The organism is Microbispora sp. H13382 (assembly GCF_014161445.1).
Lineage (GTDB): Bacteria > Actinomycetota > Actinomycetes > Streptosporangiales > Streptosporangiaceae > Microbispora.
On the sequence record NZ_JABBXA010000017.1, the window covers coordinates 1 to 198,256 of the forward strand.

Annotated in this window: 175 protein-coding genes, 1 tRNA gene and 1 riboswitch; of the genes, 111 read left to right on the plus strand and 65 right to left on the minus strand. The window is 71.5% G+C overall.

The features are described from left to right. Positions 1 to 123: 123 nt before the first annotated feature. The gene (locus HHX41_RS28095) at positions 124 to 981 is read right to left on the minus strand and encodes an SDR family oxidoreductase (RefSeq protein WP_182908367.1); all 858 of its coding nucleotides are present in this window, start codon (positions 979 to 981) and stop codon (positions 124 to 126) included. 76 nt (positions 982 to 1,057) lie between these two features. On the opposite strand from HHX41_RS28095, the gene HHX41_RS28100 reads away from it, so the two are divergent. From HHX41_RS28100 to treZ, 5 genes are all read left to right on the plus strand, one after another. Then, a complete protein-coding gene (locus tag HHX41_RS28100; RefSeq protein WP_182908368.1) occupies positions 1,058 to 1,429 on the plus strand; it encodes a helix-turn-helix domain-containing protein in 372 nt (123 codons plus the stop codon). Between the two features lie 54 nt (positions 1,430 to 1,483). Next, a complete protein-coding gene (locus HHX41_RS28105; RefSeq protein ID WP_182908369.1) occupies positions 1,484 to 2,251 on the plus strand; it encodes an MBL fold metallo-hydrolase in 768 nt (255 codons plus the stop codon). 336 nt (positions 2,252 to 2,587) lie between these two features. Then, positions 2,588 to 4,741 carry a glycogen debranching protein GlgX gene (glgX, locus tag HHX41_RS28110; protein ID WP_169982081.1) on the plus strand — a complete coding sequence of 718 codons (2,154 nt, stop codon included), beginning with the start codon at positions 2,588 to 2,590 and terminating at the stop codon, positions 4,739 to 4,741. Positions 4,742 to 4,979: 238 nt separating this feature from the next. Continuing rightward, on the plus strand, positions 4,980 to 7,190 hold the full coding sequence (gene treY, locus HHX41_RS28115) for a malto-oligosyltrehalose synthase (RefSeq protein ID WP_182908370.1): 2,211 nt from the start codon (positions 4,980 to 4,982) through the stop codon (positions 7,188 to 7,190). Between the two features lie 29 nt (positions 7,191 to 7,219). Then, entirely contained in the window at positions 7,220 to 8,917 is a 1,698-nt protein-coding gene (treZ, locus tag HHX41_RS28120; RefSeq protein ID WP_182908371.1) for a malto-oligosyltrehalose trehalohydrolase, read from the plus strand. A gap of 49 nt (positions 8,918 to 8,966) precedes the next feature. On the opposite strand, the gene HHX41_RS28125 is transcribed toward treZ, so the two are convergent. From HHX41_RS28125 to HHX41_RS42000, 3 genes are all read right to left on the minus strand, one after another. Further along, entirely contained in the window at positions 8,967 to 9,749 is a 783-nt protein-coding gene (locus tag HHX41_RS28125) for a hypothetical protein (RefSeq protein ID WP_182908372.1), read from the minus strand. A 189-nt stretch (positions 9,750 to 9,938) separates the two neighbouring features. After that, a complete protein-coding gene (locus tag HHX41_RS28130) occupies positions 9,939 to 11,537 on the minus strand; it encodes a GMC family oxidoreductase (protein WP_182908373.1) in 1,599 nt (532 codons plus the stop codon). A 29-nt stretch (positions 11,538 to 11,566) separates the two neighbouring features. Beyond that, positions 11,567 to 12,046: a hypothetical protein gene (locus tag HHX41_RS42000; protein ID WP_182908374.1), complete on the minus strand. Its 480-nt coding sequence runs from the start codon at positions 12,044 to 12,046 to the stop codon at positions 11,567 to 11,569. 145 nt (positions 12,047 to 12,191) lie between these two features. Here HHX41_RS42000 and HHX41_RS28140 point away from each other — a divergent pair, with 145 nt between their 5' ends. Together HHX41_RS28140 and HHX41_RS28145 are read left to right on the plus strand one after the other, a co-directional pair. Continuing rightward, the gene (locus tag HHX41_RS28140; RefSeq protein ID WP_182908375.1) at positions 12,192 to 14,186 is read left to right on the plus strand and encodes an N-6 DNA methylase; all 1,995 of its coding nucleotides are present in this window, start codon (positions 12,192 to 12,194) and stop codon (positions 14,184 to 14,186) included. Positions 14,187 to 14,197: 11 nt separating this feature from the next. After that, positions 14,198 to 14,554, plus strand: coding sequence for a nucleotide pyrophosphohydrolase (locus HHX41_RS28145; RefSeq protein WP_310742207.1), 357 nt, complete (start codon positions 14,198 to 14,200; stop codon positions 14,552 to 14,554). A 42-nt stretch (positions 14,555 to 14,596) separates the two neighbouring features. On the opposite strand, the gene HHX41_RS28150 is transcribed toward HHX41_RS28145, so the two are convergent. From HHX41_RS28150 to HHX41_RS28160, 3 genes are all read right to left on the minus strand, one after another. Then, complete coding sequence (locus HHX41_RS28150; RefSeq protein ID WP_182908376.1) at positions 14,597 to 14,893, minus strand: ATP-binding protein; 297 nt, start codon at positions 14,891 to 14,893, stop codon at positions 14,597 to 14,599. Positions 14,894 to 14,955: 62 nt separating this feature from the next. Continuing rightward, entirely contained in the window at positions 14,956 to 16,386 is a 1,431-nt protein-coding gene (locus HHX41_RS28155; RefSeq protein ID WP_220504489.1) for a cellulose binding domain-containing protein, read from the minus strand. A 12-nt stretch (positions 16,387 to 16,398) separates the two neighbouring features. Next, on the minus strand, positions 16,399 to 17,895 hold the full coding sequence (locus HHX41_RS28160) for a cellulose binding domain-containing protein (protein WP_220504490.1): 1,497 nt from the start codon (positions 17,893 to 17,895) through the stop codon (positions 16,399 to 16,401). Between the two features lie 424 nt (positions 17,896 to 18,319). Here HHX41_RS28160 and HHX41_RS28165 point away from each other — a divergent pair, with 424 nt between their 5' ends. The 6 genes from HHX41_RS28165 to HHX41_RS28190 all read left to right on the plus strand — a co-directional run bounded on the left by HHX41_RS28165 (position 18,320) and on the right by HHX41_RS28190 (position 24,277). Beyond that, positions 18,320 to 18,787: a hypothetical protein gene (locus HHX41_RS28165; protein WP_182908377.1), complete on the plus strand. Its 468-nt coding sequence runs from the start codon at positions 18,320 to 18,322 to the stop codon at positions 18,785 to 18,787. A 135-nt stretch (positions 18,788 to 18,922) separates the two neighbouring features. Further along, positions 18,923 to 20,260 (plus strand): YibE/F family protein, encoded by a 1,338-nt coding sequence (locus tag HHX41_RS28170; protein ID WP_182908378.1) that lies wholly within the window; start codon positions 18,923 to 18,925, stop codon positions 20,258 to 20,260. 157 nt (positions 20,261 to 20,417) lie between these two features. After that, positions 20,418 to 21,356, plus strand: coding sequence for a GNAT family N-acetyltransferase (locus HHX41_RS28175; RefSeq protein WP_182908379.1), 939 nt, complete (start codon positions 20,418 to 20,420; stop codon positions 21,354 to 21,356). An 84-nt stretch (positions 21,357 to 21,440) separates the two neighbouring features. After that, on the plus strand, positions 21,441 to 21,908 hold the full coding sequence (locus HHX41_RS28180; protein WP_310742208.1) for an NUDIX domain-containing protein: 468 nt from the start codon (positions 21,441 to 21,443) through the stop codon (positions 21,906 to 21,908). A gap of 225 nt (positions 21,909 to 22,133) precedes the next feature. Continuing rightward, positions 22,134 to 23,207, plus strand: coding sequence for a hypothetical protein (locus HHX41_RS28185; RefSeq protein WP_182908380.1), 1,074 nt, complete (start codon positions 22,134 to 22,136; stop codon positions 23,205 to 23,207). Positions 23,208 to 23,332: 125 nt separating this feature from the next. Continuing rightward, a complete protein-coding gene (locus tag HHX41_RS28190; protein ID WP_182908381.1) occupies positions 23,333 to 24,277 on the plus strand; it encodes a hypothetical protein in 945 nt (314 codons plus the stop codon). 227 nt (positions 24,278 to 24,504) lie between these two features. Here HHX41_RS28190 and HHX41_RS28195 read toward each other — a convergent pair whose 3' ends face one another. After that, a complete protein-coding gene (locus HHX41_RS28195) occupies positions 24,505 to 25,431 on the minus strand; it encodes a TIGR03564 family F420-dependent LLM class oxidoreductase (RefSeq protein WP_182908382.1) in 927 nt (308 codons plus the stop codon). Between the two features lie 95 nt (positions 25,432 to 25,526). On the opposite strand from HHX41_RS28195, the gene HHX41_RS28200 reads away from it, so the two are divergent. Beyond that, positions 25,527 to 26,183 (plus strand): TetR/AcrR family transcriptional regulator, encoded by a 657-nt coding sequence (locus tag HHX41_RS28200; RefSeq protein ID WP_310742209.1) that lies wholly within the window; start codon positions 25,527 to 25,529, stop codon positions 26,181 to 26,183. After that, entirely contained in the window at positions 26,180 to 26,722 is a 543-nt protein-coding gene (locus tag HHX41_RS28205) for an MOSC domain-containing protein (RefSeq protein ID WP_182908383.1), read from the plus strand. Before HHX41_RS28200 ends, HHX41_RS28205 begins: the two co-directional genes overlap by 4 nt. Here HHX41_RS28205 and HHX41_RS42405 read toward each other — a convergent pair. The 7 genes from HHX41_RS42405 to HHX41_RS28240 form a co-directional block, all read right to left on the minus strand. Further along, positions 26,625 to 26,891 (minus strand): hypothetical protein, encoded by a 267-nt coding sequence (locus tag HHX41_RS42405; RefSeq protein ID WP_396795288.1) that lies wholly within the window; start codon positions 26,889 to 26,891, stop codon positions 26,625 to 26,627. The genes HHX41_RS28205 and HHX41_RS42405 overlap by 98 nt on opposite strands. Positions 26,892 to 27,198: 307 nt before the next feature. Beyond that, positions 27,199 to 27,549, minus strand: a complete 351-nt coding sequence (locus tag HHX41_RS28215; protein WP_169982065.1) for a hypothetical protein — start codon at positions 27,547 to 27,549, stop codon at positions 27,199 to 27,201. 24 nt (positions 27,550 to 27,573) lie between these two features. After that, positions 27,574 to 28,251 (minus strand): uracil-DNA glycosylase, encoded by a 678-nt coding sequence (locus HHX41_RS28220; protein ID WP_182908384.1) that lies wholly within the window; start codon positions 28,249 to 28,251, stop codon positions 27,574 to 27,576. Between the two features lie 184 nt (positions 28,252 to 28,435). Then, entirely contained in the window at positions 28,436 to 29,323 is an 888-nt protein-coding gene (locus tag HHX41_RS28225; protein WP_169982063.1) for a carbohydrate ABC transporter permease, read from the minus strand. Next, the gene (locus HHX41_RS28230; protein WP_182908468.1) at positions 29,320 to 30,711 is read right to left on the minus strand and encodes an ABC transporter permease subunit; all 1,392 of its coding nucleotides are present in this window, start codon (positions 30,709 to 30,711) and stop codon (positions 29,320 to 29,322) included. The genes HHX41_RS28225 and HHX41_RS28230 overlap by 4 nt, the downstream gene beginning before the upstream one ends. Before the next feature lie 202 nt (positions 30,712 to 30,913). Beyond that, a complete protein-coding gene (locus HHX41_RS28235) occupies positions 30,914 to 32,245 on the minus strand; it encodes an ABC transporter substrate-binding protein (RefSeq protein WP_169982062.1) in 1,332 nt (443 codons plus the stop codon). 2 nt (positions 32,246 to 32,247) lie between these two features. Further along, the gene (locus HHX41_RS28240) at positions 32,248 to 33,510 is read right to left on the minus strand and encodes an ABC transporter substrate-binding protein (protein ID WP_169982061.1); all 1,263 of its coding nucleotides are present in this window, start codon (positions 33,508 to 33,510) and stop codon (positions 32,248 to 32,250) included. A 136-nt stretch (positions 33,511 to 33,646) separates the two neighbouring features. Here HHX41_RS28240 and HHX41_RS28245 point away from each other — a divergent pair, with 136 nt between their 5' ends. From HHX41_RS28245 to HHX41_RS28255, 3 genes are all read left to right on the plus strand, one after another. Then, complete coding sequence (locus tag HHX41_RS28245; protein ID WP_169982060.1) at positions 33,647 to 34,153, plus strand: PadR family transcriptional regulator; 507 nt, start codon at positions 33,647 to 33,649, stop codon at positions 34,151 to 34,153. Positions 34,154 to 34,256: 103 nt separating this feature from the next. Then, positions 34,257 to 35,006: an ABC transporter ATP-binding protein gene (locus HHX41_RS28250; protein WP_182908385.1), complete on the plus strand. Its 750-nt coding sequence runs from the start codon at positions 34,257 to 34,259 to the stop codon at positions 35,004 to 35,006. A 192-nt stretch (positions 35,007 to 35,198) separates the two neighbouring features. Next, positions 35,199 to 37,469 carry an FtsX-like permease family protein gene (locus tag HHX41_RS28255; protein ID WP_310742210.1) on the plus strand — a complete coding sequence of 757 codons (2,271 nt, stop codon included), beginning with the start codon at positions 35,199 to 35,201 and terminating at the stop codon, positions 37,467 to 37,469. A gap of 71 nt (positions 37,470 to 37,540) precedes the next feature. Here HHX41_RS28255 and treS read toward each other — a convergent pair whose 3' ends face one another. Together treS and HHX41_RS28265 are read right to left on the minus strand one after the other, a co-directional pair. After that, positions 37,541 to 39,280 (minus strand): maltose alpha-D-glucosyltransferase, encoded by a 1,740-nt coding sequence (treS, locus tag HHX41_RS28260; protein WP_182908387.1) that lies wholly within the window; start codon positions 39,278 to 39,280, stop codon positions 37,541 to 37,543. Between the two features lie 271 nt (positions 39,281 to 39,551). Continuing rightward, a complete protein-coding gene (locus HHX41_RS28265; RefSeq protein ID WP_182908388.1) occupies positions 39,552 to 41,240 on the minus strand; it encodes an asparagine synthetase B family protein in 1,689 nt (562 codons plus the stop codon). A gap of 592 nt (positions 41,241 to 41,832) precedes the next feature. Here HHX41_RS28265 and HHX41_RS28270 point away from each other — a divergent pair. Both HHX41_RS28270 and HHX41_RS28275 read left to right on the plus strand, forming a co-directional pair. Then, positions 41,833 to 50,025: a DNRLRE domain-containing protein gene (locus tag HHX41_RS28270; protein ID WP_182908389.1), complete on the plus strand. Its 8,193-nt coding sequence runs from the start codon at positions 41,833 to 41,835 to the stop codon at positions 50,023 to 50,025. Between the two features lie 16 nt (positions 50,026 to 50,041). Continuing rightward, entirely contained in the window at positions 50,042 to 50,542 is a 501-nt protein-coding gene (locus HHX41_RS28275; RefSeq protein WP_182908390.1) for a hypothetical protein, read from the plus strand. Between the two features lie 143 nt (positions 50,543 to 50,685). Here the strand turns inward: HHX41_RS28275 and HHX41_RS28280 are convergent, their stop codons facing one another. After that, positions 50,686 to 50,985: a helix-turn-helix domain-containing protein gene (locus HHX41_RS28280; RefSeq protein ID WP_182908391.1), complete on the minus strand. Its 300-nt coding sequence runs from the start codon at positions 50,983 to 50,985 to the stop codon at positions 50,686 to 50,688. A 538-nt stretch (positions 50,986 to 51,523) separates the two neighbouring features. Between HHX41_RS28280 and HHX41_RS28285 the strand changes: the two genes are divergently transcribed. Continuing rightward, positions 51,524 to 53,545 (plus strand): glycosyltransferase, encoded by a 2,022-nt coding sequence (locus tag HHX41_RS28285; RefSeq protein ID WP_182908392.1) that lies wholly within the window; start codon positions 51,524 to 51,526, stop codon positions 53,543 to 53,545. A gap of 31 nt (positions 53,546 to 53,576) precedes the next feature. Here the strand turns inward: HHX41_RS28285 and HHX41_RS28290 are convergent, their stop codons facing one another. Beyond that, positions 53,577 to 55,157 carry an MFS transporter gene (locus HHX41_RS28290; RefSeq protein ID WP_182908393.1) on the minus strand — a complete coding sequence of 527 codons (1,581 nt, stop codon included), beginning with the start codon at positions 55,155 to 55,157 and terminating at the stop codon, positions 53,577 to 53,579. Between the two features lie 272 nt (positions 55,158 to 55,429). On the opposite strand from HHX41_RS28290, the gene HHX41_RS28295 reads away from it, so the two are divergent. From HHX41_RS28295 to HHX41_RS28320, 6 genes are all read left to right on the plus strand, one after another. Continuing rightward, positions 55,430 to 56,053 carry a helix-turn-helix domain-containing protein gene (locus HHX41_RS28295; RefSeq protein ID WP_182908394.1) on the plus strand — a complete coding sequence of 208 codons (624 nt, stop codon included), beginning with the start codon at positions 55,430 to 55,432 and terminating at the stop codon, positions 56,051 to 56,053. Positions 56,054 to 56,184: 131 nt separating this feature from the next. Then, positions 56,185 to 57,078 (plus strand): trans-aconitate 2-methyltransferase, encoded by an 894-nt coding sequence (locus HHX41_RS28300; RefSeq protein ID WP_169982050.1) that lies wholly within the window; start codon positions 56,185 to 56,187, stop codon positions 57,076 to 57,078. A 115-nt stretch (positions 57,079 to 57,193) separates the two neighbouring features. Continuing rightward, positions 57,194 to 57,847 (plus strand): TetR family transcriptional regulator, encoded by a 654-nt coding sequence (locus HHX41_RS28305; RefSeq protein WP_182908395.1) that lies wholly within the window; start codon positions 57,194 to 57,196, stop codon positions 57,845 to 57,847. Then, positions 57,814 to 58,539, plus strand: a complete 726-nt coding sequence (locus tag HHX41_RS28310) for a DALR anticodon-binding domain-containing protein (RefSeq protein ID WP_310742211.1) — start codon at positions 57,814 to 57,816, stop codon at positions 58,537 to 58,539. The genes HHX41_RS28305 and HHX41_RS28310 overlap by 34 nt, the downstream gene beginning before the upstream one ends. A gap of 128 nt (positions 58,540 to 58,667) precedes the next feature. Continuing rightward, positions 58,668 to 60,074 (plus strand): diaminopimelate decarboxylase, encoded by a 1,407-nt coding sequence (gene lysA, locus HHX41_RS28315; protein ID WP_182908396.1) that lies wholly within the window; start codon positions 58,668 to 58,670, stop codon positions 60,072 to 60,074. Between the two features lie 42 nt (positions 60,075 to 60,116). Then, complete coding sequence (locus HHX41_RS28320) at positions 60,117 to 61,424, plus strand: homoserine dehydrogenase (RefSeq protein ID WP_182908397.1); 1,308 nt, start codon at positions 60,117 to 60,119, stop codon at positions 61,422 to 61,424. A gap of 81 nt (positions 61,425 to 61,505) precedes the next feature. Here the strand turns inward: HHX41_RS28320 and HHX41_RS28325 are convergent, their stop codons facing one another. Together HHX41_RS28325 and HHX41_RS28330 are read right to left on the minus strand one after the other, a co-directional pair. Beyond that, positions 61,506 to 62,636, minus strand: coding sequence for a virginiamycin B lyase (locus HHX41_RS28325; protein ID WP_220504492.1), 1,131 nt, complete (start codon positions 62,634 to 62,636; stop codon positions 61,506 to 61,508). A 161-nt stretch (positions 62,637 to 62,797) separates the two neighbouring features. Beyond that, positions 62,798 to 63,376 carry a hypothetical protein gene (locus HHX41_RS28330; RefSeq protein ID WP_220504493.1) on the minus strand — a complete coding sequence of 193 codons (579 nt, stop codon included), beginning with the start codon at positions 63,374 to 63,376 and terminating at the stop codon, positions 62,798 to 62,800. A 275-nt stretch (positions 63,377 to 63,651) separates the two neighbouring features. On the opposite strand from HHX41_RS28330, the gene HHX41_RS28335 reads away from it, so the two are divergent. Further along, a complete protein-coding gene (locus HHX41_RS28335; protein WP_310742212.1) occupies positions 63,652 to 64,242 on the plus strand; it encodes a hypothetical protein in 591 nt (196 codons plus the stop codon). After that, positions 64,235 to 65,257, plus strand: a complete 1,023-nt coding sequence (locus HHX41_RS28340; protein ID WP_182908398.1) for a hypothetical protein — start codon at positions 64,235 to 64,237, stop codon at positions 65,255 to 65,257. Before HHX41_RS28335 ends, HHX41_RS28340 begins: the two co-directional genes overlap by 8 nt. A gap of 49 nt (positions 65,258 to 65,306) precedes the next feature. On the opposite strand, the gene HHX41_RS28345 is transcribed toward HHX41_RS28340, so the two are convergent. Continuing rightward, positions 65,307 to 65,669, minus strand: coding sequence for a GntR family transcriptional regulator (locus HHX41_RS28345; protein ID WP_182908399.1), 363 nt, complete (start codon positions 65,667 to 65,669; stop codon positions 65,307 to 65,309). Continuing rightward, positions 65,663 to 66,649, minus strand: a complete 987-nt coding sequence (locus tag HHX41_RS28350; RefSeq protein WP_182908400.1) for a hypothetical protein — start codon at positions 66,647 to 66,649, stop codon at positions 65,663 to 65,665. The genes HHX41_RS28345 and HHX41_RS28350 overlap by 7 nt, the downstream gene beginning before the upstream one ends. A 306-nt stretch (positions 66,650 to 66,955) precedes the next feature. Here HHX41_RS28350 and HHX41_RS28355 point away from each other — a divergent pair, with 306 nt between their 5' ends. The 4 genes from HHX41_RS28355 to HHX41_RS28370 all read left to right on the plus strand — a co-directional run bounded on the left by HHX41_RS28355 (position 66,956) and on the right by HHX41_RS28370 (position 72,183). Further along, a complete protein-coding gene (locus tag HHX41_RS28355; protein WP_259401378.1) occupies positions 66,956 to 68,359 on the plus strand; it encodes a glycosyltransferase family 39 protein in 1,404 nt (467 codons plus the stop codon). A gap of 39 nt (positions 68,360 to 68,398) precedes the next feature. Further along, complete coding sequence (locus HHX41_RS28360; protein ID WP_182908401.1) at positions 68,399 to 69,289, plus strand: polysaccharide deacetylase family protein; 891 nt, start codon at positions 68,399 to 68,401, stop codon at positions 69,287 to 69,289. Between the two features lie 120 nt (positions 69,290 to 69,409). Then, entirely contained in the window at positions 69,410 to 70,525 is a 1,116-nt protein-coding gene (locus HHX41_RS28365; RefSeq protein ID WP_310742213.1) for a glycosyltransferase, read from the plus strand. Then, entirely contained in the window at positions 70,522 to 72,183 is a 1,662-nt protein-coding gene (locus HHX41_RS28370) for a glycosyltransferase family 2 protein (protein WP_182908402.1), read from the plus strand. The genes HHX41_RS28365 and HHX41_RS28370 overlap by 4 nt, the downstream gene beginning before the upstream one ends. Before the next feature lie 65 nt (positions 72,184 to 72,248). Here HHX41_RS28370 and HHX41_RS42005 read toward each other — a convergent pair whose 3' ends face one another. Beyond that, positions 72,249 to 73,805, minus strand: coding sequence for a glycosyltransferase (locus tag HHX41_RS42005; protein WP_310742214.1), 1,557 nt, complete (start codon positions 73,803 to 73,805; stop codon positions 72,249 to 72,251). A gap of 187 nt (positions 73,806 to 73,992) precedes the next feature. Between HHX41_RS42005 and thrC the strand changes: the two genes are divergently transcribed. From thrC to HHX41_RS28485, 22 genes are all read left to right on the plus strand, one after another. Continuing rightward, positions 73,993 to 75,051 carry a threonine synthase gene (thrC, locus tag HHX41_RS28380; RefSeq protein ID WP_169982040.1) on the plus strand — a complete coding sequence of 353 codons (1,059 nt, stop codon included), beginning with the start codon at positions 73,993 to 73,995 and terminating at the stop codon, positions 75,049 to 75,051. Positions 75,052 to 75,124: 73 nt separating this feature from the next. Next, on the plus strand, positions 75,125 to 76,021 hold the full coding sequence (thrB, locus tag HHX41_RS28385; RefSeq protein WP_310742215.1) for a homoserine kinase: 897 nt from the start codon (positions 75,125 to 75,127) through the stop codon (positions 76,019 to 76,021). 413 nt (positions 76,022 to 76,434) lie between these two features. Next, a complete protein-coding gene (gene rho, locus HHX41_RS28390) occupies positions 76,435 to 78,426 on the plus strand; it encodes a transcription termination factor Rho (protein ID WP_182908404.1) in 1,992 nt (663 codons plus the stop codon). Positions 78,427 to 78,817: 391 nt separating this feature from the next. Continuing rightward, positions 78,818 to 79,036, plus strand: coding sequence for a 50S ribosomal protein L31 (gene rpmE / locus HHX41_RS28395; RefSeq protein ID WP_079317149.1), 219 nt, complete (start codon positions 78,818 to 78,820; stop codon positions 79,034 to 79,036). A gap of 107 nt (positions 79,037 to 79,143) precedes the next feature. Continuing rightward, positions 79,144 to 80,190, plus strand: coding sequence for a peptide chain release factor 1 (gene prfA, locus HHX41_RS28400; RefSeq protein WP_182908405.1), 1,047 nt, complete (start codon positions 79,144 to 79,146; stop codon positions 80,188 to 80,190). A gap of 144 nt (positions 80,191 to 80,334) precedes the next feature. Beyond that, on the plus strand, positions 80,335 to 81,189 hold the full coding sequence (prmC, locus tag HHX41_RS28405) for a peptide chain release factor N(5)-glutamine methyltransferase (RefSeq protein ID WP_169982036.1): 855 nt from the start codon (positions 80,335 to 80,337) through the stop codon (positions 81,187 to 81,189). A 66-nt stretch (positions 81,190 to 81,255) separates the two neighbouring features. Further along, positions 81,256 to 81,903: an L-threonylcarbamoyladenylate synthase gene (locus HHX41_RS28410; RefSeq protein WP_169982035.1), complete on the plus strand. Its 648-nt coding sequence runs from the start codon at positions 81,256 to 81,258 to the stop codon at positions 81,901 to 81,903. A 144-nt stretch (positions 81,904 to 82,047) separates the two neighbouring features. Beyond that, entirely contained in the window at positions 82,048 to 84,501 is a 2,454-nt protein-coding gene (locus HHX41_RS28415; protein ID WP_182908406.1) for a hypothetical protein, read from the plus strand. A 151-nt stretch (positions 84,502 to 84,652) separates the two neighbouring features. Beyond that, complete coding sequence (locus tag HHX41_RS28420; RefSeq protein ID WP_169982033.1) at positions 84,653 to 85,042, plus strand: hypothetical protein; 390 nt, start codon at positions 84,653 to 84,655, stop codon at positions 85,040 to 85,042. A gap of 129 nt (positions 85,043 to 85,171) precedes the next feature. Beyond that, positions 85,172 to 86,434 (plus strand): serine hydroxymethyltransferase, encoded by a 1,263-nt coding sequence (gene glyA / locus HHX41_RS28425; protein WP_182908407.1) that lies wholly within the window; start codon positions 85,172 to 85,174, stop codon positions 86,432 to 86,434. A 63-nt stretch (positions 86,435 to 86,497) separates the two neighbouring features. Further along, positions 86,498 to 87,895: an MraY family glycosyltransferase gene (locus HHX41_RS28430; protein WP_310742216.1), complete on the plus strand. Its 1,398-nt coding sequence runs from the start codon at positions 86,498 to 86,500 to the stop codon at positions 87,893 to 87,895. Between the two features lie 146 nt (positions 87,896 to 88,041). Then, entirely contained in the window at positions 88,042 to 88,464 is a 423-nt protein-coding gene (locus HHX41_RS28435; protein WP_169982031.1) for a hypothetical protein, read from the plus strand. Between the two features lie 62 nt (positions 88,465 to 88,526). Beyond that, on the plus strand, positions 88,527 to 88,742 hold the full coding sequence (locus HHX41_RS28440) for a hypothetical protein (RefSeq protein ID WP_169982030.1): 216 nt from the start codon (positions 88,527 to 88,529) through the stop codon (positions 88,740 to 88,742). A 132-nt stretch (positions 88,743 to 88,874) separates the two neighbouring features. Continuing rightward, entirely contained in the window at positions 88,875 to 89,663 is a 789-nt protein-coding gene (atpB, locus tag HHX41_RS28445) for a F0F1 ATP synthase subunit A (RefSeq protein ID WP_310742217.1), read from the plus strand. A gap of 88 nt (positions 89,664 to 89,751) precedes the next feature. Beyond that, a complete protein-coding gene (atpE, locus tag HHX41_RS28450; protein WP_079320508.1) occupies positions 89,752 to 89,973 on the plus strand; it encodes an ATP synthase F0 subunit C in 222 nt (73 codons plus the stop codon). A gap of 29 nt (positions 89,974 to 90,002) precedes the next feature. Next, entirely contained in the window at positions 90,003 to 90,548 is a 546-nt protein-coding gene (locus HHX41_RS28455; RefSeq protein ID WP_182908408.1) for a F0F1 ATP synthase subunit B, read from the plus strand. Continuing rightward, on the plus strand, positions 90,548 to 91,357 hold the full coding sequence (locus tag HHX41_RS28460; protein ID WP_182908409.1) for a F0F1 ATP synthase subunit delta: 810 nt from the start codon (positions 90,548 to 90,550) through the stop codon (positions 91,355 to 91,357). Before HHX41_RS28455 ends, HHX41_RS28460 begins: the two co-directional genes overlap by 1 nt. Before the next feature lie 24 nt (positions 91,358 to 91,381). Then, entirely contained in the window at positions 91,382 to 93,031 is a 1,650-nt protein-coding gene (gene atpA, locus HHX41_RS28465) for a F0F1 ATP synthase subunit alpha (RefSeq protein WP_169982027.1), read from the plus strand. A 3-nt stretch (positions 93,032 to 93,034) separates the two neighbouring features. After that, on the plus strand, positions 93,035 to 93,934 hold the full coding sequence (locus HHX41_RS28470) for a F0F1 ATP synthase subunit gamma (RefSeq protein ID WP_182908410.1): 900 nt from the start codon (positions 93,035 to 93,037) through the stop codon (positions 93,932 to 93,934). Position 93,935: 1 nt separating this feature from the next. Continuing rightward, positions 93,936 to 95,363, plus strand: a complete 1,428-nt coding sequence (atpD, locus tag HHX41_RS28475; protein WP_182908411.1) for a F0F1 ATP synthase subunit beta — start codon at positions 93,936 to 93,938, stop codon at positions 95,361 to 95,363. A gap of 70 nt (positions 95,364 to 95,433) precedes the next feature. Further along, on the plus strand, positions 95,434 to 95,835 hold the full coding sequence (locus HHX41_RS28480; RefSeq protein ID WP_169982024.1) for a F0F1 ATP synthase subunit epsilon: 402 nt from the start codon (positions 95,434 to 95,436) through the stop codon (positions 95,833 to 95,835). Between the two features lie 19 nt (positions 95,836 to 95,854). Further along, on the plus strand, positions 95,855 to 96,253 hold the full coding sequence (locus HHX41_RS28485) for a DUF2550 domain-containing protein (protein ID WP_182908412.1): 399 nt from the start codon (positions 95,855 to 95,857) through the stop codon (positions 96,251 to 96,253). Between the two features lie 159 nt (positions 96,254 to 96,412). Here HHX41_RS28485 and HHX41_RS28490 read toward each other — a convergent pair whose 3' ends face one another. From HHX41_RS28490 to nucS, 5 genes are all read right to left on the minus strand, one after another. Beyond that, positions 96,413 to 97,003: a cob(I)yrinic acid a,c-diamide adenosyltransferase gene (locus HHX41_RS28490; protein WP_182908413.1), complete on the minus strand. Its 591-nt coding sequence runs from the start codon at positions 97,001 to 97,003 to the stop codon at positions 96,413 to 96,415. A gap of 28 nt (positions 97,004 to 97,031) precedes the next feature. Beyond that, complete coding sequence (locus HHX41_RS28495) at positions 97,032 to 97,640, minus strand: TetR/AcrR family transcriptional regulator (protein WP_169982021.1); 609 nt, start codon at positions 97,638 to 97,640, stop codon at positions 97,032 to 97,034. A 348-nt stretch (positions 97,641 to 97,988) separates the two neighbouring features. After that, positions 97,989 to 98,825, minus strand: coding sequence for an ABC transporter permease (locus HHX41_RS28500; RefSeq protein WP_182908414.1), 837 nt, complete (start codon positions 98,823 to 98,825; stop codon positions 97,989 to 97,991). Between the two features lie 51 nt (positions 98,826 to 98,876). Further along, positions 98,877 to 99,722 (minus strand): ABC transporter ATP-binding protein, encoded by an 846-nt coding sequence (locus tag HHX41_RS28505; protein ID WP_182908415.1) that lies wholly within the window; start codon positions 99,720 to 99,722, stop codon positions 98,877 to 98,879. Positions 99,723 to 99,773: 51 nt separating this feature from the next. Next, entirely contained in the window at positions 99,774 to 100,448 is a 675-nt protein-coding gene (gene nucS / locus HHX41_RS28510; protein ID WP_182908416.1) for an endonuclease NucS, read from the minus strand. Positions 100,449 to 100,648: 200 nt separating this feature from the next. Between nucS and HHX41_RS28515 the strand changes: the two genes are divergently transcribed. From HHX41_RS28515 to HHX41_RS28525, 3 genes are all read left to right on the plus strand, one after another. Continuing rightward, the gene (locus tag HHX41_RS28515) at positions 100,649 to 100,975 is read left to right on the plus strand and encodes an ATP/GTP-binding protein (RefSeq protein WP_211591909.1); all 327 of its coding nucleotides are present in this window, start codon (positions 100,649 to 100,651) and stop codon (positions 100,973 to 100,975) included. A gap of 21 nt (positions 100,976 to 100,996) precedes the next feature. After that, positions 100,997 to 101,701 (plus strand): alpha/beta hydrolase, encoded by a 705-nt coding sequence (locus tag HHX41_RS28520; protein ID WP_169982014.1) that lies wholly within the window; start codon positions 100,997 to 100,999, stop codon positions 101,699 to 101,701. Positions 101,702 to 101,768: 67 nt separating this feature from the next. Continuing rightward, positions 101,769 to 102,539 carry an alpha/beta fold hydrolase gene (locus HHX41_RS28525; protein WP_182908417.1) on the plus strand — a complete coding sequence of 257 codons (771 nt, stop codon included), beginning with the start codon at positions 101,769 to 101,771 and terminating at the stop codon, positions 102,537 to 102,539. 111 nt (positions 102,540 to 102,650) lie between these two features. Here HHX41_RS28525 and HHX41_RS28530 read toward each other — a convergent pair whose 3' ends face one another. Both HHX41_RS28530 and mce read right to left on the minus strand, forming a co-directional pair. Then, complete coding sequence (locus HHX41_RS28530; RefSeq protein ID WP_169982012.1) at positions 102,651 to 103,952, minus strand: DivIVA domain-containing protein; 1,302 nt, start codon at positions 103,950 to 103,952, stop codon at positions 102,651 to 102,653. Between the two features lie 180 nt (positions 103,953 to 104,132). Continuing rightward, positions 104,133 to 104,555, minus strand: coding sequence for a methylmalonyl-CoA epimerase (gene mce / locus HHX41_RS28535; protein ID WP_139575889.1), 423 nt, complete (start codon positions 104,553 to 104,555; stop codon positions 104,133 to 104,135). 93 nt (positions 104,556 to 104,648) lie between these two features. Here mce and HHX41_RS28540 point away from each other — a divergent pair, with 93 nt between their 5' ends. Together HHX41_RS28540 and meaB are read left to right on the plus strand one after the other, a co-directional pair. Further along, entirely contained in the window at positions 104,649 to 105,842 is a 1,194-nt protein-coding gene (locus HHX41_RS28540) for an acetyl-CoA C-acetyltransferase (RefSeq protein WP_182908418.1), read from the plus strand. 12 nt (positions 105,843 to 105,854) lie between these two features. After that, positions 105,855 to 106,871, plus strand: coding sequence for a methylmalonyl Co-A mutase-associated GTPase MeaB (gene meaB, locus HHX41_RS28545; RefSeq protein WP_182908419.1), 1,017 nt, complete (start codon positions 105,855 to 105,857; stop codon positions 106,869 to 106,871). 55 nt (positions 106,872 to 106,926) lie between these two features. On the opposite strand, the gene HHX41_RS28550 is transcribed toward meaB, so the two are convergent. Next, positions 106,927 to 107,649 carry a DUF4230 domain-containing protein gene (locus tag HHX41_RS28550; RefSeq protein WP_310742219.1) on the minus strand — a complete coding sequence of 241 codons (723 nt, stop codon included), beginning with the start codon at positions 107,647 to 107,649 and terminating at the stop codon, positions 106,927 to 106,929. 357 nt (positions 107,650 to 108,006) lie between these two features. After that, a complete protein-coding gene (locus HHX41_RS28555) occupies positions 108,007 to 110,100 on the minus strand; it encodes a hypothetical protein (protein ID WP_182908420.1) in 2,094 nt (697 codons plus the stop codon). 426 nt (positions 110,101 to 110,526) lie between these two features. Between HHX41_RS28555 and HHX41_RS28560 the strand changes: the two genes are divergently transcribed. Further along, entirely contained in the window at positions 110,527 to 111,072 is a 546-nt protein-coding gene (locus tag HHX41_RS28560) for a MarR family transcriptional regulator (RefSeq protein WP_182908421.1), read from the plus strand. Here the strand turns inward: HHX41_RS28560 and HHX41_RS28565 are convergent. Next, entirely contained in the window at positions 111,062 to 112,426 is a 1,365-nt protein-coding gene (locus HHX41_RS28565; protein ID WP_182908422.1) for a serine hydrolase, read from the minus strand. The genes HHX41_RS28560 and HHX41_RS28565 overlap by 11 nt on opposite strands. Here HHX41_RS28565 and HHX41_RS28570 point away from each other — a divergent pair. Beyond that, positions 112,425 to 112,568: a hypothetical protein gene (locus HHX41_RS28570; RefSeq protein WP_182908423.1), complete on the plus strand. Its 144-nt coding sequence runs from the start codon at positions 112,425 to 112,427 to the stop codon at positions 112,566 to 112,568. The genes HHX41_RS28565 and HHX41_RS28570 overlap by 2 nt on opposite strands. Before the next feature lie 382 nt (positions 112,569 to 112,950). Here the strand turns inward: HHX41_RS28570 and HHX41_RS28575 are convergent, their stop codons facing one another. Next, positions 112,951 to 114,687 (minus strand): S8 family serine peptidase, encoded by a 1,737-nt coding sequence (locus HHX41_RS28575; RefSeq protein ID WP_310742220.1) that lies wholly within the window; start codon positions 114,685 to 114,687, stop codon positions 112,951 to 112,953. Between the two features lie 195 nt (positions 114,688 to 114,882). Between HHX41_RS28575 and HHX41_RS28580 the strand changes: the two genes are divergently transcribed. Further along, entirely contained in the window at positions 114,883 to 116,565 is a 1,683-nt protein-coding gene (locus HHX41_RS28580; RefSeq protein WP_182908424.1) for a methylmalonyl-CoA mutase, read from the plus strand. Between the two features lie 198 nt (positions 116,566 to 116,763). On the opposite strand, the gene HHX41_RS28585 is transcribed toward HHX41_RS28580, so the two are convergent. Further along, positions 116,764 to 118,155 (minus strand): pyridoxal-dependent decarboxylase, encoded by a 1,392-nt coding sequence (locus tag HHX41_RS28585; protein ID WP_169982004.1) that lies wholly within the window; start codon positions 118,153 to 118,155, stop codon positions 116,764 to 116,766. Between the two features lie 66 nt (positions 118,156 to 118,221). Here HHX41_RS28585 and HHX41_RS28590 point away from each other — a divergent pair, with 66 nt between their 5' ends. Beyond that, positions 118,222 to 118,689 (plus strand): Lrp/AsnC family transcriptional regulator, encoded by a 468-nt coding sequence (locus tag HHX41_RS28590; protein ID WP_211591907.1) that lies wholly within the window; start codon positions 118,222 to 118,224, stop codon positions 118,687 to 118,689. A gap of 9 nt (positions 118,690 to 118,698) precedes the next feature. On the opposite strand, the gene HHX41_RS28595 is transcribed toward HHX41_RS28590, so the two are convergent. Then, positions 118,699 to 119,205 (minus strand): DinB family protein, encoded by a 507-nt coding sequence (locus HHX41_RS28595; protein WP_169982002.1) that lies wholly within the window; start codon positions 119,203 to 119,205, stop codon positions 118,699 to 118,701. A 128-nt stretch (positions 119,206 to 119,333) separates the two neighbouring features. Here HHX41_RS28595 and HHX41_RS28600 point away from each other — a divergent pair, with 128 nt between their 5' ends. From HHX41_RS28600 to HHX41_RS28610, 3 genes are all read left to right on the plus strand, one after another. Beyond that, positions 119,334 to 120,248, plus strand: a complete 915-nt coding sequence (locus HHX41_RS28600; protein WP_182908426.1) for a tetratricopeptide repeat protein — start codon at positions 119,334 to 119,336, stop codon at positions 120,246 to 120,248. Between the two features lie 234 nt (positions 120,249 to 120,482). Then, on the plus strand, positions 120,483 to 121,892 hold the full coding sequence (locus HHX41_RS28605) for an NAD-dependent malic enzyme (protein WP_182908478.1): 1,410 nt from the start codon (positions 120,483 to 120,485) through the stop codon (positions 121,890 to 121,892). Positions 121,893 to 121,993: 101 nt separating this feature from the next. Then, a complete protein-coding gene (locus tag HHX41_RS28610; RefSeq protein ID WP_079315330.1) occupies positions 121,994 to 122,569 on the plus strand; it encodes a YqgE/AlgH family protein in 576 nt (191 codons plus the stop codon). A 78-nt stretch (positions 122,570 to 122,647) separates the two neighbouring features. Here the strand turns inward: HHX41_RS28610 and HHX41_RS28615 are convergent, their stop codons facing one another. Beyond that, positions 122,648 to 124,033 (minus strand): cellulase family glycosylhydrolase, encoded by a 1,386-nt coding sequence (locus HHX41_RS28615; RefSeq protein ID WP_182908427.1) that lies wholly within the window; start codon positions 124,031 to 124,033, stop codon positions 122,648 to 122,650. A gap of 309 nt (positions 124,034 to 124,342) precedes the next feature. Between HHX41_RS28615 and HHX41_RS28620 the strand changes: the two genes are divergently transcribed. Next, positions 124,343 to 125,395 carry a leucine-rich repeat domain-containing protein gene (locus HHX41_RS28620; protein WP_310742221.1) on the plus strand — a complete coding sequence of 351 codons (1,053 nt, stop codon included), beginning with the start codon at positions 124,343 to 124,345 and terminating at the stop codon, positions 125,393 to 125,395. A gap of 29 nt (positions 125,396 to 125,424) precedes the next feature. On the opposite strand, the gene HHX41_RS28625 is transcribed toward HHX41_RS28620, so the two are convergent. After that, positions 125,425 to 126,099, minus strand: a complete 675-nt coding sequence (locus HHX41_RS28625) for a TetR family transcriptional regulator (protein ID WP_182908428.1) — start codon at positions 126,097 to 126,099, stop codon at positions 125,425 to 125,427. A 126-nt stretch (positions 126,100 to 126,225) separates the two neighbouring features. On the opposite strand from HHX41_RS28625, the gene HHX41_RS28630 reads away from it, so the two are divergent. The 6 genes from HHX41_RS28630 (at position 126,226) to HHX41_RS28655 (ending at position 133,914) form a co-directional block, all read left to right on the plus strand. After that, positions 126,226 to 127,794 (plus strand): DHA2 family efflux MFS transporter permease subunit, encoded by a 1,569-nt coding sequence (locus tag HHX41_RS28630; RefSeq protein WP_182908429.1) that lies wholly within the window; start codon positions 126,226 to 126,228, stop codon positions 127,792 to 127,794. An 86-nt stretch (positions 127,795 to 127,880) separates the two neighbouring features. Further along, positions 127,881 to 128,141 carry a DUF3039 domain-containing protein gene (locus HHX41_RS28635; protein ID WP_030510937.1) on the plus strand — a complete coding sequence of 87 codons (261 nt, stop codon included), beginning with the start codon at positions 127,881 to 127,883 and terminating at the stop codon, positions 128,139 to 128,141. Positions 128,142 to 128,212: 71 nt separating this feature from the next. Next, on the plus strand, positions 128,213 to 129,412 hold the full coding sequence (locus tag HHX41_RS28640) for a zinc metalloprotease (RefSeq protein ID WP_259401380.1): 1,200 nt from the start codon (positions 128,213 to 128,215) through the stop codon (positions 129,410 to 129,412). Between the two features lie 155 nt (positions 129,413 to 129,567). Continuing rightward, a complete protein-coding gene (locus tag HHX41_RS28645; protein WP_182908430.1) occupies positions 129,568 to 130,788 on the plus strand; it encodes a hypothetical protein in 1,221 nt (406 codons plus the stop codon). A 354-nt stretch (positions 130,789 to 131,142) separates the two neighbouring features. Further along, a complete protein-coding gene (locus HHX41_RS28650) occupies positions 131,143 to 131,805 on the plus strand; it encodes a hypothetical protein (protein ID WP_169981996.1) in 663 nt (220 codons plus the stop codon). Between the two features lie 354 nt (positions 131,806 to 132,159). Then, positions 132,160 to 133,914 carry a DEAD/DEAH box helicase gene (locus HHX41_RS28655; RefSeq protein WP_182908431.1) on the plus strand — a complete coding sequence of 585 codons (1,755 nt, stop codon included), beginning with the start codon at positions 132,160 to 132,162 and terminating at the stop codon, positions 133,912 to 133,914. Positions 133,915 to 134,177: 263 nt separating this feature from the next. Here HHX41_RS28655 and HHX41_RS28660 read toward each other — a convergent pair whose 3' ends face one another. The 4 genes from HHX41_RS28660 to HHX41_RS28675 all read right to left on the minus strand — a co-directional run bounded on the left by HHX41_RS28660 (position 134,178) and on the right by HHX41_RS28675 (position 137,971). Further along, positions 134,178 to 134,939: a hypothetical protein gene (locus HHX41_RS28660; RefSeq protein WP_182908432.1), complete on the minus strand. Its 762-nt coding sequence runs from the start codon at positions 134,937 to 134,939 to the stop codon at positions 134,178 to 134,180. A gap of 267 nt (positions 134,940 to 135,206) precedes the next feature. After that, a complete protein-coding gene (locus HHX41_RS28665) occupies positions 135,207 to 135,827 on the minus strand; it encodes a hypothetical protein (protein ID WP_182908433.1) in 621 nt (206 codons plus the stop codon). 223 nt (positions 135,828 to 136,050) lie between these two features. Continuing rightward, complete coding sequence (locus HHX41_RS28670) at positions 136,051 to 136,623, minus strand: nicotinamidase (RefSeq protein ID WP_182908434.1); 573 nt, start codon at positions 136,621 to 136,623, stop codon at positions 136,051 to 136,053. A gap of 64 nt (positions 136,624 to 136,687) precedes the next feature. Further along, positions 136,688 to 137,971, minus strand: coding sequence for a nicotinate phosphoribosyltransferase (locus tag HHX41_RS28675; protein WP_169981989.1), 1,284 nt, complete (start codon positions 137,969 to 137,971; stop codon positions 136,688 to 136,690). 39 nt (positions 137,972 to 138,010) lie between these two features. Here HHX41_RS28675 and clpS point away from each other — a divergent pair, with 39 nt between their 5' ends. From clpS to HHX41_RS28700, 5 genes are all read left to right on the plus strand, one after another. Further along, positions 138,011 to 138,298: an ATP-dependent Clp protease adapter ClpS gene (gene clpS / locus HHX41_RS41050; RefSeq protein ID WP_169950261.1), complete on the plus strand. Its 288-nt coding sequence runs from the start codon at positions 138,011 to 138,013 to the stop codon at positions 138,296 to 138,298. Beyond that, positions 138,298 to 138,822, plus strand: a complete 525-nt coding sequence (locus HHX41_RS28685; protein WP_169981988.1) for a DUF2017 domain-containing protein — start codon at positions 138,298 to 138,300, stop codon at positions 138,820 to 138,822. Before clpS ends, HHX41_RS28685 begins: the two co-directional genes overlap by 1 nt. Before the next feature lie 9 nt (positions 138,823 to 138,831). Beyond that, entirely contained in the window at positions 138,832 to 139,248 is a 417-nt protein-coding gene (locus HHX41_RS28690; RefSeq protein ID WP_182908435.1) for a Mov34/MPN/PAD-1 family protein, read from the plus strand. 273 nt (positions 139,249 to 139,521) lie between these two features. Then, positions 139,522 to 139,800, plus strand: a complete 279-nt coding sequence (locus HHX41_RS28695) for a MoaD/ThiS family protein (RefSeq protein WP_169981986.1) — start codon at positions 139,522 to 139,524, stop codon at positions 139,798 to 139,800. Next, positions 139,801 to 140,748, plus strand: a complete 948-nt coding sequence (locus HHX41_RS28700; RefSeq protein ID WP_169981985.1) for a PLP-dependent cysteine synthase family protein — start codon at positions 139,801 to 139,803, stop codon at positions 140,746 to 140,748. It begins immediately after the preceding gene. Positions 140,749 to 140,860: 112 nt separating this feature from the next. On the opposite strand, the gene HHX41_RS28705 is transcribed toward HHX41_RS28700, so the two are convergent. Beyond that, complete coding sequence (locus HHX41_RS28705; protein WP_182908436.1) at positions 140,861 to 142,540, minus strand: DUF3352 domain-containing protein; 1,680 nt, start codon at positions 142,538 to 142,540, stop codon at positions 140,861 to 140,863. A gap of 162 nt (positions 142,541 to 142,702) precedes the next feature. On the opposite strand from HHX41_RS28705, the gene HHX41_RS28710 reads away from it, so the two are divergent. From HHX41_RS28710 to HHX41_RS28740, 7 genes are all read left to right on the plus strand, one after another. Then, the gene (locus tag HHX41_RS28710; protein WP_169981983.1) at positions 142,703 to 143,497 is read left to right on the plus strand and encodes a thioesterase family protein; all 795 of its coding nucleotides are present in this window, start codon (positions 142,703 to 142,705) and stop codon (positions 143,495 to 143,497) included. A 154-nt stretch (positions 143,498 to 143,651) separates the two neighbouring features. Beyond that, entirely contained in the window at positions 143,652 to 144,482 is an 831-nt protein-coding gene (gene murI / locus HHX41_RS28715; protein ID WP_182908437.1) for a glutamate racemase, read from the plus strand. Next, entirely contained in the window at positions 144,482 to 145,234 is a 753-nt protein-coding gene (locus HHX41_RS28720; RefSeq protein ID WP_169981981.1) for an MBL fold metallo-hydrolase, read from the plus strand. Before murI ends, HHX41_RS28720 begins: the two co-directional genes overlap by 1 nt. Before the next feature lie 5 nt (positions 145,235 to 145,239). Continuing rightward, positions 145,240 to 145,956 carry a ribonuclease PH gene (gene rph / locus HHX41_RS28725; protein WP_169981980.1) on the plus strand — a complete coding sequence of 239 codons (717 nt, stop codon included), beginning with the start codon at positions 145,240 to 145,242 and terminating at the stop codon, positions 145,954 to 145,956. Positions 145,957 to 145,973: 17 nt separating this feature from the next. Further along, on the plus strand, positions 145,974 to 146,576 hold the full coding sequence (gene rdgB, locus HHX41_RS28730; protein WP_182908438.1) for an RdgB/HAM1 family non-canonical purine NTP pyrophosphatase: 603 nt from the start codon (positions 145,974 to 145,976) through the stop codon (positions 146,574 to 146,576). A gap of 46 nt (positions 146,577 to 146,622) precedes the next feature. Beyond that, entirely contained in the window at positions 146,623 to 148,311 is a 1,689-nt protein-coding gene (locus HHX41_RS28735; RefSeq protein ID WP_310742222.1) for a molybdopterin-dependent oxidoreductase, read from the plus strand. A gap of 109 nt (positions 148,312 to 148,420) precedes the next feature. Next, positions 148,421 to 150,229: a toxin glutamine deamidase domain-containing protein gene (locus HHX41_RS28740; RefSeq protein ID WP_310742223.1), complete on the plus strand. Its 1,809-nt coding sequence runs from the start codon at positions 148,421 to 148,423 to the stop codon at positions 150,227 to 150,229. An 82-nt stretch (positions 150,230 to 150,311) separates the two neighbouring features. Here HHX41_RS28740 and HHX41_RS28745 read toward each other — a convergent pair whose 3' ends face one another. The 5 genes from HHX41_RS28745 to HHX41_RS42010 form a co-directional block, all read right to left on the minus strand. Continuing rightward, entirely contained in the window at positions 150,312 to 152,804 is a 2,493-nt protein-coding gene (locus HHX41_RS28745) for an FtsX-like permease family protein (protein ID WP_182908439.1), read from the minus strand. Between the two features lie 3 nt (positions 152,805 to 152,807). Continuing rightward, a complete protein-coding gene (locus HHX41_RS28750) occupies positions 152,808 to 153,551 on the minus strand; it encodes an ABC transporter ATP-binding protein (protein ID WP_182908440.1) in 744 nt (247 codons plus the stop codon). Positions 153,552 to 153,664: 113 nt separating this feature from the next. Further along, positions 153,665 to 154,330, minus strand: coding sequence for a response regulator transcription factor (locus HHX41_RS28755; protein ID WP_310742224.1), 666 nt, complete (start codon positions 154,328 to 154,330; stop codon positions 153,665 to 153,667). Positions 154,331 to 154,396: 66 nt separating this feature from the next. Continuing rightward, positions 154,397 to 155,578: a histidine kinase gene (locus tag HHX41_RS28760; RefSeq protein WP_310742225.1), complete on the minus strand. Its 1,182-nt coding sequence runs from the start codon at positions 155,576 to 155,578 to the stop codon at positions 154,397 to 154,399. A 175-nt stretch (positions 155,579 to 155,753) separates the two neighbouring features. Further along, positions 155,754 to 156,236, minus strand: coding sequence for a hypothetical protein (locus HHX41_RS42010; protein ID WP_182908441.1), 483 nt, complete (start codon positions 156,234 to 156,236; stop codon positions 155,754 to 155,756). A gap of 4 nt (positions 156,237 to 156,240) precedes the next feature. Here HHX41_RS42010 and HHX41_RS42015 point away from each other — a divergent pair, with 4 nt between their 5' ends. Next, positions 156,241 to 156,516, plus strand: coding sequence for a hypothetical protein (locus HHX41_RS42015; RefSeq protein WP_169981974.1), 276 nt, complete (start codon positions 156,241 to 156,243; stop codon positions 156,514 to 156,516). A gap of 191 nt (positions 156,517 to 156,707) precedes the next feature. On the opposite strand, the gene HHX41_RS28775 is transcribed toward HHX41_RS42015, so the two are convergent. Continuing rightward, positions 156,708 to 156,784, minus strand: a tRNA-Leu gene (locus HHX41_RS28775). A gap of 529 nt (positions 156,785 to 157,313) precedes the next feature. Beyond that, positions 157,314 to 157,781, minus strand: coding sequence for a thioredoxin-dependent thiol peroxidase (gene bcp, locus HHX41_RS28780; protein WP_182908443.1), 468 nt, complete (start codon positions 157,779 to 157,781; stop codon positions 157,314 to 157,316). A gap of 134 nt (positions 157,782 to 157,915) precedes the next feature. On the opposite strand from bcp, the gene HHX41_RS28785 reads away from it, so the two are divergent. Beyond that, a complete protein-coding gene (locus HHX41_RS28785; RefSeq protein ID WP_169981972.1) occupies positions 157,916 to 158,242 on the plus strand; it encodes a DUF3618 domain-containing protein in 327 nt (108 codons plus the stop codon). A gap of 143 nt (positions 158,243 to 158,385) precedes the next feature. On the opposite strand, the gene HHX41_RS28790 is transcribed toward HHX41_RS28785, so the two are convergent. Beyond that, positions 158,386 to 159,561 (minus strand): amino acid deaminase/aldolase, encoded by a 1,176-nt coding sequence (locus HHX41_RS28790; protein ID WP_182908444.1) that lies wholly within the window; start codon positions 159,559 to 159,561, stop codon positions 158,386 to 158,388. 320 nt (positions 159,562 to 159,881) lie between these two features. On the opposite strand from HHX41_RS28790, the gene HHX41_RS28795 reads away from it, so the two are divergent. Together HHX41_RS28795 and HHX41_RS28800 are read left to right on the plus strand one after the other, a co-directional pair. After that, on the plus strand, positions 159,882 to 160,448 hold the full coding sequence (locus HHX41_RS28795) for a DUF6286 domain-containing protein (protein ID WP_182908445.1): 567 nt from the start codon (positions 159,882 to 159,884) through the stop codon (positions 160,446 to 160,448). Between the two features lies 1 nt (position 160,449). Then, on the plus strand, positions 160,450 to 160,926 hold the full coding sequence (locus HHX41_RS28800; RefSeq protein ID WP_169981969.1) for a hypothetical protein: 477 nt from the start codon (positions 160,450 to 160,452) through the stop codon (positions 160,924 to 160,926). On the opposite strand, the gene HHX41_RS28805 is transcribed toward HHX41_RS28800, so the two are convergent. The 10 genes from HHX41_RS28805 to HHX41_RS28850 form a co-directional block, all read right to left on the minus strand. Then, on the minus strand, positions 160,855 to 162,318 hold the full coding sequence (locus HHX41_RS28805) for a hypothetical protein (RefSeq protein ID WP_182908446.1): 1,464 nt from the start codon (positions 162,316 to 162,318) through the stop codon (positions 160,855 to 160,857). The genes HHX41_RS28800 and HHX41_RS28805 overlap by 72 nt on opposite strands. A gap of 145 nt (positions 162,319 to 162,463) precedes the next feature. Further along, positions 162,464 to 163,837 (minus strand): L-serine ammonia-lyase, encoded by a 1,374-nt coding sequence (locus HHX41_RS28810; RefSeq protein WP_182908447.1) that lies wholly within the window; start codon positions 163,835 to 163,837, stop codon positions 162,464 to 162,466. A 24-nt stretch (positions 163,838 to 163,861) separates the two neighbouring features. Continuing rightward, a complete protein-coding gene (gene gcvH, locus HHX41_RS28815) occupies positions 163,862 to 164,254 on the minus strand; it encodes a glycine cleavage system protein GcvH (protein ID WP_182908448.1) in 393 nt (130 codons plus the stop codon). Further along, the gene (gene gcvT / locus HHX41_RS28820) at positions 164,251 to 165,342 is read right to left on the minus strand and encodes a glycine cleavage system aminomethyltransferase GcvT (RefSeq protein WP_182908449.1); all 1,092 of its coding nucleotides are present in this window, start codon (positions 165,340 to 165,342) and stop codon (positions 164,251 to 164,253) included. The genes gcvH and gcvT overlap by 4 nt, the downstream gene beginning before the upstream one ends. A gap of 139 nt (positions 165,343 to 165,481) precedes the next feature. Then, positions 165,482 to 165,579: riboswitch (glycine riboswitch) on the minus strand. A 104-nt stretch (positions 165,580 to 165,683) separates the two neighbouring features. Beyond that, complete coding sequence (locus HHX41_RS28825) at positions 165,684 to 165,980, minus strand: hypothetical protein (protein ID WP_182908450.1); 297 nt, start codon at positions 165,978 to 165,980, stop codon at positions 165,684 to 165,686. Positions 165,981 to 166,024: 44 nt separating this feature from the next. Then, the gene (locus HHX41_RS42020; RefSeq protein WP_310742226.1) at positions 166,025 to 167,026 is read right to left on the minus strand and encodes an AfsR/SARP family transcriptional regulator; all 1,002 of its coding nucleotides are present in this window, start codon (positions 167,024 to 167,026) and stop codon (positions 166,025 to 166,027) included. Between the two features lie 207 nt (positions 167,027 to 167,233). Then, positions 167,234 to 167,923: a gamma-glutamyl-gamma-aminobutyrate hydrolase family protein gene (locus HHX41_RS28835; protein WP_182908452.1), complete on the minus strand. Its 690-nt coding sequence runs from the start codon at positions 167,921 to 167,923 to the stop codon at positions 167,234 to 167,236. 9 nt (positions 167,924 to 167,932) lie between these two features. Beyond that, entirely contained in the window at positions 167,933 to 168,697 is a 765-nt protein-coding gene (locus tag HHX41_RS28840) for a 3-oxoacyl-ACP reductase (RefSeq protein WP_169981961.1), read from the minus strand. A 4-nt stretch (positions 168,698 to 168,701) separates the two neighbouring features. Beyond that, positions 168,702 to 170,033 carry an aldehyde dehydrogenase gene (locus HHX41_RS28845; protein WP_259401393.1) on the minus strand — a complete coding sequence of 444 codons (1,332 nt, stop codon included), beginning with the start codon at positions 170,031 to 170,033 and terminating at the stop codon, positions 168,702 to 168,704. A gap of 44 nt (positions 170,034 to 170,077) precedes the next feature. Next, complete coding sequence (locus tag HHX41_RS28850) at positions 170,078 to 171,415, minus strand: glutamine synthetase family protein (RefSeq protein WP_310742227.1); 1,338 nt, start codon at positions 171,413 to 171,415, stop codon at positions 170,078 to 170,080. A 232-nt stretch (positions 171,416 to 171,647) separates the two neighbouring features. Here HHX41_RS28850 and HHX41_RS28855 point away from each other — a divergent pair, with 232 nt between their 5' ends. The 6 genes from HHX41_RS28855 to HHX41_RS28880 all read left to right on the plus strand — a co-directional run bounded on the left by HHX41_RS28855 (position 171,648) and on the right by HHX41_RS28880 (position 177,464). After that, a complete protein-coding gene (locus HHX41_RS28855; RefSeq protein ID WP_182908483.1) occupies positions 171,648 to 172,376 on the plus strand; it encodes a FadR/GntR family transcriptional regulator in 729 nt (242 codons plus the stop codon). Between the two features lie 173 nt (positions 172,377 to 172,549). Then, complete coding sequence (locus HHX41_RS28860; protein WP_182908455.1) at positions 172,550 to 173,419, plus strand: hypothetical protein; 870 nt, start codon at positions 172,550 to 172,552, stop codon at positions 173,417 to 173,419. A gap of 112 nt (positions 173,420 to 173,531) precedes the next feature. Continuing rightward, positions 173,532 to 173,726 carry a hypothetical protein gene (locus HHX41_RS28865; protein ID WP_169981957.1) on the plus strand — a complete coding sequence of 65 codons (195 nt, stop codon included), beginning with the start codon at positions 173,532 to 173,534 and terminating at the stop codon, positions 173,724 to 173,726. Positions 173,727 to 173,764: 38 nt separating this feature from the next. Continuing rightward, complete coding sequence (locus HHX41_RS28870; RefSeq protein ID WP_310742228.1) at positions 173,765 to 174,466, plus strand: hypothetical protein; 702 nt, start codon at positions 173,765 to 173,767, stop codon at positions 174,464 to 174,466. A 91-nt stretch (positions 174,467 to 174,557) separates the two neighbouring features. Continuing rightward, entirely contained in the window at positions 174,558 to 176,345 is a 1,788-nt protein-coding gene (locus tag HHX41_RS28875; protein WP_182908456.1) for an ABC transporter ATP-binding protein, read from the plus strand. 300 nt (positions 176,346 to 176,645) lie between these two features. Further along, on the plus strand, positions 176,646 to 177,464 hold the full coding sequence (locus HHX41_RS28880; protein ID WP_182908457.1) for an alpha/beta fold hydrolase: 819 nt from the start codon (positions 176,646 to 176,648) through the stop codon (positions 177,462 to 177,464). Here the strand turns inward: HHX41_RS28880 and HHX41_RS28885 are convergent. The 3 genes from HHX41_RS28885 to HHX41_RS28895 are packed head-to-tail and all read right to left on the minus strand — an operon-like array spanning position 177,461 to position 179,742. Further along, entirely contained in the window at positions 177,461 to 178,210 is a 750-nt protein-coding gene (locus tag HHX41_RS28885; protein WP_182908458.1) for an ABC transporter permease, read from the minus strand. The two genes, HHX41_RS28880 and HHX41_RS28885, sit on opposite strands and share 4 nt — an antisense overlap. Before the next feature lie 20 nt (positions 178,211 to 178,230). Continuing rightward, positions 178,231 to 179,184: an ATP-binding cassette domain-containing protein gene (locus HHX41_RS28890; RefSeq protein WP_182908485.1), complete on the minus strand. Its 954-nt coding sequence runs from the start codon at positions 179,182 to 179,184 to the stop codon at positions 178,231 to 178,233. An 18-nt stretch (positions 179,185 to 179,202) separates the two neighbouring features. Next, the gene (locus HHX41_RS28895) at positions 179,203 to 179,742 is read right to left on the minus strand and encodes a PadR family transcriptional regulator (protein ID WP_169981953.1); all 540 of its coding nucleotides are present in this window, start codon (positions 179,740 to 179,742) and stop codon (positions 179,203 to 179,205) included. 39 nt (positions 179,743 to 179,781) lie between these two features. Here HHX41_RS28895 and HHX41_RS28900 point away from each other — a divergent pair, with 39 nt between their 5' ends. The 15 genes from HHX41_RS28900 to HHX41_RS28970 form a co-directional block, all read left to right on the plus strand. Beyond that, positions 179,782 to 180,120, plus strand: coding sequence for a hypothetical protein (locus HHX41_RS28900; protein WP_182908459.1), 339 nt, complete (start codon positions 179,782 to 179,784; stop codon positions 180,118 to 180,120). Between the two features lie 45 nt (positions 180,121 to 180,165). Beyond that, positions 180,166 to 180,852: an SDR family oxidoreductase gene (locus HHX41_RS28905; RefSeq protein WP_182908460.1), complete on the plus strand. Its 687-nt coding sequence runs from the start codon at positions 180,166 to 180,168 to the stop codon at positions 180,850 to 180,852. A 73-nt stretch (positions 180,853 to 180,925) separates the two neighbouring features. Then, on the plus strand, positions 180,926 to 182,269 hold the full coding sequence (locus HHX41_RS28910) for a formimidoylglutamate deiminase (RefSeq protein WP_182908461.1): 1,344 nt from the start codon (positions 180,926 to 180,928) through the stop codon (positions 182,267 to 182,269). Positions 182,270 to 182,322: 53 nt separating this feature from the next. Beyond that, positions 182,323 to 183,471, plus strand: coding sequence for an imidazolonepropionase (hutI, locus tag HHX41_RS28915; RefSeq protein WP_169981949.1), 1,149 nt, complete (start codon positions 182,323 to 182,325; stop codon positions 183,469 to 183,471). Between the two features lie 224 nt (positions 183,472 to 183,695). Further along, complete coding sequence (locus tag HHX41_RS28920; RefSeq protein WP_169981948.1) at positions 183,696 to 184,628, plus strand: RNA polymerase sigma factor RpoD/SigA; 933 nt, start codon at positions 183,696 to 183,698, stop codon at positions 184,626 to 184,628. Positions 184,629 to 184,900: 272 nt separating this feature from the next. Next, positions 184,901 to 186,217 (plus strand): ammonium transporter, encoded by a 1,317-nt coding sequence (locus HHX41_RS28925; RefSeq protein WP_182908462.1) that lies wholly within the window; start codon positions 184,901 to 184,903, stop codon positions 186,215 to 186,217. Then, complete coding sequence (locus tag HHX41_RS28930; protein ID WP_030510869.1) at positions 186,214 to 186,552, plus strand: P-II family nitrogen regulator; 339 nt, start codon at positions 186,214 to 186,216, stop codon at positions 186,550 to 186,552. Before HHX41_RS28925 ends, HHX41_RS28930 begins: the two co-directional genes overlap by 4 nt. A gap of 4 nt (positions 186,553 to 186,556) precedes the next feature. After that, complete coding sequence (locus tag HHX41_RS28935; RefSeq protein ID WP_259401382.1) at positions 186,557 to 188,893, plus strand: [protein-PII] uridylyltransferase; 2,337 nt, start codon at positions 186,557 to 186,559, stop codon at positions 188,891 to 188,893. Positions 188,894 to 189,123: 230 nt separating this feature from the next. After that, positions 189,124 to 192,351 carry a nitrate- and nitrite sensing domain-containing protein gene (locus HHX41_RS28940; RefSeq protein ID WP_182908463.1) on the plus strand — a complete coding sequence of 1,076 codons (3,228 nt, stop codon included), beginning with the start codon at positions 189,124 to 189,126 and terminating at the stop codon, positions 192,349 to 192,351. Further along, positions 192,348 to 192,767, plus strand: coding sequence for a roadblock/LC7 domain-containing protein (locus HHX41_RS28945; protein WP_169981945.1), 420 nt, complete (start codon positions 192,348 to 192,350; stop codon positions 192,765 to 192,767). Before HHX41_RS28940 ends, HHX41_RS28945 begins: the two co-directional genes overlap by 4 nt. Before the next feature lie 15 nt (positions 192,768 to 192,782). Further along, complete coding sequence (locus HHX41_RS28950) at positions 192,783 to 193,142, plus strand: DUF742 domain-containing protein (protein WP_030510865.1); 360 nt, start codon at positions 192,783 to 192,785, stop codon at positions 193,140 to 193,142. Positions 193,143 to 193,170: 28 nt separating this feature from the next. Continuing rightward, positions 193,171 to 193,707, plus strand: a complete 537-nt coding sequence (locus tag HHX41_RS28955) for an ATP/GTP-binding protein (protein WP_310742229.1) — start codon at positions 193,171 to 193,173, stop codon at positions 193,705 to 193,707. Positions 193,708 to 194,089: 382 nt separating this feature from the next. Beyond that, on the plus strand, positions 194,090 to 197,332 hold the full coding sequence (locus HHX41_RS41065; protein ID WP_310742230.1) for a nitrate- and nitrite sensing domain-containing protein: 3,243 nt from the start codon (positions 194,090 to 194,092) through the stop codon (positions 197,330 to 197,332). An 8-nt stretch (positions 197,333 to 197,340) separates the two neighbouring features. Beyond that, positions 197,341 to 197,754: a roadblock/LC7 domain-containing protein gene (locus HHX41_RS28965; RefSeq protein WP_205825907.1), complete on the plus strand. Its 414-nt coding sequence runs from the start codon at positions 197,341 to 197,343 to the stop codon at positions 197,752 to 197,754. Positions 197,755 to 197,873: 119 nt separating this feature from the next. After that, a partial coding sequence (locus HHX41_RS28970; RefSeq protein ID WP_396795326.1) for a DUF742 domain-containing protein occupies positions 197,874 to 198,256 on the plus strand: 383 nt, incomplete at its 3' end.

A 198,256-nucleotide genomic window follows, 5' to 3' on the forward strand; every position in this document is an offset into this window, starting at 1 on the left:
CCCGACGTACTGGCCGCCCAGCGACGCGAACGCGCCCGCATCCGCAGCGAGAAACAACGCCGCTGGGGACGACCCGCCGACGAAGCCGCCTGACCAACCCGGCGAACGTTCGTGGTCACCGCACTAGCCGTTCTTCAGGGCTTCGGCGAGGGTGTCGCGCAGCGGCGTGGTGGGGCGGCCGATGAGGCGGGACAGGTCGCCGGGGGTGCCGCCGAGCCAGCCGTCGGCGATGTCGGCGTCGGTCTGGGCGAACATCGCGGCGACCGGCTCCGGCAGGCCGTTCGCCTCCAGCACCTTGGCGTACTCGGCGACGGGCAGGTCCCGGTACTCGACCGGGGCGCCGGACAGTTCGGCGACCACGGCGGCCAGTTCGGGCATGCTCCAGGCGACGTCGCCCGACAGCTCGTACACGGCGCCTCGGTGTCCCTCTCCGGTCAGGACGGCCGCCGCGGCGGCGGCGAAGTCGGCCCGCGCCGCCGAGGCGACGCGGCCTTCGCGGGCGCTGCCCGCGATGACGCCGTGCCGCGCGCCCTGCCGGGCCGTCGCGACGTAGTTCTCGTGGTACCAGCCGTTGCGCAGGAAGGTGAAGGACAGCCCGCTCGCGCGGATGTACTCCTCGGTCGCCCTGTGCTCGGGCGCGAGGCCCAGCGGAGTGGTGTCGGCGTGCAGGATGCTCGTGTAGGCGACCGACTCCACCCCGGCCGCCTTCGCCGCGTCCACCACGGCCTGGTGCTGGGCGAGGCGCCGGCCGGGCTCGGTGCCGGAGATGAGCAGGACCTTGGCGGCGCCCTCGAAGGCCGGCCCCAGGGTGGCGGGACGGTCGTAGTCGGCCTCACGCACCTGGACGCCGCGTCCGGCCAGGTCGGCCGCCTTCTCCGGGCTGCGCACCGCCGCGACGATCCGCGAGGCGGGGACGCGCGCGGCGAGCTCCTCGATCACCAGACGGCCCAGATGCCCGGTCGCCCCGGTCACGACAATCATGGTTTCTCCTCCACAGTGCTTTCGTTCGGTTAGTGCTTTCTATCAGAAAGTACTTCGAGAGCGTAAGCTGACGGCCATGGAGGAGTTCGAGGAGCTCGTCGCCGACGTCTTCTCACGGAAGTGCACCTCGCGCACCGTGCTGGAGACCATCACCGGCCGGTGGGCGATCCTGGCGCTTGCGGCCCTGTACGAAGGGCCCTACCGCTTCAACGCGCTGCGCCGCCGGGTCGACGGGGTGAGCGAGAAGATGCTGTCCCAGACCCTCCAGGCACTGGAACGCGACGGCATGGTGCTGCGGGAGGCCGAGCACACGATCCCGCCCCGGGTCGAATACAGCCTCACGCCGCTCGGCCGCGAGGCCGCCGAGCGCCTGCTCCCCCTCATCGCCTGGACGGAGGAGCGCATGCCCGAGGTCGTCGCCGCCCGGGAACGCCGCGAGGCGCGCTGAGGCGGGCAAGCCCGCGCCAAGTTCGGAACAAGACCGTCCGCAGAGCCTGTGGGCATGGACACACAGCTGACAGGTCCGTGGCGGATCGCGCCCGACGTGGTGCTCGTCCCGGTTATCGAACCGGTCGCGGCGGGATACGCCCACACCAACTCGATGGTCATCACCGGGCGCGAGCCGGTGATCGTGGACACCGGCGCGGCCGGGCACCGCGAGCGCTGGACCGAGGACGTCTTCGCGGTCGTGGAGCCGCGCGACGTGCGATGGATCTTCCTGAGCCACGACGACCCCGACCACGCGGGCAACCTGGAGGTCGCCCTGGAGATGTGCCCGGCCGCGACGCTGGTCACCGGCGCCCCCGTGCGCTCCGGCTCGGTACGCGGATTCGCGCCGCCACCGGGCCGCACGCGCCGGATCGCCGACGACGAGTCGTTCGACGCGGGCGACCGGCGGCTGACCGCGGTGCGGCCCCCGCTCTACGACGCGCCGGCGACCCGCGGCCTGTACGACGACCGCAGCGGCGTCTACTGGGCGGCCGACTGCTTCGGTGCCGAGACGCCGGTGGCGACGGCGGACGCTGGGGACCTCCCGCTTGAGGACTACCTGGAGGCCGTGCGCGGGTTCGGCGCCGGGCTCAGCCCCTGGCACCGCTGGCTCGACCCGCGACTCTTCGGCCGGTACGTCGACCGGCTCGCGGCCATGGAGATCATCGCGATCGCCTCGGCCCACGGGCCGACCGCGACCGGGGACCGCGTCGCCCGGGTGATCGACGCCGTACGCGGCCTGGCCGGGGCGCCCGGTCCCTCGGTGAGCCCGGCACGCTGAGGCGGCCGCGGTCCCCGGCGGGCGAGGGGCGGCCGCGGCGGGCCGGCCGTCCCGCACTCCGCCCTCCGCCCTCCCGGACTCCGTGCGTCGGGCCAGGTCACCGGCGCTTTGCCCACTGATGGCCGGTTCAACCCGTTGCCATACACGCAGTTAACGTGGCGGGACTGTCGGAGCCTTTTCTGGGCAGGCACGATGTCTTGTGAACGACACTCAGCACCACGATCTCGCGCGCGGGATTCCGGCAGGGGCACGGACCGCGAGCGAGCGCGACCATAGAGCCGGTGGGCTCCGGGGCCTTCCCGGCATGACCGCCGAGCCGGCGGGCGAGGAGGTCCAGTGAGGGAGATCTGGCCGGGGGATTCCTATCCGCTCGGAGCGACGTACGACGGCGCGGGCACCAACTTCGCGCTCTTCTCCGAGGTGGCCGAGCGGGTCGAGCTGTGCCTGTTCGACGACGACGGCAACGAGGAACGCGTCCCGCTGAGCGAGGTGGACGGCTTCGTCTGGCACTGCTACCTGCCCGGTGTGGGGCCGGGCCAGCGGTACGGCTACCGCGTCCACGGGCCGTACTCGCCCGCGGACGGCCTGCGCTGCAACCCCAACAAGCTGCTGCTGGACCCGTACGCCAAGGCGGTGGAGGGCTCGGTGCAGTGGGATCAGGCGGTGTACGGCTACCGCTTCGGCGAGCCGGACAGCCGCGACGACAGCGACTCGGCGCCCTACGTGCCGAGGTCCGTCGTCGTCAACCCGTTCTTCGGCTGGGGGCACGACCGGCCGCCGGCCACGCCGTACCACGACACCGTGATCTACGAGGCCCACGTGCGGGGCCTGACGATCAGCCACCCGAAGATCCCCGAGCGGATCCGGGGCACGTACGCCGCCCTGGGCCACCCGGAGATCATCGACCACCTGACCTCGCTCGGAGTCACGGCGATCGAGCTCATGCCGGTCCACCAGTTCGTGACCGACCACATGCTGGAGAAGCGGGGGCTGTCCAACTACTGGGGCTACAACACGATCGGCTTCTTCGCGCCGCACAACGCGTACTCCAGCTCGGGGCAGCGCGGCGGTCAGGTGCTGGAGTTCAAGGCGATGGTCAAGGCCCTGCACGAGGCGGGCATCGAGGTGATCCTCGACGTCGTCTACAACCACACGGCGGAGGGCAACCACCTCGGCCCGACCCTGTCCATGCGCGGCATCGACAACGCGAACTACTACCGGCTGGTCGAGGACGACCGGCGGTACTACATGGACACCACCGGCACCGGCAACAGCCTGCTGATGCGCAGCCCGCACGCGCTCCAGCTCATCATGGACTCGCTGCGCTACTGGGTGCGCGACATGCACGTGGACGGCTTCCGCTTCGACCTCGCGGCCTCCCTCGCCCGAGAGCTGCACGAGGTCGACCGGCTGAGCGCGTTCTTCGACCTCGTCCAGCAGGACCCGGTGCTGTCGCAGGTCAAGCTGATCGCCGAGCCGTGGGACGTCGGCCCCGGCGGCTACCAGGTCGGCAACTTCCCGGCCCGCTGGACCGAGTGGAACGGCCGCTACCGCGACACGATCCGCGACCTGTGGCGGGGCGAGCCCGCCGCGCTGCCGGAGTTCGCCAGCCGCCTGACCGGGTCGAGCGACCTCTACCAGGACGACAGCCGCCGCCCGGCCGCGTCGATCAACTTCGTCACCTGCCACGACGGCTTCACGCTGCAGGACCTCGTGTCGTACAACGACAAGCACAACGAGGCCAACGGCGAGGACAACCGCGACGGCGCGGACGACAACCGCTCCTGGAACTGCGGGGTCGAGGGTCCGGCCACCGGCCCGGTCGCGCAGCTGCGCGACCGGCAGAAGCGCAACTTCCTGGCCACGCTGTTCCTGTCGCAGGGCGTGCCGATGCTGTCGCACGGCGACGAGATCGGCCGCACCCAGCAGGGCAACAACAACTCCTACTGCCAGGACAACGAGATCAGCTGGGTCGACTGGGGCACGATCCTGGAGGCCGGCGCCCGGAACTCCACCACCGGGGACGACGCGGGCACCAGGGAGAAGCGCCAGCTGCTCGACTTCACCCGGCGCCTGGCCCGGCTGCGCCGTGACCACCCGGTCTTCCGCCGCCGCCGCTTCTTCTACGGCCGGCCCGTACGCGGCTCGCACGACCAGCTGAGCGACATCGCCTGGCTCACGCCGTCCGGCACCGAGATGACCGACGCCGACTGGACGAACGGCTACGCCAAGGCGCTGGCGGTGTTCCTGAACGGCGACGCCATCACCGAGCCCGACCGGCGCGGCCGGCGGATCAGCGACGACTCGTTCCTCCTGCTCTTCAACGCCCACCACGAGGTCATCAAGTTCACGATCCCGGACGACTACGGCGAGCTGTGGGCCACCGAGCTGGACACGGCGATGCCGGTGCTGAGCGAGTCGCGCGTGTGCCGGGCCGGCGAGGCCGTGCCCGTGAGCGGCCGGTCGGTGCGGGTGCTGCGCCGCGTCTGACCGTGCGCCGGGCTCGGGAAATGTCGCCGCACGCGGCCCGGGAAATGTCGCCGCACGCGGCCCGGCTACGGTCCTGACCAGCGGCGATGCCGCAATAGAGTGCCTACCGGTGTTAGCGCGCGTCGCTTCGGGCAAGAGGGGTTCCAGTCCGGAGCTCCTGCCGGCCTTGGTGGTGGCAGGGGCGCGCTCGTGACGTGCACTATGAACACTCCGGCAACGCGCTGCGAAAGGTGGTTCGGTGACTTCTACCTATCGGGTCCAGCTGACGCCTGACTTCGGGTTCGCCCAGGCCGCGAGCCTCGTCGGGTACCTCCGCGAGCTGGGGGTGGGCCACCTCTACCTGTCGCCGATCCTCCAGGCCTGCCCGGACTCCCAGCACGGGTACGACGTGACCGACCACGGCCGCGTACGCGAGGAGTTCGGCGGGGAGGAGGGCCTGCGGGCGCTGGCGGCCGCGGGCATGCCGCTGGTGTCCGACATCGTGCCCAACCACATGACGGTGCCGGTGCCGGAGTCGGACAACGCCCAGCTCTGGGCGGCGCTGCGGGACGGCCCCGGGTCGCCGGCCTCCCGGTGGTTCGACTTCCAGTGGCCGGTCATCCTGCCGCTGCTCGGGGACGACGCCGACGAGGCGCTGCGTGTGGACGACGGCGTGGACGGTCAGGCGCTGCGCTACCACGACCACGCGTTCCCGATCAGGCCCGGCACCGAGCACCTGCCGTTGCCGGAACTGCTGGAGGCCCAGCACTACCGGCTGGCCCACTGGCGGGAGAGCCCCGGCTACCGGCGGTTCTTCGACGTCTCGTCGCTGATGGGCCTGCGCGTGGAGGACCCCGAGGTCTTCGAGGCCACGCACGCCGTCACCTTCCGCCTCATCGAGGAGGGGGTGATCCACGGCCTGCGCGTCGACCATCCGGACGGCCTCGCCGACCCCCGCGGCTACCTGCGGCGGCTGCGCCCGCACGTGCCCGGCCCGCTGTGGGTGGAGAAGATCCTCATCGACGGCGAGCGGCTGCCCGCCGAATGGCCGTGCGACGGCACCACCGGTTACGACGCGCTCAACATGGTCACCCGGCTGTTCGTCGACCCGGCGGGCCGCGACGCGCTGGTCGAGACGTTCGGACGTCACACCGGCGTGCGCGACGACTACGAGACCGTGCGCCACGACGCCAAGAAGCACGTCATCGACCTGTTCTTCTCGGGAGAGGTCGACCGGCTGACCGACGATCTCGGCGATCCGGCGCTGCGCGAGGCCGTCGTGGAGCTGCTGGCCGCGATGCCCGTCTACCGGGCGTACGTGAACCCGGGCGAGCAGCCGTCCGCCGAGTCCGAGGCGATCATCCAGGAGGCGGCCGCGCTGGCGGCCACCCGGACCGACCCCGACGCGGTGGCCAAGGCCGCCAACCTCGTCCTGTACGGCCCGCCCGAGGCGGTCACCCGCTTCCAGCAGACCTGCGGGCCGGTCATGGCCAAGGGCGTCGAGGACACCGCGCTCTACCGGTGGTATCCGCTGGCCTGCCTCAACGAGGTGGGCGGCGAGCCCGACAGGTTCGGGGTCTCGGCGGCCGAGTTCCACGAGTTCTGCGCGGGCCTGCCGCCGCGGACGATGACCACGCTGTCCACCCACGACACCAAGCGGTCGGAGGACGTGCGCGCCCGCCTGGCGGTGCTGGCGGAGATGCCCGAGGAATGGGCGATGGCCGTCGACTCCTGGGCCGCGGCCGTGTCGTTCGACCCCAAGCTCGACTACCTCGCCTGGCAGTCGCTGATGGCGGCCTGGCCGATCTCCCTCGACCGCTACACCGACTATCTGCTCAAGGCCGCGCGCGAGGCCAAGACGGCGATCTCCTGGCTCAACCCCGACCCGGCCTACGAGGACGGGATCCGGGACTTCGCCCGGCGGGCCATGGACGCCTGCGGCTACTCGGTCGCCGCGTTCACCGAGGTCGTGGACCGGTACGCCCGGGTCAACTCGCTCGGGCAGAAGGCCGTCCAGCTCCTCATGCCGGGCATCCCGGACGTCTACCAGGGCAACGAGACCACCGACTTCTCCCTGGTCGACCCGGACAACCGGCGGCCGGTCGACTTCGAGCGGCGCCGCCGGCTGCTGGCCGAGCCCGACGACAGCTGGGACGGCCAGAAGATCCGCGTCACCGCCGCCGCCCTCGGCCTGCGGCAGCGGCTCGACCCCGAGGCGCCGTACGCGCCGGTCGAGGCGGGGGAGCACGCGGTGGCGTTCACCCGGGGCGTTCCCGGGCAGGGGACGGCCGCGGTCGTGGTCGCGACCCGGCTGCCGGTCGGGCTGGAGCGCGAGGGCGGCTGGGGGAGCGAGACGATCACGCTGCCGCCGGGGCGCTGGCGCGACCTGCTCACCGGCGCGGAGCACACCGGCGAGGTGCGGATGGCCGACCTGCTGTCCGCTTATCCGGTCGCGATTCTCGAGGGCTGACGGCTTCGTTCGACAGGGGGAGATGAGGCATGTTCGAGGTCTGGGCGCCGGCGGCGGAGCGGATCGAGGTCGAGCACGGCGGTTCCCGGCACGCGATGACACGGGGCGAGGGCGGCTGGTGGACCGCCCCCGGCGACGAGCACGACCTCGACTACGCCTTCCACGTGGACGGCGACGGGCCGTTCCCCGACCCGAGGACGCGGCGGCAGCCGTACGGGGTGAACGGCCCGAGCCGGGTCTACCACCACGACAGGTTCGCCTGGAGGGACCAGGACTGGCTCGGCCGCGACCTGCGCGGCGGGGTGATCTACGAGCTGCACGTCGGCACGTTCTCGCCGGAGGGCACCTTCCGGGGGGTGGCCGACCGGTTGGAGCACCTGGTGGACCTCGGCGTCGACTTCGTCGAGATCATGCCGGTGCCGCCCGTGCCGGGAAAGCGCAACTGGGGTTACGACGGTGTCGAGCTCTACGCGGTCTTCGAGGAGTACGGCGGCCCGGACGGGCTGAAGAGCCTGGTGGACGCCTGCCACCGGGCCGGCGTCGGCGTCATCCTCGACGTCGTCTACAACCACCTCGGTCCTTCGGGCAACTACCTGGCCAAGTTCGGGCCGTACTTCCACGACGCGAAGGGGTCCTACTGGGGCGACGCGGTCAACCTCGACGGGCCCGGCTCGGACGAGGTACGGCGCTACTTCATCGAGAACGCCCTGCAGTGGCTGCGCGACTACCACGTCGACGGGCTGCGCCTCGACGCCGTGCACGCCCTGCACGACAAGCGGGCGGTCCACTTCCTGGAGGAGCTGTCGGCCGAGGTCGACGCCCTGTCCACCGCCGTGGGCCGGCCGCTCACGCTCATCGCCGAGTCGGACCTCAACGACCCGCGCATGGTCACCCCGCGCGAGGCCGGCGGCCTCGGCATGCACGCGAGCTGGAACGACGACGTCCACCACGCCATCCACGCGAACGTCACCGGGGAGACCAACGCCTACTACGGCGACTTCGCGACGCCGTCGTCGCTGGCGAAGGTGCTGACCAGGGGTTACTTCCACGACGGCACCTATTCGTCGTTCCGCGGGCGCAGCCACGGCAGGCCGGCGACCGGGATCCCCGGCCACCGGTTCGTCTGCTGCGCCCAGAACCACGACCAGATCGGCAACCGGCCCGAGGGCGACCGCATGCGGCCCGGGCAGCTCCGCCTGGCCTCCGGGCTGCTGCTGACCTCGCCGTTCACGCCCATGCTGTTCATGGGCGAGGAGTGGGGGGCGACGACGCCGTTCTACTTCTTCACCGACCACTTCGAGCCGCACCTGGCGGAGGGCGAGGGCGAACGGCGCAGGAAGGAGTTCGAGGGCTTCGGCTACGACTGGAAGGCCCCCGAGCCGGGCGACGAGGACACGTTCCTGCGTTCCAAGCTCGACTGGGAGGAGCTGTCGAAGGACGAGCACGCCTCGCTGCTGGGCTGGTATCGCGACCTGATCGCGCTGCGCCGGTCCCACCCCGACCTCGCCGATCCCCGCCTGGACCGGGTGCGGGTCGAGGTGGACGAGGACCGGCGCGTCGTGGTGATCGAACGCGGCTCGCTGCGGGTCGCCGCCAACTTCGCCGACGGCCCGGTGCCCGTACGGCTGGCCGCGTCACGGATCCTGCTCGCGTCCGACGAGTCCGCCCGCCTCACCGGAGAGGCTCTCGAACTGCCCGGCCGTTCCCTGGCCATCGCGGAGGTCTGACAGACGGCCGAGCCGGCGTCCGCGGAATCGGTGTCACCGTGTGATCGCTTCAGGCGACGATCGCGATGACCGACTTGACGTATCCGACGGCGTCGAGCGCGGTCTTCACCGTGCCGTCGAGGTTGAGCTTGACGCTGTTCTGGCAGCTCCAGGTGTACCCCGAGGACGCACGCCAGGCCGTCGGCAGGGAGGAGATAGTGCCCGACTTGTTCCAGTTGTGGTCGCGGGATCCGGAGTCGAACGTCCCGTGGAGCCGCCCGAAGGTCTCGAAGACGAAAGCCGAGCCCGACGACGTGCGGACGACGCAGACGCCCGAGAAGTTGTAGCTGGTGCCGCCCGAGTCGTGCATGTGCCCGGACCACTGGTACGTCCCGTCGCGGTACACGGTCAGCGAGGTCCAGCCACCGACCGGGACCCCTCCGCTGAAGTTGACCCTGCGGTTGATGACGATCGGGGACGCGATGCCGGAGGACGAGGCCCGGCGGCCGGCCGCGGCGGCGTTGTCGTTGCGCGCCTGCTGACGTACGGCCGGCGTGACGCAGACGTCGTCACCGGTGAAAGCCTCGCGCCAGACGTAGCCCGTCACGCAGGTGTGCGGGCCGTATGCTCCGTTGGTCCAGCGGGAGAACCTGACACTGTTGTCCTTGGCGGTCTGCGTGCGGACGGCGGGGGTGACGCAGACGTGGTCGGAGGGGCGTGCCTCGCGCCAGACGTAGCCGCTCACACAGGTGTCGGAACCGGAGGCGGTGGCGGACGCGGGAACGGCGAGGGCGGGGAGGGCGGTGAGGCCGGTGATCGCGGCGGCGGCCATGCCGAGAGCGGTGCGCTTCATGATGATCTCCTCAGGGGGTGCTCCCGGCGTTTCCGCTGGCCGCCGGGCTTGTGCACCTAGTGAACGGCCGCCCCCTTGCAGATCCCTTGATCTCCGCTAGCCGATCCGCGCTGCAAGCGAACTTCAAGGCGGCGGTCCGTCAGGTGGGAAACCGGCGGTTCAGACGCTCCTCTCCCCGGCATGCACGAGTCAGGCCCTGTCGAGGATGAGGTCGGCGGCGTGCCAGGCCATCGCCATGATGGGGCCGTTCAGGTTGCCCGAGATCATGGTCGGCAGCACCGAGCAGTCGACGATCCGCAGGTTGTCGAGGCCCCGCACGCGCAGCCGCGAGTCGACCACGTCGTCGTCGCCGGGGCCCATGGCGCAGGTGCCCATCGCGTGGTAGCCGCAGTAGCCGCCGCCCAGCGCCGCGTCGACGATCTCCTCGTCGGAGTCCACCTGCGGCCCGGGAAAGGTCTCGTGGGCGAGCCGTCCCGCGATCGGCTCCTGGGCGAAGTACTCCCGCATGCGGCGGAACAGGTCGACGCCGACGCGCCGGTCGTGCTCGGAGCCGAAGTAGTTGGGCTCGATGCGCAGCGGCGCGTCCGGGTCGGCGGAGGTGATGGCCACGCTGCCCTCCGCGGTCGGGCGGAGGATCTCGGCGACGACCGAGACCCCGGGCTGCCGCTCCACCGTGACCGTCTCGCCCGCCCGGTACGTCGCGACCGACCACGGCCCCATCAGGAGCTGGGCGTCCGGCCGGTCCAGCTCGGGCCGGGTCTTCAGGAAGGCGATCACGTCGTAGGCCGGCGCGGCGAGCGGGCCCCCGCGGTTCACCAGGTATCGCAGCGCGGTGACGCCCTGCCGCAGCGGCGTGGACAGCATGCGGTTGTAGCCGAGGTCGTCCTTCAGCCGGAACTTCAGCGCCAGGCACCGGTGCTCGCGCATGCGCGCGCCGACCATCGGCCGGTCCAGCCTGACCTCGACCCCGGCCGGCCGCAGCACATCCGCGGGGCCGATCCCGGACGACTGCAGCAGCTTCGGCGTGCCCAGGCTGCCCAGGGACAGGACGACCTCCCGGGCGGCGCGATACTCGACCAGGGCGCCGCCGGCGTCCCGGGCGGTGACCCCGACGACCTTGTCGCCGTCGAACAGCAGCCCGGTCACCGTGGTCCCGGTCACGACGGTGAGGTTGGCCCGGTCGCGTACGGGGTGCAGGAAGGCCCTGGCCGCGCTGAACCGCCGTCCGTCCTTGATGGTCGCCATCGCGTGGCCGACGCGTTCGTCGTCGGACTCGTTGACGTCCGGCATGGCGGTCAGGCCGAGCGCGGCGCCGGATGCGATCATCTCGTCGCAGAGGGGATCGGGATCGCGCGGAGGGGACACGTGCAGCGGCCCGCCCGCTCCGCGGGTGGCCGTGGCGCCGAGGGCGTTGTCCTCCATCGCGCGGAAGACCGGCAGCATGGTCTCCCAGCCCCAGCCGGGGTTGCCGAGCCGTACGAGTTCGTCGTAGTCGGCGCGGTGGCCGCGGTTGTACACCATGCCGTTGATGGAGCTCGACCCGCCGAGAACCCGGCCGCGCGGCCATATCTCGGCCTGGCCGTCGGGACCGAACGGCTGCGTCCGGTAGTGCCAGACCTTCCGCGGATCGTCGAAGAGTTTTCCGAAGCCCTTGGGCACGTGGTAGAGCGGGTGGCGGTCGGCGCCGCCCGCCTCGACCAGCAGCACGCGGACGGCCGGATCCTCCGACAGCCGGTTGGCCAGGACGCATCCGGCCGACCCGGCCCCGATCACTAAATAGTCGATCACGCCCTCATCGTGCCCACGCCGCTCCGGCTTCAAGCGGCCTGGGGGACGGGCAGCTCGAAGGTGACGGTGTCGGGGACCGCGGTGTAGAGCCGCCAGCTCAGGCAGGCGCGCTGGGCGACGACGGTGACGTGCAGGCCGCAGCCCGCCAGCCAGAGGGCCAGGTCGGCGAAGTAGCCGTCGCCCGACCCGATCACCGCCCGCTCGAACCGCAGGTCCACCCGCGCCGTACGGGCCGCCTCGTCGAGGGCCTGATCGGCGCCGTCCCGTCCCGAGCGGGCCAGCAACTGCACCCCGCGCAGCGCGATCCCCACGGAGACGAGCGCGTTGTGGTTGACCGCCACGATGAACTGGTCCAGCGGCCCGACCGGCACCGTCCGCTGGTAGGCGTGCATGACCCGCTGTACGTCGTGAGTCGTCGGGAGCGCGGTCCCGGTCAAATTCTCGATGTCGAGGAGATGGATCGCGCGCCCGCGGCGCAGCGACCTGAGGCGCGTGGTGGGGGTGCTCACGATCCTTTGCTCCCTTCCATGACGACTCCTGGCGTCCATTAGAGCATGTGTTGACCGAATCAACCAGTCCTTGCCGGGACGTTGCCCGTGTCCGGTGCATCGGATATGGTCCGGTCTGATCGGACAACTGGGAAGGCGGAGCGGCGTGCGGCGAGACGTACAGGTCACCGCGGCGGACATCGCCCGCCTGGCCGGCGTGGGACGCGCGGCGGTCAGCAACTGGCGGCGCCGGCACGACGACTTCCCCGAGCCCGTGGGGGGCACGTCCACCAGCCCGGTGTTCTCCTTCGCGGAGATCCGGGAGTGGCTGCGCGGCCACGCCGAGGACAGGGAACTCGCCGCGGACGAGTGGCTCTGGCAGGACCTGCGCGCGACCGTCGACGACGACGACCTCGCCGATCTGATCGCCGACCTCGGGGCCTTCCTCGTGTACGTGCAGCACGAGGCGGACGACTGGGACGGGCTGTCGGCCGCCGACGACGGGACGGTCGCGCGGGACCTCCCGGCCCGGGTGCGCGCGACGTGCGCGAAGACCGCCGGTGCGGAGGCGTTTCCCGAGACCGTTCCGGTGACCCGGGTGCCGTTGGTCCGCTCGATCGCCCGGCTGGCCGCCGAGCGCGGCGCCCGCGACACCTTCGAGTTCCTGCGCGAGCGGTACTTCGAGGTGCACACCAGGCGCGTCTACTCCACCCCCGCCGAGATCGTCTCGCTCACGCTCGACCTCGTGGGCGACGGGTTCGGCTCACTGCTCGACCCGGCCTGCGGTTCTGGCCGCATCCTCGGCCGCGCGCTGGAGCGCTCGCCCGGGGCCCGGCTGCTCGGCCAGGACGTCGATCCCGTGGCCGCCCGGCTTACCGCCGTACGGCTCGCGCTGCGTTGCGACAACGCGCGGATCAGGGCGGGAGACTCGCTGCGCGCGGACGCCTTCCCCGGCGAGTTCGTCGACGCGGTGGTGTGCAACCCGCCGTTCAACGACCGCAACTGGGGATACGAGGAGCTGACGGCCGATCCCCGGTGGGAGTACGGCCTGCCGCCGCGCGTGGAGCCCGAGCTGGCCTGGGTGCAGCACGTGCTCGCGCACCTGGCGCCCGGAGGCGTGGCCGTGCTCCTCATGCCCCCGGCGGTGGCCAGCCGCAGGTCGGGCCGGCGAATCAGGTCGCAGTTGCTGCGGCGCGGCGCGTTGCGCGCGGTCATCACGCTCCCGCAGGGCACCGTGCCCAACGTGGCGGTCGGGTTGACGCTGTGGATCCTGTGCCAGCCGGCCGAGGGCGGCACGCCGAGCCACGTGCTGATGGTCGACACCTCCGGCAGGCCGGACGACTACGCCCGGGTGGCCGTCGAGGCCTGGCGGGAGTTCGGTGTGGGGCGCGAGCTGGACGAACCGGGAGTCAGCAGGTCGGTCCCGCTCGTCGACCTGCTCGACGAGGACGTGGACCTCACCCCCGCCCGCTACCTGTCCACGGCGGCCGACGACCTGTCGCCGGAGCGGATCGCCGCAGCCCGCTCCCGGCTCACCGGGCTGCTCGGGACCGTCGCCGGGCTGATGCCCGCGGCGGGGAGGCCGCCGTCGGAGGAGTTCGCCCCGGTCCCGCTGCCCGAGCTGGTGCGGCGCGGCATGCTCGTCCTGGAACAACAGACGCCGGCCCGGCCGGGGGAGGAACCCCCGCGGGAGGCGCCGGTGCTCACCGTCGAGGACGTGCTCGAAGGCCGGTCCGCGACGGGAACCCCCGAGCACGCCGGGGCGAAGCGGATCGTCACGCGGCCCGGCGACGTCGTGGTGCCCCAGGTCGTGACCATCCCGGTCGCGCGGGTGCTGGCGAAGGGCGACGCGCTGCTCGGCCCGTACCTGTCGCTGTTACGGCCCGACCCCGAGGCGCTCGACCCGGACTTCCTCGCCGGTTTCCTCTGCGCGTCCATCAACGTGCGTCATTACAGCTCCATGTCGTCGCGCTACCGGGTGGACGTACGGCGTGCGGAGGTGCCGCTGCTGCCGATGGAGGAGCAACGCCGGTACGGCGAGGCGTTCCGGCGCCTGGCCGAGTTCCGGACGGCCCTTCGCGAGGCGGCGGCGCTCGGAGAGGACCTGGTCAGGCTGATGGCGGACGGTCTCACCCACGGCGCGGTGGGACCGGCCGAGTAGGGTCGGTTGCAGTGAGCGGTGAACTGGAGCACCTGACGGCCCGGTTGCGCGAGTTCGTACGCGTGCGGGACTGGGAGAGGTTCCACACGCCCAAGAACCTGGCGATGGCCCTCGCCGGTGAGGCGGGGGAGCTCGTCGCCGAGTTCCAGTGGCTGACGGCCGAGGAGTCGCGGAACCTCGACGAGGACGCCCTGCGCAGGGTCCGCGCCGAGATCGGAGACGTCATGGTGTACCTGGTCAGGCTGGCCGACGTGCTGGGCGTCGACCTCGCGGAGGCCGCCAACGCCAAGCTGGACGACAGCGAGCGCCGGTACGACCCCGAGACCTATCGCGGCTCCGCCAGGAAGGCGCCCCCGATGACCTCGTGACGGCCCTCACCTGATTCAGGAACGACAATCCGCCGCCCACCCTCACTCCGGCCAGGCGAGGAGCTGGAACCAGACGGACTTGCCGTACGGGGTGAGGGCCCAGCCCCAGTGGTGGGAGAAGGCCTGGATGATCGCGAGCCCCCGGCCATGCGCGTCGAGCGTGCCGGCGCGGCGTAGCCGCGGAAGCGTGGGACAGGGGTCGTGGACGTCCACGACGAGCAGGTCTTTCTCGCGGCTGACCGTGACGCGGACCGTACTCGTCGCCGAGGCTCCGCTGATGCCGGTCGTCCCGAATCCTCCGCGCGACGCGGAATCTGCCGTCCATGGTGACTGAGCCACGCTGACTGCCCTCTTCGCCGACTCCCTGACCGGGCGCCGCTCCGGCCCCGGGCTGGTCGCGGTCAGCGCACGGCGCAGGGTGTGCCGTTGAGGGCGAAGGCGGTCGGCCTGCCGTTCGTTCCGGACTGGCCGGCGATGAATCCGAACGCCGCCGTGCCACCGGCCGGGATGGCGGCGTTCCACCCGGCGTCGCTCACGGTCACGGTGCTGCCGCTTTGACTGTAGGCGCCGTTCCATATCTGGCTGATCTGCTGCCCGCTGGGGAAGGACCAGGTCAGCCTCCAGCCGTTGACCGCCGTGCCGCCGGTGTTGCCGATCGTCACATCGCCCTGGAAACCACCCGGCCACTGGTTGGTGACGCTGTAGGTCACCGCGCAGCTTCCTGTCGCAGGCGGTGTCGGTGTCGGTGTCGGCGTGGGAGTGGGAGTGGGACGTGGCGACGGCGAGGGGGACCCGCCGAGCTTGGCGGAGATGATCGGGGTCAGGCGATCGGCGATCACTTGGTGACCGGCGTCGTTGGGATGCACGGAGTCGCTGAGGTCCGCGCTGGTCAGCCATCCCTCGGTGTTGACGTAGTACACGTTGGCGTCGCCGCCGTCGTTGAGGGCCGTGACCGCCGCCTGCGTCTGGGCGGCGAATCGCTTGCTGAAGGTCTCAAGCGCGAAGATGGCTGCCTTGGGGTATTTCGCCCGCACCTGGCGGAGCAGGTTGGTGTAGGAGGTCTGGAATTCCGGCGTGTGAACCCCATGGCCGGAGTCGTTGGTACCCAGGTTGATCACGACGGCGTCGGCGGTGTAGCGGGAGAAGTCCCAGTCGGGGGTGGACGTGTTGGCGTCGAGCTTGACGAACTGCTTCTCCAGGCCGACGCAGCCGTCGGCGGTGGCGACCAGGCAGGCGCCGCCCTGGGCGATCTGGGTGTGCCGCGCGCCCAACCGCTCCCCGATGAGCCAGCCGTACGCGGTGAGCGCGTTCTTCGAAGTCGTCGTTCCCACGGTGATCGAGTCGCCGACGAACTCGATGAGCTCGCGCGGAACCGGCGGGGCGACGGTACCGGCGCCGGGGTCGAGGACGAGCCCCCGGAAGACGGCGTCACCGTGGTACGACCCTGCCACGACTCGGTAGGACACGCGCAGGGTGTGGGTGCCGGCCTTCAGCGGTGTCGGGGTCAGGTTCACCGTGCCGCTGACGTTCGTGTAGGAGATGTAGGGCCCTCCGTCGACGCTGGCGTACAGGTCGATGGTGTTGCGCTGCTTGAGCTTGACGGTGGTGCCGGTGAAGCCGGTGGTGAAGTAGGCGCCGGCCCAGTGCGGGGTGTAGGCGGTGGGGTCGCTGGTGTCCCACCGCCCGGTGAAGGAGATGTTGGGATCGGTCGGCGAGCCGTCGCCGGTGGCGGCGTGCCCGGAGGGAGGGGTCGCGATCGAGATCGCGGTGAGAACCGCGGCCAGTGTGCAGGCGAGCAGGGAGCGAAGCAGCCCTCTGGTGGGGTACGGCACGGACAGCCTCCGCTAGGGGACGGGGACACCGATCTTGGGCGCGATGATGGGGGCGAGGCGGTTGGCGATCTTGATATGCCCGGCATCGTTGGGGTGCCCGTCGCCGTCGGCGTAGTCGATGCCGGTGGTCAGCCAGCCCTCGGTGTCGATGTAGTAGACGTTGGCGTCGCCGGAGGCGTTGCGCGCCGCCACCGCCGCCTTGGTCTCGGCGACGTAGCGCTGCTTGAACGTCTCCATCGCGAACAGGGCCGCATTCGGGTACTTCGCTCGGATGGCGCGCAGGAAGGTGGTGTAGGCCGACTGGAAGGTGGAGCCGGTGACGTGGTGGCCGATGTCGTTGGTGCCGAGGTTGATCACGACGGCGTCGGCGCGGTAGCGGGAGAAGTCCCAGTCCGCGGTGCCGGTGCTGCCGAGCTTGAAATACTGAGTGCTCTGCCCGGCGCACCCCTCCTGCGCGACGAGGCAGTAGCCGGCGCGGGCGATCTGGGTGTGCCGGACGTGCAGTCTCTCGCCCAGCACCCAGCCGTACGCCGACAGCGCGAGCTTCGAATCGAGGTATCCGGCGGTGATGGAGTCGCCGACGAACTCGATGAGCTTGGTGGAGGGGGGCGGGTCCACGGTGGTCGCCCCCGGGTCGAGCACCAGCCCTTGGAAGATCGTGTCCCCTGAGCGGTAGGACACGCGCAGCGTGTGGGTGCCGGCGGGCAGCGGGGCCGGGGTCAGGTTCACGGTGCCCTTGACGCCGGCGTAGAACACGTCGGCGCCCCCGTCGATGCTGACGTACATGTTGACGGCGTCCCGCTGTTTGATCTTCACCGTGGTCCCGGTGAACGCGGTCGCGAGATAGGCGCCCGCCCAGTTCGGCACGTACCCGGTGCTCGAAGCGGTGTCCCACCGCCCGACATAGGTGATGTCGGGGTCGGGCGGGCTGCCGTCGCCGCCGCGCGGGGTCGGAGTGGGCGTGGGGCTCGGTGTCCGGCTCGCGGAGGGGCTGCCGGAGGGGCTCGGCGTGGAGGTCGCCGAGCCTGTGCAGGCGGTGCCGTTCAGCGTGAAGGAGGAGGGCACGGGGTTGGCGGAGTCGTTCCAGGAGCCGTTGAAGCCGAAGGCGGCGGAGCCGCCGGTGGCGAGGGTCGCGTTGTATCCGGTATCGGCCGCGGCGACCTGGGCCCCGTTCTGCGTGACGGTGGCGCTCCACGCCTGAGTAACCCTCTGACCCGCGGAGAAGGACCATGCCAGCGTCCAGCCGGAGACGGGGTCGCCGAGGTTCGTCACGGAGACGGCGGCGGTGAACCCGCCGGGCCACTGCGACGTGACGGCGTAGTCCACCCGGCAGGCGGCGGCGGACGCCCCGGCCGCCGCCTGGTGGGTCACAGCGCCGATCAGTCCGGTCAGGGCCGCCACGGAGCACGCGACGACCGTGCGCATGCGCGAGCCGTACGCCGGGCTTCCGCTGCGGACCTGTGCGCGCTGCGCCGCCTGGCGATGACCGGTTCTTCGTATGCCACGCATTGGACCTCCGTCATGTGTGCGCCAACAGGAGCAGCCGCGAAGACCTCCGTCAGTTCGGCTCCAGATGCGGGAGCGGCGTGATCCCGCCGGTCGTGCGCCGCCAGAGGGAGAGTCAACGGCCGCCATGGCCAAGGTCAAGGCGTCGGCGGACGACTCCTGCCGTTCACCTCTTCAGCGGCCGATGACGGCGGAGCGGGCTGAATGTTTCAGCGGCCGGACCCGTGGCGGGCGACCAGGTGAAGCTTGCGTCGTCGGGCCCTCCTGGGGACGACGGCGGGTTTCGATTCAGCCGGCGCCGAGTGGCGCCCGGCATGATTCGCCTTGCCCAATTTGACTGTTTCGGTCATCTCCTGGTTGATGATCCGCAAGGATGATCGCCTGGACGCCGCCCGGACGGAGGGCGGCGGTTGGGAAAGGACAACGTATGCGCAGGTCCGCGAGTACGGTCGTCGTCGCAGCGGCGCTGGCCGTCGGAGGACTCGTCGCCAACCCGGCATACGCGATCTCCGCCGGTTACACCCCGGAAGGGGTGTGCGGCTCCGGTTTCGGCCGGGTCAGTGACGGCACCCGAGCCGTGAAGACCCGGTCGGGAGAGGTCTTCGGGCACGTCTACCTGCTCTACAACCGCAGGACGGCCCAGAACTGCGTCGTCACGATCAAGTCGAAGTACGTCGGCACGCCCACCAGGGCCACCGCCCAGCTCATGGTGCGGCTGTCCGGCACGAGGACGGCCGAGAAGATCGACCACACGAAGAAGTACAAGTACTACGCCGGCCCGGTGAAGCTGAACGCCAGGGACAAGTGCGTGAAGTACTACGGCACGATCGCCGACACGCGCGTCGACGGGGAGATCGCCAGCGGTGGCCGCCTGAAGTGGGGCAACTGCGGCTGACCCCCGCGAGTCCGTCACCGCGGCCTGATCCGGTGGACGTAGAGGCCGCCCGGCCGGTGCCGGGCGGCCTCGCCGTTCCCGGCGGACCTTTACCATCGGTGCGGCACGACCCGATGCGAGGAGACGTACGTCCAGATGGGCGCCAATCACATTCACGGCACGACCGCTCCGACCGCCCCGCCCGCGCCTGTCTCACGCCGGACCGTGGTGGCCACGCTGGCCGTCATCGTCCCCGTCGCCCTGGCGACGGTGGCCGCCCTGATATGGCTGTGGCCGGGCCACGGCCGGCTGGACGGCCCGGCCTCGCCCTCGCTGCGGCAGGTCGACGGGACGGTCACCGGCATCGTGGCCAAGCCCTGCCCCGCCGTACCGGGCGAGCAGGCGGCCGGTACGGCCGCAGCGGCGGACTCCGGCTCCTGCGGGGACGTCCGGGTCAGGATCACCAGCGGGCCCGACGAGGGCCGGAGCGTGACCACCGATCTTCCCACCGGTCCCGGTGCGCAGCGGTTCGCGGTCGGCGAGGACGTGGTGCTGGTCCATGTGCCGGACGGCGCGCTCGACGCACCGGAGTATCTGCTGTCGGACCACGACCGGTCCTCTCCGCTGTGGCTGTTCGTCGCCGCGTTCGCCCTGGCGGTCGTCGCCTTCGGGCGCTGGCGCGGGCTGACGGCGCTGATGGGGCTGGCCGTGACCTTCGTCCTGCTGCTGACCTTCGTCGTCCCCGCGATCCTCGCCGGCGAGCCGCCGACCCTGGTCGCGATCACCGGCTCCGCCGCGATCATGCTGGCGGTCCTGTACCTCACCCACGGCTTCACGATCACGACGTCGATGGCGGTGCTGGGCACGCTGGTCAGCCTCGCCCTCACCGGTCTGCTGTCCGCCTTCGCCATCGACGTCGCGTACCTCACGGGGGTCACCGACGACAGCTCGTTCCTGCTCAACGGCAACTACCGGATCAACGGGCAGGGCCTGCTGCTCGCGGGGATCATCATCGGCGCGCTCGGCGTCCTCGACGACGTCACCGTGACCCAGGCGGCCACCGTGCGGGAACTGGCGGCGGCCAACCCCGGTTACGACTTCGGGCGTCTCTACCGGGCCACCGCCCGCGTCGGCCGGGCCCACATCGCCTCGGTGATCAACACGATCGTCCTCGCGTACGCCGGGGCCGCGCTGCCCCTGCTGTTGCTGTTCAGCGTCGGCGACCAGCCGCTCGCGGACGTGCTGCGCAACCCCGTGCTCGCGCAGGAGATCATCCGCAGCGTCGTCGGCACGCTGGGACTCATCGCGGCCGTCCCCGTGACCACCGCGCTGGCCGCGCTGGCGGCACCCCGGCAGCGCTCCGGGAAGGAGCCGGCTGAGCGTCGCCGGCGGCGCGAGGCGGTCTGGGACGACTCGGACGATTCCCCCGAGACCCACTGGCCTTCCGGGTCCGGGACGGAAAACGATTGGCCCGCCGGGCGGCACATCCGATAGAACAGGCGGACACCTTGACGAGGAGAGGAGGGGACGAGCCGATGTGTACCGAGAATGTCGTGCCGGTTCCTTCCGGGGGTACGGCCGGACGCTGACCCCTGGGCGCGAGCGGGCACGCCTCACCTGAGGAAGCGCCGTGAACCCCGATAGTTTGATCATGCGCCCTGTCACGGGGCGTGCGGAACTCGACCTGTTCTGCCGCCTGCCGTACGTGCTGAACGACGAGCTGGACGACGACCTGGCCTCCGGCCGCCGGCGGCCCGAGTGGATGTGGATGGCACTGCGCGGCGACCGCCTCGTCGCCAGGCTGGCCTGGTGGGCCCCGCGCGCGGGCGAGCCACCGGCATTGCTGGACATCCTCGACCTCGACGACGCCGCGCCCGGACCGGCGAGCCTCGACGCCGGGCTCCGGTTGTTCGAGACCGCGAGCGCCGCGGTGCTGCCCGAAGGGGTACGCCCGCCGGAATACAACGCGTTCATCCCACCGCGGTGGCGTGACGACGCGGAGACGAGGCGCGCCGTCGAGAACCGTATGGCCGTGCTGGAGCGGGCCGGTGCCCGGCCGCTCGTCGAACGGCTGCGGCTGGAGTGGCGGCCTGGCGCTCCCATCGCGGCGCAGAACGGGCGGCTGGATTTCCGGCCCGTGGCCGGCAGGGAGGAAATGGTCGCCCTGATGACCCTCGTCCTCGACGGCACGCTCGACGCCCACAGCCGCGCCGACCTCGCCCGCATGCCCGCCGAGCGGGCCGCTGCCGAGCACTACGACGACGAGCTCGCCCACTACCGAAGCCCACGGGAATGGTGGCGGATCGCCACGTCACCCGAGGGCGAACCGGTGGGATTCGTCATTCCGGCGCGTAACGAGTACAACCCGGTGATCGCGTACATCGGGGTCGTGCCCGCTCACCGCGGCAACGGCTACATCGACGACCTGCTGGCCGAGGGGACGCGGATCCTCGCCGGGCAGGGCGTCCCGCGCATCCGCGCGGCCACCGACGTCGGGAACGTCCCGATGGCCCGGGCGTTCCTCCGCGCCGGATACGAGGTCATCGGGCGCCGGATCGACATGACATGGAGCGAAGGCGGGGGGCAGTAGGACGGTCGCCGGTGTCCGCCGGGCAGCGGGAGCTGTGATGATGTCCTTCTCGCTGCCGTGATCGCTGTGGACGAGGGGAGTCGCGTGAACGATCTGGTCGCCCGGCTGTGGCGGAGCATCGGCGGCTCGGTGCAGTGGCGGCTGCTGTGGATCTCGCAGGCGAAGTTCATGGTCGGTGTCACCGGTATCGTCCGCGACGGGGACGGGCGGGTGCTGCTGCTGCGGCATCGGTTGTGGCCGGAAGGCCGGCAGTGGGGGCTGCCCACCGGCTCCGCGATCAAGGGGGAGACCTTCCAGGACACGGTCGTCCGTGAGGTGCGGGAGGAGACCGGTCTGGAGGTGCGCGTCGGCGGGCTCGTGCGGCTCAGGAGCGGCTTCCGGCTGCGGGTCGAGGTGGCGTACGAGGCCGAGTTCGCCGGCGGCACGATGAAGATCGACCCCAGGGAGATCCTGGAGGCGCGGTGGTTCACGCCGGACGACCTGCCGGAAGGGCTGCTGGAGTCGCATCGGCTCCTCATCCTCGGCGAAGGCGGGCAGGCCGGGGTGTCGTAACCGGCCTGGCCTGTGGATCGCGGCGGCGTGACGCGCGGATTCGCCTGTCTTGTCCGTCCGCCGTTCCACAGAGCGGTGTTCGGTAGGCGCGGGCGGCTGGGGATTCGCGCAGGCTGTGGCCCTGCGGCAGTGCGAGGAGCGGTGGGTGCGGGGCCGGCTGCTCCTGCGGCACTTCCCGCGGCCGCTCCGGCGGTTGTACGTGCAGCACGTCGCGGAGGAGAAGCCATGCGAATCACCTATCCCGTGCCCGCTCAGACCTCGTCGGTCTTCGTCGTCGTCACGGACCGGACGCCGACCGATCTCTCGTCGATCGTCCCCTGGCGGATGGGGCCGTCCCACCGGCGCGCCGCCAGGGACGCGCTCGGCACGCCCCGGCTGACGCTGGAGGCCTTCCGGTCGACGCGGTCCCCATGGCGGCGGATGGATCTGAGCGCCGAGGACCTGAAACGGGTGCGACGGGCCCGTCATCACGTGGTGGTGACGAGTACCGCCCCGGTCGAGGAACAACCCGAGGCCGCCCAGGTCGCCCGGGCGGCCGCGCGCGGGATCGCGGAGGCCTACCACGGCGCGTTGTACGACCCGCTCACCGGGGCGGCCGTCTACCACTGCGCGGACTGCCCGGGGGAGCGGCGGGACTTCCACCTCGGCGATGACTGGCTGGGCTGGAGGGTGTCGTGCGCCGACGAGGAACCCGCCTGCGCCCGCGGCGCTGCCGCTCGTGCCGGGGCTCGGGCCGGTGACGTCGGGGCCGATGTGGACGGCGGCTGCTCGTGCCTCGTCACGACCTCGCGCGGCCTGCGGCGCTTCGGGCTGCCGGAGATCACGCTGGCCGGCCTCGCCTGCGCGCACAGCCTGTGCTCGGTGACCGTTCTGCGCACCGTGGCCGAGGCGCTGCTCGCGGGCCACTTCGCCTGGCTGTCCACCGGCCTCCGGTCGCCCTGCCGGGGCGTCGCCCGCCGCCTCCGGGTTGCCGGGACGGAGTACGCCGTGCTGTCCGGCGAAGCGGACCTGGAGACCGCTCCCGTTCGCATCCCGGGCGCCGAGTTCGGGTCCCTGCCCGGCATATCGGAGGGGCCGCGCGAGCGGCCTGAGGTGGCGGGGACGAGCATGCTGTCCCGGGACAGCGGTCGCATCGCCGGCGCCGAGTTCGGGTCCCTGCCCGGCATGCCGCACGAGGCGGGCGGACTCCTGCGCGCACGCCTCACGCCGGACGCCGCCGCCCGCTCCTGCCTCAAACTCCGGCTGCCGGGCGGTCACGACGGAAACCCCCGCCACACGCCCGGCCTGCTGGTCGCGTGACCCCGCGGGCGCCGGGAGGATGCCTCGGCGCGGGCGTCGCGCCACCCCGGGCGGGTGGGCCGGTGATGCGGCGGGCCGCTGACCTGAGAGGGAACGTTTGGGTATCTATCAGACGTCTGTGAAGTGTGACCCTTTTCGGTGCTATCGACGACGAGATCCGGGACGCGCGGGAGCGCGCCAGGCGCCGGGACCAGCTCACCCGGCAGCGTGCCACTCTCCTGACTCAAATCGAGGAGGTCCGTGGCGTGCTCGCGGACCTGGAGCGGCAGCTCGCCAAGGAGGACCGCGACGTCGTCAAGCTGGAGCAGGGCGGTTTCACCGCCTTTCTGGCGGGGCTGACCGGGGGCAAGGAGGAGCGCCTGGCGCGGGAACGGGCCGAGGCGGCGGCGGCCCGCCAGCGGGTCACCGGCCAGCGGACCCGCCTGGAGTGGCTCACCGGCGACCTGCGCACCACTGACCAGGCACTCGCGGAGCTCGGCAACCCGCACCACGAGCTGGAGGCGTTGCTCGCCCGTAAGGAGCGGATGCTGGTCGAGTCGGGCGATCCGCGCGGCCGGGAGCTCGCCGACATCGCCGCACGGCTGGCGAACGTGAGCGCCGACCTGCGCGAGCACCAGGAGGCGCAGCAGGCCGGGGCCGCCGCGGGTCAGGCGGTCGGCTACGTCCTGCGGCATCTGGGCAGCGCTCGCGGCGCCTCGACCTGGGACATGTTCAGCAGCGGCGGGGGCTTCGCCGACATGGTCGAGCACGGGCACCTGCGTCAGGCCGACGAGGCGGCCTGGCACGCGCAGGGGGCGCTCGACCGGTTCTCCCGCGAGCTGGCCGACATCGGCGTCAGCGCGGCGCCCCAGCTGCCGAAGGTGGACACCCGCTGGTTCGCCGACGTCTTCTTCGACAACATCATCACCGATGCGATCAAGCATCAGCGGATCGCCCGTACGGCGGAGGCGGTGCGCGAGGTCGCCGAGTGGGTCGCGGCGATGGTCAACCAGATCTCCGACCGCTGCGGTGAGCTGGCCCGTCAGCAGGAGTCTCTCGCCCGGCGGCGCGAGGAGGTCCTCGGCTCCTGACCGGTCCCGCCCGGCTCCGCAGAGTCGCCGGCGGGGGTGCGCCTTCGGTCGGGCCGGGCGGTTCGCGTCTTGGTCAACCCGCGCATTTCGCACCTTCGGTAGGCCGGTGGAGGTGTGCTTGCGGGCGGGCCGGGCGGTTCGCGTCTTGGCCGTGCATTTCGCACCTTCGGTCGGCCGGTGCGGTTCCGCCTTCGGTCGGCCCGCGCGCAGGTCCGAGCGGCCGGTTCTCAGAACGCGTAGCCGGCCGACCGGGCGAGGCCGCCGAGCACCGCGAGGGTGCGCTCCTGCTCCCGGGGGTCCCCGTACGGCGATGCGGCGAACTCGGTGACGCCTGCCTCGGCGACCCGCCGGATCTGGTCGGCAACCGCGCGCTCGTCGCCGACGATCACAACGTCCTCCGGGCCGTCCGCGCCCTCCCGGTCGAGCACGGCCCGATATTCGGGCACCTGGCCCGCCAGGCCGAACTCTCCGGCGATCCGCCGCCGGGTGCCCGCTTCGTCGTCCGTCACGCAGACGATCAGCCCGGCGACGACGCGGGGGGAGGGGCGCCCGGCGGCGTGGGCCGCCCGCGTGACCGTCGGGACGATGTGGCCGGCCAGGGTGCGGGGGCCGGTCATCCAGGTCACCACACCGTCCGCGTGCTCGCCCGCCAGGCGCAGCATGGCGGGGCCGAGGGCGGCCAGCAGCACGGGCGGCGGCGCGGCGCCGGGAACGTGCACCGTGCCCTCCGCTGTGAACGTCTCGCCCCGATGGCTCACCTGCTCGCCCCTGAGTAGGGGACGGAGCACCGACAGGTACTCGCGCATCCGGGCGACGGGCCGATCGGCGGGCAGCCCGAACATCGTCCGCGTCATCATCGCGATCCCCGCGCCGATGCCGAGCGTGAGCCGGTTGCCGGTCGCCGCCTGGACGCTCAGGGCCTGGCTCGCCAGCACCAGCGGATGACGTGCGGGCACGGGAACCACCGAAGAACCCAGCGCGATGCCCGGCACCTGTGCACCTGTCACGGCCAGCGCGGTCAGCGCGTCCCAGCCAAGTGCCTGCGCGGACCAGGCGGTGGCGAAACCGGCCTCCGCCGCCGCCCGTACCTGGCCGGTGAACTCCTCGGCCGTCGCGGCTCCCCGTACCTCGCCCACGAGAACACCGATCCTCATCGAACGGCTCCTTCCGGCCCTCAAGCGGAGAGCCTCTCCGGTTAGGGTGCGGCTAGAATACGGAGAACCTCTCCGGATGGCAATGTGAGGGTGACGTGACGACCGAAAGCGCCAGGGCCCGTGGGCGGCAGGCGGAGCCCGGCGACGCGGGCTCATCGGCCGATGCTCCCGGGAGCCGGCGGATGCGGGCCGACGCGCGGGACAACCGCGAACGCGTGCTACGCGCCGCCAGAGCCGCCTTCGCCGAGCACGGAGCCCAGGCGTCGCTCAACAAGATCGCGCAGAGCGCGGGGGTGGGCGCGGGCACGCTGTACCGCCATTTCCCCACCCTCGGGGCCCTGCTCGTGGCGATCATCGGGGACGACGTGGCGGCGCTGTGCGAGAAGGGACGCGACCTGCTCGGCCACGAGTCGCCGGCGGAGGCGCTGCGCACCTGGCTGCGGGCCGTGGCGGTGCACGCGACCGCGATGCGAGGCCTGGTCGCCGCGCGACTGGCCGTGCCGCCCGCGCCGCACGCCGACGCGGCGCTCGCGGCCTGCCAGGAGCGGATCCGCGCCACCGGCGCCGCCCTGCTCGAACGCGCGCAACGGGACGGCGCGGTGCCCGGCGACATCGGGATCGCCGACCTCCTCACCCTGGTCAACGCGATCGCGTGGGTGAGCGAGCAGGCCCCGGATGACGAATATCTGCTTGACCGTCTCCTCGCCCTCGTGCGCGGAATGGAGCCATCCGCCCACGAGGAGGGGACATGACGAGCAGGGTGACGGCGGTCAGCCGTAGCGCGACCCACACTTTCAGCAAGACGCCGCTGGAGTCGATCCGGCTGCTGACCGGCCTGGGCGTCGAGGGGGACGCCCACGCCGGGGTGACCGTGAAGCACCGGTCGCGGGTCGCCCGCGATCCCAGTCAGCCGAATCTGCGCCAGGTGCACCTCATCCACGCGGAGTTGCACGACGAGCTGCGTGAGGCGGGCTTCGCCGTACGGGCGGGGGACATGGGGGAGAACGTCACCACCAGGGGCGTCGATCTGCTCGCGCTGTCCACCGGGACCCGGTTGCACCTCGGGGAGACGGCCGTCGTCGAGGTGACCGGCCTTCGCAACCCCTGCCTCCAGATCGACGGTTTCCAGGACGGGCTGCTGAAGGCGGTGCTGGACCGGGACGAGGAGGGCACCCTGGTGCGCAAGGCCGGGATCATGGGCGTCGTCCTCGCGGGTGGCGAGGTCCGGCCGGGCGACCCGATCCGTGTCGAGCCGCCGGCCGGCCCCCACCACCCTCTTCAGGTGGTCTGAGCCCCGGAGGCCGGCGGCTCAGAGAGGACGTCGGCGAAGCGGTCGGCCTGTTCCGGGTCGCGTCCGCGGCGGTACGGCATGACCTCGTCGGCGAAGGCGGGGACGGCGCGGCGGTGACGGCCACGAAGTCGACGTCGCTGGTGTTCGGGCGGAAGTCGCCCAAGGTCACGGACCCCTCCAGATACAGCCCCTCGACGAGGCCGCCGGCTTCGGCGTCGATCGCCTCGAGGTAGGCGGCTATGAGGTCGTCGACGGGAGCGGGGGCGTCATGTGACGGCAGTCTGCCGGATCACCATGGCCGGCATCATCCCCTCGGGTCCGGCGCGGGCGTTCGCCGTCTCAGGGGAGTGTGCCGCCCGGTCGCAGCGGCGGCGGCACGAACAGGACGTCCCGCGAGGAGGGGCGGTCATCCGCTCGATCAGGGCGCGCCGGCCCGGCCCGTCGGCCGGTCCGACGCCCTCTCTCGTACACAGGCCTCAGTGGATGTGGCCCGGTTCGTCGTGGTCGTGGTCGTGGTCGTCCTCGTCCTCCAGGACCCCCTCCGACGGCTCGACGCCGAGCATCGCCTCACGCGGCTCGATCTCGGTGACGTGTTCGACGAGGCCGAGCACGTGGTCGGGTTCGATCAGCCACTGCAGGGCCGCCGCGCCCGTCTTGTCGGAGTTGACCAGCTCGATCTGCTCCTGCCGCTCGGCGTCGTCCAGTTCGGCCTGGGGGTCGCGGATCTCGGCGAGCGCCGCCGCCTGCAGCGCGTCGACATCGAGGACCTCGACCACCAGGTCGACGGTGAGCCGCAGATAGCGACCGGTGTCCGTTCCATCGCTCATGGTGGTGATCCTATCGGCAAGCCGTTATGGCAGTTTCCACTCGACCGGCGCCCCGCCCCGCTGCTCCAGCAGGGCGTTGGCCCGGCTGAACGGACGGGAGCCGAAGAATCCGCTGCGCGCGGACAACGGGCTGGGGTGGGCCGACTCGATGCACGGCACCTCCCCCAGCATGGGGCGCAGGTTGCGGGCGTCACGGCCCCACAGGATCGCCACGAGCGGCCCGCCCCGCGCGACCAGCGCCTTGATGGCCTGCTCGGTCACCTCTTCCCACCCCTTGCCCCGGTGGGAGGCGGGCTTGCCCGGCATCACCGTGAGCACCCTGTTGAGCAGGAGCACTCCCTGCTCGGTCCACGGGGTGAGGTCGCCGTTCGACGGCGCGGGGTGGCCGAGGTCGGCCATGTACTCCTTGAAGATGTTGACCAGGCTCCCCGGCAGCGGCCGTACGTCCGGGGCCACGGAGAAGCTCAGGCCGACAGGGTGACCGGGGGTGGGGTAGGGGTCCTGACCGACGATCAGCACCCGGACCTCGTTCAGCGGCTGCTTGAACGCGCGGAGCACGTTCTCGCCCGCCGGGAGGTACTGGCGGCCTTCCGCGATCTCCTGCCTGAGGAAGTCGCCCATGGCGGCGATGCGCCCGGCCACGGGTGCGAGGGCCTCGGCCCATCCGGCTTCCACGAGTTCGTGCAACGGACGTCCTGACATGTCCGCGCACTCTATCGGCTTTTCCGTCCCCGTACGGCCCGGCGGGGGAAAGATCGGATGCCCGCTTACCCCCGTGAAGCGGGCATCCGACGCCCTCTCGGCACGGTTCGCCACATACGGGACATTTCCCTTGGCGACCGCGGTGATGCCGGAGACCCCGGGACTTCCGGGGCCTCCGGCCGGGTCACTTGACCGAGCCCGCGAGCAGGCCCTGCACGAAATACCGCTGGAAGGCGAAGAACAGCACCAGCGGGATGATGAGCGACAGGAACGCGCCCGGCGCGAGGATGTCCACGTTCGTGCCGAACTGTCGCATTTGGGATTGCAGTGCCTTCGTCATCGGCTGGTTGTCGGTGTCGGCGAACACCAGCGCGACGAGCAGGTCGTTCCACACCCATAGGAACTGGAAGATGCCGAGCGACGCGATCGCGGGCTTGGCCAGCGGGAACACCACGGTGGCGAAGATCCGCCACTCCGGCGCGCCGTCCATCCGCGCCGCCTCGAGCAGCTCGCGCGGGATGCCCACGAAGAAGTTGCGCAGCAGGAAGATGGCGAACGGCAGGCCGAACGCCACGTGGAACAGCACGACCCCGAGGATCGAGCCGAAGATCCCGAGGAACCCGTACAGCTTGGCGATGGGGATCAGCGCGATCTGCACCGGGACGACCAGCAGGGCGATGACCACGAGGAACACCGTGTCCCTGCCGGGGAACTCGATCCAGGCGAACGCGTACCCCGCCATGGCCGCGATGCCGATCACCAGCAGCGTCGCGGGCACCGTGATCAGCACCGTGTTCCAGAACGAGGAGCTGAAGCCCGACGCGAGGAGGTTCGAGTAGTTCTCGAACGTGATCTGCGCCGGCTTGGTGAACAGCGTCCACCAGCCGGAGGAGTTGTTCTCGGTCTCGCCGCGCAGCGAAACGATCAGCAGGCCCAGGGTCGGGAGCAGCCAGAACAGCGCGACCAGGATCATGAAGACCTGCACCACGCCGCTGCCGAGGCGGTCGGTCACCCGCGTGATCAGGCCGCGGGCGACCGGCTGCGCGTGCCGGGGTTCGGCCAGGGTCGTCATCCCTCGTCCCTCCTGAACCGGCGGATGTTGAAGATCATGAACGGCACCACCAGGACGAGCAGGAAGATGGACAACGCGCTACCCATGCCCTGGTTGCCTCCGCCGCCGAACGAGACGCGCCACATCTCCAGCGCGATCACGTTGGCGTTCGGCTGCACGGACCCGGGGGCGATGATGAACACCAGGTCGAAGACCTTGAGCACGTTGATGATCATGGTGACGAAGACGACGAGCAGCACCGGCGACAGCAGCGGCACGGTGATCCGGCGGAAGACCTGCCACTCGGTCGCGCCGTCGATCCGGGCCGCCTCCAGGGCGTCGCGGGGGATCGCCGACAGCCCGGCCGCGATCAGCACCATCGCGAACCCGGCCCACACCCAGATGTACGCGCCGATGATCGCAGGGGTGATCAGCGACGGGCCGAGCCAGGTCAGGCCGTTGAACGGCGCCGTGAAGTTGTCCTGCGGCAGCCGTACGACGTAGGAGCCGGCCGGGAGGCCGGAGAAGCGGAACGTGCCGTCCGCGGCCGTCTCGGTCGTCGCCTTGACCGCGCCGCCGGAGACCGCCTCGACCGTGATGCCGGCCAGGCCCTTCTCCTGCGGGTCGATCTGGTTGAGCGTGCCACCGCCACCGCGGACCACGTCGAGCCAGACCGTGCCGCTGAGGCCGTCGCCACCGCCGGCCGGGGCGGCCTTGGCGGGCGCGGCGTCCTTCACCACGTCCTGGCTGAGGCCGACGAGCGGGATCAGCACCGGCGTGCCCGGCTGCGCCTGCTGCCGGGTCACCACCGCGCCGCCCTGCACGACGGCGGGCGCCTGGTCGTTCTCCCGCGGCCGGGCGCCGGGGTATCCGGCGCTGGAGGAGAACGTGTCGTGGACGGTGGTGATGATGGCGTTGGCGACGCCCTTGTCGGGGTCCTGCTCGTAGACGAGGCGGAAGATGACACCGGCGGCGAGCAGGGAGACGGCCATCGGCATGAACAGCACGAGCTTGAACGCCGTGGACCAGCGGATGCGCTCGGTCAGCACCGCGAAGATCAGGCCGAGCGCGGTGACGACGATCGGGGCCACCACGACCCAGATGATGTTGTTCCTGATCGTGGTGAGCGTCGCGGAGTCGGTGAAGATCGACAGGTAGTTGCCCAGTCCGACGAAGCGGTCGCCGGTGGCGTCGAAGAGGCTGCGCCAGATCGAGTAGATGACCGGGTAGATCACCCACGCGGCGAGCAGCAGCACCGCGGGCAACAGGAACAGCACCGCCAGCCTCGGCGACGGGCCGAGCCGTACGGGCGCCTCAGCCGCGCCCGCCGGCGCGACCGCGCCGGGCGGGGCCGCCGTCGGGTACCCGGCCGCCGCCGGACCCGCGGGCGGCTCGTCCGCGGCGGCCACGGGGTCCGCGGTGGCGGTCTCCGGGTCCGGCGAACCGGAGGAGTCCGAGGAGTCCGAGGAGCCGGGGGAGTCCGAGGAGCCCGAGGGGGCGGGGGAAGGATCTGCAGGGGTATCGCGCGGGCCGGAGGAGGCCCCGGCGGCGGAGTCGCCGCCGCCGGCGGCCTGCGGGCCGTCCAACCGTTCGGTCACGGCCGTCCTTCCTTTACTTGAAGGCCTTGGCGGCGTCCGCCTCGAGCTTCTCCTGCGCGCCCTTCACGTCGGAGGGGTTGCGGAGGAAGTCCTGCAGGTCCTTCCACTCGCCCTTGCCGTCGGTGCCACCGAAGGCGCTGGGCGCCAGGTCGGACATGTCGTACCGCACCGACTCACCGGCAGAGATGATCGTCTGAGCGAGCTGCTTGGTCAGGTCGTCGGGGTAGTTGTCGGGCGAGACGTTGCGGTTGGGGGACAGGTAGCCCGGCTGCTTGGCCCAGACCTCGCCGCCCTCCTTGGAGGCCAGGTACTCCAGCAGCGCCTGCGCACCCTTCGAGTCCTTCATCGCCACCCCGACGTCACCGCCGAGGACGACCGGCTCGGTGTCGCCCGCCTTCGGGAAGGGCATGACCTTCGCCTCTTCGCCGACCTTCGCACCCGACTGGCCGACGGAGGCGGCGACGAAGTCGGCCTCGATGACCATCGCGGCCTTCTTCTGGCCGTACACCTGGGTGACGCAGGTCGGGAAGTCGGTCTGCAGCGCGCCGGACGAGCCGCCGAGCATGAACTCCTTCTTGCCGAAGATCTGCGCCATCTTCTCCAGGGCCGTCTTGACCGTGGCGTCGGTCCAGGGGATCTCGTGCTTGGCGAGCTTGTCGTAGTTCTCCGGGCCCGCGGTGGAGAGGTAGACGTTCTCGAACAGGTCGGTCAGCGTCCAGCCGGAGGCGCCGCACAGCGCGAACGGCGCGACGCCGGAGTCCGACAGCGTCTGGGCGTTCTTGATCAGATCGTCCCAGGTGGCCGCGGGCTGGGCCCCGGCGTCGTCGAAGGCCGACTGGCGGTACCAGACGAGCGACTTGTGCGCCGCCTTGACGAGCACGCCGTACACCTGGCCCTTGGCGGAGCCGAGCTCCTTCCAGTACGGCGTGTAGTTCTGGTCGATCTGCGCCTGCACCTCGGCGGACAGTGGCTTGAGCGCGTTCTCGTCGGCGTACTGCTGCACCAGGCCCGGCTGCGGCAGGATGGCGACGTCCGGAGGGTTGCCACCCTGGATGCGGGGGCCGAGGTAGGCGCCGGTGTCCTCACCGGTGGAGGCGTAGGTGACCTTGGCGCCGGTCTTCTCCTCGAACGCCTTGAGCACCTTCTCGAAGTTGGCCTGCTCGTCGCCGGTCCACTTCGCGGCGATCTCGATCTTCTCGCCCTCCAGCGGCTTGGCGCCGGCGGCGGCCGAGGCGCTGCCCTGGGCCGCGGGCTCGCTGCCCGAGCCGGTGCCGGAGTCGCTGCCGCACGCGGCGGCGGCGGCGAGAGCGAGGCACGCGACCATGATCGGGGGGAGTTTGCGCATATCTATCCTCCGGGCTGGATGACCTCGCCGAGCCCCTGTTTGAGGTCGGCGACGGTCTCGTCTACGGGTTTGGCAAGGGTGAGCGCGCCGGTGACGGCGCTGGAGATCAGCAGGCTGACCTGGTTGTAGTCGGCGGTGACCGGCCTGGGCCGGGCCGACACGATGGCCTCCTTGAGCGCGGGCAGGTACGGGAACCGTTCGATGAGCTCCGGGTCGTCGTACAGGTCCGCCCACACCGGGGGGAACGAGCCCTCGGTGAGCACGAGCCGCTCGTTGTCCCGCCCGGTGAAGTAGCGGATGAAGTCGAGAGCCGACTTCTGCCGCTTGGAGAAGGCGCTGATGGCGAGGTTGTAGCCGCCCAGCGAGCTGGACCCGGGCCCGTTCAGGCCGGGCAGCCGGGCCACCGAGAACTTCCCGGCCAGCTTCGAATGGGCGGCGGGTCCGTACGCGTGGGGCCAGTTGCGGGCGAACAGCAGCCGCCCCTCCTGGAAGGCGAGCCGGGACTCCTCCTCCTTGTACGTCAGCGCCTCGCGGGGGATCCACCCCTCCTTGACGCCGCCGACCAGGAAGCCGAGCGCGGCCCGCGCGCTGCCGAGGTCCATCGTGACCGTGCGGGCGTCCGGGCTGAGGATCGACCCGCCCGCCGACTGGACGGCCTCGGCGAAGTTGACGGTCAGTCCCTCGTACGGCAGGAACTGTCCGGCGTATCCCCCGATGTGATACTTCGCGCTCAGGCGCGTGGCCTGCTCGCGCAGCTCCGCCCAGGTCCTGGGCGGCTTAAGGTGCTCCTTCTTCAGGATGTCCGACCGGTAGTAGAGCAGGCCGGCGTTGCTGGTGTAGGGCGCCGCCCACAGCCTGTCGCGGTAGATGGCGGTGTCCGCGACTCCCTTGAGCAGCTTGTCCAGGGGGAACAGGCTGCGGTCGAGCGGCGCGATCCAGCCGGCGTCGGCGAACTCCGCCGTCCACATCACGTCGAGCGCGAGCACGTCGTAGACGTCGTTGTGCGCCTGCAGGTTGGCCACCATCTGGGCGCGCTGCTCGTCGGCCGCCTCGGGCAGTTCGAGCAGCGACACCGGCTCGTCCGGGTGTGCCTGGTTCCACCGGTCCAGCAGCGGGCGAAGGTACGCGGTGGTGTCCCTGCCGATCGCCAGTGTGATCGGCCCGGTGCCGTCGCTGCCCACAGCGGACTCGGTGCCGGTGTCGGCGAGCCCCGCACACCCGGCCACCAGGAAGGTGACCAGGACGACGACGGCTCGGCGAACCATGTGGCCTCCGTATGAAAAGCCGGTTACATACGTGTTAGGTAGGTGCATGCATGTTATGCATAGCGATAATGTGAGCGTCAACGGATCAGCCCGTAACGCTCCGATAACTGCTCGATACGGCTTGGGGGGTGGGCGCGTGCGGCAGTCGCTGCTGGCGCTCCTTGCGAAGGAACCTGCCCACGGATACGAGCTGAAACAGGCACTGGAAACGATCTTCGGCGGCGCCTACCCGTCACCCAACATCGGACAGATCTACGTCACCCTGGGCCGGCTGGAGAAGGACGGCTTCGTCCGCTCGGTCGACGTCGAGCAGGCCAACCGGCCGAACAAGAAGGTCTACTACATCACCGCCACCGGCCGGGAGGCGCTGGAGACCTGGGTGGAGGAGCCCACCGAGGGCCCCCGCGTGCGCGACGAGTTCTTCATGAAGCTCGTGCTGGCCCCGATGACCGGGTTGTCCGACCGCATGGCTTTGGTGAACCGGCAGCGACGGCACTACCTTGCGCTCATGAGAGACCTCCGCGAGCTGGCCGAGCGCACCGACCCGGCCAACCGCGTCGCGTTGCTGCTCATCGAGGGGGCCATGCTCCACCTCCAGGCCGACCTCGACTGGCTCGAGCGCTGCCAGGAGGACCTGCCATGAGTGAGCGGAGCGAGCGAATCGGTAAGCACAGTGCGCTGCGCGACGCGGTCAACTGCGCGCCTCCGGCACGACGCGCCCCCGAGCCGCAAGGCGAGGGGGTGGCATGAGCGCCGGTGCTCCCGTCGTCCGGGCGGTGAACCTGGTCAAGATCTACCAGACCGGCGGGCTGCCCGTGCCGGCCGTACGCGGGGTCGACCTGACGGTCGAGGCCGGGGAGTTCGTCGCCATCATGGGCCCGTCGGGGTCAGGCAAGTCCACGCTGGTCCACATGCTCGGCGGCCTGGACACGCGTACCAGCGGCGAGATCTGGCTGGACGGCAAGCGGGCGGACACGCTCTCGGAGAGCGGCTGGGCGGTGCTCCGCCGCGAGAAGATCGGCTTCGTCTTCCAGTTCTTCAACCTGGTCGCCAACATGACCGTGGCCGACAACGTCGAGCTCCCCGCCCTGCTGGGCGGCGTTCCGCCCCGGCAGGCCAGGGAACGGCGCGAGTACCTCCTCGGCGAGCTCGGCCTCGCCGACCGCGCCGAGGCGTCGCCGGCGCAGCTCAGCGGTGGCGAGCAGCAGCGGGTCGCGCTGGCCCGCGCGCTCGCCAACCAGCCCCGGCTGCTGCTGGCCGACGAGCCGACCGGCAACCTCGACAGCCGCAACACCCGTGACGTGCTCCGCCTGCTCGGCAAGGTGCACGGGCAGGGCCAGACGATCGTGCTGGTCACCCACGACGCCCGGGTGGCGAGCATGGCCGACCGCGTCGTCAGCCTGCTCGACGGTCAGATCGTCGACGACGGCGCCATCCCGAAGTCGCGCCGGCGCCCCTCGGGAGCGGCGGGGGACGTCGTCGAACTCCGGAGCTGACCCGGTGCACCGCCAGGAATCACCCGAACTCCCGGACGGTCTGCGTGATCACCGTGCGCGCCGCCTCCGGCTCGCGGAAAACTGCAAGATCATGAACTGCTCCGTCGCGGGTCACGCCCCCTCGCTGCGACCTATCGCAAGATCACGCCATGTTGTCCCGCAGGTCACGGATCACGGCGGGGAGGTGGGGTGGTGACGGTGAGGACCGCGGAGCTGCGGTGGATCCGCGCGGACCTGCGGGCGCGCCGGGGGCAGGCCGCGCTCACGGTCCTCGCTGTGGCGGGGATCGTCACCGCTCTGATCGTCGCGGCCACGCTGCTGGAGGACGGCACCAACCCCTGGCGCGGCCTGTTCGCGCGCAGCAACAGCGCGCACATCTGGATCCACAGCAAGGACGTCCCCGACGTGTCCGCGCTGCGCGGACTGAACGGCGTGACCGACGTCGCCGGGCCATACCGCAGCGCGCCCGCCACGCTGGTCACCCGTGGCCGGCGGGTGCCGATCACCCTGCAGGAGACGCCGGCGGCCTTCCCCGCGGTGGCCCGCCCGCTCCTGCGCGAGGGCCGCTGGCTCGACGTGCGCACCCCGAACGGCGTGGTCGTCGAGCGGTCGTTCGCCCGGGCCCTCGGCCTGCGGCCGGGCAGCCCGTTCACCGTCACCGGACTCAACGGCGCGACCCACACGCTGACCGTCGCCGGACTGGCCGAGAGCGGCGACCAGGGCTTCTACCCGGAGTGGACCCCGGGTCTGGCCTGGACGCTCGCGCAGACGCTCAACGTCGTCGAGCCCGCGCCCGGCCGCACCGAGACCGTGACCGGGCTGCGGCTGGCCGATGCCGCCACCACCGACCTCGTCGTCCAGAGGGCCGTCTTCACGTTGCGCAACCAGGTTCAGCGGGTGACGACCTGGCGCGAGGTGCGGGCCTCGATGGAGCTGGACAACCGGCTGCTCGGCCTGCTGCTCGCGCTGTTCGGCGGCGCGGGCCTGGTCGCCGCCGCGCTCGCGCTCGCCAACGCCGCCGGGGGCCGGGTGCTGATCCAGCTGCGCGACATCGCCACGCTCAAGTCGCTCGGGTTCACCCGGGGTCAGGTGGTCCGGATGCTCGTCGCCGAGCACGGCACGCTCGGGTTGCTCGGCATCGCCGCCGGCGCCGTCGCCGCCCGCCTGATCACGGCGTACGCCATGGGGGAGACGGTCGTCGTGCCGCTGTCGGCCGGCCCTCTCGCGGCGATCATCGCGGGGACGTCGCTGACGGTGCTGGTCGCGGTCCTGATCCCGGCCTGGCGCGGCGGGCGCACCCCGCCGATTCCGGCCGCCCCCGCGGCGCCGCCGCGCGGGCACCTGTCCCGGCTGGCCAGGGTCGCCCTGCTCGTACGGCTGCCGCCCGCGCTCGTCCTCGGCGCCAGGGACGCCTTCACCCGCAGGACGCCGGCCGCGCTCACGGTATGCGGCGTCGCCATCCCGATGATGATGATCGCGATCGGGCTCGGCTGCTGGGCGACCCTGGACGACTTCAGCCGCCACCCGGAGAGGGTGGGCCAGGCGGCGGCCCTGTCCCTGCGGCCGGGCGAGCTGACCGCCGAGGAGGCGCGCCAGCGCGCGATGGCCGATCCGGACGTGGTGGCGGCCTACCCGGGAGCCGAACTCGACGCGCTCGTCCCCTGGCAGACGAGGACCGTGCGGACCAGGGCGCTCGGCCTGTCCTCCGACCCGTACCCCTTCCCGGTGGTGGAGGGCCGGATGTTCGCCGACCGGGGCGAGGCCATCGCCGGGCAGGGCCTGCTCGATCTCCTCGGCGTACGGATCGGCGACCGGGTCCGCGTGACGATCGGGGGCACCCCGCTGATCGTGCGGATCGTGGGCCGGGTGGTCGAGCCGGAGCAGGACGGTGAGGTGCTGTCGTTCGGGGTGGACAGCCTGGCGGCCAAGGACGCGTTGCCGCCCCAGTTCTACGCCCTGGTGCTGCGGCCCGGCGCCGACGCGGCACAGGTGCGCGCCCGGCTGCAGGGGCAGGGACTCGAGGTGGCCCAGGCCGTGAACCCGGCCGACCGGCTGGCGGTCATCCGGGTGATCATCGTCGCCCTGGTCGCCGTGCTGGCCCTGATCGGGCTGGCCAGCCTGCTGACGGCCAGCGCGCTCGGGCTGCGCGACCACGTCCTCGACCTGGCCGTGCTCAAGGCGATGGGCCTGACTCCCCGCCAGGTGATGGCGACGCTGGTCACCGCCACCGGCCTGCCCGCCGCGGTGGGGGTCGTGCTGGGAGCGGCGGCGGGGGCGTCCTGCTCCCGGTGGCTGATCGACCTGGAGGGCCGCGGCAGTGGCGTCGGCGCGGGCATCGGCCAGGCCCCGACGCCGGGCATGCTGGCCGCGACCCTCGTGAGCGCGATCGGGGCGGCCCTGCTGGTGGCGCTGATCCCGGCCCGGCGGGCGGCGCGGGCACAGGTGCCCGTCACCGCCCGCTGAGGGGCCCCTCCTGCTGAGAAGAGCCCCCTGCTGGAGGGAACTTCAGCAGGGGGCGCCCTTCGCGGAGCCCGTCAGGCGTCCGGCGACCTGCGCAGGGACAGCCAGTAGAAGCCGTAGCCCGGCAGTGTGAGCAGGTAGGGCAGGTCGCCGACCACCGGGAAGGAGACGCCGCCGCGGCACTCGACCGGCGTGATCCCGGTGAAGCGCCGCAGGTCGAGCTCGACCGGCTGGGCGAAGCGCGACAGGTTGTTGACGCACAGGACCACGTCGTCGCCCTCCTCCCGCAGGAAGGCCAGCACGCTCGGGTTCGGCGACCACAGCTCGGTGTAGTCGCCGGTGCCGAAGATCGGGTGCTCCCGCCTGATCTGCAGCATCCGCCGGGTGAAGTGCAGCAGCGACGACTCGCTCTTGACCTGGGCCTCGACGTTCACGGCCTGGTAGCCGTACACGGGGTCCATGACCACCGGCAGGTAGAGCCGGCCGGGGTCGGCGTCGGAGAACCCGGCGTTGCGGTCCGGGGTCCACTGCATCGGCGTGCGAACCGCGTCGCGGTCCTCCAGCCAGATGTTGTCGCCCATGCCGATCTCGTCGCCGTAGTACATGACCGGAGAGCCCGGCATGCTGAGCAGCAGCGCCGTGAACAGCTCGATCTGGTCCCTGTCGTTCTCCAGCAGTGGGGCCAGACGCCGCCGGATGCCGAGGTAGGCGCGCATGCGCGGGTCCTTGGCGTACTCGGCGTGCATGTAGTCGCGCTCTTCCTCCGTCACGGTCTCGAGCGTCAGCTCGTCGTGGTTGCGGAGGAAGATGCCCCACTGGGCGCTTTCCGGCAGCTTCGGCGTGCGCGACATGATCTCGGAGATCGGCTCGCGGCTCTGCCGGCGCACGGCCATGAAGATGCGTGGCATCAGCGGGAAGTGGAAGGCCATGTGGCACTCGTCGCCGCCCACGGTGGGGTCGCCGAAGTACTCGACCACGTCCTCGGGCCAGCCGTTGGCCTCGGCGAGCAGCACCCGGTCGGGGTAGATCCGGTCCACCTCGGCGCGGATCTTCCTGAGGTAGTCGTGGGTCTCGGGCAGCCCGGCGCAGGAGGTGCCCTCGCGCTCGAACAGGTAGGGCACCGCGTCCAGCCGGAAGCCGTCGACGCCCAGGTCGAGCCAGAAGCGGATGACCTCCATCATCGCGTCCTGGACGTCCGGGTTGTCATAGTTCAGGTCGGGCTGGTGGTGGAAGAACCGGTGCCAGTAGTACTGCTTGCGCACGGGGTCGAACGTCCAGTTCGACTCCTCGCTGCCCACGAAGACGATCGGGACGCCGGAGTATTTGTTCGGGTCGTCCGACCAGACGTAGAAGTCTCCGTACGGGCCGTCCGGATCCTGCCGGGAGGCCTGGAACCACGGGTGCTGGTCGCTGGTGTGGTTCATGACCAGGTCGGTGATGACCCGCAGGCCGCGCTCGTGGGCCGCCTCGATCAGCTTCACGAAGTCGCCGAGGTCGCCGAACTCCGGAAGGATCTTGAGGTAGTCCGAGATGTCGTAGCCGCCGTCCTTGAGTGGGGACTCGTAGAGCGGCAGCAGCCAGAGGCAGTCGACCCCGAGCCACTGGAGGTAGTCGAGCTTGTCGATCAGCCCGCGCAGGTCGCCGGTGCCGTCGCCGTTGGAGTCCTTGAATCCGCGGACCAGTACCTCGTAGAAGACCGCGCGCTTGTACCAGCGGGGGTCCTGCGAGGTGAAATCGGTGATCTCCGGGAGATCTCCGGGTGAGGCCCCGAATGGCCCCGAGGCGGGGTCAGGGCAGGGCGCAGCAGCGTTCATCTGGTTCTCGCTTGAGATAAGAGGGGGCGCGTGGTCAGGTCACACCCGAGCTTTGAAGCTCACGCCGTGATGTTTGGCTCTAGTTGACCAAAAATACCACTCAAGGTGTCCTGACCGAAAAGGCTGACAGGGGTCTGACATGCAGTTTTTACCTGTTTCCAACTGATCACGTACAGCTACCGCACAGGCGCGCAGCCGGACGGTGCGGGCTACCCGCCGGACGGCGCCGGCCGGGGCGGGGCGGGGTGCGGGTGCGGGTGTGCGGCGCGGGCTACCCGCCGGACGGAGCCGTCCAGGGCGGGGTGAGGTCGCCGAGCACGTCCTCGTAGTCGCTCAGCCACGCCCCGAACGCCACCAGGGCGCGCAGCCAGAACCGCGAGTTCCACGATCCGAAGGCGGTCAGCGCGTCCGGCCCGCCGGCGATCGCATCAAGCATCGGGCGCGACATCAGCCCGGGGATCTCCGCGGCCCTGACCAGCATCCGGTGGTTCCACTCGCGGGCGACCGGCCCGTTCGAGCGCAGCGGCACCCGGCGGTTCGGCAGCAGCGGGGTGTTGGTCGAGGGCAGCGCGGCCACCCTGGGGTTGGCGGCCCGCAGGACCTCCCGGTAGAACTTCCCGCCCTCCTTGCGGGCGACCGGCACCGACAGCGCCGCGTCGAAGAACTCCGGGTGCAGGAACGGGAAGACCGGGGTCGCCTCGGGGCCGACGAGGTTGACCGGCGACCGGGCGATACCGCGCACGGTCCGGGTGTGCAGCACGCTCAACGGCAGCTCGGCCCGGTGCCCGTGCAGCATGGAGGTCGCCCGGGTGAACGCCGTGCGGACCCGGTCGTCCATCCACGCGGCGGCGGCCTCGCCGAGCACGGGGACGTGGGCGTCGCCGGTCGCCAGCGCCTTCAGCAGCGCATCCTGGCGCGACGCGCCGGTGCCCGCGCCGACGGCGTCCGCCGTGATCAGGAAGTTCTTCATCAGCGGGCCGCCCGCGAGACCGTCCACCAGTGCCCGGCCCGCGCCGTGGACCTCCCGGGCGAAGGGGGAGTACCACGCGTGGTGGCTGGTGAGGAACTCCAGGCGGCGCGCCGCCCACAGCGCCTCCTGCGGATAGGCGGCCGGGTCCTGCGGCATGATCCGGTGCGGGATCCCCAGCTCACGGGTGATGTAGCGGGCGAAGTCGATGTCGTTGTCCAGCCCGTCGTCCGGGCTCGTGGTCCACGACTCGACGTCCATCTTCCTGGCCACCGCCACGCTGGCCAGCAGCCGCGAGTCGTACCCGCCGCTCACCGGCACCAGCACCCGCTCGTACGGCTTGAGCGCGTCGTGCAGCAGTGCGACCAGGTCGCCGCCGGTGACGCCCCGGTCCACCGGCTCCTCCCGCACCCAGCGCGGGGTCCGCCGGTCGACGCGCAGCCTGCGCGCGCGGCGTGACCAGCTCAGCGCGGTCGCCCCGGGCAGGCGCCGGATCTGGCGGTACGGCGTGTCCTCCAGCAGTGGGTAGGTCAGCCGGAGGATCGCCGCCCACGCCTCCCAGTTCACCTCGTACGGCCGCCGGGCCAGCGCGAGGAGCGGCTCGATGAGCGAGGAGAAGTAGACGGCCTCCCCGTCCTGCAGGTAGTAGACGTCGACCAGGCCGAGACCGCCCGTGTGCAGGCTCACGGTGTCCGGCTCGTCCACCAGGCCCGGGGTCTCGTACGTCTCCGCGACCCGCAGCCACGCGTTCGCCCGGGGCTCGCCCCCGGTCTCCGGCCGCCGGTCGCTCCATGCGTACGCGGTCGTCCGCTCGCCCGTGGCGTACGGTGCCAGGGAAGCCGAGGCGAGCAGCGCGGCCTCCGGGGCGCTGTGCACGCCCTGCACGGCGGGCCCCGACCGCGCCAGCAGGTCGAGCTTGGCCTGCTCGAAGGGCCCGACGGCCCCGCAGACGTACGGCCTGGCCTGGAATCGCGGCCACTCACCCTTGCGCACGGTTTGCCCTCCCTTGAACCCCAGCCGAGTCTACGGACCTCGGGCCGGCCGGGGGACCGGAGTCCGTCACGGCCGCGGGCGGGAGCGGTGGCCGCCCGGCATCGGCCGGACGAACGAAATGGGCTTCCTTTAATACCCCGCCAACAGGCGCCGGTTTCGCGCCGACGTGAGGGCGTGACAATCGAAAGATAACAGAGGGTGATATTCCGCATGTGAGTGTATATATAGATGAAATGTAGATGATCACCCCTTGATCGCTAACTTGGCGCTGTTATACGTTTTTGAAGGTTTGCCGACCTTTGCCGGTTAATGCTGTTTTGCGGGACTGCTCCACCGCGCTCTGAACGTGACGAAGGTGTCGCCGAGAGAGGGCGTTTCCACCCCCGTCCGCGCGATTGCCTCTGGAGTGTGACGAGCCATGCGGCGCAGCCGTCTTGGGCGCGATTTCGCGCGCCTGTTTGTCCGGATCGCCGTGGCGATTCAGGTGGCGTTGTTACCGAATTTCATTTCCGCCGGTATCGCGTCGGCTGCTGCGCGGAGTGGTCCGCCCCTCGTCTCGGTCGATCTGCCGAATGGCGAGGCTCCACAGCAGTTGACGGGGACGGCCGGCGGTCTGCCGCACCTGGTCGACAGCGCCGCCACGCGGGTGGGGGGCCTGCCGGCTCGGAAGACGGCTGAGCGTCCGAAGGGCAGCCTGCCGGTCGAGCAGCGGCACAAGACGTCCGGCGAGCCGGCCGAGGGCGGGCTCGCCTCTCCTCCGCCGTTGCCCGCGGCGCTGAGACCGTCGCCGGCCCCGGCCGCAGGGGCGGCGCGGGACGCGGACAAGACGGAGGTCGTGGCGGCGCTGGCGGCGGCACGGCGCACCAAGTCCCAGGTCCTGCTGGAGGGCGCGACCACCGAGAACTCCCGGACCTACGCCAACAGCAACGGGACGCTGACCACGCAGATCACCGCTCCCGTCAGCACGGACACGTACGTGGAGACCACCGAATACCAGGACGGCAGCTACCAGCTCGGGTCCGGTCATCCCTCCTCCTCCTCGCTGTGGGTCGGGACGAGCGCCAACACGTATGAAATTCCCACCAGCTATGTGCGGGACCGGGCGTTTCTGCGTTTCAATCTGTCGTCCGTACCCGCGGGCGCCACGGTGACGGCCGCCGAGATGAAGCTGTGGAACTCCAGCTCCAACGCGTGCAGCAGCGTTTCCACGACGGCCTCCAGGGTGACGTCATCGTGGTCGTCGAGTATCGCCTGGTACAACCAGCCGTCGGCCGACCGATCGGCGATCTCGGGCACGAACGTCTCTCCGTCCTCGGGATCGTGCGGCAGTTCCAGTCCCAGGGCGATGAAGTGGGATGTCACCACGATGGCGGCGGGATGGGTCTCCGGCACGTCCGGCAACTACGGAGTGCGGCTCACCGGCCCGGAGGGGACGAGCAGCCAGACGCGGACCTTCGCGTCCACCGAATCGTCCAACAAACCCGTCCTGACCCTCACCTACCAGCCGCCGAACACCGCGCCCACGGTGGCGGCCCCGCAGATCGCTCCCACGGTGACGGCGGAGACCGGCGGGGTGGTGACCTCGCTGACGCCGGTGCTGTCGGCCGTGCTGTCGGACGCGGACGGCGGCAGCCTCAGCGGGGAGTTCCAGGTGCAGGTGGGCAGTTCCCTGGTGTGGAGCGGCACCGCCAGCGGGGTCGCCGCCGGTGGTAAGGCGACGGTGGCCGTCCCCGCGGGGAAACTGTCGGACGGGCAGACGATCCAGTACCGGGCCCGGGCCAACGACGGCGCGGCCTACTCCGCGTGGTCGGACTGGCAGACCGCGCGGGTGACGTCCATGCCGCTGGACACCGTGACCTTCCAGCAGTTCACCCCCGCCGACAACACGCAGGCCGGTTCGCTCACGCCGGCCCTGTCCGCGTATGCGCAGGCGCCCGGCGAGGCGGCTACGTCGTACTGGTACCAGGTCTGCGCGGGCCCCAAAGACGACTGGACCTGGTGCGAGTCGTCGACCTGGGTCAAGGGCGCGTGGACCGTCCCGTCCGGCAAGCTCAAGTGGGGCAAGACCTACTGGTGGTACGCGCAGGCGGCGACCAGCGCGGCGACGGCGACGTCGTCCTGGCGCAGCTTCACCGCGGTCCCGGAGCAGGACTCGATCAACGCCCTGCTCGCCGCGGGCACGGACGGCCGCGAGTTCAACCACGTGACCGGCAACTACACCCACACCGAGACCGACCTCACGGTCGCCGCGGTGGGGCCGCCGCTGTCGGTGGTGCGCACCTACAACAGCCTCGATCCTCGCACCGACGGGGCGTTCGGAGCGGGCTGGACCACGCGCTGGGACACCCGGCTGGAGAACGAGCCGCTCAGGTCCACCGTGCTGATCACCTATCCCGACGGGCGGCAGTGGCGGTTCGCGGCCAAGGGCGACGGCACCTACGCGTCTCCGGCGGGCACCTACGCCACCCTGGCCACGCAGAGCGGGAACGGCTGGCGGCTGATGGACAAGGAGTCCACCTCCTACTGGTTCGACTCCGCGGGACGGCTGGTCAAGGTCACCGACAGCCGGGGCCGCACGCAGACCCTGCAGTACGGCACGGACGGGAAGCTGGCCAAGGTCACCGGGGCGGGCGGGCGCTCGCTGACCTTCACCTGGAGCGGCGCTCATGTGACCGCCGTGGCCGGCGACCCGGTGGACGGCGCTCCCATCACCTGGACCTATGCCTATGACGGGGACCACCTCGTCAAGGTCTGCCCGCCGTCGTCCGGCGGCGCCTGCGTCCGCTACGAGTACGGCGACCCCTCCCAGTACCGCAGCGCCGTCATCGACGCCAAACCCGTGGGGTACTGGCGGCTGAACGAGACCACCACCGGGATCGGCAGTGCGATCACGAACGTGATGAGCTCGATCTCCGGTCTCGGCAACGGAAGGATCGCCGGGAGCACCGCGGACGCCACCGGCGGCGCGCCCGCGCCGCTCGGCGGCTCGTCCGACACCGCGATGACCTTCAAGGGCGCGACCGGTTCCGCGTACGTCTCCCTGCCGCCCGGCGTGATCAACGGACTCGGCGGCGAGACCACGATCGAGGCGTGGTTCAAGACCACCGGCTCGGGCGCCGTCTTCGGCTACCAGAACTCCGCCACCGACGCGCCCAGCGTGTACACACCGGCCGTCTACGTGGGCACCGACGGGAAGCTGCGCGGTCAGTTGTGGACCGGGACCGTCGCTCCGATCACCTCCGCCACGGCCGTCAACGACGGAAACTGGCACCACGTGGCGCTGTCGGGCGCCAGGACCAGCCAGACCCTCTACCTGGACGGCCAGGAAGTGGGCAGCCTCTTCCAGCAGATCACGCACCTGGGCCAGTGGGACGCCCGGCTCGGGTACGGTTTCGGCTCCTCCAGTTGGCCGGGCACGGTGAGCTCCAGCCGCGCCTTCCCCTTCGCCGGCTCGATCGACGAGGTCGCCGTCTACAACAAGCCGCTGCGCCGGGAGCAGATCCTCAACCACTACCGGACCCGGCAGGTCCGGCACCAGCTCACAAAGATCATCAAGGCGTCGGGCCGGGTCGCGGCGGTGAACACCTACGCCGCCGACGGCGGCCGCCTGCTGACCCACACCGACGCGAACGGCGGCCTGTGGAAGCTGTCGTCCCCGGCGTACAGCAAGGACTCCACCGGGACGTCCCTGGCCACGATCACCGTCACCGACCCGCGCGACGGCACCCTGACGTACGTCAACGACGCCTCACGTGACGACCGCCTCGTCTCCTGGACCGACCAGCTCGGCAAGACGGCCAGATACGAGTACGACACCGGCGGTTTCGTCGCGAAGGTCACCGACCGCAACGGCATCGCCTCGCAGTTCGCCAACGACGCGCGCGGGAACCTGCTGGCGAGGACCACCTGCCGGACGAGCGGCTCGTGCGGCACGGAGTACCTCGCGTACCACGTCGACGCCGACGACCTGTTCGACCCTCGCAACGACCAGGTCGTCGAATACCGGGACCGCAGATCGTCGGACGAGGACGACGACACCTACCTCACCACGATCGAGTACGACCAGTACGGCGGCAGGGTCAAGCAGACGGGGCCGGCCACCGAGGGATTCCCCTCCGGGCGGTCCGTCCACTGGGCCTACACCGACGGCACCGAGACGGCGGCAGGCGGCGGCACGGTCCCCGCGGGCCTGCTGAAGAGCAAGAAGAAGCCGAACGGCGCCGAGACCACCTACCGCTACAGGTCCAACGGCGATCTCGCCGAGACCACGGACGCGGCGGGCCTGGTCACCCGCTTCGGCTACGACGCCCTCGGCCGCAAGACCAGCCAGACCGTCGTGTCGGCGGCCGAACCGGACGATGTGACGACAAGCTACGCCTACGACGGCATGGGCCGCGTCGTCAAGGCGACCGGTCCCGGCGTCGCCAACGAGGTCACCTCGGCCACGCACACCGCCGAGGTCCGCACCGCCTACGACGCGGACGGCAACGTCCTCACCTCCACGCTGGACGACCTCACCGGGTCCGACCAGGACCGCGTCACCACCTACACGTACGACACCCTCGGCCGGGTCAAGACCATGACCGGCCCCGAGGGCGGCACCACCCAGTACTCCTTCGACGCCACCGGCGGGCTGGTCTCGGTGACCAGCCCGACCGGCACCCTGCTGCAGTTCGGCTACACCCCGCGCGGCGAGAAGGCGACGCTCACCGTCAAGAACTGGACGGGCAGCCCGGTCACCCCGCAGCCGGCGACCGATGTGGTCCTGGCGTCCTACGCCTACGACCCCGGAGGCCGGCTGGCCTCGGAGACCGACGCGTTGGGCCGCACGACTCGGTACACCTACTGGGACGACGACCTCGTGTCCCAGAAGATCGCCGACGACGCCCGTCTCAACGGCTCCACGACGCCGAGGGACGTCGTGGTCGCCTCGTACGAGTACGACTGGGCGGGCAATCCCCGCAAGACGGTTACTGGTGGCGGAAAGACCCGGATCGACTACGTCTACGACGCCGCCAACCGTCTCACCTCGCAGACGCTCGACCCGGCGGGGCTGGCCCGTACGACCAGCTACGGGTACGACGCCAACGGCAACGTCGTCTCCACGACGAGGACCGCGGCGGGCATGTCACGGACGGAAAGAGCGAGGGCGGAGTTCGACGACGCCAACCGCAGGATCAGGCAGATCGTCGAGAACGGCGAGACCGACCTGATCACCAGCTGGAAGTACGACGACCGGGGACTGGTCACCGAGGTCACCTCGCCGCGCGGCAACGCGTCCGGCGCCGACCGGCTCGACCACACGACGCTGAACCGCTACGACGCCGTCGGCCGGCTCGTCGAGACGAAGCAGCCGCCGGTCGCGGTCGAGCGTGGGGGCGCGTCCCCGGCCGTCCAGCGGCCCGTCGTCCGGTACGGCTACAACACCGCCGGAGAACGGACCAACGTTGTCGACCCCGAGGGACGGGCCGGCTCGGTCGAGTACGACCGAGCAGGACAGCGGACCTCGCAGGCGTCCCCGTCGTACACGCCGCCCGGCGGCAGCGCGATCACACCCGTCACCACGTACGGCTATGACGCCGCCGGCAGGCTGACCACGATCACCGATCCGCGGGGCAACGTCACGACCAACACCTACGACGCCCTCGACCGGTTGGTCCGGGTGATCCAGCCGCCCGCCGCCGGCGGCGTCACTCCCGGCCACACGGACTACACGTACACCTTCAATGGCGAGCTGCTGTCGGTCACCGACCCGACCGGTGCGCGCAAGGAGGCGACCTACGACGACCTGGGCCGCCCGATCACCTCGACCGTCATCGAGCGCAAGCCCACCACGGCCACGCTGACCTCGTACTCGACCTACGACGACGCGGGCAACCTCCTCACCGAGAAGCGGCCCGGGGGCGACACCACGGCCGCGACCGTCAACCCCGCCGGTGAGCTCACGGAGCTGACCGACCCGCTGGGCGACACGACCACCTTCGACTTCGACCTGGCGGGACGCCAGACCAAGGTCACCGATCCGCTCGGCAACACCGACAGCATCACCTACGACCTGGCCGGACGCCCCACCACGGTCAAGGAGCTGGACGCCGGCGGCGCGACCGTCCGCACCCGCTCGATCGGTTACGACCTCGACGGCGACCCGATCAGCCGCACCGACGCCGAGGGCCGCACCGTCACCTACGCCTTCGACGCGCTCGGCAGGATCACGCGCATGGTGGAACCGGTGAGCGACAGCGACTCGATCACCACGTCCGCCGGGTACGACGCGGTGGGCGCCCGCACCCGGTACACCGACGGGCGAGGCAACGCCACCGTCACCACCTACAACGCCCTCGGGCTGGTCGAGTCGGTGATCGAGCCGTCCACGGCCCAGCATCCGAACGCCGCCGATCGCACGTGGACCACGAGCTATGACGCGGCGGGCAACCCCGTGAGGCGGCTCCAGCCGGGCGGCGTCACCATCACCAGCACCTTCGACAACCTCAACCGGCTGGCCCAGCAGGCCGGCAGCGGCGGCGGCGCCGCGCCCACCGCCCCGAAGACCTTCGGCTACGACCTCGCGGGCCGGGCCGTCTCGGCCGGTGACATCGCCTTCACCCTCAACGACCGGGGCCAGATCCTCAAGACCGCGAAGGGCGGAGTGGACCAGGCGACCTTCGCCTACGACGCCGACGACCGCCTGGTTCAGCGCGGCGACGCCGCGGGCGCCACGACCTTCACCTGGGACGGCAAGGACCGGCTGAAGACCACCGTCGACCCGCTGACCGGCGTGACGGTCGGCTACGGCTACGACAAGGCCGGCCGCCTGACCTCGGCGACGTACGGCGACGGGGGGCCGCAGCGCACCTACGGCTACGACGCCCTGGACCGGGTCACCAGCGACGTCCTCAAGACCGGTGGCGGCGCGGATCTCGCGTCCATCACCTACGGGTACGACAAGGAGGACCGCCTGACCTCCAAGGTCACCTCCGGGACCACGGGCGCGGGCGCTAACAGCTACACCTACGACTTTGCCGGGCGGCTCACCTCCTGGACCGACCCGTCCTCGGCGACTACCACTTATGAGTGGGACGCGTCGGGGAACCGCACGCGGGCGGGGAACGACACCTTCACCTACGACGAGCGCAACCGCCTCGCCTCCGGCGCCGGTGTGGACTACACCTACACCCCGCGCGGCACGCTGGCGTCGGCGACCAAGGACGGAACCGTCAGGGCCTTCTCCTTCGACGCCTTCGACCGGATGGTCGGCGACGGGAACGCCGACTACACCTACGACGCCCTCGACCGAATGACCGGCCGCACCAAGGGCGGCGCCACGACCAGGTACGTGTACGCCGACATGAGCAACGACCTGGTCGCGGTCACGGACGGAGCCGGGGCGACGCGGGAGGCGTACAGCCGCGGCGCCTTCGGTGACGTCCTGTCCGCCAAGATCGGTGGCGGCGCGGCCGAGTTCCAGGTGGCCGACCGGCACGGTGACATCGTCGCGGCCTTCGCCGCCGGCGCGACCGGTCTGACCGGCTCCACCGCCTACGACCCCTTCGGCAAGGTCGCCACCAGCACCGGCACCCGGCCTCAGCTCGGCTTCCAGGGCGAGTGGGCCGACGCTGACACCGGTCAGGTCAACATGCACGCCCGCTGGTACCAGCCCGGCACCGGCACCTTCACCGGCCGAGACACGGCGAACCTGGATCCGGCGCCGTCCGTGCGGGCCAACCGCTATACCTACGCCGGCGCCTCGCCCCTGAACTACGTCGATCCCACGGGACATCAGCAGGTGGAGGTCTGCCTGTCCGGCTTCTCCTGTGGGACGGGGCTCATCTGCTCCGGTGACACCTGCCACGAGACCGACTCTCATGCGCGGTGGTTCGAACAGTATGTGAATTCTCCCGGATACGCCTTCTATAACCAGCCGCTGCTGTCGGACGAGGCGATCAAGAGGCTCGGGTACAAGTACATGCCCACCGGACAGGCCGTCGAGGAGGGCGTGCCCTTCTATCAGATGAGCGCGCGCGCCCAAGAGCTGTACATGATGGGCTATTCGCCACGGCTCACTCACGACGAGAACCTCACGCTGGCCGTGGACTCGATGGTAGAAGCCGGAGACATGAAGGGGCTCGAGGTGATGATGGCGCTGCCAAGCGCGGGCGTACCCGGCAAGAAGTACCACGTGTCCGCCAAGGAACTCGCCGGCGCGTGGCGCGCCAACAAGAAGATGCTGAAGACCCTGCAGGACTGCCACTCCCAGCTCAGCACGCAGGCATGCAAGGAAAAGATCGCATCGGACTGGCGCAACTGGCGGGAGTGGATGTGTGACAATGCGGACTCCCGCCCCTGTAACCCAAGCAACGTCGCAAGGGCCGCGAGTGTCTGGGGACTTCCGCTGGAACTCACCATGTTCCTCGTGAACACGCCTCCGTGGATCAGCATGAAGGAGTTCAACAAGGAGGTGAAGAAATGGGCGAAGAGCCGGGGCGGCACGTGTGAGAAGGACAGCGGGACAGGTCTCACCGTCTGCGGCGGGCTCACCAGCGGCCTGCACTTCGGGCGAGGCGGGACCACCGTCGGCTCGGTGTTCCTGAACAAATGGAATCTGGCCGATCTCAATCCGATCGTCATTGCACACGAGGCAGAGCACATGCGCCAGTGGAACTACTACTACTCGCAGACCAAATTCTGGCCGACATTCCTCGTGTACTACCTCTCGCAGCCCACCGACCCCTGTGAGAACGTTTATGAAAGACAGGCGGATGCGATGGGCAACACGTATCACTGCTAGGAGACTGGAACGTAAAATGCGCGATCCCCGCCGACGCGGCGTCGTTTATGCCCTGCTCGTCTCGTCGATCTGTCTGCTCGCCTCGACAGCGTGCGTCGCGCGATTCGGCGACGACCTGCCACGACCGGTGGGGATCGGCCGCGCTGCCGACGGAAGCCTGCGGTTCGTCGTCACCTTGTGCTCCGGCGAGCGACTCTCCTCTTTCAGCGTCGCCGACCGCCGGACGCTCAAGCCTATTTGGAAGGTCTCGAAGCCGACCGGCGCAGTGGAGCAGGGTGGCGAGATAACAGTGGGCGACGCGACCGGTTTCAAGACCCTCGAAATGCCGTTGAAGACGCCCATTCCGCCAAACGTCCTCGCCACGGCTCGGTTGACGGACGGGTTCGAGCTCCAGGTGTCCTTCCTGCAGGACCAGGTGCCGCGGGAGCTCGCCGAAACGAGCCAGGTTCTAGACGGCATGCGGGAGAAGGTCTCCCTGGAGGAGTTCCAGCGGGACGTCGAGAGGCGATACTGCTGACCCGGCCGGTAGCGGCCCCACGGGAGCATGCGGCAAGTCGGCGGGCGAGCTCCATGTGGACGAACCCCTACCTCGACACCGACGACGCGGCCCTGCCGGTTCTCCGGCACCGCGTCGACCTCGGCCTTGTCCTTGGTGCTGGGCTAACTTGCCTCCCGGAAGGGCTGGAACTGCACGCTGAGCCGTACCTCGAGGGCTTCGGCGAGGCGTTCCAGCATGGGAATCGTGGGCATGGTGCCGCCGGCCTCGAAGCGGGCCACCGCGGGTTGTTTGAGGCCTGCGCGAGCCGCCAGCTCCGTCTGCGTCAGGCCGAGCTCCTCGCGCCGCCGCCGCACCGCGTCGCCGAGTTCGAAGCGGAGGCGAGCGGCCTCGTAGGCGGCTCCGGCGCCGGGGCGATTCATGATCTCAGAGCGCTTGTCCGACCATGCCCTGCGCTCGCTCAAGTCGATCACTCCTCGTCTGCCGTGTGCGCTTCCGTGACGCATCGCCGCATGGCCCGTACGGCTCGCTCGATCTCTGACCTCTCCCGCATCCGCTGCTGTGCGGAAGACCGTGGTCATAACAGGGACGTTATAGTCAAGGCAAGCCCCCTGTCTCTCGGATCGGCAACAAGCCGGTGGGAATCGAGTGGGAGTCCTCTGGAGACGCCGGCCCGGCCGGCCGTGGTCGGGGGCGATTGACGAGGGCGGCTGAGCGACGACAGCGGGCCTTACGCTCGCGGGCCTCGAAAAGTCGCGTCTCCCCAGGTCACACTGCCTTTGTGGAGCGATGGTCGCGTGATCGGTGGCCGTTTGGTCGCTGGTGTCATGGTCGTTTGGCCGCAAGGTCCGTGGCGATCTGGTCGCGAGGTTCGTGGGCCACCGGTCGCGGGGGGATGTGGCGGACGAGGTGGACGAGGTCTCGGCTCTGCCTGAGAGCGATCAGGGTGTTCTGCGAATATTGTGACTCTGGTCCTGAAGGTCTACCGCGGAGTCACCCCCTATGAGCGAGGTAAGCGAGCCGGCAGCCGGACAGCCCGAGCGGAGCGACCCGGCGGCGCTGCGGCAGGCGCTGGCGGAGGCGGTGGAGCGGGCCTCCGGCGCGGCGGAGCTGGCCCGGCTGATCACGGACTACCAGCGGCGGCTGGAGGAGGTGGCGCGCTCGGAGGCCGAGGCGCTGACCAAGATGCGTGAGGCCGAGGCGCGGCTGAAGACCGTCGAGCGGCAGAACGCGCAGCTCGCCAAGCAACTCGCGGAGCAGAAGTACCAGACCGAGGTCGCCAACTGGAAGCTCGCCTCGCTCCAGGACAGCCGGTGGAGCAAACTCGGCGACGCGATCCACAGCAAGAAGCCCGGCACGGTGGCCAGGACGCTCAAGGCGCCGGTCAGGAAGCGCCCCGCGCCCAAGCGCTCGGACTTCAAGCCGGAGATCCCCGCCGTCCCCGAGGTGAAGGCGGCCCCCGCGGCGCCCGAGCCCAAGGCTCCGCAGGTCTCCGCGCCGCTCGCCGAGTCGTTCGTGGTCCCCAAGGGCCCGACGGCCCGGCCGTACATGACGGTCGCCGCGATCGTGGACCGGCAGACCGAGGCGCTCCTGCGGTACGAGTGGCGGCTGGTGACGAACTTCGGCCCGGACAACTGGGAGGCCATGCTCGACCAGCAGCGGCCGCACGTGCTGTTCGTCGAGTCCGTACGGCCCGGCCCCCGGCAGGGCAACGGCGGGCGCTGGCTGGAGGCGCTGGCCGGCGAGACGCGTGCGCTGCGCGACCTGGTGGCGGCCTGTCACAAGCGGGGCGTCAAGACGGTCTTCTGGCACTCCGGCGGCGCGGTGTCGCGGGCCGTCCCGGCGGCCGAGCACTTCGAGTACGTGCTGGCCACCACGGAGGCCCGCGCCCGCGAGTGGCGGTCGGCGCTGCGCCACGACCGGGTCGGCGTGCTCCCGCTCGCGATCCAGCCCCGCGTGCACAACCCCATCCCCGCCGAGGGCGGCAGGACCGGGGAGATCGTCACGCTCGGCACGGTCACCCCGCCCGCCGGCGGCGCGGCCTGGCAGCCGCTGGCCGGCCAGGGCGACGACAAGACGGCGTACGACGACGTGCTGACGGCCTACCGGCGGCCGGCCCTGGTGATCGCGGGCGCCGACGCCGAGCCGAGGGTGATAGGGGAGGTCGCGGCCTGCGGCACCCCGGTGCTCCAGGTGCGGGCCGGGGCCAAGGGCGAGGAGATCCTCGCGGCGGCCGAGATCCTCATGGCCGATGAGGGACGACTGGCCAGGGAGGCCCATCTCGCCTGGCGGGCCCGCGCCGGCGTCACCCCGTTGCTCGACCCGATCCTCGACACCCTCGGCGTGCCGAGCGTGCAAGGCAGCGGCGTGATCACGGCGATCACCGCCGTCGCCGACCCGGCCGAGCTGGACCGCCTGCTCGCCCAGGTCACCCGTCAGATCGAGCGGCCCGGTCAGATCGTGATCGTGGCGGACGGCCTGGACGCGGGTCTGGTGGACAAGACGGTCCGCCAGGCGTGCCCGGACCTCGACGTCGTGGTCCGCGCCACCCGGGAGCCGGTCACCCGGGGCGCCGCCCTCGACCGCGCGGTCCGGCTCGCCGACGGCGACTACGTGGCCGTGCTCGACGCCAGGGACCTGTACGGCGAGCACTACCTGGCCGACCTCGTCCGCCACTTCGCCTCCACCGACGCCGAGGTGCTGGGGAAGGCGTCGTTCTACGCCCACCTGCCGGGGACGGGCGCGACGCTGTTGCGCCAGCCGGAGGCCGAGCACCGGTTCCTCCCCGAGGTGGCCGGGGGCACCGTCCTGGCCCGCCGTCAGGTCCTCACCGAGCTCGGCTTCGCCGACGTCTCCGAGGAGTGGGGCGAGGTCCTGATGCGGCAGTGCCGTACGGACGGGGTGCGGGTCTACTCGGCCGACCGCTACTCCTACGTCTGCGTCCGCGACTCGGCCGAGGGCTCGCTGCTCGGTTCGGCGCGCATGGAGGGATACGTCCCGGCCGAACCCCTCGCCCTGCTCTAGATGTTCCGTCCACGGACCTCTCGGGTGGCGCTCAGGGCGCTGTGCGGCCGTCCGGCTGGAGGGGTGCGATGTTCTTCGGGCCGCGCAGGGCGACGTAGAGGAGCAGTGCGGCCATGACGGCGGCGCCGATCCACATGGCCTGCTGCCAGCCGTCGACGAAGGACTGCTGTGCCGCGTGGATCAGGCCCTGGGCGTGGCCGCCGGTCTCGGGTGCGACCTCGACGGCGTTGGCGATGCCTTCGCGGGCGGTGTCCGCGGCGCCGGCGGGGATGCCGTCGAGCCTGCCGTCGATGGCACTGCGGTAGCCGTTGGCCAGGAGCGCGCCGAGCATGGCGACACCGAGAGCGGTGCCGAACTCGCGGGTGACATCGTTGAGTGCGGAGGCGACACCTTGCTTCGCGCGGGGCAGTGAGCTGGTGATGGCCTCGGTGGAGGGCGTCATCGACAGCCCCATGCCGATGCCCATGGCGAGCATGCCGGCCAGGATGGACAGGTAGCCGCCGTCGACGGACACGAACAGGGCCATCAGGGCCAGGCCGAGGGTGGCCAGGGCGACGCCCACGGTCATGGTGGAGCGGGCGCCGATCTTGGCGGCCATCTTCGGGGCCAGGCCCGAGGTCATCATCATCATGACGGCCATCGGCATCATCGCCACGGTGGACATCAGTCCGGACCAGCCGAGTACGGCCTGGAAGAACGGGAAGAGCACGACGGCGATACCGGCCTGGACGCCGAAGACGACCAACAGGGTGATCGAGCCGCCGGCCAGGCCCCGCTCACGGAAGAGACGTACGTCCAGCAGGGACGCGTCGCGGCGCTGCAGCTCCCAGGCCACGAAGGCGATGGCGGCGATGACACCCACGGTCAGGCTGATCAGGGTGATGGGGGCGGTCCAGCCGCGCTCGGGGCCTTCCTGCAGGACGAAGATGAGACCGATCACGGCGATGGTGGAGACCAGCGCACCGATGGTGTCGAAGGAGTGGGTGGAGCGTTCGCGGGAGTTGGGCACTGATTTCAGAGTCATCGCCAGCGCGACGACGACCAGGACCACGGGCAGCACGAACAGCCGGCGCCAGTCGGCGACGTCGACCAGCAGGGCGGAGAGAAACATGCCCAGGATGCCGCCGCCTCCGGCGACACCGGTCCACACACCGATCGCCTTGCCGCGTTCCTCCTCGGGGAAGGTGGAGGTGATGACGGCCAGTGTGATCGGCATGATCATCGCAGCGCCGATACCGGCGGCCACGCGGGCGCCGATCATCACCGCGGCCGACGGGGCGAGTCCCGCGACGACGCCGGCGGCGCCGAAGATGATGAGTCCGGTGATCAGCATGGGCTTGCGGCCCAGCCGGTCACCGATCGCGCCGAGCGGCAGCAGCAGGGCGGCCAGGGCGAGGGTGTAGGTATTGATGATCCACAGAACGGTGCTCTGCGAGGCGCCGAACTCGACGGCCATGTGAGTCTGGGCGACGTTCAGCCCGGACACCGAGGCGATGACAGCCATCAACGCGATGGAGACGGTGATCAGGATCGCGCGCAGCCGGCGCGCATCCGGCGCACCCCCGCCGCTTGCCGGCGCGGCCGCCGCCTGAGGAGGCTGATTGGTACTCATGGTTTCCTTCCGAACAAGGGCATGCAGGATCAGCGCCGGGACAGAGCCGGTCGCCAGGTCGGTGAGGTGGGGACTTGCTCACCGCGTGGACCGCCGGATGGCGGGCGCGCGGTTCTTCGGCAGCAGGGCTTCGGTGTCAGCCGGTGGTCTTGTGCGCGGCGGCGAGCGCGGCGTCGGTGTCGCGGTGGCCGGCAGGGCGTTGATGTGAGAGCCGGCCAGAGCGCCGCCGTCGTCGTTGACACGTTAACCCCGCGTTGCATAAGTGGCATAGCATGTTGCTTATGACGCAAGAAGATCGGCAGCTGGAAAGCCTCGTACGCAAACGGATCCGCGCGCTGCGCGTCGCACAGGGCTGGTCGCTGGAGGAGCTGGCCATGCGCGCCAACCTCAGCCAGTCGTCACTGAGTCGTATCGAGAACGGTCAGCGCCGCCTGGCCCTGGACCAGCTGGTCACCCTGGCCCGCGCACTGGACACCACTTTGGACCAGCTCGTGGAGAACGCCGCCGACGACGTCGTCATCAGCCCGATGATCGACGGCGCCCACGGCCTGATGCGCTGGCCCATAAAGGGCGACCCCGGTATGAGCGTGATGCGTCAGCGGATGACCGACCCGCCGCCCGACAATCCGGCCCGCATGCGCGCCCACCCCGGCCGCGAATGGCTGGTGGTGCTGTCCGGCACCGCCGTCCTCATGCTTGGTCACCGGCGCTATCGCATCGAGACCAACCAGGCCGCAGAGTTCCCCACCATGATGCCGCACGCCATCGGCGCCGAGGGCGGACCGTGCGAGATCCTGGGCATCTTCGACCGCGACGCCCGCCGCGGTCACCAGAAGGACGCCGGCGCCGACGGCTCCGAAGCCGCCTGCGGAGGCGCGCAGGCCCCCTGCGAATAGCGGGCCCTTGTCGTGCCGGAGGCCCGCGGCGCGGCGGCCGATATTGCGTGCCGGGCAGCGAATCACGCGACCTTCTTGCGTGTTCCGCAAGCGGTCATGCGGCATGCGCATGAAGGGCTTACGGTGGTGCCATGACCCCAATGCATCAGCACACCCCCCATCACGGACAAAGTGGTCACCACCCCGACCACGACCATGGCGGCCTCCAAACGCACGGCGATGGCGGTCAGGCGGAGATCCTCGATCTGGACGCCGAGGTGCTCGCCGAGCACATAGCGTCCATCACCGCCTGGCTGCCGCTGAAGAGCGAGCCGCGGCAGATCGTGGACCTGGGCTGCGGTACCGGCGCGGGCACCTTCGCGCTCCTCGATCGCTTCCCCTACGCGCACGTCACCGCCGTCGACACCTCGACCGGGCACCTCCGGCTCCTGCGCGAGAAGGCATGCGCCCGCGGTGTCGAGGGACGCGTACACACCGTGCAGGCCGACCTCGACACCGACCACTGGCCCGACCTCGGCACGCCGGATCTGGTGTGGGCCTCGGCCTCGATGCACCACATGGCCAACCCCGGCCGCGCCCTCCGGAGCGTCCGCGAACTGCTCGCCCCCGGCGGCCTGTTCGCCGTCGTCGAGCTCGCGGGCTTCCCCCGCTTCCTGCCCGCCCACGCCCCGGAGAACCGGCCTGGCCTCGAAGAGCGCGCCCATGCCGCGACCGACAGCTTCCACGCCGAGCACGTTCCGCACCGCGGCGCCGACTGGGGCCCGCTACTGATAGCCGCCGGCTTCACCGTCGAGGACGAGCGCACCATCACCGTCAACATCGAAGGTGAGCGCAGCGAAGCGATCGGCCGCTACGCCTACGGCAGCCTGCAGCGCATCCGCGGCGTCGCCGCACCCGCCCTCAGCCCCGAGGACCTCGCCGCACTCGACGAGCTTCTGGACCCCAACAGCCCGAACAGCCTCCTGCACCGCGAGGATCTCGTCGTACGCACCGAGCGCACCGTCTGGGCCGCGCGCCGCGCCTGACGCACAGTGCGCGGCGCTGAGGGGCGCCGCCGTTCAGGGCGAGGTCGAGCACGGCCATGCCACTCGGTGGCATGTGCCAGCAAGGCGCACCTCCTGCCGGGCTAGACTGGCCGCGATGACGACGACAGCCGTCCCGGCCGATCACCTTCGGCTGCGTGAGCGTAAGAAGCTGCGCACCCGCCGGGCGCTGGTCGACGCGGCCTTGGAACTGTTCACCGAGCGGGGGTTCGAGGCGACGACCCTCGACGACCTGTGCGCGGCCGTGGAGGTCTCCAAGCGCACCTTCTTCCGCAACTTCGCCGGCAAGGAAGACGTCGCGCTGACGCCCGCGCAGGACATGTGGGCTGCGTTCCTCGACGAGCTGGAGCGGCGCGAGCCCGACGCGGGACGCCCGGTCATGGAGATGGTGCAGGACTGTCTGCTCGCCGCCGTCGGACGGATGACCGCCGGCGACTGGGCGCGCCAGGTCCGGCTCGGCGAGCTGCTGGCCGCCCGGACCCCCTCGATGGGGGCGTACGGCCTGCACTTGTGCGACCGCACCACCCGTGAGGCGCTCGCGATCCTGCGCCGTCGTCTCGACCTGGGCGGTGTGGACGACCTGCGGGCGAGGCTCGTGCTCGACCTGCTCGTCGCGGCCTGGCGCGGCGCTCTGAAGTCCTGGGCGTCCCTGCCGGGGGAGCCCGCGTCCGGGGATCTGACCGCGTGCCTGCGTGCGGCGTTCGCCGCGATCCCCGGGTGTCTCACGCTGACCGCCGCGCCGAAGGCGTGATGATCATGGAGGCGCTGCGCGGCGTCCTCGGCGCGCCGCCGATGCCGCAGGGGTCGTGGGAGCGGGAGGCGCGATTCGTCTCCACCGCTGCGCTCCGGGGAACGGCGGAGCCCCCGGCCGAGGCGGCGGAGCGGCTCGCGTCACGGCTGCGCGCGGTGCCCGGGATCCGGCGGGTGGACGTCCGGCCGAACGGCTTCCTCGTCATCGGGGTCGCCGCGCCGGGAGAGATCGTCGACGAGGTCCTGGCCGCCCCGATCGCCGTGTCCCCGCCGCCGGCGTCCTGCGCGGCGCCGTGGCCGGACTTCCCCCGCACGTGGGACAACCCCGGTTTCGCCGTGCGGTACGCGTACGTGCGGGCGGGAGCCGTACGGCGATGGGCGCGTGACCTCGGCGTGCCGGCCCGCGCGGCGGTGCGGCCCGAGCTCCTCGACGGCCCGTTCGACCGGGCCGTGCTGCGGGTCCTGGCCGAGCTGCCGAGCAGGAAGGAGAGCCGCGATCCCGGGTGGGCGGCGTACCTCGAACGGCTGGCCGAGGTCTACCACACGGCCGTCGAGCGCGCGTCCCCGATCCCCAGGGGCGACGAGGCGCCGTCGGAGGTCCACGCGGCCCGGGTGCGGATGGGGGAGGCGGTGCGCCGGGTGCTCGGCGAGGGGCTGGCGGAGCTCGGCGTCGCGCCGCCCGGCAAAATCTGAACCAAATCGGGCGATCGCCGGAAGCAATGCCGTAGATGACCTGCGGATCTGAATATCTTCCTTTGGGGTCGTCTCGCAGGTTGAACAGCGGGCGCGAGTGAATCGCAGGGTCGGCTAGCCTCGTTCGGGTGAGTCGATTCGCCCACCCTGCCGGCGACCTGCACGCCGCCTCAACTATCGTCGCCGTCACCGCCGGACTGCCCGAGGAGCGTCCGCCGCACGTGCCCGCCGACCTCAACGCGCTCGAACCGGCCATCTGGCCGCGAACGTCCGGCCGGGCCGACGGTGCCGTCACGATCGGCGGAATCGACGCCCGTGACCTGGCGAAGGAGTTCGGCACGCCTCTGTACGTCATCGACGAGGAGGACTTCCGCTCACGCTGCCGCGAGTACCGGTCCGCCTTCCACGACGGCGAGGTCCACTACGCCGCCAAGGCGTTCCTGTGCCGCGAGGTCGCCCGCTGGATCGACCAGGAGGGCCTCGGCCTCGACGTGTGCAGCGCGGGCGAGCTCGCCGTCGCGCTCAGCGTGGGCTTCCCGCCCGAGCGCATCACGATGCACGGCAACAACAAGTCGCTCGCCGAGCTGGAGAAGGCCGTCCAGGCCGGCGTGGGCCACATCGTGATCGACTCGTTCGAGGAGATCGCCCGCCTCGGCTTCCTCGCCGACAAGCACGGCGTGCGGCCGAAGGTGATGATCCGGGTGACCGTGGGCGTCGAGGCGCACACCCACGAGTTCATCGCGACCGCTCACGACGACCAGAAGTTCGGCCTGTCGCTGAGCAGTGGCGCCGCCGCCGAGGCGGTGCGGCGCATCCTCGCGCTGCCGCAGCTCGAACTGGTCGGCCTGCACTCCCACATCGGGTCGCAGATCACCGACACCGGCGGCTTCGAGGTCGCGGCCCGCCGCCTGGCCCGGCTGCTGGTCGAGATCAAGGAGGAGCACGACGTCGTGCTCCCGGAGCTGGACCTCGGCGGCGGGTACGGCATTCCCTACGTGGTGGGCGACGAGTCCCTGGACGTCAAGGTCATCGCGGACGGCCTGCGGGAGATCGTCACGAAGGTGTGCGAATCGGCCGGGCTGCCCGTGCCCCGGCTCACGGTCGAGCCGGGCCGGTCGATCGCCGGAGTGTCCGGCGTCACCCTCTACGAGGCCGGTACCGTCAAGGACGTGGAGGGCCTGCGCACCTACGTGAGCGTCGACGGCGGCATGAGCGACAACATCCGCACCGCCCTCTACGGCGCCGACTACACGGCCGTGCTCGCCTCCCGCGTGAGCCAGGCGGCGCCGATGCTGTCGCGCCTGGTGGGCAAGCACTGCGAGAGCGGCGACATGGTCGTGCGTGACCTGTACCTGCCGGGCGACCTGGCCCCCGGCGACCTGATCGCCGTCGCCGGCACCGGCGCCTACTGCCGGTCGCTGGCCAACAACTACAACTATCTGCCCAAGCCCGCCGTCGTCGCGGTGTCCAACGGCCAGGCGCGGGTCATCATCCGCAGGGAGACCGAGGACGACCTGCTCAGGGGGCAGCTGTGACCGGCCGCTCCGGACAGTCCGGCGGCGAAGCGAGGAGGGGTCGTGAGTAAAGCCAAACCGGCGCTCAGGGTCGCGCTGCTGGGCTGCGGCGTCGTCGGGTCGCAGGTCGTGCGTCTGCTCCACGAGCAGGCCGACGACCTGGCCGCCCGTGTCGGCGCCCCGCTGGAGCTGGCCGGCGTCGCCGTGCGCAGGCTCGGGCGCAAGCGGGACGCCGACATGGACCCCGCGCTGCTCACGACGGACGCGGAGGGCCTGGTCACCCGCGACGACGTGGACATCGTCGTCGAGGTGATCGGCGGTATCGAGCCCGCCAGGTCGCTGATCCTCGCCGCGATGGCGCACGGCAAGTCTGTGGTGAGCGCCAACAAGGCGCTGCTCGCCGAGGACGGCGCCACGATCCACCGGGCGGCCCGCGAGAACGGCGCCGATCTGTACTTCGAGGCGAGCGTCGCCGGGGCGATCCCGCTGCTGCGCCCGCTGCGCGAGTCGCTGGCCGGTGACCGGGTGCGCCGCGTGCTGGGCATCGTCAACGGCACGACCAACTACATCCTCGACAAGATGGACTCCACCGGCGCCTCGTTCAACGACGCGCTGGAGGAGGCCCAGGCGCTCGGGTACGCCGAGGCCGACCCGACGGCCGACGTCGAGGGCTTCGACGCCGCGGCCAAGGCGGCGATCCTGGCCGGCATCGCCTTCCACAGCCGGGTGACGGCCGCCGACGTGCACCGCGAGGGCATCACGGAGATCACCGCGGCCGACGTCGCCTCGGCCAAGGGCATGGGGTACGTCATCAAGCTGCTGGCCATCTGCGCCCGCTCCGACGACGGCCGATCGGTCGGCGTCCGCGTGCACCCCGCCATGATCCCGAGGTCGCACCCTCTGGCGGGGGTGCGTGAGGCGTACAACGCGGTCTTCGTGGAGGCCGAGTCGGCCGGGCGGCTGATGTTCTACGGCGCGGGCGCGGGCGGCGCGCCCACCGCCAGCGCCGTACTGGGCGACATCGTCGCCGTGGCGCGCAACCGCCTCGCCGGCACCCGCGGGCCGGAGGAGTCGACGTACGCCGACCTCAAGGTCCATCCGATGGGCGACAGCGTCACCCGCTACCACGTGTCGCTGGACGTCGCGGACAAGCCGGGTGTGCTCGCCCGTGTCGCCGACATCTTCGCCACGCACGACGTGTCGATCCAGACGGTGCGGCAGGAGGGCCGCGGCGACGACGCCCAGCTCGTGCTGGTGACCCACCGGGCCAGCGACGCCGCCCTGTCGGGCACGATCAAGGACCTGCGCGACCTGAACATCGTCCGCGCGGTCGCGAGCGTCATGCGGGTCGAGGGCGACGACACGCCCTGACGCCGAGGGCGGCGGCTTCGTCTGACGTCGAAGGCACTCCCGGTGCTCTGCCCGGGAGTGCCCGCTGCCGCATCGGTCGAGCTAGAGGGCGACCTTCGCGATCTGGTCGACGTAGTTCTCGGTGAGCCAGACGTTGTCGTCGGGCCCGCTGGTGATGTCGAAGGGCCCGGCGAGGCTGGTCGGCATGTAGTACTCGATGATGATTCCCGAGGTGGTGACGGTGGCCGCCGCGTTGCCGAGTTGCTCGGCCACCCACAGCCTGCCGTCAGAGCCGCTGGTGATGCCCCATGGGAAGGCGTTGGGGTCGGGCAGTGCGTGCTCGGTGAAGTCGCCGTCCGTGGTGACGGAGCCGACCTTCCCGTTGCCGTCGGTGTACCACAGGTTGCCGTCCGGCCCGGTGGTGATCCCTATGGGTATCGCTCCCGAGGAGGGGATGGCGAACTCGGTGATGTCCCCGTCCGGGGTGATCTGGCCGATCTTGCCCACGAACGATTCGGTGAACCACAGGTTGCCGTCGGGACCGGCGGTGATCCGCATCGGGTAGGCGTCACCGGTCGGCAGGGCGTACTCGGTGATGGTTCCCGAGGTGGTGATCCGCCCGATCTTGTTGCCGATCGTCTCGACGAACCACAGGGCGCCGTCGGGACCCGCCGTGATGCCCCAGGGGTAGGACCCCGCGTTGGGCAGCGCGTATTCCGTGATGACACCGGATGTGGTGATCCGTCCGATCTTGTCGCCGGTCGCCTCGGTGAACCACAGGGCGCCGTCCGGCCCGGTGGTGATGTGCCCCGGCTCGGCGTCGTCGGTCGGCACGGCGAACTCGGTGAAGTCGCCGCCGGTGGTGACGCGTCCGATGTTGCCGGCGTAGTTCTCCGTGAACCACAGCGCGCCGTCGGGACCCGAGGTGATGCCGACGGGCCCGGATGTATGGGTCGGAGTGTCCATTTCCGAGACCGTGGGGAACCGCGCCGCGTCGCCGGAGCCGGACGACCCGGCGAGCGGGCGCGGCCGGTGGACGGGACACCGCATGTGCCGGTGCTCCGGCATCCGCTTCAGCTTCTGGCAGATCCGCACCCAGGGCGGCGGGGGTTTGGGACGCTCGCCCGGTGCGGTGGCGCCGGCGGGCAGACCGGTGAACAGGGGCGCGGCCGTCGCCAGGGCCAGCGCCATCGCCGTGAGCGGGCGGCGGAGGTGTCGTGAGAAGCGTGGCATGGCATCCCTTCGGCTGAGAAGCGACATGAGAAACCGGGCCGGAAGCCGCGCCCCCGGCCCGGCGGGCCTCACTATCGCCGACCCGCCCGACCGGCCGTCGATCCGCCGCGTCCGTGGCGGGTCACGAGACCCCCAACTCCTGTACGGAGCGGAGACGACGGTCAGGCGACCGAGTGCGTGATGGTCCCGGTGTAGACGCCGGCGGCGGCGTTGGACGGGATGGTGATGACCAGGGTGGGCTGCCAGCTCGTCGACATCGGCGTGGCCTGCTTGCGCCCGCTGAACGCGGTGACCGGCGAGGTGAGGGCCACCCGGCTGGCCGCGGTGGGCTGACCGGGGTTGCGGGTGCCCACTCCCGACGACGCGGTGACCGGTCCCGACCAGTAGGAGACGTTCGCCGTCGTGATCGTCTGCGTGGGCGTGCCGCTGCCGGTGGTGAAGTTCGTGGCGGACACGGTCGCCGTCCACGGAGGGATTCCCGTCCTGGAGTCGGCCACGGTCACCGTGCCCATGGAAGCGCTCAGCGTGCCGCCCTGCGCGACGCTGCCGAGGTTCACCGAGCCGGGCACGGTGATCGTCAGCGGGTCGGCCCGCAGGGGGACCAGCGCCGTTCCCGTGTCGGCCTGCGCCGCCGGCGCGAGGCCGGGCACGGCGAACAGCGAGGTGGGCAGCGCGACCGGCGCAGCGATCGACGCGGCCAGCGTCACCGCCACGATCGCGCCCACACCGACCTGCCGCATGTCTGGCCTTCCTCGTCGCCGTGCCGTCGGTCCGCCGCGCGGCCGATCTCTCCTGTGAACGACCCACGGCAGGTTAGGGCACCGGGGTGGCTCCAGGCCGCCGCCACGCCGGGAGCAGCCGTGACCGTGGAGATCGGGCCCCACGTCTCCGTCCGTCGTCATCTGATCACAAAGGGTCTCCAGACGCCGGCCTCGCGACCGTGTCGTACGCCCAGGACCGGCCAGGATGTCACCGACCGAGGCTCGAAACAGCGCATCGACGGGGGAGATCGGCTGTGTGTAAGAGGAATGTCGCCGCGCCGTCGGCGATCGCGGCGGCGCTGGCGCTGTCGGCCGCGCTGACCGTGGCGTCGACGGCGACGCCCGCCGGAGCGGGCACCTGTCCCGCATCCACGACCTGTCCCACGACCGTCACCTTCACCGTCAACGCCCCCGACGGCCTGACGATCACCGTGCCCGACGGTCCCGCGAACATCGGCGCCAACGTGCCGGGGAACCAGATCAGCGGTCAACTCGGCCTGGTCACGGTGTCCGACCAGCGCGCCACGCTCACCGCGACCTGGGTGGCCACGGCGTCCGCGACCAGTTTCACCACCGGCGGTGGCGGCGCGGCCGAGACCATTCCCAACACCGCCGTCTCCTACTGGTCGGGCCCGGCGACGGGCACGACCGGCACCGGCACCTTCGTGCCGGGGCAGCCCAACGCGGCGGCGGCCGTGACGCTGGACGTGCCGCGCACCGCCTTCAGCAAAACGACCGGCGCGGGTGACAACTCGGCGACCTGGAACCCCACCATCGTGGTCAACGTCCCGCCCCAGGCGGTGGCGGGCCTCTACACCGGCACGGTGGATCACTCCGTTGCCTGACCGTCTCACCCGCAGGGTCATCGCCTCCGGCCTGTTCGCGATCGTGCTGCACGCGGCGGTCGTCGCACCGGCGGCGGCCGCGGGCGACGCCGGCCGGCAGCGCGCGGAGAGGTTCGGCATCCGGCTGCTGGAGATTCCCGAGAACCGCCTGGACGATCCGCGCTCGCACGCGTTCATCGTCGACCACGTGAATCCCGGCACCACGTTCACCCGGCGTCTCGAGGTCTTCAGCACCTCGCCGGAGCGGCAGCACGTGAACGTGTATCCCGCCGCGGCCCGGGTCGGCGACGAGGGCTTCACGTTCGCCCCCGCGCGCACCGGCAACGAGCTGACCTCCTGGATCACGCTGGACCGGTCGGCGGTGGACCTGCCGCCGCGCGGCCGCGTCCCGGTGACGGCCACCGTCGCGGTGCCGGCCACGGCGGTCAAGGGCGAGCGGTACGCCGTCATCTGGGCGGAGATCTCCTCGGCCTCACCCGGTCCGGCGGGCAACGTGGCGCTCGTCAACCGGGTGGGCGTCCGCGCCTACCTGGACGTGGGCCCGGGCGGCGAACCGCCGACGAGCTTCCGGATCGGCGGGGTGACCGCCGGGCGCACCGTCGACGGGCAGCCGCGGCTCGTGGCCGAGGTCGGCAACACGGGGGAGCGGGCCGTCGACCTGGAGGGCGAGGTGCGGCTGTCGGAGGGGCCGAGCGCGCTCAGCGCCGGGCCCTTCCGCGGCACCCGCGCCGTCACCCTGCCTCCCGGCGGCCACGGTCAGGTGACCGTGCTGCTGGGTCACGACCTGCCCGCGGGGCCCTGGCGGTTCCGGCTCACCCTGCGCAGCGGCCGCGTCAGCCGTACGGCCAGCGGGACGATCACCTTCCCCACGGCCGGAGAACCCGCGGCGGCGGCGAACGACCCGAGCGTGCCGGCCCTCGTCGCCTGCGCCGCCGCGGCCGTCGCCGCCATGGTCCTCCTGGTCGTGAACCTGCGCCGGTTCCGCCGCCGCCCCCTGGACGGCGAAGCGGCCTGACCCGCCGCGCCGTGCCTCACGGCGGGGTGGACGGGGTGGACGCGGCGGGTCAGCGCCCCGCCAGGGCCTTCCGGACGGCGTCCAGGGCCTCCTCCTCGGAGGCCCCGAGCCGGCGGACCACGGCCGCGAACTCCTCGGCCGCCTCGCGCAGGTGCAGGAGGCCGCCCTCGGCGGCGAGGTCGGTGATCGTCGCCGTACGGCCCCGGCGCAGTTCCACCAGGCCCTCGTCGCGAAGCTGCTGGTAGCCGCGGAGCACGGTGTGCAGGTTGATGCCGAGCGCGGCGGCGACGGCGCGCGCCGAGGGCAGCTTGTCGCCGGGGACCGCCGCGCCCCTGGCGACCGCCGCGCGCACCGAGGCCGCCACCTGGTCGGCCAAGGGCTGGGCGGAGGACGGGTCGACGACGATCAGCATCCGGTGGTTCCCCGTGCCCGGGCGAGCGCCCCGTTCACCAGCGCCGCGGCCGTCTCCGCGTCCCGGGTCGAGTACAGGAACTCCCGGCCGTCGGTGAGCCGGAGGGCCAGCACGGGACCACGCCCGCTCACGTATCCCCACCCCTTGCTGCCGCCGATCAGGCCGCCGGGGCCCGTTCCGGATCCCCTCGACCGCACCGCGGCAAACAGTACCGCGTCGTACGGCAGGGCCCGCCGCAGGCCGCCGAGCCAGGGCAGGCTCACCTCCACGCCCCGGCCGTCGACGCGGAGCCGGGTGCGCGTCTGAAGGACCAGGAAGACCCCGAGGAGCGCCGCCATCGTGGGGGGTTGCCAAGAGGACGAGAAGTGAGGGGCCCAGAACCAGGCCAGGGCGAGGAGGGCCGCGCCCTGAAGCAGCGGAGCGCGGTGCCAGGTGGACACCGCGTAGACGGCCCGCTGGGCCGGCGTGAGCTGCAGCAGGGGCACTCCCGGGGGCGGTGCGGTGTGCGCCCAGGGCGCGGGCGGCAGGGGACCCGACAGCCACCAGCCCGCGGCGCCTCCGAGAATGGTGGCCACGATTTCGGCCGGTACCTTCCACGACGGCGGGGTCGCGGGCCCCGCGGCATCGATCAGCGTCGTTATCGCGACACCGTTCCCCGTCGCGGCCGAAACGCCCATGGCGACGGAGCACGCGGCCATCCAGCGCTGCAGCTCGGGCCAGCGCCAGTACTGCGCGAACCCCACGAGGAGCGCCACCTCGATGACCCCTGTGTATTGGGCGACCAAGCTCAGCCAGTCATCCCAATCAGGTGCCCATCGCGGTTCCCAGCCGGAGACGTAGGCCCGGTCGGGCAGCCGGTCCCGGAAGACGGCATAGAGCAGCAGGAGACCGAGGAGGGCGAGAACTGGTGGCGCGAGGGTCAGGACCAGGCGGCGCGGCCGGCCGGGTCGCCCGGTGTCGTACTGAGGGGGGTAGTACACGGGCCACCTCCAACTGTTTGTATGTCACTATAACAATACGAACAGAAGGAGAGAAGGCCCGGCTCGCGCTCCTCGGCGGGGCTGCGTACGGTGAGGCGCACCGGCCCACGCGTCGCGGGCTCCGGCGGAGCTGAGGGGCTCGATCCGGTAACGTCCGCGATCATTCGCGCGTCGATCGTGTGCGACGTGCCTAAAGTCACCGAAGTGTTCGCGTCTGTGGGGGAAAGTGTGGTTACGGGCGAGACGGTTCGGGCATCCGGCCGGGGCGCGGAGGCGCGCGCGAGGGACTGGCCCAGATGGACGCCGTTGCTCGCGGGGCTGCTGACCGCCTGCGTCGCCATCTCCGGCGCCACGGCGTCGCTGTCGGGCGACGAGGTGGCCACCTACAGCGCCGCGGTGGCCCGGCCGCTGAGCGGCCTGTGGGAGCTCGTGCGGCACATCGACGGCCATTTCCTGCCCTACTACCTGCTCGTCCACGTGTGGTCGTTCTTCGGGGAGACCGAGTGGTGGCTGCGCCTGCCCTCGGCCCTGGCGGCCGGCGTGGCGGCCGGTTTCCTGGCCGACCTCGGCCGCAGGCTGGCCGGGCCGCGCGCCGGCGTGCTGGCCGCGGCGCTGTTCGCCGTCCTGCCGTCGGTGTCCTACCACGGCGCGAACGCCCGGCCGTACGCGTTCGCGGCGGCGGCGGCCGTCGTCTCCGCCTGGGCGTTGCACCGCGTGGCCGAGGCGCCCACCGGATCCCGGGTCCGCTGGTACGCGGTGTCGGTGGCGCTGCTCGGCTGCACGCACCTGTTCTCCGTCCTGGTGCTCCCGGCCCAGTTCCTGGCCGCACTGCTCGCCCTGCCCCGGCGTACGTTCCTGACCAGGATCGTCCCCGCGACGGCCGTGGGGTGCGTCCCCGTCGTCGTCCTCGCCCTGGTGGGATGGGGCGAGCGCCACGCGATCAGCTGGATCCAGCCGCACGGGCCCGACGTGCTGCTGAAGTTCCCCAAGCACGCGGCGGGCTCCGACCTCGCCGGGCCCGCGCTGTTCGCGCTCGCCGTCGTGGGGGTGGTGATCCTGCTGCGCAGGTCGGTCCCCTGGGGGGTGCTCGCCGCCGGCTGGCTGGTCCTTCCGCCGGTGCTGCTGCTCGCGATCGACGCGCTGGTGACCCCGGCCTACGTGGACCGCTACGTGTTCGTCGCGGCGCCCGCCCTGGCGCTGGCGGGAGCCGTGGCCCTGGCCTCGGTCCGCCTGGCCGCCCTTCCCGCCGCGCTGGTCGCCGTGCCCGTCGTCCTGGCCGTCGCGCTGCTGGGACTTCCCGCGCAGGCCGACTACCGGCAGCGCAACGGCCACTACGACGACTTCCCCGGCGCGGTCGGCGTGATCCGGGCGCGGGAACGCCCCGGCGACGCCATCGTGTACGGCCAGAGCCGGCTGCGCACCGGCTTCGTCTACTACGGCCGCGCGGGCCTGCCCGACGACGTGCTGCTCAGGGGGCAGGGCCCGGCCTTCGAGTACGCCGAGCGCGGCGACCTCGCCGAGGCCCTCGCCGGACGCCGCCGCGTCTGGGTGGTCTGGCGGGGGACCAAGCAGTCCGGCCTGACGGGCAAGAAGATCCCTCGGGTGGCCGCCGTCCGCGCGGCCGGATACCGCCTCGCGACGGCCTGGCACTCCGCGGAGCTGCCGGGCCTCACGGTCGCACTCTTCGAGCGCCCGCGCGGCAACGGGTAGCGGCAAAATCTCTGCCATCTGCAAGTAAAGTTTCCCTCTATGCGACTTACGGTGAAGAGACTCGTACCGGCCTGTCTCGTCGCCGCGGCGTCGGTCGCGGGGCTCCAGCATCCGGCCGCCGCGACGGCCCGCGAGACCGTCACCGCGCACGCGGCGGCCCCACAGCCGGAGACGGCGCACGCGGCGCAGCGTGAGGCGCGTGCGGCCGGGGTGCCGACCGTGGTCCTCACCTTCGACGACGGCACGGCCGACCACCTCGCCGCAGCCAGGACGTTGGGAAAGCGCGGTCTCAAGGGCACCTTCTACGTCAACAGCGCGCGGCTCGGCGGCCGCGGTTATCTGAGCGTCGCCGCGCTGCGGACCATCGCCCGCGAGGGCCACGAGATCGGCGGCCACACCCTCGACCACCCGCATCTGTCGGAGCAGTTCGAGGCCGTGCAGCAGACGGAGATCTGCGACGACAGGCGGGCGCTGCTGAAGCTGGGCTTCGACGTGCGGTCGTTCGCCTATCCGTTCGGCGACTTCGACGACGCCACCAAGCTGCTGGCGATGCGCTGCGGCTACACGACCGCGCGCGGCATCAACGGCCTGTACCGGCCCGACAGCTGCCGATCCTGCCCCGTCACCGAGAAGATCCCGCCCGCGGATCTCGCCAACGTGCGCGCCACGAGCCAGACCGGCCTGCCGCGTACGGCCCGCACGCTGCGGGAGTTCGTCACCCGCGCCCAGCGGCAGGGCGGCCGCGGTCTGGTGGTCTTCGTGTTCCACGAGATCAAGGACGACCGCCGGGACAGGTACGCGACGGCGCCCAAGGAGTTCGCCGCCTTCGTCGACTGGGTGGCCAAGCAGCGGAAGGCCAAGACGATCGACGTGAAGACGCTGGGCGACGTCGTCGGCGGGCGTGTGTGGCCCGTCCCCGACGAGATGTGATCCCTGCCGTCGCGCCGGGTCACGGAGAGTCGTCAGGTTGACCGCGGCGGTCACAGGAATTCACAAGGTTCGGCTGATAGAAGTTCACCAGCCTGCAAACGGACGCGCGGGAGGAACGCCGTGACGGTGACGACGGACATGTGCTCGCCGTACGGCTTCACGCGCCGTCCCACCGAGGAGATCGCCACGCTGTCCTGGAGCGACGGCCGGTGGACGATCGGGGGCCGGCCGCTCGCCGTCCCGCTCGAGGCCGCCGACGTCGCCCCCCTCCGGCCGCTGCGCGGGCTGCGGGTGGAGTGGCCGGTCGAGCCCGCTGCCGAGGCGATCGGCCCGGTCGCCCGCCTGGCCGCCGCGGGGGTGCCGCTCACCTGCGAAGACGCGCCGAGGTGGGCGCGTGAGGCCGATCCGGTGCTCGCCCGCCTGGCCGCCGCCTGGACCCCCGAGGCCGACGACGGCAGGCCCGAGTCGGTGGCCGACCTGCGCCGGGAGGAGCACAGCGTGCGCCTGCGCAGGCACGCGCTGCGGGCCGCGGGCGTCGGCACGGCCCTCGCCCCGGTGACCGTCGTCATGGCCACGAGGCGGCCCCACTACGTCGGCGACGCGCTGCGGCAGGTCGCCCGCCAGCGCGGGGTGGATCTCGAGGTCGTCGTCGCGCTGCACGGCTTCGCGGCCGAGCGGGTACGGCAGGCCGTCGAGGAGTTCCCCCGTCCCATCACGGTGATCGAGGCCGAGCCCGACGCGCCGCTCGGGACCGTGCTCAACCGCGCGGCGGCGCGGGCGTCCACCGGCATCGTCGCCAAATGGGACGACGACGACTGGTACGGCCCCGAGCACCTCGCCGACCTGCTGCTGGCCATGGCCTACTCAGGGGCGGAGCTGGTCGGGACCGCGCCGGAGTTCTTCTATCTCCAGCCCCTCCACGCGACGATCCGCCGCGTCGACTACGGCAGCGAGATGTGGGCCGACCACGTCGCGGGCGGCACGATCCTGCTCGGCCGCGAGCTCTTCGAGGAGGTCGGCGGCTTCGGGCCGGTGAACCGCGGGGAGGACGCGCACCTCCTGCGCGCGGTCGACGCGGCCGGGGGGCGCGTCTACCGCACCCACGGCCTGGGCTACGTGCTGCGGCGGTCCGTCAGCGCCGACCACACCTGGAACCTTCCCCTCGCCCACTTCCTGCGAGTCGCGGCGAACCAATGGCGCGGCTTTCGCCCGAGTGTGATTCTGGAAGCACCATGACGCCACGCATCAGGGGAAACGACTACACCGTCCTCCAGCCGCCCGCCCTCGGATCGCCGTGGACGCCCCGCCTGCGCGTCAGCGTGGTCGTCCCCGCGTACGCCGACCAGGCCAAGCTCGACCTCACGCTCGCCGGGCTGGCCGGGCAGACGTACCCGGCGGACCTGCTCGAAGTGATCGTGGTCGACAACGGCAGCGAGCCGCGGCTGCGCCTCCCCGAGATCCGGCCCCGCCACACGCGGCTGCTGGTCTGCGAGACGCCAGGACGGGCCAGGGCGCGCAACACCGGGCTGGCCGCCGCGACGGGCGAGGTCATCCACTGGATGGACTCCGACGTCGTCCCCGAGCCGGAGGAGGTGGAGGCGCACATGCGCTGGCATCACCTCGCGCCCTACCTGTCGGTCACCTCCTATCTGCGCTTCACCACCGTCCCGCTGCCCGATCCCGAGGAGGTCGCGGGCGCCGACGACCTGGCGAAGCTCTTCGAGCCCGCGGAGCCGCACGCGTGGATCGAGGACCTGGTGGAACGGTCGCAGGGGCTGACCCGCTCACCCCGGCCGTTCAGCATCCACATCGGCGGCGCGTCGTCGGTCTCCGCGCGGCTGTTCGAGCGGGCCGGGCCGATGGACCCCGACATGATCCTCGGTCAGGACACCGAGATGGGCTACCGGCTCGCGCAGGCGGGCGCCGTCTTCATCCCCGACCCGCAGGCCAGGGCCTATCACCTCGGCCCGTCCATGCGCATGCGCGACAGCGGGCCCGTCAACCGCGTCAGCCACGCCCTGGTCACCGACCGCGTCCCCGGCTACCGGTGGCTGCGCACCCACCCCGCCCGTCAGTGGAAGGTCCCGCAGGTGGAGGTCCTCGTGGACGCCACCGCGGGGTCGTACGACGACGTCAGGGCGACGGTGGACGGCGCGCTGGCCGGCACGGTGACCGACCTCGCGGTCGTGCTGACCGGTCCGTGGGACGAGCTCGCGCCCGAGCAGCGCGCGCCGCTCAAGGACCCGTGCCTCGACCTCATGCTGCTGCACGCCCACTACACGCACGAGGGCCGGGTACGGCTCGCCACGGCGGCCTCCGACACCCTCTCGCCCTACCGCCTGCGTCTGCCGCCCGGCTGGGTGCCGGGGGAGGACAGCGTAGGCGAGCTGCTCGCGATGGCCCGCGAGCGGGAGCTCGGGCTGGTGAGCGTGCTTCTGGCCGAGGGCCCAGAAGGCGTCACCGCCGCGCGACTGGAGCGCACCGAGGCGTATGCCCGCGCCGCCCTCGTCGCCGCCGAGGTCGAGGACGCCGACGACGCCGTGGACGAGATGTTCGGCACCTACTGGGCGGACGGCGAGACCCACGGCTTCCGCGCCGCCGCGGAGGCCCCGGCGTACATGAACCCCCGCACCGCCTACCGCAAGCGGGTGGAGGCGCAGGCCGAGGTCGAGCGGCTGACCAAGGAGGTCGAACGGCTGCGCGGCCAGGTGACGAAATGGCGGGACGAGGCCGCGAAGTGGCGCAAGTCCGCCGTCGAGTTCCGCCGGGAGATCGGCACCCTCCGGCGGCAGGTCTCGACGCTGCGCGGGCAGGTCGCGGCGCTACGCCACGCCCCGGGCCTACGCGGCATCGCGCGGGGCCTCACCCGGCCCTTCACGTTCAAGAAGTCCTGACCGTCCCGCCTCGGGCGTCCGCGCGCCGGAACGGTTCGGACTCGATCGTCCTGGTGCCGGCCGTGTCAGGAACGGCGGAACAGGCCGCGGCGGCGCGGCGACGCCTCCGGCTGCGGTTGCGGGGCGTGCGCGGTGGCCGGCTTCCCGGCGGCGGGCTTTCCTGCGGCCGGCTGCTGAGCGGTCTGCGGCGCGGCGGCCGCGGCCGGTTTCGCCGCAGACGCGGGACTCTTCTCGAACTCGCCCGCCGCGGCGTGCCGGACGCCGTGGGTCTGGGCGATCACATCCGCCGGGTCCTCGCCCGGCCCGGCGAGACGGCGGGCCCGCGCGGCGGCCTCGGTCCGCTCCAGAGTGGCCGTGCCTCCTTCGGGCAGTTCCACGACCAGCAGGCCGATCCGCTCCTCCAGCATCGCCTTGACCGCGCGCTCCAGCAGCACCGGAGCGGGAGGGGCGCCGACGGGCGCCGTGTAGCGGAAGGGGACCGGCGCGGCGGTCGGCGTCACCCGCTCCGCGAACCGCACCCGCGCGTCGTGCCCGAACGCCGCCCGCACCAGGGCGAGGTCGAACGCCTCGGTGCCCGGCGCCCACCTGCGTCCTTCGTCGAGCAGGGACCACGGGCCGGCCAGCGTCACCGCGACGTCGGTGAGCGTGCCGCGCAGCACCGCGTCGACCGCCGCGACGATGCGCCGCTCGTCCGCCCCCGTCACGTCGAAGACCACCTCGACGTACGGCACGAGCCAGCGCCTGCCGGGCTCCTTGCGCAGGTCGCGGCGGAGCGGGACCCGGTGCGCCAGGTGGGTCTCGACGAGCCGGACGATCGACCTGCCGTGCTCGCCGCGCTGCGCGGGCAGGCCGAGGTGCACGGCGCGGGCCTCGGAGTCGGGGACGAACACCGCCCCCGCCTGGGCGAGCCGGTAGGCGAACTCGGTGTCCTGGCCGCGCACCACATCGGTGTCGAAGCCGCGGACCTCGTCGAGCAGGGCCCGCCGCAGGGAGACCGTCGGCCCGGTGCACACCTGGTAGGGGTTCTTGCTGGCCCGCAGGCCGTCGAGGCGCCGGATGGTCTCCTCGGTCGAGCTGGACACCAGCGCCGACGGGCCGAACAGGTCCTCAGGCGAGCCCCGCCTTACGGCGTCGTACACCTGCTCGGGGGTGAGCGGGCGCTCCTCGGCGAACTTCTTGCCGCCGATCGTGACGACGTAGTCGGTGAGGTGCTGCCAGCGGAACAGCGCCTCCAGATGCTCGCGCGAGATCACCATGTCGGCGTCGAGCCGCTGGACGATCTCGCCCTCGGCCGCGGCGATCCCGGCGTTCATCGCGTGCCCGGCGCCCCACCCGCCGTCCGGCGCCGCGACGATCCGCGTGTTCTCGGGGCGCAGGTCCGGCAGGCGCAGGGGCGGATCGCTGCGGTCGTCCACCACGATCACCTCGGTGAGGTGCGCGGGATAGGTCTGCGCGGCCAGCGCGGCCAGCGTCAGGTCGAGGCGGTGCTGCCCGCCGTGGGCGGGGATGACGACACTCGCGCCGAGCGTGGGCGTCCAGCCGCCGATGGGCGGCGGCGTGAGCGGAGAGTAGTCGTTGTGGCGGATCCTCGGCCGGGGCTCAACGCCCGTCAGGTGGGCCAATCCTCGTCCTTCTCAGCGATGGTCAAGAGGCGGCTCCACCCTAGCGAAACCGGGCGGCGGTTCCCTAAGGTGGCGCCCAATATGTCCAGTTGGTGGACGACGGCGTCCGCGCGTCAGACGGTTGGCCGTAGACTCGGTGACCGATACCCCTGGTGACACGCGTGTGCGCGCGTGGGAGGAGCGACCAATGTTCAGGGCTTGGCGTGGCCTGATCGAGGAGTACCGCGACCGTCTTCCGGTCTCCACGACGACGCCCGTGGTGACCCTGCTCGAGGGCGGCACGCCGCTCGTCCCCGCCAGGCGGGTGTCCCAGATCACGGGCTGTGACGTCTACCTCAAGGTCGAGGGCCTCAACCCGACCGGCAGCTTCAAGGACCGCGGCATGACCGTGGCGATCAGCAAGGCCGTCGAGGAGGGCGCCCAGGCGGTCATCTGCGCGTCCACCGGCAACACCAGCGCCTCGGCCGCCGCCTACGCCGTGCGCGCCGGGCTGACCTGCGCCGTCCTCGTGCCGCGCGGGAAGATCGCGATGGGCAAGCTCGCCCAGGCGCTGGTCCACGGCGCCAAGCTGCTCCAGGTCGAGGGCTCGTTCGACGACTGCCTGGAGATGACCAGGAAGCTCGCGGAGACCTACCCGATCGCGCTGGTCAACTCCGTCAACCCGCACCGCCTGCAGGGCCAGAAGACGGCGGCCTTCGAAATCGTCGACGCGCTCGGCGACGCGCCCGACGTCCACTGCATCCCGGTCGGCAACGCCGGCAACATCTCGGCGTACTGGATGGGCTACAAGGAGTACGCCGACGACGGCGTGGCCACCAAGCGCCCCCGAATGCTGGGGTTCCAGGCGAGTGGCGCGGCGCCGCTGGTCGGGGGCAGCCCCGTGACCCACCCGCAGACGATCGCCACGGCGATCAGGATCGGCAACCCCGCCTCGTGGCGGCTCGCCGAGGCCGCGCGCGACGAGTCCGGCGGGGACATCCAGGCCGTGACCGACCGCCAGATCGCCGCGGCGTACAAGCTGCTCGCGCAGGAGGAAGGCGTGTTCGTCGAGCTCGCCTCCGCCGCGAGCGTCGCCGGTCTGCTCCAGACGCACGAGCAGGGCCTGCTCACGCCGGGGCAGCGGGTCGTGTGCACCGTGACCGGCAACGGCCTGAAGGATCCCGACTGGGCCATCTCCGGCGCCCCCGCGCCCGTGACGATCCCGATCGACGCCTACGCCGCCGCGGCCGCGCTGGGACTCGCCTGACCGGCACACTCATTCCCGCCCATTCAAGGGTTCAGGTGACGAATTGACGGACAGTCAGGGCGTCGTCGTCCGCGTGCCGGCGACGAGCGCCAACCTCGGCCCGGGCTTCGACAGCCTCGGCCTCGCCCTCGACCTGTACGACGAGGTGGAGGCGGCGATCTCCGATTCGCCCGGCGTGCGGATCGCGGTGGAGGGCCAGGGCGCCGGCGAACTCGACGACGGCGAGGGCCACCTCGTCGTCAGGACCATGCGCGCCACGTTCGACCGCATGGGATTCGCCCAGCCGGACGGCATCGTGTTGCGCTGCCATAACCGCATCCCGCACGCGCGGGGGCTCGGCTCGTCGTCGGCCGCGATCTGCGCCGGCATCCTCGCCGCCCGCGCCCTCGCGCGGGGGAACGGCGCGGAAGATTTTCCGGACGCTGACGTGTTCGCGCTGGCCACCGAGCTGGAAGGGCATCCCGACAACGTGGCGCCGTGCCTGGCGGGCGGGCTCACCATCGCCTGGACCGACCAGTCGGGGGCGGCGAGTATGGTGAAACTGACTCCGCACGAGGACGTCCGGCCGGTGGCGTTGATCCCGGATTTCCGGTTGTCCACGGAGGAGGCTCGGGGGCTGCTGCCGAAGGACGTACCGCATTCGGACGCGGCGGCCAACGCGGGGCGGGCGGCTCTGCTCGTCGCGGCGCTGACGCGGAGACCGGAACCGGATCTCCTGCGCGCCGCCACCGAGGACCGCCTGCACCAGAGGTACCGCGCACCCGCGATGCCGCGCACCGCCGAACTGGTGCGACGGCTCCGCGAGGCCGGGGTGCCCGCCGTCGTCTCGGGGGCCGGTCCGACGGTTCTCGCGTTGACGACACGGGATACCAAGGATTTGATCGCGCCAGAAGTGGGTAATGACTGGCACATCCAGCCAATGAACGTCGACCCGCTTGGTGCGTACGTTCGGTTTCCCGAGACACGCTGATGCTTCTTCGACCTTCAGGGAATAGCTGTGCGCGCTGGTGATGTTAGGCTGATAGCCGCACCAGGTGCCCCCGTGTTGGGTGCGTGCTTGTCATTCGCACATCGCTGCACTTCGCCTCGCGTCCTTCGACGCGGGCAGGGCGATTTCCCCGGAACCGTTTCCTCCAGTCGGCACACCTTCGGGTGGCATGGCCGGGGGTGGCGTTCTCGGAGACATGCGCGTTCGAACCACCAAGACATCTGGTCGGTGGCGGCAATCCGGGGGATCGCCCCCGGGCACCTACCGCTCGCGAATCCCGAGAGTCATCGACACATGAGATTCGCGAAGCCCGACCCGGTCTGTCCCGCCGGGTCGCATCACCGGGACGCCTGGACGCACGATTCTGGCGCCCGACCCCTGGGAAGGACCCTTAGTTGAGCGACACCACCGAACTCCTCTCCGACGGCCAGGCCGCCGGCGACACCCCCACTTCCGCCCCGGCCCGCCCGCGACGTCGCTCCGGCACGGGCCTGGCCGGCATGGTGCTCCCCGAGCTCCAGGCCCTGGCGACCAGCCTCGGCATCACGGGGACCGGACGGATGCGCAAGAGCCAGCTCATCGCGGCCATCCAGGAGAAGCAGGGCGGATCGGGAGAGACCGCGGCCGAGCCGAAGGCCGCGGCCGAAGCGCCCGCCGTCGCCGAGCGCCCCGCCCGTGGCCGCAGGGAACGTTCCCGCGCCTCCGCGGCACCCGAGGCCGCGCCCGCTGCCGCTGCCACGCCCGCTGCCGAGCCGGCCGTCGCGGCCCGCGAGGAGCGTCCCGTGGTCGAGGCCGCGCCCGCCGTGACCGCCGAGGCCGCGCAGAACGGCGTCGCCGCCGTCGCGGAGCCGCAGGCCGAGGCCGCCCCGTCCGAGACCCGCGCCGAGCGTCCGGAACGCGGCGACCGCCGCGAGCGCCGTACGCGCGGCGAGCGGGGAGAGCGGGGCCGCGAGCGTGACGGCCGCGGTGACCAGCGCGGTGACCAGCGTGGCGACCAGCGCGCCGCCGACGCGGGGGACGGCGGCCAGGGCCGTCGTGACCAGCAGAGCCGCGGCGACAACCGCACCGACGGACGCGACGGCCGTGACGGCCGCTCCGAGGGGCGCGGCGACAGCCGTACGGACAGCCGCGCCGACGGCAAGGGCGACCAGCAGGGCGAGGACAGCCGCGGGCGCCGTGGCCGCTTCCGCGAGCGTGGCCGCCGCGGGCGTGACCGCTTCGAGGGCAACGAGCCGGTGATCAGCGAGGACGACGTCCTGATCCCGATCGCCGGCATCCTGGACATCCTCGACAACTACGCCTTCGTGCGGACCAGCGGCTACCTGCCGGGCTCGAACGACGTGTACGTCTCCCTCGCCCAGATCCGCCGCAACGGCCTGCGCAAGGGTGACGTCATCACCGGCGCCGTCCGGCAGCCGAGGGACGGCGAGCGGCGCGAGAAGTTCAACGCCCTCGTCCGCCTCGACACCGTCAACGGGATGGACCCGGAGCAGGCCCGTCAGCGGCCCGACTTCAACAAGCTCACGCCGCTCTACCCGCAGGAGCGCCTGCGCCTGGAGACCGAGCCGAACGTCCTGACCACGCGGATCATCGACCTCGTCTCGCCGATCGGCAAGGGCCAGCGCGGCCTGATCGTGTCGCCGCCCAAGGCCGGCAAGACCATGGTGCTCCAGGCGATCGCCAACGCGATCACGCGCAACAACCCGGAGTGCCACCTGATGGTCGTCCTCGTGGACGAGCGTCCTGAAGAGGTCACCGACATGCAGCGGTCGGTCAAGGGCGAGGTCATCCACTCGACCTTCGACCGTCCGGCCGAGGACCACACCACCGTCGCCGAGCTCGCCATCGAGCGGGCCAAGCGGCTGGTGGAGCTGGGCCACGACGTCGTCGTCCTGCTCGACTCGATCACCCGTCTCGGGCGCGCCTACAACCTCGCGGCGCCCGCGAGCGGCCGCATCCTGTCCGGTGGTGTCGACTCGACCGCGCTCTACCCGCCGAAGCGGTTCTTCGGCGCCGCCCGCAACATCGAGAACGGCGGCTCGCTGACGATCCTCGCCACGGCTCTCGTCGAGACCGGCTCCAAGATGGACGAGGTCATCTTCGAGGAGTTCAAGGGCACCGGCAACATGGAGCTCAAGCTCAACCGGTCGCTGGCGGACAAGCGCATCTTCCCGGCGGTGGACGTGGACGCGTCCGGCACCCGCAAGGAGGAGATCCTCATGGCCAAGGACGAGCTGTCCATCGTCTGGAAGCTCCGCCGGGTCCTGCACGCCCTCGACATGCAGCAGGCGCTGGAGCTCCTTCTCGAGAAGATGAAGGAGACCAAGTCCAACGCCGAGTTCCTGCTGCAGGTGCAGAAGACCACGGTCAGCAACGACCGCGACTGACGCCTGCTCGACCGGCGCCCCGGACGGCCACGCCGTCCGGGGCGCCGGCGTTTCCGGTCATGGGCGTGCCCCCGCAGCCGTGCGATGCGGGTCATCCCCGTATGCGGCGGCGAGCTCGTCCCGTTCCCTCGGAACGTCCCGCTTGGCGGGTTTCGCGCGAGTGGGCCCCGTCCTGGCCGTGGCGGCGTACCTGCGGTGCCCTTGGCGTGCGCGATCAGCGCGTGGTCGCGGGAGGAATAGCCCATGGCCTGGGATGGTTAGAGGATCTGGCACACTGGTAGCCGAACCGCAGCGGTACCGGTTCCCGCGCCGCGCATCATGGTGTGCCGATGCGCGCAGGCCGTGACAGACGGAGCGACCCGGCGACCGCGCCTAGCGTTAGGACTGAGACATGAAGCCCGACATCCACCCGGAGTACGTGGTTACCCAGGTGACCTGCACCTGCGGGAACACCTTCACCACGCGTAGCACCGCCAAGAACGGCGTGATCCACGCCGACGTCTGCTCCGCCTGCCACCCGTTCTACACGGGCAAGCAGAAGATCCTCGACACCGGTGGCCGGGTGGCGCGCTTCGAGGCGCGCTTCGGCAAGAAGGCCCAGAGCAAGTAGCTCCTCCAGGACGCCGGCTCGGGGGTGCCCCTCTCTTGGGGCGTCTCCGGGTCGGCGTTCTTGGTGATTACGGCCTTTACCGAGGAGTCTGAGCAAAGGAGCGTGCGGTGAACCTCGACGAGATCATAAGCGAGTACGCGGATCTGGAACTGCGGCTCGCCGACCCCGCCGTGCACGCCGACCAGAGCAAGGCGCGGACGTACGGCAAGCGTTATGCCGTGCTCACGCCGATCGTCGCGACGTACCGGGAACTCGACGGCGTACGGCAGGACCTCGCGGCCGCGCGCGAACTCGCGGCGGAGGACGCGGCGTTCGCGGAGGAGGCGGCCGAGCTGGAGGGCCGCATCCCGGTGCTGGAGGAGAAGCTCACCCGTCTGCTGGTCCCGCGCGACCCCAACGACGACAAGGACGTCATCATGGAGATCAAGGCGGGCGAGGGCGGCCAGGAGTCCGCTCTGTTCGCCGGAGACCTCCTGCGGATGTACCTCAGGTACGCCGAGCGGATCGGCTACAAGACGGAGATCATCGACGCGCAGCACTCCGACCTCGGCGGCTACAAGGACGTCACCGTCGCCATCAAGGGCAGGGAGGGCGTCTGGTCGCGGCTCAAGTTCGAGGGTGGCGTGCACCGCGTCCAGCGGGTGCCGGTGACCGAGTCGCAGGGCCGCATCCACACCTCGGCCGCCGGAGTGCTCGTCTATCCGGAGGCCGAGGATGTCGACGTCCAGATCGACCCCAACGACCTGCGCATCGACGTGTTCCGCTCCAGCGGCCCCGGCGGCCAGAGCGTCAACACCACAGACTCGGCCGTGCGGATCACCCACATGCCGACCGGCGTCGTCGTCTCCTGCCAGAACGAGAAGAGCCAGCTCCAGAACAAGGAGTCGGCGCTGCGCATCCTGCGCGCCCGGCTGCTCGCGATGGCGCAGGAGGAGGCCGAGGCGGCCGCGATGGCCGAGCGCAAGTCGCAGGTGCGCACGGTCGACCGCTCCGAGCGGATCCGCACCTACAACTTCCCCGAGAACCGCATTTCGGATCACCGTGTGGGCTTCAAGGCCTACAACCTGGATCAAGTCCTGGACGGCGATCTCGACGCGGTGATACAGGCTTTGCTCGACGCCGAACTCGCGGAGAAGCTGGCCGCTCATACGTGAGACGATCGCGAGCCTGATGAGGGGACGATGGGAGAAGCGGTGATGGACGTGGGTCCGCAGACGACCGTGGGCCGTCCCGGCGGCCCATCCGCACACGACCGACGATCCGCAGGCCACGCCGCGACAACCGTGCTGTAAGAGACAATGACCTTCCTGCTCGACGAAATCGCCCTCGCCACCGCCCGGCTCGCCGAGGCGGGAGTGCCGTCACCGCGGACGGACGCCGAGGAGATCGCGGCCTTCGTGCACGGCGTCCCGCGCGGCATGCTGCACACGGTCAAGGACGCCGACTTCGACGCGCGGTTCTGGGAGGGCGTCGCCCGGCGTGAGGCGCGCGAGCCCCTGCAGCACATCACCGGCCGGGCCTACTTCCGCTACCTCTCCCTTGAGGTGGGCCCGGGCGTGTTCGTGCCCAGGCCGGAGACCGAGGTGGTGGCCGGCTGGGCGATCGACCGGCTCGGCGAGATGGACGTCGCCTCCCCCGTCGTGGTCGACCTCGGCACCGGTTCCGGGGCCATCGCGCTGTCGATCGCCCAGGAGGTCGCGCTGGCGCAGGTGCACGCCGTCGAGATCGACCCCGTGGCGTACGGCTGGGCCAAGCGCAACATCCTTGAACACGGCCAGGGCCGCACCACCCTGCATCCCGAGGACCTGGCCGACTGCCTGCCCGAGCTGAACGGCCAGGTGGACCTGGTCATCTCCAATCCGCCGTACATTCCGCCTGGAGCGATCCCGCGCGACCCCGAGGTGCGCGACTACGATCCCTCCCGGGCGCTGTACGGGTCGGGTGAGGACGGTCTGGACGAGGTGCGGGCCGTCGAGCGCACGGCGCGGCGACTGCTGCGGCCGGGCGGGTTCGCCGTGGTCGAGCACGCCGACCAGCAGGGCAACGCCGTGTACTGGCTCTTCTCCGAGGAGAACGGCTGGCGCGACGTGCGGTTGCGCCAGGACCTGACCGGCCGGGACCGGTTCGTCACGGCGCGGCTGACCCAGGACTGACTCGAACGGCCCGGCGAGCGGCCAGGTGGCGGCTCCGCCGGGCGGAACACGTGGAAGGATGACTTCGTGAGCCGACGGTTTGACTGTGCCGACCAGATAGAGCGGATGACCGGACTGGCGGAGGCGACCGCGGCGGTACGGCGGGGCGAGCTCGTCGTGCTGCCCACCGACACCGTCTACGGGATCGGCGCCGACGCCTTCACCCCCTCCGCCGTCAACGCGCTGCTGGAGGCGAAGGGCCGGGGCAGGGACATGCCCGTGCCGGTCCTCGTGGGCACCGTACGCGCCGCCAACGCGCTCGTGGAGAGCCTCGGGACGTACGGGCAGGACCTGGTGGACACCTTCTGGCCCGGGCCGCTCACGCTCATCCTGAGGGCCAACCGGTCGCTGTCGTGGGACCTCGGCGACACCAAGGGAACGGTCGCCGTCCGCATGCCGCTGCACCCGGTCGCGCTGGATCTCCTCAAGGAGACGGGCCCGATGGCGGTCTCCAGCGCCAACCGGTCCGGCAACCCGCCGGCGACCACCGCCGACGAGGCCGAAGAGCAGCTCGGGGACTCGGTGGAGGTCTACCTCGACGGCGGACCCTGCGACGACAACGTGCCGTCCACGATCGTCGACCTGACCACCGCCGTGCCCCGGGTGCTGCGCAAGGGCGCGATCCCGGTGGACAAGATCCGCAACCTCGTCGGGTACCTCGCGACCGAGGAATGACCGCGATCCGGGCGTACGTCTCATGTTGTGAGACAACGCCGCGGCCCTGACCAGGGCGATCGATGCCGTCTGGCTATCGGGCTTCTTTACTGATCCCGCCCCGGCTACCGTGAAGTGCGCCGATATCTCTGTGGAGGCGCGCCCATGGCCAAGCTCGACGGGATGGATCCGAAGCTCGTCCGTGAGTTGCTGTCGGGGGTTCAGCACGCCGCGCGGCAGATGGACGGCATCGAGGCCCGGGTGACCCAGTTGACGCGTATGGCCGGCGTCTCCGTGCATGTGACCCACCGGCCGTCGCAGGTCGCCGACGCGTGCTCGGCCATGGTCAAGGACGTCACGAACCGTGTGGTCCTGCTGGAGAAGAAGGAGAAACAGCAGAGCGCGGGCAAGGCGCCCACGGCCAACGCCTCGTTCACCGAGGAGAGGGACACCACCGCGCCCGCGGACGATCCGGCGCCGAAGCCCGGCGCACAGGGCGACAAGGGCGACGCCAAGCCCGATCACAAGGCGGAGCACAAGGCCGACGCCAAGCCCGATCACAAGGCGGACCACAAGCCCGATCACAAGGCCGACGCGAAGACGGACGACCACAAGGCCGACGGCAAGGCCGACGCGATGCCCGAGGGCAAGTCCGAGGGGAAGGCGGCCCACGACAAGCAGGACGCTCCCCGCACGTCGTCGCCCGGGAGTGCTTCGGGCGATTCCGGCGCGGCAGGGAAGGGCGAGACCTCCCATCGGGCGCACAGCGCCACGGACGGTGCCACCCGCGCGGACGGCGGCGGCGGAGGCCGCGGCGTGGCCGAAGGGGAGCTCGCGGACAAGCCCCGCCACACGGTCGAGGGCTCCCTCGCCCAGATGCCCGCCTCGACGCACAGCCCCGCCCACGCCGCCGACGACGGTGGTACGGCGACACGCGCGGGCGCGGGAACCGGCTCCGACGCGGCCCGGGGCGCGGACATCCGCCAGGTGCAGCAGCCCACCGGCCCGGGCCAGCCGGGCGGCGAGGGTCCGGCCACGAGCCAGAACCAGCCGGTCGGCGCCGGTCAGGGCGCGGGCCAGGACCAAGGCGCGGCCCAGACGCAGCCGGTCGGCGCCGGTCAGAACCAGTCCGGTGGCCAGCACCAGCCCGTGGCCCAGGGGCAGGACCAGAATTCGGGGCAGGGCGCGCCGGTCGGTTCCAAGGCGGCCGGGGAGCAGCCCTCCACAGGCGGCAACGACTCGCAGTTCTACGACACCCCTGGCAAGGATCACCCGGACGACATCGATCCCGCCGGTCGGCACGTGGCCGTCGTCGACGGTGTCAAGGTCGTCAGCACGCCGATGAACCAGCCCAGCGCCGAGTACATCCAGTGGCTGAACGAGCACATGCAGGACGTTCAGCCGATGGATGTCCCGAGCGTGGACGCGCAGGCGGCGAGCGACGCCGGCGCGCATCCGGATGGACCGCCCGGGTTGGTGCCGCCCGCCGAGCCGACCAACCCCGCGGCGAAGCAGCCTCCGCAACCGGGTCTCGCGCCGGGGGACCCCATGGGCGCCTACGTCGGAACGCCCGCCGACAACCTGTCGGGTGAGCCGTACGCCCCGGGCGACCCGAACGCCGCGCAGGGCACTTCAGCCGCCCACAACGCGGTGACCGCGAGCACCGGCGGTCACGCGTACACGAGCGACACAGCGGCGAGCGGTACGGCGATCAACCCCGCGCAGCCGGCGGCGGCGACCGAAGCCACCCCTGCGGCCACCGGGGCCGTGCCTCCGGCGGGGGCGTCCGGTGCTGCCGGAGAGGTACGAGCGACCAATGCGGCCGCCGGCGCGGCTTATCCGGTGGACACTGCCGGTGCGAGTGGTACGGGGCAGGCGGCAGCTACGGCCGGAACGGCCACGGGCACCGCGCACCCGGCGGGCACGGCCGCCGCGGCCACGGGGGCCGCGCCTCCGGCGGGGACGGCTGGTGCGGCCGACGCGGCGCCTGCGGCATCAGGCGGAACGGGTACGGCGACCGGCACCCTGCACGCGGTGGACGACTCCGGGAGCGGGGCAGGAAAGGCGGCGGGTGCGACCGGCACGGTGACCGGCACCCTGCATGCGGTGGACGACTCCGGCAGCGGGACCGGACAGGCGGCGGGTGCGACCGGCACGGTGACCGGCACCCTGCACGCGGCGGGGACGGCGGCCGGGCACGGCAACGCGGCCGGAACGCTGGGAGCAACGACCGCTCCCGCCACCGGCGGCGATGGCACGACGGGCCACACCGGGACGACCGGTGCGGGCGACAGGGCCGACGGCGCAGCCGGTGCGAGCGGGCGAGCGTGCGACAACGATGCCGCCACGGGCGCGAGGGGGGTGGTCCAGGAGGGCGCGTCCCGATCGCCCGCTGCCGCGCAGCCCGGAGACGTGCTCAACCACCCTGCCCGCCACTCCCACCACGAGGCCGGACCACGCATGCGCCTGGATCACCATCGGGACATCGAGCCGGTGGACACGCCGGACGTCCGCGTCCCGGAAGGGGAGTGGGGCAAGGGCGACTGGGTGGACAGAAAGGTCCAGCCCGACGGGCGCATCGAGGTTGTCGAGATCCGTACGCCGGATCCGGAGAAGTGAGCGTGCGAGCACGAGCGATACCGCCCGGGTGGCACGCGGTGCGGGGTGACCGGCCGAGGAGCGCCGATGGGAATCCCACCGGGATCCCCGCCGCAGGGCATGCGACGACCAATGCCGGCGTTCGCGCCGGTTTCGCACAGGAGGCGCGATCGTGAGCTTTGTCGACCCGCCGGCGCCCACTCCGCTGCAGCCGGGGGAGACCCCGCCGGCGCCGTCGAGCACCGACCTGCTCTCGCCCGGCGGGCAGCCGACGGGATGGGTGTTCAACCCGGAATACCAGAAGCTCGTGGACCTGTGGCTGCAGGTGGTCCCGCTGATGGACCAGCTCACCAAGTCCCTGGACAAGCCGTATGAGATGGCGCGGAGCAGGGACGTGTGGGACGCTCCGGTCGCCGGCCGGTACGTCCAGGACATCGCCGAATGGCGCAACCGGCTCGGCATGTACCGCCAGGCCGTGTTGACGGCGATCAGCGACCAGGCGGCCGACACGCCGCGCTGGATTCCGAGCAAGTCGGGTGCACCGCACGCCTTCACCTCCTGATACGCCGCCCACGCGTTCAACGGGTTGGGAGAGCGGAGAGAAAGGGAGCGAGGACCGCAGCGAAGGTCCGGCGTGTCCGGGCGGTCTACTCTTGGAGCGAAGACCGCCACCGGATTGTGAGCCGGTCCAATGGACAGTTGCGAGCCGTTCTACGGGCCCGATTTCGCCCGGCTCGCCGCGCAGGACCCAGAGGTCGCCCAGGTGCTGCTCGACGAGGTCGCGAGGCTGCGCGGCGGGCTCCAGCTCATCGCCAGCGAGAACCTGTCCTCGCCCGCCGTCCTCACCGCGCTGGGCTCGGTGCTGAACGACAAGTACGCCGAGGGCTATCCGGGCCACAGGTACTACGGCGGTTGCGAGGTGGCCGACCGCGCCGAGCAGATCGCCGTGGAGCGGGCCAAGCGATTGTTCGGGGCCGACCACGTCAACGTGCAGCCCTACAGCGGCACCACGGCCATCCTGGCGGCGTACGCGGCCCTTCTGCAGCCGGGGGACACCGTCCTGGCACTCGCCCTGCGACACGGCGGGCACATCACCCACGGATCCAGGGTGAACTTCTCCGGCAGGTGGTTCCACGTCGTCTCCTACGGCGTGCGGCGGGACACCGAGACGCTCGACTACGACGAGGTGAGGGACCTGGCGCTGCGCCACCGGCCCAGGGTGATCGTCTGCGGGGCCACGGCGTACCCCCGGCTGATCGACTTCGCCGCGTTCCGCGCCATCGCCGACGAGGCCGGAGCCTGGCTGCTGGCGGACGTCGCCCACGAGATCGGCCTCATGGCCGGCGGGGCCGTTCCGTCGGCCGTGCCGTACGCGGACGTCGTGACCTTCACGACCCACAAGTCGCTGCGCGGCCCGCGTGGGGGAGGCGTGCTGTGCACCGGCGATCTCGCCTCGGAGATCGACCGGGCGGTGTTCCCCTTCAGCCAGGGCGGGCCGCTGATGCACGTGGTCGCGGCCAAGGCGGTGGCCTTCGGCGAGGCGCTGCGCCCCGAGTTCCGGGCGTACGCCGCGTCGGTGGTGGACAACGCGCGGACGCTGGCGGAGGGGCTCGCGGCCGAGGGGCTGCGCCCGGTGTCGGGCGGCACCGACACCCACCTCGTGCTGGCCGACCTGCGTGGGACCGGGGTGAGCGGGGCGGAGGCGGAACGGCGGTGCGCGGAGGCCGGCATCCTGCTCAACCACAACACGATTCCGTACGATCCGGCGCCCGCGACCGTGACCTCCGGGATCAGGGTCGGCACCCTCTGCGTGACCACCCAGGGCATGGGCCGGGCGGAGATGACGGACATCGCGTCTCTCGTCGTCCGGGCCATCCGGCAGCCCAGTGCGATAACGTCGGTCCTCGAACGGGTAAAGGGGCTGACCGCGACGCATCCGGCATATCCCCGTTAGGGATAGGGCGATCTATGTCTTTTGCCCGTCACAACTGATCCGCCTATCCAGGAAACTAGGTCCGTGCGCGAATATCTCCTCTTGGCGCTCGTGGCGGCCGCGGTGACGTACCTGCTGGTGCCGCCGGTCAGGGTGTTCGCGCTGCGCATCGGCGCGGCGCCCGAGGTGCGGGAGCGGGACGTGCACACGGTGCCCACTCCACGTCTGGGCGGGCTCGCGATGTTCGGCGGGATGGCGGCGGCGCTGCTGGTGGCGACCAAACTGCCGTACGTCGGCGGCGCGTTCGACAGCAGCCAGACGGGGAAGACGGTGGTCGCCCTCCTCGCGGCCGGCGGCCTGATCGTCATCACCGGGTTCCTGGACGACTGGCTCGGCATGGACGCGCTGGTCAAGCTGGGCGGCCAGATCGCGGCGGGCGGGCTGCTCGTCTATTTCGGCATGTATCTGCAGTTCCTCCCGATGCCGCAGTCGATGGGCGGTTCCCAGGCCCTCGACAGGACCCTGTACACGATCCTCACCATCATGATCGTCGTTGTCGTGATCAACGCGGTGAACTTCGTCGACGGTCTGGACGGCCTGGCCGCGGGCATCGTCGGGATCGCCGCGATGGCGACCTTCGCGTACTCGATCGTCCTGCAGCAGACCGCGAGCGGGTCGCGGATCAACGGGACCGCCGCCATCGCGGCGATCCTCATCGGGATGTGCGCGGGCTTCCTGCCGCACAACTTCAACCCCGCCAAGATCTTCATGGGCGACACCGGCGCCATGCTGATCGGCCTGCTGCTCGCCGCCTCGTTGATCACGAGCCTGTCGTCGGTCGAGCCGGACGCGGTCGTCGGCAAGATCAACCGGTTCCCGGTGATCCTGCCGCTGGTGCTGCCGATCGCGGTGGTGGTGCTGCCGCTGGCCGACCTCGTCATGGCGGTCATCCGGCGGACGTCGGCCGGGATGTCCCCGTTCGCCCCCGACCGCGGCCACCTGCACCACCGCATGCTGGACATCGGCCACTCCCACCGGCGCAGCGTGCTGATCATGTACGCGTGGACGTTCCTGTTCGCCTTCGCGATCGTCGGCCTGTCGATCGGCGGTGTGCCGCTCATCCTGTTCCCGCTGACGATCGTGCTCGCGGTGGCGGTGCTCGTCATCATGGGCCTGCCCAGGTGGCGGTCGCGCCGCATCGCCGTGCAGGAGCAGAAGGGCGACCAGAGGGCCGAAGCGCGTCCGGCCGGGAGCCGGCCACCCGGCCCCGGTCCGGCCGGGCGCACGACGACGGAGCACGACACGCTCGTCTACCCCGTCGTCCCCGCGCCGGCGCCTCCCGTCACTCCGGGCCAGGCCGGCTCCGCCGCCCCCGGCAGGCTTTCCGCCCAGGGGCGGCATCCCTATCCGGGTCAGGGTGCCCCAGGCGCCCCGGGCGTCCCTCCCACCACTTCCCGCGCCGACACCGGGACCTTCCGCTGACCCGTCCCCGCAGGTCGGCGCCGACCCGAAACGCCAGGTAAAGGCGGCACTCCAGGGCTTGTGATAGCTTTCACTAGCAAGGGGCCAGGGCAACGACGCCCCAGCAGGTAGCAATCGCTCGTTTGACAACCGATTCTGGAGTCCCATTGCAGGCCAACGACGTGCGCGTTCTCAAGGGCGCCGCCGTGCCGACCTTGATCGTCGGTCTCCTCGCCGCGCTCGTCGCGGTGTTCACGACCGGGGCCAAGGGTGCGTTGGGCGCGGGCATCGGTCTCCTTCTCGTCGCCGCCTTCTTCACCGTCGGCCTGGTCGTCGTCTCCTGGGCCGGCCGGGTGTCGCCGATGGCGATGATGACCGCCGCCGTGGTGGGCTACGTCGTCAAGGTTCTGGCGATCATGGCGATGCTGAACGCCTTCGACGGCACCACCGCGTTCGACTCCCGCGTGTTCGCGCTGAGCGTCATCGGCTGCACGCTCGCCTGGACCGTCGGTGAGATGCGTGGATTCATGAAGCTCAAGATGCTCTACGTGGAGCCTGAGGCGAAGGTTCCCGGGCAGGGCCCCTCATGATCACGCGTACGGGGCAGCCCGATATGACTAGTCCGCATGGCTCCTGCTATCGTCGTGCCGCGATGAGCGAACAGGAGCGCAGGCCCGAGACCGACGGCCGCGACTTCGCCGACGCCGCCTGGTCGGTCCCGAGCTATCTGCTATCCGGGATTCTGGTGTGGGGCGGCCTCGGCTGGTTGCTGAGCTGGTTGACCGGCGTGCACGCGTTCATCCCCATAGGCGTCATTCTCGGGGTCGGGCTGGCTGCCTACCTCGTCTATCTGAAGTACGGCCGCTGACAGCGGGCCCGCTTCCCACGCTCTTCTGTTGATCCAATCGTTGAAGGGAACGCCCGTGCGCGAGCGTAGCGAACGGACGAACAAGCACATGCTTCGGGCATTCGGCCCCAAGCAGGTAGGCGAGGTGGCCAAGTGACCCCCCTCATGCTCGTCGCCGATGACTTCACGGCGCCGGGACCGTCCATCTTCGACTTCCCGCCGCTGTACGAGGGTGCGCCGTACTGGCTGACCAAGCCGGTGCTGATGGCGCTCTTCGGCGCCCTCGTGGTGTGCGCCGTGGCGTGGAGCGCCTTCGCCAACCCGAAGCTCGTGCCGCGGGGCATGCAGAACGTCGGCGAGATGGGCTACCAGTTCGTCCGCGACCAGGTCGCCCGGCCGTTCCTGGGCAAGGACGCCGAGCGGTGGATGCCGCTGCTGCTCAGCTTGTTCTTCCTGATCCTGCTGTGGAACTTCTTCGGCGTCGTCCCGCTGATCCAGATCCCGGTCGCGTCGCACATCGCGTTCCCGGTGGTCTTCGCGGTCGTGATCTACGTCATCAAGGTCTACCTGGGCATCAAGCACCAGGGCCTGGGCGGCTACTTCAAGAACATGATGTTCCCGCCGGGACTGCCCAAGCCGATCTACGTGCTGCTCGCCCCGATCGAGTTCCTGTCGAACCTGATCATCGCGCCGTTCACGCACGCCGTGCGACTCTTCGCGAACATGTTCGCCGGCCACCTCATCCTGGCCTTCTTCAGCATGGTCGGCTTCTGGTTCCTCTTCGAGAAGCTCACCCCGCTCGGTGCGGGCCTCGGCGTGCTGGGCGTCATCATGACGATCGCGATGACCGGCTTCGAGATGTTCATCCAGTTCCTGCAGGCGTTCCTGTTCACGATGCTGGCCGCCATGTACATCGGTGGCTCGCTGCACCCCGACCACTGACGGTCCCCGTCCCCACAGACCCGCCCCTGACGTAGACCTGACCGGTGAGTGAGGCACTCACCGGCCGACCAGTAAAGGAAGAACAGCAATGAGCGTTCTCGCTGAAGTCTCCGGCAACCTTGGCGCCGTCGGTTACGGCCTCGCCGCCATCGGCCCCGGCATCGGCGTGGGCATCATCTTCGGTCAGGGCGTGCAGGCCATCGCCCGCCAGCCGGAGGCGTACGGCCTCATCCGCCAGAACATGCTGCTCGGCTTCGTCCTCACCGAGGCGCTGGCCCTCATCGGCCTCGTCGCGCCGTTCATCTACTGACGTACCCACTCTGAAGGAAGGCTGCACCTATGACTATGGCAGCTACGTTCCTCGCGGCTGAGGGCGAGAGCCCCCTCATCCCGCATGCTTACGAGCTGGTCGTCGGCAGCTTCGCCTTCCTCGTCGTCTTCCTCGTCGTCGGAAAGATCCTCACCCCGCGTATCCAGAAGACGCTGGCCGAGCGGACAGAGGCTATCGAGGGCGGCATCAAGAAGGCCGAGGACGCCCAGGCCGAAGCCCAGCGCACTCTGGAGCAGTACCGGGCTCAGCTCGCGGAGGCCCGCCAGGAGGCGGCCCGTCTGCGCGAGGAGGCCCGGGAGCAGGGCGCCCAGATCAAGGCCGAGCTCCGCGAGGAGGCCCAGGCCGAGGCGCGGCGCATCATCGAGGCGGCCCACGCCCAGATCGAGGCCGACCGTCAGCAGGCGCTCAACCAGCTGCGCGGTGAGATCGGGCGTCTGTCCACCGAGCTGGCGAGCCGCATCGTCGGCGAGTCGCTCGAGGACGAGGTCCGTCAGCGCCGCATCGTCGACCGGTTCCTCGAGGAGCTCGAGGGCCGCCCGGAGGCGGTTCGCTGATGCGGGGCCTCAGCAGGACCGCCCTCACGGAGGTCGAGGAGCGGTTCAACACCGTCGCCGCGACCGCCGACCTCGGCGCCCTCGCCGAGGAGCTGTTCGCCGTCGCCGACCTCTTCGACCGCGAGCACGGGCTGCGCCGGGGTCTTTCCGACCCCTCGCGCCCGGCCGGGCAGAAGGAGAGCGTCGTGCGCTCCCTTCTGCAGGGCAAGGTCGGCGACGCCGCGCTGGAGATCGCGGTCGCCGCGGTCAGGGCCAAGTGGTCCAAGGCCGGCGACCTGCCGGACGCCCTGGAGCGCATCGGCGTGATGTCCGCGGCCGCAGAGGCCGAGTCGGAGCGTCGACTCGACGACGTCGAGGACGAGCTGTTCCGCTTCGGCCGGATCCTCGCCGCCAACCCGCAGCTGCGCCGCGCGCTCAGCGACCCGGCCATCCCGGCCGAGCGCAAGCGCGACCTGCTCGCCACGCTGCTCGGCGGGAAGGCCGCTCCCTCCACCGTACGGCTCGTCACACAGGCTGTTGTGCACCCGCGGGGACGTAGCCTGGAGACGGCACTGGAGGAGTTCGGCTGGATCGTCGCGCGGGCGCGCGAGCGCCTGGTGGGCGTGGTCCGCAGCGCGGTGCCGCTCACGCAGCAGCAGAAGCAGCGGCTCGCGGCCTGGCTGCGAGCCACCTACGGGCGAGACGTCCACCTGAACGTCGAGGTGGACCCGGAGGTGCTCGGTGGATTCTCCGTGAGGGTCGGAGACGACTACATCGACACCACGATCGCCGGACGTATCGAAGAAGTCCGCCGCCGGTTGGCCGGCTGAGGCGAATAGGGAGACAAGAACGAGATGGCGGAGCTTACGATCCGGCCGGACGAGATCCGGGACGCCCTTGAGCGCTTCGTCCAGGCGTACGAGCCGGAAGGTGCCGCGCGCGAGGAGATCGGGACCGTCGTCGACGCCGGGGACGGCATCGCCCATGTCTCCGGCCTGCCCTCGGCGATGGCGAACGAGCTGCTCGAGTTCGAGAACGGCACGCGCGGCCTGGCGCTGAACCTCGACGTCCGCGAGATCGGTGCGGTCGTCCTGGGCGACTTCAGCGGTATCGAGGAGGGTCAGCAGGTCCGCCGCACCGGCGAGGTCCTGTCGGTCCCGGTCGGCGACGACTTCCTCGGCCGCGTGGTCGACCCCCTGGGCAATCCGCTCGACGGCAAGGGCCCGATCGCCGCCGAGGGCCGCCGCGCCCTCGAGCTGCAGGCCCCCTCGGTGGTCCAGCGCCAGCCGGTGAAGGAGCCGCTGCAGACCGGCCTCAAGGCGATCGACGCCATGACGCCGATCGGCCGCGGCCAGCGTCAGCTGATCATCGGCGACCGCGGCACCGGCAAGACCGCGATCGCGGTCGACACGATCCTCAACCAGAAGGAGAACTGGCTCTCCGGCGACCCGAGCCGCCAGGTTCGCTGCATCTACGTCGCCGTCGGCCAGAAGGGCTCCACGATCGCCCAGGTGCGGGGCCGCCTCGAGGAGGCGGGCGCGCTGGAGTACACGACCATCGTCGCCGCTCCGGCCTCCGACCCCGCGGGCTACAAGTACATCGCTCCGTACACCGGTTCTGCCATCGGTCAGCACTGGATGTACCAGGGCAAGCACGTGCTGATCGTCTTCGACGACCTGACCAAGCAGGCCGACGCCTACCGCGCCGTGTCGCTGCTGCTGCGTCGTCCGCCGGGCCGTGAGGCGTTCCCCGGCGACGTCTTCTACCTCCACTCGCGTCTGCTGGAGCGCTGCGCCAAGCTCTCGGCCGACATGGGCGGCGGCTCGATGACCGGTCTGCCGATCATCGAGACCAAGGGCAACGACGTGTCGGCGTTCATCCCGACCAACGTCATCTCCATCACCGACGGCCAGTGCTTCCTGGAGACCGACCTGTTCAACGCCGGCGTCCGCCCGGCGATCAACGTCGGTGTCTCGGTCTCCCGAGTCGGTGGTTCCGCCCAGGTCAAGGCCATGCGCAAGGTGGCCGGTACGCTCCGTCTGTCGCTGTCCCAGTACCGCGACCTCGAGGCTTTCGCGGCCTTCGCCTCCGACCTGGACGCGGCCTCCCGCGCCCAGCTGGAGCGTGGCGCCCGTCTGGTGGAGCTGCTCAAGCAGCCGCAGTACAGCCCGTTCCCGGTCGAGAAGCAGGTCGTCTCGGTGTGGGCCGGCACCACCGGCGAGCTGGACGACGTGCCGGTGGAGGACATCCGCCGCTTCGAGGCCGAGTTCCTCGACTACCTCGGGACCACCCAGAAGGGTGTCTTCGACAGCATCCGCGAGACCAAGGAGCTGACGGACGACACGGTGACCAGCCTCAAGGACGCCATCACGGAGTTCAAGAAGGGCTTCACCACCTCCAGCGGTGAGCTGCTCGTCAACGACGAGCCGGTGGAGGCGCTGGACGCCAGCGCGGTCGGCCAGGAAAAGGTCGTCAAGCACGTCCGCAAGGTTGAGGCGAAGTAACCCATGGGTGCCCAGCTTCGACAGCTGCGGCGGCGGATCAAGTCGGTCAAGTCCACCGCGAAGATCACCCGTGCGCAGGAGCTGATCGCCTCGTCGCGCATCGTCAAGGCGCAGCAGCGGATGCAGGCGGCCGTGCCGTATGAGCGGGAGATCACGCACGCCGTGTCGGCGGTCCTGTCGAACACGACGAACGTCGACCACCCGCTCACGGTGGCCAAGGAGCAGCCGGCCACGGCAGGCGTCTTGATCGTCACCAGCGACCGCGGCTTCGCCGGCGGCTACAACGCCAACATCCTCCGTGAGGCCGAGGCGCTGAAGGGCCACCTGGTCGGGCGCGGCCTGACGGTGAAGCCGTACGTCGTGGGCCGCAAGGGCCTCACCTGGCACCGCTTCCGCAGCCGGGAGATGTTCGGCGAGTGGGACGGCTTCTCCGACAACCCGTCGTACGGCAACGCCAAGGAGATCGCCGACACGCTCATCGAGTCGTTCAAGGCGGAGGACGGGATCGACGAGATCCACGTCGTCTACACCGGGTTCGTCTCGATGCTGACGCAGAACGTGATCGTCAAGCGGATCCTGCCGCTCGAGGTCGAGGAGGCGGAGGCGCCCCCGGAGGGCATCCCGCCGTACTACGAGTTCGAACCGACGGCCGGTGACGTGCTCGATTCGCTGCTGCCGCGCTACATCGAGTCGCGCATCTACAACGCGCTGCTCCAGTCGGCCGCCTCCGAGCACGCCGCGCGGCGCCGCGCGATGAAGTCGGCCACCGACAACGCCAACGAGCTCATCCGCGTGTTCACCCAGCAGATGAACCAGGCGCGTCAGGCCGAGATCACCCAGGAAATCAGCGAGATCGTCGGTGGCGCGAACGCGCTGGCTGACGCCGCAGCGGGGAAAGAGTGAAATGACCGCACAGACTGTTGAGACCACCGTGGGCCGTGTCGCCCGCGTCACCGGTCCGGTCGTCGACGTGGAGTTCCCCGTCGAGGCCATGCCGGACATCTACAACGCGCTCACCGTCGACATCGAGCTCGGCGGCGAGACCAAGACCCTGACCCTTGAGGTCGCCCAGCACCTCGGCGACAACATCGTCCGGGCCATCTCCATGCAGCCGACCGACGGCCTCGTGCGCGGCGCCGCCGTCTCCGACACCGGCGCGGCGATCTCGGTGCCCGTCGGCGACGCCGTCAAGGGCCACGTGTGGAACGCCCTCGGTGAGCCGCTCGACGCCGACAAGGCGTCGCTGCAGGTCACCGAGCGGTGGCCGATCCACCGCCCGGCCCCGGCCTTCGACCAGCTCGAGGCCCGTACGGAGATGCTGCCCACCGGCATCAAGGTCATCGACCTGCTCACGCCGTACGTGAAGGGCGGCAAGATCGGTCTGTTCGGCGGCGCGGGCGTCGGCAAGACCGTTCTGATCCAGGAGATGATCCGCCGCGTCGCGCTGAAGTTCTCGGGTACCTCGGTGTTCGCGGGCGTCGGCGAGCGCACCCGTGAGGGCAACGACCTGTGGCTGGAGATGGAGGAGGCGGACGTCCTCAAGGACACCGCGCTCGTCTTCGGCCAGATGGACGAGCCCCCGGGCACCCGTCTGCGGGTGGCGCTGTCCGCTCTGACCATGGCGGAGTACTTCCGCGACGTGCAGAAGCAGGACGTGCTGCTGTTCATCGACAACATCTTCCGCTTCACCCAGGCGGGTTCGGAGGTCTCCACGCTGCTCGGCCGTATGCCGTCCGCCGTGGGTTACCAGCCGACCCTCGCCGACGAGATGGGCGTGCTCCAGGAGCGCATCACCTCGACCCGTGGTCACTCGATCACCTCCATGCAGGCGATCTACGTGCCCGCGGACGACATCACCGACCCGGCGCCGCACAACGCGTTCGCGCACCTCGACGCGCAGACCGTTCTGTCCCGGCCGATCTCGGAGAAGGGCATCTACCCCGCGGTGGACCCGCTCGACTCCTCCTCGCGGATCCTCGACCCGCAGATCATCGGTGATGAGCACTACGCGGTCGCCCAGGAGACCAAGCGGATCCTGCAGAAGTACAAGGAACTGCAGGACATCATCGCCATCCTGGGCATCGACGAGCTCTCCGAAGAGGACAAGGTCACCGTCCAGCGGGCGCGCCGCATCGAGCGGTTCCTGTCCCACCCGATGTACGCCGCCGAGGCGTTCACCGGCCAGCCGGGCGAGTTCGTGCCGCTGGACGAGACCATCGCCTCGTTCAAGGGCCTGTGCGCCGGCGAGTACGACCACCTGCCCGAGCAGGCCTTCTTCATGGTCGGCGGCATCGAGCAGGCCATCGCCAAGGCGAAGGAACTCGAGCGCTAAGACGCCTTCGACGCCTGTGCGGCACGGCTGCGGCCGGCCGTGCAGGCGTCCGTCGAAAGGGAGCTGAGAAGTGGCAAAGCTTCGCGTGGGCGTCGTGTCGCCGGAACGTGAGATCTGGACGGGCGAGGCCGACATGGTCATTGCCAAGACCGTGGACGGCGAGATCGGTATTATGCCGAACCACGCTCCCGTTCTCGGTGTCCTCGTCGAGGGCGGGGTGCTGCGCGTCAAGCGCGGCGACGGAGGCGACCTCGTGGCCGCGGTGCACGGCGGATTCATCTCCGTCGCCGACAACGACGTGTCGATCCTGGCGGAGGCGGCCGAGCTCGGCTCCGAGGTCGACGTCGCGCGGGCCAAGGACGCGCTGCAGCGTGCTCAGGCCTCGATCGAGGCCGACCATGAGGACGCGGACGCACGGCTGAAGGCCAAGCGTGCGGCTGCCCGGCTGCGGGCGGCCGGCGAAGAGGTCTGACAACAGGAGGAGGGCGGCATTGGCGGCGCTTGGGATACTCGCGGGCGTCTTCACCGTGGCCGCGCTCCTCGTCATCCGGGGCTTCGTCCTGGCACGGGCCCGGGGCACGATCGTCTGCCGGGTACGGGACGACCGGGGGGGCTGGAAGAGCGGGGTCGCCCGCTACGTAGGGGGAGAGCTCCACTGGATCCCGTTCCTGGGACTCGGATTGAGGCCGCGCCACGCGATCGCGAGGCGCGGCCTCACCGTTTCCAGCCGGAGGATGCTCGACACGGGTGAGGGGCCCGCGGGCTACTGGACCGTCGTCTGCTCGGCCGAGCGCGGCCCACTGTCCCTCGCGATGAGCGAGGACGCGCTGACCGGCTTCCTGGCCTGGCTCGAGTCCGCCCCGCCCAGCGCCCACCTCGACGCTGCGTAGAAGCGCCTCGCCTCTGGCGAGGCGGCTCGGGCGCCTTGGGGGCGTCGGCCGTGCCGGAGGCGCGGCGTAAGCTCAGACCTCGTCGCGCTTGGTCGCCTTCGCTCCCGCGCGCTCCTCAGTCTGGCGCACAGCCGCGCCCTCGCGTTCCCTGTGGTCGGTCTACCGGGTTCCGCCCGGCTTCCAGAGGAGCTCGTCGCCGGCGGAGGCCACGCGGCAGAGGATGAACATCAGGTCGGACAGGCGGTTCAGATACTTGGCCGTCAGGGGGTTGACGTCGTCGTGAGCCTCCAGCGCCGCCCAGGCCGACCGCTCGGACCGCCGTACGATCGTGCGGGCGAGGTGGAGGAAGGCGGCGGGCGGGGCGCCGCCCGGAAGGATGAAGCTGCGCAGCGGCTTCAGCTCCGCGTTGAAGCGGTCGCACTGCTCCTCCAGCCAGGCGACGTACGGCTCCTCGACCCGCAGCGGCGGGAACTCGGGTGTTTCGACGACGGGGGTGCACAGGTCGGCGCCGACGTCGAACAGCTCGTTCTGCACCCTGCTCAGGACGGCCGTGACCTCCTCGGGCAGGCCCCCCGTCGCGAGGGCCACTCCGATGGCGGCGTTGGCCTCCTCCACGTCCGCGTAGGCGGTCAGGCGGGGGTCGGTCTTGCGGGTGCGGCTCATGTCGCCCAGGGCGGTCGTGCCGTCGTCGCCCGTCTTCGTGTAAATCTTGGACAGGACGACCGGCTTGTCGTTGTCGGCTCGGGTCATGCCGCTCAGCGTAGTCACCGGCCCCGGATCACTGGGCGGAGGCCGCCATGGGGCCTTCGGAGGCGAAGGTGCGGCGGAAGATGTACACGCAGGCCTCGATGAGCTGCTCGGTGGGCGGGGACGGCTCGGTCACCACCCACTCGATGAGTAACTCGGTGAGGGCGCCGATGAGCCCGAGCGCCAGCAGGTGGAGGTCGAGGGGAGGCATGCGGGTCGCGCCCCGCGCCGAGGACTCGATGACCTTGGTGAACGAGGCCACCGCCTGCTGACGGGCGCCGCTGAGCACGTTGCCGGCCCGTCGTACCTCCAGGTGCATCAGGCGGGCGCGCCGTACGTCCTTGGTGACGAAGCGGATGTACTCGGCGATGCCGGCGACGATGCGGTCGTCGAGCGTGGGAGGGGCCTTGTCGATGGCCTCGGTGACCGACGTCAGCGTCTCCTCGATGCACCGCTCGTAAACCGCGCGCATCAGGTCCTCGCGGCTGGAGAAGCATTCGTAGAAGGCACGATTGGAGATGCGCGCCGTCGCGCACAGCCTCTCGATGGTGGTGGCGTGGAAGCCGGGCTGGGCGAACAAGGTGTATGCGGCCGATATGAGCCTTTCCCTCCTGTCTGCAAGCCTTTCGGCAGCCGACATCCCCCGATAGTCCCGTCCCGCCACTTTTCACCTCACCGTGTCATGGTCCCCCCAGAACTCACATTATGAACGCAAGATCCTTTTTGTGGAAGTGCTGGGAAATGAGCACTTCCGGGCTATGCCAAAGAGGGTCAATAGCTTGACAAGGCCGTCAAGAGGTCAGCACGCTTACCAATTGAGATAGATCAGTCTCGCTGCAATTGCATCGGCAATTACAGCAGACCGCGCGCCAGAGCGGTCGTCACCGCGGCGCCGTCTCGGCTGACGCGGGCAGGAGCACCACCTCCCGGCCGTGTCCCCGGTCCCGCCGGTTGGAGGACCGGCGGGCGTCGCGCTCCGCGATCGGGCCTATCCGTCGCGGCGGCCCTTCCACCGGAACGTCGTGGCGCACAGGATGAGGCCGCCGACGAGCCAGGCGGCCAGGACCAGGGCCACCCGGCCCAGTTCGTACGACCCGGTCAGTTCCAGCGCGGCGCCCGCGTCCCCCAGGAAGACGGACCGGAAGCCCTGGCACATCCACTTGAGCGGGAAGACCGACGCGATGTCGATCAGCCACCCGGGCATCTGCGTGAAGGGGATGAACACCCCGGAGATGAACTGCAGCACGACGAACGGCATGGTGACGACGGCGGCGGCGCTCTTGGCCGAGCGGGGCAGGCTGCTCACCGCCACGCCCAGCAGGGCCGCGGCCGAGACGCCGAGGACGAACACCCAGGCGAAGGTGAGCCACCTGGACGGCTCGTCCGGCAGGTCGAGGTCGTACATGACCACGCCGATGGCGAGCAGGGCCACCGACTCCAGGAACGCGATGACCAGGACGTTGAGGACCTTGCCGATGAAGTACGCGGCGGGCGGCATGGGGGTGCCGGCGAGCCGCTTGAGCGTGCCGTCGTCCCGGTCGCCGGCGATGCCGATGCCGAGGTTCTGAAAGCCGGCGCCCATGACGCCGGCGCCGAGCAGTCCGGCGGTGTAGAGCTGCGAGACCGTGATCCCGGTCCCTTCGAGGCTGTCGGAGAAGATCGAGCCGAACAGGACGAGCATGATGATCGGGAAGGAGAAGGTGAAGACCACGGCGTCCTTCTCGCGGAAGAACATCTTGGTCTCCAGCACGCCGCGGGCCAGCCCGGTGGCGAGTGTGGACGGCATACGGGCCGGGCGGCCGGCGGGGGTGGCGATGTCGGTCATGGGGGCCTCTTGAGGGAACGGGACTGACGAGGACGGCGGGGGAGTGCGGCGTCAGGACGGCTCGATGAGCCGCAGGTAGATGTCCTCCAACGTGGGCCGGGTGACGGTCAGGCCGGGGACCTCCCCGTCGTACCTGCGGGACAGCTCGATCACGGTCCTGGTGGGGTCGTCGGTCTCGATCTCGCCCTCAGACCAGGTCACCCGGGCCTTCGCGGTGCCCCGGCCGCCCAGGGTCGCGGGGGTGCCCTCGGCGACGACCCGCCCTCCCGCGACGACCGCGACCCGGTTGGCGAGAGCCTCGGCCTCGTCGAGGTAGTGGGTGGTCAGCACGATCGTCGTGCCGTCGCGTGCGAGGCCCGCGATGAGCTCCCAGAACTGACGCCGCGCCTCGGGGTCGAAGCCCGTCGTGGGCTCGTCGAGGAACAGCAGCTCAGGGTTGCCGATCACGCCGAGGGCGACGTCGACCCGGCGCCGCTGGCCGCCGGACAGCTGGCGGACCCGCTTTCCGGCGCTGCCGGTGAGCCCGACCTGCTCGATGACCTCGTCGGGATCGCGCGGGCGTGGGTAGTAGGTCGCGAAGTGCCGTACGGTCTCGCGCACGGTCAGTTCGGCCGCGTCGTTGGCCGTCTGAAGCACGATGCCGACGCGCGACCGCCACTCCCGGGTGGGTCTGGCGGGATCGACGCCCAGCACGCTGACCTCTCCCGAGTCGCGGGACCGGTAGCCCTCCAGGATCTCCACCGTGGTCGACTTGCCGGCGCCGTTCGGGCCGAGGATGGCGAAGACCTCGCCCTGCTCGATGTCGAGGTCGAGACCGGCGACGGCCTGAACCTCGCCGTACCGCTTTGTTAGGCCTCGTACATATATGGCATTTTGCACGCGCCAATAATGCACCATCGCCCGAATGAGACGATATCCGGTCATTGCGTTATAGGCGGGCGACTTCGCTTAGAAGAGCGTGGGATTTTCCGGTTCGATGCCGCGCAGGGCGTCGTAGTCGAGCGTCACGCAGTCGATGCCCCGGTCGGCGGCGAGCACGCGGGCCTGGGGCTTGATCTCCTGGGCGGCGAAGATGCCCTTGACCGGAGCCAGGCGCGGGTCGCGGTTGAGCAGTTCGAGATAGCGGGTGAGCTGCTCCACGCCGTCGATGTCGCCACGCCGCTTGATCTCCACGGCCACCGTGCCGCCGACGTGGTCGCGGCACAGGATGTCCACGGGACCGATCGCGGTCATGTACTCCCTGCGCACCAGCGTCCAGCCGTCCCCGAGCGTGGTGATGTGCTCGGCGAGCAGTTCCTGCAGGTGCGCCTCGACGCCGTCCTTGCGCAGCCCCGGGTCGACGCCCAGCTCGTGGCTGGAGTCGTGCAGGACCTCCTCGATCGTGAGCACGAGCTTCTCCCCGGTCTTGCCGTGGACGACCGACCAGGTGAGCACGCCGTCGATCGCCTCCTCGCGGACCTTGCAGGGGGGGTTCATCCAGTTCAGAGGCTTGTACGCCCGGTCGTCCGCATGGATCGAGACCGAGCCGTCCGCCTTCATCAGGATGAGCCGGGGGGCCATGGGGAGATGGGCGGTGAGCCGTCCCACGTAATCCACGCTGCACCGCGCGATGACCAGCCGCATGTGCGCCAACCCTACCGGGATCGCGGAGGTCCCGAGGCGTTCTGGGACACTGTCCGGCATGCCCCGGACATCGGGGGAGCCCGGAGGGAGGGCCGGCGTGGTGCGCGGAGTTCGAGGCGTCCGCGCGTACGGAGGCTGAGCCGGTGCTGGAAGAATGGGCTGTCATCTCCCGTTCTGCCAGACATGAACCCCCTGGAAGGATGCCCGCCGTGAGCCCCCGCCGTGCCCGCCGCCGCGGCCCGTTCGAACGTCCGGACGGCCGTGCCGTACGGCCCGTGGGTTCCCAGGTGCCCGGGGTGGACCGGGTGGAGAGCGCGCACGACGGCGACTGGGTCGTCCGCAACGTCTCCGGCGCCGCCCAGGGCAAGGCGTACCGGTGCCCGGGATGCGAGCAGGAGATCGGGCCGGGGCTGCCGCACGTGGTGAGTTGGCCGGCCTGGTCCGGGGGAGAGGACGAGCGGCGGCACTGGCACACCGCGTGCTGGCGCAACCGGGCCAACCGGGGTCCGGGCCGCAGCCGCTACTGACACGAGCTTTTCGAGGTGGGAATGGACATCAGGGCGTCCACGGTGCTGCCTGCCCGGCGCGAGGACATCGAGCTGCGAACGGCCGACGGGCTGACTCTCGTCGGCGAACTGGCGCTGCCGGAGAGCCGGCCGCCGGTGGCGACGCTGGTCTGCCTGCACCCCCTGCCCACCCACGGCGGGATGATGGACAGCCACGTGCTGCGCAAGGCGTCCTACCGGCTGCCCGCGCTCGCCGACATCGCCGTGCTGCGTTTCAACACCCGGGGCACGACCTCCGACCGGGGGACCTCCCAGGGGGCCTTCGACGGCGGCGAGGGGGAGCGGTGGGACGTCGCCGCCGCCCTGGAGTACGCCGACTTCCACGACCTGCCGAACGCCTGGCTGCTCGGCTGGTCGTTCGGCACCGAGCTGGCCCTGAAGTGGGGCCGCGACCCGATCGTGCGGGGCGCGATCCTGCTGTCGCCGCCGCTGAAGCGGGCCGGCGAGAAGGACGTCGCCGCCTGGGGGGAGTTCGGCCGCCCGCTGGTGGCCCTGGTGCCGGAGCACGACGACTACCTGCGGCCGGAGGAGGCCGTACACCGGTTCGCGGCGGCTCCGCAGGCCGAGGTCGTCGGCGTGGAGGGGGCCAAGCACCTGTGGGTCGGCGAGCCGTACGTGCGGATCGTGCTGAACGAGATCGTCAAACGCGTGAACGCCGCCGCGGCCCCGTTGCCGACCACGGTCTGATCGGGCCGCGGATCGCGAATCGGTGACGAACGGCGGCGGTGGGCGCGCGGCGCGTTACCGTGACCTGATGCAGCTGTACGCGCGATCCGCCGGGAGCGGCCTGCCAGTCGTCCTGCTCCACGCGTTCCCCCTGTCCTCCGCGATGTGGCTCGCCCAGCGTGAGGGACTCGCGTCCGCCTGCCGCGTGATCACTCCGGACCTGCGCGGCTTCGGCGGCACGATGCTCGGCGACGACGAGCCCTCGATCGACCTCATGGCCGACGACGTGGCCGGCCTGCTCGACCGGGAGGGCGTCGACCGTGCGGTGATCGGCGGCCTGTCCATGGGCGGCTACGTGGCGATGGCGCTGTGCCGCCGTCACCCGGACCGCGTACGCGGGCTGATCCTCGCCGGCACCAAGGCGCAGGCCGACCCCGAGCCGGCCCGGGCGAACAGGGAGCGCATCGCCGCCGCGGTCCTGGAAGGCGGCACGGACATCCTGGTGACCGAGTCGCTGCCCGCGATGGTCGGCGCGACCACCAAGGAGCGCAGGGGGATGGTCCTCGGGCGCGTGCGCGGGCTCGTCCAGGCGGCGCCGCCCGCGGCCGTCGCATGGGCCCAGCGGGCGATGGCGGCGCGGCCCGACGCGTTCGGCACGTTGCGGTCGCTGACGGTGCCCGCGCTGGTCGTCGTGGGCGACGAGGACGAGTTGTCGCCGATCCCGGACGCCCGGGCGATGGTGGACGCCATCCCGCAGGCACGGCTCGCCGTCATCGAGAAGGCGGGCCACCTGTCCGCCATCGAGCAGCCGGAGGCGTTCAACCGGGTCGTCGCCGAGTTCGTCACGTCCCTCGGCTGACCTGTCTCGGCCGGGTCCCCTCGGCCGGTCTCAGCGATATGAGAGCGGGGCCCGGCGCTTGGCGCCGGGCCCCGCTCAGACAGCCGTCCAGACCCCCGAGTGTGCCGGTGGCTACTCCTGCCACCACTCCGCGTCATCGTCGCTCTTGGTGGAGCTGATCGGCTCGACGGCCGGCGTGGCGGGCACGGCCGGCTTCTCCGCGACCGGCGGAGCCGACAGGGCCGGCTTCGGCGGGGCCGCGGTGACGGGCGCCGGCTCCGACTCCATGCCCGGCAGCGGGGCGCCGCCGAGCAGCTGGCGGAGCTGGGCGAGGTGGCTGGTGATGCTGTCGCGCTGGCGGGTGAGCTCGTCGACCTGGCGCTGCATCGCCGTACGGGTGCGCTCGGCCTCGTTCTTGGCCTCGGTCACGATCGTGTCGGCGCTGGACTTGGCGTCGGACACCAGCTGGTCGGCGTTCTTGCGGGCGTTGGCCAGCAGCTGCTTGGCGTGGGTGTCGGCCTCGCGGCGGGTCTGCTCCGCCTGCTGCGTGGCCTTGGCGGCCCGCTGCTCGGCGGTGGCGGCGCGCTGCTCGGCCTCGGCCACCAGCTTCTGGGTGTTGGCCTGGGCGGTGGCGTGCCGCTCGGCCTCCTGGCGCTCGGCCTCCTCGCGGCGGGCGGCGAGCTGGATCTCGAACTCCGCCTCGTCCTGGGCGCGCTTGGCCTCCGACTCCTCCAGGATCCGCTGCGCCTGGGCCCGCATCTCGTCGGCCTGGCGCTTGGCGGTGGTGAGAACCTCGTCGCGCTCGCGCTTGGTCGAGGCGCGCAGCTGGGCGACCTCGCGCTCCGTCGTGGTGCGCAGCTTGGCGATCTCGCGCTCGGCGTCCGCCCGCTTCTCCGCGACCTCGTGGTCGGCGGTGGCGCGGATCTTGGCGACCTCGCGCTCGGTGGTGGCGGTCAGCTCGTCGGCCTCGCGTCTGGCCGTCGAGCGGATCTCCTCGGCGTCGCGCTCGGCGCTGCTGCGCATCTCCTCGGCCTCGCGCACCGCGAGCGCCCGCTTCTCGGCCGCCTCGTTCTCCGCCGCCGCCCGCAGGTCGGCGGCGTCCACCTTCGCGGCGGCGCGAATCTCGTTCGCCTCCGACCTGGCCGCCTGGACGAGCTCGGTGGCCTGCTCCTCCGCCAGCCTGAGCAGCTGCTCGATGCGGGCGCCGAGACCGGAGTACGTCGGCCGCTCCTGCTCCTGCAACTGGCGCTGGGAGTCGGACAGCTCCCGCTGGAGGGCGCCGACCTGTTCCTTCGCCTGACGCAGTTCGGTGTCGAGAGTCTTCAGGTGGTCGTGGACCTGGTGCCGGTCATAACCCCGGAGCACCACGTCGAATTCGCGAGATGGAGCGTCCTCGAAGAAGTTGTTGAGCTGGGCGTCGATGTCGGACTGCATGAGGCTCGATCCTGGTTGTCGAGACGGCTACAGGGGCCGGACGGGGGGTCGTTCCGAGGCGAGGAAGCCGGTGTGGCGTCCACGTCCGGTGGTACGCCAGCGTACTCCGGTACTGCCGCCTTGGAGGCCCCCTCCGACTTTCTGCGCGACTTGTTACGTATGAACGTTTCTTGCGTTTGCCTAGCGCCTGGACGTCTCGACGAGCTCGGTGAGAACCCCTCCCACGTCCTTGGGATGCAGGAACGCGATCGAGGCTCCCATCGACCCGTGCCTGGGCCGCTCGTCGATCAGGCGCACGCCCTTCGCCCCGATCTCCTCCAGGGCCTTGGTGACGTCCGCCACGCCGTACCCGATATGATGCACGCCCTCGCCCCGCTTGGCGAGGAACCTGCCCACGGCGGTGTCGGGGTGCAGCGGTTCGAGGAGCTGGACGTACGACGCGCCCTGGTCGCCGTCGGCCACGTGCAACATGGCCTCCCGGACGCCCTGCTCCTCGTTCACCTCGCGGCTGACGACGGTCAGCCCGAAGACGGACTCGTAGAACTCGATCTTCTCTTCCAGGTTGTGGCAGGCCACGCCCACGTGGTCGATTCGCAGCAGCATCGCCGTCTCCCTTCGCCGCGCCCGCTTCCGGGCGGCCGTACTACTCCTGGGTATGGTGACACCGTCGCCCCGATCTCGTAGTGGAGGGTCCCAATGTCTGGTTCCGTCATCGTCGCCGGAGCACGCACACCGATCGGACGGCTCCTCGGCTCGCTCTCCGATCTGTCCGCCGTCGAGCTGGGCGGGATCGCGATCAAGGCCGCGCTGGAGCGTGCGGGTGTCTCCCCCGACCAGGTCCAGTACGTGATCATGGGACAGGTGCTCCAGGCCGGGGCCGGCCAGATCCCCTCGCGCCAGGCGGCGGTGAAGGCCGGCATCCCCATGACCGTGCCCTCCCTCACGATCAACAAGGTCTGCCTGTCGGGCCTGGACGCGATCGCCCTGGCCGACCAGCTCATCCGCGCGGGCGAGTTCGACGTCGTCGTCGCGGGCGGCATGGAGTCGATGACCAACGCGCCGCACCTGCTGCCCGGCCTGCGCAAGGGCGTGAAGTACGGCAGCGCCGGGATCGTGGACGCGACGGCCCACGACGGGCTCACCGACGCGTTCGACCAGATCGCGATGGGCGAGTCCACCGAGCACCACAACGCCAGGCTCGGCCTGACCCGGGAGGAGCAGGACGAGTTCTCCGCGCGGTCGCACCAGCGCGCCGCCGAGGCGACGGAGAAGGGCCTGTTCGACGACGAGATCGTCCCGGTGCCGCTGCCGCAGCGCAAGGGTGACCCGGTGCTGTTCTCCGCCGACGAGGGCATCCGCAAGGACACCACGGTCGAGGTCCTGTCGAAGCTGCGCCCGGCGTTCACCAAGGACGGCACCATCACGGCCGGATCGGCCTCGCAGATCTCCGACGGCGCCGTCGCCGTGGTCGTGATGTCGAAGGCCAAGGCCGAGGAGCTGGGCCTCGAATGGCTGGCCGAGATCGGCGCGCACGGCAACGTGGCCGGCCCGGACAACTCGCTCCAGTCCCAGCCCGCCAACGCCATCAAGCAGGCGCTGGCCAAGCAGGGGCTGTCCGTCGACGACCTCGACCTGCTGGAGATCAACGAGGCGTTCGCCCAGGTCGTGCTGCAGTCGGCGAAGGAGCTCGGCGTCCCGCTCGACAAGGTCAACGTCAACGGCGGCGGCATCGCGCTCGGCCACCCGATCGGCGCGTCCGGCGCCCGGATCGTGCTGACCCTGGCCCACGAGCTGAACAGGCGCGGCGGCGGCCTCGGCGCGGCCGGCCTGTGCGGCGGCGGCGGCCAAGGTGACGCGCTCATCATCCGGGTGCCCGCGCCCGGCGCCTGAGCGGAGCCGTACGTGGACGTCCGTGAGCTCGTCGGGCAGGCGCGGCGGGGACGGCCGCGCGCGGTGGCGCGGCTGATCTCGCTGGTGGAGAACGCCGTGGAGAACGCCGTGGAGAACGCGGCCGACACCAAGGGGCATGCCGGGGGAGACCAGGCGGGAGCCGCGGCGGCGAGCCGTGCCCTGCGCGAGGCGATGGCCGAGCTGGCCACCGGCGCCGCCCGGCCGTACAGCGCCCGGGTCATCGGCCTGACCGGCTCTCCCGGCGTCGGCAAGTCGACCTCGACCGGCATGCTCATCCGGGCGTTCCGCAGGCGCGGCAGCAGGGTGGGGGTGCTGGCGGTCGACCCGTCCAGCCCGTTCACCGGCGGCGCCCTGCTCGGCGATCGCGTACGCATGCAGGACCACGCGACCGACCCCGACGTCTTCATCCGCAGCATGTCGAGCCGGGGACACCTCGGTGGGCTCGCGTGGGCCACGCCGCAGGCGCTGCGCGTGCTGGAGGCCGCCGGGTGCGACGTGATCCTCGTCGAGACGGTCGGCGTCGGGCAGGCCGAGGTGGACATCGCCCGCCTGGCCGACACGACCGTCGTCATCCTCGCTCCGGGCATGGGCGACGGCGTGCAGGCCGCCAAGGCGGGCATCCTCGAGGTCGCCGACGTCCTGGTGGTGAACAAGGCCGACCGCGACGGCGTCCAGGCGACCGTGCGGGAGCTGCGGAACATGACGGGCCTGATCGAGACGGCGTGGCGGCCCCCGATCGTCACGACCGTCGCCTCCAGGGGCGAGGGCGCCGAAGACCTGCTGGCCGCGCTGGACAAGCACCAGGCATACCTGGAGGAGTCCGGCGAGGCCCGCAGGCGGCGGCTGGCCCGGGCCCGCGACGAGATCGAGGCCATCGCGCTGGCCCAGCTCCGGTCGCGCTTCGCCGTGCTCCACGGGGACCGCCTCGACGCGCTCGCCGAGCGGCTGCTCGGCGCCGAGACCGACCCCTACGCCGCCGCCGACGACCTCATCGCCGCGCTGCGCTGAGCCAACCGGCCCAAGGCCCTGCCCGTACGGCTCTCGCGTCACGGCGGCCGACGGGTCAGGGCTCGCCGGCGTACTTGACCGTGATCGTCGTGAAGCCGAGGGACTTCAGCATGCCCTCCAGCATGGCCTTGGCGTTCTGATCCGCCCGGGAGCGCAGGTCGCTGGCGGCGGCCGCCTCCTCGATCTTGCCTTCGGCCAGCACGTAGAGCTCCTGCTGGTTCTGCGGGGACGACGACAGGAAGTCGGAGATCCGGTCGAAGATGCCCCGCTCCTGTGCGAAGACGTACGACCGCTTGTTGTCGAGGTTGGGCTTCTCCAGCTCGGCGTGCGGCAGCCGCACGGTCACGGTCGTGCGGTCGGGGGAGACCGTGAAGGCGTCCTTGGGCAGGGCGGAGAAGTCCACGTAGGCGTCCACGTTCCCGGCTCCAACGAAGAGCGTGCGGGAGCCCTTGATCGCGTCGGGCAGGAACTTCGCGTCCTTCTCCAGGTCGACGATGACCTGGAAGTTGCCGGTCGCGGCCTCGAAGCGGCTCAGGTTCTGCACCGACCGGAGCAGCGCGGGGCCGCTGCGATCGATGGTCTGCTCGCCCAGCGGGTTGAGCCAGGACCAGGTCAGCCGGGCGCCGACCACGAGCAGCAGGACCACGAACAGCAGGCCGGCGAGCACCCGCCAGCCGCGCCGGGGGCGGCGTGCGGGGGGCCCGGCGCTCGCCGTGGCGTCGGTGGCGGCGGCGCCGGAGTCGGCCGGCGCGAACGAGGGACGGGTCTGACGGTCCACGGCGGAAATCTTCCCGGTATTTCCGCCCTCTCACTCATCGCAAGATCGATTCTGCCGAGAAGCCCTGCTTCGGCCCTCCGAAACCCGTCTTTCGCCCGGGCCGTGCGCCGTACGCCGCCCCACCGGTCCCGCGCCATACGCCGCCCCGCCGGTCCCGTGCCGGACGCCGCGCGTCTCCGGGCGCGCTCCGGGGCGGGGCCGGAGGCCGGTGCGCCCGGCTCTGCGGGTGTGCCCGACCCTTCATGTTGGGCCCGCAGCGTGCCGTCCACCTCCGCGCGCTCCGGGGCGGGGCCCGGAGTTGGTGGCGTCGGTGCCGCTCGTCGCGCGGTGCCTGCCGTCCCCACGGTGGGGCCGGCGTCATGAGGCGGGGGCCAGGAGCGCGCCGGGTACGCCGGTCACACCGGGGTCCTCCTGCGCGTCCTCCTGGAGGTCCGCCTCGCGGGCGCCGGTGGCGTCCCCAGTGGCGGGCCGGGCACGGTCGGTGCGTCCGCCGTCGTGCACGGGACGCCGGTCCTTCCCCGCACCCCCGGGGGCGCCACCAGAGGCATGGCCGGAGGCGCCGCCGTGACCGGGGAGGCGCTCCGGCCGGGCGCGCCGCCCGCCCCGCCCGTCGTCCGCGCCCTGGCCGCCGTTTCCCCGAGGTCCTCCCGTCCGGCCGAGGCCGCCCTGCCCCGACGGCCGCCCGCGGTCCGGGGTGTTCTCCCGGCCCTGCGTCCCTCCCTGACCTCCTCCCTGCGCCGCCGGGCCGCCGGGCTGGAGGCGGCCGGGCATGCTCGGGACGGGTGACGGGCTCGCGCCGGGCTCGCCCGGCCGATAGGGGGGCGGCGTGTCCCCGGGCCTGCCGGTCCTTCCGGGCCGCCAGGGGTGCGGCGACCGGCCCCGGCCGCGGGACCAGGGGTCGTCTCTCCGGGCGCCTTCGCCGCCCGGCATGTCCCACGACCCCGGACCACCCTGGCCCGTCGAACCCTGGCCCGTCGAACCCTGGCCCGCGGGGCTCGCGGTGGGAGGAGACGGCCACGCGGGAACGGACGGGCTCGGGCCGGTCCACCCCATACCGGTTCCGCCGGCGCCCGGGTCCGCGCCGCGCTCCCAGCCGGGCTCCGGGTCGACCGGCACGCCGGTGGCGACGGCCGTACCCGGATAGGTCGGCTCGACCGGATAGTTCGGCGCGTACGCGGGGGTGGGGCTCGCCGGATAGGCCGTCGCCACGGGGCCGGCGGGCCGGGAGCCGCCGCCGAAGTGCTTGGCCTGCAGCCCGCAGGAGACGAAGTCGGAGTAGAACATGCGCAGCCAGTCGTGCCGCTGGGCCTCGGTCAGCTCGGAGAACCAGACGGAGGCCTGGTGGTGCTCGCGCAGCGGTCCGCCGGGCAGCGAGGTGCCCCGCAGCCAGGCGACGACGATGCCCCGGTAGCCCGCGGCCACGGTTCCCGGGCACGGGCGGGCCAGGCGGTCGAGGAACTCGACGGCCGCCCGCTGGGCGTACCCGGACCCGAGGTCGTCGATGTGGACGACGACCACCTCCGGCCCTGCCGGGTCCTCCTCGCCGTACGCCCGCTGCTCCACCCGGCGGAAGGCGGCCGGTGTCCCGTTCAGGCGCATCGCGAGCGCGGTGAACACGGTGGCGAGCTCGGCCAGGCCCCCGCGCAGAGCCGGATGCACGCACACGCTGATCGGCCATTCCTGACACACCAGGCGTTCGCTCACGGGCATCGTCCGCGGCACGGTGACGAGCCGGGCCGCGCCGGTCCCCGCGGCCAGGACGGCGATCACCGCGGCGGCCAGCGCCAGCGTCCGCCGGGTCACCAGGGCCACCCAGCCGAGGAGCAGCGCGGTGCTGAGGCCCAGCAGCCAGAGCGTCTGGTCCGTGTACGCGGTCTCGCTGACGCCCGCGATCAGGTCGTACGGCTCACCCGTGGCGGGGGTGAGCCGGTCGGCCCAGTTGGGCCCGGTGGCCAGCCAGGTGAACAGCCCGTAGGTGCCGGCGCCCGCGATCAGCGGGACGACGACGACCGGCACGAGCCAGCCCAGGATCCAGCCGACCACGACGTACAGCCCCAGCCCGGCGACGGACATCGCGAGACCGCCGGGCAGCAGCGGCCCGCCCTGCCCGGTCAGCGCGGCGCGCAGCCCGAGCAGCAGCACGGTCGCCCCGAAGGAGCCAGTGACGACCGCGATGATCGACAGCGGCGCCCGTGCGGCCCGCCACGGCGTCAGGACGCGGCCCCGCTCGGCGCGGCGCCTGCGGAACGCGACCCAGGCCGCGAACGCGGCTCCGAGCGGTCCCGTCAGGCGCAGCGAGCCGATGACGGCCGCCACTATGTCATCCCAGTCCATGAAACCGGGAATGAGGACGCTCCACGCGGCGACGAGCGCCAGCACGAGCAGCACGGTCGCCGCGACCAGCGCGCCGTGTCTCAGCTCACCGCGTGAACCGCCCCTATGCTCACCCACAGTAGGGCGCGGCCCATGGCCACGCCGCCGAAGTCCGGCGCGCATGCGGCGCCGGGACAGCGATGCTGTCCATTGAGAATCTCCCCCGTGTCTGTGTGAGCGGTGCGCGAACCGACGCCGTTCCCCGTGGCGCTGGTTCGCCGGCCGGCATCGCCTCGCCCGCCGTCGGACGCGTCCCCGCGGACCCCCCTTGCCCCGGCGGGACCACCCCGGATACCTGGGCGGCCGCGCGAGGCAAGCTCCGCGAGACGTCCTCTAGCAGACGGGGTTCCCCGTGCCGCCGGGTTTGCCGCCGCCTCACCTTTCGACGTGGCAACCATAACGGAGCGTGACCCTGACGGGGGGAGTTCTGGGGTCAAGGAATGAATCCGGTTACGCTCGGTGCGCCGGTAGATCTTGGTCGGCGTCGCGCTACCGTATATCGCTGTGTCCGTTCCGCCCAGCTCAGAGCCGCCGCCCACGGGTGGCCCCCGGCCGCTCAAGCTCCCGTTCGACCCGATCGAGCGGGCGGCCGAGACCTGGCGTTCGACGTTCGGGCCGTCGTCCGCCATGGCCGCCGTCACTTCGATCATGAGAGCCCATCAGATCCTGCTGGCGCAACTGGACACGCTGCTCAAGCCGTACGACCTGACCTTCGCCAGGTATGAGGCCCTCGTGCTGCTCACGTTCAGCCGGGCCGGATCGCTGCCGCTGTCGAAGATCGGCGAGCGGCTGATGGTGCACCCCACGAGCGTGACCAACACGGTGGACCGCCTCGAACGGGCCGGCCTGGTCCGCCGCATGCGCAACCCGCGGGACGGCCGCGGCGTGCTCGCCGAGATCACCGACGAGGGCCGGGACATCGTACGGCGGGCCACGGCCGACCTGATGAACGCGGGTTTCTGCATGGGCATGTACGACGACGCCGAGCTCGGCGAGATGTTCGGCCTGCTCAGGACCCTGCGCGTCGCCGCGGGCGACTTCAGCCCCTGACGCGGTCCTTCGCCAGCATCGTGAACGAGCCCCGGACGAGGGCCAGCAGTTCGGGCGCGGCCGCGTTCTCGTCCAGTGCGGAGCGGCGGTCGCTCGTGAGCGCGGTCACCACGTACGTCCTGCCCGCGGCGTCACGGGCGAGGAAGCCCATGGAGAGCACACCGGGCTCGGATCCGCCCTTGTACCAGACGGTGGGCCAGGCCTTGGCGTCGAGCCCCAGCCCGGCGTCGTTGGCCGACATGGCCTCGTCGAGGGGCGGCGTGTTCAGCGCGGACAGGCCCGCGAAGGCCCGGCAGACGTCGCCGGGCGAGGCGAACCACTCCAGCCTGTCGATGTCCCGGGGCTTGTTCCACACCTTCACCTCGGTCAGGGGCGTGCGGGCGACGGTGGTGGCCAGATAGCGGTACCGCCGGGAACGGTCGAGCGGCAGGTAGTTCTTCGCGAGGCGGGGGTAGTCCGCGCCCTTGAGAAGGAAGAGCTCCCTGGTCGTGAGGAACGGCCGGTTCAGCGCCGCGTGACGGGACCACTTGCTCATCTGGGTCTCCACCCTCGCGCGGCCGGCCTTGTCGATCAGCAGGTCGGCGCCCGTGTTGTCGCTGATCGAGATCATCAGCTTGGCCGCCTCCCGTACGGAGACCGTGCTGTTGTCGGGACGGTCCTGCAGTATGCCGCTGGGCAGGCTCTTCAAGCCGGGCCGGATGGTCAGGGGCGTGTCCCAGGAGAACCGGCCCTTCTTGATCTGCTCGGCCGTCGCGCCCAGCACGTACAGCTTGAACATGGACCCGAGCGGCCGGGGGGTGTCCGGCGCGACGGTGTGCACGGGACGGCAGGCGCCGTTCCCGCGGACCTCGGCCGCCAGGAACCCCACCCGGGGCGCGAGCGCACGCAGCCGCTTGTCCAGTTCGGCCCAGCTGCGCGGCGCCGGACGCTGCTCCTGCTGGAACAGGAGGGCGGCGATCCTCCCGTCGCCGTCGACGGCCATGGAGATCTGGAGACGTCCCTGGCCGGTCGTGACCATCCCGGACAGGGCAGTGGGCGTGACGTCGGCCAGCGACTCGAGCCGCAGGCCGCCCAGGCTCTTCAGGACCTCGTTCAGCTGGGCCGGGGAAACCTGTGCGAGGAAGCCGGCGCTGAAGTGCGCCCTGATCTGGTCCTCGGGGATCGGGAGGGCCGCGGCCGCCGTCAGGAACCAGCGAAGCTGCTCGCCCACCGGCGAGTTCGGAATGTCCGGCGTGCCGGTGGGAGCGGGGGTGGGCGCCGGCGTGGCGGGCGCCGCACCGGCGCCGACGGCAGCGGGAGCCGCGGCGGCGGGGGCGGCGGTGGCCGCCACGGCGAGCGCCAGTGCCGCGCTCATGAGGGGAATCGTCAACCTGCACAGTGAACTGGTGCGCATCGATCTCGGCGCGATCGGCACGAGAGAGCTCCTTCGCGGTAGGAAGTGCGGCGTCCGGGTGCGGGCCGTCGGCGGTTCGCCGCGGCGGTGGGCGTTCACGTGATCTCACGCTAACGATCACTGCGCGGTCGCGACACCCGGCGGGCCCCCGGGCGGTCGAGGGGCGGTGTTCGGGCCTGCCGGTCGCGACCACCGTTACGGCCGACCCGGCCCTGCGCACCCGCAGGTTCCCGGACGAGATCGAGGGAGCGATGTATCTCGTGGTCAGCGAGGTGATAGCCAACGCGCTCAAGCACGCCGGCGCGTCGCGGGTAGAGGGCAGCTGGGGCTGGAGGCCAGTCCGGACATCCGCCGGGTCGCCGCGGTCCTCGCCTGTCTCGGCGGTTCCTGATCCGCGCCGCCCGGGTGGGCCGGTGGCGCACCACCGCATGGGGTGCGCCACCGGCCCAGGGTAGGCGCACGGGTGCGCCTCCGGTCAGCTCAGCTCAGCGGCCGACGGCGCGCAGGGCGTCGACGATGCCCCTGCCGTAGAAGCCGTTGTTGTCGGCGGCGCCCTCACAGGTGTGCGTGGCGGTCGCCGTGGTGCCGTCCGGCAGGTGGCGGGTGTAGGTGTAGGCGGGCGGGTTCGGGCAGGCCGTCCTGGTGGCCGTGCCCTTGAGGATCGCCTCCACCTTGTCCGGGTCCATCGTCAGTCCGCCGCGGGCGCGGTCGCGCTGGCCGTACCGGCTGACGATCAGCGCCGCGACGCCGGCCGCGCGCGGCGAGGCCATCGAGGTGCCCTGCAGGTACTGGTAGTAGGCGCAGACCGAGCCCTTGCAGTCCTTCACGACGTACGGCACCGTCGGGTCGCCGTTCTCGTCGATCTCGCCGTTGGCGACGGCGAGCGCCTTGGGGTAGGCGGAGAGCGTGGCCTTGGTGATGTCCCTCGTGTCGCCGGGGGTGTCGTAGACGTCGCCGCCGGGTGAGGCCACGTCGACGTAGCCGTTGCCGTAGCTCGAGTAGTAGGCCTTCCGCTTGCTGATCCCGGTCGAGGAGACCGAGATCACGTGCTCGGCCTCACCCGGGAGGGAGACGCAGGACGGGGGGATGGTCCGGGTCCGTTCCGTCTGCTGGCCGGGGAAGGTGGCGTAGTCGGGGCTGCCGGAGTCGACGTTCGTCTTGGTGTAGTCGATCGCCTGGTTGCCGGCCGCGCTGACGAGCGTCACGCCGTGCGCGTGCGCGTAGTCGATCGCCCGCTGGGTGGCGGCGATGTACAGCCGCTGCTGGGCCTGCTCCTCCGGGCTGTCGGCCGGGTTGTCCGCGCAGTTGAACAGCCACGGGTCGATGTAGTAGCTCATGTTGACCACGTCGACGCCGATGTCGCCGGCGTAGGTGAGGGCGTCGACGGTGGGCTGGAGGAAGAAGTAGCCCGAGTCCTGGCCGGCCCGCAGGTTCACGATGGTCACCTTGGGAGCGACGCCCGAAACGCCCAGCCTGTTGATGGGCGAGGCGATCGACGAGGCGACGTGGGTGCCGTGGCCGTCCTCGTCCACGTCGTTCGGGTCGGTGCAGGAGCCGTCGGGGTCGTCCTCGCACTTGCCGTCGATCACGTTGCCGTTGGCGTCCGCCGGCAGGTCGACCGTGAAGTTGCGGCTCAGCCGCCGGTCGAAGTTCGGCGCGATGTCGGGGTGCGAGCCGTCGACGCCGGTGTCGAGGATGCCGACGAGCACGCCCTTGTCACCCTGCTCGAACCTGTGGGCCTCGTCCGCGTGGATCTGCTTCATGTCCCACTGCAGGTCGGCGAGCGGTTCGTCCTTGACGTTGCGGCCCCACTTCGCGGCCGGGGCGCCGGCCCGGCCCTCCTTCTCCACCGCCTTGCTCTTGGCCGCCTGCGTCACGGCCTTCCTCGCGGCGGCGGACGCCTTCGCGTCGTCCGGCGCGCTGCCGATCACCCGGTTGCGGGCGACGCCTTCGATGGCCGCGACGCCCTTCAGGGCGCCCGCGAAGTCGGCGTTGGTGGTGCTGACCGTGGCCAGCCCGACCTCGGCGTTCACCTTGATCACGCTGCCGCCCGCCGCTTCGATCGCCTTCTGGGCGTCCGCGGCGGCCGCGCCTTCCTTGTACAGAACCACGTATTCGGTCTGGGTCGCCGACCCGGCGGCCGCGGGTACGGCCTGCGCGGGTGTGGTGAGGGTTGCCGCCACCATCGCCGCGGTCGCGGCGACGACTGTCAAGCGCTTCACATCCACCTCCATGTGGACTTCAAGGGCGCTGACCATGGTTGAAGATTTCTCGGACCTGTCAAAGGTCCGTGAGAATTCGCGACCAACGTGTGACATGGCTGCCGGGGACGCGGGCGGTCAGTGGGGACCGGTGCTGGCCGGATTTAGTAGGACGTCCTAGTATCTTCTCGGAGAGTGAGACACGGGGAGGGACGCATGGAGCCGGACGCGACGAGCGCCGAGTCGATCGAGGCGGGCAGGGCCCGGTGGCAGGCGCGGTACGACGCCGCCTTCAAGCGGGACCGTGAGTTCCGCACCCTGTCGGGACTCGACCTGGATCCCGTGTACGGGCCGTCCGGGGACGACCCCCGGTTCGGGCGCATCGGCTGGCCGGGCGAGTTCCCCTTCACTCGCGGCCTGTACGCCACCGGCTACCGCGGCCGGCCCTGGACCATCCGCCAGTTCGCCGGGTTCGGCAACGCCAGGCAGACCAACGAGCGCTACAAGATGATCCTCGGCGCCGGAGGCGGCGGCCTGTCGGTGGCGTTCGACATGCCGACGCTGATGGGCCGCGACTCCGACGATGCCCGCTCGCTCGGCGAGGTGGGCCACTGCGGCGTGGCGATCGACTCGGCCCTCGACATGGACCTGCTGTTCGACGGCATCCCGCTCGGCGACGTCACCACGTCCATGACCATCAGCGGGCCCGCCGTACCGATCTTCTGCATGTACGTGGTCGCGGCCGAGCGGCAGGGCGTGCCGGTCGGGAAGCTGAACGGCACCCTCCAGACGGACATCTTCAAGGAGTACATCGCGCAGAAGGAGTGGCTGTTCGCCCCCGAGCCGCACCTGCGGCTGATCGGCGACCTCATGGAGTTCTGCGCCGCCGAGATTCCCGCGTACAAGCCGCTGTCGGTGTCGGGGTACCACATCCGCGAGGCCGGGGCCACGGCCGCGCAGGAGCTGGCCTTCACGCTCGCGGACGGTTTCGGCTACGTCGAGCTGGGCCTGTCGCGCGGGCTCGACGTGGACGTCTTCGCGCCGGGCCTGTCGTTCTTCTTCGACGCCCACATCGACTTCTTCGAGGAGATCGCGAAGTTCCGCGCGGCCCGGCGGATCTGGGCCCGCTGGATGCGCGACGTGTACGGCGCCCGCACGGAGAAGGCGCAGTGGCTGCGCTTCCACACCCAGACGGCCGGGGTGTCGCTGACCGCGCAACAGCCGGACAACAACATCGTCCGCACCGCGATCGAGGCGCTGGCGGCCGTGCTCGGCGGCACGAACTCGCTGCACACCAACGCGCTGGACGAGGTGCTCGCGCTGCCGTCGGAGAAGGCCGCCGAGATCGCACTGCGCACCCAGCAGGTGATCATGGAGGAGACGGAGGTCGTCAACGTCGTCGACCCGCTCGGCGGCTCCTGGTACGTCGAGGCGCTGACCGACCGGCTGGAGGCCGAAGCGGAGAAGATCTTCGCGAGGGTCCGTGAGATGGGCGGCGACGGCACGATGACCGCCGGCATCCTGCGGGGCATCGAGGACGGCTGGTTCATGTCGGAGATCGCCGAGTCGGCCTTCGACTACCAGCGCAAGCTGGAGAAAGGCGACAAGCGGATCGTCGGCGTGAACTGCCACACCGCGACAGTTGAGGAGCCGCTGGAGATCCTGCGGATCAGCCACGAGGTCGAGGTCGAGCAGCGCAGGGTGCTGGCCGGGCGGCGCGCCGCGCGGGACCAGAAGGCCGTCGTCGCGGCGCTGGCCGCCCTGCGGGCCGCGTCCAAGGGCGACGACAACATGATCCCGCCCATGCTGGAGGCCGTACGGGCCGAGGCCACGCTGGGCGAGATCTGCGACGTCCTGCGCGAGGAGTGGGGCACCTACGCCGAGCCCGCCGCCTTCTGACTGTCCGCGCCGGCCGCCGCGCTGACTCTCGTCGGCGCGGCGGTGGCCCTCACCCTGCGCAAGGCCCAAGCCGCGAGCCCGGCTCAAGATGGCGGCTCGGCGTCATCCGGTGACATGCGCGTCGGCGTCCGACGGCACCCTCATCGTCACAGGCGGATGCCCCCAAGTTCGCAGTGCCGAGTCGCAGGTCGGCATCCGTCAGGCGGGGGCGAGCGCGGCGACGCGGTCGAGGAGGGACTCCAGGGTCTTGTCGTCGGTGGCGGGGGCGATGACCGTCACCCGCAGGTGGCGTACGCCGCCGACCTCGGCCGAGGTCAGATGGAAGGAGCCCTCCTCCAGCAGGGTCTCGCGAATCGCGGCCTGGTCGCCGTCGCCGTACCGGAAGCAGACGATGTTGCTCTCCGGCTCGTACGGGCAGTGGAAGCCGGGCCGCTCGCGGGCCAGCTCCCAGAAGCGGTGCGCGGCGGCGTACCGCCCCGCCACGTGCTCACCGAGGCCCCGCTCGCCCCGCCAGGCCAGGTTGAGGAACACCTTCAGCCCGAGTGCGGCCTTGGTGCACTCCACGGTCCTGCCGATCAGGTCGAACCCCTGGTCGCCGTAGAACAGGTAGCTGGCCTGCTGCCGGAACGCGGCGTCCAGGTCCCCCTCGCGCCGGACGAGCACGGCGGCCGCGAGGCCGGAGGTGCGCAGCATCTTGTGGGCGTCCCAGATGATCGAATCGGCCAGCTCGACGCCGTCGAGCAGATGGCGGTGCTCCTCGCTGAGCAGCGCCGACGCTCCGTGCGCGCCGTCCACGTGGAACCACAGCCCGTTCCCGGCGCAGAACTCGCCGATGGGCCGCAGGTCGTCGTACAGGCCGGTGCCGGTGGCGCACGCGGCGGCGACCAGGGCCATCGGCCGGCGACCGGCCCGCCGCGCCCGGTCGAGCCCCTCGGGCAGCCGCGCCACGTCGATCCTGCCCAGGTCGTCCACGTCGAGCGGCACGACCGCGCGCTCGCCCAGGCCGAGGATCGCCGCCGCCCGTGTGATCGAGTAGTGCGCCGACGGCGGCGCGAGGACGGCGAGATCGCCGGGCACGCCCTCGGTCCACGCGTCCGGGGCGGCGGCGGCCCGCGCCGCGAGCAGCGCGGTCAGGTTGGCCAGCGACCCGCCGTGGGTGAACACGCCGCCGCCCTCGGCGAAGCCGACCTTGCCGAGCATCCAGCGCAGCACCTCGAACTCGACCGTCGCCGCGGCGGCCCCCATCTCGTAGATCGCCATAGGGTTGTTGATCGCGCCGTGCACGAAGTCGGCCAGCGCGGCGGGAAAGTCGGGCGCGGCCGTCTGATGGGCGAGGTAGGCCGGATGGTGCAGCCGCGTTCCCTCCACGAGATAGGCGTCGAGCCACTCCCGGTAGGTCTCCGCCGTCATGCCACCCTCCCGGATCCACCGGGCGAGCCCGAGCCGTCCGGCCAGCTCGCCGGGGGGTCTGCGGCGGATCACCGGCACCGTTCCGCCCTGGCTCTCCCGCACGTACGCGGCGAGCCCGTGCACGGTCACCTCGGCGGCGTGGACGAAGTCGTCGATGTCCCAGGTGTGATTCGGTGTCATGCCCGAATAATGGCCCTATCGGACGTCAGTCCGCCACGAACGCCGAATCGACGAAGGAACAGGACTGTGACCGTCGAACTGGATTCGACCGACAGGAAGATCCTGGAGCTGTTGCAGAAGGACGCGCGGCTGCCCAACAAGGACCTCGCCGAGCGGGTCGGCGTCGCCCCCTCCACCGCGCTCGAACGCGTGCGGTCGCTGCGCCGGCGCGGGCTGATCACGGCCTTCCGCGCGGAGGTCGACACGCAGGCGCTCGGACGGCCGCTGGAGGCGCTGCTGGCGCTGCGCGTGCGGCCCCACACGAGCCAGCTCGTGGACCCGCTGCGGGCGTTCGTGCTCGGGCTCCCCGAGACGGTCGCGCTGTTCCACGTGGCCGGCCCGCAGGATTTCCTGGTGCACGTCGCGGTGCCCGACGCAGATCACCTGCACCGCCTGATCCTCGAGCGCATCCTGGTCCGGCCGGAGATCGTCCATCTCGAGACGACGCTGATCTTCCGTACCGAGCGCAGGACCGTCCAGGGCCCGGTGAGCTGAAGAGCTGTCTCAGACGCCCACGGTCCCGTCGACGCCCTCGCGCAGGAAGTCGGCGTGGCCGTTGTGCCGGGCGTACTCGTGGATCATGTGCAGCATGACCAGCCGCAGCGACACCTCCTCGCCCCACCGCGGCTGGTAGGCGGTGACGTCGAGCGACTCGGCCGCGCGCTCGATCCTGCGGGAGTGCTCGACCTCCGCCTGCCAGGCGGCGAACGCCTCCGCACCGGTGGCCCCGCTCGCGTCGTACGCCACCTGGTAGTCGCCTTCCTCCGACCAGACCAGCGGCACGTCCTCCTTGCCGATCACACGGCGGAACCACGTGCGCTCGACCTCGGCCATGTGCCGCACCAGGCCGAGCAGCGAGAGCGTCGACGGCGGCATCGACCTGCGGCGCAGCTCCTCGTCCGACAGGCCGTCGCACTTCAGCGCGAGCGTGGCCCGGTGATAGTCGAGGAACGCGCGCAGCATCTCGCGCTCACCGGCGATGCTCGGCGGGCCAACGCGTTCCACGGCCATGTCCTGCTCCCTTCGCGCGGTGAACGTGCGCTGTTCACCCTACGGCGGGCGCGAGCCCGGCCGGATCTCAGAAGGATCTGCGGCGGGGACGCACGGATCACGCGGGCGCGTACGGCAGGATTGGGGGTATGGCAGCGGAGTTCTCTCGACCTGGATCGCTCTACGGCGCCGTGGACCTCGGCGCGCGTAAGCAGGCACTCGAGGCCCAGGCGCGGCGTGAAGCCGCCGGGCCGGCCGGAGCCGCCTCGGCGGACGTCATCGAGGTGACCTCGGCCACCTTCAACGCCGACGTGGTGGAGCGCTCCCTGAGCGTTCCCGTGATCGTCGAGGCGACGGTGACCAGGGCCGAGCAGGTCCGGCAGTTCAGCGGCGTGATGGAGAAGCTGGCCGCGGAGGCGGCGGGCGCGTGGGTGCTGGCCAGGGTGGACGTGGAGGCCGACCCGCAGCTCGCCCAGGCGCTGCGGATGCGCGCGGTGCCCACCGTCTACCTGGCCTTCCAGGGGCAGCTCATGCCCCTGTTCGAGGGCCCGCTGCCGGAGGCGCAGCTCCGGCAGGCGCTGGCGCAGGTGTTCGATCAGCTCGGCATGGAGCCGGCCGCGCCGGGCGAGGAGGAGCCCGGCGAACCGCCGATCGACCCCGAGCTCCTGGCGGCCGAGCAGGCCGTGGAGAAGGGCGACCTGGACGCCGCGGCCGCGGCGTTCGAGCGCCTGCTGGCGAGGTCGCCGTCGGACGAGGGTGCGAAGATCGGTCTCGCCGGGGTCGGGCTGCTGCGGCGCACCCAGGACCTCGACCCGGCCGACGTGCTGCGCCGGGCCGCGGAGGGCCAGGACGACGTGGACGCGCAGGTCCAGGCCGCCGACGTGGAGATGGTGAACGGGCAGGTGGACGAGGCGTTCGACCGGCTCATCGCGCTTGTGCGGCGCACCCGGGGCGCGGACAGGGACAAGGCGCGGGTCCACCTGCTGGGGCTGTTCGACGCACTGCCCGCCGACGATCCCTCGGTCACGCGCGCGCGCAGGGCGCTGGCCAACGCGCTCTTCTGACCGGTTCCGGTCCGCGCCCGCCGGCCCATCACGTCGGTACGGCGGCGCGCGGCCCCGGGCGGAGTGTGGGGTGAACAGCACGGGTCCGGGCTGAAACACCCGGCGGGGGATGGCACGATGGATAGCACCCATGAGCCGTCCAGCCGGATGCGCGAGCGCGGCCGCCACACGGAGGCCGCGCCCAACTGCCGGGAGAGCACGGCCAGGCAACACCCCGCAAAGGAGCGGATAGACGTGGCCACCGTGCCCAGCGTGTCCTACTCGATCACTGTACGCCTCGAGGTGCCCGCAGGGGGCAAGGCGGTAAGCCTGCTCACCCACGCGGTGGAGAACGCGGGCGGCGTGGTGACCGCCCTCGACGTGACCAACGCGGGTCACGAGAAGCTCCGTATCGACGTGACGTGCGCGGCCAAGGACGCCGACCATGTGCAGGCGATCGTGGACAGCCTCGGCGCGGTCGAGGACGTCACGATCCACAAGGTCTCCGACCGGACCTTCCTCATGCACCTCGGCGGCAAGATCGAGATGCAGTCGAAGGTCCCGCTGCGCAACCGCGACGAGCTCTCGATGGCGTACACCCCGGGTGTGGCCCGGGTCAGCCTGGCGATCGCGCGCAACCCCGAGGACGCCCGCCGCCTCACGATCAAGCGGAACTCGGTCGCCGTCGTCACCGACGGCTCGGCCGTCCTCGGACTTGGCAACATCGGCCCCGCCGCCGCGCTGCCGGTGATGGAGGGCAAGGCCGCCCTGTTCAAGCGGTTCGCCGGCATCGACGCCTGGCCCATCTGCCTCGACACCCAGGACGTGGACGAGATCGTCGCGACCGTGCGCGCCATCGCGCCCGGCTTCGGCGGCATCAACCTCGAGGACATCTCGGCGCCGCGCTGCTTCGAGGTGGAGCGGCGGCTGCGTGAGCTGCTCGACATCCCGGTCTTCCACGACGACCAGCACGGCACCGCCATCTGCGTGCTCGCCGCGCTGACGAACGCGCTGAAGGTCGTCGGCAAGGAGCTCTCCGAGGTGCGGATCGCGATGGCCGGCGCCGGTGCGGCCGGCACCGCCGTCCTGCGTTTGCTGCTGGCGGCCGGGGCGCGGAACGTCGTCGTCTGCGACTACCTGGGCGCGGTGCACCTCGGCCGCGACGACCTCGACGACTCGCTGCGGTGGATCGCCGAGCACACCAACGGCGAGGGGTACGGCGGCGACCTGCGCGGCGCGGTCAAGGGCGCCGACGTCTTCATCGGAGTCTCCGCGCCGGGAATCCTCACCGGGGACGACGTCGCCGCAATGGCGAAGGACGCGGTGGTGTTCGCGCTGGCCAACCCCGAGCCGGAGGTCTCCCCCGACGACGCCCGCGAGCACGCGGCGGTCGTGGCGACGGGCCGGTCGGACTACCCCAACCAGATCAACAACGTGCTCGCGTTCCCGGGCGTGTTCCGCGGCCTGCTCGACGCCCAGGCGGACGGCGTGACACCGGAGATGCTCTTGGCGGCGGCGCGCGCGCTGGCCGCGGTCGTGACGAGCGAGGAGCTCGGCCCCAACTACATCATCCCGAGCGTCTTCCACCCCGACGTGGCCAACGCCGTGGCGGCCGCCGTACGGGAGTCGGCCGGGGGCAGGGCGCGCGGTTTCACCGAGGCCTGACCGGTCCTGCCTCGGTGACCACGCCGTCGCGTTAAGTAATATGAGGCGGCGAACCGGGGTCGGCGTGCACGAATCCGCAATCCTCCCTCATGATGGGATGTATGGCGGAAGCGATCTACGTCGGCGGGTTGCTCGTAGCGACGCCACTGCTCGACGACCCCAACTTCCGGCGTAGCGTGGTGCTCGTCCTGGAGCACGACGAAGACGGCGGCACTCTGGGCGTGGTGCTCAACCGGCCCAGCGAGATCGCCGTGACCCAGGTCCTGCCCTCCTGGGACGCCCTGGTCACGGGTCCTCCGGTGCTGTTCGAGGGCGGCCCGGTGCAGACGGACAGCGCGCTCGCGCTGGCCGTCGTGCTCAGCGGCGAGGAGCCGCTCGGCTGGCGCCGGCTGCAGGGCAGGGCCGCGGTCTCGCGCCTCGGCACGGTGGACCTCGACGCGCCACCGGAGATCCTCGCGGGGGAGATCTCCCAGATGCGGATCTTCGCGGGCTATGCGGGCTGGACCGCCGGACAGCTCGAGAACGAGCTTCAGGAGGGCGCCTGGTACGTCGTGGACTCCGAGCCGGGGGACACCTTCCATCCGAACCCGGCCACGCTCTGGCGCACCGTGTTACGCCGGCAGAAGGGGGATCTCGCGCTCGTCGCGACCTTCCCGGACGACCCCCTGCTCAACTGAGCCCCGGCACACCCTGCCCGGTGACACGCGGAGGCCGGGCGCGGGGAGCGCGCCCGGCCGTGGGTGAAACTCCGCGTCTCAGCTCGCGGTGCAGCTCACCGCCGGCACCGAGTTGGTGCCGTTCCAGGAGCCGAGGAACCCGAACGAGGTGGACGCTCCGGCGCCGAGGCCGCCGTTGTAGCTCACGTTCTTGGCGGTGATCGACGATCCGCTCGACGTCACCGTGGCGTTCCACGCCTGGGTGATCGTCTGGCCGTTCGCGTAGGTCCAGGTCACGGTCCAGCCCGAGACGGCACTGGAGCCGGCCTTGACGGTCACCTCGCCCTGGAAGCCGCCGCCCCACTGGTTGGTGACCTTGTACGTCGCCGAGCAGCCCTTGGCGCCGCCGCTCGGGGACGCGCTGGGCGAGGCACTGGGTGAGGCACTGGGGGAGGCGCTGGGAGACGCCGACGGGCTGGCGGACGGGCTCACCGGCGGCTGACCGCTGTAGATCGTCGCCTCCTTGGCGGTGGACTTGATGCCGTTGGCGCCGTTGAAGAGCCGCTGGCCCCACGAGGTGAGCTGGCTGACGTTGAAGTTCGTCACCTGGTCCAGGTATTCGACGCCGCCGCCGTTGCCGCTCCAGGACCAGCCGAGGTAGCCGACGCCCCGCGACTGGGCCTGCGCCATGATCGTGTCCTCGTCGGGGTCGCCGTCCGAGTGCATGTTGCCGAACTCGCCGATCACCAGCGGTAGCCCGGCGGTCTGGAACGCCTGGAGGTAGGCCGTGACCTCGGCCGCCGTGTCGAAGACGCCGTACATGTGGATCGAGAAGACGGTGTTCTTCTGGGGGTCGCCGGCGAAGATCGAGGCGGCGTTGTCACGCATGACGAACTGCCAGTCCTGGCCCCAGTTGGGCGCGTCGACCATCAGCATGTGCTGGAATCCGGCCGTCCGCATCCTGCTGATCGCGTTCTTGGTCGCGCTGGTCCAGGCGGACGGGTTGTTGTTGCCGTACGGCTCGTTGCCGATGTTGATGACGACGTAGTTCTCCTGGCCGGTCAGCACGCTCTTCAGGCCGACCCAGTAGTCCACGGCCTGGTCGAGCGTGTACGCGCCGCTCTGCTCGCCGTAGCCGGTGGTGTCGTGGTTCTCGAGCACGCAGATTAACCGGTTCTGCTTGCACAGCGAGATGACGTTGGAGACGTCGCTCGCCGAGTTGGCCGTCCAGCGTCCGCCGCTGAGCACGACGCGGACGGTGTTCGCGCCCAGCGACTTGATGTTCGCGAACGAGCTCGTCTGGCTCGCGTACCAGGTGTGCGCGTGGCTGGTGCCGCGCATCACGAAGTCGGTCCCGTTGGCTTCGAGGATCTTCGTGCCGCTGACGTGGAGTCCGGTGGCGGCCTGCGCGCTCTGGGTCATCGCGATCACCGACATCAGGAGGGCGAGGACGGCCGCGCCCGCGGCGATGAAACGTGTTCTCATTCTGTACCTCGGGTGGGGGGGATCGGCGCCGGTGGGAGCGCCGAACGCACCATAGGCGGGGGGAGCCGGAACCGTACAGCGAGCGCCCTCCGGGGCGATCGTCATCGGTTTGCTGCAACTGAACCGGTTCTGCTGTGTGGGCCACCCGGACCAGCGCGATCTCCCTTCGGGGGCTGTCGCCGGCGCCGTGAAACACCGATGAAACGTTCACCTGTCGTCGCGGCGATGCCGCCTCGCGTCTGTGCGTCTGTGCGGCTGTATGGCTGTGAGGCTGTGAGGCGAGTCGGGTGGTCTGTAGGGTCGGCTGCCGTGCCCGGTTTCGATGTGCCCGGCCGTGATGTGCCCGGCCCCGATACGCCCAGCCATGCGCCCACCGACATCGCCGCGCCCGTGGTGGACTGGGCGCCCCCTGGCGCCGTACGGTTCGCCGGCGGTGCGCCGGTCGCCCTGGTGGCGCCCGGCGCGGGGCTGACGTCGCTGCCCGCGGCGCTCGGCGACATGGTCACGCTGCGCCACGTAGACCTGGACGGGAACGCGCTCACGACGTTGCCCGGGTGGATCGCGCGTCTGGAGCGGCTGCGGGTCCTGCTGCTCTACGGCAACCGGATCGGGGCCCTCCCGCCCGAACTGGGCCGCCTCGTGTCGCTCGAACATCTCGGCGCCGGGCGCAACGCGCTGACCGCGGTGCCGGACACGCTGTGGCGGCTGAGCCGGCTGCGGTCGCTCGTCCTGGCGGAGAACGAGATCGCGGACCTTCCTCCCGGCCTGGGCCGGCTCCGCGAGCTGCGCATGCTCGACCTCGGCCACAACCGGCTGCGCGAGGTGCCCGCGGAGATCGGGGACCTGCCCTGCCTCACGGACTACCTCTACCTGAGCGACAACGGCTTCACGTCGGTGCCCGCCTCGCTGGGACGGCTCGACCGGCTCGGCTATCTCAACCTCGCCGAGAACCGGCTGGCCGCGCTGCCCGCGGAGATCGGCGGCATGACCGGCCTGCACGAGTTGCGCGTCCACGACAACCGGCTGACCGCGCTGCCGGACACGATCGGACGCCTGACCGGGCTGCGCGAGCTGCACCTGAGGAACAACCGCCTCGCGGCGCTGCCCGAGTCGATCGGCGGGCTGCGCGCGCTGCGCCACCTGGACCTGCGGGGCAATCCCCTGGAACGGCTGCCCGACTCCGTCGTCCGCCTGACGGACCTGACCCACCTGGACCTGCGGGCGACCCGCCTCGCCACGCTGCCCGGCGGGCTGGCGGAGCTGCCTCGGCTTGAGAAACTCGACCTGCGGTGGGTCAAGCTCGACGAGGTGCCCGCCTGCGTACGCCCGCTGCGCGAGCGAGGGTGCGTCGTCCTGCTCTGAGATGGTGCCGGGTGGCCTGCGGCCTGACGTCAGCTCGCGGCCGACGCCGACGCCGACGCCGGCTCCGGCTCCGGCTCCGGCTCCGCGGAGCCTACGGGCAGGTCCCAGCCGGGACGCAGGGAGCGCTCGGCCAGCGTGAGCAGGTCCTCGTACCGGCGTGCGAGGCCGTTGAGATCCTCCGTGGGCCCGTTCATGCAGAGCAGTCCGATGCTCACGAAGACCGACACGACGAGCTGCGACTGCAGGTCGTCGGGTGCCGTTCCCATCCTGCGGGCCACCTCGGCGACCAGCCTGCGCTCGTTCTCCCTGATCAGCCGCATGGCGCCCGCGAGCAGGGACGGAGTGGAGTGGACGAGCCGCTGGGCCTTCATGATCCTGCCCGCCTCGGCGCCGTCGATCTCTCGTAGGATGCCCAGCATGGCGCGCATCGACTGACTCAGCGCGGCGAACGGCGGCTCCGACAGCGGTCGTGCGACCAGTTCGGCGAGGAACATCTCCTGCTCGTCGGCGGTCAGGGAGAGCGCCACGTCCTCCTTGGAGGCGAAGTAGCGGAAGAAGGTCCTGGGCGAGACCTCCACTTCGGCCGCGATCTGGTCGATCGTCGTCGCCTCGTAGCCCTGGGAGAGGAAAAGGTCGAGGGCCGCGTCGATCAGGGCGTCCCGCGTCCGCTGCTTCTTGCGTTCGCGCAGACCCACGGCGGTCACCTCCTCGAAACTGTCGGTTCACAAACTCTCAGATGTCACCGTATGTCGGATAAAAGGATTTGTCATCTGTCATGGACTGACATAAATTACTGCAGGTCTACTCAGTGTCGCTAAGGGGGAACCTCCATGACTCAAGCCGTATCGGCGGTGGACGCCGACGCGCCTCCAGGACGGGGCCAGGGCCATCCGTGGCTCACACTGCTCGCCGTCTCGCTCGGCGTCATCATGGTCATGCTCGACGGCACGGTCGTGGCGATCGCGAACCCGGTCATCCAGGTCGAACTCAAGGCGACACTGGCCGACCTGCAGTGGGTGACCAGCGGTTACCTGCTCGCGCTGGCGGTCTTCCTGATCACGGCCGGCAAGCTCGGTGACCTCTTCGGGCACAAGCGGGTCTTCCTGATCGGCGTCGCCGGCTTCGCGCTGACCTCGCTCGCCATCGGCCTGTCGTCCTCGATCGGCATGCTGATCGCGCTGCGCGTGCTGCAGGGACTTTTCGGCGCGCTGCTGCAGCCCGCCGCGCTGGCGTTGCTCCGGTCGGCCTTCCCCGGCGAGAAGCTGAACATGGCCATGGGCGCGTGGGGTGCGATCATCGGTCTGTCGAGCGCGGGCGGCCCGATCATCGGCGGCCTGCTGGTGGAGAACGTGAGCTGGCAGTCGGTGTTCTTCATCAACGTGCCGGTCGGCGTGGTGGCTCTGGCGTTCGGGCTGTGGGCGCTGCGGGAGAGCAAGGCCAAGACGCTGTCCAGGGTCGACTGGCTCGGCGTCGTGCTGCTGTCCGGCGCGATGTTCGCGCTGGTGTGGGCCATCATCAAGGCTCCTGAGTGGGGCTGGGGCGACGCCAGGACGCTCGGCTTCCTCGCCGCGGCCGTGGTCGTCGGGGCCGTGTTCCTGTTCTGGCAGTCGAAGGCGCGCGAGCCGCTGCTGCAGCTGAGCCTGTTCCGCAACGCCTCGGTCTCGATCGGGACCGTCCTCATGATCCTCATGTCGTTCGCGATGTTCGGCGCGATGTTCTTTCTCACGTTCTTCTTCCAGGGCGTGCACGGGCTCACGCCGCTCGACTCCGGCCTGCGGATGCTGCCGATGAGCGCCGGCATGATCGTCGCCTCGCCCATCGCGGGCGTGCTCATCGGCAAGCTCGGCCCGAAGATCACCATCGCGGGCGGCATGGTGATCGCCGCCGTCGCCATGTTCCTCATGTCGCGGCTCGGCGTCGACGCGGCCTTCGCCGACACCGCGATCCCGTTCGTGCTGCTCGCGTTCGGCCTGTCGCCGGTGTTCGTCGGCGCCACCGAGATCATCGTGGGCAACGCCCCCGAGGAGCTGAGCGGCGTCGCGGGCGGCGTGCAGAACTCCGCGATGCAGGTCGGCGGCGCGCTCGGCACCGCCATCCTGGGCGCGGTCGTGTCCGCCAAGGTGGCCGACGTGCTGCCGGGCTACCTCGGCCCGGTGGCGCAGGCCGTCAAGCCCGCGGAGATGGAGGGGCTGAAGGCCCTGGCCTCGGTGGGCCAGGCCCCGCCCGGGCTCCCGGCCGAGGTGGCCAAGACGGTCGCCGACGCGGCGCACCTGTCCTTCATGGACGGCCTGCACCTCGGCTTCGTGGTGAGCACGGCGGTCGCCCTCGTCGCGGCGGCCCTGGCCCTGTTCGTCAAGGCCGGCCGCAAGACCGAGGGCGCCCCGGTCCACGTGGGCTGAGGTCCGTTTCCTCCCGTACGGCTCCCGCCACTCCGGCGGGAGCCGTACTCGTGTACGGGTCGGGAGCGCCCGCCCGCTCAGTAGACTTGGTATCCGTGAGCGGCACGAAGATTCTTCCCGAGAGCGACGTAACACCCCGGCTCTCGCACGGCGACGGTGACCACGAGCGCTTCTCGCACTTCGCCGACAAGAACAAGATCACTGAGAGCTACGTGACCGGCGCGCCGGTGCGGGCCCTGTGCGGCAAGGTCTGGGTGCCCAGCCGCGACCCGAAGAAGTACCCGGTCTGTCCGGAGTGCAAGGAGATCTACGAGGGGCTGCCCAAGGGCGAACCGTCCGGCGAGTGAGTGTCGATACGGGATCATCACGTTCCCCGCGGCTAGGGTCTGCCTTCTGACCAGCCGTATCGGGGGAACGAATGGTTCGGCGACCCATCGCCGTCTTCCTTGCATGCCTTTACGCGCTGGGCGGCGCCTGCGCCGCCCCGGCGTCCGCCGCCTCCCGGGCGACCGGGGGTCACGCCGGCACCGGAATGCGCGGTTCGCCGGCCTCGCGGCCGGACGCCTGTCTCGCCCGCCACGCCGTACCGCAGCGCCGGCACGGCGTGGGCGGGCTCACCCACGCGCTGGAGCCGCGTGAGCCCGGCCCCGACGAGGTCGCCCGGATGTCGGCCGACCTGGCACGCAGGCTCGGGTCGGCGCAGCGGGACGACACCGCGGGGCGGGATGACACAGCGCGGCGGGATGACACCGCGCGGCGGGATGACACCGCGCGGCGGGGGAGTGCTCCCGGCACCCTTGAGCGGATCACCGTTCCGGTGTGGGTGCACATCATCAGGGACCGCGCGCTCGGCCTGCCCGACGCCGCCGTCTCCCGGCAGATCGCCGTGCTGAACACGGCCTACTCGGGCGGGTACGGCGGGGCCGACACCGGCGTGCGCTTCGAGCTCAAGGGCATCACGCACACCGACAACAGGAGCTGGTTCCGCGACCCCATCGGCTACGAGGAGCCGATGAAGAAGAAGCTGCGGGCCGGGGGTCCGGAAACGCTCAACCTGTACATCGCGCAGCTGAGCCGGCTCGTGCTCGGCTACTCCACCTACCCGTACTGGTACGCCGACGAGCCCGTGCTGGACGGCGTGGTGATCGACTGGCGGAGCGTCCCGGGCGGCCCGCTGCGCGACTTCGCCAGAGGCTTCACGGCCGTGCACGAGATCGGCCACTGGCTCGGCCTGCTGCACACCTTCGAGAACGGCTGCAAGGCCCCCGGCGACTCGGTGGACGACACCCCGGCCGAGGCGTACCCGACGAACGGCTGCCCCTCGAAGAAGGACACCTGCCCCGCCCCGGGCGGCGACCCGGTCCACAACTTCATGGACTACGCCCAGGATCGCTGCATGCGCGAGTTCACGGCGGGCCAGGGCGTACGCGTCCACCAGATGTGGGACGCCTACCGCCGCCCGGCGCCGCGGGGAGCCGGCGCGGGGCCGCAGAAGGCCGCCGCGAGCATCGAGGGGCCCGCCTCGGACGGCGCCGACGACGGCGTGCCGAGCGCCGTCCAGGGCGGTGAGGAGCCGGTCATGGAGGTCCAGGGCGATGCGCGAGGTACGGGGCGATGACGAATCGGCCGTGAGCCGTTGACGTGGCGGCGCGGGTGTGAGAGTAACTCCACAGCAGCGTTCATGGTCACGAAGCCTCGCGTCCGGCCCTGAGCGCCGAGTCACTCGCCGGTTCCGTCCCACGCGCGCCCGGCCATGCCGCCCGGGGAGGCTTTGTGGATGACCAGTGGATGCGCCGGGTCTGGCCCCCCACCGAGGAGGAGCCCCCGCCGTCCGAGGAGGGCCCCACTCGCCCGTACGGCGCCCCGGGCGGGCCGCCGTCGTCCCCGCAGTGGCCCTCACGCCCATACGGCGGACGGGAGGCCGAGGGGGCCGAGGAGGACAGCTTCACCCGTGCGTACCGCCTGCCCGGCGACGTGACGGAGGAGAGGCGTGGGCGTTCCGGCCCGGTGCAAGGGGGCTTCGCCACCCGCCCCTACCTCATGCCGGACAGAGGCGAGGCGGGGCAGGAGGGCAGGCGCCCAGCGGAGCGGCCCGAGGCGACGGGGGGTGCCGGAGGAGGTCTCACCCGTGCGTACCGTCTGCCCGGCGACGCGACGCCGGAAGGGCCGGCGCATTCCGGAGCAGCCGGGGAGGCCGAAGAGGGCTTCCCACGTGCCTACCGCCTGCCCGGCGAGGTGACGCCGGAAGGGCCTGTCCATCCGGGAACCGAGGGCCCCGGAGGGGGCTTCACCCGTCCGTACGGCGCGCCGGTCTCGGAGAGGCGATCGGCGGACCGCCCGGTGTGGCCCTCGCTGGGCCTGGAGCCCGCGAAGCCCGAGGACGACCTGCCTCCCTCGGCGCGCCGCTACCGCGCGCCCGAAACGCCGCCGCGCCGGATGCCCCGCTGGTTACAGCGCCTTCTCGTCGGCGGCCTCGCGCTGGTCTGCTCGGCCGCCGTCATCGGCGCGGTGGTGGTCACGGTCCTGCACCGGGCCGAGAGCGCGCCTCCCACGATGATCCACGACCAGATCGCGGGAGTCGCCTACACGCTGCCGCCCGAGTGGCGGGAGGGCGTGGTCGCACCCGTGACCGGCTTCACCTCATCCGCCGCGCGCGGGGACAGCGCGACGGTCATGGCCCGGCCCGGCGACCGGGTGGACCCGCCCAACCTGCGCTCGGCCGTCATCGACCTGGCCGATCTCTACACCCAGCTGCTGCTGCACGGCGACAAGGTCGAGGTGCTCGACGACCGCGCGGTCACCGTCGGCGGGCGGCCGGGCCACACCCGCGCCGTACGCGCCGAGTACACCGACGTCGTCAACGAGCCGGCCTTCATGCGGGTGACCCTGCTGACCCGGCCGGACGGCGGCAGCACGGTCCTGCTCGGGCTGGCCCATCCCGACGATCCCCGGTCGCGCGCCGAGATCGAGGGCCTGATGTGGGGAGCCCGCTGAGCCGCGCTTGTCCTCCTGCCGCCCTCTGCCGGAACTCTGGCGGCGTGCCCTCCGCGCCGGCCCATCCTTTCCGGGCGAATGACACTATCGGTCCCTATCGGTGGCAGTAATGGCAACAGGGGAGACAGTCGGTCGTTCCGGTCCTGATTCGCGCCCGCGTACGTCCCGTTCATTGCCAGTATGAAAGTACAAAAGACCGCTCGGAGTGCTCTAAGGCGAGATAGCTAGGCGTGTCCGTATTTGTGGGGCGGCTTGGAGATAGGTGTAACATCTGTTTGCCGGTATCCGATAAGTGGCTCGCTGCCCGCGTTTCCCCCGACAGGTATTTTCGATGTCGCATCGCACGAAAACGCGGTGACCCGGAAAGACCAATTCTCTCACTATGGGGGGGAAATCAAATTGATTTCTCGTAGGAGCAGCTCGGCCTCTGGTTCGCGTGGCGCCGGTCGCCTGCTGATGTGGTCCGCCGCGGCAGCGGTGACCTGCGCGACCGTGGGGCTCTCGGGCGCGGTCGCGGCGAGCGCGGCCCCGGCGAAGGCCTCCCCCGCCACGCAGGCGGTGACGAGCCCGGCCGGGGACAAGGACAAGGACAAGGAGAAGATCCCCTACCCGCGCCTCGACACCACGAATATCATCACTTCCTTCACCACCACCGGTGCCACCCCCACTGTTCCGACGAACTCGAGGACTTACACGGGCTCCGCCCGCAGGGGTCACGTCTGGATCAACGACACCACGGGGTGGAGGGACATCACCTCGGTGTTCCCGGCAGGCTTCTACTACGACATCAGCCTGGCTGCGGCACCCAGCACGCCTCGCGGCGCGGAGGCGGCCCCTCTCGTGCTTGGAGCCACGGGTATTCCCGCCGGCCTCCTGAGGGTCACCGTCCGACGGGCGGACGGCGTCATTTACCGATCCGACTGCACCGTCACTGACGTCAGCGGTACCAACGCCGCTGGCACAGGCACGGCCCGGTCACTGGCCAACATCACCTGCGGCCCTTCCGCCACGGTCTGACAATTTCCACATCCAGGTAGCGAATGAGGGCGGACGGCCTCGGGAGCGTCAGCTTCCGGGGCTGTCCGCCCTCGTGCGCCAAGGCGCCGGCGCACGAGGATCCGGCTACCGTCGTCTACCGGCCCAGCGCGCTTCACGTCCCGGATCCCACGGCGACGCGGAGATCGCCGCGGTGAGCCGGGCCGGCGTGGCAGAGTGTCGGCGACTCCATGTGTGCAGCGCCACACCGGGTGATTTCGGGCCGCCTCGCGTGTGCGGGACACGTCCTGTCGGTCGGGCGGGCTAGTCTGAATCCACTGTGAGGGAGCGAACCGATAGAGACACGAGTGTTCCGACGAGTTCGGGGAGGCGTCGTTGAGCGTTTCGGCCGCGTCCCACCTCTCCCCGTCCTACCCCGACAGAGCCGCCTGGGGCACCGCCCCGAAGCTGCGCGCCTGGCAGCAGCAGGCCTTCGACCTCTACTTCAGCCGTGAGCCGCGCGACTTCCTGACCGTCGCCACCCCCGGCGCCGGAAAGACGACGTACGCGCTGCGGATCGCCAGCGAGCTGCTCAGCCGCGGCGTCGTGCGCGCCCTGACGATCGTCACCCCCACCGAGCACCTCAAGCGGCAGTGGGCCGACGCCGCGGCCAAGGTCGGGATCAGCATCGACCCCGAGTTCAAGAACAGCCAGGGCGCCACCTCGCGTGACTACGTCGGCGTCGCCGTGACGTACGCGCAGATCGCGATGCACCCGGCGCTGCACCGGGCCCGCACCGAGGCGCGCAAGACCCTGGTGATCTTCGACGAGATCCACCACGCCGGCGACGCCAAGTCGTGGGGCGACGGCGTCCGCGAGGCGTTCGAGCCCGCGACCAGGCGGCTGGCGCTGACCGGCACGCCGTTCCGGTCCGACGAGAGCCCGATCCCGTTCGTCACCTACGTCGAGGACGGCGAGGGGGCGATGCGGAGCGTCTCCGACTACTCCTACGGGTACGGCCCGGCCCTGGCCGACGGCGTCGTCCGGCCGGTCATCTTCCTGGCGTACTCGGGGGAGATGAAGTGGCGCACGCGCGCGGGCGACGAGATCGCCGCCACGCTCGGCACGCCGCTGACCAAGGACCAGCTCTCGCAGGCGTGGCGGGCCGCCCTCGACCCGAAGGGCGACTGGATCCGCCAGGTCATCCACGCGGCCGACCGGCGCCTGACGGAGGTGCGGCGGGGCGTGCCCGACGCGGGCGGGCTGGTCATCGCCTCCGACCATGAGGCGGCCCGCGCCTACGCCCGGCACATCCGCACGGTTACCGGCGAGGGCGCCGAGGTCGTGCTCTCCGACGACCCGGGCGCGTCCAAGAAGATCAAGGACTTCGGCACCTCCGACCGGCGCTGGCTGGTCGCGGTCCGGATGGTCTCCGAGGGCGTCGACATTCCCCGGCTGTGCGTAGGGGTCTACGCCACAAGTACCTCGACCCCGCTGTTCTTCGCCCAGGCCGTCGGGCGTTTCGTCCGCGCCCGCAAGCGGGGGGAGACCGCGTCGGTCTTCCTGCCCTCGGTGCCCGTCCTCATGGGCCTGGCGGGCGAGATGGAGGAAGAGCGCGACCACGTGCTGGGCCGTCGTCGCGACGAGGACGGCCTCGACGACCTGCTGCTGGAGCAGGCCCAGCAGGAGAAGAAGCAGCCCGACGCGCTCGGCGACGAACTGCCCTTCCAGACGCTGGAGGCCTCGGCGACCTTCGACCGGGTGCTGTTCGACGGCGGCGAGTTCGGCACCGCCGCCGCACCCGGCTCGCCGGAGGAGGAGGACTTCATCGGCCTGCCCGGCCTGCTGGAGCCCGACCAGGTGGCCTCACTGCTGCGCAAGCGCCAGGCCGATCAGCAGGCGGCCAAGCGCAAGACCAAGAAGAGCGAGGAGTCCGCCCCGGCTCTCGCGCCGCACGAGCAGCTCGCCGAGCTCCGCAAAGAGCTGAACGGGCTCGTCGGCGCGTGGAACCACCGCACCGGCCAGCCGCACGGCGTCATCCACGCCGAGTTGCGCCGGGCCTGCGGCGGCCCCGCCATCGCCCAGGCGACGGCGGAACAGGTCCGCGAGCGCATCGCCATGCTCCGCAAATGGGCCACCCAGCGCAGGTGACCCCGCCGTCGTCCGACCCGCGCGGTACGGCTTTGCGCGTGGTCCGGCGGAGTACGCCGAGGAGCTGTCCGGGTGTCTCCTGACGGCACGCCGCCCAATCGAGGACGGATCGCGGCTCGCCGGTCCCTTGCGGGGCGGTGAGCCGCGCGTGTCTTCGCCCCGGCTACCGGAGCAGGCCAGGAGGACCTGCGGCAACACGCCTCGCGTCCGGGGCGCTACCTGGGCTCAACCGTCGGGCTCCGGATTCCGGCCGGGGGTGCCGATCAGGCGGATGCCTCCGTCTGGACGTCCTCGGCATGCTCCACGCGCCGAGGGTCCGGCCGGTTGACGAGGTTGCTCATCCGTACCTGGGCGTACACGTCCTCCAACCGGGTCAGGACCGACTTGAACATCGTCCTGTTCAAGTCGGTCATCCTGCCGATGTGGTCGGCCATGCCGTCGACCTGTTCCATCATCGTGGTCAACTGGCCGCTCATCGCGTCGACCCGGGTGGTGAGGCCGTCCACCCGGCCGGTCAGGGTCCCGACCTGGTCGGTGAGACCGTCGACGTGGGTGGTGAGGCCGTCGACACGGACGGTGAGCACGTTGACCTGTCCGGTGAGGGTGTCGACCCGGTTGGTGAGTGTGTCCACGCGCGTGGTGAGGCCGTCCACCCGGCCGGTCAGGACCTCGACCTGTCCCCCGAGGGTCTCGACCTGCCCGGTGAGGGTGTCCACCCGGCCGGTCAGGGTGTCGACCCGACTGCTGAGTTCGTCGATGCGGCCGTCCACGCGACCGATCTCGTGGTCCAACCGGTCGAACCGGCGGTTGGCGGCGGCCATCTGGTTCCTGAGGACGCTGATGTCCGTTCTCGTCTGCTCGCCGATCTGCTCGACCCGCGTGAGTCGCTCGCTTATCGCGTCGACCTTGACCCAGATCATTTGCTGGGCGTCGTAGGCGCGTATGGTCGCATCCAGACGGCTGCTCTTGCCGAGATCCATCACTTCTTGCTCCAGAAGTTCGACGCGTTCCTCGATCGTCAACATGCGTGTCCTCCGATGCCGATCGCAGCGTAGCCGAGGCTCGCTGGAGGGAAAGTGAGAGCGCTGCGGGTGCGCGGAGGTAATTGCTATCAGTTCGGAGGCCGTCGGGATGGGAGTGTTCAAGGCGGATTTTTTGAGGCTCCGTCAGTGGGGTGAGGAATTTCGCTACCGGGGTGACGCATATTCACCTGGCTCCGCGTGTCCTGTGCACAATGTCATCATTTCCCGTGATTCTTGAACGGCTCATTCTCAACCTTGCCACGGGGCGCGCTATGAGGCGCGGGAGCGCAACGGGATCTTGTCGCCGGTCTGGCCGTTGATCGCCACATAGCGGCGGTGCTGCCGGGTGACCGGGCTGAGCCGGAGGCTGAGGGAGGCCGTTCCCTGCTCCACGCGCACGGGCACGTTGTGCGCTCCCTCGGGGTGCCGCGCCTCGGCGCCCTCCTGGACCCAGATGCGCAGCCGGTGCCCGGCCTGGTGAACGGCCACCGTCGCGGTGTCGCACTGCGCGGGCGACGCGGGCCAGTACACCGTGAGGCCCTGCAGGGCCCTGCCGCGGAACGACAGTCGTACGGCCTCGGGCTCGGGGATGCGGGGATCACAGGCGGGAGAGCCGGTCGGGACCGGAGACGGCGGCGCGACCGCATCGGTGGAGGGCCGCACGCCCGCCGGCCGGCCGGCGTCGGTGTGAGGGGCGCGGACGGCGACCGTCTGGGCGGGGGTCCGGGCGGCCCTTTGGGTGAACCCCACGACCATCGTGGCCGCCTGCAGGGCCGCGAGCGTGAGCGCGCCCGTGACGCGGAGCAGGCCCCGGTGGCCGCGGCCGAAGAGCAGCCAGACGCAGACCGGGGTCAGGACGAGCCAGGTGAGGCCGAGCAGGAACGCGAACATCGGGGCCGCCAATCCACGAAGTGGTCGTCGCTCTGGGCAATACACCGATGACTCTACGTGGTGAAGGCGTTGGCATCCGATTCCGCGCGGTCGTGTCCCCGCACACGATTCACGGGTGCGGCGGCCGGGCCGGGTCGCCGGTCATGCCCCCGACGTCGTCGCCGTCCACCGGACTGCCTGCCGGCCCGTCGGGAGTGCCCGGGCCGGGGATCGACGTCGCGGGTCAGGAGCGGAGGACGGGCTCCCCGGTGAGCTCCACCCCGGCCTCCGCGAGGCGGGCGAGCGCCGACTCCGTCGTCTCCCGGGCCACGCCCGCGGTCAGGTCCAGCAGGACCCGTACGGTGAAGCCGCCGGCCGCCGCGTCGAGGGCGGTGGCCCGCACGCAGTGGTCGGTGGCGATCCCGACGACGTCCACGGCCTCCACGCCGCGTTCGCGCAGCCAGGCGGCCAAGCCCACGCCGTCCCCGGTGGCGCCTTCGAACCCGCTGTAGGCCGCCTGCCGGGCGCCCTTGCTGAAGACCTCCTCGACCTTCGCGGTGTCGAAGGCCGGGTGGAAGTCCGCGCCGGAGGTGCCGACCACGCAGTGCGGCGGCCACGAGTCGACGTAGTCGGGCTCGGCGGCGAAGTGGGCCCCCGGATCGACGTGGTAGTCGCGGGTGGCGACCACGTGGTCGTAGGCGTGCTCCTGGACGTGCCGGCTGATCGCGGCGGCCACCTCGGCGCCGCCGCCGACCGGCAGGCTGCCGCCCTCGCAGAAGTCGTTCTGCACGTCCACGATGACGAGCGCGGTCTTCATGGGATCACCTCACAGTGGCGATCGCGGAAGACCGGCGTCGTCCTCATGCGCCGGTCCTCCGCGATCACTTGAAGATAGTAGGGACTGCGGGGTCTCCGGGGGAGAGGCTGGACGCCTCCAGTGGCAACTCCGTCAAAGTCGCCCGGTGCCGGTCGCGGGCGGCCGCCAGGGGTTCGCGGCCGACGACCTTGCCGTCCCGCACGAGTTCGGCCAGCAGCGGCCGGTCCTCCGCGTCCATCGGCTCGCGGGTGACCACCTCGGCGGTGGCGGTGCCGCCGCTGGTCCTGCGGTAGGCCCACTTGCGCCCGCCGACGCTGGGCTTGCCGACGGACGTCTTCGCGACGGGCTGGAGGGCTCCCGTGTGGTCCTGTCTGGCGACGAGCTTGTAGACGAGGCTTGCCGTCGGATGGCCCGAGCCCGTGGACAGGGCGGTGCCCACGCCGTAGGCGTCCACCGGCGCCGCGGCCAGCGCCGCGATCGCGAACTCGTCGAGGTCGCTGGTGACGACGATCCGCGTGCGGTGCGCGCCGAGCTCGTCGAGCAGGCGGCGCACCTCCACGGCCACCACCGCGAGGTCGCCGGAGTCGATGCGCACCGCGCCGAGGTCGTGCCCGGCCAGCTCCACCGCGATGCGTACGGCCCTGGCGACGTCGTAGGTGTCCACGAGCAGGGTGGTGCCGCGCCCGAGGGAGTCGAGCTGGGCCCGGAAGGCGTCCTCCTCCGAGTCGTGCAGCAGGGTGAACGCGTGGGCGGCGGTGCCCGCGGTCGGCACGCCGTACAGGTGACCGGCCATGAGGTTGGAGGTGGAGGCGAAGCCGCACAGGTAGGCGGCCCTGGCGGCGGCGACCGCGGCGTGCTCGTGGGTGCGCCGCGAGCCCATCTCGATCAGCGGCCGGTCGCCGGCGGCCTGGGCCATCCGGGAGGCGGCCGCCGCGATCGCGCAGTCGTGGTTGAGTATCGACAGGACCAGCGTCTCCAGCAGCACGGCCTCGGCGAACGTCCCCTCCACCACCATGATCGGAGAGCCGGGGAAGAACGCCTCGCCCTCGCGGTAGCCGTACACGTTGCCGGAGAAGCGGTAGCCCGCGAGGAACTCGCCGGTCGGCTCGTCCACGATCCCGGCCGAGCACAGATAGTCGATGTCCTGCTCGTCGAAGCGGAAGTCCTCCAGCGCGTCGAGGAACCGCCCGGTGCCGGCCACCACCCCGTAGCGCCGTCCCCCGGGCAGCCGGCGGGCGAACACCTCGAAGACCGCCCTGCGGTGCGCCGCGCCGCTCGCCAGCGCGGCCTGGAGCATCGTCAGTTCGTACTGGTCGGTCAGCAGGGCCGTGCCCGTGGTCGTGCGCACGTGTCGAAGACTACGACGGTCGTGGTGCAGGATGGTTACGTGGGTAGCACAGCTCCAGCCGAGGTCGAGCGTCCGTCGTCGGACGTGCGCCCCGATCTGCCGTGGCTCACGATCGTGTGGAACGACCCGGTCAACCTGATGTCGTACGTCACGTACGTCTTCCAGGCCGTGTTCGGCTATCCCCGCCAGAAGGCCGAGAAGCTGATGATGGACGTCCACCACAAGGGCAAGGCCGTCGTCGCCAGCGGCACCCGGGAGGAGATGGAGCGCGACGTGCAGATCCTCCACTCCTACGGCCTGTGGGCCACCGTTCAGCAGGACAAATGATGAGCACGGGCTTCAGGGCGACGAGTGGCGGGGTGACCGTCCATCTCGACGCGGGTGAGGTGTCGATCCTGCGCTCGCTGGTGTCCCAGGTGCTCGGCCTGGTCGAGCCGGGGACCACCGGCGACGACCCGCTGGAGCGCGCCCTCGGCATCGGTGCGGCGGCCCCGTCGGCCGACCCCGTGCTCGCGCGCCTGTTCCCCTCGGCGTACTCCGACGACGACGAGGCGGCGCAGGAGTTCCGGCGCTACACGGAGGCGACGCTGCGCGACGGCAAGCGGGCCGACGCGACCACGCTGCTGGAGACGGCGGAGCCGGGACGGCTCACGCTCACCGCCGAGCAGGGGCAGGCGTGGCTGCGGGCGCTCAACGACGTCCGCCTCGCGCTCGGCGTGCGGCTGGAGGTCACCGAGGAGGTCCACGAGGAGATCGCCCGGATGCCCGAGGACGACCCCCGCTACCCCTCGTTCGTGATCTACGACTGGCTGACCTACCTGCAGGACACCCTCGTCAGGGCCCTTTGGTAGGTTGCCCGCATGCTGACGATCCCACGCGAACTGGTCGACAAGATCGTGGCCCACGCCCGGGCCGACCACCCCGACGAGGCGTGCGGCATCCTGGCCGGGCCCGCCGGGTCCGACCGTCCCGAACGGTTCGTCCCGATGGAGAACGCCGAGCGCTCCCCGACGTTCTACCGCTTCGACTCGATGGAGCAGTTCCGCGTGTGGCGGGAGATGGACGACCGCGACGAGGTCCCGGTCGTGATCTACCACTCCCACACCGCCACCGAGGCGTACCCCTCCCGTACGGACATCACCCTCGCCTCCGAGCCCGACGCCCACTACGTGCTGGTGTCGACCGCCTCCGAGGAGGAGACGTCCTTCCGGTCCTACCGGATCGTGGACGGCGTCGTCACGGAGGAGGAAGTCAAGATCGTCGAGTCGTACGGTTAAACTGAAGTTATGCCCATCGATGACGCTCGTCCCGTGTCGTCACCGGCTGTCCTGTCGCGCCGGGTACGCCCGGAGTCTCCTGTTCAGGCGTTCCTCTTCGCGCACACGCCTTCTGTCGTCGTCTACGACTGTCGCTGACCCGGCCGCCTGGCGGAGGCGCCCGTACGGGCCCGCCGGGGAGACGACCGCTGGAATCGACTCCCACCTGACCATGTTTCACTCAGGTGAACGCCTACCCTCACGACGACCACTGATCAAGGAGATTGAGCCGACATGGCTATCGAGGTCCGCATTCCGACCATCCTCCGCAGCTACACCGATGGCGCCAAGGCGGTCAACGCCAAGGGAGCGACCCTCGAAGAGCTGATCGGCGACCTGGAGTCGCGTCACCCCGGCCTGAAGGACCGGCTGGTGGACGACTCCGGGCTGCGCCGATTCGTCAACGTCTACCTCAACGACGAGGACGTACGTTTTCTCGGCGGGCTCGGCACCCCCGTCGCCGACGGCGACACCGTGACCGTGCTCCCGGCCGTCGCGGGCGGAGCGCGCTAGATGCGCTTCGACTCGTTGATCGACTCGGTCGGGCGCACCCCCCTGGTGGGTCTGCCCAGGCTGTCGCCGTCCCCCGACGTGCGGATCTGGGCGAAGCTGGAGGACCGCAACCCGACCGGGTCGGTCAAGGACAGGCCGGCGCTGTGGATGATCGAGCAGGCCGAGAAGGACGGGCTGCTCACGCCGGGATGCACGATCCTGGAGCCGACCTCCGGCAACACCGGCATCTCGCTGGCGATGTCGGCCCGGCTCAAGGGCTACCGGCTGATCTGCGTCATGCCGGAGAACACCTCCGAGGAGCGCCGCCAGCTGCTGCGCATGTGGGGCGCGGAGATCATCTCCTCGCCGGCCGCGGGCGGCTCCAACGAGGCGGTGCGGGTGGCCAAGGGCCTCGCGGCCGAGCACCCCGACTGGGTGATGCTCTACCAGTACGGCAACCCCGCCAACTGGCGTTCCCACTACGAGTCGACCGGGCCGGAGATCCTCGCGGACCTGCCGACCGTGACGCACTTCGTCGCCGGGCTCGGCACGACCGGCACGCTCATGGGCGTCGGCCGCTACCTGCGAGAGCAGGTGCCGGACGTGAAGATCGTGGCCGCCGAGCCCCGTTACGGCGAGCTGGTCTACGGCCTGCGCAACGTGGACGAGGGGTTCGTGCCCGAGCTGTACGACGCGTCCGTGCTGACCACCCGCTACTCGGTGACCTCGGCCGACGCGCTGCGCCGGACCCGTGAGCTGCTGGCCACCGAGGGCATCTTCGCGGGCATCTCGACGGGCTGCGCCCTGCACGCGGCCCTGGGCATGGCCCGCAAGGCCGTCCAGGCCGGCGAGCGGGCCGACATCGTGTTCATCGTGGCCGACGGCGGGTGGAAGTACCTGTCGACCGGCGCCTACGAGGGGACCCTCGACGAGGCGGAGGACCGCCTCGAAGGTCAGCTCTGGGCCTGACCCCCGACCCGGCTGACACGACCGACCGGCTCACCCCGCCCGCTCCGGCGAGGGTGGGCCGGAGTTCCGGTTCGGACGGGATGAGCCGGAGCCTGAGGGCCGGCAGGAGGGGTCAGTTGAAGACGACCCTGAGTGTGAAGGCCGAGCCGTCCTCGCTGGGGGTGCCGCTCAGGCCGATCGCCCGCAGCATCCCGGCGTCGGTGCGCGCCTGACCCGTCAGGCCCTCCAGATACAGCTTCTCCAGCCGGTCGAGGTCGGCGTACACGGCGTAGGTGGCGTTCCCGGAGTCCGGGACGGCCAGGCGGAACGTCTCGCTCTCGCCGAGCGTGCCGCCTCCGCCCAGGGCGGCGGCGTACTCCTGAGTGCTCGCGATCACGAACCGTCCGTCGCCCTCGGCGGTGGCGATGTCGGCGGATCTCTCCATGCCGTTCAGATGGGTCTTCACCCGGTTCACCAGGTCCTGCGCCTTGGCGGTGTCGGTCGTCAGCACGGCGCCCACGCGGGGCAGCGCGCCGTCCAGGTCCTGCTCGTCCAGGGCGAGCGTGAAGGTGCGGCCCAGCAGCGTCACGAGGTCGTCCGGCAGGGACAGGCCGTACTGCGCCCGCGCCCCGTCGAGGGTCTGCCTGAGCATCTCGCCGCCCGTGCCGCCCGCCGCCTGCTCGATCGACGGCCACTGCTCGCGCAGCATGTCGCCCAGGCCGGAGAACGAGGCCGCCGCGACCGTGGAGGCGGGCAGCTCACCGATCTTCACCGGCTCGGGCCGGACCTTCGTGGGCGTCCCGCCGCGGGTGATCCCGGCCAGTTCGGCGTAGTCGCCGGAGAACCGGAGGGCGCCGGCGAAGCGCATCCCCTTGATCTGCGGCAGCTCCAGAGTGGCGGAGGCGTCGGCCCAGCCGGTCTCGGCGACCTTCTCCACGTCCATCCAGAACGACAGCACGCCCTGCTCGCCCAGCGCCTTGAGGTCGTCGGCGAAGCGCGGGTCGCCGGACAGCGGCGCGGCCTTGACGTACTCGTCGGCCAGCTTCTGGCTCATCGCGATGACGGCGTACCCGTCGCGGAACGCCAGGCCGCCCTTCCCGTCGCCGAGGCCCAGCTTGCCGATGCCGGTCCGGGCCGCCGCCTCGTCCTTCACCTGTACGGCGAGTGCCCCGACGGGGTCGCCGCCGTCGGCCGCCGGAAGCACGGCGAGGCCGACGCGGTCGCCGAGCCAGGGCTCGACGTCCCTGGCGTAGTCGACCTTGGCGAGGCCGGGGTCGTCCTTCCGCAGCGCGGTGACGAGCGCCTTGCGCGGGTCGTCGCCGCCGAAGGAGTCGCGGGTGGCGGAGAACTTGCGGGCGATGCCGAACAACGCGAGCTTCTGCCCGGCCGCCGGGTCGAGGTCGAGCCGGACGTAGGCCATCGCGTTCGCCGGCAGCACGTCCTGCGGCTGGGTGCCACCGCCGCTGAGCTTCGAGGCGGCCCACACCCCGCCGCCGCCGACCAGGCCGACGAACACGGCGGCCACCAGCGCGAGGATCCAGCCTCGCCCCCGTCGGGTGCGGCCCGGGGGAGACGGCGGAGCGGCCAGGGTGACGGAGCCGATCTCCTCGGGCTCGGTCCAGGACGGCATCCGCACGGTGTGCGCCTCGCCCATGGGCGGGCGGGGAACGCGATAGGCGACGGTGCGGTCGAGGTCCTGTTCGTCGCCGGGTCTCCAGGCGCCGGGCTGCCTGGGGCCGGGCTGCCTGGGGCCGGGCTGCCTGGGATCGGGCTGCCTGGGGTCGGGGTTCTGCGGGGAGGTGTCGGGGGACATGGGGCTCACTCACATACGTCGTCGTCAGGTACGCCGTGAAGCTAGGCCCGGCCGGTAGCGGCGCGCTTGCAGGCCGCTTGACCGCGAGCCGCGGGGCGGTCCGCCGGAATGCCACGCTAGAGTAATCACCAGAACAAAATTCGGTAGAGCGGCGAGGGGCGCATGACCAAGTTCGACGAGGCGACGCAGGCCATCCGGGTCGACGACACCACCTACGACGTGTGTCTCGACGACGGATACTCCATCGGAGGGCCGCTGAACGGCGGCTATCTCATGGCCGCGATGCTGCGCGCCGTGGTGGACGCCTCTCCGCACGCGCACCCGGTCTCCACCAGCGCCCAGTTCCTCCGGGTCGCCCGGCCGGGCCCCGCCCGGGTGCTCCTCGAGCCGCTCAAGACGGGCCGTACGGCGGCGATGACCCGGGCGAGGCTCGTGCAGGACGGCGAGTCGTTCATCGAGATGCTCGTCACGACCGCGACGCTGGACGGGTCGGCGGCTCCCGACTTCGCGGACGGCCCGTCCGCCGTCATGCCGGAGCTGGCGGACTGCGTGCGCCTGCCCAGTCCCAAGCCCGAGTCGAACATGAACTTCGGCGCCCAGATGGAGATCGTGTTCGACCCGCCCACGATCGGCTGGCTCAGCGGCGAGCCGACCGGCCGGCCCGAGTCGCGGGCCTACTTCCGCCTTGCCGAGCCGCAGGACCCCGACCCGTACGTGCTGGCGCTGGCGGTGGACGCGCTGCCGCCGGTCGTGTTCTCCGCGGGGGCGCGGGGGTGGGCTCCGACGGTGGAGCTGACCTGGCATCTGCGCGCCCTGCCCGCGCCGGGGTGGCTGACCCTGCTCGGCGGCGGGCGGCTGATCAGCGACGGCTGGTTCGACGAGGAGGTCGAGGTGTGGGACTCGGCGGGACGGCTGGTCGCCCAGTCCCGCCAGCTCGCCCGCCTCGGCCGGGGCTGAGCTCTGTCCCCCCCCCGCGGGGGCGCGCGTGGTGAGCATCGCGGGGCGCGCGTGGTGAGCATCGCGGGGCGCGCGTGCTGAGCATCGCGGGGGCGGCGCGTTGTGAGCATTCTTACCCCGAGCGGCGGGGACCGTTCCCCTAACCTTGGGAAGCGTGCCGGACAACAGCAGGGCGATCGGGATCTTTGACAGCGGGGTGGGCGGCCTGACCGTCGCCCGGGCGATCATCGACCAGCTGCCCCACGAATCGATCTTCTACGTGGCCGACACGGCCCACCAGCCGTACGGGCCCAAGAGCATCGCCCAGCTTCGCGCGTACGCGCTGGAGGTCATGGACCACCTGGTCGAGCACGACGTGAAGATGCTGGTCATCGCGTGCAACAGCGCGAGCTCGGCGGTGCTCAGGGACGCCAGGGAGCGCTACGACGTCCCGGTCGTCGAGGTGATCCAGCCCGCCACCCGGCGGGCCGTGCGGGCCACGAGGAACGGCAGGGTCGGCGTGATCGCCACGCGGGCCACCATCGAGTCGATGGCCTACCACGACGCCTTCGCCGCCGCCCCCGACGTCGAGCTGGTCGCGGTGGCCGCCCCCCTGCTCGTGGAGTTCGTCGAGCGGGGCGAGACGATGAGCGAGGACCTCATCGAGGTGGTGAGGGGATACCTCAAGCCGATCCAGGACGCCGGCTGCGACACGCTCATCCTCGGCTGCACGCACTATCCGCTGCTCACCGGCGCCCTGTCGTACGTCGCGGGCGACGGGGTGACGCTGGTGTCCAGCGCCGAGGAGACGGCCAAGGACGTCTACCGCATCCTGCACGACCGCGGGCTGTCCAACGGCGCGGGCGAGCCGGGGCACCGCTTCCGGGCGACGGGCGACACCGAGCTGTTCGCGCGGCTCGGGCAGCGCTTCCTCGGTCCCGAGCTCCAGTCGGTGGAGCGGACCGCCCCCGGCATCGGCGACGTCACCGGCGTAGGGAGTTCGTGATGAAGTTGACGATCATCGGCTGCTCGGGCAGCTTTCCCGGCCCCGACAGCCCGTCCTCCTGCTATCTGCTGGAGGCCGAGGGCTTCCGGCTGCTGCTCGACTTCGGCAACGGCTCGCTGGGCGCGCTCCAGCGGCACGCCGGGCTCTACGAGGTCGACGCCATCCTCCTGTCCCACCTGCACGCCGACCACTGCCTCGACCTGTGCGCCTACCACGTCGTGCGCACCTACACCCCGGACGGCCCGCTGCCGAAGGTGCCCGTCCACGCCCCCGCCGGCGCCTCGAAGCGGCTCAACGCCGCGTACGCGATGCCGGACGAGCCGGTGCTAGAGAACTCCTTCGACTTCGTACGGCTGTCGCCCGGCACCCGGCACGTCGGCCCGTTCGAGGTGACGGCCGCCACGATGAACCACCCCGTGGAGACCTACGGCTTCCGCGTCACCCATCGGGGCAGGTCCGTCGCGTACTCGGCGGACACCGGCGAGTCGGCCGAACTGGTCAAGCTGGCCCACGAGGCCGACGTGCTCCTGTGCGAGGCGTCCTTCCTCGACGAGCCGGGCCTGACCCCCGGCCTGCACCTGAGCGGCAGGCAGGCGGCCGAGCACGCCGCCCGCGCCGAGGCCGCCGCGCTCGTCCTCACCCACCTCGTCCCGTGGTACGACAAGTCCCGCATCCTGGAGGACGCCTCACGCGGCGGCTTCGGCGGGCCGATGGAGTTGGCGCGGAGCGGGGCCGTGTATGACCTAGGGTGACCCGTATGGCTCGTTCACACGGTCGTAGTTCCGACCAGCTTCGCCCCGTGACCATCACCCGGAACTGGCTCGCCCACGCGGAGGGCTCCGTGCTGGTGGAGTTCGGGGGCACCAGGGTGCTGTGCGCCGCGACGGTGGAAAGCGGCGTGCCCCGCTGGCGCAAGGGCAGCGGTCTTGGCTGGGTGACGGCCGAGTACGCCATGCTGCCCCGGTCGACCAACACCCGCAACGACCGCGAGTCGGTCCGCGGCAAGATCGGCGGACGCACTCACGAGATCTCCCGGCTGATCGGCCGGTCCCTGCGCGCCTGCGTCGACTACAAGGCCCTGGGGGAGAACTCCGTCGTGCTCGACTGCGACGTGCTGCAGGCCGACGGCGGCACCCGCACCGCCGCCATCACCGGCGCGTACGTCGCCCTCGCCGACGCCATCGCCTGGATGCGGCAGCGCCGGATGTGCCCGGGCGACCCCCTGGTGAACTCGGTCGCCGCCGTCTCGGTCGGCGTCGTCGGCACCGAGCCGATGCTCGACCTCGACTACAGCGAGGACGTCAAGGCCGAGACCGACATGAACGTGGTGATGACCGGCAGGGGCGACTACGTCGAGGTGCAGGGCACCGCGGAAGGCACGCCGTTCGACCGGACGACGCTCAACGGCCTGCTCGACCTGGCAGCCACCGGATGCGCCGAGCTCACCCGCATCCAGACGGAAGCCCTCTCCTGAACACCGAGGACGACAGCATGAACAAGGTGGTCCTGGCCACCCGCAACGCCGGGAAGATCGTCGAACTGCGCCGGATCCTCGCCGACGCCGGTGTGCCGGTCGAACTCGTCGGCCTGGAGGCGTTCCCGCAGATCGGCGACGTGGCCGAGACAGGTCTCACGTTCGCGGAGAACGCGCTGCTCAAGGCGCACGCGGTCGCCTCGGCCAGCGGTCTGCCCGCCGTCGCGGACGACTCCGGCCTGTGCGTGGAGGCGCTGAACGGCATGCCGGGCATCTTCTCCGCCCGCTGGTCCGGCCGCCACGGCGACGACGACGCCAACCTCGACCTGCTGCTCGCGCAGGTCGCCGACGTGCCGGACGGCCGCAGGCAGGCCCACTTCGCCTGTACGGCCGCGCTCGCGCTGCCGACGGGTGAGGAGCACGTGGTGGAGGGCGCCGTGCACGGCTTCCTCATCCGCGAACGGCGCGGCACGGGCGGCTTCGGCTACGACCCGATCTTCGTGCCGGACGGCGAGACCCGCACGACCGCCGAGATGACGGCCGAGGAGAAGGACGCGATCAGCCACCGGGGCAAGGCGTTCCGCGCGCTCGCCCCGCTGATCGCCGAGGTCGTCTCGTAATCCCGCCGTAAGACCCCCGGGGGCGGACGGGCGTAGCGTTCGTGACGTGAACGCAGCAGGCACCCGCATGCCCGCCTGGGCGGCCGCGCAGACCGGCCTCGTCGCCGGTGCGGTGGCGCTCGGGGCGGCCCAGATCGTCGCCGGCCTGATCGATCCCGGCGCGGCGCCGGTCGTCGCCGTCGGCGGCGCGGTGGTCGACGCCACGCCCGCCGGTCTCAAGGAATGGGCGATCCGCACCTTCGGCTCCTACGACAAGGCGGTCCTGCTCGGCGGCATCGTCGTCGTGCTCGCGCTCGTCGCCGCCGGTCTCGGCCTGCTCGCCCGCCGCAGGGCGGCGTACGGCACGCTGGGCCTGGCCGTGTTCGGCCTCGTCGGCGCCGCCGCGGCGCTGTCCCGGCCGGACGCGGGGGTGGCGCACGTCCTGCCCTCGCTCGCGGGCGCCGCGGCGGGCGCCTGGACCCTCTCGCGGCTGACGCGCCGCGCCATGGGCAGCGGCGAGGAGGCCTACGTCGCCGCCAGCCGGGCCGCCGACGGGGAGAGCGCGCCGGCCACGCGACCGATCTCCGGCCCGGCGGGTGCCGCGACGGCGGACGAGGAGAGCCGCTCGGCGGCGCCCGGCCCCGCCGTGCCGGCCGTCATGCGGCCGGGCGCGGCGCCGTACGCCTTCGACCGGCGCAGGCTCCTGACGGGGGCGGCGACCGGGGTCGTCGTGGCGGGCGCCGCCGGTCTCGGCGGCTGGCTGCTGTCGGGCACGAAGGACGGCGAGATCGCCCGGAGGAACGTGGCGAGAATGCTGCCGCGCGCGGCGCGCCCGGCCGTGCCCATCCCGTCCGGGGCGGACCTCCGGATTCCCGGCCTGACGCCCTTCGTCACGCCCGACGCCGACTTCTACCGGGTGGACACCGCCCTCGTCGTGCCGTCGGTGGACCCGGCCCGATGGACGCTGAAGATCCACGGACTGGTGGACAGGCCGGTCGAGCTGACCTTCGCCGACCTGCTCAAGCGCCCCCTCATGGAGGCGGACGTCACGCTGACCTGCGTGTCCAACGAGGTCGGCGGGCCGTACATCGGCAACGCCCGCTGGCTCGGCGCCCGGCTCGCCGACGTGCTGCGCGAGGCCGGGATCCGCCGTGAGGCCGACATGCTGCTCAGCGTCTCCGAGGACGGCTGGACCTGCGGCACACCGGTCGACGTGGTCATGGACGGCCGCGACGCGTTGCTCGCCGTCGCCATGAACGGCGAGGTGCTCCCGGAGGCCCACGGCTTCCCGGTCCGCCAGGTCGTGCCCGGCCTGTATGGATATGTGTCGGCGACGAAGTGGGTCACCGAGATAAGGGTCACCCGGTTCGACCGGGACGAGGCCTACTGGACGCCGCGCGGCTGGGCGCCGCGGGGCCCGATCAAAACCCAGTCCAGGATCGACCTGCCCCGCGACGGGGACGAGGTCACGGCGGGGCGTACGACCCTGGCGGGCGTCGCGTGGGCCCAGCACCGCGGCGTCGACGCGGTCGAGGTGCGGGTGGACGGGAGCCCGTGGCGGCAGGCGAGGCTCGCGGACGCCCCCGGCCCGGACACCTGGCGGCAGTGGTCGCTCGACCTCGACCTGACGCCCGGCCGGCACACGATCTCGGTGCGGGCCACCGACGCGACCGGTTACACCCAGACCGAGGACGAGGCCCCGCCCGCCCCCGACGGCGCGACCGGTCTCCACACCGTCACCGTCACGGCCCGCTGACCGGCCCCTCGGGGGAAGCCGGGTCTGGAGTTGGGAAAACCCGCCGTGCCCCGGGCGGCCCGCCTCTACCATCGGCACGCTGATGTGCGCGAGGAGGGGGGCCAAGCGCGTGAACCAGGAGAGGGCGCGCCGGCACGCGAGGTGGCGGTTGCCGTCCGGTGTGTACAACCCGGTCGTGTCGGCCGACGGCCGGCGATGGCGGGATTACGAGCAGGCGGCCGACGCGCCTGCTCCTTCGCTCGAGGACCGCCGCCTGGACGTGCGGATCGCGGCGCTGCCGCTGGGCATCGACACCATGACCGACACCATCACCATGCCGGTGGTGCCGGCGGCGAGGAACGGCGAGATCGGGGGACGGGGCGGCCACGGCCCGGGGACGCCGACGGGGCGCCGCGGCGGGCCGCCCGACCTCCGGGAAGCCGTCCCCGTCGCGACGCCCGCCGACGCCGGGACCGGGGACGACGAGGATGGTCGGGGCCCGGAGGATGCCGAGGATCATGCGGACGTCGAGGCATCCGAGGATGACCGGGACGATCGGGACGCCCGTGATGCCGCTGATGCCCGTGATGCCCCTGATGCCCGGGACGCTCAGAGACCGGAGAACGGCGGGAACGTCGAGCGCGCCCTTGACGACGGCGAGGCGACGGGAGAGCCGGCGGCGGAGACGACCGCCGGGGAAATCTCCGGAGAGGCCGTTGGAGAGGCCGTAGGGGGGACCGCCGACGTCACGACAGATGGCGCGCCGTCGACCTCGGGAGAACCCGGCCCGGGGGACGCCGGGCCTGATCCGGGGGAGCCCGGCTCGCACGTCTCCACCCGTGAAGAGCCCGGCTCGGATGCCCGCGTCCGTGAGGACTCCGGCTCGCGCGCGTTCGCCCGCGACGAGTCCGTGTCGCACGCCCGCGCGTGGGAGGACTCGGGCTCGCGGGAGCCAGGCCCGGGGGAGCCCGGCCTGCGAGAGCCCGGCGACCTCGCGCACGCGGAGGAACCCCCGGCCGCCGAACCCGAGGCGAATCATGACGGGGCCGACGTCGCCGGGCACGAGGACGCCACCGAAGACACCACCGAAGACGCCACCGGGGACGCCGCCGCGGACCCGGCCGGGCAGGACGAGTGGCGCGCCGAGACCGCGCCCGCGCCGAGGATCCCCGCAGCACAGACCGGCGACGAGCCGGCGCCCGAGGCAGGCCGGAGCGAGTGGCGCGAGGAGGCGTCCGGCGGCGCCGCGGACGACGGTCCGGAGACGGGCGAGCTCGCGGACGCCGACGACTTCTGGGCGGCCGTGCTGCGCGACGACACCGAGTGCGACTGGCTGGACGGCCCGGGCCGCCCGCGGCGGCTGGAGGAGACCCGCCCGTACGGCAGGCCTGGCGGCCTGGCCGAGGCGGATCCGGACGGCCAGGTGAGCCTCGCGCAGGCGGTGAGTGGGCGCTTCCCGGACCCGCGCGGCACCTGGATCCGCCTGATCAACGCAGAAGGGCCGACGGAGGACGCGTTCAGGTCCAACAACGCCGTCGACTGCGCGCTGTCGGTGATGTCCACCTGGCACGGCGAGCCCGCGGTGGCGGCGCGCAGGCAGCCGGAGTACGACGGGTCGGGCCGCCCGCTGCTGACCGGGGAGACCGGGGGCGTCGCCCGCGCCGAGGAGTGGCTCGGGCACCGGTTCGAGTACGTGGGCCACGGCCGCCGGGCGTACGTGGCCGTCGCCCAGCGGCTGATCTTCGGCGGGCACGGCGCCGCCGCCGTCCTCATCACCCGCTGGGCCGGGGGTGGCAGCCACGCGTGGAACGCGGTCAACTGCCGGGGCGAGGTCCTGTGGATCGACGCCCAGCGGGGTCACATGGCCGTGGAACCGCCGTACGAGGACGTCACGGGGGTCTTCGCGGTGGTGATCGACCGCCAGGGCCGCCGCCTGTGACGGCCCGCGCCCGGGTCACCCGCACGCACGGGTGCCCCGGGCGACCGACGCCCCGGCCCGTACGGAACCGGGGGAGCGGCGGTCAGGAGGCGGCCAGCGCCCCGACGACCGACGCCCGGGCGGCCCGGCGGGCGGGCAGCACCGCGGCGAGCACCCCGGCCAGGCCCGAGGCGGCGATGAAGATCAGGATCTGCACGGCCGGAAGCTGGAAGGAGACGTTCTCCGTGAGCGTCGTCGTCGCCGCCCAGCCGTACGCGGTGCCGAGCACGACGCCGACGATCGCGCCCACCAGGCCGAGGACCAGCGCCTCGACCGAGAGCATGCCCCGCAACTGCGGCCGGGTCAGCCCGAGGGCGCGCAGCAGCGCGGACTCGCGGGTCCGTTCGTGGACCGACAGCGACAGCGTGTTCGCGATGCCGAGCAGCGAGATCACGATCGCGAGGGCCAGCAGCCCGGTGACGACCATGAGCATCGAGTCGATCGCCTCGTCGAACTGGCCGCGGATCTCGGTCGTGCTGCCGACCTTGACCGCCGGGTAGGCCGCCGTGGCGTCGTCCACCACCTTGCGCGCCCGCTCCGGGGCCACGCCGTCGGCGGCGTCCACCAGGATCTGCGTGTCGTCCACAACTCCGAAGTGCCGTTCGAACGCCTGCTCGGCCATCGTGAACGGCGGCAGCAGGGACACGTCGGCCTTCAGCACCGCCGCCACCTCGAGCGAGGCGCTCTTCCCTCCCGACGCGACGGTCACGCTGTCGCCCACCGCGACGCCGAGGTCCCGGGCCACGTAGTCGGCCACCGCGACGTCGCCCGCGCCGAAGCCGTGCAGCGTGCCGGACGACGCCTCCGGCTTGATGGCGGTGCCGATGGCCGACTGGGTGACCGTGCCCACCTCGTAGTCGCGGCCGTTCACCTTGGCCTTCTTGCCGCGGAACTCGGTCACCGCGGCGAGGTCGCGGCTCCCGCGCAGCGCGTCGGCGACCGAGCGGGGGATCGTGCCCGTCTGCGCCGACAGGATGTAGTCGGCGGGGAACTGCTTGTCGAGTTCGCCGCCGACCGTGGTCCGCACCGTGGCGGTCAGGACCGACATGAACGTCATCAGCGTCACGCCGATGGTCAGGGCCACCGTCGTGGTGGCCGCCCGCTTGGGGTTGCGCCGCGAGTTGTCCAGGGCGAGCCGTCCCGGCACGCCGAACAGCCGCGCAGGCACCCAGCCGGCCAGCCCGCTCAGCGGCCGTACGATCACCGGGCCGAGCACCAGCACCGCGAAGAACACGAGCACGCCACCGGCCATGACCGTCAGCAGCGCCGCCTGGCCCGGCTTCTGCAGCACCCCCGCCGCGGTGAGGCCGGCCCCCGCCAGCAGGAGCAGGACCGAGACGACCATCCGTACGACCCCGGTGCGGAAGGTGTGCTCCTCGACCTGCGCGCGCAGCGCCGCGACGGGCGGCACACGGGTGGACTGGCGCGCCGGGAGCAGGGCGGCGGCCATCGTCACGACGACGCCGGTGCACAGGCCGACGGCGATCGTCTGCGGGGACAGGGTCACCGTGCCCGTGGGGATGTCGGTGCCGACGGCCCTCAGCACGGCGACCGCCGCGGCCCCGAGGCCGAGGCCCGTCAGCAGGCCCAGCACCGACGACAGCAGGCCGACCACGGCGGACTCCAGCACGATCGAGCCGAAGACCTGCCGTTTGGTGGCGCCGATGCAGCGCAGCAGCGCCATCTCGCGCATCCGCTGCGCGACCAGGATGTTGAAGGTGTTGTAGATGACGAGCGCGGCGACGAGCAGCGCGACCGCGCCGAACAGCAGCAGGCCCAGCCGGATGTAGGACGTGTCCACGTGGTTGCGCCTGGCCACCTCGTCGGCGCGTTCCCGCCCGGTCATCACCGTCGCGTCGCCGCCCACGGCCGCCGCGACGGCCGCGCGCAGGCTCTCCGGCGAGGGTCCCGAGGAGACGACGTCGATCTCGGTGTAGCCCTTGGCTCCGGTGACGCGCCGCGCCGCGTCGGGGGTGAAGGCGACCGCGCCCCGGTAGGCGAGGTTCTGGTCGACGCCCACGTCGAAGATCCCGACGAGGCGGAACTCCTGCCGTTCGCCCGCCCGGTCGAGCACCGCGACGGTCGCCCCCGGTGCCAGCCCCTGGGCCTTGGCGGTGTTCTTGTCGAGCACCGCCTCGCCGGCGGCGGAGGGCGCCCGCCCCGAAGTGATCTTGATGCGGCTCGCCGGGATGGACACCCCGGCGGTCGGGAAGTCCCCGACGACCTTGCCGTCCCTGCCGATCAGCGGCGCGTCCCCGGACACCACGGGCTGGGCGTCCCGCACGCCCCGCACCGCCCTGACCGCCGCGAGCGCGCTCTGCGGCAGGCTCGCGTCGCCCTCGGCGTCGTCCTTGGGCGCCACCACCACGTCCACCTTGTCGGCGTCCGCGGCGAACGACTGGGTGAACCCGGCGTCGATGGTGTCGGTGAGCACGAACGTGCCCGCGATGAACCCGACACCGAGCACGATCGCCAGGGAGGTGAGCAGCAGGCGCAGGCGGTGCGCCAGCAGCCCGGTGAGAGTGGTCCTGAACACGGCTCAGGCCTCCAGCGCCATCAGCGTGTCGAGCACGGTCTGCGGCGTCGGCCGATCGATCTCGCTCACCAGCAGGCCGTCACGCAGGAAGACCACCCGGTCGGCGTACGACGCCGCCACCGGGTCGTGGGTCACCATCACGATCGTCTGCCCGAGCTCCCGCACCGACCTGCGCAGGAACGCCAGCACCTCGGCGCCGCTGCGCGAGTCGAGGTTGCCGGTCGGCTCGTCGGCGAAGATCACCTGGGGCTTGCTGATGAGCGCCCGAGCCACCGCGACACGCTGCTGCTGGCCGCCCGACAGCTCGCTCGGCTTGTGCCTGAGCCGGTCCCGAAGGCCGACCGTCTCGATCACGCGGTCGAACAGCGCCTGGTCGGCCTGACGGCCCGCGATCTCCAGCGGTAGCCGGATGTTCTGCTCGGCCGTCAGCGTCGGCAGCAGGTTGAACGCCTGGAAGATGAAACCGACGCGCTCACGACGCAGGAGCGTGAGCTGCTTGTCGTTCAAACCGGTGATCTCGACGTCGCCGATGCTCACCCGTCCGTCCGTCACGGTGTCCAAACCGGCCAGGCAGTGCATCAGGGTGGACTTACCGGAGCCGGACGGCCCCATGATCGCGGTGAACGCCTCCGCGGCGAAACCGACGTCGACGCCGCGCAGCGCGTGCACCGCCGCGTCGCCCTCGCCGTACACCTTCGTCAGTCCCCGCGCGACGACCGCGGTGCGAACCTGGGTTGTTGTGGTCATGACGCCACGCTATGGCCGTGATCAGGGCGTTTCCTCGGCCTCGCGGACGTTCTCCGTGTGCGGCCCCGGGACGGGTCCTGCGGGACGTGTGCGACTTGCGAGGTAGTCCGGACTCAGCCCCGCGGATGATCGGGGGAGACCACACCGGTCTCGTACGCGTAGACGACCACCTGGGCGCGGTCGCGCAGCCCCAGCTTGGCCAGGATGCGGCCCAGGTGGGTCTTCACGGTCGCCTCCGCGAGGTGCAGGCGCGCCGCGATCTCGGTGTTCGACAGGCCGCGGGCCACGTGGTACATCACCTCCCGCTCCCGAGCCGTCAGCACGCCGGTCTCCTGCCGCTGCCGGTCCCCCTCGGGCAGGAGCACGGCGAAACGGTCGAGCAGGCGGCGGGTCGTGCTCGGCGCGACCACCGCGTCACCCGTGTGGACCGACCGGATCGCGCTGATCAGCTCGGCCGGCGGCACGTCCTTCAGCAGGAATCCCGCCGCGCCCGCCTTGATCGCGGCGAACGCGTACTCGTCGAGGTCGAACGTCGTCAGGATCAGCACCTTGGGACCGTCCGGCGCCGCGCAGATGACGCGGGCCGCCTCCACGCCGTCCATCCGCGGCATGCGGACGTCCATGAGGACCACGTCCGCCTCGACCGTGCGCAGCGCCTCGACGGCCGCCAGCCCGTCCGCCGCCTCACCCACGACGTCGATGTCCGGCTGCGCCCCGAGGACCATCCGGAACCCGGTCCGCACCAGCTCCTGGTCGTCGACCAGCATGACGCGTATCACTGCCGCTCCGCTCCGCTCGTCATCGCCGCGATCCCCGCAACCGTACGCGGCCGGGGGACGGCCCGGTCACGCGGCCATCCCGATGGGGATCCTGGCGACCACCCGGAACCCGCCGCCGGTCCGGGGGGCCGCCTCGACGCTCCCGCCGTACATCGCCGCCCTCTCCCGCATGCCGATCAGGCCGTGCCCGCCGACCAGGCGCGGCGCCGCGGCGCCCCTGCCGTCGTCGCTGATCCTCAGCTCGAGCTCGCCCCTGCCGTACGTCATCTCCACCCAGGCCCGCGTGCCGGGGCCGCCGTGCTTGAGCGCGTTCGTCAGCGCCTCCTGCACGATCCGGTAGACGGCGAGCTGCTCGCCCTCGGGCAGCGTCCGCGCGGTGCCGGACACGGTGAACTCGGTCGGCAGCCCCGAGTCCCTGACCTGCCTGATCAGGTCGCCCAGCTGGGCCACGCCGGGCTGCGGAGCGTACTCCTCCGCCGGGCTGCCGGCGTCCTGCCGCAGGACGCCCACCAGCCTGCGCATCTCGGCCAGCGCCTGCCGCCCGGTTGCGGAGATCGCCTGCATGGCGCGCCGCGCCTGCTCCGGGTCGCCGTCGAGGGCGTAACCCGCGCCGTCGGCCTGGACGACCATCACGCTGACGTTGTGCGCCACCACGTCGTGCAGCTCACGGGCGATGCGGGCACGCTCGGCGGCGGCCGCGATGCGCGCCTGCTGGTCGCGCTCCCGCTCGGCCCGCTCGGCGCGTTCGACCAGGCTCTCCACGTAGCGACGGCGGGTGTTGGCGTAGATCCCGGCGATCCACACGGCGACGATGAAGGCCGACGACGACGGCCACGCCTGCCCTGCGTCGGGAGACCAGCGCAGCATCGCCAGCAGCAGCCCGAACTCGGCGACCGCCCCGGCGGCCAGCGCCCACCGCAGCGTGCAGCGCGACGCGACGCCGTACACCGCGACGAGCACCGCGATGTTGGCGGGCAGGACGATGACGTCGAGCAGCCACTGCACGAAGCTGACGGCGGCGACCACGGCGAACACCTCGCGGGGGTGGTCGCGGCGCCAGGTCAGCGGAACGATGAGCGCGGCCGAAAGCAGCAGCAGCCCGGGCGCACCGACATCCCGGGCCCCGACCGAGCCCGACCGGGTGAAGGCCTCGACGGTGGCCAGGCTCAACAGCGCCAGAGGGGAGACCGTGAGCGCGTCCACGAGCTTGCTGTGGCGCCGAGTCCAGGCGCGTAGTCTGCCGAACACGTACCCAACCATACGTATCGGCTGCTCAGGAAGGTCTCACCCTTGCGGCGGATACGGCGGTACGACTCAGGTCGCAGGCGCCCGCCGGGTTTACGCCGTTCTTACGGATCACGGCGCATCCTTGTTCGCGGGAACGCTTCTCTGAAGCGGGTAAGAGGGAGATCTGAATGGCGGATCAGGACGCGGGGTCGCGCGGCACCGGGGACGAGCCGCGCGGCCCGCGCCCGGAGCCGGAAACCGGGCCGACCGGGTTGAGTGAGCCGACCGCGACCAGCGGGGCCGCTGAGCCCGCCGGCCCGTCGGCGCCGACCGGGCCGGCCGGGGCGACCATGCCACCGCCACCTCCGACGAATCCCACGTCACCTTGGACCAGCCCGGCGAACACGCCCAGGGCGGCGGGGCCGGGTTCATCCTGGGCCAGCCCCGGCAACACCCCCGGGGCGAACACGCCCGGCCCGATGAACACGCCCGGGACGCCGGGGCCGTACGCGCCGTGGGCGGGCTCCACCGGCCCGAGCCGGCCGGGGCCGGGACCCGCGAGCGCGATCCCGGGCGGCAGCGGGTACGCCTTCGGGCCCGGAGGCGCGGGATGGAACGCCCCTGGCTGGCAGAACCCGCGTCCGCCGATCGCGTCGGCCCCGCGGCCCGGCTTCTCCACGCGCTTGGCGGCTCGGCTCCCGCGTGGGCACACGGGCCGGCTGGTGGCCGTCGGCATCGCGTCCGCGCTCGTCGGAGCGCTCCTCGGCGGTGGCGTCGTGGCCGTCACCGCCATGGTCTGGGACCGGGCGGACGCGGGGACGAACTGGGACGCCGGAGGTGACCGGCAGCGCTTCTTCCCCCGTGGCTACGGCCAGAACGCCCCGCAGTCCCAGGACGACCTCCTGCCCCCATGGTGCAGGAGCACCGAGGCCGGAGTGCGCTGCCAGGCGCCCGGCTGATCTTCGCTTCCCGGAAGGGCGCGCGCCGGCGGAGGGGCCGGCGCGCGCCCAAGGGGGTTTCTCCCGCGGGGTCTTCCGCTGAGACCATCGCGGCCGTCTTCGCGGGCGTCGCCTTCTTGCGGCCGGCGGAATCGCGGCGGCCCGCACCATTTTCCGCGGAATCCGGTGCGCCATTGTTTCTACTTGGATTTTGGTGGGGTCGACGAGATTCGAACTCGCACTGTACGGCACCTAAAGCCGCGGTCTCCTGCCATTGGACTACGACCCCTTCGCGTTTTCCCTTGCCCGCGAGATTCTCGGTCTGAGAATGGCAGTTCGGGCAGAGGAATCGCAGATTCTCTCTTCTGTTGTCCAGCCGGTTTTCCGTTGACGTGGTCGATGTGCAATGTCAGCGACCGGCCCTGCCAAGTGCCGCCTATCTTACAGTCTGCGCAGCGGTAGGGGACTCCCACTTCACGTAGTGCCCGCCGGAGCTTGCCCGGCTTCTCGCGAGCGGCGCCGACGGGATTCAGGACCAGCACGTCCGCCGGTAGACGCCGTCGCGGCGACGGCTGGCCTCGCCTATGAGCCTGGCCCAGGAAGTGGGAGGTGTCGATACCGACGTGCTTGAGGCGGCCGCTGATGTGGGCGTGGACGCCGCCCGACCACGGGATGCCGAGGTGGCGCAGCGCGTCGGCGATGCTCGCCGCCTTCGCCGCGGCCTCGGCCGGCAGACCGGATGTGTATTTGTACTTCACCATGTCCCGGAATTCATCGGCGGCCGCCGACAATCCCGGGAGTGCGGCGAAAGGGATATGTCAGGAAATTCCCAGCTCTTTCGTGAGGCGGGCGACATGGCCGGTGGCCTTCACGTTGTAGAGAGCCTTCTCGATCTTCCCATCGGGGTCGATGACGAACGTGGACCGGATGACGCCCATCACGGTCTTTCCGTAGTTCGTCTTCTCGCCGTACGCGCCGTACGCCTTGTGCACGTCCAGACCGGCGTCGGACAGCAGCGGGAAGGTGAGCGCGTCGCGCTCGCGGAACTGCCGCAGCTTGGCGGGCTTGTCCTTGGACACGCCCAGCACCACGAAGCCCTGCCCGGTCAGCGCGCCGAGGTTGTCGCGGAAGTCGCAGGCCTGCTTGGTGCATCCGGGGGTCATCGCCGCAGGGTAGAAGTACAGGATGACCCGCCTGCCGCGGAGCGACTCCAGCGAGACCTCGTTGTCGTCGGCGTCGGTCAGGGTGAAGTCCGGCGCGGCGTCGCCGGGCTGGAGCTTGCTCATCACGTCCTCCGGAAAATGTGACCCGCGGCGATCGGCGGGCAAGCGTGAACCAAACTACCGGCTCAGTCGCTGTGCGGGGCGACCGGCGGACCTGGCAGACTGATCACACACCAATACCACAGAAGGGGGATCGCATGGCGGACACCGATCCCGATGCGCTGGAGCTGAAGATCGAGCGCACGCGGGCGGAGCTCGCTCGCACGGTCGACGCCATCGCGGACCGGGTGAGCCCGAAGCGGGTCGCGGAGCGCGGCGTCGCGAAGGCGAAGGCCAACGCGCGCGACTTCGTCACGTCCATGGAGGACATGGTCCTGGGGCCGCGCACGTACGCCCCGGCCGACGGCGAAGGAGAGCAGCCCGCGGAGTACCCCGCACCCAACATGGCTCCGGTGCTGATCGGAATCGGCGTGGTCGTCGTCGTGGGCGCGGCCATCGTGCTCCTGCGCCGCCGCTCCCGCTGACCCGCCGGGGGACGACGCCGCCGTGACGCGATTCGCGGCGGCGTGCGCGTTTCCACGGCGAGGCAGCCGCCAGGCCGGTGCCGTGGTCGCGGGGCCCGGGGCGGCGGTCACGTCGCCCGAATCGGCGGCCGCGGGGGAGGACGTCAAAGGAAGGTCTTGCCCTCGCCGCGGTAGGTCGGGACCTCCTCGGTGACCCGGTCGCCCTCGATCAGGTGCAGCGAGGCGAAGCGCTCGCACAACTCGCCGGCCTTCGCGTGCCGGAACCAGACGCGGTCGCCGAGGCGGAGATCGGCCGCGGCCTCGCCGAGCAGGGGCGTCTGCACCTCGCCCGCGCCCTCGTCCGGGTGGTACCTGAGCCCCGCGGGCAGGTACGGCTGGGGCAGCCGGGTGGGTCCCGGGGCACCGGAGGCGGGGTAGCCTCCTCCGAGCACGGTCACGATGTCCGGAGCCGGCTTGCGCACGACCGGCAGGGCGAACAGCGCCGCCGGTCGGCCGGTGAAGCCCCGGTAGAAGTCGAACAGGCGGGGATGGAAGAACCCAGAGCCCGCGGCGACCTCGGTGATCGCCCGCTCGGCGACGGTCTTCTCGATGCTTCCGGTGCCTCCGCCGTTGACGAACTCCAGGTCGGCCACCTGGCGTACGGCCCGCACGATGCGGCCGCGCCGCACGACCAGTTCGCGGCGCGACCGCTCCTGCATCAGGCGCACCGCCCGCCCGTACGGCCCGGGCACGTCGTCTCCCACCCCGGCGATCTGCGCCTCGTACGCCATGAGTCCGGCCAGCCGCAGCCCCGGGCGCTTGGCGATGTGGGCGGCGATCTCGGCCGCCTGCTCGGGCTCGCGGATCGGCGACCGCAGCGCGCCCGCGCGGAACCTGCCGCCGAAGGCCACGAACCCCGCGTCGAGGTCCAGGCACACCCGGACGCGGTGGGGGAGCCGGAGGCTCTCGATCAGGTCGAGGTGCTCGGGCGAGTCCACCATGACGGTGATCTCCCGCGCCGCGATCTCGTCCGATCCCAGGGTGCGCAGCGCGGTCCTGTCCGCCGTCGGGTAGGCCACGAGCACGTCCCGCAGGCCGGTGGAGACCAGCCACAGCGCCTCGGGCAGCGTGAAGGCCATGACGCCCGAGATGCCGTCCATGGCCAGGACCCGTTCGAGCACGGACCGGCACCGGATCGACTTGCTGGCGACCCGGATCGGCTTGCCTCGGGCCCGGCGCACCATGGCTGCCGCGTTCGACCGGAGCGCGTCCATGTCGAGGACGGCGAATGGCGGCTCCAGGTGGGCCGTGGCCTGGTCGAGGCGCTGTCGGTCGTCCATGTGCGCAGCCTAGTACGGCATCGGCGGAAATACATGAGCCGAATTCACGTTAACCGTGCCTGGGCAAAGTCTTCGCCGGGGGGCCGCCATGATCGCGCAAGACGGTGGGTGACCCGCACCTCCCGCCGCCGCTCCGTGTACCCATGGTGACGTGACTACCGAGCGGACCCGGCGCGGTGAGCGGGAAGAGTGAACGGCTGATGAGCGTCGTGCAGGCAATCCTGGCGGGGTCGTCGGCGAGGCGCGCCCAGGGGGCCGGAAGAGCGAGGAGCGCCAAAGGCGCCGAGGGAGCCGACAGCGGCACAGGCGCCGGAAGCGGCATGGGCGTCGCGGCGGACAGCGTGGCCGGCCGTCGGGCCGCCATGCGTGCCCTGCGGCCGGGCCGCACCCCGGCCGCCGTCGCGGTCGCCTCCGTCATCGCCCTGCTCGGCTGGGCGCTCACCGCGGCGGTCGTCGCCGTCATGATCGGCGGGTCCCTGCCCTGGCGGCTGCCGCCCCGGCTGCTGAACATCACGCCGGCCGACCCCGCCGTCCCCGTCGCCGCGGTCGGCATGATCGTCTGCGGGGTGGGACTGGTGGCCCTCGCGATCGTCCCCGGCCGTCCCCGGCTCGTGCCCCTGGAATGCCGGGACCCGCTGCTCGCCATGGGCCTGACCCGCGCCGGTCTGCGCCGGACGCTCGCCGCCTCGGCTCGCGAGGTCGAGCATGTCCGCCGGGCCGACGTCCACATCTTCCGCAGGCGGATCGAGGTCGCCGTGGTGGCCGACGCGGACAGGACCGGGGCCCTGCTGCGGGAGGTCGGCGCGGCCGTGGGAGACCGGCTGTCGGGCCTCGGCGTCCGGTCCCGCCACGAGGTCGTCGTACGGCTGCGCCGGAGAGGGGGCTGAGGTGCGTCCGCGACTGGGGAACCGGGTCGGGCTCTGCCTGGTGGGCCTCGCGCTTGTCGCGGGTGGCGCCGGCCTGCTGGCCGCCGCGCGGCGGCGGCCCGGTGCGGCCCTGGCCGACGCGAGCGTGGCCGACGGGCGGCCATGGGTGCTGCCCCTGCTGGCCGGGGCGGCCATGCTGCTCGCACTGGTCGCGACCCGCTGGCTCGTCATGGCGCTCGGCTGGGGAAGGGTCGGCAGCCGCACCGGTTCCGGCATCGCCATGCTCGGCGTGGCGCTCAAGGGGATCGACGGGATCGGCCGAATCTCCGTCAGGCTCGTGCGCGACGGCAGGCTGCGGGTGTCGGTGTCGCTCCAGCGGTCGGCCGACCTGCGGCAGGTGATCAGGCGGCTGGACGAGTCGGCGATCTCACGTGTTCGCCGCGCGGTCGGTCGTGACGACGCGCTTGCGGTCGTCCGCCTGCACGTCCGCCGCCGCTGACCGTCCCCTGGCGCGCCCCTCTGATCGCCCCTCTGATCGCCCCTCTGATCGCCACGGTGCGCGGGTCGCGCCGCTGCCGAGGGCGAGCCCGGCGGCCAGGCAGGCGAGCGGCACCACGGGCACGACGTAGCGGTGGTCGAAGGCGGCGATCAGGGGCGGCAGCAGGAGCAGGACCGCCGCCGCGGCCCAGGGCAGCAGCGCCGTCCACCGCCGCGCCACCAGCCCGGCGAGCCCGGCGAGCAGGATCGCCGCCAGCAGCGGCCCGCGCAGGAAGCCCTGCTCCTGGTAGGCGCGCAGCCACCCCGCGAACGGCTCGGCCACGTCGGTGTCCCCGGAGCGTCCCTGGTAGGCGGTGGTCAGCTCGGCCGCCGTACGGCCCGAGGAGGCCACCTTGGCGGTGAACGGCTTCACCGAGGCCGGGAACACGTACGCGCTCTGTGTGCCCGGAGCGGGGTAGACCTTGCGGTCCCACTCGAACGCCCACATGGCGTCGTGCAGACCGGTCGTCAGGAAGTCGAGGGGCTGGCTGCGGATAGCCAGCGAGGCGAACTCGCCCGCCAGGCGCTCCTTGTCCTTCTTCACCCGCTGGATGGGCGAGTCGGCGTCCCAGATGTAGGCGGGCGCGGCGAGCCGTGGCCCCGACGGGCACAGCACCGCCAGTTCCTTCGGCGGCTTCATGACCGCGCAGTCGGCGAAGGTCATCGTCCGCGACCACAGCCAGGTGCTGCTGCCACCCATCCCGTACGACCCGTGGGCGTCGTGGAACCAGACGGCGTACCCGCCGAGCACGGCGGACGCGGCGGCGAGCCCGGCGAGCGCGGCCCGCCAGCGCCGGGCGAACAGCATCGTCAGCAGCGCCAGCGCGATCAGGGGCAGCCCGAGGGTGCGGGTGACCGTCGCCAGTCCGAGCAGCAGCAGCGCGGCGACGACGGACCACCCGCCGGGCCTGGGACGCCACAGCAGGATCGTCACGGCGGCCACGACCAGCGCGGTGAACAGCAGGTCCGCCATGACGAGGTGTTCGAGCTGGATCTGGTGGACGTCGAGCAGCACCGGCGCCGCCGCCAGCGCCGCGCCCCAGCCCGGCAGCCGGGTGCGGCGGCGCAGCAGCGCGTACACGCAGACGGCCACGCCGAGGCCGAGCAGGTGCTGGACGACCACGACGGCGGTGATGCTGCCCAGCGGGCTCAGCGCCGCCAGGAACAGCGAGTAGCCGGACGGCCGTGAGGGCAGCGGCCGCAGGTCGAGGGCCGAGCTGAGGTAGGCGAAGGAGTCGGCCCAGAACCACAGCGCGGGCCGGTAGCCGAGCACGGCGAGCGCGCGCAGCGCGACACCCGCCGCCAGCACGACCAGGAACGCCCGATGCGGGCGCAGCGCCTCGCGCCACCTCACGTGACGGCCCTCCTCCTCGTCGGTGAGGTCACCACCTTATTGGCCCCGGCCGACGTTCCGCCCGCCTGCGTGATCATGAAGGGTGCCGGTGCAGGTGGAGGGGTCGTGTGTGCGACGAACTACAAGATCACGGCGAGGGTGGGGGTCAGCATTCGATCACGTTGACGGCGAGGCCGCCGCGCGAGGTCTCCTTGTACTTGTCGAGCATGTCCCTGCCGGTGTCGCGCATCGTCTTGATGGCCTTGTCCAGCGACACGAAGTGGCGCCCGTCGCCGCGTAGCGCGATGCGGGCCGCGGCGATCGCCTTGATCGAGGCGACCGCGTTGCGCTCGATGCACGGGATCTGGACGAGCCCGCCGATGGGGTCGCAGGTCAAACCGAGGTTGTGCTCGATGCCGATCTCGGCGGCGTTCTCCACCTGCTCCGGCGTCCCGCCGAGCGCCTCGGTGAGGCCCGCCGCGGCCATCGAGCAGGCCGACCCGACCTCACCCTGGCAGCCCACCTCCGCACCGGAGATGGAGGCGTTCTCCTTGAACAGCACGCCGATCGCGCCCGCCGTGAGCAGGAAGCGGACGACGCCGTCCTCGTCGGCGCCCGGAAGGAAACGCATGTAGTAGGACAGGACGGCCGGGACGATGCCGGCGGCGCCGTTGGTCGGCGCGGTGACGATCCGGCCGCCCGCGGCGTTCTCCTCGTTGACGGCCAGCGCGAACAGCGTGACCCAGTCCATCGCCCGCAGCGGGTCGGTCCCGTCGGCCTCGCCCTGCAGCCGCCGGTACAGCTGGTGGGCCCGGCGGCGCACCTTGAGGCCGCCCGGCAGGACGCCCTCGCGGCTGGTGCCGCGCCGGACGCACTCGGCCATGACCGCCCACAGGTGCAGGAGGCGGGCCCGGATCTCCTCCTCCGTACGGCCGAAGGCCTTCTCGTTCTCCATCATCAGGCCGGAGATCGACAGGCCGGTCTCCGCGCAGTGCGCGAGCAGTTCGTGCGCGGTCGTGAAGGCGTGCGGCAGCACGGTGTCGTCGGGCTTGATCCGGTCGGCGCCGGTGGCGTTCTCGTCCACCACGAAACCGCCGCCGACCGAGTAGTACACCTTCTCGCGCAGCACCGTGTCGTCGGCGTACGCCGTGAACCGCATGCCGTTCGGGTGGTGGGGGAGCGACAGCTTGCGCTCGAAGACGAGGTGCTCGCCGACCACGAACGGGATCTCGTGCACGCCGTACAACGTGACCGTGCCGCTCGCCCGCATCGCCGCGAGTCGTTCGTCGACGGCGTCGACGTCGACCAGTTCGGGCTTGTCGCCGGACAGGCCCAGCAGGACCGCCTTGTCGCTGCCGTGGCCCTTGCCGGTCAGCCCGAGCGAGCCGTACAGGATGGCCTCGACCCGGGTGACCTTCTCCAGCAGCCCGTCCTCGTGCAGCCCGCGGACGAACTTGTGCGCCGCCGCCATCGGGCCGCCCGTGTGCGAGCTGGACGGCCCGATACCCACCTTGAACAGGTCGAAGACGCTGATCGCCATTGACCGTCGCCTCTCAACCGCAGGTCAGGACTCGCCGGAAGTCAGCGCGGTGTACTCCGCGGCCGACAGAAGGTCCTCCGGCTCCTCCTCCACGCGCACGCGGAACAGCCAGCCCTCGCCGTACGGGTCGGAGTTGACGAGCGCGGGGGTGTCCGCGACGGCGGCGTTGACCTCGACGATCTCACCGCCGACCGGGGCGAAGATGTCGCTCACGGACTTGGTGGACTCCACCTCGCCGATCGCGTCGCCGGCCGCGACCGTGGTGCCGACCTCCGAGTGCACCTCCACGTAAACCACGTCGCCGAGCTGCTCGGCCGCGTACGCCGTAATGCCCACCGTCACGGTGCGGCCGTCCTCAAGCCCGGCCACCCACTCGTGTTCCTTGGTGTAGCTCAGGTCGTCGGGAATGGTGCTCACTTGCTCCTCCTGTAGAAAGGCAGATCGACGACGTCGACCGGTTCTTGGCTGCCCCGGATGTCCACGGTCAGGCCGCCCTTTTCCAGGGCGTCCTCGTCGACGTACGCCATGGCGATCGGGCGGCCGAGGGACTGCGACGGGGCGCCGCTGGTCACCTCGCCGACGACGGCGCCGTCCCGGGTGACGGGGTAGCCGTGGCGGGGGACGCGGCGGCCGCGCGCCACCAGCCCGACCAGGCGCCGGGGGGTGTCGTTCGCCGCGACCCGCTCGAGGGCGGCCTTGCCCACGAAGTCGCCGGGCTTGTCGAAGCGGACGACCCGGCCGAGTCCCGCCTCGAACGGCGTGATCGCCGCGCTCAGCTCGTTGCCGTACAGCGGCATGCCGGCTTCCAGTCGCAGCGTGTCGCGGGCCGACAGTCCGGCGGGGACGAGCCCGGCGTCCCTGCCCGCCTCGGTGAGGGCGTTCCACAGCGGCACGGCGTGCTCGTTCAGCACGAACAGCTCGAAGCCGTCCTCGCCGGTGTACCCGGTGCGCGCGATCAGGACGGGCGCGCCCGCGACGACGGCGGGGAGGATGGCGTAGTACTTGAGCTCGTCGAGACCGGCGTCGGTCAGCGGGGCGAGGATCTCGGCGCTGCGCGGCCCCTGCACGGCGACCAGCGCGTACTCGTCCGACCGGTCGGTCACCCGCGCGTCGTATCCCCGGACCCGGTCGGCGAGCTCACGCGCGACGAGGGCGTAGTTGGAGGCGTTGGCGACGACCATGTACTGGTCCTCGTCGAGGCGGTAGACGATGAGGTCGTCGAGGATGCCGCCGGTCTCGTTCACGATCATCGTGTAGCGGGCGCGGCCGGGTGCGAGGACGCTGAGGTGCCCCACGAGGGCATGGTCGAGGGCCTCGCCCGCCTGCGCCCCGACGACGAAGATCTCCCCCATGTGGGACAGGTCGAAGAGCCCGGCGGCCGTACGTACCGCGTTGTGCTCGGCCGACTCGCTGCCGTAGCGCAGGGGCATCTGCCAGCCCGCGAAGTCGGTCAGGGTCGCGCCCAGGCTTTCGTGAACCCCGCGGAGCGGGGTGGATCGGGACATGCCCACCTCGGAAAGGACGGATGCTGCGTTGAACTATCGGGCATCCTCCCCCTCTGTCATCGGCGCCTGAGAGCTTCGTCCGATCTTTGCCGGACTTTCACCTTCGGCGAGGCCTGCCGGCCTTCTTTCCAGAGGTCACCTGGCCCGTACGGTCCTTTGCCTTGAGAGGTTCGCGGGGAGGGCTTGCTCCTTCAGGGGCCCTGACCGGATGCCAGGACGCTCTCCCGCACGGGATCACTGGTGCGCTGTCCAGCCTAGTGGTTCGCCGCCACCCCCGTAACCTGCCGGATGCCCTTATTTCCGGCCCGCACCGCCGGCGCCGCCGAGGTCAGGAAGGCGCATCAGGCGGGGAAGGCCGTCGCCGGTACGATCCGCTGATGGAGGGCCCAGGTGCCGAGGGAGGACTCGATGCCGAGATGCGCATCCGGGTCGCCAAGCTCTCGGCGGATGGCCCGGACCTCGGCCAGGTCGTCCGGATCCCTGCCGAGCCTCTCCGCGTCGGTGCGGGCCTGCTCCAGCCAGTGGAGGCGGTCTGCGAGTCTGATGGCTTCCCGCACCACGTCCGTGGCCGATCTTCCATCGGCCGGCAGCCGGGCGAGGATCTGCTCGATCGTCGGATCAAGCTCGATCGTCAGCACCGCCGTATCGTCACTGTGCGACGCTACTTCCCGCAGGCGATTCGTTACATTCCATGGTCGGGATCGCGGGGCGGGCGATGCCCCGCGCGGACGCGTGCCGGGGTGGAGGAAGGGTCGTCGGTGACGATCCGCTGGTGGAGGGCCTGGGTGTCGGGGGACGGTTCGGTGCCGAGGCAGTCGACCAGGGTCCGGCGCAGTCGCTGGTAGGACGCCGAGGCGTCGTGGGTGCGGCCCGACCGGTGCAACGCCAGCATGAGCTGCCGGTGCGGCCGTTCACGCAACGGGTGCCGCCTCGCCCACTGGGTCAGACCGCCGACGATCTCACGGTGGTCCCCGAGCGCCAGCCGTACGTCGAAGAGGTCCTCGGTCGCCGCGCGCCGGTCCTCGTCGAGGCGCTCCGCCCACGCGGCGAGCGCGTCCACGTGCCTCATGCCGGACAGGGCGTCGCCCCGCCACAGGCTCAGCGCGTTCTCGAGCATCCGCGCGGCATTGTGGTAATCGCCATTGTCTCGAGCGATTCTGCCCTGCGTCGTGAAATGGTTGAATACTGCAGCATCCACGGATCCCGGCGGTACGGAAAGAAGGTACCCGCCCTCCACGCTGTGGAGCGGAGAAAGGCCGGGGTCCCGCGGCGAGAGCCGCCGCCGCATCTGTGCGATGTAGGTGGTAAGATTCCGGCGCGCAGATTTAGTGGGACAGTCATTCCAGAGCAGATCGATGAGCCTGTCCCGATGAACCGTGGCATTGGCATTCAGCAGGAACAGCGCCAGGAGTTGCCGGTGCCTGGGGGCGAGCCCGGCGATGACGTCCCCCGAGGGTTTCATGGCCAGGAACGGTCCGAGCACGGCGTATAACACGGTTCCCCTCGCACGCGAAAGCAGCCTGAACGCGCCGGCGACGCGGCTTTGACAGGAATTTGACGATATCCCTCTTCGCCTGCATTCGTCAAAATTGCGATTTTCTCGGCGCCTGCCCGGGGCGTGCACTTCCGTCGATGACATTGCGTTCCGTATAGCGATGAATGCCGAGCGAACATGCACGTGCATCAAATGAAATCGGTTACATAATGCGGAGAGAGCGCCTCCGCGTGTTTCCGTCGGGCCAGCCTGTCATGGTGCGCGAAGGCGAACGCCGTGTTCACCGGGGCGCGGCCGGCCGCTCGCCGCGCGATCACGCGGGGTTCGGCCGCCGTGCCGATGCGTCTATCGCGGGACGCCGTTTCGGCCGGGGCGACGCGCGTCGCCCCGGATTTTTCAACGGCGGGCGGCGGCGACGAGGGCGTGGAAGAGGGGGCCGTCCTCGTCGGCCTCCGGGTGCCACTGCACGGCCAGGGCGAACGCCGCGCCGGTGACCTCGACGGCCTCGATCGTGCCGTCGTCCGACCGGGCGGTCACCTCCAGGCCGTCCGCGAGGTGGTCGATCGCCTGGTGGTGGTAGTGGGCGGGCGTCAGGTCCTCGCCGCCGTAGATCTTGGCCAACCCGGGCGAAAGCCGTACGGGGAGGCGGCCGAACGTGCCGGGGGCGGGGGAGTGGCCCGCATGGCCGACCACGTCGGGCAGATGCTGGTGGAGGGTGCCGCCGAGCGCCACGTTGAGGACCTGCAACCCCCGGCAGATGCCGAGGAACGGCAGGCCGGCCTCCATCGCCGCCGCCATCAGGCCGAACTCGGCATTATCACGAAATTTCCGCACGTAGCCGGTCTGGGGGGCGGGGGTGGAGCCGTACCGGGCGGGGTCGATGTCGCCCCCGCCCGCGATGATCAGCCCGTCCAGCCGCCCGGCCAGCTCGGCGGGCTCCCCGGCGGGCGGCAGGATGACCGGCTGCCCGCCCGCCCGCTCGACGTGCTCGACGTACATGTACGGCAGCAGCGCCGCCGGCATGTCCCACACGGTGAACTTCGCCGGCTCGACGTAGCACGTCACGCCGATCACGGGACGAGCCATCTCCGCCCCCTACAGCGGAGTGACGTACGCGCCGGAGATGCCGCCGTCGACCAGGAACTCCGAGGCGGTGATGAACGACGCGTCGTCGGAGGCGAGGAACGCGACCGCCGCGGCGATCTCCTCGGCCCGGGCGAACCGGCCGATCGGCACGTGGACGAGACGGCGCTGGGCGCGCTCGGGGTCCTTGGCGAACAGCTCACGCAGCAGCGGGGTGTCCACCGGGCCGGGGCACAGCGCGTTGACCCGGATGCCCTCGCGGGCGAACTGGACGCCCAGCTCGCGGCTCATCGCGAGCACGCCGCCCTTGGAGGCGGTGTAGGAGATCTGTGAGGTGGCCGAGCCCATGACCGCGACGAACGACGCGGTGTTGATGATCGAGCCCCTGCCCTGCCGTCGCATGTAGGGAATCACGTGCTTGCAGCACAGGTAGACGCTGGTGAGGTTCACCTCCTGGACCCGGCGCCAGGCGTCGATGCCGGTCTCGAGGATGGAGTCGTCGTCCGGCGGGGAGATCCCCGCGTTGTTGAACGCGACGTCGACGCTGCCGAACTCCTCGAACGCGGTCCGGTACATCCGGGCCACGTCGTCCTCGTTCGCCACGTCGGCCTTGACGAACAGGCCGCCGACCTCTCCGGCGGCCTTCGCGCCGGCCTCCTCGTCGAGGTCGGCCACCACGACCTTGGCGCCCTCCTGGGCGAACCGGTGGGCCGTGGCCAGCCCGATGCCGCTGCCGCCGCCGGTGATGACGGCGACGCGGTCCTGCAAACGCTGCATTGATCTACTCCGTGGCGATGAAGACGTTCTTGGTCTCGGTGAAGGCGGACAGCGCGTCCGGGCCGAGCTCGCGGCCGAGGCCCGACTGCTTGAAGCCGCCGAAGGGGGTCCAGTAGCGGACGCTGGAGTGCGAGTTGACCGACAGGTTGCCCGCCTCGACGGCCCGCGCCACGCGCAGCGCCCGGCCCACGTCGCGGGTCCAGATCGACCCCGACAGCCCGTACGCCGTGTGGTTGGCGATGCGCACGGCGTGCTCCTCGTCGTCGAAGGGGACGACGGACACCACCGGGCCGAAGATCTCCTCGGTGTACGCGCGGTGGAAGGCCCCGGAACCGGGCGCGAGGGGGTCGAAGCCGGCTGGCGCCGCCAGCACGGTGGGCGCGAACCAGTAGCCGGGGCCGTCCGGGCACGACCCGGCGGCGTACACCTCCGTGTCCGTGACGAACGAGGCGACACGCTCCCGGTGCTCGGCGCTGACCAGCGGGCCCATCTGGCTCGCCGGGTCGTTCGGGTCGCCCACGGTCACCTCCCGCACGGCCTGCGACAGCCGCAGCAGGAAGTCGTCGTAGACGGAACGCTCCACCAGGATGCGCGAACGGGCGCAGCAGTCCTGGCCGGAGTTGTCGAAGACCGCCATGGGGGCCGATTCCACCGCCCGGGAGAGGTCCGCGTCGGCGAAGACGATGTTGGCGCTCTTGCCGCCCAGCTCCAGCGTCACCCGCTTGACCTGCTCGGCGGCCTTGGCGCCGATCAGCCTGCCGACCTCGGTCGAGCCGGTGAAGACGATCTTCCGTACGTCCGGGTGTTCGACGAGCCGGGCGCCGGCGACCTCACCCTCGCCGGGGACGACCTGCAGCACGCCCTCGGGCAGCCCGGCCTCCAGGGCGAGCTCGGCCAGCCGCAGCGCGGTCAGCGGGGTCCACTCGGCCGGCTTCACGATCACCGTGTTGCCGGCGGCGAGGGCCGGGGCGGCTCCCCAGGTCATGACGACCATCGGGAAGTTCCACGGCACGATGACGCCCACCACGCCCAGCGGCTCGGCGAACGTGACGTCCACCCCGCCGGGCACGGGAATCTGCCTGCCGTGGTTGCGCTCGGGCGCGCCCGCGTAGAAGTCGAGCACGTCGCGGACGTTGCCCGCCTCCCAGCGGGCGTTGCCGATCGTGTGCCCCGCGTTGGCGATCTCCAGCCGGGCCAGCTCCTCGGCGTGGTCCTCCACCACCTGCGCGAAGCGGCGCAGCAGCCGGGCCCGCTCGCCCGGGGCGACCGCCCGCCACGCGGGAAAGGCCCGGGCGGCCCGCTCGACCGCGCGGTCCACCTCGGCGGCGTCCGCCATCTCGACCTCGGCGATCACTTCCTCGGTCGCCGGATTGACTATCTTCACAGCCGTTCGAACCCCCGATAGAGCTCCCAGTCGGTGACCGCCGCGTCGAAGGCGGCCAGCTCGACCCTCGCGTTGTTGGCGTAGTGCTCGACCACGTCCTTGCCGAACACCTCCTCGGCGATCGGCGAACCCTCCCACAGCGCCAGGGCGTCGCGGAGCGTGGCCGGCACCCGCTCGGCACCGGAGTCGTAGGCGTTCCCGCCGAACGGCTCCTCCAGCTCCAGCCCGGCGTCGATGCCGCGCAGCCCCGCCGCGATCATGGCGGCGACCGCGAGGTAGGGGTTGACGTCGCCGCCGGGCACCCGGTTCTCGATCCGCAGCGAGGGGCCGTGGCCGACCAGCCGCAGCGAGCAGGTGCGGTTGTCCACGCCCCACTTGACGGCGGTGGGGGCGAAGCTCCCGGGCACGAACCGCTTGTAGGAGTTGACGTTGGGCGCGTAGAGCAGGGTCAGCTCGCGCATCGCCGCGAGCTGCCCGGCGATGAACCGCCGCCCGGTCTCCGACAGCCCGTACGGCTCGCCGCCCGCCATCACCGGTGCGCCGCCGGCGTCCCGCAGCGAGATGTGGATGTGGCAGGAGTTGCCCTCGCGCTGGTTCGGCTTGGCCATGAAGGTGACCGACCTGCCCTCCTGGGCGGCGATCTCCTTGGCGCCGTTCTTGTAGAACACGTGGTTGTCGCAGGTCGTCAGTGCGTCGGCGTACCGGAAGGCGATCTCGTGCTGGCCGAGGTTGCACTCGCCCTTGGCCGACTCGACGTACAGCCCGGCGCCCTCCATGCCGAGCCTGATCTTCCGCAGCAGCGGCTCGATGCGGGAGGTGCCGAGCAGCGAGTAGTCGACGTTGTAGAGGTTGGCCGGGGTCAGGTCGCGGTAGCCCCGCTGCCAGGCCTGCTCGTAGCTGTCGTCGTAGACGACGAACTCCAGCTCGGTGCCGACGTACGCGGTCCAGCCGCGTTCGGCGAGCCGGGCGAGCTGGCGGCGCAGGATCTGCCGGGGGGAGGCCACGACGTCCGCGCCGTCCTCCCACACCAGGTCGGCGAGCAGCAGCACGGTCCCCTCGTGCCAGGGCACCCGGCGCAGCGTCGACAGGTCCGGCCGCATCACGAAGTCGCCGTAACCGCGATCCCAGGACGACATGGTGTAGCCGTCCACGGTGTTCATGTCGACGTCCACGGCGAGGAGGTAGTTGCAGCCCTCGGCGGCGTGGTCCAGCACCTCCTCCAGGAAGTACCGCGCCGACAGCCGCTTGCCCTGCAGCCGCCCCTGCATGTCGGTTACCGCGAGCAGGACCGTGTCCACGCGGCCCGCTTCGACGTCATCGCGGAGTCGCTCCACGCTGAGCACGGTGCCTCCCGTCCAAAAGTCTGGAATCAGACCATTGAGGGCATGCAAGCACCATGTTCCCCTCGTCGTCAACAACGTGCCTGGGGTTTAACCTCGATCGAAGGAACGGGGGCCCGCGGCGACGGGTGGAGGGACGATGCGCATGGAGATCAGCCCGGCGGAGGCGTCCGTCTCCCGGCCCCCGGCCGCCGTCGCGTCCGGGTCGCGGCTCGCGGCCACGGGTATGACCGGGGGGATCACCGGCGTGGTGTCGCTGCTGCGGCCGGTTCGGGCGGGCAACGCGTTCGAGGAGACCGTCGAACGCCTTCTGCAGGCCATCAAGCTCGGCGTCGTGCCGCACGGCGAGAAGCTGCCGCCGGAACGCGAGCTGGCCACCCGGCTCGGCATCAGCCGGGTCACGCTGCGCGAGGCGATCCGCGCCCTGCAGGAGGCCGGCTACCTCGACGTACGGCGCGGCCGGTACGGCGGGGCCTTCGTCGTCTACCGGCCGCCGAGCCCGCGCAAGGGCGACCTGCGCAGGGCGGTCACCCGCATGGGTGAAGACGACCTCGAGGACGCGCTGACGTTCCGGATGGCCGTCGAGTGCGGGGCGGCCAGGGTCCTCGCGACCACCGATCTGACCGAGCGGCAGCGGGAGACGCTGGACGCCCGGCTGGCCGGGGTGAACGACGCGGCCCCGTCCGACTACCGCCGGATGGACATCGCGTTCCACCTGGCGATCGCGGAGCTGACCGGCTCGCCGCTGCTGGCCGCCGCCTGCGCGGACGCCAGGCTCCGGGTGACCGACCTGCTCAACGCGATCCCCGTGCTGCGGCCCAACATCGAGCACGCGGCGGCCCAGCACGCCGCCATCGCGGCCGCGATCCTCGACGGCGACCCCGAGGCGGCCGAGCGGGCGGTGGCCGAGCACCTGGAGGGCACGGCGGCCCTGCTGCGCGGCTTCCTCGCCTGACCCACTCCCACCGCGTCTGGGGCCCCTCCCGCCGATCTTTGCCCCGCCGCGTCGCCCAGAGCGGCACCTCGCCGCGTTGTCGCCCCACCCACAAAGCACCACTCTGGACACCGCTCCTAACGGGCAAACCTCGTCGGTCGCGGCACTAGCATCGGAGGCCGGGGGATCGCTTGATGACCGACTGGTTTCACGAACGCATCATCGAGGCGCACCGTCTGCCGCTGTTCTGCTTCTTCGTCGCGCTGCTCACGGCGTTCGTCTTCACGCGGGTGAACGTACGGCTGATCAGGGCGCGGGTGCGGTGGCTCGGCAACGTCAGCGTGGGCGAGATGCACATCCACCACGTCGTGTTCGGGGTGGTGCTCACGCTGCTCGGCGGAGTGGCGGGGCTGGTCCTGTCGGGCGTGTCCACGGGGTGGTACTCCTTCTCCTCCGCCGTGTTCGGCGTGGGCGCCGCCCTCGTGCTCGACGAGTTCGCGCTGATCCTGCACCTGCGCGACGTCTACTGGCAGGAGGAGGGCCGCACCTCCGTGGACGCGGTCTTCGTGGCGATCGCGGCCACCGGCCTGCTGCTGCTCGGGCTGCGCCCGCTCGCTTGGAACGGCGCGGACGGCGCGGACGGCGGAGGGGGCTGGACGGCCCCCGCGTTCCTCGTCGTCAACCTCGTCTTCGCCGTGGTCACCCTGCTCAAGGGGAAGATCTGGAGCGGCCTGCTGGGACTGTTCGTGCCGCCGCTGCTGTACGTGGGGGCGGTGCGGGTGGCGCGTCCCGGCTCGCCGTGGGCCCGCTGGTGCTACTCCGAGCGGGCGAGGCGGCCACGGCCGCGACTGATGGCCAAGGCGGTCCACCGGGAGGAGCGCTGGCGCCGCCCGGTCATCAGAGCGAAGATCGCGGTGCAGGAGTTCGTCTCCGGCCGTCACGACCTGCCCGCGCCCGCGCTGCCCCCGCGGCGCCACCCTCGGCGGGTGGTGTCCCCGCGTCCCCGGCCGGGCGCCGACCACCCCGTGCGGCACTGGCGGTCGGGCCGCCCCCGGGCCCGCTGAGTCACCCGCCGGCACCCGTGTGACGTGCGCGGATCTCCCCATGAGCATTTCGGCCGGTTCTGTGGGTATTTCACCCCTGTGTAAGAACTGTTGGGGGGCGGGAGGGGCGGTAATGGAGTCTCGCGAGCGGTTCGTGTTCCAACGGATGGCGGCCCAGCTCAAACGGGAGGCGGCGCTGCTCACCGGGGACCGGCTGATGGCCGCCGAGGCACGCGGTGAGGAGGCCGAGGCCGACCTGTGCCTCACGTGGTACGAGATCATGGACACCACCCGGGAGATCCGCCTGCTCTACGGGGTGCCCGGATGACACATCGTCACGGTGGGTGCGGACGCGATACTGAGGTGGTGACCGAGTCACCCGCCTTCTCCGCGCCCCCGTTCCACCTGCGCCTCATCGAGGACGCGCGGCCCGTCCTCGACCGGTACGGCCTGCTGCTCGCCGGCGGATACGCGCTGCCGGCGCACGGATGTACGTCCCGGAAGGTCGACGACCTCACCTTCGCCACCGGCGGGGAGGCGCCGCTGGCGGAGATCGGCGCGGCGCTGGCCGAGGCGTTCCGGAGCACCGGCCTGTCGGCCGAGGTGTGCGAGGCGGGCGCCCGTATCGGCCGCGTCGTCGTCACCGACGAGATCACCGGCCAGTCGTGCGAGGTCGCCCTGCTCCGCGAGCCGCTGCGGGACCGGCCCGCCGACATCGGGCCCTGCCGGGTGGTGGGCCTGGACGACGCGGTGGGCCTCAAGGTCCGCGCCCTGCAGGACCGCGGCCTGCCGCGTGACTTCGCCGACGTCGCCTCGGTGTCCGGCCTGTACTCCTTCCGCCTGCTCGAACGGCTCGGCGCGCGGTACGACGACGAGTGGCGGGTGGAGGACCTGGTCGAGCGGCTGGAGACCGTCGACCTGCTCGCCGACGAGGCGTTCGGCGGCCTGGACGAGGAGGGCGTCGCCGCCGTGCGGCGCTTCGCGTACGCCTGGGTGGAGGACATCAAGCTGCGCCGCGTCGACGACGGCGACGCGGAGTTCGACCTCGACGTGCCGGACGTGGACTGATCCAGGACGGCTGAATCCCCGCGCGCACCGGCGTTTCCGGTGAATTAGTGTCTCCGGGAGATCGCACGCCGGGTTCGCGCGAGGGGGCTCCATGGGGACGGACGGCGACGGCCCCGGCGGTGGCCGGCCCGGGCCAGGGACGAAGGCGTCCCTGGGGGAGCGCGCCTCCTGGCGGCTGCTGCTCGACCAGGTGCGCCCGCACCGGCGGGTGCTCCTGCTGGGCGGCCTGCTGAGCCTCGTCGGCAGTCTCACCGGGCTCGCCATGCCGGTCATGGCCAAGCGGGTGATCGACACGTTCGGCGAGGGCGGCGCGCTGGCCGGCCCGGTGCTCGGGCTGTCGGTCGCGGTCCTGGCCGGCGCGCTGATCTCGGCGGCCGGGCGGTTCCTGCTGGAGCGGATGGGCGAGACGATCGTGCTCGACTCCCGCCGGAGCCTGGTGGACCGCATCCTGCGGCTCACGGTCTCCGACGTGGACCGGCTCAAGCCCGGCGACCTGCTGTCGCGGGTCGGCTCCGACACCACGCTGCTGCGTGCCGTCTGCACGGACGCGCTGGCCTCACTGGTCGGCTCCGTCTTCACGTTCCTGGGCGCCGCCGTGATGATGGCGATCATGGACGGCCTGCTGCTGGTCGTCACGCTCGCCGTCGTCGCGCTGGTCGGGCTCCTGGGTGTGGTCATCGCCCCGCGTATCCGCCGCGCATCCCTGCAGGCGCAGGTGGCGCTCGGCGAGATGGGCTCGGTGCTCGACCGCGCCCTCCAGGCGTTCCGTACGGTCAAGGCCGCCGGCGGCGAGGCGCGGGAGACCGCGGCGGTGGGCGCGGCGGCCGTCGAGGCGCGCGACCGGGGCGTGGCCGCCGCCGCGTGGACCTCGCTGGCCGGGATCGGCGCGTGGATGTCCATCCAGCTCGCGTTCCTCGCGGTGCTGGGGGTCGGCGGCGCGCGGGTGGCGGCGGGGGAGATGGAGATCTCCGCCCTGATCGCGTTCCTCATGTACCTCTTCTACCTGGTCTCCCCGATCGGCCAGATCGTCCAGAGCCTCACGCAGATCCAGAACGGCCTGGCCGCGGTGACACGCATCCAGGAGATCGCCACGCTGCCCACCGAGCCCGCCGCCGCTCCCGTGACGCGGACGGGAGGCGAGCCCGTCGGGGTGACGTTCTCCGGGGTCGTCTTCCGCTACGGCGAGGACCGGCCGGTGGTCCACCACGGTGTGACGTTCGAGGCGCCCGCCGGCGGCATGACCGCGCTGGTCGGCCCCTCGGGCGCGGGCAAGTCGACGGTGTTCGGCCTCATCGAGCGGTTCTACGAGCCGCAGGAGGGGACGATCACCCTCGGCGGGCGGGACATCCGCGACTGGCCGCTCGGCGAGCTGCGGGCCATGCTCGGATACGTCGAGCAGGACGCCCCGGTGCTGGCCGGCACGCTCCGGGAGAACCTCGTCTTCGGCGCGCCCGGCGCGACCGGCGAGGAGATCGCCCACGCTCTGGCCCGTACGCGCCTGGACGACCTGGTCGAGCGGCTGCCCGAAGGACTGGAGACACAGGTCGGCCATCGCGGGGTGCTGCTGTCGGGCGGCGAGCGGCAGAGGGTGGCCATCGCCAGGGCGCTGCTGCGCCGTCCCAGGCTGCTGCTGCTCGACGAGGCGACCTCCCAGCTCGACGCGGTCAACGAGATGCGGCTGCGGGAGGTCGTGGCCGAGGTGGCGCGCGAGACGACCGTCCTGGTGATCGCCCACCGGTTGTCCACCGTGACGGGGGCGGACCGGATCGTGGTGATGGAGGCCGGCCGCGTGCGGGCCTGGGGCACCCACGACGAGCTGGTCGCGGCCGACGAGCTCTATCGCGAGCTGGCCGCCACGCAGTTCCTCGTCTCGTCCTGACCGGCGGCCCCGCGAACCTCCGCAGACGCCGATGGCGAAGCCGTGAGCAGCCCTTACACCGGGCCACAGCTTCTTTCGACCGGGGACCGGGAAGGTCGGTGGTGCGTAACCTCTCCTTCACCACCGCCCGGTTCCCGGAGCCAACGCGCGTGCGGGCGCGTCCGGGTGACACGGGTCGGAGGCGGGGCGCCCCGGCCGGTCAGGCCGGGGCGCCCCGCCGTGCTTTACCTCCCGCGTCATCGATCTTCTGACCTCGCCCGGCCAGACTCCGGTTGCCGAGACGAGACAGCGGGAGTGGACATGTTCTTCGAGACCTTCGACGGCACGCGGCTGGCCTACGAGGACTACGGGCAGGGTGAGCCGATCCTCTTCCTGGCGAGCTGGGTGCTGCACAGCGACATGTGGGAGTACCAGCTTCCGTTCTTCGTCGAGCACGGCTACCGCTGCGTGACGCTGGATCGGCGCGGGCACGGCCGCTCCGACCGCCCCTCCACGGGCTACGACCTGGACAGCCTGGCGGACGACGTGGCCGCCCTGATCGAGCACCTCGGCCTGCGCCGCGTGACGCTGGTGGGGCACTCGGCCGGGGGCGCCGAGATCGCCCGCTACCTCGCCAGGCACGGCGAGGAGCGGGTCGCCCGGGTCGCGTTCGTCTCCGCCGTGCTGCCGTTCCTCAAGCGGACCGCGGACAACCCGGAGGGCGCCCCCGAGGAGGCGCTGCGGGCGACGCTCGCCCAGTTCGCGACCGACCGGCCGAAGTGGTTCGCCCGGCAGGCGCAGGCGTGGTTCGCCACGCACCTCGGCAACGACGTGTCCCCGGCACTCGTGGACTGGACGCTCGCGCAGTGCCTGTCGGCCTCGCCGTGGGCGACGTCGCGGGTGTTCGAGGCGCTCTACCACGCCGACCACCGGGCCGGGCTGCGGGAGATCACCGTGCCCGCGCTCGTGGTGCACGGCGCCGCCGACATGTCGGCCCGGGTCGAGGTGACCGGCCGCCGTACGGCCGCCCTCGTGCCCGGGGCGGTCTACAAGGAGTACCCCACCGCCGGGCACGGCCTGTTCGTGACGCACAAGGACGCCCTGAACGACGACCTGCTGGCCTTCCTCAAGAACGGTTAGCCGGCGAGGCGGCGCATGGAGCGGACCGACCAGGCGAGGGCGGGCACCGCGAGCACCGCCATCAGGGCGAACGCGAGCGCCACGTGGCCGCCCGCGAGGTCGCCGGCGAACAGCGCCCGCCCGGCCTCGACCGCGTGGTAGAGCGGGTTGACCTGGGCGACCGTCCGCATCCACTGCGGGGCGAGCGACATCGGCAGCAGGATGCCGGTGAACAGGATCAGCGGCAGCGCGAAGAACTGCAGGATCTGCGACATGCCGTTCTCGTCCCGCACGGCCAGGGCCAGGCCGTACGAGAGGCCGGAGGCGAACAGGCCGGTCAGGGCCATGAGCAGGAGCATCAGGGCGACGCCCGGCAGGCTGGGCCGCATGCCCATGAGCAGCGCCACCACGATGATCAGCACCGCCTGCGCGACCAGCACGATCATGTCGCGCAGGGTCCGGCCGAGGACGATGGCCGGGCGGCTCGCCGGGCTCGCGGCGAGCCGTTCGAGCACCCCGGCACGGATCTCGGCGATCATGCCGAAGCCCACGAACAGCGAGCCGAACAGCGCGATCATCACCATCACGCCGGGGGTGAACATGGCGAGCGTGCGCTCGTCCGGCACGCCGGGCATCGTGTTGGCCAGCAGCGGGGCGAACAGCAGCAGATAGAGGACGGGCTGGAGGAGGCCGAACAGCGGCCAGACCGGGTTGCGGGCGGTGTTGCGTAACTCGTAGGCCAGGAACAGGCCGGTGTGCTTCAGCATCGTCGCACCTTTCGGGGGGGTCAGGCCGCGTCGCGCAGCGAGCGGCCGGTCCTGCGCAGGAAGACGTCGTCGAGCGTGGCCCGGTCGAGCGCCACGGACTCCAGGGCCAGGCCCCGCCCGGTGAGCGCGGCCAGCAGGTGCGGCAGCGCCCGCTCGCCGTCGTCCAGGTATACGCGCAGCAGGCCGCCGTCGGCCCTGACCTCTCTCGTGTACGGCAGGCCGTCCAGCACCGGCGCCGCCTCGTCCGTGCCGGACACGCGCAGGGACACGACATCGCCGGCGATCTCGCGTTTGAGCTCGGCGGGCGTCCCGGCCGCGACGACGAGCCCGTGGTCGACGATGACCAGGCGGTCGCACAGCGCGTCGGCCTCGTCCAGGTAGTGGGTGCTGAGCAGGACGCTCGTCCCGCCGTCGCGCAGCGTCCTGATCTGCTCCCAGAGGTTGGCCCGGTTCTGCGGGTCGAGGCCGGTCGTGGGCTCGTCGAGGAACAGCAGCGGCGGCCGGTGGACCAGGCCGAGCGCGATCGCGACGCGCCGCTTCTGGCCGCCGGACAGGGTGCGGGCCGGCCGGTCGGCCAGGCCTGCCAGGTCGAAGGCCGTGAGCACCTCGTCCGTGCGCGCGGCGGCCTCGGCCGCCGCCAGGCCGTTGACCCGGGCGGCGAGCCGGAGATTGGCCCGGGGGGTGTTGTTCTCGTCGACCCCGCCGGCCTGGCCGACGTAGCCGATGCGGCGCCGCACCTGCTCGGGGGAGGTCAGCAGGTCGTGCCCGGCCACCGTCGCGGTGCCGGCGGTGGGCGCGACCAGCGTCGCCAGCATGCGGATCGTCGTGGTCTTCCCGGCGCCGTTGGGACCGAGCACGCCGACGATCTCGCCTTCGGCGACCTGGAGGTCGACCCCTCGTACGGCCTCCACCGGCGCGGCGGCGCGGCGGCCCCGGGGGCGGTAGGTCTTGCGTAATCCCCGTGCGTCAATGATCATCCTGGGCTCCTCGGTTCATGGGATGTCGCCGCGCTCGATGCGGTCGACGGCCTGTTCCAGCCACTCCAGCTGCGCGCGGTACTCGGCCGCGTTCAGCTCCAGGCACTCGTCCACGTGCCGGGGGGCGCCCGCCGCGCGCTTGGCTTCGCGGGCCCGCTCGTAGCTGTCGAACGCCGCGCGCAGCCGCTCGGTCCTGTCCCGCACGGCCGCCTGCAGATCGGCCCTGGACAGCCGGTCCATGAACGTCAGCGCGACCTGGAACGGGTCGACGATCGGCATGATCTCCGACCAGTGCTCGCGCAGCCGCCGGTCGAACTCGGCCCTGCCCTCGGGCGTGATCGCGTAGACCGTCCGCCCCCGGCCGGAGGGCCGGTCGTCGCCGACCACTTCGAGCAGGCCCTCCTGGGCCATCTTCCCGAGGGCGTGGTAGATCGAGCCGAAGGCGACGTTGGCCCAGTGCTGGGCGCCCCACAGTTCGAGCTTCTTGCGTACCTCGTAGCCGTGCAGCGGCCCGTCGAGCAGCACGCCCAGGATCAGCACCCGCGTCGATGACATATTCAAATTTGTATACAAACTTGAGTATCGTGGTCAACCGTGAACGACAGACACGAGATCCGCAGGGACGACGACGGAGCCCTGCTGGGCTTCGTCCGGTGGGACGGCGAGCAGTGGGAGCCGCTGACCGTGTTCGGCTACCCCCTCGGCGCGGCCGGGCCGTACGAGCGGGCGGAGGCGGAGGTGCGGCGCACGGGGCTCGACGTGCTCAGCGGCCACTGGGAGTTCCTGGAGGACGGCGAGTGGTACCGCTGCGTGATCCTGGAGGCCGCCGCCGGCGAGGTGCGGGTGCGCCCGGCCGACCACCGCTACCCGCACCACGTCTACGCCCTGCACCTGGAGCACCCGGGCCCGGCGACCCTGCGCCCGCAGCGGTGACGCCGGTGCCGGGGGAGATCGGCGGGACGCTCTAAGGTGAGGTCCATGCGACCCACGGCTTTGATCACCGGCGCCTCGCGGGGCGTGGGGGCGGCGATCGCCCGTGCCCTCGCCCCGACGCACGAGCTTCTCCTGGGCGGGCGGGACGGCACCGCGCTCGACGCCATGTGCGCCGAGCTGCCGGTGGCCCGCCCCTGGGCGGTGGAGCTCACCGAGCTCACCCCGGCCGAGGTGGAGGGGATCGACCGGCTCGACCTGCTGGTCCACAGCGCGGGCATCGCCAGGCTCGGCCACCTCGCCGACGTCCCGGCCGAGGTCTGGCGGCGGACGATGGAGGTCAACGTCATAGCGGTCGCCGAGCTGACCCGGCTGCTGCTGCCCGCGCTGCGCGCGGCCCGGGGGCACGTCGTGCTGATCAACTCAGGCGCCGGGCAGCGGGCCAACCCCAACTGGGGCGCCTACGCCGCCAGCAAGTTCGCCCTCCGCGCGTACGCGGACGTGCTGCGCGAGGAGGAGAACGCCCACGGCGTGCGCGTCACCACCGTCTTTCCGGGGCGGGTGGACACGGATATGCAAAGGGACGTCCGTGCCCAGGAGGAGGGGCCGTACGAGCCGGGAAGGTATCTGGAGGCGGAATCGGTGGCGCGGGCCGTGCTGGCCGCGGTGACGGCCACGCCCGACGCCCACGTCACCGAGATCACCGTACGGCCGGCGGCGGGACCGACCCGCTGACGGCCGCGCGAGGCGCGGGGACGCACGTTCGACAGCAGTGGCAGCACCGCCACGCCGCCCACCTGGAGGACCGGTGCACGTGAATTACTGGTGCGAGATGGCGTGGCTGTCGCCGGGCGAGGTCGTCGAGAGCGTCGTCGTCGGCGTCGAGGGCCGCCGCATCGCGCAGATCAGGCCCGAGGCGCCGCCTCCCCCCGGAGCCGTACGACTGGCCGGGCTGACCCTGCCCGGCCTGGCCAACTGTCATTCGCACGCCTTCCACCGCGCGCTGCGCGGTCACACCCAGGCCGGTCGCGGCAGCTTCTGGACCTGGCGTGAGCGGATGTACGCGGCCGCCGAGGCGCTCGACCCGGACCGCTACCTCGCCCTGGCCACCGCGACGTACGCCGAGATGGCGCTCGCCGGGATCACCACCGTGGCCGAGTTCCACTACCTGCACCACGGCCCCGGGGGCAGGCCGTACGCGGACCCGAACGCGATGGGCCGAGCGCTGGTCGAGGCGGCCAGGCGAGCCGGGCTGCGCATCACCCTGCTCGACACCTGTTATCTGACCGGGGGCATCGGCGAGGCACTCACCGGCACCCAGCTGCGCTTCGGCGACGGGGACGCGGAACGCTGGGCGGCCAGGGCCGACGAGCTCGCCCGGGTCTACGAGGGCGAGGAGGACGTCGAGATCGGCGCGGCCATCCACTCCGTGCGCGCGGTGCCGCCCGAGCAGATGCACGTCGTCGTCGACTTCGCCCACCGGCACACCGGGCCGCTGCACGCGCACGTGTCGGAGCAGCGGGCCGAGAACGAGGCGTGCGTGGAGGTCTACTCGGCCACGCCCGTCCAGGTGCTGCACGACCACGGCGTGCTGGGGCCGCGCTCGACCGCGGTGCACGCCACCCATCTGTCCGACGTGGACGTGGCGCTGCTCGGCGGCTCCACCACCCACGTGTGCATGTGCCCCACCACCGAACGCGACCTCGCCGACGGCGTCGGCCCCGCTCGCAGGCTCCTGGAGGCCGGGGCGCCGGTCACGCTCGGCACCGACAGCCAGGCGGTCATCGACCTGTTCGAGGAGGCGCGGGCGGTGGAGCTGGACGAGCGGCTGGTCACGGGCGAGCGCGGGCACTGGCCCGCCGCGCAGCTCCTGCACGCCGCGACCGCCGCCGGTCAGGCGTCGCTGGGTTTCCCCGACGCGGGGTGCCTGGTGCCCGGTGCCTGGGCCGACCTCGTCTCCGTACGGCTCGACTCGGTCCGTACGGCCGGCGCGACGAAGGCCTCGGCGGTGGAGTCGGTGGTGTTCGCCGCCACCGCCCCCGACGTGCACTCGGTGGTCGCCGGCGGGCGGCGGATCGTGGAGGACGGGCGGCACGTGCTCGGCGACGCAGGGGCGCTGCTGCGCGACGCGCTCGCGCCGCTGCACCGGTGAGGTTTGCGCCCTTCGCGGGGTGGCGAGGATCAGGAGACGTGGGGCCGAGCGGCATGACATCAGTCGTTTTCACGGACATCGGGCTGCTGTACACGGCGGACCCCGAGCGCGAGGAGATCGAGGACGCCGCGCTGGTCGCGGAGAACGGCGTGGTCCGGTGGATCGGCCGCTCCGCCGACGCCCCGCCCGCCGACGAGCGGGTCGACGTGGAGGGGCGGGCTGTCATCCCGGGCTTCGTGGACAGCCACGCGCACCTGGTCTTCGCCGGCGACCGCACCGGGGAGTTCGCCGCGCGGATGGCCGGCCGGCCCTACACCGCGGGCGGCATCCGCTCGACCGTCGCCGCGACCAGGAAGGCCACCGTCCCCGAGCTCGTGGAGACGACCGCGCTGCTGGTCGCGGAGATGACCATGCAGGGCACGACGACGTTCGAGATCAAGAGCGGGTACGGCCTCACGGTCGAGGACGAGCGCCGCAGCCTGGAGATCGCCCGCCAGTTCACCGAGGAGACGACGTTCCTCGGGGCGCACGTCGTGCCGCCGGAGACGACCGCCGACGACTACGTCCGGCTCGTGACCGGCCCGATGCTGGAGGCGTGCGCGCCGTACGCCAAATGGGTGGACGTGTTCTGCGAGCGCGGCGCGTTCGGCGAGGAGCACAGCAGGGAGGTGCTCGCGGCGGGACGCAAGGCCGGGCTGCGGATCCGGGTCCACGCCAACCAACTGGGCGAGGGCCCCGGGGTGCGGCTGGCCTGCGAGATGGGGGCGGCCTCCGCCGACCACTGCACCCATCTCACCGAGGCGGACGTGGACGCGCTCGCCGCGAGCGGGGTGGTCGCCACCCTGCTGCCGGGCGCGGAGTTCTCCACCAGGTCGCCGTACCCGGACGCGCGGCGGCTGCTCGACGCGGGCGTCACCGTGGCGCTGGCGACCGACTGCAATCCGGGCTCCTCCTTCACCACCTCGATGCCGTTCTGCGTCGCCCTGGCCGTACGCGAGATGGGCATGACGCCGCTGGAGGCCGTGCGGGCGGCTACCCGCGGGGGCGCGTGGGCGCTGCGGCGCACCGACGTGGGCACCCTGTGCGTGGGCTCCCGCGCGGACCTCGTCATCCTGGAGGCCCCGTCGTACGTCCACCTGGCGTACCGGCCAGGGGTGCCGCTGGCGGCGCAGGTCTGGCGGATGGGACGCCGCCTCGTTTGAGCCCGCCGGACCTGGGTAATCGCCTTTTCTCCCGGCCCCGCATCCTCCTTGGGGAGGAAAACGAAACCATTCCCGGGTCGTATTCGTTTGGGGAATCTTTGCCTCGGACCGGCCGTTGACCGGGTCAGGAGCAGGAAGCCGGGGGCCGTGCCGAGCGGGGCGGACACGCCCGGTTCGCCGGCTCAAATATTGCATATCGCGGCGGCGGAACGAGGTGCCATCGGATGGCGACGGGGAATCGGACGCAGGAACAGCATGTCTCTGACCGGGATCTGCTGGGGACGTATCTGGCCGAGATCGGCCGCGTCCCGCTGCTGACCGCGGAGCAGGAGGTCGAGCTGGCCAAGCGCATCGAGGCGGGGCTGTTCGCCGAGCAGTTGCTCGACAGCGGGCGGCGCGAGCCGAAGATCGCGGACGCGACCGACGAGGAGCTGGAGCGCATCGCGATCTCGGGGCGGCGGGCGAAGGACGAGTTCATCCAGGCCAACCTACGTCTGGTGGTGGCGGTCGCGCGGAAGTACTCCGGCCGGGGAATGCCGCTGATCGACCTGGTGCAGGAGGGCAACCTCGGGCTGGTCCGGGCGGTGGAGAAGTTCGACTACCGCAGGGGGTACAAGTTCTCGACCTACGCCACCTGGTGGATCCGGCAGTCGGTGGGCCGCTCGATCCACGAGCAGGCGCGGCCGGTGCGCCTGCCCACCCACGCGGGTGAGCAGATGACGCGGCTCATGCGGGTGCGCAGGGACATGCTGGCGGAGTTCGACGCCGAGCCGACCGACGCCGACCTCGCCGCGGTGCTCGACCTGCCGATCGAGCGGGTGCAGGAGCTGCGCCGCTGGGCCTCCGACCCGGTCTCCCTCCAGCTCGGCGTGGGAGACGAGGACGAGACCGAGCTCGGCGACATGATCGCCGACGAGACCTGGGCGGATCCCGAGCAGCAGGCCATGGCCACGCTGGAGAAGGAGCGCCTGGAGCAGTGGCTGACCGGCCTGGAGGGCCAGATGCGCGAGATGCTGCGCTGGCGGTACGGCCTGGTGGACGGCCGCGAGCACACCCTCACCGAGGTGGGGGAGCGCTACGGCATCGGCCGCGACCGCGCCCGGCGCATCGAGCGCGACGCGCTGGTGCGGCTGCGCAAGATGGCCAGCGCCGCGTAGTCCGCGGCCCCGGTGGTGGCCGGTGATTCCGGCCGTGACGACGCGCACCCCTTGGGGGTGCGCGTTTTGTCGTTCTGAGCACGTCCGAAACCAGCCCGAAACACGTCGGTGGCGAGATTCACACATGTGAAACACGCATGGTCGTGGGCTGAAACGGCGGAAGAACACGCTGTCGCCAACGTCAGTGCGCCAGCCGGCCGATGGTGACCCCGAGCGAAGCCACTGAGGGAGTGATAACCGGCCACACGCCAATTGTAAGGAGGGCCGCGTCGGTGAAGATCGATACCGGCACCACCGCCTGGATGATCACAGCAACCGCACTGGTGCTGCTGATGACGCCCGGGCTCGCGTTCTTCTACGGGGGCATGACCAGGGCGAAGAGCGTCCTGAACATGATGATGATGTCGTTCGTCAGCATCATCACCGTCACCATGGCCTGGGTCCTGTACGGCCACTCGCTGGCCTTCGACGCCTTCGGCGACGGGGACAACTGGGTCAACAAGCTCATCGGCGGCGGGGACGCCGTGGGCCTGCAGAGCCTCATCGACACGACCACCAATGACGACGGCACCGGTATGCCGAGTCTGGTGTTCTCGGCCTTCCAGCTCACCTTCGCGATCATCACCGTGGCCCTCATCAGCGGCGCCATCGCCGACCGGGCGAAGTTCGGCGCGTGGGTCGTCTTCGGCCTCGCCTGGGCGACGCTCGTCTACTTCCCGGTCGCCCACTGGGTCTGGGGCGGCGGCTGGCTGGCGAACCTCGGCATCGAGGACTTCGCCGGAGGCACGGTCGTCCACGTCAACGCCGGCGCCGCGGGCCTCGCGCTCGCGTTCGTGCTGGGCAAGCGCACCGGGTGGCGCAAGGACCCGATGCGGCCGCACAACCTGACCCTGGTGCTGCTCGGCGTGGGCCTGCTGTGGTTCGGCTGGTTCGGCTTCAACGCCGGGTCCGAGCTCGCCGTCGACGGCACCGCCGGCCTCGCCTTCATGAACACCCAGGTCGCCACGGCCGCCGCGGCCGGCGCCTGGATCCTCGTGGAGAAGCTGCGCGACGGCCACTCCACCACTCTCGGCGTCGCCTCCGGCGCCGTCGCCGGCCTCGTGGCCATCACCCCCGCCTGTGGTTTCGTCGACCCGTGGGCGGCGCTCGTCCTCGGTCTCGTCGCCGGCGCGGTCTGCGCGTACGCGGTGGGCCTGAAGTACCGCCTCGGCTTCGACGACTCGCTCGACGTGGTCGGTGTGCACCTGGTCGGCGGGGCGATCGGCGCGGTCTCGCTCGGCATCATCGCCCGCTACCCCTTCGCCGAGGGCCAGAACCAGGGCCTCATCTACGGCGGCCCGATCTCCCAGCTCGGCGTGCAGGCCCTCGGCCCTGTCGCGGTCGGCCTCTACTCCTTCATCATGGCGTACGTGATCGGAAAGATCATCGACAAGACGATGGGCTTCCGGATCGACCAGGAGGACGAGGTCACCGGCATCGACATCACCACCCACGCCGAGACCGGGTACGACCTCGGCACCGTCCACTCCTCGGGAGTGGCCTCCGTCAACGGGCCCGTGCCCGCGCCTGCGAAGAAGGTCGACGCATGAAACTCATCACCGCAGTCATCAAGCCGTTCAAACTGGACGACGTGAAGGCCGCCCTGGAGCAGTTCGGCATCAAGGGCATGACGGTCTCTGAGGCCAGCGGCTACGGCCGGCAGCGCGGCCACACCGAGGTCTACCGCGGCGCCGAATACCAGGTCGACCTGGTGCCCAAGGTCCGGGTCGAGGTGCTCGCCGAGGAGGACGACGCCGAGGACGTCATCGACGTCATCGTCAAGGCGGCCCAGACCGGCAAGATCGGTGACGGCAAGGTCTGGTCGGTCCCGGTGGACACGGTCGTACGGGTCCGCACCGGGGAGCGCGGGCCGGAGGCGCTGTAACCGGATGATGAGAGGGGAGGCGCGCTCGTTCGCCGCGGTCCGCAAGGACCGGGCCGCGGACATCGACAGATGGCTCACCGATCTGTTCCGCACGGCGGCCATGCGGCCGTACGCGCGGGAGGGGGAATCGGGAGGGAAGGGCGGCCTCCCCGAGGAGCGCGGCCCCGCCGCCTCCCTCGGAGTCGGCCCCGTCACCGGCGGGCCCAACGGGATCAGCGGGATCGCCCTGGTCGCGGTCGGCAGCCTGGGACGGGGCGAGCTCGCCCCGGGCAGCGACCTCGACCTGGTCCTGCTCCACGACGGCCGCGACGACGTGGCGAGGATCGCCGACCGCATCTGGTACCCCATCTGGGACTCCGGGATCGGCCTCGACCACTCGGTCCGTACCGTGGACGAGGCGGTGAAGGTCGCCAGGGAGGACCTCAAGGCCGTGCTCGGCCTGATCCAGGCCCGCCACGTGGTGGGCGACCCCGAGCTGACCAGGGCCGCTCGGGAGGCGGTGCTCGCCGAGTGGCGCGCGGACTCCCGGCGCAGGCTGGCCGAGCTGCGCGCCTCCGCCGACAAGCGCGCCGAGTCGGGCGGCGAGCTGGCATTCCTGCTCGAACCCGACCTCAGGGACGCCAGGGGCGGGCTGCGCGACGTGCAGGCGATGCAGGCCGTGGCCGCCGCCTGGGTCGCCTCGGCCCCCGGCCCCCGGGTGCGCGAGGCGTACGAACTGCTGCTGGACATCAGGCACGGGCTGCACCTCGTCACCGCGCGCGGCACCGACCGCCTGGTGCTCCAGGAGCAGGACGCGGTCGCCGGCACGCTGGGCCTGCTGGACGCCGAGGCGCTGATGCGCCGTCTGGCCGAGGCGGGCCGGACCGTCTCCCACGCGTTCGACGCCACCTGGCGCACGGTCGATCGGCTGCTCACCGGTCCCGCGCCCCGGGGGCGCAGGCCTCTCGCCGACGGCGTCGTGGAGCACGGCGGCGAGGTCGTGCTGGCCCGCGGCGTCAGCCCGCGCACCGACCCCACGCTCGTTCTCCGCGCGGCCGCGGCCGCCGCGGAGGCCGGGCTGCCGCTCGCGCCCGCGACGGTCTCCACGCTGGCCGCCCAGTCTCCGCCGCTGCCCGTGCCGTGGCCCCCGGAGGCCCGCGGCGCGCTGGTCGCCCTGCTCGGCGCGGGGCGCGCCGCCGTACCGGTCTGGGAGGAGCTCGACCAGGCGGGGGTGCTCGTGAAGCTCATCCCCGACTGGGAGCGCGTACGTCACCGCCCCCAGCGCAACCCGGTCCACCGCTACACCGTCGACCGGCACCTCATCGAGACCGCCGCCGGCGCGGCCGCCTTCACCCGTGAGGTGTCGCGTCCCGACCTGCTGCTCATCTCGGCGCTCCTGCACGACGTCGGCAAGGGCTGGCCGGGCGACCACTCCACCACCGGTGAGATCGTCGCCAGGGACATCGGCACCAGGATGGGCCTGCCCCAGGCGGACGTGGACGTCCTCGCGACCGTGGTGCGGCACCATCTGCTGCTGCCGGAGACCGCCACCCGGCGGGACCTGGACGACCCGGTGACGATCTCCCGGGTCGCGGAGGCCGTCGGGTCGAGGCAGGTGCTCGAACTGCTGTCCGCGCTGGCGGTGGCCGACGGCAACGCCACCGGCCCCGCCGCGTGGAACTCCTGGAAGGCGTCCCTGGTCTCCGACCTGGTCCGGCGGGTGCGGTCGGTGCTGTCCGGCACGCCGCCGGCGCCCGCGCCGGCCCTTTCCCCCGAGCAGGCGGCGCTCGCCCGGCACGGCGGCGGCGCGGTGCGCGTCCACGGGAGCGCGGTCACCGTGGTCGCGCCCGACCGGCCGGGCCTGCTGTGGCGGGCGGCCGGGGTGCTCGCGGCGCACCGTATGGCGGTCCGCTCCGCCTCCGCCGCGTCCGCCGGGTCGACGGCGGTCATCGAGTTCGTCGTGGCGCCCGAGTTCGGCACGCCGCCGGACCCCGCGACGCTGGAGGCCGACCTGCGCCTCGTCCTGGCCGGACGGCTCGACATCGAACAGCGCCTGGCCCGGCGGGCGAGGTCGATGCGTCCCTCCCGGGTGCCGGTCGCGCCGCCCCGCGTCACCCTGCTCGACGACGCGTCCAACACCGCGAGCGTGGTGGAGGTGCGGGCGCACGACCGGCCCGGCCTGCTGTGGCGGATCGGCCGGGCGTTCGGCGAGTGCGGGCTTGACGTACGCGCCGCGCGTGTGGAGACTCTGGGCGCAGAAGCGGTGGATGTCTTCTATGTGGCGGATCGAACAGGCCGTCCCGTTCTCGATGAGCAGCAGCGTATGCAGGTGCGGGAGCACGTGCTCGCCGCCCTCAGGTGAGCTGGGTCACGATCCTCACCTCTTGGTAACAATTGGGGTGCTGCGGTAGGGGTAGGGCCGCTCGCTGTCGTGACCTTGTGGTCGAATTGTCCCCGCTTATATAGCTGTGTCACTTCATGCTGTCCAGACGCGTGAAGGCAAGCCGAACGATGGCGGGGCCGGTGAGCATGGAGCAGTCGAATACCGATAACCGCAGGCGGCGGAGTCGTCTCTCGCCGCGCAACTGGCGAGTGCCCACACGCCTGACCGCGCTGATCGTCGCCCCGACGATCGTCGCCGTGCTGCTCGCCGGCATCCGCGTCGTCGGCTCGATCGACAGCCTGACGGCCTACCAGCGGACCAGGTCGGCGGCGGAGTACTCGGTGCACCTGCGGGACCTCGCCGAGCAGCTCGCCCTCGAACGTGACCTGTTCGTCTGGGGTGGCGCCGGCAGGCGCAAGTTCAACATCGACGGGGAGACCGAGGTGACCCGCGCCCAGCAGCGCGCGGCGGTCGACCCGCTGATCCAGCAGGTCAAGGCCGACCTCAAGAACCTCGACGCGGACTACGGCACCCGTACGGTGGAGCAGGCGCAGCAGCTCACCAGCCGCATCTCGAGCCTTCCGGGCATCCGCGACAACGGCGCGCCCGAGGACTACAGCGCTCTGATCGCCAACATCCTGCGTCTGCAGGACGAGCTGGGCAACAACGACGACAACGCCTCGATCGTCGGCAACATCCGCGCTCTCAACGCTCTCGCCCACGCCAAGGAGGAGGCGGCCCTGCAGCGGGCCACCCTCACCCGTGAGCTGATGGAGCGCAACCAGGTCTTCACCACGTTCGAGCTGCAGGACTTCCTGGCCTCGCAGTCCCGTCAGCAGAGCTACCTGGCGACGTTCTACACGGAGGCCCCGCCGGCCGAGGCGAGCCGCCTGGTCACCCTCTTCGCCGACAGGGACGTGGTCAACAGCGAGCTGACCAAGTCGTGGGCGCTCACGCTCGGCCTGCAGAACCACTCCCTCAGCCGCTACCAGGGCAGGGACAGGACGACCCAGCAGTGGTTCCAGGACAGCACTAAGGCGATCGAGCAGATGGCGGCCGTCGAGGGACGCGTGTCGGGGCTGGTGCAGGACCGCGCCCGCGAGCTGCAGTCGGCCGAGCAGCGCAACGCCCTCATCGCCGGCGGCCTGATCCTCGCGCTCCTCGTGCTCGTGCTCGCCACGACCGTGCTCATCGCGCGGTCGATGGTCTCGCCACTGCGCCGCCTGCGGGCGGAGGCGCTCGACATCGCCGGGCGGAGGCTGCCGGAGATCGTGCGGCGGATGCGCGAGTCCGAGGACCCCGGGCGCGAGTCCCATGTGCAGCCGATCGCGGTCGACAGCAGCGACGAGATCGGTGAGGTGGCACAGGCCTTCGACGAGGTCCACACGCAGGCCGTGCGCCTGGCCGCCGAGGAGTCCCGCCTGCGCGCCAACGTCAACGCGATGTTCGTGAACCTGTCACGGCGTACGCAGACGCTGGTGGAGCGGCAGATCTCGCTGATCGACGGCCTGGAGCGGGGCGAGGAGGACGGCCGGCGCCTGGCCGACCTGTTCAAGCTGGACCACCTGGCCACCCGCATGCGCCGCAACAGTGAGAACCTCCTGGTCCTCGCCGGTCACGAGCCGCCTCGCAAGCGCAGCCAGCCCGCCCGGCTGGTCGACGTGGTCCGCGCGTCGCTGTCGGAGGTCGAGGACTACGAGCGGGTCGTCGTCCGGATCCCCCGTACGATCGCGATCGCCGGGCACGCCGCCAACGACGTCGTCCACCTGCTGGCCGAGCTGGTGGAGAACGCCATCGCCTTCTCGCCGCGCAACACCAAGGTCGTCGTGTCCAGCAGCCCCGTCGAGGGCGGCGCCGTGATGCTCGGCGTCACCGACGCCGGCATCGGCATGTCGCCGGAGGAGCTCGCGGAGATCAACCGCCGTCTCGCCGAGCCGCCCACGATCGACGTGTCGGTGTCCCGCCGGATGGGCCTGTTCGTGGTCGGCCGCCTCGCGTTGCGCCACGGTATCCGGGTGCAGCTGCGCCGGGGCGAAGGCGCGGGCGTCATCGCCATGGTGCTGTTCCCCACCCAGCTCATCACCAACGCCGACCAGCCCGTCATGCCGCGCCCCTCCGTTCCGGCCGGGCAGACGGCGGCCGGGCTGCCGGCCCGGCAGGCGTTCGCCGCCGAGCCGGACCCGCTCGGCTCCGCGCCGGGCGGTTCGTTCGAACCCTGGAGCGCCGGCAACGGTACGGCGGGTGGCGGTGTCGGATCCCGCAGGCCCCCGGCGACCAGCGGGAGCGGGCTCAGCGGGGCCGGGACCGGCGGCAACGCCTCGGGCGGGTTCACCGCGTTCGGCGCGCCGACGGGTGAGGTGGCGGCCGGGCCCGCGGAGAACTCGTTCGCGGGAGGGGCGTTCACCGAGCACTCGGGGCCGCATCCGGCGCCGGGCGCGCCCGGGAGGGCGGCGGACGGCGACACCCCGCGCCCCGCGTTCGGGGAGCGGCCCGACTCGTCGTGGCCTCCGGTGTCCGCCGGGCCCTCGGCGTCGCCGCTGACCGGGGCCGCGAGCGGGAGCGGCGAGGACCGCGCCGAGCATTCGTGGCCGTCGCTGCCCACCGGACCGGCGGGCCTCCCACAGCGGGGCGCGTCCACCGGGCCCACGGCGTTCTCACCGTCGAGCACGGGACCGACCGCGTTCTCTCCGTCGAGTACCGGACCGACGGCGTTCTCTCCGTCGAGTACCGGACCGACGGCGTTCTCTCCGTCGAGTACCGGACCGACCGCGTTCTCTCCGTCGAGCACGGGGCCCACGGCGTTCTCTCCGTCGGGCACCGGACCGGCCGGGGCGGCGGGCGCACCGGCGTCTCCCGGCGGCGCCGGGGCCTTCGCGGCGGAGAACGAGGCGTCGTCGACCGGGCAGCTGCCCTCGGTCGACGACTCGCCGCTGGAGCGGGGCGACGAGTTCCTGCCGATCTTCGCCTCGGTCGAGTCCGCGTGGTTCCGGCGTCCCTCGGACACCACCGGCCCGCAGGCCGCGCCCGCGGCGCGGTCCGGCACCGAGGAGGACGAGGAGAAGGCCGGGGAGAGCACCGGGGAGATCGCCAGGGTGCCGGGTTCCGCCCCGGCGCCCGGGCCCGCCGACCCGCAGGGCGAAAGGCCCGGCGGGTGGCGGTCGCGGGCCGACAGCGGCTTCCAGGCCGCGGCGAGCGCCCGGGACCCCCTGCTGGGCGGGGTGACCGCGGCGGGCTTGCCGAAGCGCACGCCGAAGGCCAACCTGGTGCCCGGTTCGGTGGGCGCGGAGGGCCCTGCCCCCGCAGCCCCGCGTCCCCCGGTCTCGGCCGATGCGGTGCGCAACCGCCTGTCCAGCTTCCAGCAGGGTGTTAGGCGAGGCCGGGCCCAAGCGGCCGGAGGTTTCGCCGAAGGGTCGGGTAAAGAGGAGGAGGGCTCGTGACTGAGCTGAGCGTGGAAGCACGCAGGTTCGACTGGCTGATCACCGAGTTCGTCGGCACCACGCCCGGCGTGGCGCACGCGGTGGTGGTGTCGTCGGACGGCCTGCGGCTGGCCCAATCGGACGGCTTTCCGCCTGACCGCGCCGACCAGCTCGCCGCCGTCGCCGCCGGCCTGCTCAGCCTCACGGCGGGCGCCGCGAGGGTGTTCGAGGGCGGTCCGGTCACGCAGACGGTCGTCGAGATGCAGCGCGGGCTGCTGCTCGTGATGGCGATCAGCGACGGGTCGTGCCTGTCCGTGCTCGCCTCTCCCGACTGCGACATGGGCCTGGTGGCCTACCAGATGACCCTGCTCGTCGAGCGGGCGGGGCAGGTGCTCACTCCGGCGTTGCGCGCCGAACTGCAGACGTCACGGCGATGACCATGGGAGCGGGCCATGCGTGATCGTGACGGGACAGAGGACGAGCCTCTGTTCCGTCCGTACGCCGTCACCGGTGGCCGATCCGAGCCGCGTTACCACATGGCGATGGAAACCCTCGTATCATCGGTGACCTTGAAGAGCAATGACTATTCCCTGCTCAGCCCTGAGCAGGAGTCGATCATGATGCTATGTCGTTCCGTACGATCGGTCGCGGAGATCTCGGCGCTGCTCCGGGTCCCGCTCGGCGTGGCACGTGTGCTCATCGCCGACATGGCCGACGAGGGTCTGGTCCGCCTGCACATGCCGCAGCTGAACCAGGGACAGCCAGACCTCAACCTGCTCGAAAGGGTGCTCAGTGGACTACGCAGGCTCTAGCCGTGGTCTTACCTCGACGAAGATCGTCGTGGCGGGTGGGTTCGGCGTCGGGAAGACGACCTTCGTCGGTGCCGTCTCCGAGATCCTGCCGCTGACGACCGAGGCCGTGATGACCGACGCCAGCGCGGGCATCGACGACCTGGGGCTCACGCCGAACAAGACGACCACGACGGTCGCCATGGACTTCGGCCGGCTCTCGCTCGACCAGGACCTCATCCTCTACCTGTTCGGCACGCCGGGTCAGCACCGCTTCTGGTTCATGTGGGACGACCTCGTCCGCGGCGCCATCGGGGCGGTCGTGCTCGTCGACAGCCGCAGGCTCGCCGACTGCTTCCCGGCGATCGACTACTTCGAGGAGGCCCAGCTTCCCTTCCTGGTCGCGATGAACGGCTGGGAGGGGCAGTTCCTCCACTCGGAGGAGGAGGTCCGTGAGGCGCTGTCTCTGCCTCCGCACGTCCCGGTCGTCCGTACGGACGCCCGTTCGCGGGATGCCGTCAAATCCACGCTCATCAGCCTGGTCGAGTACGTGCTGACCGTCCGGGCCGCGTACGGCAGGCCCTACTGAGCCCGTACGAACCCATGTCCCCGATAGACCTCGCCCCGGAGAGGGGTCCGGCGAGGGCGGTACCCAGGAGGGTGCCGCCCTCGCGGCGTATGGTGCGAACATGGGGCCGGAGCCGGATTCTTTGCCTTCGGCGGTCGCATCCACGAGACCCCGCCCTAGCCGGCAGGGCAGAATTCGGTATTGATGCCGACCCGATATTTAACCAAATAACATCATCTCCATGCCTGTCTAGGCTATTTGTGCACGGGTGTTCGGTTGGCCTCCCTGGTGTCGGTGTGCTGCAATTACCCTCGCCTGCAGGACGTCTCGCACGTCACGCCAGCCCCACCCGTGCTGAGACACTCCCCCCTGTGCGCACATACGGCGAGAGGTTGCAAAGCCTGTGACGACACAAGACCCCCGGACCGACCAGAGCCCCGGGACCGGGGTTCCGGCTGAGCAGGAGCCCGACGAGGGAAGCCGTTTCCTGCTGCGCAACTGGCGCGTGCGCTCCAGGCTTGTGGCCCTGATTCTCATTCCCACCCTGGCGGCGCTGCTGCTCGGCGGCCTTCGGGTCATCACCTCGGTGAACACGGCGTCCGAGTACCAGCAGACCAGTGACCTGGCGCGGCTCGTGGACAAGGTCGCGGGCCTCACCCACGAACTGCAGTCGGAACGCGACCGGGCCGCCTGGAACGCGACGATCGGCCGCCCGGCGAAGGCGACCGCCGCCGTCAAGGCGCAGATCATCCTCACGAACAAGGCGTCCACCGCGGTGCGCGACCTGGCGAACGAGGTCAGGTCGAAGGTGAGCAGCCGCGGCTCCGCCGAGATCGAGCACATCCTCGGCAGGCTCGACGGCGTGGAGTCCCTGCGTAGTCAGGCGCTGGAAGGGAACCTGCTCCCCAGAGCGATCCTGGACCAGTACACCCTCGTCATCGACACCCTGCTGGCCCTGCAGGACGACCTGGCCAAGAGCACGCAGGACGACAGGCTCGCCGCCTCGGCCGTCACACTGGCCGCGCTCGCCCGCGCGAAGGAGAGCGCCTCCGTGCAGCGCGGCATGCTGACCACGGTGCTGCCGGTCGACCGCTTCGAGCAGGCCCAGCTGCAGAACTTCCTCGGCGCCGTGTCCGCCGAGGAGAGCGAGCTGCGCGCCTTCCGCAAGAGCGCCACCGCCGAGGAGCGGACCGACTTCGACAACACGGTCACCGGCGGCAAGGTCGACCAGGCGGAGTTCATCCGCACGCTGGTGCTCGACCGCGCCAACGCGGGCTTCCCGCTCAAGGGCCTCGACCTGTCGGTACGCGACGACACCCGCCTCTGGTACGACGCGATGTCGCAGCCCATCAACCGGATGCGCACCGTCGAGGCCAAGCTGACCTCCACGATCGTGGCGCGGAGCCAGTCGCTCAAGGACGACGAGCAGCAGCGCGCCGTCATCGTGGCCGTCGCCGTCGCCCTCCTGCTGATCGCGGTGCTGCTCGTCACCACGGGCGTCGCCCGCTCCCTCGTACGCCCGCTGCGGCGGCTGCGCAGCGAGGCGCTGGAGATCGCCGGCAGCCGCCTCCCCGACACCGTCCAGAAGCTGCGGGAGGCCGGCGACGCCGCCGAGGTCCCGCCCATCGCCCCGATCCAGGTGGTCGCCCGCGACGAGATCGGCGAAGTCGCGCGGGCCTTCGACGAGGTCCACCGCGAGGCCATCCGGCTGGCGGGCGACGAGGCCCGGCTGCGCAGCAACGTCAACGCGATGTTCGTGAACCTGTCGCGGCGCACCCAGACGCTGGTGGAACGCCAGCTGTCCCTGATCGACGGCCTGGAGCAGGGCGAGCAGGACGAGCAGCGGCTCGGGAACCTGTTCAAGCTCGACCACCTGGCGACCCGCATGCGCCGCAACAGTGAGAACCTCCTGGTCCTCGCCGGGCAGGAGGCCGCGCGCCGCTGGGGTCAGCCGGTGCCCATCGTCGACGTCGTGCGCGCCTCGCTGTCGGAGGTCGAGAACTACGAGCGCGTCGACCTCCAGGTTCAGTCCGGAGCGTCGGTCGTCGGCCAGTCGGTCAACGACGTCGTCCACCTCGTGGCGGAGCTGGTGGAGAACGCCATCTCCTTCTCGCCGCGCGACACCAAGGTCACGGTGTCGAGCAACCGCATCGACGGCGGCGGCCTGATCATCTCCGTCAGCGACCAGGGCATCGGCATGACGCCCGAGGAACTGGCCCAGACCAACTACCGGCTCGCCAACCCGCCGGTCGTGGACGTGTCGGTGTCCCGTCGCATGGGCCTGTTCGTGGTCGGCCGCCTGGCGTTGCGCCACGGCATCCGGGTGCAGCTGCGCCAGCAGGACACCGGTGGCCTGACGGCCATGGTGCTGCTGCCCGAGGCGCTGCTGGCCCACGCCGGCCCGGCCTTCCCCGGCGTGCCGGGCATGCCGCAGCCCGAGCTGACCAGCCCGATGCCGGCCGTCGGGACCGGGCCTCAGTTCGGCGCCTCCGTGTTCGGCGGCGCGCCGGCCCTCGCCAGCCCGACGCCGTTCGAGAACCCGTCACGCACTCCCGTGTTCGGCGCGGACGCGCCCGGCGTCGGCACTCCCGGCGCCGACCCCTTCGAGCGTGGACCTTTCGAGTCCTTCCCGCGGGAGACGGTCGGCTTCGATCCCGATCCGTTCGCCCGCAACCCCTTCGAACCGCCGCCGGGCCGGAGCGCCGACGGTGACGCGTTCGCGCGCAACCCGTTCGAGACGGGCGGTTCGGGGCGGCCGGGCGAGACCGATCCGTTCGCCCGCAACCCCTTCGACACCGGCGGCTTCGGCCAGGGCGGGCAGCCCGATCCCTTCGGCCGCAGCCCGTTCGAGTCCGGACCGTTCGACCGGGCGGCCTTCGACAAGACGCCGTTCGAGAAGACGCCCTCCGAGCGAGACCCGTTCGAGACCACGAACTTCGACTCGGGACCGTTCGACGCCGGCCCCTTCGACACCAACCCCTTCAACCGGGGTCACGTCGGGGAGGCCCCGGTGGACACGCCATGGCCCGGCCACCTGCCCCCGCCGGGGGGCGCCTCCTGGCCCGGCACCCCGCAGGACGCCGACACCGGCTGGGCCGGCCGGACCGGCCGCGGCGCCTTCGAGGGCGACGACAACACCGGCCCGCTGCCGGTGGTGCGGACCTCGCCGCTGGAGTCGGAGGAGGAGTTCCTCCCGATCTTCGCCGCGGTCGAGTCGGACTGGTTCAAGAAGGCCGACGTCCCGGCGGACAAGAACGACGCCGACGGTGAGACCGGTACGGATACCAGGGCCTGGTCCTCCCCGGCGGACGTCGGCTGGCAGGCGGCCAGGGCGGCCAGCGAGCCGGCCCTGGGCGGGGTCACCTCGTCGGGTCTGCCCAAGCGGGTGCCCAAGGCGAACCTGGTCCCCGGCTCGGCCACTGCTCCCGCCACCCCCTCCGCGGAGCCCGCCGCGGCGGCGGCCTCCCCGCCGTCGCCCCCGCCCGTGCTCTCGCCCGAGCGGGTGCGCAGCAGGCTCTCCAGCTTCCAGCAGGGCGTCCGGCAGGGCCGGGCTGTCGCCCGCGGGGAGGCCGAGGAGGACCAGGGATATCCCGGGGCGGCGGCCCTGGGCATGCCCGATGCCCAGGACACTGAGAAGGAGGACTGATGAGGGAAATGAGCCAGGCCGCGCGCGGCATCAACTGGTTGATCACGGACTTCGTGAACAACGTGCCGGGTGTGGCGCACACCGTGGTGGTGTCGGCGGACGGGTTGCCTCTGGCGTTCTCGGACGGGTTTCCGAAGGACCGGGCGGATCAGCTGGCGGCGGTGGCGGCCGGGTTGATCAGTCTGACGCAGGGTGCTTCGCGGGTGTTCGAGGGTGGCCCGGTGACGCAGACGGTGGTGGAGATGCAGCGGGGGTTGTTGCTGATCATGTCGATCAGTGACGGGTCCTGTCTGGCGGTGCTGGCGGCGGCGGATTCGGATCTGGGTCTGGTGGCCTATCAGATGACGTTGCTGGTGGAACGGGCGGGTCAGGTGCTGACTCCCGCGGTCCGCGCCGAACTCCAGGCGTCCCACCCGCGGTGAGGCGACTCCGCGAAGTGAGGCACGTGGTGGAGGACAGATCGGGGAAGACGCCCTGAGAGCGGAGCGGCCGGGGCGGCCGCCGGGTTCCGGAGCGAGAGCGACAAGGTCAGGAGGACGCTGTGGCAGGCGGCGGCTGGAACAACGAGGCCTATCCGCCGGTGGACGACGCCCACCGGCAGTACGGCGGCATGAACCCCGTCCCGACGCCGGCACCGGCGCCGATGGAGCAGAGCTCGCTGGTACGGCCGTACGCCGTCACCGGCGGACGTACGGCACCGCGGCTCCAGCTCGCCATGGAGGCACTCGTGTCCTCCGCCACGGTGATGCATCAGGACCTTTCCACGCTCACCCCCGAACGCCAGGCGATCAGCACGTTGTGCCGTCAGGTGCGGTCGGTGGCGGAGGTGTCGGCGTTGCTGCGGATTCCGCTGGGTGTGGTTCGTGTGGTGATCGCGGACATGGCGGCGGAGGGGCTGGTGCATGTGCATCAGCCGCAGTTGGA

Bases quoted from the DNA above. Each gene is read 5' to 3' on its own strand.
- HHX41_RS28095 (WP_182908367.1), bottom strand. From the start codon at position 981: ATGATTGTCGTGACCGGGGCGACCGGGCATCTGGGCCGTCTGGTGATC.
- HHX41_RS28100 (WP_182908368.1), top strand. From the start codon at position 1,058: ATGGAGGAGTTCGAGGAGCTCGTCGCCGACGTCTTCTCACGGAAGTGC.
- HHX41_RS28105 (WP_182908369.1), top strand. From the start codon at position 1,484: ATGGACACACAGCTGACAGGTCCGTGGCGGATCGCGCCCGACGTGGTG.
- treZ (WP_182908371.1), top strand. From the start codon at position 7,220: ATGTTCGAGGTCTGGGCGCCGGCGGCGGAGCGGATCGAGGTCGAGCAC.
- HHX41_RS28125 (WP_182908372.1), bottom strand. From the start codon at position 9,749: ATGAAGCGCACCGCTCTCGGCATGGCCGCCGCCGCGATCACCGGCCTC.
- HHX41_RS28160 (WP_220504490.1), bottom strand. From the start codon at position 17,895: ATGCGTGGCATACGAAGAACCGGTCATCGCCAGGCGGCGCAGCGCGCA.
- HHX41_RS28165 (WP_182908377.1), top strand. From the start codon at position 18,320: ATGCGCAGGTCCGCGAGTACGGTCGTCGTCGCAGCGGCGCTGGCCGTC.
- HHX41_RS28170 (WP_182908378.1), top strand. From the start codon at position 18,923: ATGGGCGCCAATCACATTCACGGCACGACCGCTCCGACCGCCCCGCCC.
- HHX41_RS28175 (WP_182908379.1), top strand. From the start codon at position 20,418: ATGCGCCCTGTCACGGGGCGTGCGGAACTCGACCTGTTCTGCCGCCTG.
- HHX41_RS28185 (WP_182908380.1), top strand. From the start codon at position 22,134: ATGCGAATCACCTATCCCGTGCCCGCTCAGACCTCGTCGGTCTTCGTC.
- HHX41_RS28195 (WP_182908382.1), bottom strand. From the start codon at position 25,431: ATGAGGATCGGTGTTCTCGTGGGCGAGGTACGGGGAGCCGCGACGGCC.
- HHX41_RS28205 (WP_182908383.1), top strand. From the start codon at position 26,180: ATGACGAGCAGGGTGACGGCGGTCAGCCGTAGCGCGACCCACACTTTC.
- HHX41_RS28215 (WP_169982065.1), bottom strand. From the start codon at position 27,549: ATGAGCGATGGAACGGACACCGGTCGCTATCTGCGGCTCACCGTCGAC.
- HHX41_RS28220 (WP_182908384.1), bottom strand. From the start codon at position 28,251: ATGTCAGGACGTCCGTTGCACGAACTCGTGGAAGCCGGATGGGCCGAG.
- HHX41_RS28225 (WP_169982063.1), bottom strand. From the start codon at position 29,323: ATGACGACCCTGGCCGAACCCCGGCACGCGCAGCCGGTCGCCCGCGGC.
- HHX41_RS28235 (WP_169982062.1), bottom strand. From the start codon at position 32,245: ATGCGCAAACTCCCCCCGATCATGGTCGCGTGCCTCGCTCTCGCCGCC.
- HHX41_RS28240 (WP_169982061.1), bottom strand. From the start codon at position 33,510: ATGGTTCGCCGAGCCGTCGTCGTCCTGGTCACCTTCCTGGTGGCCGGG.
- HHX41_RS28250 (WP_182908385.1), top strand. From the start codon at position 34,257: ATGAGCGCCGGTGCTCCCGTCGTCCGGGCGGTGAACCTGGTCAAGATC.
- treS (WP_182908387.1), bottom strand. From the start codon at position 39,280: ATGAACGCTGCTGCGCCCTGCCCTGACCCCGCCTCGGGGCCATTCGGG.
- HHX41_RS28275 (WP_182908390.1), top strand. From the start codon at position 50,042: ATGCGCGATCCCCGCCGACGCGGCGTCGTTTATGCCCTGCTCGTCTCG.
- HHX41_RS28285 (WP_182908392.1), top strand. From the start codon at position 51,524: ATGAGCGAGGTAAGCGAGCCGGCAGCCGGACAGCCCGAGCGGAGCGAC.
- HHX41_RS28290 (WP_182908393.1), bottom strand. From the start codon at position 55,157: ATGAGTACCAATCAGCCTCCTCAGGCGGCGGCCGCGCCGGCAAGCGGC.
- HHX41_RS28295 (WP_182908394.1), top strand. From the start codon at position 55,430: ATGTTGCTTATGACGCAAGAAGATCGGCAGCTGGAAAGCCTCGTACGC.
- HHX41_RS28300 (WP_169982050.1), top strand. From the start codon at position 56,185: ATGACCCCAATGCATCAGCACACCCCCCATCACGGACAAAGTGGTCAC.
- HHX41_RS28305 (WP_182908395.1), top strand. From the start codon at position 57,194: ATGACGACGACAGCCGTCCCGGCCGATCACCTTCGGCTGCGTGAGCGT.
- HHX41_RS28325 (WP_220504492.1), bottom strand. From the start codon at position 62,636: ATGCCACGCTTCTCACGACACCTCCGCCGCCCGCTCACGGCGATGGCG.
- HHX41_RS28330 (WP_220504493.1), bottom strand. From the start codon at position 63,376: ATGCGGCAGGTCGGTGTGGGCGCGATCGTGGCGGTGACGCTGGCCGCG.
- HHX41_RS28345 (WP_182908399.1), bottom strand. From the start codon at position 65,669: ATGCTGATCGTCGTCGACCCGTCCTCCGCCCAGCCCTTGGCCGACCAG.
- HHX41_RS28360 (WP_182908401.1), top strand. From the start codon at position 68,399: ATGCGACTTACGGTGAAGAGACTCGTACCGGCCTGTCTCGTCGCCGCG.
- HHX41_RS28370 (WP_182908402.1), top strand. From the start codon at position 70,522: ATGACGCCACGCATCAGGGGAAACGACTACACCGTCCTCCAGCCGCCC.
- thrC (WP_169982040.1), top strand. From the start codon at position 73,993: ATGTTCAGGGCTTGGCGTGGCCTGATCGAGGAGTACCGCGACCGTCTT.
- rpmE (WP_079317149.1), top strand. From the start codon at position 78,818: ATGAAGCCCGACATCCACCCGGAGTACGTGGTTACCCAGGTGACCTGC.
- prmC (WP_169982036.1), top strand. From the start codon at position 80,335: ATGACCTTCCTGCTCGACGAAATCGCCCTCGCCACCGCCCGGCTCGCC.
- HHX41_RS28415 (WP_182908406.1), top strand. From the start codon at position 82,048: ATGGCCAAGCTCGACGGGATGGATCCGAAGCTCGTCCGTGAGTTGCTG.
- glyA (WP_182908407.1), top strand. From the start codon at position 85,172: ATGGACAGTTGCGAGCCGTTCTACGGGCCCGATTTCGCCCGGCTCGCC.
- HHX41_RS28440 (WP_169982030.1), top strand. From the start codon at position 88,527: ATGAGCGAACAGGAGCGCAGGCCCGAGACCGACGGCCGCGACTTCGCC.
- atpE (WP_079320508.1), top strand. From the start codon at position 89,752: ATGAGCGTTCTCGCTGAAGTCTCCGGCAACCTTGGCGCCGTCGGTTAC.
- HHX41_RS28455 (WP_182908408.1), top strand. From the start codon at position 90,003: ATGACTATGGCAGCTACGTTCCTCGCGGCTGAGGGCGAGAGCCCCCTC.
- HHX41_RS28460 (WP_182908409.1), top strand. From the start codon at position 90,548: ATGCGGGGCCTCAGCAGGACCGCCCTCACGGAGGTCGAGGAGCGGTTC.
- atpA (WP_169982027.1), top strand. From the start codon at position 91,382: ATGGCGGAGCTTACGATCCGGCCGGACGAGATCCGGGACGCCCTTGAG.
- HHX41_RS28470 (WP_182908410.1), top strand. From the start codon at position 93,035: ATGGGTGCCCAGCTTCGACAGCTGCGGCGGCGGATCAAGTCGGTCAAG.
- atpD (WP_182908411.1), top strand. From the start codon at position 93,936: ATGACCGCACAGACTGTTGAGACCACCGTGGGCCGTGTCGCCCGCGTC.
- HHX41_RS28490 (WP_182908413.1), bottom strand. From the start codon at position 97,003: ATGACCCGAGCCGACAACGACAAGCCGGTCGTCCTGTCCAAGATTTAC.
- HHX41_RS28495 (WP_169982021.1), bottom strand. From the start codon at position 97,640: ATGTCGGCTGCCGAAAGGCTTGCAGACAGGAGGGAAAGGCTCATATCG.
- HHX41_RS28500 (WP_182908414.1), bottom strand. From the start codon at position 98,825: ATGACCGACATCGCCACCCCCGCCGGCCGCCCGGCCCGTATGCCGTCC.
- HHX41_RS28505 (WP_182908415.1), bottom strand. From the start codon at position 99,722: ATGGTGCATTATTGGCGCGTGCAAAATGCCATATATGTACGAGGCCTA.
- nucS (WP_182908416.1), bottom strand. From the start codon at position 100,448: ATGCGGCTGGTCATCGCGCGGTGCAGCGTGGATTACGTGGGACGGCTC.
- HHX41_RS28515 (WP_211591909.1), top strand. From the start codon at position 100,649: ATGCCCGCCGTGAGCCCCCGCCGTGCCCGCCGCCGCGGCCCGTTCGAA.
- HHX41_RS28520 (WP_169982014.1), top strand. From the start codon at position 100,997: ATGGACATCAGGGCGTCCACGGTGCTGCCTGCCCGGCGCGAGGACATC.
- HHX41_RS28525 (WP_182908417.1), top strand. From the start codon at position 101,769: ATGCAGCTGTACGCGCGATCCGCCGGGAGCGGCCTGCCAGTCGTCCTG.
- HHX41_RS28530 (WP_169982012.1), bottom strand. From the start codon at position 103,952: ATGCAGTCCGACATCGACGCCCAGCTCAACAACTTCTTCGAGGACGCT.
- mce (WP_139575889.1), bottom strand. From the start codon at position 104,555: ATGCTGCTGCGAATCGACCACGTGGGCGTGGCCTGCCACAACCTGGAA.
- HHX41_RS28540 (WP_182908418.1), top strand. From the start codon at position 104,649: ATGTCTGGTTCCGTCATCGTCGCCGGAGCACGCACACCGATCGGACGG.
- HHX41_RS28570 (WP_182908423.1), top strand. From the start codon at position 112,425: ATGAGGGGAATCGTCAACCTGCACAGTGAACTGGTGCGCATCGATCTC.
- HHX41_RS28565 (WP_182908422.1), bottom strand. From the start codon at position 112,426: ATGAGCGCGGCACTGGCGCTCGCCGTGGCGGCCACCGCCGCCCCCGCC.
- HHX41_RS28580 (WP_182908424.1), top strand. From the start codon at position 114,883: ATGGAGCCGGACGCGACGAGCGCCGAGTCGATCGAGGCGGGCAGGGCC.
- HHX41_RS28585 (WP_169982004.1), bottom strand. From the start codon at position 118,155: ATGACACCGAATCACACCTGGGACATCGACGACTTCGTCCACGCCGCC.
- HHX41_RS28595 (WP_169982002.1), bottom strand. From the start codon at position 119,205: ATGGCCGTGGAACGCGTTGGCCCGCCGAGCATCGCCGGTGAGCGCGAG.
- HHX41_RS28600 (WP_182908426.1), top strand. From the start codon at position 119,334: ATGGCAGCGGAGTTCTCTCGACCTGGATCGCTCTACGGCGCCGTGGAC.
- HHX41_RS28610 (WP_079315330.1), top strand. From the start codon at position 121,994: ATGGCGGAAGCGATCTACGTCGGCGGGTTGCTCGTAGCGACGCCACTG.
- HHX41_RS28615 (WP_182908427.1), bottom strand. From the start codon at position 124,033: ATGAGAACACGTTTCATCGCCGCGGGCGCGGCCGTCCTCGCCCTCCTG.
- HHX41_RS28630 (WP_182908429.1), top strand. From the start codon at position 126,226: ATGACTCAAGCCGTATCGGCGGTGGACGCCGACGCGCCTCCAGGACGG.
- HHX41_RS28640 (WP_259401380.1), top strand. From the start codon at position 128,213: ATGGTTCGGCGACCCATCGCCGTCTTCCTTGCATGCCTTTACGCGCTG.
- HHX41_RS28660 (WP_182908432.1), bottom strand. From the start codon at position 134,939: ATGTTGACGATCGAGGAACGCGTCGAACTTCTGGAGCAAGAAGTGATG.
- HHX41_RS28665 (WP_182908433.1), bottom strand. From the start codon at position 135,827: ATGTTCGCGTTCCTGCTCGGCCTCACCTGGCTCGTCCTGACCCCGGTC.
- HHX41_RS28670 (WP_182908434.1), bottom strand. From the start codon at position 136,623: ATGAAGACCGCGCTCGTCATCGTGGACGTGCAGAACGACTTCTGCGAG.
- HHX41_RS28685 (WP_169981988.1), top strand. From the start codon at position 138,298: ATGAGCACGGGCTTCAGGGCGACGAGTGGCGGGGTGACCGTCCATCTC.
- HHX41_RS28690 (WP_182908435.1), top strand. From the start codon at position 138,832: ATGCTGACGATCCCACGCGAACTGGTCGACAAGATCGTGGCCCACGCC.
- HHX41_RS28695 (WP_169981986.1), top strand. From the start codon at position 139,522: ATGGCTATCGAGGTCCGCATTCCGACCATCCTCCGCAGCTACACCGAT.
- HHX41_RS28700 (WP_169981985.1), top strand. From the start codon at position 139,801: ATGCGCTTCGACTCGTTGATCGACTCGGTCGGGCGCACCCCCCTGGTG.
- HHX41_RS28705 (WP_182908436.1), bottom strand. From the start codon at position 142,540: ATGTCCCCCGACACCTCCCCGCAGAACCCCGACCCCAGGCAGCCCGAT.
- HHX41_RS28710 (WP_169981983.1), top strand. From the start codon at position 142,703: ATGACCAAGTTCGACGAGGCGACGCAGGCCATCCGGGTCGACGACACC.
- HHX41_RS28720 (WP_169981981.1), top strand. From the start codon at position 144,482: ATGAAGTTGACGATCATCGGCTGCTCGGGCAGCTTTCCCGGCCCCGAC.
- rph (WP_169981980.1), top strand. From the start codon at position 145,240: ATGGCTCGTTCACACGGTCGTAGTTCCGACCAGCTTCGCCCCGTGACC.
- rdgB (WP_182908438.1), top strand. From the start codon at position 145,974: ATGAACAAGGTGGTCCTGGCCACCCGCAACGCCGGGAAGATCGTCGAA.
- HHX41_RS28750 (WP_182908440.1), bottom strand. From the start codon at position 153,551: ATGACCACAACAACCCAGGTTCGCACCGCGGTCGTCGCGCGGGGACTG.
- bcp (WP_182908443.1), bottom strand. From the start codon at position 157,781: ATGAGCAAGCTCCAGCCCGGCGACGCCGCGCCGGACTTCACCCTGACC.
- HHX41_RS28785 (WP_169981972.1), top strand. From the start codon at position 157,916: ATGGCGGACACCGATCCCGATGCGCTGGAGCTGAAGATCGAGCGCACG.
- HHX41_RS28790 (WP_182908444.1), bottom strand. From the start codon at position 159,561: ATGGACGACCGACAGCGCCTCGACCAGGCCACGGCCCACCTGGAGCCG.
- HHX41_RS28795 (WP_182908445.1), top strand. From the start codon at position 159,882: ATGGGCGTCGCGGCGGACAGCGTGGCCGGCCGTCGGGCCGCCATGCGT.
- HHX41_RS28810 (WP_182908447.1), bottom strand. From the start codon at position 163,837: ATGGCGATCAGCGTCTTCGACCTGTTCAAGGTGGGTATCGGGCCGTCC.
- gcvT (WP_182908449.1), bottom strand. From the start codon at position 165,342: ATGTCCCGATCCACCCCGCTCCGCGGGGTTCACGAAAGCCTGGGCGCG.
- HHX41_RS42020 (WP_310742226.1), bottom strand. From the start codon at position 167,026: ATGCACGTGCATGTTCGCTCGGCATTCATCGCTATACGGAACGCAATG.
- HHX41_RS28835 (WP_182908452.1), bottom strand. From the start codon at position 167,923: ATGGCTCGTCCCGTGATCGGCGTGACGTGCTACGTCGAGCCGGCGAAG.
- HHX41_RS28840 (WP_169981961.1), bottom strand. From the start codon at position 168,697: ATGCAGCGTTTGCAGGACCGCGTCGCCGTCATCACCGGCGGCGGCAGC.
- HHX41_RS28845 (WP_259401393.1), bottom strand. From the start codon at position 170,033: ATGGCGGACGCCGCCGAGGTGGACCGCGCGGTCGAGCGGGCCGCCCGG.
- HHX41_RS28855 (WP_182908483.1), top strand. From the start codon at position 171,648: ATGACCGGGGGGATCACCGGCGTGGTGTCGCTGCTGCGGCCGGTTCGG.
- HHX41_RS28860 (WP_182908455.1), top strand. From the start codon at position 172,550: ATGACCGACTGGTTTCACGAACGCATCATCGAGGCGCACCGTCTGCCG.
- HHX41_RS28865 (WP_169981957.1), top strand. From the start codon at position 173,532: ATGGAGTCTCGCGAGCGGTTCGTGTTCCAACGGATGGCGGCCCAGCTC.
- HHX41_RS28875 (WP_182908456.1), top strand. From the start codon at position 174,558: ATGGGGACGGACGGCGACGGCCCCGGCGGTGGCCGGCCCGGGCCAGGG.
- HHX41_RS28880 (WP_182908457.1), top strand. From the start codon at position 176,646: ATGTTCTTCGAGACCTTCGACGGCACGCGGCTGGCCTACGAGGACTAC.
- HHX41_RS28885 (WP_182908458.1), bottom strand. From the start codon at position 178,210: ATGCTGAAGCACACCGGCCTGTTCCTGGCCTACGAGTTACGCAACACC.
- HHX41_RS28895 (WP_169981953.1), bottom strand. From the start codon at position 179,742: ATGTCATCGACGCGGGTGCTGATCCTGGGCGTGCTGCTCGACGGGCCG.
- HHX41_RS28905 (WP_182908460.1), top strand. From the start codon at position 180,166: ATGCGACCCACGGCTTTGATCACCGGCGCCTCGCGGGGCGTGGGGGCG.
- hutI (WP_169981949.1), top strand. From the start codon at position 182,323: ATGACATCAGTCGTTTTCACGGACATCGGGCTGCTGTACACGGCGGAC.
- HHX41_RS28920 (WP_169981948.1), top strand. From the start codon at position 183,696: ATGGCGACGGGGAATCGGACGCAGGAACAGCATGTCTCTGACCGGGAT.
- HHX41_RS28930 (WP_030510869.1), top strand. From the start codon at position 186,214: ATGAAACTCATCACCGCAGTCATCAAGCCGTTCAAACTGGACGACGTG.
- HHX41_RS28935 (WP_259401382.1), top strand. From the start codon at position 186,557: ATGATGAGAGGGGAGGCGCGCTCGTTCGCCGCGGTCCGCAAGGACCGG.
- HHX41_RS28950 (WP_030510865.1), top strand. From the start codon at position 192,783: ATGCGTGATCGTGACGGGACAGAGGACGAGCCTCTGTTCCGTCCGTAC.
- HHX41_RS28965 (WP_205825907.1), top strand. From the start codon at position 197,341: ATGAGCCAGGCCGCGCGCGGCATCAACTGGTTGATCACGGACTTCGTG.